This window comes from Bacillus sp. FSL K6-3458, assembly GCF_038005045.1.
GTDB classification, from domain to species: Bacteria; Bacillota; Bacilli; order Bacillales; family Bacillaceae; genus Bacillus; species Bacillus altitudinis.
In genome coordinates, this window is record NZ_JBBOSI010000001.1 from 1,093,671 (window position 1) to 1,324,356 (window position 230,686).

Consider the following 230,686-nt stretch of genomic DNA (forward strand, 5'->3'; position numbering starts at 1 on the left):
GCTGCACGGTCCACAGCAGCTTCTTGCTGGGGATGAGCTGTTTTGGAACTTTTTGACGCTGTCATTGAAAGATGATGATTTATTGCAAGTAACAGCATTTGAACCATTTCAAACACGTTTAGAAAAAACAAGGCCGCCGAGTACCGAAACGAAACAAAAATATCCTTTATATAGACGAACACCACGTTTGATTTACGATCTGCCAGATGACCGGGTGTCTTTCAGCTTTCCTTCACAGGAGAGTGAAAATAACGGCAGAGGACTTTGGCTCGTGGTTCTTCCACCGCTTGTTATGCTGATTGTCATGGGGATCGTGGCACTTGTACAGCCGCGAGGCATCTTTATTGTCGTGTCGATGGCGATGTTTATTATGACGTTAATTACTTCGTCCGTTCAATATTTTAAAGAAAAATCACAGCGCAAAAGACGAGAAGAGAAGCGGCAACGCGTTTACTCGCTTTACTTAGAAAATAAGCGGAAAGAGCTGCAAGAGCTGTATGACCGTCAACAATTTATTTTAACGTATCATTACCCGTCTTTTGAACAAATGAAATATTTGACGTCAGAAATCAGCGGGCGTATTTGGGAAAAGACGCTTGTCAGTGATGATTTTTTACAGCTGCGTCTAGGGACAGGTGCAGTTCCTTCAAGTTATGAATTATCGACGAGCGGCGGCGATATGGCCAATCGTGACATCGATGATTTAATGGAACAAACCCAGCATATGCAAAACGTCTATCGCGAGGTAAAAAATGTACCGATTACGTTCGGTCTTGCGGACGGTCCAACCGGATTAATAGGAAAACCGGCAATTGTCAAAAATGAGCTTCACCAGCTTGTCGGCCAGCTTGCTTTCTCGCACAGCTATCATGATTTGAGATTTGTTTTTATCTTTAATGAACAGGAGTATGAGAACTGGGAATGGATGAAATGGCTGCCGCACTTCCAACTTCCTCATACATACGGGAAAGGGTTTATATATAACGAACAAACACGTGATCAGCTCTTGTCTTCTATTTATGAAATTTTGCGAGAGCGTGATCTGGAAGAGGAAAAAGAGAAAAAAATCTTTACGCCTCACTTTGTGTTTATCGTGACAAACCATGAACTCATTGCGGAACATGTGATTTTAGAATACCTAGAAGGCAGCCGGACGGATTTAGGCATCTCAATTATCTTTGCGGCAGAAACAAAGGAAAGCTTGGCTGAAAATATTTCAACGCTTGTTCGTTACATTAACGAAGAAGAAGGAGATATTCTCATTCAGCATAAAAAGGCCGTACGAATTCCATTTCAGCTGGATGCACATGCGCGAGCGGACAATGAGCTGTTTGCCAGAACCTTAAGAACATTAGATCATCAAGTCGGGATGACCAACTCAATTCCAGAAACGGTCTCCTTCCTTGACCTGTTTCATGCCAAGCAGGTAGATGACATTGGCATTCGTGAAAAATGGCTGACATCTGAAACAGCAAAGTCATTATCTGTGCCTATCGGTTATAAAGGAAAAAACGATATTGTCGATCTGAATCTGCATGAAAAAGCACATGGCCCACATGGTCTGTTAGCGGGAACAACGGGATCAGGAAAAAGTGAGTTTTTACAGACGTATATTTTATCCTTGGCTGTACACTTTCACCCGCATGAAGTGGCGTTCCTGCTCATTGATTACAAAGGAGGCGGAATGGCGCAGCCGTTCCGAAATATTCCACACTTGCTTGGTACGATCACAAACATTGAAGGCAGCAAAAACTTTAGTGAAAGAGCGCTTGCCTCTATTAAAAGTGAACTGAAGAAAAGACAGCGCTTGTTTGATCAGTATCATGTGAATCATATCAATGACTATACGAAACTCTATAAAGAGAAAAAGGCGGAACAGGCGATGCCTCATTTGTTCTTAATCTCTGATGAGTTTGCTGAATTAAAAAGTGAAGAGCCAGATTTTATTAGAGAGCTTGTCAGTGCCGCGCGGATTGGACGAAGTCTCGGTGTCCATCTCATTTTAGCGACACAAAAGCCTGGCGGGGTCATTGATGATCAAATTTGGAGTAACTCCCGCTTTAAAGTCGCATTAAAGGTACAAGATGCATCAGACAGTAAGGAAATTTTGAAAAATAGTGATGCAGCGTCGATTACCGTGACAGGTCGTGGATATTTACAAGTGGGGAACAATGAAATCTATGAATTATTCCAGTCGGCTTGGAGCGGTGCACCGTATATGGAAGATGGTTACGGATCAGAAGATGACATCGCCATTGTAACGGACACTGGACTGATCCCATTATCAGGGGTAAGTACAGAGCCGGCTGTGAAAAAAGAGACAGTGACGGAAATTTCCGCTGTTGTGGATGAAATTGAACGTATGCAGCAGGAGCTTGGAATTGAAAAGCTTCCAAGTCCATGGCTTCCACCGCTTGAAGAACGGATTCCAAAAACACGTTATGCATCAAGTGAAGAGCACGTCTTCCATTTCGCTCTTGTCGATGAGCCAGATCAGCAAAGCCAGCATCCACTTTCTTATCAAATGATGGAGGATGGAAATATTGGCATCTTCGGTTCATCCGGCTACGGCAAATCACTTGCTGCAACCACACTGCTTATGAGCTTCGCAGAAAGATATTCACCTGAAGAATGGCATGCATATATTTATGACTTCGGTAACGGCACCTTGCTACCGCTTGCCAAACTTCCGCATACGGCTGATTATTTCTTAATGGATCAAATGAGAAAGATTCAAAAGTCGATGAAGCGTCTTCGTGAAGAGGTTGAATATCGCAAGCGTTTATTTAGACAGCAGGAAATGAGTCATATCAAAATGTACAATGCGCTGAATGAGAAAAAGCTTCCATTCATATTTATCGTGATTGACAACTTTGACATTGTGAAAGACGAAATGCATGAACTCGAATCTGAATTTATTCAGTTAAGCCGTGATGGACAATCGTTAGGCATTTATTTCTTAATCACAGCGACTCGTGTCAACGCAGTCCGTCAATCTCTTATGAACAACTTGAAAACAAAGATTGTCCATTACTTAATGGATCAAGGAGAGGCATACTCCATTATTGGCAGACCGAAATTCAGCTTAGAGCCGATTCCAGGACGAGTCATTATCAACAAAGAAGAGCTTTACTTTGCCCAAATGTTCCTGCCAGTTGAAGGAGAGAACGATCTCGAATTGTTTGAGCATTTAAAACAAGAGATCCAGCTTCTTCATGATCGCTTTGAATCAGCTGAAAAACCAAAACCTGTGCCGATGCTTCCTGATAAACTGACCATTTGGGAGCTAGAGAGTCGCTTAGAAGAACAAAAACAGCCGTATGACATTCCAGTCGGACTAGATGAGGAATCTGTTGCACCTGTTTACTTTGACTTGAAGAAGAATAAACACTGCCTCATTATCGGACAAACGCAGCGAGGGAAAACAAATGTGACCAAACTGATGCTTGATCATCTATTAGTAGCAAAACCTGAGAAGCTGGCCGTCTTTGATTCGATTGATCGGGGGCTCTCTCATTATGCAAAAGAAGAGAACATTGATTACCTTGAAACAAAGGATGATATCACAGAATGGGCAGAGGAAATAGATCGTTTATTCAAGGTGCGTGAAGAGATGTACGTCGAAGCTGTGCGCCGGGGAGAGACTGATCAGTTGTCGTTCTCTCAAATTGTGCTTGTGATTGATGGCATTACGCGTTTTCAGCAGACAATCGACCCGCGTCTTCAAGATCAATTGGCTGATTTCATGAAGTCATATGCCCACTTAGGCTTCAGCCTGATCGCATCAGGAAATCATACCGAATTCAGTAAAGGCTATGATGCACTCACAAACGAAATCAAACAGGTTCGTCATGCCATGTTACTGATGAAAAAATCAGAGCAAAACATCATACCGCTTCCGTATGCAAGACAAGAACCAGAGATTCAGCCAGGATTCGGATATTTGGTTGAAAACGGGAAAGAGAAGAAAATCCAGGTTCCTTTATGTGCGGTAGAAAGGAAGAGTGTTCAATGACAGAGCAGCAAAAAAGCTCCATCAAAATCGTGTCGACCATGATACTGATTCTCGTCTTGCCGGTTCTATTTTTCCATCTCATTGGGGATGATCCGGCAAAACAGAAAAAGAATGCCACACGTAACATTGCCGTGGTCAATGAGGATATGGGGGCGAGCGAAAGTGAAAATACCGCTCGTTTCGGACAGGATGTGGTGGCGGCATTATCAGAGCGTCCAGATTACACATGGACAGTCGTCAATCGAAGTGCGGCAGAAAATGGCCTGAAAAATAGAAAGTACGATGCAGTTCTCTATATTCCATCTGACTTCTCTAAAAATGTGCTGAGCTATGATAAGGATCATCCTGAGAAGGCATCTATCCAATTCTCGATCCAAGATCAGCTGAATGCAGTGAATAAAGAAAAAGTACAAAGAGAGCTAGAAAATGCTCAAAAGAAAATGAATGAACAAATGTCGACTTTATATTGGAGTTTTGTATCACAGGAAATCGGCAATGTCAGAGAAGAGTTTGAGCATATTGTTGGCAAAGAGGTCGAATTCCAAAACACGATGTACAACTTCTATAAGCCAAATTCAAACAAACTATCTGATGCCGTCCAGCAGCAGAAGAAACAAATAGAAGAACTAAGAAATGCGATGGCCGATTCACAAAAACAGTATAAAGACGGTTTAAGTACAACAGAAGAAGCGAAAAGCCAGCTGAAGGATTTCGTAAAAGTAGTCGATCAATATCAGCAGTATCAAGACAAACAAAAAGATCTCTTGATCAAAGCGCAATCGACAAGCAAAAAACAAATCCAGCAAGGACTCAAACAGCTTGCGGAGATTCAAAACCAAAATGCCCGCAGCTTTAGCGATCAAATGGGCGGACTCAAAACCGATATCAATGGGGTCCAAAGTCAGCTTAAAACAACGGACAGCGCAATTCAATCTGTTCAAAAGGCAAGAGAAGACGCAATCCCTAAGCAATCGTCGGGATTAACGGACCTTGTGAAGGCGTCTCAAGAAGAGCTGTTGAAGAATTATGAAGGTCAATACTTAGAGGCCTATAAAAGTAAGATCATCGCCTTGCAGAATAAGCTAGAAGCAAAAAGGCAAGAGCTAATCAACGCACCCGAGCAGCCAGCTGATCCTGATGATGACGGGCAATCAGATCAAGATAATGAGAACCCAGAAGAGATTGGCATTAACTTAGATGATGAAACAAATGAACTCTCGCAAATTTCATCAGAAATGAACGATCTAGCTGATCAATTAGAAGATCAGACTGCACCTCCTACTAATGAAGATGATAAAGAGGGTGAAAACGGTCAGGATGCTGTTCAGCCAGATAACAGCGGCACGAATCAATCAAAAGATGACCTAAAAGCACTGTCTAATCGTTTAGAAGAAGTGAAAAAGAAGATTCAAGAAAAAGCGACCGCTCATAACGACCAATTGAAAGACAAAGTAAGTCAAATGAGTAAGGAGCTTGAAAGCCTCACGAAAAAAGTAGAGAAGCTTGAAAAGATGATTCTGAGGTTACAAGATCGATATAACGTTATTCCGAATGAAATCAAAAATCAGGAATCCTCTATTTTAGACAAAGTGCAAGAGCTGAAACGCGTAAACTCGCCGATTGGCAATACTTTGAATACGAAAATATTTGATCAAGAGTTTAAAACAAATTCAACAAGCACCAAAAAGTTAATGGAATACTCCAATCAACTGTCTCAGCTAGAGATGATGCTTGGGAATCTATATCAACCAACAAACAACTCATCTCTACTAGACACAAAAGGAGATGAAATCCAGTCCATCCTTTCCATCAAAAAAGAAGAAACGGAAAACTGGGATACACTCAAAAATCAAATGCTGACGTCAAATGATGATGTGTCTACCTTTATTGATGAGATGCAAAAATTCTCAGATGGCTACGCAGAATACATTTCGACTCAGCAGGCAAGTATGGAACAGGAGTTAAATGCCATTTCTGAAAGTGCGGACACAGTAGCTGAACAAATGGCTGATCAAGGAGATGCGGTGTATACGGCAGACCTTGCGGGCAGTTCGATTGTTGTGAGTGCACAGGATTCAATTGGTCAGGAAGTGCTTCGTCTTTCTGAAAATATGAGTTCGTTAACTGACCGCCAAAAAGGGGTGGCCGATTATACGAATAATATTGAAGAAAGTGTCACAGCCGTTCAAGAAAAAGCAGATACGCTGAACGAAAACTGGAGCAAGAATGTCAATTCTACGAAGCTTGTTCAACAAGATTTAAAGGGTATTTTAGGTAACACTTTAGATGATCAAGGCAACAGCAACTATGTGTATAACCATTTAGCCAATCCGCTGAAAATTAGCGGCGATGTGCCAGAAGAAAAAACGCAGACTGTACCGCCAGTAGTCATTTTGGTTATTGTGATGATCAGCAGTTTGTTGATTGGCTTTTTTAGCTCGTACTATGCGTCAGCGCCAATGCTGGTCAAAGGTGCACTCTTTGGTATTTTAAATCTGCTAGTCGGGCTCATGATCAGCCTGTTTGGACTCAACATTTACAAACTAGCTGATGACCAAGCCATTCAATGGTCGATCTTTACGATTTTGCTGCTAGTGGCATGCTCTGCCTTTATTCGCACAGCTTTCCTTTTCGGTTCAATTGCCGGATGGATGGCAGCAACGGTGCTTATTTTCTTCTTTGTTGCACCGTTAATTGATTTGGTCATGCCAAACTTCCATTTTACAAATCCAGTGACAGACGTGTATCTGTCCATCCAATATGGAAATGGAGACAACTTCGGTATGGGCATCACAGGGCTACTGATTTTAACGATATTGTTCATGGTCATTCCACTAGTGAAGAAGCTATGGAAAGACAAAACAGAGGAACGTGATGTCACTCATGAGGCTTAATCTATTCGTCAAAGGGATGGCACTTGGTGTCATATCCCTTTTTCTCCTCAGTCCTGCTGCTTTTGCTGCTACAGGTGAAGATACGGATACGAATGTCAAGCCGAATGAATATCAAGAAAAGAACCTCAATATTAATTCGAGTATATTGAGGGATCAAACGAAATACGAACAAAGCAAAACAACATCTAAAGTCAAAACGGACATTCACTTTGCTGACCCGCCTAAGACCTCTGGTGGTCAACTTTCGCCGCAGCTTTTTAGTGATCTGAAAGAAAATCCGCCTAAAACGCCAGCTCGTATGATGAAAGAGATGGATATCTCTTTCAGCGATTCGGCTGTATCAACGCCTTCTGGCGATGATCATGAAAAGCAGAGATCGGCGCTTCTACCAATCATTTTTGGCATCTTGATCGCCTTTGGCATCATTGTCATGATCATTCTGATTCCAAAGGTGAATGTGAAGACGGAAAAGAAATAGCCTGCCTTTTGAAAAGGGCAGGCTTTTCTTTATGCAGATGCAGATTGCTTGATGTGAGACCGATTCACTATTTAAAATAGTGTTATCAAGGGAGGAGATTGTCATTCGAATTTCAATCGTCACAGGCGGATCAAAAGGATTTGGTTTAGCACTTGTCAAACAGCTACTTTCACGCGGGGATAACGTGTATACCGCTGCAAGAAGTGAGTCGCCACTATCCCATCCACACCTCACGCATTCACAGGTCGATCTCACTAATGAGGAATCGGCTGCAAAGTGGCTTCAGGGCATCTTGTCCTCGCAAACTCTCGCAGACGCTGATGACGTCTTGCTTGTCAATAATGCAGGAATGGTCACTCCTATCAAACGTGCAGGGCAAGGCGGAGAAGATACGCTTCATCAGCATTATACGCTGAACCTTGTCATCCCTGTTTTGCTCAGTCATGTGTTTGTGAGGGAGACACAATCTCTTGAAGGGAAGAAAACCATCGTGCATCTTTCTTCTGGAGCAGCTAAAAATCCGTACAAAGGATGGAGTGCCTATTGCAGTTCAAAAGCAGGGCTTGATATGTTTATGAGAACTTTACATGAGGAACAGCAGGACGAAGCATATCCTGTCACCACGTTTTCCTTTTCACCCGGTACGATTGATACGGATATGCAGGGAGAGATTCGGAAATCCTCCAAACAGGACTTTGAACAAATTGAGCGGTTTCAGCAATTACATGAAACAGGTACGCTAAAGAGCCCAGATGAAGTGGCCGGTATTTTACTCGACCTTCTAGCAGATGACCCAGCTGGCGGTTGTGTATACGATGCCCGTGAGTATGGAAAAAAGCAGTCATAACGGCTGCTTTTTTCGTATTGTACAAGCAAAGACAGCTTATTGAGCATAAGCTAATTTTGAGACTCATCGGAAATATGACAGAACATTTGAGTTTCTTTTCAGAATATGTTAGGATGCTAAAAATATAGATAAGGAGGGGTTTCCATGAGAAAGGTTACATTAATGGATGTTTACACCCATCCAGTCGCTCAAAAATATTTAAATCGTTCTGGAAAAGCCCACGCCATTGCTTGTGCTTATCACGCATTCAAACTGGCGATGCAGGCGGGGATTAACCCGGATCTTGCTGTGAAAGCAGCACTCTTGCATGACATCGGCCACTATGAATGGTATACAGCAGGCGGAGAATGGGATTACGAGACATATAGACGAAATGATATTCATGCCATTAAAGGGGCAGAGCGGGCACATAAACTGCTCATACGGCTCGGCGAGGAACCAAAAGCAGCCAAAGAGATTGCCCTTGCGATTTTGCTTCACACAGATTCATATTTGCCAGAGGGCGACCTGCATAAGGACACACTCCAGCAAATTGTGAAGAAAGCAGATGAAATGGACGAAGAGCCTGGTGGACACCATCATTACAGACAAATAGATGAATCACTTGCGCTCAAAAAAATTGCTGATTTGGATGAGAAGGTGCAGCAGGCGCTTCAGCCCATGAAACGCTCTGTTTAATATGGAATATCTCCATGAATCGTTCCGTGCTGATCCACATACAATGTGCGAATCACAGTACGGTTAAATGCCGATGTCCCTGACGCAGTGAGACCTGTGTAATGAACCGTGACGGAATAAGCACCTTCTTTTTTCAATTGAACGGCTGATGAAGAGCTCGTTTTCAGTGGATGATCCTTCTCGGCATCTTTAAAATAAATGGTCTCTACAGTTTTGCTTAATCGTTTAATCAGCTTGCTTGAATGTGTCGATGCATCTCCTGATTTCGCTGCAGCGATTTTGATTTCTTCATTCAATGGTGAATCAAAGGATACAAGTAGCAAATAAGGATCCTTTTTTCCTGAATTTGATCGAATCGTCCATTTTCCTGGAACGGGTTTATTGATTTGCACATGGTGTGAATAGGCGCCTTCATATGGGAATGATGCTTCGGATGTCGTCAAATTGGTTAAGACATCTCCATTTGGCGCAACGATTTCCGGATTGGCTTCCTGTCTTTCATTTAACCACTGAATCGATAGGCCATTCGTTCCTTCCTCTACATAGAACGCTTCTGTTTTATCCTTTTCACTTTCTCCACCTTTCACATAAACGTTTGTATTTAGCTCCGAAGAGACTGGTTCTTGCTCTTGTTCGTCTTCACTTTCAGCGCTTGCGGTACTTGCACGCAGCTGTGCCTGAAATACGGGGAACATGCTTGTGCCGTTTTTGATCGAAAAGTGATCCCACTTTCCTGTTAAAATATTGTTTGCATATGCTAGCTTTGTGCTGCTGACCGTCACAGCGCCATCGTTTGCACCAAAGCTTTTTAAATACATGCCGCCTAAATAAAGCACTCCGCCAAAGGTTCCCCATTCTGAACCAGAATAGGTCACATATTTATGAGGAAACGTCTCCAGTCGGTCGGTTTCACTTCGAAAAGCTGCCATCATCCCGGTTTGCAGAGAATAGAGCGCGTCGCTCTTTTGTCCAAGGATTTGCGCAAGCCAGCTTCCGCCTTTGCTATAGGCTAAATCCGCAAGCGGCGTCCCATAATGTGGAGAGCCAAGTGTGATGACTTTCTCTACATATGGATGAGCGTTGTAATACACGAGTGCCGCCTGCGTATCCACTCCGCCTTTACTATGACCGATTATGATCAGTTTTCTGCCGAAAAATTCATAGATTTCTTTTAACTTTTCTGCTAATAGTTTCCCATTCTTTTTCATGTCCTGATCTGGATATAAATCTATGAACGCGCTTTCGTATCCGTTCAGAACAGCTTGTTTTGCCATATCGTTTCGATCAGACCATGTGGAGGAAGAACTGTTTATGCCATGTACAAAAACAAGTGGGGGTTTTGACAGGTCTTTTTGTACCGGTTCTTCTCCTTTAAACCACTTCCCTGGTGTACCAGGTGCATCTCCAATTGTGCCTGCGTGCGCATAACTTGCAGAGGATAGTAAGAGCATGACAGCAACGATACAGATTAATTTTTTCAAGATCATTCACCTCTTCAAATAATTTAAGATGTTGGCAGCACCAATCTATTATACTTCTAAAAATTGTAAAAAAATACGAAATGTAAAAATACGGTAATAATGTTGTAGGTTTGCTGAGTGACACTCACATGGGTCATTGCATACGCTGTGGGTAAATACACAAGTAAAGGGGCAGGTAGCATGGCACAACAAGGAAGTCCACAGCTTGTTTCATTAGTTGATCCATATGTTTATCAAACATTGCAGAAAGTAGTCGGTATGAGATTGATTGTTCAAACAGTGAAAGATACAGTACGTGGAAAGTTGAAGGAAGTGATGCCGGATCATATTGTGATTGAGGCGGGGGCAAAATCAGTGTTTTATGTGCGGATCCAGCAAATCGTGTCGGTGATGCCTGATCACAGTGAAAGAGTGTAACAAGCAGACGCACAGGTGTCTGCTTTTTTCAATGCTTACAGAATGTATATCTGGAAAAAGTGCATGATATACCAATTGTTCTTTTTTTTTCAAAAAATATGGTTCTAAAACAAGAAGCAGTTGACAGAAGGTGGGTTGAATAGTAGTTTTTTAATAAGGTCAATACGTAACAGGAGGAGCATCTTTGTTAAAATCTAAAGTTCATTTTTGGACATTCCAAATATTACTGGTTTTACTGATTGTGTACGTATCAACAAAAGTTTCGTTTTTATTTCAGCCGATCATTTTATTTGCTTCAACGTTGTTTGTTCCTATTTTACTGGCTGGTATTCTCTTTTTCATCTTTAATCCGATTGTTCGATTTTTGTCGAAGAAGATACCTAGGACGCTCGCCATTCTGATTATTTATCTTCTATTCATCGGGCTTATCACGTTTATTGTCAATGCTGCTGGACCTGTCATTGTCACGCAGGTGGGTGGACTTGTCAAAAGCTTCCCGGGGTATGTCACGGACATGCAGAAATTTATCAACGATTTCTCGCATTCTAAAACATTTACGTGGATGATGAACCAAGATTATGTGTCTGTTTCGAAGTTTGAACAGTCGATCGTTTCGACATTAAAAGATTTACCGGAAAATATTGCTTCAAGTATGTCGGCGGTGTTTGGCGTGATTGCGAATATTGCCCTTGCTGTCATTACCGTTCCATTCATTTTATTTTACATGCTAAAAGACGGGCATAAGTTTCCGGACAAGCTCGTTCAATTTTTGCCAATGCCTTACCGTAAGGAAGGATTGAAGATTTTTAAAGAATTAAACGATACGCTTGCTGCTTACATACAAGGACAAATCGTTGTTTGTTTATTTGTCGGAGTTGCTTGTTTTATCGGATACTTATTAATTGGTGTGAAATATGCGCTCATTCTCGGCATCATTATTGCGGTGACAAACGTCATTCCATATCTTGGGCCATATCTTGGTGCGGCACCAGCTGTGCTCATTGCTTTTCTTGATTCGCCTGGAAAAGCGGTTGTGACTGTTATTGTCATTCTTGTTGTTCAGCAGATCGATGGAAACGTCATTTCTCCATTGATCATTGGAAAACGTCTCAACACACATCCGTTAACAATTATCTTGCTATTAATTGGGGCAGGAAGTTTTGGCGGAATCCTTGGCATGATTTTTGCCGTCCCTGTCTATGCGCTGCTGAAAGCCATCACACTCAATATTGTCAGATTGGTTCAGCTGCGTCAGCGCTCTCGAAAAGAACAGCATTTAAACGTTTAGGGCAGATGCACAACTTTTCCCTTTTTGCATAACATAACTCACATAAGCGAATAGGGAGGAGAAGGAAGATGCCTGCGATTGTTGGACCCATCCATATTGAGTCTTTAGGCGGAAACGGCTCGGCTACTTTTGGTGACGTTCTCGCCATTGCCCCTTTGGCTGTAGATCACTCGACCGGTGGAGCGGGAGCTTTTAATTCAGGTGATTATATGTCCCTGACAAGCGATCCGAATGCCACCATGCTTTGGGACTTTACACTGTTTGGCCAGCCTCAATCATTTAATGCATAAAAGACAGCTGATCATAGGACATATCAGCTGTCTTTTTTATGTTGGATAGACACGTATTGTTCCGCTAGGCATATGATGAGGGTAGTAAAGGTGGTGGAAAGATGCCAGCAATTGTTGGACCCATTCATATTGACCGTGTCATAGGAAACGGTTCTGCACATTTCGGCGATGTGTTTGCCATTTCGCCAAAAAGTGTGGATCATTCCGCTGGTGGTTCAGGCACCTATAATGCAGGAGATTTTGTTCAATTCTTCAACAATCCGAACGTCACATTTGTTTGGGATTCAAACCTGATCAGCCAGCAAAAGAGCTTTAACGCATAGCCAGCTTTGAAAGGGTCTCCTTTTCAGAAGCTGTCTTTTTTTATGGTACAATGGATAGAAGAAGGAAGAAGAAAAAGGGGGGTAAAACACATCAAATGAAAATAAGAAAAGCGCATCTGACAAGCGGGCAACCAACAACCTACAATGTATATTTACATGAAAATAAAAAAGAATATAAAACGCTTGTCGCTGTACCTGATATGGAATGGAGTATTTCTATCGCGTATGAAGACGAAAAAACGCAGCTTGAGCAAGCACTAGAACATTCTTTAAACAAAAGAGTAGAAATAGACGAAGCCCGTGAACTTGCACAAAAAATTGTGCACTGGGTCACAGAAATGTAAATTCAGAAACCAGGAGTGAACACAGCAATGAAAGAAGAATCCGTAGACTTTTATTTGCAGCAAGGGATATTTGGACATGCTGAAACAAAACCCGATGAACGAAGAATGTATCTCGGCTCATTAAGAGAACGTGCTCTTCTCGCTCTGACAAAAGGGCAAGTATCGAGACATAAATCGTATCAAGAGGTAGAGCAAGTATTGAAGGCAAACCGAGAGGCCACTGTTCTTTTAAATGGTGAATTGTCATATGCTTCTTATTCTCCATATGTCAAAATGGCAAATGCCGCTGGTTGTTCTTTTAAAGTGGTCAACCATCACGAGTCACATTCACCTTTTGGGCTTGTGATAGAGGTGCCGCATGCGATCAATCAAGAGCATATCTATATAGAAGATGAGCTTTTTCAAAAAGCTTTTTCTCGTGAATCTGTTGAATAGGTTTCCCTAGTGAAATGAATAAGCTATAATGATTCAAAAGAGCATATGGGAGAGATGCGGATGGGCAAAGCATTGATTTGTATTGATTATACAGTTGATTTTGTTGCAGACGATGGAAAACTGACGTGCGGAAAGCCTGGACAGGCGATTGAGTCGAAGATCACAGAGATCACTTCTTCATTTATTGATGAAGGACACTTTGTTGTTTTTGCCGTCGATCATCATGAAGAGCAAGATCCATATCACCCAGAGACAAAGTTATTTCCGCCCCATAATATTCGCGGGACAGAAGGAATTGAACTTTACGGAAAACTAAGTTCACTATTTCACACGTCAACACATTTAAATCATGTCTATTATATGGAAAAAACAAGATACTCTGCTTTTGCAGGCACTCAATTAGAAATGAAACTGCGCGAGCGTGGCATCACTGAACTTCACCTAGCCGGAGTGTGTACCGATATTTGTGTACTTCATACAGCTGTTGATGCGTACAATAAAGGCTTTGAACTTGTGATTCATGAGAATGCCGTAGCGAGTTTTAATGAAGCGGGGCACGAGTGGGCACTTTCTCACTTTGAGCATACGCTTGGTGCGAAAGTGGTTAAGTAAGGGAAGGAGAATGGAAGTTGGAGCATCGGTTTATTGACGACAGTTTATCACTACATACAGATCTTTATCAAATTAACATGGCAGAAACGTATTGGAGAGACGGCATTCATGAGAAGAAGGCAGTCTTTGAACTCTTCTTTAGAAAGCTTCCATTTGACAACGGCTTCGCTGTATTTGCTGGTTTAGAGAAAGCGATTGAATATTTATCGGACTTCTCCTTCACCGAGAGCGACCTTGCATATTTAAAAGATGAACTCGGTTATAAAAGCGATTTCATTGAATACTTAAGCGGATTGTCTTTTACAGGGACACTTCATTCAATGCGAGAAGGAGAAATTGTCTTTGCGAATGAACCTATTATGCGCATCGAGGCAACACTTGTTGAAGCGCAGCTAATTGAAACGGCACTGCTCAACATCGTGAACTTCCAGACGCTAATTGCAACAAAGGCGGCTCGTATTAAAGGAATCATTGAAGATGAGACAGCATTAGAATTCGGAACAAGACGTGCGCATGAAATGGATGCAGCCATGTGGGGAGCAAGAGCAGCACTGATCGGCGGATTTCAGGCAACAAGTAATGTCCGTGCAGGGAAACGCTTCAATATTCCCGTATCAGGCACACATGCCCATGCGCTTGTACAAGCATATCGCGACGAATATACTGCATTTAGAAAATATGCCGAAACACATACAGACTGTGTCTTTTTAGTGGATACATATGATACGGTCAGATCAGGCATTCCAAATGCGATTAAGGTAGCGAAAGAATTCGGTGATAAAATCAACTTTATTGGGGTCAGACTTGATAGCGGAGACCTTGCCTACTTGTCTAAAAAGGCGAGAACGATGCTGGATGAAGCTGGATTCCATGACGCCAAAGTCATTGCATCAAGCGATCTTGATGAACACACCATTATGAACTTAAAAGCACAAGGTGCAAAAATTGATGTATGGGGTGTTGGAACGAAACTGATTACCGCATTCGATCAGCCAGCTCTTGGTGCTGTATATAAGCTTGTATCGATTGAAGAAAACGGTCAGATGAATGACACGATCAAAATTTCTTCTAATCCAGAGAAAGTGACAACACCAGGCCGTAAACGAGTGTATCGCATTATCAATCAATTGAATCATCACTCTGAGGGAGACTACATTGCCCTTGAAGAAGAAGATGTTCAAAGTGAAGATAAGCTGAAAATGTTCCATCCAGTTCATACATTTATCAGCAAATTTGTGACAAATTTTGTGGCAAAGGACCTTCATGTCCCAATTTTTGAACAAGGGAAGCTGGTGTATGATAATCCAGATATCCAAACGATTCAAGCATATGTGCAGGACAGTCTTGGACTCTTCTGGGAGGAATACAAACGAATCAGCAAACCAGAAGAATACCCAGTCGATTTGAGTCAAAAATGCTGGGATAATAAGATGCAGTTTATCCATGATGTGAAAAATAAAATCAAAAAAGAGCTTTATGAAAGCTGATTACCCCGGGAAAGGAGATCATCAAGCCAGATGGTCTCTTTTTTTTCATGTTGGACGATTCAAAATGAACCTTATGGGCAATCATTTGGTATACTGAAAGCACATCTTGTTTGTCATTGCATAAAGGAGGAATGGAGCAGTTGAGGGTGTTTGTTGCAAGGCAGCCTATTTTTAACAGAAAAGAACAAGTCGTATCATACGAGCTGCTTTATAGAGATAGTGAAACCAATACATATAGCGCTGAAGATGGTGATCAAGCGACAACGGACCTCATTATCAATAGTTTTTTAAACATTGGCATCGAAACACTGACAGAAGGAAAACGATGCTACATCAATTTCACCGAAAGCTTGCTTTCGTCTGATCTGCTCACTTATTTTGATCCACATCAGCTTGTGATCGAAATATTAGAAAATGTACCGATTACCCCGGCACTTATTATGAGATGTAAGCAATTAAAAAAGTGGGGATACACGATTGCGCTCGATGATTTCTTTCTGAGCGGAACACATTTTCATGACAAGTTACTCGATGAACTCCTCTATTGCATTGATATTTTAAAAATTGATTTTCTGAAAACAACATGTGAAGAACGAAGAGACATTTTACATACATATAAAAAGTATCGACTTCGATTCCTTGCTGAAAAGGTAGAAACGCGAAAAGAATATGAAGAAGCGTTAGAAGCTGGCTTCCATTTGTTTCAAGGATATTTCTTTAGTGAGCCGCACGTCATTTCGGGACGAGCCTTATCGACTAGCTTCCACGCATACCATCAGCTATTGAATGAGCTGAGCAAGGAGCAGCCGAATATTCAGACCGTGACGCACTTTATAGAAAGTGATCTTTCCCTTTCATATCAATTATTAAAAATGCTGAATTCTGGCGGCATGAGACGTCTTTATCAAATCAAGAGCATTCGTCAGGCGATTATCCTGCTTGGGTTTAATGAAATACGGCGATGGATCTTTATCCTTTCATTTAAAGAACTGAATGTCCAAGCCAACTCAAGCCAAAAGGAAATCATCAAAATGTCGTTCATTCGTGCCAAAACGTGTGAACTCATTGCTAGTCGGACTGAACGAGAGCATCCCGCTTCTTATATGCTAACAGGTATGTTTTCACTTATTGATACGCTTGTCAGGGCGGACATTACTGAACTTGTGAAAGAACTGCCTCTTTCGGATGAAGTAGGTGAGGCACTGCTTGGCTATGAAAATGACTATTTCCTTGTGTTAGACGTTGCCAAACGTATTGAACGAAATGAATGGGATGATGAGATGTTAGGTGGAAGTCTCCCTAAGCAGGAAGCCTACGGCTGTTATATAGAAGCCATTGAATGGTGTCATAAAATGTTTGAATCTTAAGAAAAGCCGCTCACACTAGAGCGGCTTCTTTCTTTGTTATCCCCACTGTAAAAGTAGAAAAAGCCTGCTGGAAGAGAGGGATAAGTAGATGCGGATGCCTTCTGGACTAAAGCGGATATCGATATTGCTTTTCACCCCAATCTGCTTCAGCATTCGAATCACACTTGCGGTGTCAGCGCGTTCAGCAGCTTCCATGATTCGCTGTCCAAACGAAAGCGAACCGGAAATCTGCTGTGTAATGAGGGATGCATCAGCCACGAGACGGGTTGATTCCTTTGCAGCCTTTTGAAACGCATGAGCATCTACTGGAGGAAAAGTCATGGGTGTTCGCGGGTATGCGTTCCCTATTGCGGGAACCTGCAAAGGCGGATAAGGAACATAGTAAAACACATGGTCACCTCTTCTCTCATTGAAGTGAATTTGGACGGATATCTGTTCTAAATGTATGAAGAAAATCCGAATAAAGAATCAAAATGATCTTTCTACCTTTGCATATTCATCATAAAAATAGGTACTTTTGCGGTCAATTTCGGTGAATGTCGCCAAAAAATTGCGGTGTCTACAGTAGAGCCTGTCGTCTGACCTATAACATGAAAAATCGAGGAAACAGAGGGGATCGTACGTTCTGTATCATGAGAATTGTGACGAATGATGCCTGTTCATGTCGCAAAAATGACGTATTTCCTTTGAAATTGAGATAAAAGTATCATTTGAAAAGTCTGAAAATGATGAAAAAAGACCTATTGAATTTTGCGGTATCACGCACACATTTTGTGCATACTTTTCGGTGAAAAAATACTCAATAGCATTTACACTGTTAGTAACAGATCAAATACTTATGACCCAATCAACATACACAAATACATTGATCTTCCAAAAAAGGAGAGTGGAATCGATGGAAAAGTATGAAATCGAAGAACTTAAACAACTATTATGGAAACTTGAAAACGAAATTAGAGAAACAACGGCTTCTCTTCATAACATTAACAAAAGCATTGATCAATACGACAAATATGAATATGTGAAAATTTCTTAAAGACTTGATAACCATCAAGTCTTTTTTTTATCCAAATACATACAAAAAAAGGATATATTATTATATAATTGTTAAATAGTGATGTCAGTGGACATTTGCTTATTTCTTTTTAGTAAAATAAGAGGCGAGAGGGTGAGGATCAAGATCGAGTATGCTAAACTATCTAGAGAATACAAAAATCAAGCAGAAAATGTCTGATTTTATTCAACATGCAGTCAGGCAAAATGATTTACAAAAGCTGCTTCTCGAATTTACAGATATAAAGAATGAATTTCCTTTTGGGCAATTGGCTTACCAACATTATGAGGCATTTGGCGGACAAGACAAGCAAGCGATTACAAAACTGGCAGCAGGGATTGAACTTCTCATCTTATCTGCCGATATATTAGATGATATTGAAGATCAGGATAATGATTCGTATCCTTGGATGAACGTAAACCAAGGAGTGGCCATCAATGCTTCTACGTATTTGTATACGGTGAGTATCCAATTCATCACATCAATTTGTGAAAATAATTCTCAACTAATAGAGAAACTGTTCCACTTCATCAAAATGTCTATGGAAGGGCAGCATGAGGATTTGAGTCATTTGTATGGAACAGAAGAAGAGTGTGTAGAGGTTTTAAGGAAAAAATCTGGATCTTTAACAGCTCTTTCTAGCGTACTGGGTGTTTATTTAGCGACAAGAAAAATGAATGCCACTGTAGAATCTTATTCGATATATTATGGTGTTGCTGGACAAATCAGTAACGATTTTTTTGCGTTATTTTCAAAAACAAACGGAGATTTTCAAAAAAAACAAACGCTGGCATTTAGTTATTTACAAAGACATTTTAACGATGTCAGTCTAGAGCTTCTTTCCTTCTTTTCTAACCGGCTGGATGAGTCAGAGCAAAAGCCGTTTCAACTGAAGCAAAAGTTACTTGAAGCTGGTTTGACTCAGTACATGGTATCGATGAGAGAGATTATGCTGTTAAAAATGAAGCAAGGAATTGCACAACTTGATTTGCCTAAAACGAAAAAGGAACAATTATATGCATATATGACAAAGGAGGGCAATGATTGAACATTCAAAATGTTATTGCATATTTAGTGGAAAATCCTAGTGTTGTGAATGAATTGGACTTAGGGAATGCAAGTTTAATTCACACAGATGAGGAAACGATGAAAGCAATCATTCAAGGCATAAAAAAAGGGCAAATGTCTGCAGATTATATATGGTACTATAAATGATACTATTCATTTAAAAATGATTTAAAAGTTCTCCAGTTAAGGATGTTTTATACATGAAGATAACTTATACGAAACTATCTGCTTTTTTGGTTTTTCTGTCTTTTTTATTTGTGATCTATGTTTCATATATTTATGTATTTGATATTTTTAATGGAGCACGTGTTGCGGAGAACAAGAATGGTCAAGCAGAAGTTGTCAAAGTCGAATATCTTTCTTTAGCCTACACATCAGGATTAGAAGAAGGAGATATTATACTTAAAATCAATGGAGAACCTGCTAACAATAAAGATCATTTGATCAATGGTGAGCTTAGGAATGTGCAAAGAATTGATATTCAAAGAGGCAACCAAATGATCACCCTAAAAAATAAGACATTGATTGGTCAAGAAAGTTTATTTGTCTATATAATTCCTCTTATCCTGTATTCAATATGTTTATTTTGTATCTTCTTTATCATTCGTATTAACAAAGAGGTCCAACGAAAATCAGCATTTCTTTTAGTTTTATTTTTATTAACGATTTGTATCGGATATCTTAGTGCAGGTACTTCGGGTATTGGTGATAGATTTAGCCATTATGTCATCACATTTTGTTTATCAAGTGTATTTATCTTTTATATTCATTTCATTTATCAATATTTCAAAGAGTTTGACCTGCATATAACGACTCGAAAAACAATTTATATTTTATATAGTCTTCCTATAACTAATCTAGTAATAGAGCTGTTTGTTCCAATTGATTCGGCGATAGCCAGATACATGCCGAGTTTAAATCTTTTATTCTTTTTTGCTTCTATTATCATGTCATTCAAAGTCATTATTAATGGAATGCAGAAATATAAAGAGACAGAGCAGGGGTCTGTTTTAAAGTTTTTTGTCATGATTAATATCATAGCATTTTGTCCATTTATTTTTTTATTTGCAATTCCATATGTTTTGTTTCGTATTTATGTTGTAGATCCCTTTTTCTTAACTTCTTTTGTATTGCTCATTCCTTTTTCACTCGTGTATCAATTCATGACGAACAAACTTTACAATATGGATTTCTTGATTAGTAGACTTAAATACTATGGATTTATTGCCATTACACCGACCATTTTAGTTGTTGTCACGTTTTATATTCTGCAAAAACCAGAAGATTTAAAGTACACACTGAAGCTCGCATTCATCACATATACACTCATGTTGGCTGTTTTCTATTTTAAAGAAATTTTAGATTTCCGTTTTCGTTTGAAACGTTTTTCAGAGAAGTATAATTACCAAGACAGCGTGTTTAAATTTACGCAGCTTATTCGTGAGGCGTCATCACTTCATCAAGTACTGTATCATTTGAAATACACCATTTTAGAAGTGCTCGTTGTGAATAAAGCCTTTGTGCTAGAGGTGAAGGCTAATGGAGAAATGATTGAAATTGATGAATCAACAAATGATAGTAAATTATGGAAAGAATACGTGGATCAATTTCAAGATATTTTAGGTGAAGTTGGGAAAATCATCGAGCTTGATAAAGGGTTTATGATGAAAATTGGAGAGCGGGGCGGTCACTCGTTTATGATTTGCTGCTTATCCAATATACAGACGCCGAAATTGACCCGCGATGAAATCTCATGGCTGAAAACATTGGCATTTTACACAAGTGTCAGTTTAGAAAATGTCGTCAAGATCGAAGAACTGATGGAGCATCTTGAGGATTTGAAACAGCGGGAAGCCAATCCCGCCTGGCTGAAGAAAGTCATGTTCGCCATGGAAGAGAAGCAGCGCTCAGATTTAGCGAGGGATCTTCATGATTCTGTGCTGCAGGATTTGATTTCACTGAAGAGACAGTCCGAGATGTTCTTAACCAATTTCCAAAACAACCAATGCCCAACATCTATTGAAAATTCATTGATCTCATGGAATGAACAAATGTCTAAGGTGATTCAAACCACTAGAGAAACATGTCATGAACTTCGGCCGCAGCTCCTCTATGATTTGGGGTTAGTGAAGGCAATTTCGAAGCTGACTTCGCAAATTCAAGAGGAAGCGCCATTTCATATTAGACTGAATACAACCCGCTTTGATAAAGAACTGGACATTGATATTGACTCACAGCTGAATATTTACCGGATTGTGCAGGAGCTGTTATCCAATGCGTTGAAGCATTCTAAGGCCAGCCAAGTCTTAGTGATGCTCATTTGTATTAAAGATCAAGTTGTTCTCCATTATGAGGACGATGGAGTCGGATTTGATGCAAGCCAGCTTGATCAGCACACGATGAGCATGGGTCTTTCTGGCATAAGGGAACGAGTCAAAGCTCTAAATGGAAAGCTTCAAATTCACACAGCACCTGAAAAAGGGCTCAAGGTGAAAATTGAAATGGAATTGTAACGATTTCTTAAGGAATAAGACTTGGCATCTGCCAAGTCTTTTATATAAAATGGAAGTGAGTGATTTAAAGGGAGGAAGACATGAAGAAGATATTGGTCATTGATGATCATCCGGCTGTCATGGAAGGGACAAAAAGCATATTAGAATCAGATCAGCAGCTATCAGTCGATTGTTTAAGTCCTGATGCAGAAGGCGCCTTTTTAAAGACGCATGACTTTTCCATCTATGATGTGATCTTGATGGATTTAAATCTCGGGGATATCAATGGAATGGACATTGCCAAACAAATTCTAGAAACGAATCAACAAGTGAAAATTATCATTTATACAGGATATGAAGTAGATGATTATTTCGAAGAGGCCATTCGAGCTGGATTGCATGGTGCAATAAGTAAAACAGAGACAAAAGACAAAATCATTGAATACATACACCGCACATTGCAAGGAGAAGTTGTCATTCAGCTATCCTATTTAAAGAAATTAATTTCACAGCAGCAAGAGAAGCCAGAACAGGCGCAGCAGACGGATCATGAGCTGTTAACAGAGCGTGAATGTTTAATCTTAAGAGAAGTGGAAAAAGGGTACACAAACCAAGAGATCGCCGATGTGCTTCATTTGAGCAAACGCTCGATTGAATACAGTTTGACCTCCATCTTTAATAAGCTGAATGTTGGATCTCGAACGGAAGCGGTGTTAATTGCAAAATCGGAAAGTGTCCTGTAAACGTGTGAAGGGAGAGGGCCTTGATGGATGTGAGTGGTTCAAATACACTGCTTGAGGCACTGGGGATTGAGATTGTGGAATGCAATACGTCACGATGCGTGGCGACAATGCCAGTCGATCACCGAACAAAACAGCCATTTGGATTACTGCACGGAGGAGCATCAGCTGCTCTAGCAGAAACAGTGGCAAGCATGGGTGCTGCTGCTCATTTGGATTTAACGAAGCAGGTTTGTTCAGGTATTGAAATCAATGCCAATCATTTAAAATCTGTACGTGATGGAGTGGTGACAGCTACAGCTGTTCCTGTACATGTTGGACGGCGTACAATGGTATTCCAAATCGATATAAAAGATGATCGAGACCGTCATATCTGTACGTCAAGATGTACACTCGCTGTCATTGATCGCATATAAAAAAGCTCCCGGTGCAGCGGAAGCTTTTTTTAATACCCTTTTATGAACATGCAGGTAAAGTGAACAAGACCTGAATGTCATATTCTTCATTTATAAATAAGAGTCTTCTTTTCGTTTAATGACAAAGTTACGGAAACCGCCATAATCATCTTGGACACTTCGTTTGTCCATTTTCACACCAGTGTTGTAAGCGGCTCTTCCGATCAAATGAGCGCCGACTGGTGCGGTCAGAAAGATAAAGACAATCCCAAGCAGGATTTTCGCAGAGATGATCCCTGCAAGAAACCATTCATGAAAGAACACACCAACTAAAATGAGAACAACACCAAGTGTCGATGCTTTTGATGCAGCATGCATACGTGTGTAAACATCCGGCAGGCGAAGGACACCAATGGCTGAAATCAAGCAGAGGATGGCGCCAAGCAGAATAAAGAAAATCACGATCGCTTTAGCGATGACGATCATTTTCAATCACTTCCCCTTTCTCAAGGAATTTGGAAAAAGCGACAGTGCCGATAAAGGCAAGAATACCGAGCAGTAAAATAATTTCAAAGAACGTAGTGGTTTTCAGTAAGATAGACACGATGGCTGTCATCCCAATTAAATTGATTCCTATCGCATCAAGCGCACTAACGCGATCTGGGATAGAAGGTCCTTTGATGACCCGTATCACAAAAAGCAAAGTAGACAGCGCAAGAATTCCAAGTGACATTTGCAAGATCAGTTCCATTACTTACCGCTCACCTCCTGAATCGCTTTTTCAAATGATACCCGAATATCGTGGATGGCTTTTTCAGCATCTTCAATATCCATCGCATGAATGTATAAAATCGAACGATCATCGGAAATATCGATGACCAGTGTACCAGGTGTTAATGTAATCATATTGGCCAGTATGGTGATTTCCCAATCTGTTTTTAAATCTGTACGAAAGGCGAAAATACCAGGCTTGATCTTAAGCTTTGGAGATAACACTGTCTTGAGTACACTCAAATTAGCAAGAAGTAGCTCTCTGATAAAAATGATGACGAGCTTGAAAATCGCATAAAGGGCATAGCCGTAAAAACGTTGCGGGAAGAATCGCCGTAGCATAAAAATGGCGATCATCCCTAGTGCAAAGCCTGATACAAAGTCTGCAGCTCTGTATGTATCATTCATAAACATCCATGTAAAGGCGAGGAGAGCGTTTAATAATATTTGAAAGGCCATGTTCATCTACTCCTTCAGCACAGCTTGAATATATTTTTCTGGTGTTGAAAGCATTTCCGCAGCTTGATTGATATAAGGTGCAATGAATTCTGTGCCTAATCCAATCGCAAGCGATAAGATAACAAGCAGTACCCCAGGATACACCATTCCTCTAATGGATGGCTTTCTTCTTCGCATATCCTGATCCTCTCCCCAAAACGCGAGCATGAAAATCCTCATAACAGAATAAAGGACAAGAAGACTGGACAGTAAAACAAGGATAGAGAACGTCATGTACCCAGCAGAAAACCCACCTTCAACAATTTTCAGCTTGCCAACAAATCCACTTAGCGGAGGAATACCCGCAAGTGATAAAGCCGATATGAAGAACATCCAGCCGAGTAGAGGCTGGGATTGAATCAGCCCACCCATTTTTTTCAGATGATTGGTTCCAGCATACACAAACAGTGCCCCTGCGAGCATAAATAGAGCTCCTTTGATCACCATATCGTGAATGAGGTAATAAATGGCGCCTTGAAGTGATGCCGGTGTATTGGCCGCAATCCCAAACAAAATGACACCAACAGCTGTGACAATGTTATAAATCACAATTTTTTGCACATCAGAATAGGCGATAGAGCCAATGACACCGAATATAACCGTTAGAGCGGCTAGCCAAGCCATAATTGTATGTGTAAAACCTGTATCATGTATAAAGATGAGCGTAAAGACTCTGGCAATCGCATATAGCCCGACCTTTGTCAGCAGTGCGCCAAACAAAGCTGAAATCGCTGCCGGCGGTGCATGATAAGAACCTGGCAGCCAGAAATAAAGCGGGAAGACCCCAGCTTTTAAGCCAAATACAATCAGGAACAGAATGGCAATCACGGTGATTAACCCTGTTTGCCCAGATTCAGCTATTTTCACACTTAAATCAGCCATGTTCAGTGTGCCTGTGACTGCATATAAACACGCTACGCCAACAATAAATAATGCCGATGAGATAATATTAAACACAATGTATTTCAGTGATTCACGAAGCTGAGGCTTTGAACCACCCAGAACAATGAGCATATAAGATGCCATCAGCAACAATTCAAAGAAGACAAACAGGTTGAAAATATCTCCCGTTAAAAAGGCACCACTGACGCCAGCTAACAAGAATTGGACACCAGAATAATAGAACAGCCGCTCTCTTTCTTTCCCAATCGTTTGAAAGGAAAAAAGAACCGTGACAAGTCCAACAATGGAAGCGGTCAAAACAAGAAGTGCAGCAAACTGATCGGCCACAAGGGCAATGCCAAACGGTGCTTTCCAGCCGCCTAGGTAAAGGGTTTGTATGCCGTTTGTGAAAATCGTTTGGACCAAATAGACATTACAGATAATGGCTAAAAGAGATGCAAACACACTAAAGCCTCTCGACAGCATGGTGTTTTTATTCATAAAAATCAATAATGTAGCAGCTAGTAATGGTATTAATATAGGCAGGATCACGAGATTATTCATGCTGATCATTTCCTCTCATTTGATCCATGTCATCTGTTCTCAGCTCTTGGAAGGCACGGAAGGCCATCACGAGCAAAAAGGATGTTACACCAAAAGCAATGACAATGGCTGTTAAAATTAATGCTTGTGGCAATGGATCTACATAGGATGTGAGCCCCTCTTTCAAAATAGGAGGTGCTCCCTTTTTTAAGCCGCCCATTGTTAATAGAAGCAAATGGACGCCGTGACTTAAAACGGCAGTACCGACGATGACCCGCAGAAGGCTTTTTGAAAGCATTAAATAGGTCGCTGCCATAAAAATGATTCCGACGATAATAGACATTAGAAATTCCATTATTCCTTCTCTCCAATCGTTTGAATAATGGTCATGGTGACACCAACAACAACTAAATACACACCGATATCAAACAGGACCGCTGTCGCCAGTTCTGTTTTCCCTAGAAACGGCAGTTGGAAATAATCAAATGCATGGGATAGGAAAGGTGCTCCGAACAGAAAAGATCCCATACCTGTTAGGATGGCAACGAGCAAACCGACACCAGCCACATAAATAAAGTCAAATGGTAAAATGCGTCTGACTGTTTTAAGGTCATAGGCTAAAAGCAGAAGGACGACAGCACCAGCACTCATCAAACCGCCAATGAATCCTCCGCCAGGATTGTTATGTCCTGCAAGAAATAGGTGAAGTGAGAAAAGCAAGATGATGAATGCTGTAATTTTAGTAGTGACTTGTAAGAGCATATCATTCGTATCAATCTTTCTCATCGCCGTACGCCTCTCTTCCGTTTTCCTTGTGCTTTTACCTTCAATAATCCATAAATACCGAGTGCCGCAATGGCCAGCACTGTAATCTCAAAGAGTGTATCAAAGCCCCTGAAATCGACAAGAATGACATTGACAATATTGTCTCCGCCAGCCAGTTTGTAGCTGTTTTCAATGAAGTACGTTGAAATCGTGTCAAGAGACTGCTGGCTTGTTGAAGCAAAAGCAAGACAGGTGACAACAACTCCAACACCTAATGAGATCATCAAATTTGTTAATTTAAATCTTCGTGTTTTTTGCTTCAGACTCAGCTTTGGCAAATGATAGAAGCAAAGTAAGAACAGCGCGACAGAAATGGTTTCAATAATGAGCTGTGTCAGCGCAAGGTCAGGTGCTCTGAAAATCACGAAGAATAGTGACAGCGTGTAGCCCATAACACCTAGCGCAATAATAGCTGTTAAGCGTGAACGAGCAAATACAGTCGTGACTGTCGCTGCGACCATCACAAGTGAAAGGATGGCTTCGTACGTGCCGATTGATGCAGCGTGCTCAGTTTGAAATGAGAAGGCTTGCTTGTAGAACATCACGCTGCCCAGCACGATAATCATAAAACCAAATACATAGACAAGATAGTCACGAAGGAATCCTGTCATATAGCTGTTTGTTAGGCGGTATGACCCTTTTTCTACACCTATAAGTGAACGATCATACAAAGCGTTAAATGACCATTTTTCTTTAAATATGTTGTACATTGGGCGCCATTTTGACAGCGTTAAATAGCCAATGGTACCGAGCGCAACTACACCAATTGTCATGTAAAGCTCTGGCTGGAATCCATGCCACGCTTCAATTTTTACGGCAAAGCGGCTTCCTGTTTGAATGGCTTCTGGAATGATCGCTTGAATGGCAGGTTCAATGACAGAATAGGCAAGAATATTAGGGAAAAAGAAAAACGTGACCACAAGTGCAGCTAAAATAATTGGCGGGATCAGCATACCAATCGGTGCTTCATGCGGTTTTTTCTCCAATTGATCGACATTCAGACGGCCTCTAAATGTTTTGAAGACGATCATCATACTGTAGATGAACGTAAACACACTAGCGAGCCAAGCGATAGCAGGGAAGACAGCCCCCCCTGTTGAAACATCCGTAAAGCTGATGTCAGAAATCCGAATCATACTTGTGAAAAATAGCTCTTTACTTAAAAATCCATTAAAAGGCGGGAGTCCAGCCATCGAGAATGTACCAATTAACGTAATTGTAAAGGTAATTGGCATGATGGTCATTAATCCACCTAATTTGCGAATATCACGTGTACCTGTTTCGTGATCGATAATCCCTGCTGCCATAAAGAGACTTCCTTTAAAAGTCGCGTGGTTAATGAGATGAAAAATAGCAGCAAGAACGGCTGCGCCAAAAAAGGCAGGGTTGTTTTCATGAATGGCAGCTGCGCCTACTCCTAGCATGAGCATAATCATACCGAGTTGACTCACTGTCGAGAAGGCCAGAATGGCTTTCAAATCATTTTGCCGAACGGCGTGGAAAGATCCCCAGAATAGTGTGATAAGTCCGACAATCGAAATGGTCCAAAACCACACCTCTGATATAGCAAAAATCGGACTAAAGCGGGCAACCAGATAAATACCGGCTTTGACCATAGTAGCAGAATGCAGATAACTGCTTACAGGGGTTGGTGCTTCCATAGCATCAGGCAGCCAAATATAAAATGGGAACTGCGCTGATTTCGTGAAGGCCCCTAGTAAAATGAGAACCATCGCAGGGATGAAATAAGGTGATGCCATAATGAGCTGAAGCTGATTGACTGCTTCGCGAATACTGAATGAATCAGTGATCAGGTAAATGAGGATGAAGCCGCCAAGCATAGCTAATCCGCCAAACACAGTAATAAGCAGTGATTTGGTTGCTCCATAACGAGAACGCTCACGCTTATACCAATACCCAATTAAGAGGAAGGAAGAGATACTTGTTAGCTCCCAGAACAAATAAAGTACGACCATGTTATCAGAGAGGACAACACCGAGCATAGCGGTCATAAACATTAATAAATACGTATAGAAAGAGCCAAGCTGTTCTTTTTCCTTTGATAAGTAGAAAATACTGTACAGTACCACAAGTGCACCAATACCTGTGATGAGTAAAGCAAATAACAGGCTGAGACCATCTACATACACAGTGAAATTCATCCCTAGAGAGGGAATCCATTCAGCTTGTGAGAACAACGTTCGTCCATTCGAGGTGATCTGGATCATTTGGATGAAATAGGTAAATAAAAGAATAGGCAAGATGAGAACAAACCATCCTGTATGTATACGCCTTACGTATTTAAAAAGAAAAGGGACGACAAAGGCAAGTAAAAAAGGTGATAGGATGGCGAAGTGAATAAGCTGCAAGAAAATGAACCTCCTTTGATCAATATAAATTCACGTTCTAAAGAACTGGTAATTAAAATTATAGCGTAAATACAGACATAGTGCATTGGTTTGAAGTGATTTACGACAAATTGAATTTGTTTTGAGTTCTTTTGACCACAAAAAATATTTTATCAAAAATGAAACTCGTTGTATATTGTTTTGTATTTCGTACATGCTTTTCTTAAAGGAGCTGATCAAATGAAACGAAAGATCGCCATCAGCTTAAGCATATTCTGCACGATTTTAGGAGGAGCATTCTTGATTGAACGAAATGATCAAAAAAGGTGGCAGGCCGGGAGTGAATGGCCGCTATTTTCTGAACAACTCCTCCATATGACCTATCCGCAGGCGAAACAGTATCCTTTTCAGCCTCGGGAGTATATACGAATTGTATTAGCTGATGAATGAGGATGTATGGGAGAAAAGAAATATAAAAAAAGCATGTCCCTTACGAAAAGGACATGCTTTTTGTTTCTTTTTTTAAGTAAACATTCTGAGTAAGATTGTTGCGCAAATAACGGTTGCTGCTCCGCCAAGACGTGTAGAGACTTGAGCGAAAGGCATAAGGCCCATTCTTCCAGAAGCTGAAAGAATCGCAACATCACCAGTACCGCCTAATCCACTGTGACAGCCAGTCACAATGGCAGATTCAACTGGATACATGTTCATGAATTTACCAACAAAGTAACCAGAACCAACCATGCCTAGAACAACAGCAATACATACACATACGAAAGGAATCGAAATGACAGTAGCCACATCATCAAGTGGAATGTATAGAATTCCTAAACCAACCATTAGAGGCCATGTAAAGCTTTTCGATACAAACTTGTAGAACTGCTGTGAGCCGTTTTGCAAATGCTGAGGCATCACGTTTAAGTATTTGATTAATGCAGCAAGAACAATCATTAAGATTGGACCTGGAATATGAACAAAACTTTCTAATAAGCCGCCAAAGATAAAGGTTGTACAAGCAACAAGTACACCTGCACCCATTAAGCTGAAGTCAACTTTAGTATCCATGTCAGGCTGTTCAAAGATTTCATTTGCTTCTTTTGATTTAACAAGTCGTCCATTCCCGTTTAGTTCAGGACGTTTTTCACCAAGCTTTTTCATTGCGCCAGCACAAATGATGGCAATGACGTTCCCAATGACAGCAGCCGGAATTAATTGAGAAATTAATGACTCTGCTGATACACCAAGAATTTGTGAATAAGCAATTGATAATGGCAATATTCCTTCACCGACACCACCGGCAATAATCGGTACAATGATAAAGAAGAACGAATGATGCGGTGTATAACCAACTAGAAGACCCACTAGAATTCCAGCAGCTACAGCTGTAATTGTACCTGCAACAAGAGGAACAAACATACGAATAAGGCCTTGTACTAAAACAGTTCGTTGCATCCCAAGAATACTACCTACTACAAGAGCAGATATATAGAAGTATAGGAAGTTCGACGTTTTCATCAGAGACGTAACCGCTTCCAACGAGTTTGGATTCAGAACATGAAAAAAGACCAGGAACGATGGTACGAATAAAGAAAGAATCGCCGGTCCACCAATATCTTTTAAGATTGGAATACGTTGTCCTACATCTCCTAGGAAAATCCCCAAAATCATAATAACAGCGAAACCACCAAGCATATTTGCTGGAATTTTATTAAAATAAGCGGCAGTTAAAATAATCGCTGCAAGTACTATATACACAGGTAGATCAATAACACCAATTTTCCAAGAAAGAATTTTTCGGAAAACGCTTTTATTATTGTCAGAATCGTTTGTAATCGATTTCAATTGTTGTGTATTAGCCACATAAACACCCCCAAATGCTATTTGTCTCAATTGTAGAAGATTCTGTGACACTCATCTATTTATTAAACTAAATTAAGTGTAATAAAAGTAAAATAAACAGGGGTTTTGTCGTTTTTATCATACAAAAATCCCCTGAAGATAGTTTGTCCTTCAGGGGATTGAACATACATGGTATTTATTTATCGTTTTCCTTTTAAATAAGGGGTACCAAGTGCTTTTGGTGCGTCTGCTCGTCCAATGAAGCCAGTAAGAGCTAGGATCGTCAGCACATATGGTGCAATGAGCATGTACACATTCGGGATATCTTGAAACAGCGGAAGCAGAGAGCCGATGATGCTTAAGCTTTGTGCAAATCCAAAGAATAAAGCAGCGCCCATAGCGCCAAATGGGTGCCATTTCCCGAAAACAAGGGCGGCCAGCGCAATGAAGCCTTGTCCTGTAATGGTGGCGTGTGAGAAATCAAGAGCGATGGTCGATGCATACACAGCTCCGCCAAGACCGCCAAATAGACCACTAATGAAGACGCCGATATATCGCATCCGATATACCTTGATTCCCATTGTATCAGCTGCCATTGGATGCTCTCCGACTGCACGAAGTCGCAAGCCAAACGGCATTTTAAATAAAACAAACCAAGCGACAACCGCAAGAACTAATGCGAGAATGGACGTATAATACACATCTTTAAAGAAAATATCACCAATGATTGGAATGTCACTTAAAAGGGGAATATCTCCTTTATAGAAAGGTTCTGTAATTTTATCCGTTTGTGCTTTTCCATAAATCAGTTTGACAACAAACAGCGTAGCACCAAGGGCAAGCATGTTAATCGCAACACCACTGACCGTTTGATCTGCTCTGAACGTAATAGTGGCAACAGCGTGAATGAGTGAGAACACGCCGCCAATGGCCATACCAACAAGAAGACCGAGCCACGGGGTGAAGGCACCAAACGTATCAGCAAACATTAAGTTAAAGATAATACTAGAAAATGCTCCGACGACCATCAAACCTTCAAGACCGATATTGACGACACCTGATCTTTCTGAAAAGACGCCTCCAAGAGCGGTTAAAATAAGTGGTGCAGCATATACAAGTGTAGCCGGGACGATGATTTCAAGAATTTGCAGAAATCCCACTTATTTTCCCCCCTTTTTCTTCAATTGTTGAATGACAAGACGGATGATATAGCTTGAGGCAACGAAAAGAATAATGATCGCAATCACAATATCAACGACCTCAGTCGGTACGCCAGATTCAAGCGGCATGTTTAAAGCACCGACTTTCAATCCACCAAGCAATAATGCCGCTAAGACGACACCAATAGCTGTATTTCCGCCTAATAAGGCAACAGCGATTCCATCAAAACCAACGCCAGTGAAGGCATCTTTTATTGATGCATATTCAAAGGTTCCGAGCCCTTCCATCGCACCTGCAAGACCTGCAAAGGCACCAGAAATGAGCATGGAATATATAATGTTTTTTCTCACATTCATTCCAGCATATTGGGATGCGTGTTGATTCATACCAACAGCACGCAATTCAAACCCTTTAGAGGTTTTTTGGATAATAATCCACATAATAACGGCAGATAGGACAGCTACAATGATTCCGTTATGCATGCTTGAAAAATCAGTGATTTTTTCAAAAAAATCAGAGTGTAATGAGGCAGTCGAATTAATATTATCTGTTTTATCTTTATGATCTGTAAGAACATTTGTAATAATAAAATTAGTCACATGAAGTGCAATGTAGTTCATCATAATAGTGACAATCACTTCATGAACATAAAAACGTGCTTTTAAAAACCCAGGAATAAAGCCCCATAATGCACCAGCAGCTGCTGCAGTGATCAGTGCAAGAGGCAGGTGGATATACGCAGGTGCATGGACGGTTGTTCCTATCCATACAGATGCAATCCAGCCAATGAGAAGTTGACCTTCTACCCCGATATTAAAGAGGCCTGTCCGAAATGCAAAGGCAACAGCAAGTCCTGATAAAATATAAGGCGTGACTTGTCGGATGGTTTCTCCCATATAATACGTTTCACCGAATACGCCATTCCAAAGGGCGCTATAACCTTCGATGACACTATAACCGCTTGCCAGCATAATGATGGCCCCAACGAAAAGACCAAGTACAATGGCTATAAGCGGAATCAGCAGATTTGTTAAGCGATTAGACATTTGCTTCTTTCCCCACTTCCTGTTGCGTACTTCCAGCCATTAACAGACCAAGTTCTTGCTCTGTTGTTTCTTTTGGATCAACAATGGCAATAATGCTGCCTTCGAAAATAACGGCAATCTTATCACTGACATTGATAATTTCATCAAGCTCAAAGGAGATGAGCAGAACGGCTTTGCCTGCATCCCTTTGTTCAATCAGACGCTTATGAACAAACTCAATGGCTCCGACGTCAAGTCCGCGTGTCGGCTGTGCGGCAATTAATAAATCAGGATTTCGGTCCACTTCACGGCCAATAATGGCTTTTTGCTGGTTACCCCCTGATAGCGCACGTGCTTCTGTATATTCACTAGGTGTCCGTACGTCGTATTCAGCAATGATTTGTTTTGCTTTTTGATAAATATTTTTCATATTCATCAAGCCAAACTTCGAATATGGACGCTGATAATACGTTTGTAAGGAAATATTTTCTCCAATTGAAAAATCAAGGACAAGTCCGTGCTTATGACGGTCTTGAGGAATGTGTCCGATACCAGATTCTGTGACCTTACGAGGCGGGAGATTTTGAATGGCTTTCCCGTTTAGCATGATCGTGCCAGATTCGGATTTTTTCAGACCTGTAATGGCTTCAATTAATTCAGATTGACCATTTCCGTCTACACCCGCAATTCCGACAATCTCACCAGCTTTCACTGATAAATTGAGTTGTTTCACAGCTTCAATTCCTCGCGCATCTTTGACAGTGAGATCTTGAATTTGCAAGACTTCTTCAGCAGGGGAGGCTGCTTTTTTGTCTGTTTTAAATGAGACTTCGCGGCCGACCATTAAGCTGGCAAGCTCGTCTTTGTTTGTGTGTTCCACATCAAGTGTACGAATACCTTGCCCTTTTCGGATAATGGTCACGCGATGACAGGCATCCATAATTTCTTTTAGCTTGTGGGTAATTAAAATAATGGATTTGCCTTCATTGATTAAGTTTTTCATAATTTGTATGAGTTCTTTTATTTCTTGAGGTGTTAAGACGGCTGTTGGTTCGTCGAAGATCAAGATGTCAGCGCCGCGGTATAGTGTTTTTAAGATTTCTGCTCGCTGCTGCATACCGACTGAGATGTCAGATACTTTAGCGGCAGGGTCTATTTTCAGTCCATAACGGTCAGAAAGTTCCTGCACTTGCTGAATGGCTTGTTCTTTGTCAATCTTTCCAAATTTCTTTGGCTCTTTTCCTAAAATGATGTTTTCAGCCACAGTAAATGTATCAACTAGCATAAAATGCTGATGGACCATTCCAATGCCTAAATCACTTGCATCATTTGGACTTGAGATTGTAACCGGTTTTCCGTGTACCTTGATTTCACCTTTTTCAGGCTGATACAGTCCGAAAAGCACGTTCATAAGCGTTGATTTTCCAGCGCCGTTTTCACCAAGCAGCGCATGAATTTCGCCCTTTTTTAGCTGTAGCGTAATGTTATCATTTGCTACAATGCCAGGGAATTCTTTGCGTATATTCAACATTTCAATGACATAATCCACAGGTTTAACCGCTCCTTTTTTAGGGTGCTGATGAAGATAAAAACTAGCAAAAGAAAAGCTGCAAAACAAGGCTGCAGCTTTTCTTTTACCACCTTTTATGAATAAAGAGGAGGTAAAGGAGAGGCAAGGGGATAAGACGCGCTTATCCCGATGCACAAATTAAGCTTTAAAATCTTTTAGTTCATCACGTGTTGCAGGGATTTTCACTTCACCCTTGATGATTTTTTGTTTCCATTCTTCGATTTTCTTCAATACATCTTTATCAAGATTCTCTTGAGATGGAGAGATGTCAACGCCGCCTTCTTTCAGACCGTACGTGATGACTTCGCCACCAGGGAATTTACCTTCTTTTGCTTTTGTTGTTAAGTCTTGTACCGCTGTGTCTACTTTCTTAATCATAGAAGTAAGAGTGACACTTTGTTTTGTTCCAGGTACTTTACCTTCGTCATACTGGTCTTTATCAACACCAATGACCCAAACATTTCGATTTGGATCTGCCTTTTTTAAATTGGTTGCTTCTGTAAAGACACCCGTTCCAGTACCTCCAGCTGCATGATAAATAATGTCAACGCCAGATTTGTACATACTTTCAGCTGTTGCTTTACCGATGTCTGCTTTATCAAATGCACCAGCATATTTCACTTCAACTTTTGCTTTTGGATTAGCTGCTTCAACGCCTGCACGGAAACCAACTTCGAATTTTCTGATTAATTCAGAATCAACGCCGCCAACAAAACCAATTTTGTTTGATTTTGTAGAAAGAGCCGCTGCAACACCTACAAGGAATGACCCTTCGTTTTCGTTAAATGTAATACTAGCTACGTTCTTCTTATCAACAACTGCATCCACAATTGCAAATTTGGAATCTTTTCGCTGATCAGCTATTTTAGAAATGGCACTCTCCATTTTATAGCCGATACCATAAATCAGGTTAAATTTTTGTCTAACAAGTGTATTTAAATTTGTTGGATAATCTGCATCCGTTTTTGATTGTAAGTAATCAAAGCCGTTTTTACCTTTTGTTAAATTGTTGTCTTTCCCAAATGCTTGTAAACCTTCCCAAGCTGATTGGTTAAACGATTTGTCATCGACACCACCGACATCAGTTACCATTGCAACAGTGAATTGATCTTTATCTTTTTTGTTTTCACCGCTGTTTGAGCCAGAGTTGCCGCATGCTCCAAGGATGGTTCCTGCTGCTACGACTAAGGACAATGCAAGTCCAATTTTGCGCTTCTTCAAAACATAACCCCCTATAAAATTTAAAAGTTTCAGAAAAGTCTCGCGAAAAAAGACCGACTCTTGCCTCCTCCTATCCTTGTGAAAAGGGTATTTTATCCTGCATTCTTTTAAAATTGATGGAAACAGGAGAGAAGATGTAAGACATCAGACTTATATCTCGTTGAACTAATCAATCATAATTTATCATTTCCCATCGAATAAATAAATAGAAATTTGTTTTATTTTTAAAAAAATGTTAAAAGGCTAAATTCGATGTCTTTTTATGTGCTGAAATATGATATAATGCCGCTTTTATGATGTGCTCTACTACAGTGGAACCACTGATATCAAGGGGTTTGTGACATCGTATGCCATAAAAAAACATCTGGCCTTTGTGAAAGGTCAGATGTGTCAAATTAAAGATATTGCTGAATTAAATTCATGTTGCTTGTATTCAGTTTATATTGGAAAACAGGGCGGCCGATTGTCCCGTATGCCATTTCCACATCAACCACTTCGATATCCTCAAGAAATTTCAAGTATTTTCTAATTGAAACTTGGGAGATTTCAGTATGATTGGCTAGGTCTTCGGTCGTGAAAGCCTGCTGACCGAATGATTGAATGCTTGTCCAGATGAGTTTGAGTGTGCTCTTCGTCAGGCCTTTTGGCAGCAGGACTTTTTCCGCCTCTGCTTTTTTATGAAAAAGCTTCGCGTCTAAATCATTTTGAGAGATGCTGTTCATCGTTTGGTATAGGGCATGTTTTCTTTTATATTCTGCCAGTGCTGATTGGAAGCGTTCAAACTCAAAAGGTTTGATTAAATAGTCGACAGCTCCGTTTCGCATCGTTTGCTGTACGACATCCACTTCATTTGCAGCTGAAATGACGATGACGTCAACGGAATGATTTTTCTCACGAATTTCTGATAATAGGGCGAGCCCATTTTGTCCAGGCATATAGATATCAAGCAATACAAGGTGAATGATTTCTGATTTTAAGATGTCTAGTGCCTTCTGAAATGAGGTGGCAATCCCTTTTAATTCAAATCCTTCTATTTGGGTCAAGTAGCGTTTATTCAGCTCCCCGACCATTGGGTCATCTTCTACGATCAACACATTAATCATGTGAATCCTCCTTTTGTTTATATGGAATACGGAGACTAAAGGTTGTTCCTTCTCCTTTTTCGCTTGTGACGATCATATGTCCGTTCAGTTTTTTGATGCTTTGGTCAACAAAATAAAGGCCAAATCCTCTGTCTTCTCCTTTTGTTGAAAAGCCTTGATCAAACATAATGTCCTGTTCTTCTTTTGTCAGACCGACCCCTGTGTCTGTAATTTCAATATGAAGCTGCTCTTGGACATATCTGAATGAGATGGAGATATTTTTGTTCTCTGTATGGGAAACGGCATCGAGTGCGTTATTTAACAGATTACCGATGACCGTAATAAGGTCATGTGTGACGGCTGGGTCCTCCGAGTTTGGTACCTGTGTATTGCAATTGACTTCTAAAGATGCGCCTTGTTCTCTGATGTAGCTTTGTTTTCCTAGTAAAAACCCGGCTAAGACTGAGTTTTTCACATGGTTGATGATTTCATTTGTTTCTGTCTGCTGATAAATTGCAATATCTTTAATATAGGTGCCAAGGTCATCATAGTTCTTTAGCTGGACCAATCCTAAAATGACATGGAGCTTGTTCATAAATTCGTGTGACTGGGCACGAAGTGCATTGGCATACATCTTCACTCCGCTCAGCTGCTCAGCCAGGTGTTTGACTTCTGTTTTGTCACGGAAGGTTGCGATTGCTCCGACAATTTCTCCTTTTACCGTAATCGGCACCTCATTAAAGACCAGCTCCAGTCCGTTCATTCTGACATCGCGATCAAGCAGCGGTTTCCGTGTTTCGATTACTTGCTTTAAGCCGCTTGAAGGAAGAAGGGCCTGTACATCTTGTTCTCTAGGGTCAACAATAATGCCCATATTATGAAAAAGACGTTTAGCTTCTGCATTTGCCAGCTTGATTTTACCGTGCTGATCGACGGCAAGAATGCCTTCTTTTGTTGATTCTAGCATAGCGCTTCGTTCTTTTAATAAAGTGGCAATTTCATCTGGCTCTAGTCCAAACATAATCTTCTTTACTTTACGTGCCACAATGAGTGCGCCGATAATGCCAGATAAAAGGCTAAGCGATGTGACAAAGTAGAGCGGGAGCAGGCTTTGATGAATAATTAAATCAATTTCCTTTAATGTAATCCCAACCGCCACAGCCCCGAGCTGCTTGCCATCTTGGTTATAAACAGGAACAAAGGCACGCATGGACTTGCCAAGTGTTCCAGATGCGGTACTAATATGTTCTTTACCCTGTAATGCCGGTTTTTCATCACCGCCAGCAAACCGCTTCCCAATCTTTTGCGGATTCGGATGTGTTTTGCGGATACCGTTCATATCCATGACGACAACGAATTCGGTTTTGGTAATACGCTGAACACTTGTTGTATATTTTCGCAGTGCTGTATATGATTGATCTTTTTCCAATGATTTTGCTGTGATCGGAGCCTCTGCGACCATTTTGGCAGTGGAGAGGGCGATATCACGTTCCTGCTGATGAATATTTTTGGCTGTTTCTGACCAGATCGTAAAGAATGTGATACAGAGGGAGATCAGGACAACAATACAGACAAAGATCGTCAGCCGTGTTTGCAGTCTTAAAGTTTTTTTCACGAGTATACCCCTAACGCGCAATTTTTTCGTAATAGTAATACTTTAACGGGAAAATGTAAGTTTGTGAAGGAATGTACGTGCAAAATCACAAATTTGATTTAGATTCCAGTTTACTTGGAAAGCATCTTGTCAATCCGTTTTAAGTGAGCCATAATAAAAATGAGCTTATGAGAAAGGATCTATTTATGAAAAATACATATTTGACTGGATATTTTCCGCTGATTTCAATTTTGCTATTCAGCTCTGCCTTTTCTATTTTTACAGTAGGTATCACGACTGACTTCTTGACCCAAGCAGGGATTTTAAAAGGAATGCTGGAATTTTTCTCTGAACAGGGCATTCGTCTTGCTTTATTTGCCGCATTTGCACTTGTTTATTTTATGATTTTATCTGCTTTAAAACTCATTGCAGATACGGTGTTAGAGTTGGCGCTGCTCTTTTTTGCAAAGGACCCTGAAGGGGAGAACTTAAAGAAAATTCGGATTGCATCGGTTGTCTATTTGTTTGCCAGCTTACTTGCATTTCTATTGACGCAGCAGCTTATTTTGCTTGTTGGGCTTTTTGTTTTAGCAAGTCTCGTCTATTTTATCTGGGTTGTGGTACGCATTTATCAATCACTTTCCATGCTGAATTTAATTGGGTTTATGATGTTTAATCTGCTGTTTTGGGCCACGTTTTTGATCGGCATTTTGTACTTATTTATTAAGCTTTATAACAGTGTGATGGCGAGTCTGCCAGCTTAATCAGACGAAAGAAAGCATCCTCCGATGATGGAGGATGCTTTTTTTATGGAAGAAACCGCTTCTGAATATCAGGTGTAGGCATCATACAGGATGTTTTTTGACCAAACCATTTGTAGCGATTCTTTGCAATGAGCTGATAAAACCAGTCACGGATTGGACGAGGGATCGCGAGGAGTAAATAGCTCCATCTGTATATCCCTTTTAAATGCCGCGCGGCTTTTAAGATGCCTGTTGACTTCATATAAAGGGTCCCATTTTCAATATAAATGAATGAATTGAACTCATCTAAAGGCAAGCCGTTTTCTTTTAAAACACGCTGCCCTGTATCTGATTGTAAAGAAGCAAACATCATCCGCTCATTCGGGTCGCGCTTGATGATAAACTGAACAGCACCACTGCACACGTTGCAGACACCGTCAAATAAAATGAAGTGAGAGGGTTGTGTTGAATGCATCGCAGTCAAACCTCCTGTTTATCTAGCGTATTGCATAGTTTGTTTCCAAATACGTAAGTGCGGGCTTGAACTATAAATAGATTCAACGGTTCCTCTATCTCTTCCTACCCATACACCCATTGTGTATTGATCTGTCAGGCCAACAAACCAAATGTCTTTGTAGTCATTGGATGTCCCTGTTTTCCCCCCAATGTAAGGAGAATTGAAATTCGCCTTTTTCCCTGTTCCACTTTTCACAACAGAGGCAAGCAGCTTGCGCATTGTTTCATTTGTACGCTGAGAATAGATTTGCTTCGGCGACTCTTTCCACTTGTAAAGGGTTTTGCCGTTTAAGTCTGTGACCTTTGTAATGGAGTGGTTTCGCGTATAGGCACCTTGATTGCCAAACACGGTATATGCATCGGTTATTTCTAGCGGCGAGAAGCCTTTTGTAAATCCTCCAAGTGCAGAAGGGAGGCGGTAATCATCTGCGACAATATGTTCGAATGAAAACTTTTCTAAATAGCTGAAGCCTTTTTTGACACCGACTGTATCAAGCATACGAATCGCTGGTGTATTGTAAGAGTTCTTAAAGGCTGTTTCAAGTGTTACAGTTCCATACGTTTTATGATTATAGTTTTGCGGGCAATATCCGCTACTGCAAAACTTGCCGGCACTGATTTTGCTTGATGCCGTGGCACCGGTTTGATCAATATAAGGGCCATAATCTAACAGTGGCTTAATGGCGGAACCTGGTTGTCTTTGCGCTTGATAGGCGTAGTTGAAATCAAATTTTTTATAATTCTTCCCGCCAGCAAGTGCGACGATTTGATGGGTTTGGTGGTTAATGACTGCTGAACCGCCTTCCACACCTTGATAAGGCAATTGTGCATTGAGCTGATAAACCGCTCTTTGTTGTAAGGAAGGGTCTAGTGCTGTATAAATCTTCACACCATCTTGAAGCAATGCACTTACCTTTTCTGATAATTCTTTTTGAATTGCCTTTTTTGCGCCAGCTGTTTTGGCTTTTTTCAATCGTTTTGTAAAGCCTTCCTGATCAGACACCAGATCGGTAAATTCTTCATTGGCGTATGTCACATAGTCAGGGTAAAGATTTTTCTTTTCACTTAAGGACAAGCTGATTTTTTCTTTCACTGCTTTTTTGTATTGCTTCTTAGTAATGACACCATCTTTTTCTAAAATACCAAGCAGCCGTTCCTGGCGTTTCTTTGTATGTTTGAATTGTTTCAATGGGTCATACAGCGTAGGGTTGTTAGGAATCGCAGAAATAAATGCCATCTGTGCAAGCGTCAAAGAACTAAGCGGCTTATCAAAATAGTAATTAGCCGCAGAACCGACACCGTAAACCCCGTTACTGAAATAAATCGTATTTAAATAGCTTTCGAGAATTTCCTCTTTTGTAAATTTTCGCTCGAGCTCATAGGAATAGAGCAGTTCTGTAAACTTTCGGCTGAATGAACGTTCATGACTTAAATATAAATTACGGGATAACTGTTGTGTGATGGTGCTAGCGCCTTGGCTAATGCCATGGTTTTTCACATTTGCGGCAAGGGCACGAATCACGCCCATAAAGTCAATGCCTTTATGGTCATAAAAGTTGCGGTCCTCTGATCGGAGGAACAGCTCCTTGACGGAATCAGGAATTTTATCGTACTTCACGAAAACACGGTTCTCATCGTTTGATACGATCTCAGAGATAAGAGAACCATCTCGATCATACATATAACTGTTTTGGGAAAAGTCTACCTTTTCCAGCTTGATTTTTTGATCAAGCACTTCGTTAACAGGTTTTACACTTGCGGCTTCTTCCTTTGATAGATAAAAAGTCAGAACAAATAATGGAATGAGGGCAACAAGTAATAACCATCCAATGATTGCACGAAACATGAGGTCACTCACTTTCTTCGGATTTCTAGCCATATCGTACCATTCTTTTGCGATTACGAGAAGGTTATTTTTAGAAAAGAATAGACGTGAAGTCTAGTAAACAAGGCATTTAGACAGAAGAAAAGAGTATCTGATGATGGATCAGACACTCCTCTCTTTTGACTTTGATTGTGAGCGGACCGCCCATAAAAATAATGCCCCGAAAAGGAAAATGCCGGCGGTAACATAAAAGACAGCTGGAATTCCGTAATGACTCGCCACAATGCCGCCTATAACGGGTCCGACGACATTTCCAAGAAAGCGGAAGCTGACATTGTAACCAAGCACTTCCCCTTGCATAGAGGCAGGCGCTTTGATGCGAATATAGGCCGTCGTACAAGGAATGATGCCGCCTAGTGCCATCCCGTATAAGAAACGGAAGATGACTAACATCCCGTAGGAATCTGCCATCGCTTGCGGGATAAATAAAATGGAGGAGAGGATGAGAAGGGCAAGCAGCACCTTATCGTGACCAATACGATCTCCAAGATCTCCCCATTTCCGTGTAAACAGCAAATTGCCAAGCCCGGTTGCAGAAAACGCCAGACCTGCATAAAAGGCAAGGTTGACTGGGCCGTGTAAATCATGAATGTACAAGGCTAAAAGCGGCTGAATACTAAAGTTCCCGACTTGCGTAATGAATGTGAGAAGCATGGTGACGACAAGTAAAGGCTGTTTGAAAATATGGACAAGGACGTCCTTCCGTGAGTAAGAAACCCGTTTTGCTTCTTTTGAACGGATCGGCTGTTCTTTCACACCGAAGATAATGACAATCGCTGACACATATATGACAGCGGCTGTTAAGAAAAATGTATAAATGAATCCGACACTGTCTGCCATAAATCCACCCATTAATGGACCGAATAACCCTCCAGCGACATTACTCATCTGCATTGTACCAAGGGTTTTACCGGCTGTTGCCTTTTCGGTCTGTGCAGAAATCAGTGCCATCGAAGTCGAAATAAAGCCTGTCACAAGCCCCATGAAAAGCCGTAACGCAAATAGTTGATAAACGGTTTGAACAAGCCCCATTAATAAAATGCTTGTTGCAATCCCAATGCCGTTAATGAGCAAAATCTTTTTATAGCCATGCCGGTCACCAATCCGTCCCCAAATTGGAGAAATGAGAAAGGCTGTTAAAAACGTAACCCCAAAGACATAGCCGCTCCATCTTTGAACAAATTCATTCGAATAACTGCTATCAAGAGACTCTATGTAAAGTGATAAAAAAGGGACGATCATTGTAATGCTGGCAGATACAAAAAAGTTCACAAACCACATGATGTACAAGTTTTTCTTCCTGTTTGTGATAAAGACCACCTTCTTTATTTATTTCGTGTTCCTTAATAATTATAAAGGAAAATAAACGATCTTTCATCTGATGAATAGGTTGGGCATAGTGAATCTGCATTATTTTCACGAAAATGAAGTGATTTCAAAGTCCGTCTTAATATAATAGTAGCAGGATGGAAAACAGACGAGAAAGTGGGGTGAGACTGATGGAACAGAAGACGCTGCTTGTGGTCGATTTTGAATTTACGATGCCTGATGGGAAATATCATCCGCAAAATTTTTTCCCGGAAATCATTGAGGCCGGTGTCGTTAAAGCATCAAATGAAACGATCATAGACACATTCTCAAGCTATGTCAAACCGAAAAAGTTCCCGAAGCTGACAAAGCGCTGTAAATCGTTCCTTGGCATTACGCAGCAGGATGTAGAAAGCGGGATTTCTTTTGAGGCGTTTATCGAGAAGCTCGTGTCACTCGATGGGGGAGAAGACTGTGAGATTATCACATGGGGAAATATGGACATGAAGGTACTGAAGCAAAACTGTATGCTCAATCATATTGGTTTTCCTTTTAAGGGGAATCAAAGGGATCTGGCTTTTGAATATAAAACCTTTTTTGGGGATAGAACACTCACAGGACTTCGGAAAGCAGCTAAGGAGTACGGCAGTGAAGGAGCTGGTAAGCATCATAAAGCACTCGATGATGCCATGACCACTTATCAGCTGTTCACCCTTTTTGAAAAAGATCGATCCTATGTGGAAAATCCGCAAACAACCAAAATTGGTGAACTCATTGACTTCTCTCACTTTTTTGATTCGGCAGATTAGCGGGCGTCTTCTGGAAAATAATCTTTTTCAAGAGAAGAGAGGCACGCTCTTGATTTTTCAGCCCACTTGGAATCATCCGCACTGAGCCCTTTTTTTAATTTATCTACGGCGTCTTTCAGTGATACTTGATAATCAGGGATGTCGCCATCATAAGGCTTGACCATATGATGAGGGATGTTCGTCTGTTCCCTAAAGGCCAAAGCCCGTCTTTCCTGAAAAAAAGGTACGTCCGCTTCTTTTGGATGATGCAGGTCACCTTGAGTGGGGTGTGTTAAAACCGCTTTTACTTGAACGAGATAAGTAGATGGTTTAACGGCTGTCACTTCCCCAATGTAAACACCTGTTTTGTAAAAACCTTTCACGATTTGTCCAATCTGATTGTCTGTCATATGAAATTCCTCCATTTCCTTCGCATAAGAAGGTATTTCCTTTCTTTTAGCCAATATAGTGAAGTAAACGAGCAAAAGGGGGAAGAGCGGAACATGTCGTTCATCATATTCTTTCTACTGTATTTTCCTGAAGATAAAAGGGAGTATATCCCTGCGGCAATCACGACGGTGCTTTTCTTTGCTGCTGCATTTATTTGCTTTCGTCTGATCGTTCGTGCTTCTAAGAAGCAGGAGCAGATCGATGAAAAAAGGACAAAAAAAATGGATTGATCATTTTCTTCTTGTATCTTCAGGAAACTTCACGGTGACTGTTGTACCAGACTGCAATGAGCTTTTGAAACGAATGGTTCCATGATGATTTTCAATGATGGAAAATGTCACTGTCAATCCAAGCCCTGTTCCTTTATTTTTCAATGTGTAATAGGGTTCACCAAGCTTTTTCATTTGACTTTCTGACATGCCTACACCGTTATCAACGAAATAAAGGCAGATTCGATGATTTTCTTTTGAAGCAAATAGTTCGATTTTACCTTCGTGTTCGGGCGCTGCTTCGATTGCATTTTTGATTAAATTAATCATGACTTGTTTGATTTTCGTTTCATCACCTTGGATGTATAAGTCTGGTTCAATCGATTGATGAATCGTGACCGACTTAAAATTCGCATAGGATGTCATCAGCGATGCACATTCTTCAAGTAATTTAGATAAATTGAGAGACTCAATTTGATAATAATTTTGTTTCGCAATATCAAGATAGCTCGTAATAATATCCTGCGCACGGTCAAGTTCAGATAAAACGAGATTTTTATAATCTTTATTGGTTGACGGCTCTTTCGTATTGTCACTTGAAAAGAGCAGTTGGATAAATCCTCTCACCACCGTCAGTGGATTGCGGACTTCATGGGCGACACTTGCTGCAAGTTCACTCACAATCGTCAGTTTCTCTGATTGGACAAGCTGTGTTCTCATTTGCGCATTCTCTTTCACAAACTCAATGGAATAAATACTCAGCACAAGAAAGAATATGTAGTAAAGAGTTGAGAAAAATAATTCGAGTAGCTTTTGTTGCATAATGAATGCAGGGCTGTACTCTATTAAGCTGACCACAAGCAGTCCAATGTAAATAAACATCCCTTTTGATAACGCAATCAGGACTCCGTATAACAGCTTTCTCTGCTTAGAATATTGGCGCCATTTCCGGTAAAGCAGGAAAGGAATGAAAAAGTAAATCGGTACAACAATCAATCCAACCCATAAAAAAGAGCCATACATCACGAACTTTACGGTTGAACTAACTAAGATAGCAACGATTCCGGCGGTATATCCCCCGTATAAAATAGCCAGTACAAGGGGAATCGATTGAAGCCCAGTCTGCAAATCTAAAATCGAACCAACTGGATACATAATACATAGTGCTGATGAAATGGATGCAAATATGGTGATGAGCAGTTTATTCGTTTTAGGGAAATGAGCAGGGGTCCGGCTTAGCCATAGTGCATGATATAAAAAGATTGGAAATAGAATAAAAGATACATGGAGCAGAAAATCCTTGAACATTTCCATTTAAATGCTCTCCTCGTAAATAATTGTAATTCCTCTCATTATACCATTTCATGTACAAAGTAGATATGATAATAGGAGGGTTTTTTTCTTTAAAAAGAACACCCGTTAGGATGTTCTTTTGATAGAAATGGTTTTATTCGGATGATAGAGTGAATGCTTGATGAAGGCGCTTCAGACCTTCTTTTACTGTTCCGGCAGGACAGCCTAGATTCATTCGAATAAAGCCGTCTCCTTCGTGCCCATATACGTTTCCGAGCTCTAGTATGACCTTGCCCTTTTTCAGCAGATTACGTTTCAATTCTGCTTGAGTGAGCTCATAATCACGAATATCCAGCCACAATAGATAAGAAGCATCTGGTTTCATATAACGCATGCTCGGCAGATATTCATCAATATAATCCATTGCGATCTTCATATTATTTTCGAGATAAAGAACAAGTGAATCAAGCCACTCATCTCCGTGGCGATAGGCCGCCTCCATGGCAGGAATCGCAAAGGCATTCAGTTTGGACAATCCATTTCTTTGCAATTCATTGGTGAAAAGGGTTCTTTTTTCTTCATCAGAAATGATAATGGCAGATGCCTGAAGACCAGCTAAATTAAATGTTTTACTCGGTGCAATACACGTTACCGTGATGTTAGCTATCTCATCAGAAAGGCTGGCAAAAGGCACATGCGGCTGTCCGTAAAGCATCAGATCCGAATGAATTTCATCTGACACGACGGTGACACCGTACTGTACACATAGATCTCCTACACGCTTTAATTCCTCTTTTGACCAAGCTCTCCCTGAAGGATTATGCGGATGACAAAGAAACATCAGCTTTGCTTCTGGTCTGCTTAATTTTTTCTCTAAATCATCAAAATCCATCATGTAACGGTTGTTTTCTATTTTTAAAGGATTGGTTGAGACGATACGTCCATTTCTTTCAATCATTTGATAGAAGGGCGTATACACCGGTGACTGAATGACCACTTCATCATTCGGAGCTGTAAAGGCTTGTACCGCAAAACTAAGTGCTGTCACGATACCTGGTGTGAAGGTGACGGCATCTGTTTGTATCGTCCAACCGTGTCTTCTTTTGAGCCAGTCAGCTACTGCTTGCTGCGTTTCCTGATCCTGAAATGCATAGCCGAATACGCCGTGATCTAATCGTTCTTTTAAAGCATCAAGCACGACTTGGGGCGCTTTAAAATCCATATCTGCTACCCACATTGGCAGCGCATCTGTTGTCAGGAACAAAGACTCTGCTTGATCCCATTTGACTGATTTTGAACCTTTACGTATGATCTGTTCGTCGAAATTCATGAAACCCACCTCTAGCCGTTTTTCAACCACTCTTGGTTGTGCTAAAATAAACATCACAAAATTTATTATAAGCGGTGATCCCCATGAAAGATAGTCAAGCTGTAGAAGAGATGATTCAAATCATTAAGGCATGGGACCCTTTTCAGTATGGAGAGGACTTTTACGAAACGGAGCCTGCTGACGTCATCAGTGCCTTATACGACGCAGAAGACCCGTTATCTTTCGCGAAAGACATTCAAGCCATTTACCATCACTCATTTGATCAGCTTCTTCCGATGGAAAGCTGCCAGCATATCGCAAATCAGCTTTTTGTCATAAGAGAAGGTAGCTCCTGCTCGTTTTAAGACAGGCTGAAATGACCAATTTGATCAGACACAAAGACCGGATTTTCCTCAGGGATGAGGTGCCCGGTTTTTTTTAATGCGTGAAAGGTTGAATGCGGCAGATCTTTGTGCAGTCTTTCGCCAATTTGAATAGGAACGATCCGGTCTTCCTCCCCCCAAATCAGCAGGACAGGTGTCTCCATTTTCTTTAAGACATCCGACGCTAAATCGCCTTCCCTGTGCCGAATCAAACGAAAAATACCTCTGAAAATTTGGTCATCTGAAAAAGGCTTTAAATATCCGTCCACCATTTCTTGATCAATAATCGAATGATCATGCACAACAGCGGTTAAATTTTTCATAATACCTTGCTTGAACAACTTTCTTTTTAAATAGAGATAAAAATAAGGAATATAAGTGCTGTAAACAAGCGACTTTTTGGACTTATTCATATACCCTGAACTGCATAAAAGAACGGCTTTTTCAAATAGGTCGGGACGCTCAGAGGCAGCATATAAAGCAATTTGTCCCCCCATGGAATGCCCCACGAGGATCGCATGCTGAATCTGCAAATAACCAGCTAGTTCAATGATGATTTTTGCCATGTTGCGATAGCTGTAAATGAACGTATTCGATTTTTCGGACTGCCCGAATGGAGGCAGATCAATCGCAATTAAATTGAAGTCTTGTTTCAGAAGCGGGATGAGCTTTCGATAGCTGAAGGTAGATGAGAAAAGGCCGTGAATCAAAATCAATGTCTTCTTACCTTCATTTGGATAGTGTTCGTAATAGATATCTAAACCGAATTTACTTTTCATATAGGATGGCTGTACAATGTCCACACTCATCAACTCCGATATTTGATACTCACTCTCTGTTAGGTGACTGTATTGTACCCTAAAAAGTGGATTTTAAGCTATGATTAGAATCTTTTCCCTGCTTAGCATAATGGGAAAAACGTGCTATAATGTTCAGAAGATTTTTTAAAACTAGCTTTTTACAATCAGAGGTGTGAAATCAATGAAACTAACCGAAAAAGAAACTGAAATATTAGAGATTTTAGATGAAAACAGCCGCGCCGATTTAAATACAATTGCAAAAATGGCAGGTGTGACATCAGAAGAAGCAGAAGCCATTATTCAAAAGCTGGAAGATCAAAAAGTCATTATTGATTATTCGACCATGATTGACTGGCGAAAAGTAGACGGTCACGAAGGCGTTACAGCGATGATTGATGTGAAAGTGACCCCAAAAAGAGGCGTCGGTTTTGATGAAATTGCTGAACGTATTTACAGGTTCCAAGAAGTGGAGTCCGTGTATTTAATGTCAGGCGTGTATGATTTATCTGTTGTGATCAGAGGAAGATCCATGTCTGATATCGCCCGCTTCGTATCTGAAAAATTATCGACACTTGATTCTGTTGTTTCAACCACTACCCACTTTATTTTGAAAAGATATAAGCATGATGGGAAAGTCTTTGAAACAGGGGACGATGACAAAAGAATCGTGGTGTCTCCTTAAATGAAAAAGTCTTATTTATCTGAAACGGTACAAAGCATTCAGCCGTCAGGTATTCGGAAATTCTTTGATTTGGCAGCCACAATGGAAGGGGTTATCTCCCTCGGGGTCGGCGAACCGGATTTCGTGACAGCTTGGAATGTGAGAGAAGCCAGTATTATGTCTTTAGAGCAAGGACTGACCTCTTATACAGCAAATGCTGGGCTGCTCTCTTTGCGAAAAGAATTGAGTCATTATTTATATAAGCGGTTTCACATTGAGTACAGTCCTGAAGAAGAACTCATTATTACCGTTGGCGGCAGCCAGGCGCTTGATTTGGCCTTTCGCGCCATTTTAAACAACGGGGACGAAGTAATCATCCCAGAGCCTTGTTTCGTCGCATATGGGGCTCTGACGACACTTGCGGGCGGTGTACCGGTTTATTTAAGTACATCGGCTGAAAAAGATTTTAAAGCCGATTCTGCTGATCTTCGTACGAAGCTGACGCCGAAAACAAAAGCCATCTTGCTATGCTCTCCATCAAACCCAACAGGGTCTGTTTACTCGAAAGAAGAGCTTGAAGATATTGCTCAGTTTGCAAAGGAGCATGATCTTTTAATCATCACGGATGAGATTTATGCAGAGCTGACGTACGATGAAGCTTTTACGAGTGTGGCGGCGATTCAAGATATGAAGGAAAGAACGATTTTGATTTCCGGTTTTTCCAAAGGGTTCGCTATGACAGGCTGGCGCTTAGGCTATGTGGCAGCACCGCCAGTCCTCCGTGATGCCATGCTGAAAATACATCAATATTCTATGATGTGTGCACCAGCTATGGCACAATATGCCGCAGAAGAAGCATTAAAAAATGGACTTGAAGATGTGGAGAAAATGAAGAAAAGCTACAGAAGGCGCCGTAATTTGTTTGTCGGCTCTCTCAATGAACTTGGGCTCACTTGCCACCAGCCAAACGGAGCGTTTTACGCTTTCCCGTCCATTAAAAGCACAGGCATGACTTCAGAACAATTTGCTGAGGAGCTGCTGCTTAGCGAGAAAGTAGCGGTTGTCCCTGGAAATGTATTCGGTCCAAGTGGTGAAGGCCATATTCGTTGTTCATATGCGTCGTCACTCGATCACTTGCAAGAATCACTTTCAAGAATCCAGCGTTTTTTACAGAATAGACAAGTGAAAGAAGAAGCACCTGCTATCTTAAAATAAAAAAAGGCATCAATCCATCTGGACTCATGCCTCTCAAATTAGGGGGGAATACTAGAAAGCATTCTTGTTTTCAGGTATTCCCCCTTTTAAACTGATCTAAACCCAATTAAAAAATATTTTGCGTAAAAGAGCGTTCTGTGATATAGTTTTTAATTGCGTATAAACGAATATTAAAACATTTATTTAGGAGTTGTTATCATGGCGACAAAGTTTGAAGTAGGCAGTGTTTACACTGGTAAAGTAACAGGATTACAAGCGTATGGTGCGTTTGTTGCATTAGATGAAGAAACTCAAGGACTTGTGCATATTTCTGAAGTAACACATGGCTTTGTAAAAGACATCAACGAGCACCTTTCAATTGGTGACGAAGTACAAGTAAAAGTTCTTTCTGTTGATGAAAATGCAGGTAAAATCAGCCTTTCTATCCGTGCGACACAAGATGCACCAGAAAGAAAAGAAAGCAAACCAAAGAAACAAAGACCACAGCAAGCGAAAGAAGAAGCTGCTGCACCACAAGGTTTCAATACACTGAAAGATAAACTTGAAGAGTGGATTGAGCAATCTAACCGTAAAGACCTTATCAAGAAATAAAAAAAGCACCGCTTCAAACGGTGCCTTAGGCTGCCTCGTATAGGCGGCCTTTTTTATGTCTTTTTGTTTAGCGAACCTCTGGATTCGGCTCGTCACGGCGAACAGCTTCTTCGCTTGGCTTGAACAACAGACCAAGGTTAACAAGACCTGCAATTCCAACAAGACCATAAATAATACGTGATAATGCAGCACCTTGACCGCCAAAGATCGCTGCTACTAAGTCAAATTGAAAAAAGCCGATTAGTCCCCAGTTAATAGCACCGATAATCGTGAGCACGAGGGCAATACGCTGAATAGCACTCATCGTGATTCCTCCTTTCGCTACAGTATCAATACATTTATATTTTGCAGATTTTTAGCCAAACTATGCGTAAGAAAATGGATGAAAGCAAATTACTTTACTTTTGGAATGAAAGAAGCGCATAATGTAGCGCGAGGAGGAGATCACATGGATCGATTTACTTATTGGAACCCAACGAAATTAATTTTTGGAAAGGGAGAAGTATCAGCCCTTTCAGATGAACTAAAACACTACGGAAAAAACGTATTGCTTGTATATGGTGGAGGCAGCATTAAACGAAATGGCCTTTATGACCAAGTTGTCAGCATCTTAAAAGAATCAGGAGCTGCAATCACTGAGCTTGCTGGTGTTGAGCCAAACCCGCGCTTAACAACGGTCAGAAAAGGGGTTGAGCTTTGCAAAGAGAACCAAATTGATTTTATTTTGGCAGTCGGCGGCGGTAGCGTGATTGACGCAACCAAAGCGATCGCAGCTGGTGCGAAATACGATGGAGATGCTTGGGATATCGTCACTCGTAAGCATGTCCCAATGGAAGCCATCCCATTTGGTACAGTATTAACACTTGCCGCAACAGGTTCTGAAATGAACTCTGGCTCCGTCATCACAAACTGGGAAACAAATGAGAAATATGGATGGGGCAGTCCAGCTGTCTTCCCTAAATTCTCTATTCTTGACCCAGTCAATACATTTACTGTGCCAAAAAACCATACGATTTATGGCATGGTCGACATGATGTCTCACGTGTTTGAACAATATTTCCATCACACGGAGAATACACCTTACCAAGATCGTATGTGTGAAGGACTTCTTCGTACGGTCATTGAAACAGCACCAAAGCTGATCAATGATTTGGAAAACTATGAGCTTCGTGAAACGATTTTATTCACAGGCACCATTGCACTGAATGGAATGCTTTCAATGGGCGCACGCGGAGACTGGGCATCTCACAATATTGAGCATGCGGTATCCGCGGTGTATGACATCCCTCATGCAGGCGGACTTGCGATCTTGTTCCCGAACTGGATGAAGCATGTCATTCAAGAAAACCCAGATCGCTTCAAGCAATTAGCAGTGCGTGTATTCGATGTAGATCCTGCGGGCAAAACAGACGAAGAAGTTGGCTTAGAAGGAATCGAAAAACTTTCTGCTTTCTGGACAAGTCTAGGCGCACCAAACCGTTTAGCTGACTATGACATCAACGATGAGAAAATTGATCTGATTGCAGACCGTGCAATGGCACGTGGTGAATTTGGTCAATTTAAAAAGCTGAACAAAGAAGATGTTCTAGCTATTTTAAACGCTTCTTTATAATCGAACATGGAAAAGATAGCTGCTTTTAAGCAGTTATCTTTTTTGAGTTCTGCATGTACATATGTTACAGTAGTCTTTCATGTTTTTGGATATAAATGTTTTAAGGAGATGTAGAACAGATGGAAAACTTTATTTACTATAATCCAACGAAATTGATGTTTGGAAAAGGACAACTAGACGGACTAAAAAGCGAACTCGCTCGTTATGGAAAGCGAGTGCTTCTTGTATATGGTGGAGGCAGTATTAAGAAAAATGGTCTTTATGATAAGGTTATCAGCGCTTTAAATGAAGCAGAGGCTGACGTATTTGAACTGTCAGGAGTCGAACCGAACCCTCGTCTCACTACAGTGCAAAAAGGGATCGACATTTGCCAAAATGAGAACATTGATTTCTTATTAGCAGTTGGTGGGGGAAGTGTCATCGACTGTACAAAAGCCATTGCAGCTGGAGCTGAATATGACGGGGATGTATGGGATATTATTTCAAAGAAAACGACCGCTCAAAAAGCACTGCCATTTGGCACAGTATTGACACTTGCAGCGACAGGCTCAGAAATGAACCCGGATTCTGTGATCACGAACTGGGAAACAAATGAAAAGTACGTGTGGGGCAGTTCAGTCACGCACCCTGCTTTTTCAATTTTAGATCCTGAGCACACATATTCTGTGCCAGAGAATCAAACGGTGTATGGCATGGTTGATATGATGAGCCATGTATTTGAACAATACTTCCATAATGTCAAAAACACGCCACTACAAGATCGGATGTGTTTTGCTGTTCTTCAAACAGTCATCGAGACAGCACCAAAGCTACTTGAAGACTTACAAAACTATGAGCACCGTGAAACCATCCTTTATGCAGGAACAATTGCTTTAAATGGCACGTTGCAAATGGGCTATTTTGGCGACTGGGCATCACATACGATTGAGCATGCAGTATCAGCAGTCTATGACATTCCGCATGCAGGTGGACTTGCGATCCTCTTCCCAAACTGGATGCGTCATACACTTGATCACAATGTCGAACGTTTTAAAAACCTCATGTTGAACATGTTTGACATTGAGACAGAAGGAAAATCGGATCGTGACATCGCATTAGAAGGAATTGACAAGCTATCAGCCTTCTGGACAAGCCTCGGTGCACCGAGCCGTTTAGCGGATTATGATATTGGTGAAGATCAACTGGACAAAATTGCTGACATCGCAGCAAAAGAAATGGAATATGGTGGTTTTGGTAACTTTATGAAACTTGGCCGTGATGACATTTTAGCGATTTTGAAAGCTTCTCTATAATTTGGATGGCCGCTTCTCTTCATGAGGAGCGGCTTTTTGCTGCACCAATGACGATCACTTGATTTCAATAGCTAGTTCCGCTAAAGTGAAAGGGACAGAACTAACGTAATGGAGGGCTTACAAGCGATGACACATATTCAATTTGACTACTCGAAAGCGTTACCTTTCTTTCAAGAACATGAGCTTACATATTTAAAAGATTTTGTGAAGGTGGCCCATCATAATATTCATGAACAAACGGGTACTGGCAGTGATTATTTAGGCTGGGTTGACTTACCGAAGCAATATGATCGCGAAGAATTTGCCCGTATTAAAAAAAGTGCAGAAAAGATTAAATCTGATTCTGATGTATTACTCGTTGTTGGAATTGGTGGTTCTTATCTTGGCGCACGTGCGGCCATTGAGTTTTTAAACCATTCTTTCTATAATAGTTTGCCAAAAGGCAAACGCAAAACACCGCAAATCATTTTTATTGGAAACAACATCAGTTCTTCTTATTTAACAGATGTAATGGATCTGCTAGAAGATGCCGATTTCTCCATTAACGTGATTTCAAAATCTGGTACAACTACAGAGCCAGCCATTGCGTTCCGTATCTTTAAAAAGCTCCTTATCGAAAAATATGGTGCTGAAGAAGCGAAAAAACGCATCTATGCGACAACTGACAAGGCACGCGGGGCACTCAAAACATTAGCAACTGAAGAAGGCTATGAATCATTTATCATCCCTGATGACGTCGGTGGACGCTATTCCGTCTTAACAGCAGTTGGTCTATTGCCAATCGCTGTAAGCGGTGCAGACATTGATCAAATGATGGAAGGTGCTGCGAAAGCAAGTGAAGACTTCGCTTCATCTGAGCTTTCAGAAAATGCGGCTTACCAATATGCGGTTGTCCGCAATGTTCTTTACAATAAAGGACGGACAATTGAAATGCTGATTAACTATGAGCCAGGCTTACAGTACTTTGCGGAGTGGTGGAAGCAGTTATTCGGCGAAAGTGAAGGGAAAGATGAAAAAGGAATCTATCCTTCATCTGCCAACTTCTCAACGGATCTTCATTCACTTGGTCAATATGTACAAGAAGGAAGAAGAGACTTGTTTGAAACCATCGTGAATGTAGACAAGCCACGACATGAACTTGTCATCGAAGCAGAAGAACAAGACCTTGATGGGTTAAACTATCTTGCAGGAAAAACGGTTGATTTCGTCAATAAAAAAGCATTTGAAGGCACAATGCTTGCTCATACAGATGGAAAAGTACCGAACCTGATTGTGACAATTCCTGAAATGGATGCTTATACATTCGGATATCTCGTGTACTTCTTTGAAAAAGCATGTGCGATGTCTGGGTATTTACTAGGCGTCAATCCATTCGACCAGCCTGGAGTAGAAGCGTATAAAGTGAACATGTTTGCTTTATTAGGAAAACCGGGCTTCGAAGAGAAAAAGGCAGAACTTGAGAGCCGTCTCAAACAATCATAAGAATAAAAGGCACATCTTAGCATAAGGTGTGCCTCAGATTGTTGACAAAGGGCTAAAATGAACTGTATTTTAGCCCTTTGTCTTCTTTTTAGCGTGATAGAAAACCTTTGAAGTCTAGGAAGGACGAGCACTGGAGCGGAGCGAATTTGACATTCGTGAGCACCAGTGCGCAGGACTGACAACGAATGCGAGGGTTTGTCTACACGCTAAGGCACATCTTTGCATAAGGTGTGCCTTTTTTTATGTTCTCATGGTGTCAGTGCAAGCCTCCCTAAGCTCTGTACATAGAATAATCAATGGAGGAGGTTGATGAAGCGATGAGAACAAATCATATTTATATCCATGACATTTCCGGGCAGGCCATCGTTAACTTTGGGAATGTTGGGCGGATTTGTCCAATGAGTGCTACGAAAGAAACATCAGGAGCGGGCAGTGTGAACGAGACAAATGCATCATCCAGCCAAAGCTTATTTGATGCTGCTTTTACAAACAATGTGCAAATCACGAAAGGCAAATGTATGAATTCCTCTCTTTAACGAACCCTATACAAAAAGGAGGGTTCTGTATGATTCATGTACCATCTAGGCTAACTGGTGAAAGCTTTTCACTGTACCATTTAGAAGAAAACATGAAGCCGCTCGGATATGTCATTAATGGGAATTGGGATTATGATCATGGATATTTTGATTATAAAATTGACAACCGTGACGGCTATACCTTTCTCAGAGTTCCGTTTACAGCCGAGAAAGGACAGCTGGATCAGCCAGGCGTTGTGGTGAAAATGGGACATCCATTTCTCTTAAAGCATGTCTATCAAGATAAATTAGATGACCATGCGATGGTTGGAAATGTAGGGGCATCTTTTAACCAATTCCAAGAACCGAAAGAGAAAGACGGGGATGTGTCAAAGGCTTACGCTGAAATTGGCTTTTCACTCGTCAAAGAATTAGAAGATGCACTGCTTTAAAAGCTGATCAGCTCATCCTCTGGATGAAGCTCATATCCAAAAGGAGGATTCATCATGGGTCCTTCTTTTTTTTGTACGCCTACAATGATCACATGATGCTCTAAAAAGTGATGAAGTGCCGTTAAGAATGTCTCTCCAGCTAATGAAGCCGGTACTGGAATGATGGTGATCTGTTTATGGAGGGTCATGTTTCTTTTTATTTTTAACGCCATGAGCTGTTCTTTTAAAAGAAAATGCTCCACCATTAAATGATTCACGGCATCAGAAGTATGGATGACTTGATTGGCGCCAGCCCGCTCAGCATTTTTCACATAGCGATCGGTTAAAATTTCAATTAAACAATATAACGAAGGGTTTAATCCTTTTGCCGCAAGCAAGGTTAAGACACTCTGCATATCAGCCGTCACTTCATTTTCATGCTGGTCGGCGGTAATCATCAATGTATCAGCACTCATAATATTTGCTCTGCGAAGTGTGGCATCCTCTGTACCATGGCCTTTAATAAAATGGACATTCTCTAAAAGAGGTCCTTCCTTTAAGGAATCATCAATGAGTACAATCGGCATGGCGGGATCAATGGTTTGAAACGATTGAAGCAGTTTGTTCGTTTTCTCATTCCAGCCAACGATAATGACATGTCCTTTCCCCTTAAAAGCGACCTTTCCTTCTACATAATGGTGCTGCTTACTGAACACAGCGGCAGCGAGTGTGGCAAAATAAGCCGTGACAAAGCTTGCCCCGATCAGAATCAGCGCCATACCTGCGATTTGTCCGGGCATGGTTTGCGGCACAAAATCACCATAGCCGACCGTCGCGACTGTAATGAGAGCCCACCAGATCCCATCAAAGATCGTATGATACTGCTTTGGTTCAAGTATGACGATTAATTGTCCAAAAAAGAGAAGCAAGAAACAGATGATGATCGCAATGCGAACATAAAGAGGCCATCTTAGCCAGGCAATGAAGATACGGTTTGATTTCATCGAACTCGTCCTTTCAGGGAGACTGCTAATGTCAGTATGCCCGATTAGGAAACAATTTTTCATCATCGTCATGTATTGAAACAGAACCCATATCTTAAAATAAGAGAGAAGAAGGAGGGAATGCGAATGTCGTTTGTTCAAAAGACCGTACTTCTTTTTATCGGCGCACACTTTTTATCATCTGCGGTGATTTTACTCGTGTTTGATTTAAATGCGGTGAACCATTTTATGAATGATTTCTCGTGGCTTCGTTTTTTTCAAGACCTATATGGAACGGTGACATTTTATACAGCATGCATCGGAATGTTCTTCTTTTTCATTGGTGTAGTGATTCCCCTTAAAAAGACCTAGTGCTTTTTGCTGTACACGTTACATAAAAGTCATTAAAATTGTAAATAAATATATAAAATAAAAAGGAAGCTGATGAGCATGCTGTTTTTTTATTTTTTAACATTTGCCGCATTGGGATTGTCTTTTTGGGCACAATTTAAAGTAAAGAATAATTTTGAAAAGTATTCAAAGGTTGAAGCTGCCAGTATGAAAACAGGTGCTGAAACCGCTCGATATATTTTAGATCGCAACGGGTTATACGATGTACCCGTTGAACCGGTAAGAGGAACTTTGACTGATCATTACGACCCGACGCAGCGTGTGGTTCGTTTATCTGAACCAGTGTATTATGGCCATTCCATTTCGGCCATTTCAGTCGCATCACACGAGGTTGGACATGCCTTGCAGCATCAGGAATCCTATGGTGCGCTTGTCTTGAGACATAAGATCTTCCCTGTCGTGAACTTTGCATCTGGTGTTGCCCCGCTTCTTTTCCTAGGTGGATTATTGCTCGGCAGCCTTAACTTAATCGGGCTTGGGATCGTTCTGTTCTCAGCTGCTGTGTTCTTTCAGCTAGTGACATTGCCTGTTGAGTTTAACGCAAGTTCTCGTGCAAAGAATATCATTGTTTCAGAAGGAATCATTAGAAGCAGTGAAGAAAGAGGCGTGAACAAGGTGTTAAATGCCGCAGCTCTTACGTACGTAGCAGCGGCCCTTGTCTCCCTGTTTGAATTGCTCCGTTTTGTAATGATCTTCCTAAATGGCCGTAATGATTAATTGACGCCAGAGGAGGTGAGCCCTTACCCGTGTTAGGTAAGGGTTTTTTTGTATATTTTAAACGTATTTTTAGTCCTATTACTCATTGCTGCGACAGCATTTTTTGTTGTCACTGAATTTGCGATTGTGAAAATTAGAGGTTCAAAAATCAATCAGCTGATTGAAAGCGGTGATAAGAGAGCCATTCATGTTCAGAAACTGACAACCAACCTTGATGAATATTTATCTGCCTGTCAGCTTGGCATTACCATCACGGCATTAGGCTTAGGGTGGTTAGGGGAGCCGACAGTGGAACATTTCCTGCATCCGCTTTTTGAAAAGGCAGGGCTTCATTCCGCTTTGACAGACATCATATCGTTTATCATTGCCTTTGTGATCATTACGTTTTTGCATGTTGTCGTTGGGGAACTTGCTCCCAAAACGATTGCCATTCAAAAGGCAGAAGCCGTCAGTCTTGTGACGGCAAAACCTCTTATTTTTTTCTATAAAGTCATGTACCCATTTATTAAAGCATTAAATGGGGCTGCACGAGGCATTGTGAAATTATTTGGTTTTCATTCTGTCAAAGAACATGAAGTGGCGATCAGTGAGGAAGAATTGCGTCTCATCCTGTCTGAAAGCTACGAAAAGGGCGAGATCAACCAATCTGAATACAAATATGTCAATAAAATATTTGAATTTGATAACCGAGTGGCGAGAGAGATCATGATCCCGCGCACAGAAATCTCTGCCATTGAAATTGAACAGAGCCTGGAAGACGTGACGCATTATATGCTGAACGAAAGGTATACACGTTATCCTGTCATTAAAGAAGACAAAGATCATGTCATTGGTGTGATCAATAGCAAAGACGTATTTAAAGCAAGTTTTCTCAATCAAGAGGTGTCCATTGAAGACTTAATGCGCCCTGTCATTCGTGTCATTGAAAGTACACCGATTCAAGAACTGCTGATTTTGATGCAAAAGGAACGGATTCATATGTCGGTGCTTGTAGATGAATACGGTGGAACAGCAGGTCTCGTCACAGTTGAAGACATATTAGAAGAAATTGTGGGCGAGATTCGAGATGAATATGATCAAGATGAAACCCCGCATATTGTGAAAAAAGGTGACTTCCACTATGTCATGGATGGAAAAGCCTTGATCGATGAAGTAAATGATTTATTGGATTTAGCGATTGAAAATGATGATGTTGATACAATTGCCGGTTGGATGATGACGCATAAAATTGATTTTGACATTGGTGATATCATTGAAACAGAAGGCTGTGAATTTAAAATTGTCGATGCAGAAGATCATCATATTCGAACCATAGAAGTAAAAAAGGTTCACTTTTCCTAAAAACCTCGGAGCTATTGACGAGGTTTTTTTGCTTGGTAAACTTTAGGTAAGAAGATTTGTTTCTGCCAACCGGCAGTGATTGATTTCACATAAAAAGGGTATGGTTTTATAGACATGATCAAAAGGAGCCAGTGAAATGAAAAAAATCAACGTACAAACAGACAAACACGATGACATGATAGACATTACCCATGAAGTTCAGCAATATGTCCGGGAAACTGGGATTCAAAACGGAACGGTTATGGTCTATTGTCCACATACGACGGCTGGAATCACCATTAATGAAAATGCCGACCCAGACGTCAAACGAGATATGCTGCGCCGGCTTGACGAAGTCTTTCCGTGGGAACATTCAAAAGATCGTCATATGGAAGGCAATACAGCAGCGCATATGAAAGCTAGTTATATGGGAGCATCTCAGCACGTTCTTGTCCATCATGGTGATCTTGTGCTTGGAACGTGGCAGGGAATCTATTTTTGTGAGTTTGACGGACCGAGACATCGTCACTTTTATGTACAGGTGTCATCTAACGAGTAAGGGTGGGGGAGAAGATGGGAGAATTCACAGCGTTACTTCAAATTGAACATGGCATCATTCAAGCACCAATGGCAGGAGGAGCGGTGACGCCGCAACTTGTCGCCGCTGTTTCACAATATGGCGGTCTCGGCAGCTTAGCAAGTGGTTATGTACAGCCTGAAAAGATGAGGCAGCAAATCAGACAGGTCAAACAGCTGACATCTCGTCCATTTCAAGTGAATGTGTTTGTCCCTGAACCCATTTCAGAAACGAAAACAGAAGATGTATCATTTTGGACAGATCGGCTGCCTGTCATACCAGAAGCACAGATAATCCCTAGCGAAGAAGAATTATGGAAGGACTATGAACAAAAAATCAACATTCTTCAAGAAGAAGAAGTCCTGGCTGTGTCGTTTACATTTGCCTGTCCAAACGAACAAACAATTCATCACCTGAAACAAAAGGGGATCTTTCTCATCGGAACAGCTACAACAAAAAAAGAAGCACTGCTTTTAGAAGAAAAAGGAATGGATGCCATTGTTCTTCAAGGAAGCGAAGCAGGAGGGCACCGAGGCACCTTTTTACCTTCAAAGGGAGATGCTCTGCAGGGACTTTTCTGCCTGATCAGTGATGTCAAGTCTGTCTGTCATATCCCATTGATTGCAGCTGGAGGTATCACAGACAGGACCACTATGAAAGCAGCACTAGCACTTGGAGCAGATGCGGTTCAAATAGGGACACGATTTTTAGCGAGTCAAGAAAGTGCTGCGGCAGATGTGTACAAAAAGGCGCTGTTACAGGCAGAAGGCAGTGAAACAGCGATGACACGGCTTTTCTCTGGAAAAAAAGCCAGAGGTATTGTCAATCAGTGGATGGAGGAAGAAAGACGAAATGAAGACCGGGTTCTTCCCTATCCTATACAGCATGTATGGACAACACCGATGCGAAAAGCGGCAGCTGCTGCAGGAAACCCAGAACAAATGGCTCTTTGGGCAGGTCAGGGGGTTGGCCGTATTCATTCCATTTTAACCGTTGAAGAGATCATGCATGAACTTACGCAGATATAATTTGATGATGGGTGGTGTGACAGGATGGAAATCTTAAAACATTCATATCGGAAAAAAGGACAAATTGAATTTCTATTTGATGATTTTCCGCACTCCCCTGCCGTTCTTACCCCCATTCGTCATTACTATTTCGTTCGTTATGTGAAATGGAATCAGCACGACCCTCCAGTCACAAGAAACGATCTAGAAGAAATGGAAATCCTAGCAAACGCAATGCTTGGCACGCTCCATGATTACCGAAAACGCAAGGCATACAAAGGCCCCTTGTCATAACCTATAGACAAGAGGCCTTTTTTAGCTGCCAAACATTTGCCTGAGATAAATAACATCCATCCTAGTAGTCTGCGGCAGTAAATAAGCGGACTGAACCGCCCCTGGCCGTCTTCTGGCATTTAATTTATCGATAATCTCTGCAGCTGTTAAGATCCCAAGCCCATGCCCATAATATTGATCTTCCCCTAAGTAAATCACATTTTCTCCGCGCCATTGAGACTGTTGATAGCTAAACTCTGGATTCTCGAAATATAGGCAATCCCCATAAATAAAATCATTTCCGCGCTCTGTATAAATGGACAATGTATCATAGTGCCAGTCATACAGTGTTAAACTTCTAAGTCTTCGATTGAACTTCTCGTCTCCTACCGTTTGCAAGACCCCCATATAAAACACAATGACAATCGCTGTGGCACATTCAAAGGCATATTTTGAGCCATTTTCAAAGATGTCTTTAATCCCTGTAGATGGCTCGACTTGATAGCGCAGTTCTAACGCTCCGGCCTCTGATACACGCCAATAGGCGTCATTCGCACGGGACCTTTGAAAGATAGCAAATGAGGCACCGCTCTTATTCAAATCTCTTGCCGCATTCATGATATTCGATCTTAAAGTCACTTCAAATAACAAATCAGATGCCTGCCTATAACGGAACGTATCATTTGAGGCTTGTAACTGCATCAAAATGATCCGCTTTTGTCCTTCTAGCTGAAACGATGCCAGCTGCTCATTTGTCACTGGCTGTCCTGAAAGGATAATCATATGAAAAGCGCCCCCTTTTGTATTAGCGTATGCGGGATGCTTGGGCAAGGAATCAATTTGTGGAAATAAACAAAAAGACATCCTTTTTATTTGAAAAACATGAAAATAATATGAAGCTGTCCGATATAAAACATAACGTTTAAAAGGAGGAAAAACATGAAAAGTATCATAAAATGGTTGAAAAAACCATCGATTTCTAAAAGGCTGATTATTTCATTCACACTTGTTCTCGTCTTGCCTATCATTACACTCAGTACGATTTCATATCAGATTGCCAAAGAAGAATTAGATCATGAAATCATGTACGGAGCAAACGCAAGAGTCAATGAGCTGAATGACATGATCGAGCAAAAGCTTTTGAATAAGGAGAACGCAGTCAAACTGTTTACCGAAACATCCAGTGCTGCAGACTTTAAAAAGAAAAACCAGGACGAACTGTATGAGCATTTTGAGATATACAGTAAAATCAATGAAGACGATGTGGTTGGGTTTTATGCAGCAAGTAAAAATCGTGACTTTATTCAGTTCCCTAAAGTAGATATGCCAAAAGGCTATGATCCAACAACTCGTGATTGGTATAAAGCGGCGATGCAGGACGAAAAAGGTGAACCTGTGGTCACCAATCCATACATCTCTGCCACAACAAACGGCATGGTTGTCACAATCGCTCAGCGTCTGAAGGACGGGTCGGGAGCCATTGGGATTGATATTGATGTACAGGATATTGTGGATAAAATCAAAGACATTAAAATTGGACGAGAAGGATATCCAATTATTGCAAATAAAAATAAACAGATTGTCGCTCATCCAGAAGAAAAATCAGGATCTGCAGTGACTGAAAATATTTCATCAATCCTTTACAGCAGCAAAGAAGGAACATCAACTTATGAGAATAAAGGAGAGCAAAAACGCCTCGTTTTTGTAACAAATGATTTAACAGGTTGGAAAATTGCTGGAACGATGTTTGTATCAGAAACAGAAGAAGCAGCACAGCCAGTTTGGAATTCTGCCATTATTCTTTTAATTTCTTCTTTTATCCTTGGCGGTATTGCGATCTTCTTTATCGTTCGCTCCATCACAATTGGACTTAGAAGGCTTGTTGATTTCTCAGAAAAGGTGAGTGAAGGGGATCTAACGGAAACCCTCGAAACCAAATCGAAGGATGAAATAGGAGACCTCACAAGAAGCTTTAGTAAGATGAGTGAATCTTTGCGTGAAGTTATCCGAGCGGTCCAGCAATCTGTCGACAATGTAGCTTCAGCTTCAGAAGAGCTGACTGCTAGTGCCAGCCAAACAAGTCAGGCGACAGAGCATATCACCATGTCGATTGAACAATTCTCAAATGGGAATGAAGCACAAAATGAGAAAGTCGAATCTAGCACGAATCAGCTTGTCGCAATGAATGAAGGATTACAAGGTATGTCACAAACTTCATCAGAAGTGACTGCTGTCTCCATTCAATCGACAGAAGCGGCTGGACAAGGTGGACGTATCGTTGAAAGCACAGCGAATCAAATGAAACATATCGATACATCTGTACAAGAAGCCGAACAAGTCATGAAAGAATTAGAATACAAGTCTAAAGATATTACCAGCATTTTAAATGTCATTAATGGCATCGCAGATCAAACGAATTTACTTGCACTCAATGCAGCCATAGAAGCAGCAAGAGCAGGTGAATCAGGGCGCGGTTTCTCTGTCGTAGCAGAGGAAGTCAGAAAACTAGCAGTCCAATCCGCAGATTCAGCGAAAGAAATTGAAAAGCTGATCCAAGAAATTGTGTTGGAAATTTCCAAATCTCAAGAGATGTTCAAAGCTGTTAACCGAGAAGTAAATGCAGGACTTGGGATGACAGAAGAAGCAAAAGAAAGCTTCCAAAACATCTATGAGGCGGCAGAAGGTATGTCGAAAAAACTCACTCAATTAAATGATACAGCGGTTGACCTATCAAGCGGATCAAAACTTGTATCACAAGCCATGCAAGAGATGCGTCAAGTTTCAAGAGAAAGTGCGGCGAACATTCAAGATATTGCGGCATCTGCTGAAGAACAATTGGCATCTATGGAAGAAATTTCGTCCTCTTCTGTCACACTTGCCAATATGGCTGAGGAACTAAAAGAGCTGACAAGTCAATTTAAAATTGATTAAAAAACGATGAAAAAATATCCAGAATTGTCTGGGTATTTTTTTTATTTTTAAACGTCATTTCCAGCCCTCTAAAAATAAACCTTTCATCCGATAATAACTTTAGAGAAGTAAAGGGGGAAAGAGAAAATGGGAAAAATGATCCAAGGGTTCAAAAAACCATCCATTTCTAAAAAATTAGTTATTGCCTTTTTGGTAGTCCTCATACTGCCAACCGTCGCACTCACAATCAGTGCATTTTTCACATCAAAAACAGAGTTAGACAAGCAGATTATGGGCAGTGCAATGAGTCAGGTCAATGCATTTGATACCTTAATCGATGAGAATATTGGGAACAAGGCAGAGGCTGTGACTCTGTTTACAGATGATCTCAAAGCGGCTAATCTTCAAGAAAAAAATAGAAAAGCTACCATTAAAGAATTGCAGCAATATGGAAAAATTAATGAAAAAGATGTCTCAGCCATTTATGCAGGTTCAGAAAAGGGTTTGTTCATGCAATACCCAGTTCAAAAAATGCCTGAAGGCTATGACCCGCGAGAGCGTCCATGGTATCAAGAGGCCATGAGTGCTGATGGTAAACAAGTCATCACGAAGCCATATGTCGCAGCATCTACAGGTAAAATGGTCATCACCATTGCCCAAAAAACGAAAGATGGCTCAGGGGTGATTGGTCTTGATATGGAAATTGACAGCCTCATTCAAAAGCTAAAAGAAATCAAAATAGGTCAAAAAGGATATGCTTTCATCATGGAGAAGGATAAAACCGTGTTAGCAGATCCAACCCAAAAGCCAGGAAGCAAAGTCAATGAGAATTTGGCGAACATTATTTTTAAAAACAAACAAGGAAACGGCAGCTATACACTCAATGGAACAGATAAAAAGGTAGCTTATGTCACCAATGAACTAACCGGCTGGAAAATCGGCGGCACGATGCTCGTATCAGAAGTAGAGGATGCAGCTAAACCCGTTTTCAATACAGCCATTATTGTGTTCAGTGTGACACTGATCGTAGCAGGAACCCTCATCTTCTTTATTGTCCGCTCTATTTCAAATAGATTATCCAATCTGGCCCGTTTCTCGAAAAAGGTCAGCGATGGTGATTTACGTGATAAACTTCAGATTCAATCAGATGATGAAATAGGACAAGTTGGTAAAGGCTTTAATACGATGATTGACTCATTAAGATCCCTCATTGGTGCCGTCCAAACCTCCGTTGAAAATGTCGCTTCTTCATCAGAAGAACTGACCGCAAGCGCAGGACAAACAAGTAAAGCAACAGAGCATATTACATTAGCCATTGAACAATTCTCTACTGGTAACGAAAGCCAGAATGATAAAGTGGAATCAAGCTCAGAAGAGTTAGAAGAAATGAACAGAGGCCTTCAGCACATGAATGAATCGGCCGAATCGATTACCGCTTCATCCATCAAATCAACAGAGATTGCAGGAGAAGGCGGACAGCTAGTAGAAAAAACCGCTTCTCAAATGAACGTGATTGATCAATCAGTGAAAAAAGCAGAGAGTGTCATCAGTGCGCTAGAAAGCAAATCAAAAGATATTACCCAGATTCTTGGTGTCATTAATGGCATCGCAGATCAAACGAATTTACTTGCGCTGAATGCAGCGATTGAGGCAGCAAGAGCTGGAGAATCTGGTCGAGGTTTCTCCGTTGTAGCAGAAGAAGTAAGAAAACTTGCTGTTCAATCTGCCAACTCAGCGAAAGAAATTGAAAACTTAATCAAAGAAATCGTTCAAGATATTGATGTATCACAAGAAGTATTCACAGCAGTAAATCAAGAAGTTCAATCAGGCTTAAGCTTTACTGAACAAACGAAAGTCAGCTTCCACAATATTTTCGACATGACCAAAGAAATCTCAGATCAGCTCCAAACAATGAATCGAACAGTTGTCCAGTTGTCAAAAGGATCTGCACATGTTTCTGAGGCTGTCCGTGAGATTGCAGACGTATCACGTGAAAGCTCCGCCAATATTCAAGACATTGCCGCTTCAGCTGAAGAACAGCTGGCATCAATGGAAGAGATCAGCTCATCCTCTGCCACCCTTTCTTCAATGGCAGAAGAATTACGTGATTTGATTAGCAAATTTAAAGTCGAATAAACCAAATGAAAAGAACCTCCAGCTAGGGGGTTCTTTTTTTGAAGTGAATAAATCGAAAGAAATAGGTAAATATGCTTATTTTGGTGGTTTTTTGAACATTACACCTTGAAAAATAATCCGTATTACCTAAGAATAGAGGGGGATGATCCCAAATCATAAATCAAAAGGAGTAGAGTCATGAAAAAAATCAACTTTTTTAAGCACTTTACGATGTCAAAGAAATTAATTACTGCATTCTTAGCGATTCTCCTAGTGCCCATTCTTGTGTTGGCCGCATTTTCCTATGAAGTGGCGTCTAAGTCTCTCAATGATGAGATTATGTCTAGCGCTGCAAATGGTGTGAATCAATTAAATGAACTGATCAATAAAGATGTACAGCCTAAAATTGATATTGTTTCATATTTATCTAAATCGGTGAAAAAAAAGGAACTGGCCTCTAAAAATAAGGATTTACTTAAGGTGAAATTAGAGCAACTATCGGAAACAGACGACGATGTCGTAGAAGTATTTGTTGCAGATCAGAATGGTAAACTAACTGAATATTCCGAGATTCATAAAGGCAGTGCCAAAAGCGCAAAAAATGAACCATGGTTTCAACAATCAATGGGAGATGACAAACTCATCATTTCAGATCCTTTTACAGACAAGTCATCAGATGACCTGCTCATCACAATATCAGAACAGTTAGCAGATGGTTCTGGTGTTATCGGCATAAATGTACGATTGAACACAATTGTGAAAGATACAAACAGTATCAAAATTGGTCAAGAAGGTTATGCGTTTGTCGCTACCTCAGACCAACGTTACATTGCTCATAAAACGGAAAAGGCCGGGACGAAACTGACAGGCGATTTCATCGAAAAAATGTATCACAATAAAAAAGGCAGTTTCGAATATGAATTCAACGGACAGCCGAAGCAAATGTTTTATGACACAAATGAAGCGACAGGCTGGAAGCTCGCGGGAACAATGTATGTCAACGAAGTGAAAGAAGCCGCGCAGCCAGTGCTTGACTTAACCATGATCATCCTAGCTGCTGCGATTGTCATCGGTGGAATCGCGATTTATTTTATTATTAAATCGATCCGAAAACCACTCATAGAGCTCTCTGAATCGGCTGAGAAAATCAGTCAGGGGGATCTCACCCAGCATATTGAGGTGCGCACACATGATGAAATAGGCAAACTTGCACAGAGCTTTAACGATATGTCGGCAAAGCTGAAACAAGTCATTCAAGCCGTTCAGAATTCAATTGAAAATGTTGCTGCCTCATCTGAAGAATTAACGGCTAGCGCAGGACAGACAGCCCAAGCAACTGAGCATATTACCTCATCTATTGAACAGTTCTCAAACAGCAATGAACATCAAAATGAGATGATCGAAAAAAGCTCTGTCCAGCTAAACGACATGGATCGCAGTTTATCACATATGGTCAACACGACTTCTCACATGATGGAATCATCTATCGAGTCTAGCAAAACCGCTCAGGCTGGTGGAGAGCTCGTTCAAAAAACAGCAGGTCAAATGCAAACGATTGAACAAGCAGTGAAAGAAGCAGAGCTTGTGATTGCAGGGCTAGAACAGAAATCTAAGGACATTACAAGCATTCTTGGAGTCATCAACGGCATTGCAGATCAGACGAACCTCCTCGCTTTAAATGCAGCGATAGAAGCCGCACGTGCAGGTGAGGCAGGAAGAGGCTTCTCTGTGGTCGCAGAAGAAGTCCGCAAGCTGGCAGAGCAATCAGGCAGCTCTTCAAAAGAAATTGAAAGCCTAACGAACGAAATTGTAGATGAAATTGAAAAGTCGCAGAAGATGTTTAGACAAGTAGCAGGTGAAGTTCAATCTGGATTAAACATTACAGATGAAACGAAAGTGAGTTTTGAGAAAATCACCCATAAGACATCAGAAATGACAGAACAAATGAAACAAATGAACGGATCAGCCCAAGAACTTTCTCATGGCTCAAACGATATTTCACAAGCAGTCAATCAAATCAAAGAGCTTTCACGTGAAAGTTCCGCAGGTTTCCAAGATATTGCGGCTTCAGCAGAAGAACAGCTGGCATCAATGGAAGAGATCAGCTCATCTTCCGCCACTTTATCTCAAATGGCAGAAGAACTGAGAGAGCTCATCAAACAATTTAAAATATAAGAGTCATAGTAGAACACCTGACGTTTTGACGTCAGGTGTTTCAGCGTGTAGACAAACCCTCGCATTCGGTGTCAGTCCTGCGTGCTGGTGCTCACGAATTCAAATTCGCTCCGCACCAGTACTCGTCCTTCCTAGGGCTGCAAAGGTTTTCTATCACGCTGAAAAGAAGACAAAGGGCTAAAATCAAGTTCATTTTAGCCCTTTGTCAATAATCTGGAACCCCTGACGTTTTGATGTCAGGGGTTTTTCCGTTCTTTGCACATAATTTGGGTATTTTGGACTTATCTAGACTTTAATAAGTTAAAAAAGTAAAGAACCTAGTAGTACTTCCGATATATATACTATCTTACTAAAAGGAGTTTTCTTTTTTATGAATTTCATACAGTATTTCAAAAAACCATCGATATCAAAAAAGCTCGTTTTCTCTTTCTTATTTATTCTTTTATGCCCAATTATCGTATTGGCATTCTCTTCATATCATACGGCGAGCACCTCTTTAAATGATCAAATCATGCAAAGTGCAAAGGAAAATGTAGAACAGCTGGACAAAAACATTACGAAGGTTGTAAAAGTAAAAACAGACGCAGCCGATTTCTTTAGCAAATGGATTACTGAGAAAAAGCTGGGGCAAAAAGGAACGACTGATATTCAAGGACGCTTTGAGCAGTTCATGAGCATGAATGATGACACAGAAGGCATCTTTGTTGCTTCAAGTGATGGAAAAGTGTTCTCAAGATATCCTAATCAAAAAATGCCTGCTGATTATGTCGCAACTGAGCGGGATTGGTACAAAGATGGCTGGGCGAAAAACGGTGAGCTGTCTGTTTCCGCTCCATATCCAACCGCATCAACTGGTACGCTTGTTGTGACGATTTCAAAAAAACTAGAGGATGGTTCTGGTGTTATTGCCATGAACCTGGACATTGCGAATCTAGTAAAAGAGTCTAATAGTATCAATATTGGTAAAGAAGGTCATGCTTTTATCGGCAGCCCAGATCGAACATACGTGGCACACCCAACGAAAAAAGCAGGAACAAAATTAACAGGTGATTGGGTAGACAAGCTTTATACACAAGACAAAGGTTCAATGAGTTATATGTTTGAAGGAAAAGAAAAGCAAATGGAGTTCACAACAAACAAAGCGACTGGTTGGAAAATTGCCGGTACAATGTTTGTCAATGAAGTAGAAGAAGCGGCGCAGCCAGTCTTCAACATGGCGGCCATTATATTAGCTGGTGCGCTCATCATTGGCGGGATTCTCATCTTCTTTATCATCCGTTCCATTACAAAACCACTTTCTATGCTTGTCTCCTCTTCTAAGAAGATTAGCGAAGGAGATTTAACAGAAAAAATTGATGTTAAATCAAAGGATGAAATTGGTCAGCTCGGTACAAGTTTTAATGAAATGAGTGAGTCACTCAGAGACGTCATCCAAGCTGTACAGACATCTGTTGAAAACGTGGCGTCATCGTCGGAAGAATTGACGGCAAGTGCAGGTCAAACGACAAAAGCAACCGAACATATTACATCATCCATTGAAACATTCTCGAACGGAAACGAAAATCAAAGTGAAATGGTGGAACAAAGTGCAGCCCACTTGAAACAAATGAACGAAGGGCTAAATGAAGTTGCACAAACATCTGATGTCATTACAGAATCATCGGTTCAATCAAAAACAGTCGCAGAAACAGGCGGACAGCTTGTTGAACAGACAGTTGGCCAAATGAAAACGATTGATCATTCAGTGAAAGAAGCTGAAAGTGTGATCAACGGATTAGAGCATAAATCAAAAGATATCACCAACATTTTAGGTGTGATTAACGGTATAGCAGATCAAACGAATTTACTGGCTCTGAATGCAGCCATTGAAGCAGCACGTGCGGGCGAGTCAGGCAGAGGCTTCTCGGTTGTAGCAGAAGAAGTCCGTAAGCTGGCGGTTCAATCATCAGATTCTGCAAAAGAGATTGAAAAACTCGTCAAAGAAATTGTCTCTGAAATAGAAACGTCTCAAAATATGTTCAAATCTGTGAATGAAGAAGTAAAAAATGGCCTATCAATTACAGACCAAACAAAAGAAAGCTTCTCACAAATCAATCAGCAAACGGCAGAAATTGCGACAAGAATCAATGAAATGAATACGACAGTTCGTGAGCTTTCAAAAGGATCTGAGCAAATTTCTAAAGCTGTGAATGAAATTGCAGATGTATCGAGAGAGAGTTCAGCAAGTATTCAAGATATCGCGGCATCAGCAGAAGAACAGCTGGCATCTATGGAAGAGATTAGTTCTTCTTCGACGACGCTTTCCCAAATGGCGGAAGAATTGCGTGACTTAATTAAAAAATTCAAGATCAGTGAATAATCGAAAGTGGTTCTCCTCAAGGGGAACCGCTTTTCTTTTTAAGAGATGATCTCGTACAATAGAGGAAATCCGAAGAAAAGGAGAGATGTTATGCGTTTATCAAATAAGAAGGTCATTGCGTTAGTCAGTGATGATTTTGAAGATTTAGAGCTATGGTATCCCGTTTTGCGATTAAGAGAAGAGGGGGCAACTGTCCATCTCGTAGGCGAAAAAGCAGATCATGAATATATCGGGAAGTACGGAGTGCCAGCTGTATCAGATGCAGACTTCTATTCCATTCAAGCAGATGATTATGATGCGGTTCTCGTTCCTGGGGGATGGGCACCGGATAAACTGCGCCGATATCCAGAAGTATTAGACATCGTTCGTACGTTTGATGCAAAGGGCAAACCGATCGGACAAATCTGTCATGCCGGATGGGTGCTCATTTCAGCTGGTATCCTGAAAGGTAAAAAAGTAACGAGTACACCTGGTATTAAAGATGATATGACGAATGCTGGAGCGGAATGGTTTGATGAAGCCGTTGTGACAGATGGTCATATTGTATCAAGCAGACGCCCGCCGGACCTTCCGCCATATGTGAAAGCATTTGCCGATGTATTAGCGGCAAACTAGATTCACACGAACAAACAAAGGGCTGTAAAACGCCCTTTGTTCATTCAACGCCTCATTACATTTGTCTGTCGGCTGGATAGATAATGCCCATTTGTCTTCTCGCCTCGTCCATGACGGACATGGTTTGAACGGATAAGGCAAATGTATTGACTGGCGACTGTCCCTTTTTTTGCTTGATGCATTGAATGAAGTGATCGATTTCATAATACATAGCAGGTTGATCATCTTTGAGAGAAATATCGGTTTGCTGTCCATTTCGATCATGGATGGTGATACGAGAAGGACGGTGAAATTGATCAATCACCATTGTGGCATCCTCCCCTTGAATTTCAGCAGATACATGAGACGTTGAGATTTTTGAATGGAAAAGCAGTGCTTGATGCCCTTCATATTGTAAAAGTAATGAACCGCTCCCATCTACTCCAGAAGAAAGTGTATAGCCTCTCGCGGTGATTTGATGTGGCAGCCCGAATAAATAAATGATGGGAAAGACAAGATACACGCCGATGTCCATTAAGGAACCATTGGATAATTCCGGCTTAAAAGCATTTGGAATCTCACCGTTTCGGTAGGCATCGTATCTTGAGGAATATTTACAGTAATGAGCGATCACTTGCCGAATGGGGCCTAGTTGATCAAGATGCTGTTTGATTTGAAGAAAATTCGGCAGAAATGTTGTCTTCATCGCTTCCATTAAGCACACCTGATATTTTTTCGCAGCAGCAATCATTTCTTCAGCCTCTTTCCGGTGAGAGGCCAATGGTTTTTCACATAATACATGTTTTTGATGCGCCATCATCAGCATCGCTTGCTCTTTGTGAAGGGCGTTTGGACTTGCGATATACACAGCATCAAACGCATCACTTGCCGCCATTTGCTGTAAATTAGTAAAGACGGTATCAATGCCATACTTGTCTGCAAATGCCTGTCCTTTTTCAGCAGACCGAGAATAGACGGCCGTACATGTAAAATCCGCCACTCCTTCACCAGCCTGTAAGAATCGATCTGTAATCCAATTCGTTCCGATGACAGCAAATCGAATCATCACATTCCCTCCTTCTGCTTTTCTCTGATTATACATGCTTTGAAAGCGTTTGTATGAAAGAATCTTCTTTTTTATTGAAAAGCGGATGAAACCTTTACCTTAGCTGATGCGTCTTACATAAAGAATATAAATGTACGAAAAGTGGATAGTTTCCTCCTTCATTCGGGTAATACTTGAGAAGGAGGGAGGAGGAAACGAACATGAAGCGCATCCTACATATAGGAAGTACATACGCATTCGCGCTTTTATTTATAGCAGCCGGTGTTTTTCATGTGATAGAGCCAAGCGGCTTTGCCCGCATGATGTCTGGATGGCCATTTCCCTATGGCATCATTTATGCCACCGCATGTTTGGAATGGCTGCTCGCCGTATTACTGCTTCTTCCAAACGTAAGGATTGTGGCAGCAAAAATGATCGCTGTCTATCTGGTGCTCATTTTCCCTGCGAACCTATTTGCTGCGAGAGAAGGGATTCCATTTCCAGGGCAAGAGAGCACAGAACAAGCCTTGTTATGGATGAGATTAATCGGACAACCGATTTTGATTGGATGGGTCATGTCCATTGCGAAACTGGAAGAAAAGCTGAAACAATGATCACAAAATGATGATCAAGTAGTGTACAATTTACTAATAAAATAGCCCGTGTTTGGAGGAAAGATATGAATTCTATGCAAATGTGGAGCAGTCGATTTAGAAAATTTTTTCTTGATAACAAGTTTGTTCTCTTTTTACTCATCCTGCTATTAATAGGGTTGAATATCCTTGTTTTCATGAAGGCATCTTTTATTTTTACACCGCTCATTGTACTCATCAAAACCATTGCCTTACCGATTATTTTAACGGGGGTTGTGTATTATTTATTAAATCCAATTGTGAATTTATTAGAGAGATTTAAGGTCAAACGGATCTTTTCGATTTTGCTTTTATATATTGTCATTATTGGGATTATTACAGTGACCATTGTATCTATTATTCCTTTTTTACAAGCACAAACGATGAGTCTGTTTCATAATCTGCCGAAATACGTTGATACAGTAGAAGAACAGATTCGACAACTAACAGGAAGCAACTTCATTAATCAGGCGCAGAAAACGATGAATTTTAACGTCTCTGAATTGGTGAGTAAAGCGTCAAGTCAAGCGACGAAGATTTTGGAAAGTACTTTTACCGGAGTCGGCACTTTCTTAGGGGCGCTTACTGAAATTATCATCTCGATCGTGACGGTTCCGTTCATTCTGTTTTATCTATTAAAAGACGGCAAAAAACTGCCTGACTATTTCTTGAAATTTATTCCGAATAAGTTTAGAGAGCATACACATATCGTACTTCACGAAATGAACCATCGCTTAAGCTCTTATATTCTTGGACAGATCATTGTCAGCTTCTGTATCGGTGTTCTTCTTTTAATCGGTTATCTGATTATTGGACTTGACTATGCGCTGCTTCTGGCGATTATTGCGGCATGTACAAGTGTAGTGCCTTACCTTGGGCCAACAATTGCCATTACACCAGCGATTGTGATTGCACTTGTCACATCACCTATTATGCTACTGAAACTGATCATTGTCTGGACAGTGGTTCAACTTATCGAAGGGAAATTCATTTCTCCTCAGGTCATGGGGAAAAACCTTCATATCCATCCGATCACGATTATCTTTGTTCTATTAACAGCAGGTAAATTGTTCAGCGTAGTCGGCATCATTGTCGCGATTCCGACGTATGCCGTTCTGAAAGTGATCACGACCCACCTGTTTGATTGGTTCAAAATGCGATCCAATTTGTATAAAGAAGAAAAGGTTTGATGTCATAATCTTTTTTAGAAAAAAATATAGTATCATAAAGACGAGCTTTCGAAAAAGAAAGCTTGTCTTTATGTGGACATAGATGTTTGCCTTCAAAAGATCAGAATTGAAAGGAAAGAAAATCATGAATCTATGGGATTTATTCGTGGCACTGGTTTTAGGAATTGTCGAAGGATTAACAGAGTATGCACCTGTCTCGTCTACAGGGCATATGATCATTGTTGATGATCTTTGGCTAAAATCAAAAGACATCATTACGCCAGAGGCTGCAAACACATTTAAAGTCGTGATTCAGTTAGGTTCTATTTTAGCTGTCATGATCGTGTTCAAAGATCGTATTTTGAACTTGTTAGGCTTAAAGAAAAATATCACAGAAGAACAAAAACGCAGCGGACATAAGCTGACCATTGCTCAAATTGCTGTTGGACTCGTCCCAGCCGTCATTTTAGGATTCTTATTTGAAGATTATATTGATAAATATTTGTTTGATGTGAGAACGGTCGCTGTCGGTTTGATTTTAGGGGCTGTGCTGATGCTTGTCGCTGATTGGATCAATAAACGTAAAACAGAAACAAGCTCTGTGGATAATATGACGTACAGACAAGCGCTGTATATCGGGTTATTTCAATGTTTAGCACTATGGCCAGGCTTCTCGCGTTCGGGTTCTACAATAGCAGGTGGTGTTATTCTTGGTCTGAATCACCGCGCGGCGGCTGACTTTACGTTTATTATGGCCATGCCGATTATGGCGGGAGCAAGCCTCTTAACACTTGTTAAAAATGCCGAATATTTAACAACAGACATGCTTCCATTCTTTATTGTGGGCTTTGTGAGTGCGTTTATTGTGGCTCTCTTTGTTGTTCGATTCTTCCTAAAACTGATTAATAAAATCAAACTTGTGCCTTTTGCGATCTACCGAATCATCCTCGGTCTGATTTTATTTATCCTGTTTATGTAATGATGGAAAACTACTCTTTTAAAAGAGTAGTTTTTTTGTTGTTTTGCCCTTTTAAACAGTATAAACGGCTTCTAAATTGGTAGAAAAAGAAGTTTTTTCTTAAATTAGTGTTTAAGTGACAAAGAAAAGGGTAGTACATAGACATACCAATTAAAGGAGGAGTTAGAAATAATGAGGAAAACAAGTAAATTTTTTGTTAGCTCTATGATTGCTACGTCAATGGTTGCTGTCCCTTTATCTCTTACGACTTTTGGTCAAAAGGCTGAAGCTGCTACGACAACAGGTGTCGATGGAAGTGTCTCGATTGATCCAGTAGCCATTGCCGATAAAATTGAACAAGCAGTAAAATCATCTCAAAATCGTGATGGATTTGTAAAAAATGCGGCATACAGTGCATTCTATGAAGCAGGTCAAAACTACAACGTAGTTGTTCAAAACTTAAGCCAAGATCATGACTTTAGCGGACTGAACAATGTTGTTTATTATGATAGTGTTGAATATGACGGCATTACGTTTGGTATTTGGGTATTTGAAGATGGTACGTTTGTCAACAATGGTGACGGCGGCTATATTAACTGGACTTTTGTTGGTAGCTTTGACCGCGAAGAAGGAAGCGGTACTGTCGATTTCCATAAAAGATTCTAATCTCAACGTCAAAAGTCTGCCGATCCATCGGCAGACTTTTTTAAAGCGCACATTCTTCTATTTCAAAACCTAAATCTTCAATGATGTGATGATCGGTTTGAACTTGCTGTCCTTTTGTCGTTAAATAATCGCCTACGAAAATAGAGTTCGCTGCATACAATGCGAGAGGCTGAAGCGTTCGCAAATTAAACTCTCTTCCCCCAGATACTCGAATTTCCTTAGCCGGGTTGATAAATCGCATCAGTGCCAAAACCTTCAACGCTTTGATTGGATGTGTGCGTTCTTGATGTTCAAGAGGCGTTCCTTCAATTGCATGGAGAAAGTTGACGGGAATCGAATCCGCATCAAGGGCTCTCAGCGCAAAAGCCATTTCGACAATTTGTTGATTGGTTTCGCCCATTCCAATAATAACCCCTGAACATGGTGACATCCCTGACTGTTTGACCTTATCAATGGTCGATACGCGGTCATCATACGTATGGGTCGTTGTAATTTGAGCATGATGATCTTGATGTGTATTGAGATTATGATTATACCGATGAACACCCGCTTCCTTCAGCCGCTTCGCTTTTTCTTCATTTAATAACCCAAGGCATGCGCACACCTTCAAAGGCATCGTCTCAGTAATTTCCTTTACTGCTGCGGTGACTTCATCTAATTCACGGTGCGAAGGTGCTCTCCCGCTTGCTACAATACAATAAGTCCCTGCTTTTCTTTTTAACGCCTCACGCGCACCGGCCACAATGGTTTTTTGGTCAAGCATTGTATACCTCTCAACAGGAGCTGTTGAAATCACCGATTGTGAACAATACCCGCAGTTTTCAGGACAATATCCGCTTTTGGCGTTAAAGATCATATTTAACTTCACCTTTTTTTGAAAAAAATGAAATCTCACCTGATAAGCTGCATGCATAATAGGCAGCAACTCTGCGTCGTCTGCTCCAAGAATATTTAGACCTTCTTCCATAGTAATCGGTTCATGATTGATGGCTTTCTTCACGATCGTTTCCCAAGACAAAGACGTTATTTTTCCCATCATAAGCCCCTCTCAATATGTAAACTTATTTTTATTAAAAGTTAACATAATAGATAGAGATTGGCAAGCACTGGTAAGCAGCCTAAGTAAAAACACAAAAAGGCGATGAACATATAGTCATCGCCTTTACATATGAAAAAAATCGCTTAACGAACAGTAATATAGTTAATAACAAGCTCACCTAGTGAATTATAGTAAGACACTGTAACAGAACCGCGTTGTACAGCACGGATCCATGTGAAGTTTGGAGCAGTTTGGTCTAATTGAATGGCATACGTTGCGCCTGAGACAGAAATTTGACTTGCTGGAAGTGAAACAGCGATTGAAGAACCTACAGTAAGTGTGCGGTTCACCGTAATCACTTTATTCATAATAGGAGCTTTTGCTATAACTGGTTCTTTAGGCTGTGCAGCTGCATGAGCACCTTCTGTTTGGAAGAACGTAAGAGCACCTAAAGCAGCTAAAGACAATGTACAAGCTTTCATTAATTTTTTCATCGGTAACACTCCTTTTTTTAGTATATACATATATTAATAATAATAGAATTATATGTCAATCAAAATAAGTGGAAAAATGAGTATTTTTGGTGAAAATTGTCACATATTATGTAGGGGAAGACGATTTTATCCCGAAAAACATGATTTTTTATTCATATGTCATTCTTTTTTAGGGGGAAAAAGAGACATAAAAAAAGCTGGGTATCTACCCAGCTATGTGATGCTTTATGAAAAGAGATCTTTTATTTGTCGTCTGTCTGTTTTGGCTGACGGCCTTTTTGTTTTTCTTTCTCTCTAATGTAGTTAATAAAGTCGATGGTTTGTCTTCGTGCTTCTTCAGAAAAATCGGAGGCAGCTTTAAACGCAATTTGCAAATCAGGATCATCTGCAAGATCGTCATCAGAGGCGTTTTTGTCTTTACCTGTGAGAAGATAATCTGTTGAGACCCCGTATAACTCGGCGATTTTCACAATCATTTCACCATCTGGCTTTCTCAATCCATACTCCCAGTTAGCATAGGTCGACATCGCCTTTAACCCGAGTTTTTTGGCAACGGTAGACTTACTCCATCCATGTTTCTCTCTTAATTCAGTTAGAATCTTTCCAGTCAAATTATCCATCGGAAACACCTTTTTTCATATTATGTGTAAATTTTATCATGAATTACACGGAAAAGATAAATAAATACACAAAAAGAATAAAAATATGATTGACTTACCCGTTTTGTGTATATTATCATAATGAATATAACTTACACATAATGAGTAAGAGGTGGAAACATGAAACTTGAAAATTTACGAGAAGAACGAATATTACAAGGAAAAACACAAACGTATATGGCGAAAAAACTTGGATATAAGTACACGAGTGGCTATGCAAATATAGAAATGGGCCGAACAAAGCCCAGCTTAGAAATAGCCAAGCATATTGCAGATTTGCTAAATATCGGTGTTCAAGAGCTTTTTTTTGGTCAAAAGTTACACAAAAAGAGTAATAGTCTTGAGGAAGACCGTTCTTAAAAAGGGGAGACAAACAGAATGAGTATCGAACATCCGATGGTGTCACAAATGAATGATTTCGGCTATCCAAAACGTTACTGGCCATATGAAATGTCCCGAAATGGTTATCGATTAGAGGACGAGGACCGTGAGAAAGGATTTGATGATGATGAGACATCAGATGACATTTGATGCCCGAAAAGAAGCACAGCATTGCCTAGTACAAGCTGGCGGCTGGATCACTTTTCATCAAAAAGAGCCGATTTTTGCTTTCCCCACGGCAGAAGAAAAACGCACATACATGACCCTCATGGCAGAAAAAGCCGTTGATGACAAGAAGAAGGAAAGGATGAATGCGACATGAATCGATTGAAGCAAATCATGACATTCCTGAAATGTTTGCTCAATGCGGGTCAAAACGAACAAGACATTCGGCAGTGGGCGAAGGATGACGGGAGATCGTAGCATGGTCCTTCATTTTATCATTGAAAAAGAACATTTATGCACAAAAGAGACATTGATAAACAGAATTCAAACAGCCGCTAAAGCGCAATGCACAAGCAAAATAAAAGGCGCATTATCACTCGACATTCGCTCATTTTACAATATGCCCATTGATCTAGCGAACAGCCAAGACACGCGTACATCTGCAGAAAAAGGCTTGATACGCCCGGTACACATCAGCATTCTCGAGCCAAATTTGCAGTATATACAAGAAGCACTTCATGCCGTTACCGATGACGCCTCTTTACAGATTGTAGAATTAAGAGTTTCACAGTTTTATAGCATGCGTCCTCGAATGGAAATCATTTTAAATACGATGGGTGATGATATGAGATCCTCACCACCAAATAAGGAGACAAGCATATGAACGAGCCAAAACAACTCATGATTCAAGAAAACCAGACATTTGTCGGTGAAATGGAAAAAGGAAAGATTCAAGTCATTGTGTTAGATGGAAACGTAGGAACGGCTTATATGATGGATGTACCTGAGCATGGAAAAACGATTATTCAAACAGCAAAAGGACATTTTGCAAGAGTCGATCATGAGATTGGTTTTAAAATCAGCTAGTCTGATGAACAAGAACAACTGAATAAGTCCAAGACGGAAAGCCTGCGGACACTGATCAAGACCCTATAAAAAGGGGCTGATTGGTGTCCGTTTTTTATTTTCTTAAAAAAGGGAGAGAGCATAGATGCAAGATTTATTGATTGAATATAAAAGAAGTTTAAAAGATGCCAGAAAACGATATGAACAATTGAAAGACAAAGAAGAGAAACAGATGTCAGATCAGGACAAACATGATCAAAAAATGATCGCCAGTATGGTCAGTGATTTAGAATACGTGGTGGAATGGCTTCAAATCGGTAGAGAGCCAGGCGCACGCAGAGGATTAGATAGACGGTCTGTGTATCAGCGCACCATTCTTGCTAATCAAGAGGTATTAGAGGCTTTATCACATGAATACACCCTCATTCAAGAGAAAGAAAGAGAGGTAAGTGAGCGGGATAAAAGGCGAATCGATGAAGCTTTGTCTGTTTTAACAGATCGAGAGAAGGACGTATTTTTTATGCACACAACGCAGGGTCTGTCATTTAGCGAGATTGCGATCATGCTAGATGTAAAAAAAGGAACAGTCCAAAAACATATGGAAAGAGCTCGGACCAAAATGTCCAAAAAAGTACAAGAACGCCTATTCAGAGCTGCTGAATAGGCGTTTTTTCTTTCATCACATCAATCTTCAAAAGCTTGTCTTACAGTTGCCACCTATAGTTAGAAAGACCAAACGAATGTTTGCTAGCCCGGCACAAATGATTTCTCTTCAGGGAATCATTCGAACTAAAAGGAGGCGGCAGGTGAATGTAAATGAAAGATAAACGGATAGAGGCTAAGCAGGATTATATGAAAGGGATGACGTACCAGCAACTAGCCGATCATTACAACGTCTCCATCCATACCGTTAAATCATGGAAAAGACGATACGGCTGGCAAAGACAAAAAACACCGTCAAAGCAGGCGCACTCGATCTTTCATCAATTTCTTTCAGATGAAACGATTGAAATCATGGAAAAAATGGATGGGCGCACATCTCTTGATATCATCTGGGATCAAATTCAAATTCAATACGCAGCCATTATTCGAGCGCAGCGCATCATGCATGTAGCAGATCAAGATGACATGATCAAAGAACTGAAAAAGGCGACGTACTTACCTTCTTCATTAGAGGAAGAAACAGGCGAAGGTATTCATCCAGAGCCAGAGATTACGGCAGAGGAATTTTCTTTTCAATTTTCATGGGATCGGCATGCTACTTTTTTAAATGCCCAATCTCGTGCAATGGGAGAACTAAGACGGCTGATTAAACAGTTTGAAGAGCTCGCTCATGCGAAAGATGAACGAAGATTAAAGCTGAAGCAAATTGAGCTGACAATCGAAAAAACAAAAAAAGCAGTTCGTGAGGAAAAAGAAGAAGATCTTCATATCATGATCAAAAGAAAAGAGGACGATTCATGACGCCGTTGATTGAAAAAGAAGTCAATCCTCACTTTGAACACTTTTTGTTCGATTGGAATCAAAAGTTTCAGTTTTTAGTAGGCGGTTATGGCTCCTCCAAAAGCTATCACATTGCTTTAAAGCTGGTTTTAAAACTGCTTGAGGAAAAACGAACAGCACTTGTCATTCGAGAAGTGTATGATACGCACCGGGAGTCGACCTACTCTCTTTTACAAGAAATCGTCAGCGATCTTGGCATCGATCATCTAGTAAAGTGCCGCAGTTCACCGCTTGCTCTCACTTTTTGCAATGGGAGCAGCATTTTATTTAAAGGACTGGACAAGCCTGAGAAATTGAAGTCGATCAACAACATCTCAATTATTTGGATTGAGGAGTGTTCCGAGGTTTCTTATGAAGGGTTTAAAGAACTGCTTGGAAGGCTGAGACATCCGGTTTTACCTCTTTATATGATGTTATCGACGAATCCCGTTGGTCAGGATAATTGGACGTACAGACATTTCTTTCGAGATGAGCAGCTGAAACGATTTGTCCTTGATGACGAAACCTTATACAAACAGCGAACCATCGTGATAAAAGATACGTACTATCACCACTCAACAGCAGAAGACAATCTATTTCTTCCTAAAAGCTATGTCAAGCAGCTGGATGAGCTGAAAGAATACGATCCAGATCTTTATCGAATTGCAAGGAAAGGATACTTCGGTATCAATGGCACAAAAGTGTTTCCGCAATTTGAGGTCAGACAGCATGCTGAGGTATTAGAAGCGATCGGGCAGATTGAAAGACCGCTGAAACGAGCGGGGATGGATTTTGGATTTGTCGAATCCTACAATGCGCTCATTCGGTTAGCTGTCGATCATGAAAAAAAGTACTTATATATTTATTGGGAATATTACGACCGCGGGAAAACAGATGATGAAACAGCTGTTGATTTGAAAGAATTTGTTGAATCAAAGGAACTCATTAAGGCAGACGCAGCAGAACCTAAAACGATTCACTATTTTCGGCAGCGCGGATTTCAAATGGTCGCTGCGCATAAGTTCCAAGGGTCGCGTTTGCAATATACAAAGAAAATCAAACGATTTAAGAAAATCATTTGTTCTGATGCTTGCCCTTATACCATCTATGAACTTCAATCACTAACCTATAAGGCAGATAAGAACGGCCGCTTAGAGGAAGATGAATTTCAAATCGACCCACACACATTATCCGCCATTTGGTATGCGCTAGATGATTATGAGGTGACCGATTTGAAACAGACTGCTTCAGAGCGTGTCCGTCCAAACCGAGAGAGGAGGTCCATACAATGAAACAATTAAAAGCAACGATTATGAAGGCCAACATGTCTGATCATACAAAACAAATGTATGAGGATGAATTTTCATACGAAAAAGATGACATTGTCCCGCCGCCCTACCATATCAATGAATTAAAAAGCATGGCAGAATACTCAACGATTCTTCAGCAATGTATAGATGCGTATCGAACAAATATTTTAGGCTTTGGCTTTGGGGTGGAATACGCCTTTGATTTTAATGCGGAAGATGTGAAACCGGTCAAAAAGAAGACAGCCGAGAAGGAATGGACAAGACTCGAAGAGTTTACGAAATACATGAACTATGATGAGTCTGCTGATGTGATTCTTGGTTATGTCCTAGAAGACCGGGAGAAAACAGGAAATGGCTTTTTAGAGGTGCTGCGGGATGGACAAGGAAAGCCGGCAGGAATCGAGTATTTGGATGCACTCCATATCCGCATTTGCAAGCTGAGTGAGCCAGTCGACGTCGAATTCCGCTACACAGAAAACGGCGAATTAAAGACGATGAATCGCAAGAAACGATTCCGAAAATATGTGCAGGTCATCAATGAGAAGAAAGTCTTTTTCAAGGAGTATGGTGATCCGCGCATATTAAATTATGAAACAGGCAAGTACGATGATGCTACACCAGAACCACTTCAAGCAACAGAAGTCATTCATTTTAAAATTGGCAGTGGGACGTATGGGATTCCCCGCTGGATTGGCAACATCGTCAATATGTATGGCGCACGAAAAGCAGAAGAGCTGAATTATCTTTATTTTAAGCAAGGAAGGCATGTACCTGGTGCCATCATTGTTGAAAACGGCATGCTGTCAGAGACTTCTTATCAGCAGCTACAAGATTATATGGATGATATTGAAGGGTCTGATCATGCGCATAAGTTTTTATTGCTTGAAGTAGAAGGGCTTCCGACAGAAAAAGGATTAACAGGTGAAGAAGATGTATCAAATGTCAAAGTGAACTTTAAATCCTTGGCGGAAATCCTGCAAGAGGATGCGCTCTTTTTAGAATACGATGAAAAGACGAGAAACAAAATCCGCTCCGCTTTTCGTCTGCCGCCTATTTACACAGGAGAGTCACAAGATTATAACAAGGCCACGGCAGATACCGCGCGAAAAACAACGGAGGAGCAAGTGTTTCAGCCAGAGCGGCATCTTATTACAGGGAAACTCAATACTCTTTTTCTCCCGGATTTAGATATATGGCATGTCCGCTTTCTATTAAATGGTCCTGACTTTAGAGATCCATTAGAGATAGCGAAGGTTCTGACACCATTTATTCAGGCTGGGGCAGTATCGCCAAATGATTTGCGAGATCTTGCGGGGCGTATTCTTGGTAAGACGTTAGAGGAATGGCCGGAAGAATTCTACCACCGACCTTTAGAAAGCCGCATAAAAACAGCTGATGGGCTGTCTCCATCCGAGTCAAACCAGCTGGAGAAATAAAAGGACGTGAGCTTTTTTTGAAAGGGGGTGAACATATGCCAAGGGAATTAAAAAACGCAAAAATTACACATGTTTCCTATGTGGACAAGGCCGCCAACCAAAAGAAATTTTTCTTGATGAAAGCAAAGAAAAAGCAGCCTGACTTTCAAAAAGAAGTCAGTGTCCTGACGAAGGCAGAGGATGCGCATCGCCTCGTATATGGCGTCGTGTATGAACCGAATACACCTGATGCACATCAAGACTTTATGTCGGCCAAAGAAATTGAAAGAGCAGCACACGGTTTTATGAAAGATGCCCGTCACATTGATAAACAGCATGATTTTCAAGATGGTGTTGGCGAAGTCGTCGAATCATACATTGCCCCAGCGGATTTTGAAGTAGGCGGGGAGCTGATTCAAAAAGGATCTTGGGTACTTGTGACAAAGGCATCACAAGATATTTGGGACCAAATTCAGCAAGGCCATATTACAGGCTACTCAATGGCTGGAACAGCAGACATCATCGCAATAGAGGAACACGATCAGCTCCTATCTCAAGAAACGAACGAGAGAGGGCTTTTTTCTTTGCTGAAAAATTTCTTTTTGAAAGAGGAAGGTGCAAATATGCCACAACAATTTTGGAGCGTTTTAGATCATCTGCTGGAAATGTTGCAGTCAAGTGATGGTGATGAGTCTAGCGTAAGAGCGGCACTTGAACAATTGATACCAATTGTGCAGGATGTGTTGAAAACAAATGATGTCCTCCAAACGATTGGCGAAAGACCAGCATCCGTTCAAAAGCAAGATGCCGGATTAACGACTGATCAAGTACGCGAACTAGAAAAAGCAAAAATGGCCATCGACAACGTTTTACAAGCGGATAAACAAGGGACAGATCAAACAGGTGAAGAAGAACCTGTGCAAAAAGTGCTGGAGCAAGTGGTTGCGCCAATTCGTCATCAGCTCTCTTCCTTAGAGAAATCAGCAGGCAGAGAAAAAGCAGCGATTCAGGAAGTGCTTCAGCAACAGCTACTGCCTATTTCAGAGCGGATACACATGCTTGAAAAAGCGCGGGGCATTTCTAAACAAACAAATCACGATACACAAAATGATATGACAAAGCCCATATGGGATGGCTTACTATAAGCCTAAATAAGGAGGAAAAAGTGTGAGAAATCAAGAGTTGATTCGCAAGGCTGAAATGACACTTGCCAGCTTAAAAACAGGCGGTCTCATGAACGCAGCCCAATCCAACACATTCATTAGAATGATGCAAAATACACCAACCGTTTTAAATGATGCACGTATCATTCCAATGGAAAGTGATTCACAAAAAATCGAAAAAATCGGCTTCGGTCAGCGCATTTTACGCCCAGCAGAAGAAGGCAAAGCGCTTGATGCAAAAGACCGTGTTGTCCCAGCGACAAGCACTGTCCAGCTCAATGCAAAAGAAGTCATTGCTGAGATCCATATGACGTACGACAGCATTGAAAACAACATTGAAAAAGACGGGATTCAGCAGACCATTATGCAAATGCTGGCGGAACGAGCGGCAGTCGATATTGAAGAACTGATCGTCAACGGTGATACAACATCACAAGATCCATTTTTAGCTCAAATGGATGGCGTACGAAAACAGGCAGTTTCTCATATTGTCGATGCGAATGGAGCGGAAATTAGCCGTCAAATGTTCAAACAAGCCTATAAAGCGATGCCGTCAAAATATTTACGTGTACCTCAGGATTTCCGTTTTTATACATCCCCAAGTTTAGAGGTCGAGTGGAAAGACCAAGTAGCAAACCGTCAGACAGGTCTCGGAGATGCGGCGATTCAAGGCGGACTTTCTTCTGCATTCGGTGTTCCGGTCAAAGGTCTTGCCAATATGCAGCCATATGATGAAGAAGGAACAGACGTATCAGATATTTTACTGACACATCCGAAAAACATTATCGTAGGGTTTTCTCGCAATATTCGTATTGAAGTAGAAAAAGATATTCGCAGCCGTAAGTTTATCATTGTTCTGACAGCGAAGCTCGACAGCAAATTTGAGGAAGAGGATGCTGTAGCCAAAGTAATGAAAGTGAAAGAGTAGGTGACAGCAGGCTATGATCATTTCTGCTGAGGAACTACAAGCCTATTCTGTATTTGATCGCGTGAAAAATCGTTCTGTAGAGAGACTAGCGGCAGATATTATTGAAGCAGAAGCAGCGGTATTTCAAATTGTCGGGCACGATTTTACACATGAAAAATATCAGCCCATTCCTGAAAAAGCAAGGATCGCCTTATTAAAAATGGCCCAGTATTTTGCCATGCTGAATGATGATGAATCCATGATGAAAGGCTTGACTTCAGAAAAAATGGGTGATTATTCATATGCAAAGGCAGCGGACAAAGTGAAAGGCAGACCTTATTTGTATGCCCTTCTTGTTGATTATATTGAACCTTCACTAACTGGCGGCAGCGCCAATTTAAAGGTGAGATCATTATGAGTTATGATTCTCTATTAACGGATCGCTGTGATCTTTTTCACTTAGAGAATGAAGAGGCAATCCGCGGCAAATTTGGTATACCAGCAGGAGATCTGCAGACGGATCTCACTTATCCTGATACACCAAGTATGAGAGATGTGGCTTGCTATGTTGTAGAAAAAAGCCAGTCACTCGTGCAAGAAGAACCGAATACAGTCATCTATCAGTCCTATCTCGTCCATTTCCCTTTAGCAAGCGACATTCGCTTGCATGACAAAATGGTGTGGAACGGCATCTCACTCAAATTGCAGCAGCCAAAAAGAGTGAAAAATCATCACATGGAAGTGATGGCCGTCAGAAAGGAAAACCTATGAAAATTGATGGACTTGACCGGCTGCTATCCCAGCTCCAACAGGCAAATAGTGGCGGCTTAACGGCGCAATATCAAGAGTGGTTACAGGAAATGGGCTTACAGTTTTTAGACATCATTCAAGATGAAATCATCAAAGAAAAGGCTGTTGATACAGGCCGTCTCCTCAATTCCTTTCAAAAAGGTGACAAGGAGAATCACTTTCTCACTTCCCGAGGCGGGCTCACGCTAGAAGTAGGGACACAGCTTGATTATGCCTCTTACGTGAATGATGGACATGCCATTTCTTCAAATGGAGAACGAAGATGGGTGCCTGGGAGATGGAACGGCAGCCGCTTTGAATATGATCCGAATGCCAGTACTGGCATGATGCTTTCATCTCAATGGATTGAAGGAAATGGGTACTGGGATCATGCCGTCATGCTCTATGAACAAATGTTTGAACACTCGCTGGATCGAAAGCTTCAAAGCTGGATCGATCGACATTTTGGGAGGTGATGGAATGAATCAAGAAGTCGGGGCAATCATGCATTATATATACACACACTTTCCTGTGAAAATGTATGATCGTCTTCTGCCAGAGCGTTTCCAAGTGCCATCTGTTTATGTGCCGCCAGTGACTGTCATTAGTGGTCCAGATACAGTGTCTACTTTTATGAAATCTTATTCGCTGCAAGTGAAAGTGTTTCATATGGATACAGAAAAAGCGCATGATGCGGCGGAAACAGTCGTCGATGCATTGCTTGCTGATCGTCAAATCATTCAGATGATCAGTGAAGATGGAGAGGTGCTTGATGATTATGTCCGCATAAAAAGAGTGGAAACAAGAATCATAGATCAAGGTGTAGCAGCGATTGTCCTGACATGGGATAGCAGCTATTGGTACAACCGAGATAAACAGCCAAGCCTAGAAGATATCAATTTTTCAGATGGGGTGATCAAACGTGAGCAAGACTAAAAAAACACAGCTCGATCAAACAGCGGGCGAAGAAAAAGAATTTGGCTTTTCATTTGAAGCCTTAAAAGAGCACAGTAAGGATCTTTTTGGGGTAAAACCAGAAATCCTTGAAGGTGCTCTTTTTTATATCAAACATCAACCAATTACAAAAACAGAAGCAAAGAAGCACATCGATGCTTTTTTGTCCAAGGAGGTTTAAAGGATGAACGGAGGCACTTTTACACCAGGTACAGAGAAAAAGCGTCCTGGCATTTACTTTAATTTTAAAACAACAGCAGAGCAGCGAATTACTTTAGGCGAGCGAGGAACAGTTGCACTTCCTCTTGTCATGAGCTGGGGAGAACCAAAAACCTTTATTTCCGTTTCCGATATGGAAGACTTAAATAAAAAGGTCGGGCTCAACATTGATGATAAGTCACTTCTTCTTTTCCGTGAAGCGAAGAAAAAAGCGCAAACGGTCTTGCTTTACCGCCTAAACGAAGGAGAGCCAGCCAAAGCGGAAATCGCAGAAAACTTTGTGGTCACAGCCAATTATGGTGGTCAAAAAGGAAATGAGATTACCATTCAAGTGGCAGAAAATGTACTCGACAGCACAAAACGTGACGTTATCACCTATCTTGGAACAGATATTGTCGATAAACAGGTGGTCACAGATGTCAAAGATCTTGTGAAAAACAAATACGTTCAATTTTCTGGTGAAGGCGAAGCGGTCATTACTGCTGGAGCGGCTTTAAGCGGCGGGAAAAACGGTGTGGCAAGTGTCGCAGATTATACAGCTTTCCTAGAAGCAGCTGAAACGGAATACTTTGATGTTATTGCCCTCCCAGTCGATAATAGTGAGCAATTAAAAGCAACATTCGCGTCATTTATTGAGCGTTTACGTAATAAGCAAGGACGTAAGGTGCAAGGCGTTGTGGCTAACTATGCAGCTGATCAAGAAGGTATCATCAATGTCACAAGCGGTGTTGTTTTAGAAGACGGAACAGAACTCGCGCCTGCTCAAACAACAGCTTGGGTCGCGGGAGCAAGTGCAGGAGCGACTTTTAATCAGTCACTGACCTTTGTTGAATACGAAGGCGCAGTCGATACATTAGAGCGTCTTGATAATGATCAAGTAGAATACCGTTTATCACAAGGAGAGTTTCTTTTCACTTTCGATGCAAGAGACCGCACGGTGAGCGTTGAAAAAGATATTAACTCTTTGACAAGCTTCACGGTTGAAAAGAACCAGCAAATGGCGAAAAACAAAATCATCCGTGTGCTAGATGCAATCAACAATGATTTAACATTTGAACTGAAAAATTTGATTAAATTACGCAAAGCCAATGGCAATGACATTCCAGCATCTGATGATGGAGTGCAGCTTGTGAAAACACTGATTACACAGTATCTCACACAACTTCAAGATGGCAGCGGTATTACAGGCTTTAACTCAGAAACAGATATCGTCATTGGCCTCAATGAAGATCGTGATGGATTTATCATCGATTTAGCAGTACAGCCAGTAGACGCAGCAGAAAAATTCTATTTCAATGTGGAGGTGAAGTAAGATGGCTTTTAAAGCGCAAAATACAATCTCAGGTAAAGAAGGTCGTCTTTTCTTAGAAGGTGAGGAACTTGCCTTTATCAAAACGTTTGAAGCAAACGTGGAGAAAAATAAATCAGAAGTGAACGTAATGGGCCGCCGAATGACTGGCCATAAAACAACTGGGGCAAACGGAACAGGAACGGCAACATTCTATAAAGTTACGTCACGTTTCGTTCAACTCATGCTCAACTATGTGAAAAAAGGGGAAGATCCTTATTTCACTCTTCAAGCGGTAATTGATGATAAATCATCAGGCCGAGGCACAGAGCGTGTGACATTATTCGATGTCAACTTTGATTCAGCTAAAATTGCTGGACTAGATGTCGATTCAGAGGCACTTGAAGAAGAAGTTCCATTTACATTTGAAGACTTTGATCTGCCTGAAAAGCTGAAGAATTCTTTCTAAGAAATGTGGAGGAAATTAGCTAATTAATTAGCTAAATAAAAACCAAATATGCTATAATGCAAATGTAATGAAAAATGAATGCATTTGTAATGCACATTGCAATAAATGACACACAAAATTATGTTTACATGCAAAGAGATTTGCATACAATAAAAAGAAGCCAGGATGCGCTAACATCCCGGCAATGTACAATGAGGCCCTTCAAGGGGCTGGCCAATCGAATAGGATGTTCAGGATAGACTTTCCCTTTCACCTACCAAAGCTCAAGGGGGAGTCTATTTTTTGTCTATATATGTCAACAGGGCAATGATAAATGACCCGAAAGCAAGCATTAACATCAGTGCTTGGAATGTTGACATGAGCATCACCCCCTTCCTATCGGGGATGAGCCAGACGCCCTTGAGCAAGCCGTTCAATTGTACGTTCTCAATTATACATGAAAAGATTGGAAAGCACATTCAAAAATGGATGTGCTTTTTTGTATTCAAAAAAAACAAACAAAAGGGAGTTTTTAAACATGAGCGAAAAACAAACATTTGATCTTTCATTTTTTATGCCAGGACAAACAGTAGAAGCAGAAGAGGTCAAAGTGCCAATTTCTAAGCGTTTTGTTGATAAAAAAGGGAATGTCATTCCTTTTGTCTTCAAAGCGATTACCACGGAACGTATTGATGAACTGGAAAAAGAAAACACCACGTTCAAAAATGTCAAAGGCAGAGGCCGCGTAAAAGACTTAGACAGCCAGCGCTTCTATGCACGAATTGCCATTGAATCGACGATTTATCCAGATTTCCGCTCAAAGGAATTAAGAGAAGCCTACAGCACACAAGATCCAGTTGAAGTTGCAAAACGTGTTTTATCTGTCGGCGGTGAATATGCAAACTGGTTAAACAAAGCGATTGAAATCAATGGATTTGAAGACGAAATTGAAGATTTAGAAGAAGCAGCAAAAAACTAATAAAAGATGGGGATAAGGAAGCGGTGTTTTTATATTACGCCATGCATGAGCTTCACTATTCTCCATCAGAACTCCTCGATTTATACGAAGCACCAAGACAATTTAAGGCATTCTTATTCGGACTCATCAGCTACAAACTCGACATGCTAGAAAAAGAAGCAAAGAAAGGAGGGAAATAAACTGGCGAAGCTCACTGCACGATTTGAATTAGAAGACAAAGTATCAAAGAAGCTGTTGCGCATTCAAAAACGATTTCAAACGTTTGAGAAGCAGCTCAAACCATTTAGAAAACCGGTGAAAATAAGCCTGGAAATGGATGAAAAGAAGCTAAGGAACCTCAATTTATCGATTAGAAGGTTTTCTGTATTATCCATGAAGCTAGATCAAGGAATCTATCGTGATCTCAAATCATTAACAAACCAGCTGAACATGATACCGAAACAGATGGTCATATCGATTCAAGCAAAAGGACTAGATGTCATTAAATCCAGTATAGATCGCTTGAAACAATCACAAGCAAATCCAATCCTGCTGACGTTCAAACTGAATGATCAGTTGTCAGGAAAAATGTCATCAATCAAAAAATCAATCCTTCAGCTCATGAACAGAACGTACTATATGAGATTAAACATGGTCGACCAAGCCACCGCTGCCATTCAACGAATCAAAAAGACACTCAAAAGCTTGACAATGGCTAAACATGAGATCAGAGTGTCTGTTCAAGACAATGCAAAGAGTAAGTTGAAAAAACGAGATCAGGCAGAGTCAGTTGTGAAAGAAAAGAAAATCAAAAAGAAACCTAATGCGACAGCTGCTACTAAAACGCAGGAAAACAAACAAAGCTGGCTGGGGAATTTGGGGAACAAGGCGTTAAAAGAAATTGAAAAATATGCAGGTGACGTCTCAGATAAATTGAAGGAAAAATTAAGCCCTAGGAAATTTTGGGATGAGAAGGCGCTACCTTGGATTGAAACGAAAATAGACGAATACAAGCAAGAAGTAATCGGACGAATTCGTGAGAAAATTAAAATCAATCCTGAAGAGTATCTAGATAAATGGTTTAACAAAGGATTAGATTTGATCCTTGGTCCGAAAAACCCTTCAAATAACTCGGATGGGTCTAATAATAATACTTCACCAGGTCAGTTGGGTAACCAGAACTCAGACCAAACGCAAAACGGAAAAGGTTTATTTAAAATAAGCTGCTGTTCTTGTTGTGCAAAAGGTTTAAATCCAACTGGAACTACCCAAACAGATAATAGAAATGGTCCGAAAAACAAACCGAATAATCCAACTGGAACTACGAGGGTTGAAAAGAATAAAAAATCTCCAACTAAATTAGGCAGTTTAACCAAAAAAATTCCAGGTATTATGGCTATAGCTGGTCTCGCTGGGATATTCAAAGATACTGATAAGCTAAAAGGCTTAGGAGATACATTTAAAAATTTAGGTAAAGGTGCAGGCAAGTTATTAAAAAAAGTACCCATACTTGGGCCTTTACTTAGTGCAACAGAATTAATTGGCACAACAAAAGAAAATGTAGGTGAAAAAGTAGGAGGATTCGGCGGGGGCATTGCTGGTGGTATGGGTGGTGCCGCGATAGGAACAATGATTGCACCAGGTATTGGAACAGCAATCGGCGGAATTTTAGGAAGCATTTTAGGTGAAGGTTTAGGAAAATGGGTCGGAAAGATGTTTGATGACGGAACCTTGAAGAAAAAATGGGATGACATTGTCAAAGGTGCTGAAAATGCAGTTAATTGGATTAAAGATACTTGGAACAAAGTTTCAGGATGGATCAATAATAATGTATTAACTCCTATTACAACATTCTTCGGTGAGACATGGAATTGGATCACTGAAAAATGGGGACAACTTTCTTCTTGGTTCATGGAAAAAGTTTGGCTGCCTATTTATAATTTTTCAGTTCCGATTATCAATTTTGTAGTTGGCGTATTTGATGTTGCATGGACAATTATCAAAAATATTTGGGCAGTAGCATCAAAATGGTTCATGGATTATGTTTGGGAACCATTTGGCCAATATGCGATAGAAGCAATTGGTTGGGTGTGGAATAAACTTGTTGACACATGGAACTGGATTCAGGAAACATGGGGGATATTTTCTGAATGGTTTTTAACAAATGTTTGGGACCCATTCGGTCAATATGCGATAGAAGCAATTGGCTGGGTATGGAACAAGCTTGTTGAAACGTGGAACTGGATTCAAGAAACATGGGGTGTTTTCTCTGAATGGTTTTTAACAAATGTTTGGGACCCATTCGGTCAATATGCGATAGAAGCAATTGGCTGGGTATGGAACAAACTTGTTGAAACGTGGAACTGGATTCAAGAAACATGGAGTGTATTTTCTGAATGGTTTAATGAATATGTTTGGACACCGTTTAAAACATATGCATTGCCAGCCATTACTTTTGTGTGGAATTTGTTTCAAAATACATGGAACTGGATTAAAACTACATGGGAAAAACTCTCTACTTGGTTTGATGAAAACGTATGGCAACCGTATCAAAAATATGCAGAACCAGCAATAAAATTTGTTTGGGAAACGTTTAAATCAGTTTGGGAAACGATCAAAGGTGTTTGGGAAACAGTGAGTGATTGGTTCAATAAAAATGTCTTTGAGCCATTAAAGAAACATGCTGAGGAACTAACAGAAACGTGGGAAAAAATGTTTGGTTTTATTGGTAGAATAGTAGATAAAGCAAAAGAAATAGGCGGCGGAGTAATAGAATTTTTCATAGGTAAAGGCGAAGAGAAAACCGGTTTAAATCAGGTTGGTCATAAAGCTACTGGGGGGTATATTACTAAACCTATGCTTTCTTGGATAGGGGAAGCGGGCAAGGAGTTTGTTATTCCAACGGAAAACAATAGAGGTCGAGGGAAGATGTTACTTGCTCAAGCAGCAACTCACCTTGGGATGAATGTTGTTCCAAAAAGCGCTAGTAATCTGGCTTCATCGAATGTCTCAGCTAAGCAGAGGACAGACGTAACCTCATCTGTTTCTTTATCTGGAAGAGGTTCAATATCAATGAACAACTCCGAAAGTGGCGTTAGTTATGGAAAAGAATTTACTTCTGATTTTGAGAAGGGGATGAATAGTAATAAAATTTCTCTTAATCAGTGGAAACAAGCCAATATTGACCAACCATTTAATCAAATTCAAGCAGCTTCTTCGGTTTATGGTTCACAAACTGTTGCTGGCTTTGCTTCAGGTCAAAACATGACATCTACTGGCACAAGTCAATACGTAGACCAACACGTCAAACAACCATTCCTGCAAGCCAAACAAGAATCACCAGGATGGGGTTCAGGAATGATCGACGCCTTCAATAGCGGCATGCGTTCAAAAGCAAGTGAAGTCACACAAGCTGCCAAAGAAATGGCGAAGAAAGTGGAACAGGCGTTTAGAGAAGAACTAGACATTCATTCTCCTTCACGTGTCATGATGAATTTAGGGAAATTCGCATCGATTGGTGTCGTCAAAGGGCTCGATTCAGTTGATGTGAAAAAGTTTGCTGAAAATCAAGCGGGTTCATTAATCGGAGCGTTCAGCGGTATGGGTGCTTCAGGTCTTAGTGTTCAGCAATGGCTCATGGCAGCTCTGATGGCGACTGGCACATCGATGAGTTGGCTTCCAGGTCTTATGACAATTGCTCAGCACGAATCAAATGGTAACCCGAAAGCCATCAACTTGTGGGATTCCAACGCCAAGAAGGGAACGCCTTCTAAAGGGTTAATGCAAACCATTGGGCCGACCTTCCATTCCAATAAAGGCAAGGGCATGAATGATATTTGGAACCCAATTCATAATGCCGTAGCAGCCATTAACTACATTAAGGGCAGATATGGAACAGTCTTCAATACACCGGGATTACGGAGTATGAGAAGAGGCGGTCCTTATAAAGGCTACGCCAATGGCGGTCTGATTACTCAGGAGCAGGTAGCTAGAGTCGGTGAAGGAAACAAACGCGAATGGATTATTCCAGAAGAAAGAGGCATTCGCGGGAGATATTTATTGACGCAGGCAGCAAAGGCACTTGGGATGCAAGTCTATGATCCATCAAATGCATCTGCTCCTTTACCAGAATCACAGATGCAGCAAGTCACCTCAGCACAGTCAGCTGGGACTGCAACAACGTCAGCCAATAAACAAATCACCATCCAGTTCAATGGTGATCAGCATTTCCATAATGGACAGGATCAGCAATCGCTTGTCGAAAAAATTAGACAAATGCTTGTAGACGAACTGGAAGTAGAGCTTCAGACAGGAACGAAAGGGGTCGTGATCGATGGGTAAATCAGTGTATCAATTGTGGATTTCCCAAGGCAAGGAGAAGTTGCGATTCCCTGTGCTTCCATCCGAACTTGAGATCACAAATAACGTACAAAATGAAACAGTGAAGGTCTCCTCCTTTGGAGAACTGACTTTTATTGATGTACCATCGGCTAAACAAGTATCATTCACCTCATTATTTCCTAAGAAATATTCGCCAATTGCTGAATATAAAAGCATTCCATCACCAGAGAATGCAATAGCGAAAATTGAACGAATGATGCGTTCAAAGAAGTCTGTGCGACTGATTGTGACAGGGACTAAAATCAATATGACGTGCAGCATTGAGAGTTTCACTCACAAGGAAGGGTCTTATGACATAGGTGATCGTGAATTTACGATCGAGTTAAAGGAATATAAAACCGCATCGCCTAGGAAAATCAAACGAAAGAAAAAAGCGAAACAAACCAAAAAGAAAAGACCCTCAAAAACACCACCAAAATTGTACACTGTCAAAAAAGGAGATACTCTTTGGGCCATTTCAGGCCGTTTTTATGGCGATAGTACAAAATGGCGGCGTATTTGGAATGCCAATAAAGCAGCGATGATCAAACGAAGTAAACGCAATATTAAACAGCCGGGACATTGGATTTTTCCAGGGCAAAAATTGAAAATACCACAATAGGGGGGCTGACATTGATTGAGCTTTTTGCCATCAGAAGCGGCACGATGTATGAGCTTGTCACAGAGAGTGTGACACTTCAGGGGCAAAGGTATCAGGCCCCTCGCTCTATTCAGGCGAACATTATCACAAAGCAAGGCAGTCAAACATATTACCGTGTCTCAGAAGGAGACACGGTTCTTTTTAAATGGAAAGGAAAAGAGCTGTTCAGAGGCATCGTGTTTTCTAGGACGCCTGTTGAAGGAAAGCTGACCTTTACCGCATACGATATGCTCCAATATTTAGTGAAAAACCAAGATGTATATGTTTTTTCAAATCAACGGGCAGATCAAATTTTGAGGCGGATCGGGGCAGACTTTCAAATTCCTATGACATCCATCGCAAATACAGGACATGTCATGAAGTCTCTCGTTTTTAAAAATGACACGAGTTTATATGACATCATTTTAAAAGCATTGAAAGAAACGAAGCGGCAAACCGGTAGAAATTATCAAATTTATTCTGCTAAAGGCAAGATGGGGCTGAGAGCTTGGCCCGATCCAGAGGACGTGTGGGTCATTGAATCAGGCGTCAACCTCATCGGTTATCAGTACAGCACCTCCATTGAAGAGACAGCAACACGTGTGAAGATGCGCACGTCTGTAGACGAACAGGGGAAGAATAAGAAAAAAGGTAGCAAATCAGATATTGTGGTGATCGAACAGGACAAAGCGGGTCAGAGTCAGTACGGCATTTTACAGCATGTGGAGACGGTCACAGGTCAAATCAACCAGCCGCAGCTTCAAAAAAGAGCGAAAGTACGCCTAGCTGAAAAAAAAGGCGTCAAACAAGAAGTGAAAAGCATACAAGCACTCGGAATTCCTGAACTGCAAAGCGGTCTGCCAATCTATTTGAAAATCCCTGAAATCAACATCAAAAAAACCTACTGGATCGATCAAGATAAGCATGAATTCAATGGAGTGAAGCACACCATGACAATTGACGTCGTTGAGAAAAATTCCATGCCAAAGGGTGATCAAGCATGAGATTAAGTGAAGCAATTAAACGACTCGCTGTCAATGCAGTAGATGCAGCTTCTCCAATTGATCTGGTGATTGGAGAGGTCACAATGGCTTCGCCTCTTCACATCCGATTAAATGAAAATAGTAAGCTGATCATTCCAGAAGAACTGCTTATTTGGCCTAAACGCTTAAATAAGGGTGAGGATGATGAGTTGAAAAAGGGAGACAGCATTATGGTACTTGCAATGGCAGGAGGGCAGTCCTTTTACATCATCGACAAATTGTAAGGGAGGTGATGAATGTGGCACTTTCACCAGAGGAAGAAATCGAGGAAACAGAAGAAGACGAAGAGGTAGAAACCTCGACGACGTATCGCATAGATTTTGAAAATGGTAGGCTGACAAATGAAGCCATTACAGGCATTGAAGCGATCCGTCAATTTATTTATATGACATTGAGAACAGAGCGCTATGCACACCCCATTTACAGTCACGACATTGGTACTGAAATTCAGGAGCTATTGACCGATACAGAAGCAACAGATGAATACAAAGAAATGGAGATTCCAAGATTGCTAGAAGAAGCATTGGTCGTTGATGAGCGGATTGATCATATTGAAGAGATAGAGGTCACGAAGCAAAATGATGCCTTTCAAGTCAAACTAGCCATTGTCACAGATGAAGGCACATTAGAAATAGAGGAGGTGATGGAGGGAGATGTTTGAGGAGCAAACGTATGAGGCGTTGATGGAAAGAATGCTGGACAGGCTGCCAGATGACATAGATAAAAGAGAAAACAGCGTCATTTGGAATGCCTTGGCACCTGCTGCTGCTGAACTGGCTCAGTCGTATATTTGGCTTGATCAAGTATTTGAGCTTGTCTTTGCTGATACAGCACAGGGGGAATTTTTAGATCGACGAGCAGCAGAAGTGGGGATTGAACGAAAGCCAGCCACCAAAGCGGTCTGGTCCGTAACCATTCAACCAGAGAACGTAAATATTCCAGCAGGATCAAGATTCTTTATTGAAGATGTTTATTTTCAATTTTCAAAGGACGGTACACTAGAATGCGAGACAACAGGTACAGTCGGCAATGGGCAATTAACAGGTCAGCCGCTGCTATCGCTTGATACCATTCCGGGTCTAGAGTCGATGATCATGAAGGAATTGGTGATACCAGGGCAAGAGGAAGAAGATGATGCGTCATTATACGATCGGTATTTAATACGCGCAAGGCGAGAGGCTGTCAGTGCCAACAGAGCACATTATAAAAAGTGGGCCGAGGAAGTGGTTGGTGTCGGCAGAGCGAAAGTGTTCCCGCTATGGAATGGAGAGGGAACGGTCAAAATTGTCATCACAGATGGCAATCTAGATGTAGCATCTGAGCTTCTTGTCAAAAGGGTCCAGGAGTATATCGATCCTGTACCGGGAGAAGGAGAAGGGCAAGCTCCTATTGGCTCAAAAGCAACTGTGGAAAGCGCCAAGTGGCTGGATATTGACATAGAAGTGTCCGTCGAACTTCAGATGGACTGGACACTTGAAGGTGCGCAAAAAGAAATAGAAGAAAAGGTCAAAGCACTGCTAAAATCAATCGCATTTGAAAAAAGTACGATTCGAATGTCCGCCTTAAATGATATTTTGTACCATTCAGAGAGTGTGTCCGATTATGCAAACGTCTTATTGAATGGGGAGTCAAAAAACTTAGTATTACAGGACATTGAGATACCACGTCTGAGGCAGGTGAAGGTTATTGAGCAAACTTGATGAAATGAAAAACTACTTGCCGCCTTATTTCACAGAGATTTATGATGTGGATCATTTACTAAAAACGGAGGCGCCAGAGTTTGAACAATTGGACGAATCCATTTTTGATGTAACGGATCAGTTCTTCCCTTTAACAGCGACGTGGGGATTGAATCGTTGGGAAAGAATGCTCAAGGTGCAGCGAGAGTCAGATGATTCGATTGAGCTGCGCAGGGCACGATTACTTAATATGATGTCGAACATTCCACCAATTACGTATCTGTCATTAGAGAAATCTGTGAATCGATTTCTTAAAAATCCGAGTGCGATCATCCGACTTACAACCAATCGTTATCATTTTGCATTGCGTGTCAACCTGGATGACCTGCAAAACACAAGATATATCGTCGAAATACTCGAAACGTTAAAGCCAGCACATTTGGCGTATACGTTCACCGCCATTCATCATACCGATGTTCATGAAACAAATGATCATCACCAGCGGCTCACACTGCGAAGCAGAGTGGGCTTTTTCGATCATATTCCAATTTTACTCAATGGTGAATTCGTATTAAATGGAACGTTCTATCTCAGCGGGATACGAGGTACTACGGAGGTCCCTGCTCGCTTTCGGCATTCATTAAAGATGAGAATGCCGCTTCAACAAGAGAAAGAGACAGCATATCGTCTGAATTATGTCATGACTGGAGCATCGCATGAAACGAAGCAAGCAGCTACACTGACTTTGCGCGCAAAGAACCAGCTTTCACATCAAACGAAAAAGAGGATGACGTTCCGCTTACCGGTACATGTTCAAAATGAACAAGGCGGCAGTTTACTGATCAAGGAGCATTACTGGATTCTCGATGGATCCGTTCCACTTGATGGATCAAAAATGCTGGCAGCAACTTCTAAAAAAATAGACCTATAAGGAGGATCACAATGGCTGATCAATTAACCGTAACCACACTATATGCACGTCAACAAATGGCAAAGGCACGAGCAGAAGGAACAAAACTCACAAAAGTCGTCAAAATGGCATTCGGAAATGGAGGAACAAAGGATGGAAAACCGGTCTCTCTTGACGGAACCGAACAAGCACTCAAAAAAGAACTGATTCAAAAAAATATTGATTCGTTTACCTTCATGGAACCGGCAAAAATCCGCTACACCTGCACCATCGCTGAAGGAGAACTCGAAGGCGAAGTCATCAATGAACTAGCCCTTGTCGACGAGGCCGGCAAATTCACCGCCATCCGCACCATGACAGACAAACAAAAAGACGGCGACATCGAATTTGTTTTTGAGATTGATGATATTTATTAATGGAGGGAGTCAAAAATGGACTTGAAAACACCAAAAACATTTGAAACTAGTGATAAAGCTCATGCAAACCTATTTAATGAAATGGTTGAAGTCTTACTTGAAAACGACCATGGGCTGTTAGAACAGTTCACTAGTCATAAAAATGATACGATTCAACATGTAACTGGATTGGAGAAACAAAAATGGAATGATTCTCAAAGTTATAAAATAACTGCAGACAATGGGACACATTTAATCAGCATTCCAGCTTCTAGTAAGATCTATGATGCTATTAAAGATAAAGGAACATGTACATTTTACGCTCCTCGTGGAATAGAAGATAGTCCAACAACGAATGCTTTAAGAGGCATTCAAACGGTAGGGCAAGCGAATGCAGGAACAGGATTTGCGATCGATACAATGGGAAATGCTTATACATTTCTATATGGGTCCAGTGATCTTTCTATTAGTTGGACGCCTCTGCCAAATATGTCCGATCAAAATAAATGGAATGATAGTCAGTTAATTAAAATTACTAATGACACGGGTGGCGTACGTGTATCTGTAGGAACTACAGAGAGTTTACTCGATAAAATTACACAGGCGGGAAAAACATTTGGCACATTTTATTCTCCAGCTGGTGTACAGGACAATCCTTCCGCTTTATCTGCACGCGGTTTTTATCACTTTACATCTGCGGACAGTAATAACAAGGGGACGTTTGGATGGGTGATTGCTGTAGATTATCGTAATAACGTCTTTACGAACTATCTTGACTTAAATTTAGGCTGGCAAGGTTGGCGTAGATTACTGTCTGCTGCGGATGAAGAGGTGAAGTGGACAAAAGTACGTCTTCCTCTAGATAACGATTGGAAAATATATAATTCTGTCGATGGTACTCCCCACACTTTGCAATATAGTAAAGATGCATTAGGTGTCGTTGAAATTATTGGATCAATTACCGGTGGTAAAGTTGGTTTTGAATCTGTTGTTTTTACTTTAGAAGAAGGATTTAGACCATTACAATCGACTCACTTCATTGGAGTGGCGTCAAGCGTGGGTAAGGGCAGTACACCACAAATTCATAGGACCTCAATTGGGAAAGACGGAAAAGTTTGTGTTCAATATTGTTCTAATGATCTGAATCCTAATGAGTTCATCACGTTTGGTTTTCGATTTAGAACAAGATAGTATTGTTTCACGAGATTTTTTAATCAATTCAATTTGAGAAAGGAGATCAGGTCAAATGGATTTAAAATCACCCCGTTCCTTTACTACCAGTGACAAAGCCCATGCAGATCTATTTAATGGAGTGTTGGAAACGTTGTTTAAAAATGACTCTGACTTGTTGAAGCAACTGGATATTCACGCTGATGACACAAAGCATCATGTTTCTGAAACAGAAAAGAAAAAGTGGAATGAATCACAATCTTATAAAATCACAGCCGATAATGGAATGCAACTTATTAACATTTCAGCTGAGTCAAGAATTTTTGAAGCAATTAAGGATAAAGGAATGTGTACATTTTACGCAGCCGCAGGTGTAAAAGACTCACCTTCACCAGCGAATATTTCGTTGAGAGGTATTCAAACAGTTGGGCAAGATGATATAGGAACAGGTTTTGCGGTAGATATCGCAGGAAATGCTTACAGTTTCTATTATAATTATGGTCACACGTCTATAACATGGACAAAACTGCCCACAGTAACTGACATGCACAAATGGAATAATGGACAGCTCCATAAACTTACCTTAGACAATGGATCAATTAAAGGTTTGAACGGAGTCAATTTCGATGAAGTTACTGAAACAGGATTTTACTATATATTTTCAGGAATCAATGGCCCTGTAAAGAATAATGGTTATTTAACAGTATATAACTATAGTACCTACCCTTATCAAGAATTCACTTCATATTCAGGAGTAACCGATAATATCCCTGATACTAGAAGAAAATTTATTAGAAATAAGACACAATTTACAGACAATTGGACACCTTGGATGGAACTTACACCTAATGCACCAGTTGTTTGGCAAGATATCATGCTAGAAAAAGGTTCCTCAAACGGAGACAGACCGGTTCAATATGCTAAATGGGGAAACTTATTATTGCTGCGAGGACATCTGATAGCAACTAGAGAAATCGTCTGTGGAAAGATTCCTATTTCAGGCTTACCAGAAAAAGGTCTTGTGGTATCAGTGCCAGTATCAGGTACAACAGGACATAGTAAATTAATTATTTATGGTGATGGAGAAATGAAACTAACAGGCTTGCTATCTGCAAAAGACAATGCTGTAACTGGCTACTACTTAGACATGGTGATTCCATTAAATTAAGGAAGTTCCAACTGTTGCTGATATCAAACATTTCTGTAACTGGCGCTGTTATGGCAGGATATTATATTTTATGTAAGCGTTGGATGGTCTCGGCTGACGACTATTAAAACATTACAGGAGACAAATACGAAGCCTAATGGCTTTATTTTTTGCTAATAAGAAGACGATTTCGTTGGAAGTGATATCGTCCAAGACCGAATGACATAAGCTATTCGGCGTTCTCTTTTGCTGGATTCTGTTTTATGTGCACAATACAACAAAAGAACGATTAAGTAGCTCGATGCACTCTAAGTACTTTTGAGATAATTGGTTCAATTGTGGATGGATAACCTTGAATTTCACTCTTTTTTTTTACATTGATTCACTTTATTGATGTCATCGAGTTAGGCATTGGGAGGATAACGCTCCACTAGTTCATAGAACATCTATAGAGGTTAATGGAAAATTTTGGGTTAAATCATCCGAATGAATTTATTATTTCTTGTTTCCAATTTAGAACAAGATAACAAAGGAATCTTAAACATTGAATATAGAAAGGAGAAAACAAATTGGTTATACAAACTCCTCGTCCTTTTGAAACGAGTGATAAAGCTCATGCTGATCTATTTAATGATATGTTGGAAACATTGCTTCATAACGACACTGGTATATCAGAACAAATAACTCATCATATCAATGATCCTAGCCAACACTCCTCAGAAGTAGAAAAAAAGAAATGGAATGAATCGCAGCTGTATAAAATTACAGGTGATAATGGAACACAACTTTTAAATATTTCTGTTGGTTCAAGAATTTTTGATTCCATTAAAGACAAAGGAACATGTACATTTTATGCGCCCAGTGGAATTGAGGATAACCCTTCACAATACGCAATTAGAGGGATACAGACAGTGGGGCAAAATAATATTGGAACAGGTTTCGCAATAGATACATCCGGCAGTGCATATTACTTTTACTATTATCCTAACCACATATCTATCAATTGGACACAGCTTCCGACAGCAGCTGAACAAGATAAATGGAACAACAGTCAACTTCATAAAATAACAAGGGATAACGGTCAACCCTTTTATAAAAGTATAGGTGAGACCACCGACTATAACGAAATTATAGAAACAGGAATGTATCTCATTTATAATGCAGGCCTTAATGGTCCAAAAGAGATCAAAAGAGCATTTATGATAGTGATAAGTTATGGGAATACCTTGCTACAAACTATATATGATGCAGTCAATGGTCTAAACTCATTTTATAGAATTAGGAAAACTGACTATACATGGACTGAATGGGAAAAACATCTCACGTCTACAGATTTAAATGCTACCTGGTATAATGTAAATCTAAATAGTAATATAAATCAATATTCAGTTAATCCATTGAAATATTCTGTCAGACAAAATATTTTATATTTGAGAGGATCATTTGAAATAGCTTCTAATGAAACAGAAATTGCACGTTTAACGCATAAACCTCCCTCTTTAACCGTTTTCACTTGTGCGACGGTTGGTTCATACGGATCTGCTAGGATGTCTTTATCTAAAGATGGTTTTTTAAAATTAGATGGATTAATTGCAAATGATCCGTTAAAGGTAACACGTATTGAAATGAATGAAGCAATTCCCCTATGGTAAATACAATAAGAAAGCAACTAAAGCAGAAGACTATCAAAATATAACTGGAGAAATATACAAAGCCTAATGGCTTTATTTTTTTGCCGGAAAGAAGGTGATTCAAATGGAAGTAGATGTCGTTCAAAACTTAATGACACAAGGCCCATTCGCCGTTCTCTTTTGCTGGATTCTGTTTTATGTTCTCAACACTACAAAAGAACGAGAAAACAAACTCAATGAGCAAATCGAGGCGCAAAATGATGTGTTAGCAAAGTTTAGTGAGAAGTATGACGTCGTGATCGACAAGCTCGATAAAATTGAACGGAATTTAAAATAGGAGGAAAACATCATGAAAACATTCGACAAAGGCACTGTGATTCGCACAGTGCTTCTTTTTATTGCGCTTATCAACCAAACGCTTGTCATGTTTGGACAAACAGTGCTGCCGATTAGCGAGGAGCAAGTGCAAACCGCAGGAGAGGCACTATATGTGGCAGGTTCCACAATTTTCACTATGGTCACTGCCGTGATCGCTTGGTTTAAAAATAATTATGTGACCTATAAAGGTCAATTGCAAAAAGATGCCCTGAAACAAAGAGGGTTAACAAAATAATTTTTGAAGGAGAAACAATATGGTGAAGATCATTCAAGCACTCATCCCAAAACAAAATCGCAACAGACCAGGAAACAGGATGAAGCCGCTCTATATTACGGTGCATAATACGTCGAACACTGGACGGGGGGCTGATGCGGCAAATCATGCAGCATTTGTTGCTCGGGCAAGTACCGGGGTTAGCTGGCACTACACGGTCGATGATCAGGTCATTTATCAGCATTTACCTTTAAACGAAAATGGCTGGCATGCAGGAGATGGCAGGGGAACCGGCAATATGAAATCAATTGGAATTGAAATTTGTGAAAATGCAGACGGTAACTTTGAACAAGCCGTTAAAAACGCCCAATGGCTCATTCGAAAACTGATGGGGGATTTAGGAATTCCTTTATCAAACGTGGTGCCGCATAAGCATTGGAGCGGGAAAGAGTGTCCGCGTAAGCTGTTAAATCGTTGGGATGGCTTCAAGGCGGGTATTGCATCAGCATCAAGTCAAATGACAACAGCTAAACCGGTGAAAGAAACATCTATCAAAACCATATCAACGAGATCAACATCTAAAAACAACAAGGTCAAAAAAACATACAGTTTGCCTGCAGGTATTTTAAAAGTGACGAAGCCTCTTATGAAAGGGTCAGCTGTAAAGGCCGTACAACAAGCCTTAGCATCGATTTATTTTTATCCTGATAAGGGAGCGATCAATAATGGAATCGATGGGTACTACGGACCCAAGACTGCGAATGCAGTGTCTCGATTTCAAATGATGCATGGGTTAACCCCAGATGGCATATATGGTCCAAAGACCAAAGAAACATTAAGAAAGGTCATAGAAAGTTAACACATATGGAATGAATCAACCCTTATTTATTATAAAAAAGTAAAATAAAACCATTTTTGGTTTTATTTGTTGTATAATAGTAAAAATGAATGGAGGGGTTGTATGAAGCGGATAAGTGTAATGATGTCTCTTTGTTTCATTGTCATGTTCCATTTTAATATGGAAAAGGTTGCAGCTAAGACCATTTATCGAGAAGTAGAAGTTGATTTCATCATGACGGAACAGGAAAAATATCTGTGGGTACCAGGAGGTCAAAATAACCCTGAACAATATCCATCTACTCACGGCTACCAATTTTCTATACTAAATGCAGAGGGTTGTACTTTAGAGGTGACACTCTTCAGAACATCCTTATCAGGAACGGATTTTCCGTCATCAGTCAAAGAGTATACAGGTAACCAATATGATCTAAGTGCAACAGACCGAATTTTATCAAGTGGGCGCTACATTTATAGACCCCATGGTATTAAACTGACTAAAAAAGAAGGCTGTGGGGATGTTGAGATAAAAGGAGTCTTTGGTTATCAAATTCAAGAACCAGACAAATAAGCTTTTATGAGCAAAATCAAATGAAAAAGCCTATCCATCATTGGATAGGCTTTTGATAATGGAGCATAGCGGGATCGAACCGCTGACCTCTACGCTGCCAGCGTAGCGCTCTCCCAGCTGAGCTAATGCCCCGAGTATGACGACATAACTTATTATAATCAATCCTCCTGTGAAATTCAAGCTGTAAAATGTAAACACATCGTCTATTTTTCTTTCTGATCAATCGGAATATAGTCAAAGATTTCTCCCGAATGAACCGAGTGGGCTAATCGTCTAAGCCAATCATAATAGGCTTTTGAGCTTTCAAGCTGTTCAATGAGCTGTTTCGCTTCCTCTTTTTCATGTTCCTCCGCCTGATCATCACGAGCTACATCTTGAAGGCGTTCTTGCGCTTCTTCAATCGCTGCTAGATTGACCTCAACCTCTCGTTCCCATTTTTGCGGGAAGAAGTTCATGAAAAACTTAAAAAAGTCTTTCTCAGCAACAAAGCTGTGTTTTCTTCGGCCACGGTGAAAGGTCTTTTTGACAATATTCATGTCTTGCAGTTTTTTCACACCCGTACTCATACTAGGCTTACTCATTTGCAGCTCTTCACGCATTTCATCCAGCGTCATTTCCTCATTTAAATACATCGTCCCATATAGAATACCCGCACTTCTAGTAATGCCATAGAGATCCATTGTTTCAGCGATGGAATCAATGACGAGATCTTTAGCAGCTAAAATGCGTTCTTCTGCTTGTGGCTGTTCCTGCTTTTTCATCTTGTCCCTGCTTTCTATTAAGTGAATTCAATACGTTCAAAAAAATCTTTATGGACTATATGTTAACGAAAGAATGCAAAATGTCAAAATAAATGAAACATATCTCCCTTTGACAGAAAAATTTGAACATGTTAAGTTAATTATGTTCAAAACGTTAAATTTTTATTTAACAAACTTACCAAAGAGAATCAGAGGAGGTTCCTTCTATGAGTCAAACACTATTTATCGATGGACAATGGGTTGGCGCTAAGAGTGGCGACACAAGAGATATCATCAATCCATTTAATCAAGAAGTGATCGCGACAGTCAGTGAAGGATCAAGAAATGACGCGCAGTTAGCCATTAAGGCAGCAAGAAAAACCTTCGATCAAGGTGATTGGGCAAACATGCCTGGACTTGAAAGAGGAAATATTGTGTTCAAAATTGCGGAATTGATTAGACGAGACCTAGATGAATTAGCCAAATTAGAATCACTTGATACGGGCAAAACATTAGAAGAAAGCAAAGCGGATATGGACGATATTGCGAACGTGTTCCAATATTATGCAGGTCTTGCTGATAAGGATGGCGGGGAAATCATTGCATCGCCTATTCCAAACTCAAAAAGCGAATTAGTCCGAGAACCTGTCGGTGTATGCGGTCAAATCACTCCTTGGAACTATCCATTGCTTCAAGCGAGCTGGAAAATCGCTCCTGCCCTTGCAGCTGGAAATACCATCGTACTAAAACCAAGTGAAATTACACCATTAACCACGATCAAAGTTTTCAAACTTATGGAAGAAGTGGGTGTTCCAGCAGGCGTTGCCAACTTAGTGCTTGGACCTGGAGCAACTGTTGGAGATGAGCTGGCTGTCAATGACCAAGTCGATTTAATTTCATTCACAGGCGGTATTGAAACAGGTAAGAAAATCATGCAGGGAGCCAGCGGGAATGTGAAGAAAATCGCCCTAGAGCTCGGCGGGAAAAACCCGAATATCGTCTTTCAAGATGCTGATTTAGACGTAGCGGTTGACCAGGCAATGAATGCTGTGTTTTTCCATGCAGGGCAAGTGTGTTCAGCAGGTTCACGCTTGTTAGTGGAAGAATCCATTCACGATGAATTTTTAGAAGAACTGGTGAAGCGTACGAAAAAAATCAAACTAGGCAACGGCTTTGATGAAGGAACCCAGAGCGGACCGCTCATCTCAGCTGAGCATCGAGAAAAAGTAGAAAAATACGTCAGCATCGCTTTAGACGAAGGCGCAACATTAGAAACAGGTGGGAAACGACCTGATGCAGAGGAGCTTCAAAAAGGATTCTTCTACTTGCCGACGATTTTCTCAGGCTGTACATCAGAGATGCGAATTGTACAGGAAGAAGTGTTTGGACCAGTCCTCACTGTCGAATCCTTCCGATCAGAGGAAGAAGTCATCGAGCTGGCAAATGACACGATTTATGGTTTAGCAGGAGCGGTGTGGTCTTCTGATATTGGCAAAGCCGAACGAGTGGCTCGTCAATTAAGATTAGGCACGGTATGGATCAACGACTTCCACCCTTATTTTGCCCAAGCACCGTGGGGTGGGTATAAACAATCAGGTCTTGGGCGTGAATTAGGACGTACGGGCCTTGAAGAATATACGGAACTAAAACATTTATATCGAAATACAAAACCAGAAGCGGTTCATTGGTTTAAATAAATATCACTTATCTGGAGGAGATTCTATATGACTTTAAATATGAAAATTGAAAGCATGCAAAAATTCCATACGTTTGAAATTCCGACTGTCATCAAGCACGGCATTGGTGCAGTGAAACATGTTGGGGAAGAAGTGAAAGCATACGGCGTTTCAAAGGTATTGCTTGTCACAGATCCTGGTATTTATCAAGCAGGTGTTGTAGATCCAGTGATTGCTTCATTAAAAGAAGCGCAAATCGATGTCGTTCTATTTGATAAAGTAGAGCCAAATCCGCCAGTCCGTCTAGTGAACGAAGGATCTGCTTTATATGAAAAAGAAGGCTGTAATGGATTAGTCGCAGTAGGCGGCGGAAGCTCAATGGATACAGCGAAGGCTATCGGTGTGGAAGCGACTCATGAAGGATCAGTTCTTGATTACGAAGCGGCTGAGGGGAAAAAACCGCTTGAAAATAGAATACCTCCGTTAACCACAATTCCGACAACGGCTGGTACAGGTTCAGAGGTCACGCAGTGGGCAGTGATCACTGACGAAGAAAGGGAATTCAAATTCAACACAGGTGGACCGCTCATTGCAGCTCACCTAACAGTGATTGATCCTGAGCTTCATGTATCTATGCCGCCGCATGTGACGGCAATGACGGGTATCGATGCGCTTGCGCACGCGATCGAATGCTATACGATGAAGTTTGCTCAGCCAATTACAGATGCGGTAGCGCTCATGGCCATTGAATATGCTGCTCATTATATTCGCCGTGCCTTTGCCGATGGAGAGGATTTGGAAGCAAGATATGGCATGGCACAAGCTGCGATGCTTGCCGGACTTTCCTATGGCAGTGAATCAGCTGGCGCAGCCCATGCGATGAGCCAAACGCTTGGGGGCATTATTCCAGTCGCACATGGTCAATGTGTAGCGGCAATGATGGGACCTGTCATGGAATATAACTGGAAAGGGTACCCAGAGAAATTCGCTCGAATTGCGCAAGCATTCGGGATTGATACAAGCAGAATGACAACAGAGGAAGCTGCAAAAGCAGCAGTGAATTGGATGTATGATTTAGTGGAAGACCTAGAAGTTCCTTCATTAGAAGAACAAGGTGTACCAAAAGATATGATCGACCGTTTATCTAAAGAAGCAATGAAAGATCCGCAAACAGTTGGAAACCCAAGAGACCTCAACGAAAAAGCATACAACTGGATTTACGCTCGCTGCTTTGATTTAACACCTAAAACAGTGTAACAATGAAAAAAGGCTCCCAAAAGGGAGTCTTTTTTACATCTTATAGCTGTTCTTTAATTTCTTTAATTTGATGAATATGGCGCTTTTCATGTGCGCCGATAAAATCAAGGTATTGCTTTAATGAAAGTTCTTCAAATACAGGATGTGCAATCACGCGTTTGAAATCTTCCTCTGTAAACGTTGATAAAATTTGATTTAATTTTTCACGAGCTGTATCAAGTTCATCTTTTAAATGTGTAGGTGTCACATGCTTGCGCTCTGGCTCAACAATACTAGGCGCGATGGCTTTTTTTGAACGATCCTCTGCCATTTCCACCGGCTTTGGCTCATATTCTTTAATCGGTGCTTTTTTCCCCTCGGCAGCTAGATGTTTTGCTGCAACTAGGTCCATCTTCTTTAAATGATCTGCAACTTCTTGAATACTCCAAGTATCATCAGATAATTTTTGATTTAATTGTTCTTCGCTCAATCCTTGCAGCTCTTGCCACAATTCTTGTCTTGCTTCATGTAATAAACTCATTTCTCTCACCTCAAGATCAAATTTTATCATACTGGTACAAGACAATCATTCTTTAGCTATCCGAGAAATCCTTTAATGAATTGTGATGAAAAATGAAACCTTTACAAAAGTGGTTCGTATTACCTGTTAGAAGGAATACACTTGGATGTGAGCATGGTCTAAATGAATGAAAAGCTGCTCATTTCATAAAGAAAGGGTGAGGAAGATGGATGTGTTTGGGCTGCCTCTTCAGACGCTGTACTTATACATATTGATGGTATCAGGAATCCTGACGCTTGTTTTCGTCTTTTTTGGCGATGTATTTGATGGATTGTTTGAAGCGATTCCTGTCCCGTTCCTTCAACCAACATTGATCCTCGCATTTCTTACCTTTTTCTCGGCTGGAGGATTTATCTCTGAAAAAACAGCAATTGTAGGAAGTGGACTTGGCGCCGTATTATCTGCCATCCTCGCAGTGGTTCTCGTTACTTGTTTACATGTATTTGTCTTAGTCCCGCTTTCCTCTGCTGAAGAATCTCTTTCATATACGGAGGCCGACCTAAAAGGAAGAACAGGGGAGATCATTGTATCTGTACCAAAAGATGGGTTTGGAGAAGTGCTGTTAATTAGTAACAGCGGAAAAATCTCAAAGCCTGCCGTCAGTTTCGACGAAGAGGAGATTCCATATGGAACCCGGGTGCTGGTCGTCGAAGTGAACAAAGGCGTGTTATCTGTTATACCAAATGAAGAAATCTAGGAGGGAATGCTATGCCAGGAACAACCATATTAATTATTATTGGAATTGTGCTTGTGATTCTCATTGCACTTATTGGTGTATTTGTTTCGAAATACCGGACTGCTGGTCCAGATGAAGCATTAATCGTCACAGGAAGTTACCTCGGAAGTAAAAATGTTCACGTGGATGAAGGTGGAAACAAGATTAAGATTGTAAGAGGTGGAGGTACCTTTGTACTCCCTGTTTTTCAACAAGCAGAGCCGCTCAGCTTACTATCTAGCAAGCTAGATGTTTCAACGCCTGAAGTCTATACTGAACAGGGTGTACCGGTCATGGCGGATGGAACGGCCATCATTAAAATTGGCGGATCAATTGAAGAAATCGCCACTGCTGCAGAGCAGTTTTTAGGGAAAACAAAAGAAGATCGTGAAAATGAAGCAAGAGAAGTACTAGAAGGACACCTTCGCTCCATTTTAGGGTCAATGACAGTTGAAGAGATTTATAAAAACAGAGAGAAATTTTCTCAAGAAGTACAGCGTGTCGCTTCTCAAGATCTAGCGAAAATGGGTCTTGTCATTGTATCGTTTACAATCAAAGATGTCCGTGATAAAAATGGCTATTTAGAATCACTAGGTAAACCTAGAATTGCTCAAGTGAAACGCGATGCAGATATTGCGACAGCAGAAGCAGATAAAGAAACACGTATCAAACGTGCAGAAGCAGATAAAGATGCGAAGAAATCTGAGCTTGAGCGTGCCACTGAAATCGCTGAAGCAGAAAAAATCAATGAGCTGAAAAGAGCAGAATTCAGACGTGAACAAGATACAGCAAAAGCAAGCGCTGACCAAGCGTACGATCTTGAAACAGCTCGTAATCGTCAGCACGTAACTGAACAAGAAATGCAAGTCAAAATCATTGAACGTCAGAAGCAAATTGAATTAGAAGAAAAAGAGATCCAGCGTCGTGAGCGTCAATACGATTCTGAAGTGAAAAAGAAAGCAGATGCGGACCGTTATGCTGTTGAGCAGTCGGCTGCGGCGGAAAAAGCGAAGCGTCTTGCAGAAGCAGATGCGAAGAAATACAGCATTGAAGCAATGGCAAAAGCAGAAGCAGAGAAAGTTCGGATTGACGGGCTTGCCAAAGCGGAAGCCGATCGTGCAAAAGGGGAAACAGAAGCAGAAGTCATTAGGTTGAAAGGACTTGCGGAAGCAGAAGCGAAAGAGAAAATTGCAGAAGCATTCGAACAGTATGGCCAAGCGGCGATTCTTGATATGATTGTGAAAATGCTACCTGAATATGCGAAACAAGTATCTGCTCCACTTTCTAACATTGATAAAATTACAGTTGTTGATACAGGTGGTAACGGGGAAGGCAGCGGCGCCAACAAAGTGACCGGCTATGCGACAAACCTTATGTCCAGTCTTCAAGAAAGTCTGAAAGCTTCCTCTGGAATTGATGTTAAAGAAATTATTGAGAATTTCTCTGGCAAAGGCAATGTGAAACAAAGCATCCAAGAACTGACGAATGAAATCAAACAGCCAAGAAAAAAAGAAATTGCTGATCGTCAAATAGAAGAATAAAAATCAAAAGACACCTTCTGATAGAGGGTGTCTATTTTACTTGGGGCACATGCCGGTGTCTTTTGATAGATGAAGAGAGATTCACAAGAATGCCTGCAGATATCATCATGAACACCAATGAAGATCCGCCGTAGCTAATAAAGGGAAGAGGAATGCCTGTAATGGGGAGAAGCCCAAAGACAGCTCCTAGATTAAAGGCTGCTTGAATCATGATTTGAAAAGTAAGCCCGATCGTTAATAGCTTTCCAAATGGATCTTGTAAACCTTGAACGATTCGAACGGCGCGATACATGATGAGTAGGTAGGCACCCATCACAAACAACAGCCCCATGATTCCCAGCTCTTCACTAATGATGGCCAGAATAAAATCTGTATGGGCTTCAGGAAGAAATCCTAGTTTTTGAATGCTTCCGCCTAAACCATTCCCGGTCAGTCCTCCTGAATCCATGGCGAGATAAGAATGAATCAGCTGATAACCATCTCCATCTTCATACATGAAAGGATCACGAAAAGAAGTGATCCGTTTCAAACGATAAGGAGCGGTCACAGCAAAAAAAGTGATCCCTGCCGCAGCAGTCGAACCTAGTAGAATGAGGTGGCGTGTTTTAAGTCCAGCACATAATAAGACGATACCGCAGCTCAATAAAATAGAAACTGCTGTACCTAAATCTGGCTGTTTTAAAATCAATAAAAAAGCTAGACTTAAAAGAAGAAGTGGAGGCAGTACTCCTTTTTTAAAGGATGTGATGTACGCTTGTTTCCTTGCATATACATAGGCGAAATAGATGATCATTACTAATTTCACAGCCTCAGACGGCTGGATGATCAGAGAGCCCAATTGAATCCATCGTTGTGAATTATTTTTGACAACACCGATTCCAGGAAGCAGGACAAGGAGAAGACATAACAATGACAGCATCACAAGCCACCGAATCCATTTACGGTAAGCTTGATATGGAACCAGGGCCGCAGCGATGAAAAAGAAGAACCCAATCAAAAGCCATTGCCACTGTTTCATGAAGAAGTAGCTACCCTTTCCATATTTTATTTCGCCTAAAGGATAACTCGCACTGTACACCATTAGTAATCCAAAGAAACAAAGACAAACAATCGTCCCAGCAAGAATGTGGTCGATTTTTTTTAGGTGAGAAAGAATCAATGACATCACCTTCAATCCCAGTTACGTCCAAACATGTAGGATGAGGACCTCAAATTGACACTAAACACAAGGCCAATGGCAATCATATTGGTTAAAAGCGCACTGCCTCCATAGCTGATAAAAGGAAGGGCAAGACCAGTCACAGGCATTAGCCCTACTGTCATCCCAACGTTTTGGAAGACTTGAAAAACGATCAGCCCAACCACTCCAGCACATATATAAAGCCCATAAAGGGTATTCGCATGCATTGCCACATGAATCATTCGATAGACCATCATAAGATATAAACAGATCAATAGGGAGGCGCCGATAAAACCAAATTCCTCGCCAATGACTGCAAATATAAAATCTGTATGGGCTTCAGGGATATTTCCCCCTTGTACTTGATTTCCTTTTGTATACCCGCTTCCTGATAATTGCCCTGACCCAATGCCAAGCATTGCTTGTTTCAGTTGATACCCATATGTCGAATCAAATTCATCTGGGGAGAGCCACCCATAAATGCGATCAAGCTGATGAGGTTTAATCACTTTTGTAAAGTGCTCAAAATGTTCATTGTGCAAGTAGGTCAAAAATGCAAGAAGCACGAGAAAAGAAGCGATTAATGCAGCGATCATCTTACTTGAAATGCCTGACACAAGCATCAGTGTAAAAGCAATAGACAAGATCACAAGTGCCGTCCCCAAATCTGGCTGAATTAAAATCAGGAAAAAAGGAACAGCGGTCCAGCATATGATGTTCATTGTAGGAATCATGCTTTCTTTAAACGAAAAGCGCTGATGTTTGTATCGATTTAAAATAGCCGCTAACAGAAGAATGACAAAAATTTTCATAAATTCTGATGGTTGCACTTTCATGGGTCCCAAGCTGATCCACCTTTGAGAGCCATTTTGATTCGTGCCAAAAAAATGAACGAGAATGATGAGGAAGAGACCACCTGCAAATAATCGAAAAGATAACCGCTCAAGCAGTTCATAATCAAAGTAAGCAACTGCCGCCATAAGGCCAAAGCCGACGATATACCAGAAAACTTGTCTTTTGACGAAATAAAACATATCTTGCGTTTCATACTGTCCCGATCCGCTATACACAGCCAGCAGGCTGATCACAAAGAAGCAAATGACAGTGAATAATAATGCGAAGTCAATGCTGTTCTGTTTTTTCATGTCTCTGTCACCTGCTATGACCTATTTGTCAGCTGGTTTAATACGACCTGCACCGCTGCAGCGTCATCAATATAGCCGATCGGAAAAATATAATCTGGTATTAAATCAACGGGCATAATGAAGTAAAGTAATGCGCCTCCCATCAACATCAATTCTCGAGAAGTCCCCCGTCCGCTCATGAACGAGCAGTACATGCTTTTCAATTGATCAAGAAATGGCCCAACACCACTTATCGTATCTATCTTTTTTTCAAACTTTGCTGAGATCGTTTCTTTTCCCTCTTCTGATTGACTATAGGTCTCATATTCATTTAACTTCTGTTTCAATTCATTCTCGCTGAACGTCCCGTCATAGACATCATGATCTTTCAGCGTTCGCTCAATCTCTTCTACGGCTTGAATGAACGTATTACCGTGAACTCTTTCGTTTTTAATTGAAAATCCAGCCGTGGCCAATAGATGATCTAAAGAAATGTGTAGAGCATCTGAAAGCCGCTGTAAATGGTTCAAAGTCGGTTTTCTTTTTCCGTTCATGATTCTAGACAGTGTGGCTTTATCAATTTCTGTTTGTGTACTGAGTTCTCTTAATGAAAGAGAACGTATTTGCAGTTGTTCTTTTAAAAACTGCCGAAGCTCAGTTGTTTTAAATTCCATCTCTTTCTTCACCCTTTTCATAAAGTTCAACTCTTTAATAGAAGAAGTCGTACCCAATATATAGGGGTGTTGACAAAATGTCAACGAATATCCATTAAGGATTGAATTTTATAAAATAGCAACTTATCATATGAAACATAGAGTAAGAAATGGCTAAAAGGGGTGTGCAGATGAAGGTTAGACATGCAGTACATAATGATATTCCTAAAATTGCCGAAATTCATGTGAAGAGCTGGCAAACGACTTATCATGGCATTATTTCACAAGAGTATTTAGATGCTTTGAATGTAGAGGAGCGGGAAGAGAGCTGGAGAAGCAAGTCACTTGAAGGCACGTTTGTCGCAGAGGATGCTGACGGAGTATTTGGTTTTGCTTCCTTCGGAAAACAGCGTGATGAGAGATATTCAATATATGATGGTGAGCTTTATGCCATCTATTTGTTGCAGAGAAAACAGAAATCAGGAGCGGGTATGGCTTTGATTGCAAAAGGTGTGGATTATCTAATAGAGAAAGGCTATCAGAATATGCTGCTCTGGGTATTTGAGCAAAATTCAGCGAAGCAATTTTATCAAAAACTTCAACCTAGTTTTGCCATCACCAGCCAGTTTGAGCTGGCTGGTGAGAACCATGAAGAAATAGGGTATGGATGGGAACTATCTGTACTAAGTGCTCATGTTCAACAGATTATATCGTCAGCTTCCAGTAATAATGAGAGAAAAAAGTAAAAAGGGTGGCGAGTAAAATATAAGATATAAAAGGAGAAGCCTCTACTTTTCCTTTCACACCTGCTATTTTTAATGCCTCATAGAAACTGGCCAAAAAGTAGGCGAGACTGAGGATGTAACAGCACAGCATAATGGAGTAAGGATTCATTGTCGTACCTCCAGCATGAAATCTTCTACTATTAATAGATTCAATAGAGCAGCAAATTATGCATAAAAAAATAACCCGCTGAAACAGCTGGGTTATTTTTGTCGAGGAAAAACCAAACGAGACGCACTAGGAATGAGTAAACAAAGAACAATACTACAAATGATAAATGAAGGAATCATATATGTGCTGTTATAAACTAATGAATACACCCATCCTGGTGTTCCTTTTGGTGCATAATGAGAAAAGAAAACAACACCTGAAATAAAGAACGTCAGCAGTCTGAAGAAACTGGCGACAAATACAGCTAGGATAATATAGAAGAATTGTTTCTTTCGCTTTTTATCCTGAATGGCTTTTTTAATTGATCCTGAAAATAGCCCGCTTAAACAAATCACAACAGATGCGACAAAGTAATCGAGAAACCCTTGTACAGGTGTAGCAATAATAGGATTGTTCATCAGCTGCAGCCCTGCGATTAACACACCGATGATAAATCCAGCAGACACGCCCCATCTAATGGACATGAGAATGACAGGAATCATGATCAGTGCAATTGACCCGCCGTTTGGCATTCTTAAAAAGAGACCTGATAAATAATCTAAAACAAGTGCAAGAGAAGTCATGATGGCGATCTCCATCAGTCGTACTAATTGATTTGATTGCTGCATAAAAAAATCCCCTTTTCACGAATTGTGCAAGGAGAGACCATGTCAGGATGAGTATGTGATTCATAGAAAAACATATCGGCTTGCATACATGCATGTATGCAAGTGATTCCACATTCCTACTTCAGTATTAACTGACAGGTTCAAAGGGTCAGAACAACGAATTGTTCACTCTCAGCACGAGGCTCCCCCTGCGGTTATTAAATTTCAATCTATTATAAATATACTAAAGACCTACAGGATCAACAATAGAGAATTACGGAGTTAAGCCCTTTTTGTACGAATATATAGGTAGAGATCAGGAAAAATAAATTATTTAGAAAAAATACTTGTTTCTTCTTTTAAAAGGTGTTATATTTGTATTCGCCGCTGAAACAGCGCGGTTGAGAAATAACATTCAAGAAAAAAGTTGTTGACTTCATCTTGATAGAATGTTATATTGATAAAGTCGCTTCTGAGCGATAACGAAGATGATCTTTGAAAACTAAACAAGACAAAACGTACCTGTTAATTCGAGTTTTTATAAAAAATCCTATGATACATCATAGGTAGTCAGTCAAACGCTGACGAAAAACAAAACTTCGGTTTTGTACTTTTTCGGAGAGTTTGATCCTGGCTCAGGACGAACGCTGGCGGCGTGCCTAATACATGCAAGTCGAGCGGACAGAAGGGAGCTTGCTCCCGGATGTTAGCGGCGGACGGGTGAGTAACACGTGGGTAACCTGCCTGTAAGACTGGGATAACTCCGGGAAACCGGAGCTAATACCGGATAGTTCCTTGAACCGCATGGTTCAAGGATGAAAGACGGTTTCGGCTGTCACTTACAGATGGACCCGCGGCGCATTAGCTAGTTGGTGAGGTAACGGCTCACCAAGGCGACGATGCGTAGCCGACCTGAGAGGGTGATCGGCCACACTGGGACTGAGACACGGCCCAGACTCCTACGGGAGGCAGCAGTAGGGAATCTTCCGCAATGGACGAAAGTCTGACGGAGCAACGCCGCGTGAGTGATGAAGGTTTTCGGATCGTAAAGCTCTGTTGTTAGGGAAGAACAAGTGCAAGAGTAACTGCTTGCACCTTGACGGTACCTAACCAGAAAGCCACGGCTAACTACGTGCCAGCAGCCGCGGTAATACGTAGGTGGCAAGCGTTGTCCGGAATTATTGGGCGTAAAGGGCTCGCAGGCGGTTTCTTAAGTCTGATGTGAAAGCCCCCGGCTCAACCGGGGAGGGTCATTGGAAACTGGGAAACTTGAGTGCAGAAGAGGAGAGTGGAATTCCACGTGTAGCGGTGAAATGCGTAGAGATGTGGAGGAACACCAGTGGCGAAGGCGACTCTCTGGTCTGTAACTGACGCTGAGGAGCGAAAGCGTGGGGAGCGAACAGGATTAGATACCCTGGTAGTCCACGCCGTAAACGATGAGTGCTAAGTGTTAGGGGGTTTCCGCCCCTTAGTGCTGCAGCTAACGCATTAAGCACTCCGCCTGGGGAGTACGGTCGCAAGACTGAAACTCAAAGGAATTGACGGGGGCCCGCACAAGCGGTGGAGCATGTGGTTTAATTCGAAGCAACGCGAAGAACCTTACCAGGTCTTGACATCCTCTGACAACCCTAGAGATAGGGCTTTCCCTTCGGGGACAGAGTGACAGGTGGTGCATGGTTGTCGTCAGCTCGTGTCGTGAGATGTTGGGTTAAGTCCCGCAACGAGCGCAACCCTTGATCTTAGTTGCCAGCATTCAGTTGGGCACTCTAAGGTGACTGCCGGTGACAAACCGGAGGAAGGTGGGGATGACGTCAAATCATCATGCCCCTTATGACCTGGGCTACACACGTGCTACAATGGACAGAACAAAGGGCTGCGAGACCGCAAGGTTTAGCCAATCCCACAAATCTGTTCTCAGTTCGGATCGCAGTCTGCAACTCGACTGCGTGAAGCTGGAATCGCTAGTAATCGCGGATCAGCATGCCGCGGTGAATACGTTCCCGGGCCTTGTACACACCGCCCGTCACACCACGAGAGTTTGCAACACCCGAAGTCGGTGAGGTAACCTTTATGGAGCCAGCCGCCGAAGGTGGGGCAGATGATTGGGGTGAAGTCGTAACAAGGTAGCCGTATCGGAAGGTGCGGCTGGATCACCTCCTTTCTAAGGATATATGGAGCAGCGTACGTTTTTCGTCTTGTTTAGTTTTGAAGGATCATTCCTTCAAAACATGTCTCTAGCGAGACAGGATTGTTCTTTGAAAACTAGATAACAATAAGTAATACATTCACATTGAATGCAATGCAAAGTTCATCACACATAGTGATTCTTTCTAAAGTAAGAAATGGTTAAGTTAGAAAGGGCGCACGGTGGATGCCTTGGCACTAGGAGCCGATGAAGGACGGGACGAACACCGATATGCTTCGGGGAGCTGTAAGCAAGCTTTGATCCGGAGATTTCCGAATGGGGAAACCCACTGCTCGTAATGGAGTAGTATCCATACTTGAATACATAGAGTATGAGAAGGCATACCCGGGGAACTGAAACATCTAAGTACCCGGAGGAAGAGAAAGCAAATGCGATTCCCTGAGTAGCGGCGAGCGAAACGGGAACAGCCCAAACCAAGAGGCTTGCCTCTTGGGGTTGTAGGACACTCTATACGGAGTTACAAAGGAACGATATAAGCGAAGAGGTCTGGAAAGGCCCGCCAAAGAAGGTAACAGCCCTGTAACTGAAATGTTGTTCTCTCCAGAGTGGATCCTGAGTACGGCGGAACACGTGAAATTCCGTCGGAATCCGGGAGGACCATCTCCCAAGGCTAAATACTCCCTAGTGACCGATAGTGAACCAGTACCGTGAGGGAAAGGTGAAAAGCACCCCGGAAGGGGAGTGAAATAGATCCTGAAACCGTGTGCCTACAAGTAGTCAGAGCCCGTTAACGGGTGATGGCGTGCCTTTTGTAGAATGAACCGGCGAGTTACGATCCCGTGCAAGGTTAAGCAGAAGATGCGGAGCCGCAGCGAAAGCGAGTCTGAATAGGGCGCATGAGTACGTGGTCGTAGACCCGAAACCAGGTGATCTACCCATGTCCAGGGTGAAGTTCAGGTAACACTGAATGGAGGCCCGAACCCACGCACGTTGAAAAGTGCGGGGATGAGGTGTGGGTAGGGGTGAAATGCCAATCGAACCTGGAGATAGCTGGTTCTCTCCGAAATAGCTTTAGGGCTAGCCTCAAGGTAAGAGTCTCGGAGGTAGAGCACTGATTGGACTAGGGGCCCCTACCGGGTTACCGAATTCAGTCAAACTCCGAATGCCGATGACTTATCCTTGGGAGTCAGACTGCGAGTGATAAGATCCGTAGTCGAAAGGGAAACAGCCCAGACCGCCAGCTAAGGTCCCAAAGTATACGTTAAGTGGAAAAGGATGTGGAGTTGCTTAGACAACCAGGATGTTGGCTTAGAAGCAGCCACCATTTAAAGAGTGCGTAATAGCTCACTGGTCGAGTGACTCTGCGCCGAAAATGTACCGGGGCTAAACGTATCACCGAAGCTGCGGACTGTTCTTACGAACAGTGGTAGGAGAGCGTTCTAAGTGCAGTGAAGTCAGACCGGAAGGACTGGTGGAGCGCTTAGAAGTGAGAATGCCGGTATGAGTAGCGAAAGACGGGTGAGAATCCCGTCCACCGAATGCCTAAGGTTTCCTGAGGAAGGCTCGTCCGCTCAGGGTTAGTCGGGACCTAAGCCGAGGCCGAAAGGCGTAGGCGATGGACAACAGGTTGATATTCCTGTACCACCTCCTCACCATTTGAGCAATGGGGGGACGCAGGAGGATAGGGTAAGCGCGGTATTGGATATCCGCGTCCAAGCAGTTAGGCTGGGAAATAGGCAAATCCGTTTCCCGTGAAGGCTGAGCTGTGATGGCGAGCGAAATTTAGTAGCGAAGTTCCTGATTCCACACTGCCAAGAAAAGCCTCTAGCGAGGTGAGAGGTGCCCGTACCGCAAACCGACACAGGTAGGCGAGGAGAGAATCCTAAGGTGATCGAGAGAACTCTCGTTAAGGAACTCGGCAAAATGACCCCGTAACTTCGGGAGAAGGGGTGCTTCTTAGGGTGTTAAAGCCCCGAGAAGCCGCAGTGAATAGGCCCAGGCGACTGTTTAGCAAAAACACAGGTCTCTGCGAAGCCGTAAGGCGAAGTATAGGGGCTGACGCCTGCCCGGTGCTGGAAGGTTAAGAGGAGCGCTTAGCGTAAGCGAAGGTGCGAATTGAAGCCCCAGTAAACGGCGGCCGTAACTATAACGGTCCTAAGGTAGCGAAATTCCTTGTCGGGTAAGTTCCGACCCGCACGAAAGGCGCAACGATCTGGGCACTGTCTCAACGAGAGACTCGGTGAAATTATAGTACCTGTGAAGATGCAGGTTACCCGCGACAGGACGGAAAGACCCCGTGGAGCTTTACTGCAGCCTGATATTGAATGTTGGTACAGCTTGTACAGGATAGGTAGGAGCCTTGGAAACCGGAGCGCTAGCTTCGGTGGAGGCATCGGTGGGATACTACCCTGGCTGTATTGACCTTCTAACCCGCTGCCCTTATCGGGCAGGGAGACAGTGTCAGGTGGGCAGTTTGACTGGGGCGGTCGCCTCCTAAAATGTAACGGAGGCGCCCAAAGGTTCCCTCAGAATGGTTGGAAATCATTCGCAGAGTGTAAAGGCACAAGGGAGCTTGACTGCGAGACCTACAAGTCGAGCAGGGACGAAAGTCGGGCTTAGTGATCCGGTGGTTCCGCATGGAAGGGCCATCGCTCAACGGATAAAAGCTACCCCGGGGATAACAGGCTTATCTCCCCCAAGAGTCCACATCGACGGGGAGGTTTGGCACCTCGATGTCGGCTCATCGCATCCTGGGGCTGTAGTCGGTCCCAAGGGTTGGGCTGTTCGCCCATTAAAGCGGTACGCGAGCTGGGTTCAGAACGTCGTGAGACAGTTCGGTCCCTATCCGTCGCGGGCGCAGGAAATTTGAGAGGAGCTGTCCTTAGTACGAGAGGACCGGGATGGACGCACCGCTGGTGTACCAGTTGTTCTGCCAAGGGCATCGCTGGGTAGCTATGTGCGGACGGGATAAGTGCTGAAAGCATCTAAGCATGAAGCCCCCCTCAAGATGAGATTTCCCATTCCGCAAGGAAGTAAGATCCCTGAAAGATGATCAGGTTGATAGGTCTGAGGTGGAAGCGTGGTGACACGTGGAGCTGACAGATACTAATAGATCGAGGACTTAACCTATATTCTAATGTGAAAAATGAACATTGTTATCTAGTTTTGAGAGAACATTCTCTCCATCAGGTTTGGTGGCGATAGCGAAGAGGTCACACCCGTTCCCATACCGAACACGGAAGTTAAGCTCTTCAGCGCCGATGGTAGTTGGGGGTTTCCCCCTGTGAGAGTAGGACGCCGCCAAGCTTTTCAAAGGATCAGTTCCAATCGGAACTGGTCTTTTTTGTGCTGTTTGAAAGAAGATCACCTTGATACATATGTGGTATAAATCAGGTTGTTTTAATTCACTATAAGCGTGGAGATGCTCTAAATTAACGTGAAAGTCTGTGAAGCATGTTCACTTTTAAGTATGGAGAAAAGTAATAGAGAGAAAGAATAGCAGGTGTATAGATGCCTGATACAAATTCATTCATTTAAATGGAGTTGTATAAGTCTATTTTATTGAAATCAAAACATTCATTGCGTTTAACAGTTGAAATAAAGAAATATCTATATCATTAAAGTATAAAAATTGAAAGGCTGCTGATATTTTTAAAGGATTTACTCGTTTTTAAAGAGAATATAGAGAAGAGAAATACAGCTGTTAATCGTTGAATTAAAGCCGTTTTGACTGGTAACATCAACATCATCTGTTAAAAGAAATACGTCATGAAAAATGAAATAAAATTTTTTTAATATAGCCTTTACAAATGAGTGAAACCTGTATATAATAATCTTTGTCGGATCGAGAGATTCCTACATAGTGGAGGATTAGCTCAGCTGGGAGAGCATCTGCCTTACAAGCAGAGGGTCGGCGGTTCGAGCCCGTCATCCTCCACCATATTTATTCTTACATAATGTTAGGATAGATAAAGCCGGTGTAGCTCAACTGGTAGAGCAACTGACTTGTAATCAGTAGGTTGGGGGTTCAAGTCCTCTTGCCGGCACCACTTTCATATGGTAAGATAGACAAGTCGCTTTAAAAGCGAGCCATTAGCTCAGTTGGTAGAGCATCTGACTTTTAATCAGAGGGTCGAAGGTTCGAGTCCTTCATGGCTCACCATTTTCATGCGGGTGTGGCGGAATTGGCAGACGCGCTAGACTTAGGATCTAGTGTCTTTATGACGTGGGGGTTCAAGTCCCTTCACCCGCATTGCCAAACAACATAAAGAAATCCTGTAATGCGGAAGTAGTTCAGTGGTAGAACACCACCTTGCCAAGGTGGGGGTCGCGGGTTCGAATCCCGTCTTCCGCTTATACCATCCACGCCGGGGTGGTGGAATTGGCAGACACACAGGACTTAAAATCCTGCGGTAGGTGACTACCGTGCCGGTTCAAGTCCGGCCCTCGGCATTATAAAATAAGCGCCCGTAGCTCAATTGGATAGAGCGTTTGACTACGGATCAAAAGGTTAGGGGTTCGACTCCTCTCGGGCGCGCCATTAAGATCGGGAAGTAGCTCAGCTTGGTAGAGCACTTGGTTTGGGACCAAGGGGTCGCAGGTTCGAATCCTGTCTTCCCGACCATCTTTTATGGGGCCTTAGCTCAGCTGGGAGAGCGCCTGCCTTGCACGCAGGAGGTCAGCGGTTCGATCCCGCTAGGCTCCACTTTTCAAAAGATTATTTTATATCATGGCGGTGTAGCTCAGCTGGCTAGAGCGTACGGTTCATACCCGTGAGGTCGGGGGTTCGATCCCCTCCGCCGCTATAAAGGACCTTTAGCTCAGTTGGTTAGAGCAGACGGCTCATAACCGTCCGGTCGTAGGTTCGAGTCCTACAAGGTCCACCATCTATACGGAGGAATACCCAAGTCCGGCTGAAGGGATCGGTCTTGAAAACCGACAGGGGTGTCAAAGCCCGCGGGGGTTCGAATCCCTCTTCCTCCGCCATATTTTTAAAAAATGATATCATCGCGGGGTGGAGCAGTTCGGTAGCTCGTCGGGCTCATAACCCGAAGGTCGCAGGTTCAAATCCTGCCCCCGCAACCAAATTTTTTCTCTAATGGTCCGGTAGTTCAGTTGGTTAGAATGCCTGCCTGTCACGCAGGAGGTCGCGGGTTCGAGTCCCGTCCGGACCGCCATTTTCAAATGAATACATGGCTCGGTAGCTCAGTTGGTAGAGCAACGGACTGAAAATCCGTGTGTCGGCGGTTCGATTCCGTCCCGAGCCACTTTTACAAATAAATATCAGTATGGCGGTTGTGGCGAAGTGGTTAACGCACCAGATTGTGGCTCTGGCACTCGTGGGTTCGATTCCCATCAATCGCCCCATACATATTTTTGCGGGTGTAGTTTAGTGGTAAAACCTCAGCCTTCCAAGCTGATGTCGTGGGTTCGATTCCCATCACCCGCTCCATTTGCATATCGTTCATGGGCCTGTAGCTCAGCTGGTTAGAGCGCACGCCTGATAAGCGTGAGGTCGGTGGTTCGAGTCCACTCAGGCCCACCATGACTTTCCGCAGTAGCTCAGTGGTAGAGCTATCGGCTGTTAACCGATCGGTCGTAGGTTCGAATCCTACCTGCGGAGCCAAATGGAGAAGTACTCAAGTGGCTGAAGAGGCGCCCCTGCTAAGGGTGTAGGTCGCGCAAGCGGCGCGAGGGTTCAAATCCCTCCTTCTCCGCCATTTTTCTGGCCCGTTGGTCAAGCGGTTAAGACACCGCCCTTTCACGGCGGTAACACGGGTTCGAATCCCGTACGGGTCATTTTTTAAAGAGGTCTAATAAAGACCTCTTTTTTATTTTCCACAAAACGAAAGACCGCCATCACAGCGGTCTTTTTTACATATTCATGGAATAGATCGTATAAGACAAGTATGTCGCAAAGAATCCCCATAAAACATAAGGAATTAATAAAATTGGGACAACTTTGCTTAGTTTACGCGAGACGATGACAAGTGCGAGTGCTGTCAGTGCTACAAGCAGGCAGTCGATCGTAGCTGCAAATAGATCTTTTTGTGTAAATTGAAAAAAGCTAAAGGCTTGATTGAATACATAATTTAAAAGAAACAGAATCCAAAATGGTAATGTGATTTTTTGAAAACCATACTTTGCATAAATGATGGCGGCAGATAACGAAATGAGGGCGAATAAGACAGCCCAGACCGCACCGATGACACCACCACTAGGTGTCCATTCAGGTTTATTTAGTGCGTCATACCATTCTCTGTCGATAGGGAACAGGAACCCTGCAATAGAAAATAATGCGTATGTAATAAAGAAGACGATAACCGCCCAAATGATACTTTTTTTAGCCATCCAGAAATCTCCTCCCAATCAATTCACTCTTCAACTTATTTCCCAATTATTACATGATATAAACATCAAGCCCCCAATATGTGGGGACTAATGATTTTTTTTAGTATAAGGATCTTCTTCGTAAGGCTTCAAGTCACCAAACACTGTCATGACGCCTTCTTCATCTAATGCTTCTTCATAAGCTTCGTGTGCTTTATTTGGATAGACCTTGCTTGCTTTTCCTTCAATATCAGCAGCTGCAAACCCTTCATAGTCTTCCACATAATCTTCATCTTCTGATTGTGTATACACATCATCGTATGTCAATGGAGGAAATTCCATATCGGATGGGGTATCAGAGTTCCCATAGCGTTCTACGTCTTGGTAGGCATCTTCTCCGTCATATGCAGCACTTTCTTCATTTTCAAATTGCCCTGAGGGCGGACTTAATAAGTCCTCTTCAATGGGACGGTTTTGTGAAACGGTCTGTTCTTTTGAATGCTCTGTGCATGTGACGGCGGTGGGAAGGGCTTCTAAGCGTTCTTTAGGAATAGGGGCTTTACACACTTTACACAAACCATAAGAGCCGTCTGCCATTGCTTGGAGTGCTTCATTGATATCGGAAAGATGCTCATGTTCCAAACTGTTTAAGGCAATGTCTTTTCCGCGTTCGAATAGTTCTGTCCCTTGGTCGCCAGGGTGGTTATCATAGGCTGACAGTTCGCCCACTGAATCATAAGGAAATGATACTTTCTGTTCATCATCATGGCTTTTGGCTTCAATTTCTTGTTTTTCATCGAGAAGTCGCTGCTTCAACTGATGTAATTCGTTTTTAGACAACAAAGCGATCACCCTTTCATATCAAACATATTGTTAGTATGAGCAAATTTTTATGTAAGACTTGTGCCAATTTGAAGCAATTCTTCAATAAAAAACGCCTGCGGCTGCAGGCGTTTCGTGTTATGCGAGATAATATTGTAAGATCAATGCGATCGTTAACAGGAAACCAAAAAACGTATTTGTTTGTGCTGTCGACTTCATGGCATTCATTAATTCAATTGGTTTTTCTTTTTGCTTAAATTCTTTAATGGCTGTATAAGCTTTTGGCACACTGAGTAAGACAAGAAGACTCCAAAGACCCACGATATCCATAAAGATATAAACAAAAATGAGTACATATGAGATCACAAACATGGAAAGTAGGATGTTTACTGCCGCTTTACGTCCAGCTAGGATAGCAAGTGTCTTTCGTCCATTCTCTTTATCACCGTCTAAATCACGGATATTGTTCGACAGTAAGATGGCACCAACTAAAATAGAGATAGGTAATGAAATGAGCACAGCTTTTGATGTCAATGTTCCTGTTTGGATATAGAAACTAATTAAAATGATGCCTAGTCCCATAAAAGCACCTGATACAAGTTCTCCAAATGGTGTATAAGCAATTGGTACAGGGCCACCGGTATAAAAATAGCCTGCTGCCATACAAATTAGTCCTATGAGTGCAATCCACCAGCTAGACATCATGCAAATATAGATCCCAAGTAATAAAGAAAGCGCGAATAAGGCATAAGCGAGGCCTAAAACTGTTTTTGGTTTTACACCGTTTCTCACGATCGCTCCGCCGATACCGACAGATTTCTCATTGTCCAATCCGCGAACATAATCAAAGTACTCATTAAACATGTTCGTTGCAATTTGGATAAACATCGATGCAAATAGCATAGCTAAAAATAGCCCAACATGTATTTGACCACTCGGAAGTGCTAGGACAGTTCCTAAAGTAACGGGAATAAATGCCGCTGTTAATGTATGCGGTCGTAGTAAATTCCACCAAATCCGCCAGTTCTTATCAGGCTTAATTGGTGAAAGCTGATCTGATATCGATTGATGCTGCATAAAATATACTCCTTTAAATAAAAAAATACGTACACGTCCAAATTCCAGTTTAGCAAAGTTCAAAAAGGTGTCAATATATTGATGCGATGAAACAAGAAAAAGATGTTTGCTAATCGTTCCCATCTAGAGAGAAAGCTTGATCTTCGAACAGGTCTTACCATTTTTTAAGGGATGTTCTCATTTCAATATGCGGGAGCGAAAAAATCTTGAAAGCGTGATATAATAAGGATTCGAGGTTTTAAAAGCTGTTTTCTTTACTAAGTTCATCTGTTAAGGTTTATAATAGAAAAGCATGTCATTCGACATACTCGAATGTTCATGTATTTTTTTACATGATGGTTTTATTTTTATATGTTATTTCATGGATTTTGGAGGAATGTATCATGGTGACAACAGTGCAAAGTACTTTCCGGCAGGAAGCGCTTGCGACATTAGAAGAAGCGAATAACGTCAACCATGCTGTTTTGATAAGCTACTCCAGAAGAGTTGACGATCTGGATCCTCTTGCCTTTTTCCAAAGCGGCGAAGCGGATTTTTTAGGCGAGCGGTTTTTTTGGTCTGATCCAGAAAGCCAAATGATATTTTCTGGACTTGGCAGAGCGGCCGTGATTAAATCATCAGAGCAAGGCAAAGAACGATTCAATATCGTCCATCAAGAATGGGAGCAGCTGAAACAGCATATGTTCCATTTTCATGATGAGAAGGAGTTAAAGCAAGCGGCAGTTGGTCCGCTTTTATTTGGAGGATTTTCATTTGATCCATACGAAGAAAAGGCGCGTCACTGGGAAGCATTTGGCGAGGCTCATTTTTTTGTGCCATCGATGATGCTGACTGTTTCAAAAGAAGGCACGTTTCTAACGATCAATGAATGGAACGAGGTGGACGGGAATGTTCATCAGCTCATTCAAGAGTTAGAACAGAAAGCTTCTAATTTTGATGCATTGCCTGTCAGAAATCATGGACAAGCTGAGCTTGTTCATATGGAAGAGTTAGATGTCCAGGAATGGATGAAAGCAATCCATGAAGCGACAGAACACATTCGTGTGAACGAATATGAAAAGGTTGTTTTAGCAAGAGAAGTCTTGCTTCACTATAAAAATCAAATAGAACTCGCTCCACTATTAGCAGAATTACTAAAACATCAAACAACGAGTTATGTATTTGCTATAGAGCAGGGAAGACAAGCATTTGTCGGGGCGACGCCTGAACGTTTAGTGAAAAAAAGCGGTGGTGAAGTGTTTTCATCGTGTTTGGCAGGTTCCATTGTACGTGGTCAAGATGAAGTAGAAGATCAGGCACTAGGTGAGGAACTGCTTCATGATGAGAAAAATTTGATTGAACATCAAATTGTCGTGAATATGATTGAGCAGGCATTTGAAGCAAACTGCCATCATGTGCATAAGCCAAATCAACCAAGTCTTTATAAAACGAAAAACATTCAGCATTTATTTACACCCATTGTGGGAGAAATTAAAAGCAGCTGTTCACTCTTTTCATTAATTGAACAGCTTCATCCAACACCAGCGCTTGGAGGATATCCTAAGGAAAAAGCGGTAGAGGTGATTCGTGAAATCGAACCGTTGAAACGCGGTTGGTATGCGGCGCCAGTGGGATGGATTGATTCTAAGGACAATGGAGAATTTGCTGTCGCCATTCGATCAGGTCTTATTGAGGAAGACCAAGTTCGTTTGTTTGCTGGATGTGGAATTGTAGAGGATTCCCTTGCAAAACAAGAGTATGAAGAAACGCAAGTGAAATTAAGACCAATGTTGTCTGCTCTTGGAGGTCGTCCTATTGAATAATCAAATCATGACAAGATATATTGGCAGATTAATGGATGAATTTGTGCAAAGTGGTGTGAAGGAGGCAGTTGTTTGTCCTGGCTCCCGTTCAACACCGCTTGCGATGCTCGCTCTTGCTCATCAAGAAATCAATGTCCATGTGTTAGTGGATGAACGGTCTGCTGCTTTTTATGCACTGGGTCTTGCGAAAGCGAGCCAAACACCAGTGCTACTCATCTGTACATCAGGTACGGCAGCAGCTAACTTTTACCCAGCTGTTGTCGAGGCACATTATTCTCGGGTACCATTGATTGTTTTAACTGCTGATCGGCCGCACGAATTGAGGGAGGTTGGGGCACCTCAAGCGATTGATCAGCAATTCTTATTCGGTAAGTTTGTTAAATGGTTCACAGACTTAGCCTTGCCAGAAGAAAGCCAAACGATGCTGCGGTATGTCCAAACTGCTGCTGCTAGGGCAAGTCATGTGTCAACGCAGGAGCCAAAGGGACCAGTTCAGGTGAATGTGCCGCTGAGAGAACCATTGCTACCTGACTTGTCTATTGATCCTTTTGATAGAGAAGAAGGAGTTGCGAACAAAGTTTTAGCAGCAGGTCAAGCTCGTCCGGATGATCGGGTTATGTCAGAATTAGTGTCTATCATGAACAAAGCGGCAAAAGGAATTATTGTTGCTGGTGAACTTCACTCGCCGGAAGAGCAGGCGTCAGTGTTACGTCTTGCAAAAGCTTTGCATCTGCCAATTTTAGCTGACCCGCTTTCTCTTTTGCGAAATGGACATGAAAGTGAAGAATACATCATAGATGCATACGATTCTTTGTTAAAAGATGAGGCATTGCAGCAGCATCTCTTGCCTGAAATGGTCATTCGTTTTGGACCGATGCCTGTGTCTAAGCCTTTATTTAAGTGGCTAGAAAAGCATGCGGAAGTGAAGCAGATTGTCGTCGATGCTGCGGGTGGTTATCGAGATCCTGGTTTAAGCGCATCATACATGATTGAAAGTCATGCAGCCTCTTTTGTAGAAGAAGTCTTGATGAGAGCGGAAAAGCGTCAGGATACATCTTATTTACGACGTTGGCAGAGTGTCAATTCTTCATTTAGAATGCATGCAAATCAATACAATGATGAGGACCTGACATTTGAGGGAAATGTGTATCGTCAGCTGCAGCACCTTTTGCCAAAAGAGAGTGTGCTCTTTATCGGAAATAGTATGCCTATTCGAGATGTCGATACCTTTTTTGAAACGCAGTCAAAACCGTTTCGGATGATGGCGAATCGCGGAGCAAATGGCATTGATGGTGTTGTGTCCACAGCTCTTGGAACATATGCAGCCTTGAAACAACCCATCACTTTAGTCATCGGCGATTTATCTTTTTACCATGATATGAACGGTCTTCTTGCAGCTAAGCTAATGGGCATTCCGCTCACGGTTGTGTTGTTAAACAATGATGGTGGAGGAATCTTTTCTTTCCTTCCGCAGGCATCCGATGAACCGTATTATGAAAAGCTCTTTGGTACGCCGACTGGGTTGAATTTTGAGTATGCATCAAAGCTATATGGGGGAACCTATTCGAAGCCGACAACGAAAGAAGAGTTAAAAGATGTGTACTTGGCGCATATCCAAGAACCAGGGCTTCATTTAATTGAAATTGAAACTGACCGGCATTCTCGCGTTGGCAAACATCGCCAAATGATGGACGAGATATTGAGGGAAGTGAAAAAAGAATGCCTTCACTCATAATACGAATGCACGATGGTGTGGCATATGAGGTGATAGACCATAACCCATCTGCTGAAAATGCCACGTTATGTTTACATGGCTTTACAGGGAGTGCAGCTTCTTGGGCTTTTTTGAATACTTATACACAAAAACATACGAGATTGATTCAGGTCAGCTTGCTTGGACATGGCCGCACAGACTCACCAAAGAGTATAAGAAGATATGCAATGTCCCAGCAGCTGGCAGATCTTGCTGAGATTTTAGATCAATTAAAGCTTCACAAAGTGAACATTCTCGGATATTCTATGGGAGGGCGTATTGCTTTATCATTTGCCTCCCGTTATCCAGAACGTGTAAACAAGCTGATTCTTGAGAGTACATCTCCAGGGCTGAACTCTTTTAAAGAGCGGATGGCGAGGCTGAATCATGATCATCAGCTAGCTCAAAAGATCAGACATGAAGGGTTAGCGCAGTTTGTGGATTTTTGGGAGAACATTCCGCTGTTTGCTTCGCAGAAATCCTTGCCAGCGGACAGGCTAACGCAACTGAGAGAGGGAAGGCTAAAAGCCGATCCTAACGGGCTGGCTCGCAGCTTAGAAGGTATAGGAACCGGTTCACAGCCGTCTATGTGGCAAGCATTAAAGCAGATAAAACAGCCTGTTTTACTCATTTGCGGAACACTTGATAAAAAGTTTTGTCACATCGCCAAACGTATGCAGCAGGCGCTTGAATACAGTCAATTCACAGTAGCAGAGCATGCCGGGCATACAGTTCATGTGGAACAACCACATTTTTTTGGTAAAATAGTAAGTGAGTTTATTTTATCGCAAGATTAGAGGAGGAAATATTGATGGCTATTGAATGGCAAACTGAGCGTCAGTATGACGAAATTTTATATGAAACATATAATGGGATTGCAAAAATCACCATTAACCGTCCGCACGTACATAATGCCTTTACACCAAAGACCGTAAGTGAATTAATTGATGCATTCTCACGTGCTCGTGACAATTCAGAAGTTGGTGTCATTGTCCTTGCAGGTGCTGGAGGTAAAGCATTCTGTTCTGGTGGAGACCAAAAAGTACGCGGTCATGGCGGCTATGTAGGAGACGATCAAATTCCACGTCTAAACGTCCTAGACTTACAGCGTTTAATTCGTGTCATTCCAAAACCAGTTATTGCGATGGTTGCGGGCTATGCGATTGGCGGCGGACATGTGCTTCATGTCGTGTGTGACCTCACGATTGCAGCAGACAATGCGATTTTTGGACAAACTGGACCAAAAGTGGGCAGCTTTGATGCTGGTTATGGATCTGGCTATCTTGCACGTATTGTGGGCCATAAGAAAGCAAGAGAAATCTGGTACTTATGCCGTCAATACAATGCACAAGAAGCGCTTGATATGGGACTGGTCAACACAGTTGTACCATTAGAGCAGCTGGAAGAAGAAACAGTGAAGTGGTGTGAGGACATGCTAGAAAAGAGCCCGACTGCTTTACGATTCTTGAAAGCTGCATTTAATGCGGACACAGATGGATTAGCTGGTATTCAGCAATTTGCAGGAGATGCGACCCTTCTTTATTACACAACAGATGAAGCAAAAGAAGGACGCGATTCCTTTAAGGAAAAACGGAAGCCAGACTTCGGTCAGTTCCCTCGTTTCCCTTGATTCAATGATATGGATGAAAACAGCTTAGTGCATCAGACTGAGCTGTTTTCTTTTATGAAAAGGAGGTGTCATGATGAAGCAACCCAATTGGCTGCTGCACCGTGCGTATTTAACGCCAGACCGGGTCGCACTCATTTATCAAGACAAAGAGTGGACATTTCGTGATTTAGCGAATGATGTAGACCAACTTGCGAATCGTTTGACACGTGTCTCTTTTAAAAAAGGGGATACGGTTGCGATTTTAATGAACAACCATCCTCATATGGTCATGCTTGTTCACGCTTGTTTTTTATTAGGCTTCAAGATTGTGTTATTGAACAATAAGTTAACAAAAGCAGAGAGACGTTTTCAGCTGGAAGATGCGAAAGTCATGGCTTTATTAACAGAGTCTGCATATGCAAATGAGCATCATGGTGATTTACCTGTTTATACAATAGAGACTTTACCTGATGCAGATCATGATATGGAAAAGAAGGTCGTACATGATATTGATTTAAATGAGACGGCGACGATTATGTATACATCTGGAACGACAGGACGCCCTAAAGGGGTGGAGCAAACGTTTGGTAATCATTTTCATAGTGCTGTTTCCTCGGCATTGAATTTAGGAATCAGGGAGGACGACCGCTGGCTCATTGCCTTGCCTCTTTTTCATATAAGCGGTTTATCCGCTATATTTAAATCTGTCATATACGGTATGACTGTCGTGCTTCATCAAAAGTTTGATGTCGATGAAGTCAAGAATGCTATTGAACAGCATCGAGTGACGATGTTGTCAGTTGTTCAAACCATGCTGTCCCGTTTATTAAGTGGACTTGAAGAATGTCCGTCTTCTTTGCGCTGCCTGCTGTTAGGCGGAGGCCCTGCGCCTTATGCGATGCTTCAAGAGAGTAAGGAGAAAGGATTTCCTGTGTTTCAATCGTACGGTATGACGGAGACCTGCTCGCAAATTGTGACACTTGCGCCAGAATTTAGTGTGGAAAAGCTTGGATCAGCGGGAAAACCCCTTTTTGGGTGTGAATTAAAGATTCAAGATGAGGACCGTCCGTGTCGTCCTTTTGAGCATGGTGAAATCATGGTAAAAGGTGCAAATGTCATGAAAGGCTACCTTCATCGTCAAGAGGCAACAGCTGCTGCATTTGAGCAGGGCTGGCTGAAAACGGGTGATATTGGCTATGTAGATGAGGACGGATTCTTATTTGTGCTTGATCGGCGGTCAGACTTAATTATTTCTGGCGGAGAAAATATTTATCCAGCAGAAATTGAAGCAGTTCTTTTAACACATCCAAATGTAAAGGAAGCCGGAGTGACGGGTATATATGATAAAAAATGGGGAGAGGTACCTGCTGCCTTCCTTGTGACAGATGAGCAGATTCCGGAGAATGAGCTCTATGCTTTATGTCAGTCGCAATTAGCCAAGTATAAATGGCCCGCCGCTTTTCACTTTGTGGATGAACTGCCAAGGAATGCGTCGAATAAATTGCAGAGGCACAGACTCAAATCAAAGGGGTTTTTAGATGATTCAAATTGAACGTGTGATCTTATATCATGTCACGATGAAACTCAAACAGCCATTTACAACGAGCCTTGGGACCATTTCAGAGCGTGAGTTTATTATTGTCGAGGTCAAAGATCAAACAGGATTAACTGGATGGGGAGAGGTATCTGCCTTCTCTTCTCCGTGGTATACAGAAGAAACCATCGAGACCTGCTATCACATGCTCAGGGCTTTCTTTATCCCGAACGTGCTGACCCGATCTTTTACACATCCTTCGGACATACCAGACAGCTTGTACCATTTTAAAGGCAATAGAATGGCCAAAGCGGGAATTGAGGCAGCTGTGTGGGATATTTATGCAAAGCGAGAAAATAAGTCCTTACGTGACGTCTTAGGCGGTACTAGAGATAGAATTCCATCTGGTGTCGTTGCGGGGTTAGGACCAATAGATGATATGATTCAGCAAATCGAGCAATTTGTTGATCAAGGCTATCAGCGTGTGAAAGTGAAGATTAAGCCGGGACAAGATATTGGACTTCTACAAAAGATAAGGGAGTCTTTCCCTCACCTCCCGTTAATGGCGGATGCAAACTCTGCTTATGAATTAAAAGATATTAGCAAACTGAAGCAGCTCGACGATATTCGTTTATTAATGATTGAACAGCCTTTAGCTGCAGATGACATTGTCGATCATCGGCATTTGCAAAAGCATTTAAAAACACCAATCTGTTTGGATGAAAGTATTTGTTCTTTAGATGATGCGAGAAAAGCTGTAGAACTTGGAAGCTGTCAGATTATTAATGTGAAGCCTTCACGAGTTGGAGGGCTGACTGAAGCTCTTAAGATTCATGCGTTCTGCAAGGAGCAGCAGATTCCGTTATGGTGCGGTGGAATGATTGAAACAGGCATTTCTCGCGCGCAAAACGTGGCACTTGCATCACTTCCGCAATTTACGATTCCTGGGGATATTTCAGCATCGTCGAAATATTGGGAGCAGGATATCATTTTTCCTGAAATTAAAGTTGAAAATGGGTTTATTGAAGTACCGCGTTCTCCAGGTATGGGTGTAGAAGTTGATTATCAAGCGCTTCGTTCTTTCTCAGATAAAATTGATGTGTTTACAAAACATGATTTTGTGAAATGAAAACGAATGAATCGCCATTTGCACCATCAATAGAACCACTATATAGTTAAGGAAAGTTTTTCCTTCCTGTCTGAACAAAAAGAAAGAGCGGTCATCCGCTCTTTCTTACTCTTCTACAAGCCCGCTGTCGTAAGCAAGCTGTCCAATATACTGATGCATGTCATTGGGCATGTCGGAAACATGTCCGTATTCATAATCCCAAAGATTTAAAAAGGAGTGAGCTGCTTGATAAAATGCAGCCTCGTCCGCGTCCTGAATTTCTTCAAGAAACGTTTGAGCAAGCCGATCGTTTTTCAAAGCGAAGCGCCTCCTTTAATGAGACTTAAAGGTCTTGAGGTTTAAACGTTTTACAGTCAGTTTCTTCACTTTTCTCAGCCGTATTTCCTGTATGGCTGACGACATAAATTGCATCTGCACCACAACGATTTCCAGCATTCCAGTAGGAACAGTTGTTTACTTCACAAAGGATTTTTTGACTCATACAGATGACCTCCTTTTGAGTATGTCTTTCATCTATAATGTAACCGAAGTAAGGGGCGTTCATTCATGTTAATCTTCCTGACGAATATAACGCTTATCTTTCATAAACAATTTCCAGAAGAAGTAGAACCCAGGGAATAGGATGATAAACCCTACAATATACGTAATAAATAATGCCCTAAATGTGACGGGATCTGTAAACCCAGACATGATGGTAATATCAGGATAGGCCATATAGGGCAAATGCGCATGTCCATACACATAGCTTGCTAAGAAATATTGAATTGTAATGGCGATAACCGCTAAACGTGGTCTCCCTTTCCGATGTTTAAAGCGGCTGTTTGGTAAAAATAGAGCCAAACCTGCAAGCAAAAACATGAGCAGAGAAACAAGCAGGATCGGGATGTTCTGCATCATTTTTGTGAACAGCCAATTGGCCTCACTTCTCAGTGTGAGCATGATAAAGAAAGCCATCATGAGAGAAAGCGGACCTGTAATCAGTGCTCCTCTTCTATAAATGTTATAAGCCTCATCTTCGTTTGCAACATTAGAAAAATCAGCTAAAAGCAAAGATGAGAGGAAAAGGGTACTGAAAATCGCAAAACCTACGAAAGAATAGACATTTGCGCTTGTAAAGACCAATCCTAAATCTAATGAGTAGACATTATTCTCCTGAAAGATGAATCCACCATGTGTAATGGGGAGAACCATGATGAGGATGGACGGAATAATAAAGCCGCTAATTCCTGAAATATATGTCACGGCTTTTCTATATTTTTTAGGCAGTGAATGAGAGAAGACGAGAAATCCGCTTCGCAGTGCTAGAAGCAACAAAATAATGCTGCCGGGTATTAATAGAACAGTGCCTAGCACAAATGTTGCACCTGGAAACAGGCTAAACAAGGCAACGACGATGGCCACAATGAAGACGTTTGTTACTTCCCAAGTGGGAGAAAGATACTTATTTGCGATATTTGCGGCCTTTGTCTGCTCTTTGTTCATGTAAATCATTGACCAAAATCCTGCACCGAAATCCATTGATGCCATCACTGCATAGATAAACACGAATCCCCATAAGATGGTGATTGCAATGAGTGCATCAGTTGTTACATCCATTTGCATCAAGATCGCTCCCTTTTTAAGATTCTGTTAACCGTAAGTCTTCTTCAATTGAATGTTTTCTAAAGTAGTACGTCAGTACAATCACAGTTGCGATGCCTAAAATGAGATAGACAATGGCAAAAAGGATGAAAAGTGTACCGATAGATCCTGATGATGTGACGACTTCAGAGGTTTTGAGCATTCGATAAATCACCCATGGCTGACGGCCTGTACAGGCAAAGATCCAGCCAAATTCAATCGCCAAAAGACTAAGAGGCCCGCCAAATAAATAAAGGACAAGCAGCCATTTTGGATAATGGTCGCGTTTTAAAATTTTGCGGTAAAACAGTGCTAACACAGCAAAGAAAATGAGCAATGAGCCGATAATGACCATTCCGTTAAATAATGTGTGAATAAATAAAGGCGGCCACTCGTCCCTAGGAAAATCATTTAACCCTTTAACCACAGTATCAAAGCTATTTCCTGCAAGAAAACTAAGTGCCCAAGGGATTTCGATAGCTCCTTTGATTTCTTGCGTATTGGCATCAGTAAAACCGCCAATGGCTAGAGGCGCATGTGATTGCGTTTCAAATAAACCTTCAGCACCCGCTAATTTTTCAGGCTGATATTCATACAGAAGCTGAGCTGATTCGTGACCGTTTAAGGCTGTGAGAAAAGAGAAAAGTCCGCCTACAATCAGTCCGAGAAAAAGGGCTTTTCGATGAAAGGTATAGAGCTTTTCGTTTTTTCTTGTTTTCAACATTTTAAATGCAGCGACAGAAGCAATGACAAAAGCGCCTGTTGTAAAAGCAGACAGTACTACGTGAGTAGCAGTTACAACAAAACTAGGATTGAAAAATGCCTTCCAAGGTTCGATATTCGTTATTTCTCCATTGATCATTTGAAAGCCAGCGGGTGTTCCTTCAAAAGCATGTACGTTTGTAATGAGAATCGCTGAAGCTGCTGCACCAATGACAACGAAAATAACGGTAATGATGCGCATGGCTGGTGATAAACGATCTGCTGCGTACACATAAATAGACATAAATAATGCTTCAATAAAGAAAGCATAAATTTCTATTTGAAATGGCAGTGACATGACTTTTCCGATGACCTCCATAAAACCAGGCCATAGAAGGGCAAGCTGCGTACCAGCAATGGTACCGGTTGGAATGGCAACCCCTAACAGAACAGCCTGCGCTTTTGTCCATCGTTTGGCCATGATGGCATAATGCGGGTCCTTCGTTTTTTGAAAGATGAGTTCAGCTAACAAAATCATTAGCGGGATGCCTACGCCAAGCGAGGCATAAATAATATGGAAGCCCATTGTTGTGCCGAACAGACTTCTAGCTAAAACGAGATCAGTCAATTTTTTCTCCGCCTTTCTTATCGCATCTCTTTTGATGGTGTTTATTATTCTCCACCATTTTTAGATTATTCTTCCTGACTAAGAAAGCTTGTTTTTTGACAAGTTGTAAAAGGGGGAGTAGAATATAACTATAAAACGTAATCATTACGTTTTGATAACGAAGGGAGTTTTGACATTGAAAAGAGATATTCATCCAACCTCACATGAAGTTGTATTTATGGACGTAAACAGCGGTTACCGCTTCTTAAGTAGATCAACAAAGACATCACATGAGACCGTAGAGTGGGAAGATGGGAAGACTTATCCTGTCATTAAAGTAGAGACAAGCTCTGATACGCATCCATTTTATACAGGACGCCAGAAATTCGGAGAAAAAGGCGGCAGAGCGGAGCAGTTTAAGAAAAAATATCAAATGTAAACAAAGAAACACACCTGATCATGGTGTGTTTTTTTGTGCAGTAAAAAACCCCGGCTGATCGCACGGGGTTCATGAATTCATTCAACATTTAAAGCTGTTTTTAATGTGTTTAAATTTTGTTTCATTAAGCTGACATAGCTTTCGCCATTTTTAGCATCATCTTCTGTAATGGATTCTAGATTTTTCAGTGTAAGGCTTTTTGCCCCAATTTCACTGCGAATCGTATCTGATACTTTACTGCTGACGTTATTTTCAAAAATGACATACTTGATGTGATGCTTTTCTGCCTGTTGTACGATATTTTCAAGCTGTTTTTGGGAAGGCTCTTCAGAAGCAGAGAGTCCTAGTACACTGATTTGCTCAATGCCATAGCGTTTTTCCCAGTAGCCGTATGCAGCGTGAGAAACAAGAATTTCTTTATGTTCTGCTTTAGATAACGTTGTTTTGAATTCCTGATCTAACGATTGTAATTCTTTTTTTAGTGATTCATAGTTTTTTGTGTATTCGTCTTTATGATCTGGATCTAGTGAAACGAGTGTGTCTTTAATATTTTTTGCCATTTGCTGTGCATAAACAGGGTCTAGCCATGCATGGGGATCTTTATCTCCGTGGTCGTGTCCATCATGGTCATGATCTTCACCTTCATGATCGTGATCATGGTCCTCCCCTTCTTCATGAGCATGTTCTTCTTGTGTTGATAATAGCTTGATGCCTTCGGCTGCTTTCACTGTTTTCACGCCTTGGTCTTTTAACGTAGAAGCCGTTTTATCAGCAAATGCTTCAGCACCTGTTCCGCTGTAAATAAAGGCATCTCCTTCAGCCATTTCAACCATCGTTTTTGAACTTGGTTCAAAGCTGTGTGCATCTGCATTGGCAGGGTACACACTTTGAGCGTTCACGTGAGAGCCGCCAATTTTTTCAGTGAAATCTTGAATAGGGAAGATCGTCGTGTAAATGGTTAATTTCCCATCTGCTTTTCCTTTTGAAGCATTTGTCCCCGCACTGCTTGAGCAAGCGGCAAGACCGACCGCTAATAAAGCAGCTGTTAAAATAAAAAAGATTTTTTTCATCTAAGAATGTCTCCTCTCAACCTATTAGATAGAAATGATTACGATTTAATGTCCTGAGTTATTGTATCGTAATAATTACGATTTGAAAAGAGGAAAATAAAAAATTTTCATCAGAAGATGTTTCCTCTAAAAAAATAGACGTCAAAACGTGACGAAATTTAAAACATTGTGCTATATTTATTTTTAAAAAAAGAAAAAGGAATGGACAAACTTATGAAACTTTTAGACGAAATCATCGAATATAACCAACAATTTATTGAAGAGAAGCGATATGAAGAGTTTACAACAACGAAGTTTCCACAGAAAAAAGCTGTCATTCTATCATGTATGGATACAAGACTTGTTGAACTGCTTCCACGCGCCATGAACATGAAAAATGGCGATATTAAAATTGTCAAAAGTGCTGGCGCTCTTGTTTCTCACCCATTTGGAAGTATTATGCGAAGCATTTTAGTGGCTGTTTATGAATTGAATGCTGACGAGGTGTACGTCATTGGGCATCACGATTGCGGGATGAGTAAAATAGACAGCGAAACACTCTTAAATAAAGCCATTGAGCGTGGTATTCCAGAAAAACGGATTGAAGTACTGGAATACTCAGGAATCGATTTTCAACAGTGGCTCAAAAGCTTTAGCTCAGTTGAAGAAAGTGTGAAAGACAGTGTATCTGTCGTTAAAAATCATCCGCTTCTTCCATCTGATGTGCCTGTACATGGTCTTGTCATTGATCCTGGAACAGGTAAGCTTGACTTAGTTGTCAATGGTTATGAAGAAAAGTAAGTTATTTTTCCTTTTTAGGCGGGACCGGATCCATGCCTCCAGGATGCAGCGGGTGACATTTTAAAATTCGCTTAATCGTGAGCCAGCCGCCTTTTAAAGCGCCATGCGTTTTGATCGCCTCTAGCCCGTAGTTTGAGCAAGTGGGGTAAAACCTGCAGCTCGGCGGTGTTAGAGGGGAAATGCATTTTTGATAAAAGCGAATGATGCCGATAAAAATTTGTTTCATAGAGGTTCCTCCTTGTCTGTCTTTTCACAGTATAAGAAAAAAGGACAAGGAAGGGAAGTTTTATAAACTAAACTGGTCGGAACAATATGTTATAATATAGGAAATTGCAATTATAGGAGTGGTGATTAATGCCTTCAGTCGAAAGCTTTGAACTTGACCATAATGCTGTAAAAGCACCTTACGTTCGTCATTGCGGCGTTCATAAAGTGGGATCAGATGGGGAAGTGAACAAATTTGATATCCGTTTTTGTCAGCCAAACAAGCAGGCAATGAAACCTGATACGATTCATACATTAGAGCATTTACTTGCGTTTAATATTAGAACACACTCAGAGAAATACGATCATTTTGATATCATCGATATTTCTCCAATGGGCTGCCAGACTGGCTACTATTTAGTTGTCAGCGGTGCACCGACACCAAGAGAGATCGTTGAACTGCTTGATGCAACATTCAAAGATGCAGTGGAAGTAACAGAAATTCCTGCTGCAAATGAAGAGCAGTGCGGTCAAGCGAAGCTTCATGATCTTGAAGGAGCAAAACGTTTAATGCGTTTCTGGCTGTCTCAGGATCAAGAAGAGCTATTAAAAGTATTTGGATAATCAGTAAGATGATGAACCGGACATATTGAATGTCCGGTTTTTTATATGAAATGAAACGAGAGCTGTTAAAATAGGGGATATTTGTTAAAATGGACATGTCAGTAAAAAAGGGGGATACACGAATGCGGAAAATGGTAGGAATCATTTTGATGCTCGCATTACTTAGTGCATGTGGAAACTCGGCAGCGAGCAATGACAAGGGAGAAGTGCCTGAGCTATTAGAAGTCAAACTAACAGGGCCGGAGCAAGTGGAGAAAAATGAAAACGTTATCGTAAAAGCAGCTGTCACATATGGTGATACGCCTGTTGATGATGCAGATGATGTTGAATTTGAAGTGTGGAAAGATGGCGACAAGGATAACAGCAAGATGATTCAGCCAAAGAAAAAGGAGAAAGGTGTATATGAATTGCATACAGCTTTCAAACAAGATGGCCTTTATATCATACAAGTCCATGTGACAGCTAAACAGCAGCATAATATGCCGAAGACAAACATCCATGTAGGTGATGTGAAAAAAGAGAGTTCATCTACTGAAGAAGAAGATACCTCACATCATTGAAAGCGGTTTTATTTTGGGTTAGGACGTTGGTTTGGTTCAGCATCCTGTGGTGAATCGACTTTATGCTTGTAATCATAAGCCTTTGATGTCGTCCACAGTGATAAAAAGACAACGATTGAGATAATGATAAAGCTGATAATCCCAAGTAACAGCATCTAACTCCCTCCTTATTTCCATATTAACATATATTTCATGCGGTCAAAATAGAAGAAAATGATGGCAGGTTTCAGTATAATAAAAAAAGGGTAATCCCATACTAAACGCAACTACATAAGGAGGAATCAACATGTCTGAAAAATTATTAAACGTCGTCAATAAACAAGTAGCAGATTGGACTGTGCTTTACGTAAAATTACATAACTATCACTGGTATGTAAAGGGAAAAGACTTCTTTACACTCCATGAAAAATTCGAGGAACTTTATACAGAAACAGCGACATACATTGATGATTTGGCTGAGCGTATGCTTGCTTTAAATGGACAACCTGTTGCGACAATGAAAGAGTGCTTAGAAATTTCTAGCATTCAAGAAGCGGAAGGCAATGAATCAGCCGAGCAAATGGTGAAAAATCTGTATGATGATTTCTCTAATATTGCAGAAGAACTTAAGCGAGGCATGGAGCTGGCTGCAGAAGTTGGCGATGAAACAACAGGCGATATGTTGCTTGCGATTCATCAATCCATTGAAAAACACAACTGGATGCTAAAAGCATACTTAGGATAAGCGAATGTGAAAGGAATGTCGATCATCAAACAGATCGGCATTCTTTTTTTGTGGATTTGTGACAGACAGCCCATTGAATTGATGGGGCTTTCAGCCGAAGAGAAAAGGGAAGGGAGGGGAGAAGATGTCCTCAATTGCAGGAATGATGAGCCAGCAAGTGGCGAGTATTCAAAAAACACTTAATATCAGTTTATTGAATTCACAGCTTGCCACGAACACAGCCCAAGCCATGGTGATGCTCGATCAAGTGCAGCAGCAGCCTCAAGCTGTTCAGCCCAAAGATTCAGATGCTACGTTTATTGATGTCAGAGTTTAACCAAGAAAGCCGCCGTCACAGGCGGCTCTTTTTATGCGCTTCACGAATTTTTTGAACAGCTAACCATGCCTTTATTTTTTGTCGTCCAAGCTATTCATCAAATGCGGCATATACTATTGAGGTAAGAAGTTCCACGATGAAAGGATGTTGATGCCAAGTGAGCAAGGATTTAGGCATCTTTTCGTTGTTTACAGTCAGTTTGTCGGCAATGGGCTTTCTGTTTGGTGGAGCAGGATATTTACTCATGATATTAGTGACACTCATGGCTATAGAATTAATTTGTTCAAGCCTAAGAGAATCTGTGACTGGACAACTTACGATGAAGCGTTTTTTGACCAGGCTTGTTCGAAAGGTTGTGACGATCTCTTTAATATCCATGGCACATTTCTTCGATGTCATGCTGAAGACTGGGGGGACAATTAAGGATTTAGCGCTCATCTTTTATATTATTTATGAATCGTACCAGATTGTCTCAACAGCCAGAGCTCTCGGAATTCCCATTCCACAGTTGTTTATTGATGTGTTAGACATGATTAAAAATAAATTGCGCAAAAAGCCGTAATTTCTTCATATCTGGTCATACTAAAGGAAAAAGGATGAATCAGATGGCGAGACACACATACTATGTATCCGTTCAAGACGGATCAATCTCACAGCACAGAGACGCGGCTGCTTGGCAATTTCAGATAGAAGCAGATGATGACCAAATCTTGCAGTTAAGAGAGTATTTTGATGAACAGTATATGACAGATTGGAAAGGTTTCTTTCGGGCGCATGTTCCATTTCTTGAATATCATTATGATAGCCCAAACGACGAAATGGATAGGAAAAGAAAAGAAATTTACTCCATGATTCATGATCTCGGTAACGAAGAGACAAAGAACTTTATTGAGACCAATGGACTGATGAATTGAAAAAGCATGTAGACAAACCCTCGCATTCTTTGTCAGATGCTCATGAATGTCAAATTCGCTCCGCGCCAGTACTCGTTTTTCCTAGACTGCAAAGGTTTTCTATCACGCTGAAAAGAAGACAAAAGGCTAAAAGAAAGTTCATTTTAGCCTTTTGTCAACGATCTGAAAGTATGTAGAGACATTCTACATGCTTTTATTTTCGAGGCTGTAAGATACCGCCGATTAGATCACTGATTCCGCCTCTATTTTCCTGCTGTGAGTTGGTGATTTCGTGTGAGGTACTCTGACTCTGGGGTTTGTACCGGTTATCATCTATCCCGACCCGCATTCCAGATGTTCGTTCAGATGGCTGGATAATCACAATTTGGTCCTGTTCATGAAATTCAAACAAGTAGGATTCGCCTGATGTTTGTCCAATGAACGTTTTCCAGTTCACATCTAATTTGACTTTCGGTGCTTTGCCCGTCCAAGCGACAATGGCGTCAGGATCTACACGGCAAGGTGCTTTTAAAATCAGCGGGTTTCCATTTGTTTTGATGGCAACCTGCGCCCCGTGACTTTGATACGAGAGCTTTGAAGTAAATAGCCCTTTCTGTGATAAAATCCCAACGCCTACTGGTGTCACGCCATAGTGACATTCTTCAGTAAAGGCAAGTAAATCTTCACTTTCCACGCTAACATGTTGCCAAGGACCGTTCGGCTCAAGATTGATGACGGTCACATGCTCGCTAGAATCAGCCAAGTAGCAAGTGCCTTGTCCACTCACTTCCATCATCTCAAGGTTTTCACCTGTTAATTTTCTGCTAATATGATTAAATACTTGGCTGACCATATTCCCTTTATTCGTCCCAAGTAATCGTTTACGGTATTGAAATGTACCTTGATCGGCAATCATAGCGCCTTTTTTGGCAAAAAAGATCCCGTTGCCTTCTGCTTGTAAGGTCAATTCTTCGATCGTGTTGAAATGAAATCCCATTCGTGCCAGCTCCTTTTCTTCGTCAAGATGTGAATCCGTAGATGCGGCATAAGTCATTTAAATCAAGGGTCGTACCTTGTCCGGTTGCGGTGATTTTCCATTCGTTCTCAACTCTCGTTAGTTCAGCACAAATGATGGATGTACAAAATGAATAATCCTCTGTTAACTGAAAGGTACAAATCTCCTGTTGTGTGATTTGATCTGAAAGGCGCAAGTATGCATTGGTCACCTGTCCAAAATGATGTGCCCGCTCGTGTGCATCATGTATCGTGGCTGTTACGACGATTTTCTGAATATCGGGTGAGACTCTGCTCAGCTGCATAATAATGATCTCATTGTCCCGATGGCCTCCGCCGACCTGATGATCACCTAGATGGCGAACAGCTCCATCTAAGCTTTGCTGCTGATGATAATAGATCAGGTGTTTTGGAGACAGAAGCTTGTCCTCTTCATTTAAGAGAAACACTTGCGTATCTAAATCAATTGGCTGACCAGATAAGTCCCAGCCAAGTCCGATATGAATTTGATCTACATTTGGATTGTCTTTTGTTAAATCTAACTTTTGTCCTTTCATGAGGTGTTTCTTCACTGCCTCAAGAGAAGCGTCTTCTTTCTCATGTTGCCTCATTGGCCATGCTTTGTTATTTTCTTGTTTTGATCCATTTGTGATGCTCATGCTGGTTTCCTCCTCGTCTGTGTAGGACAAACACTTATTGATTTACGTCATCATGGGCAAAAGGTTTCATGATTAAAATGGGATGAGGATGGAGATGATAAAAAGGTTTTAGCAAGAATACTTATTTTACATACAGACGAGATAGAAGCACTCGTTTGTTTCACTTTTCATAAAAATTCTTCAGAGAAATGTGATCTGTGGTATGATGTTTTACAAGAAGCAAGGACAGGATATGAGGGATTTCACATGCATGTATTTAAAGACTATTATCATAATACGGTCAAGCTCTCTTTTGAAGAGCAGCCTTTTTCAAGTCATCCTAAGCATGTTTGGGCTATTTGCCGCTATCAAGGAAAATGGCTACTTACAGAACATGAGGATCGAGGCTACGAGTTTCCAGGAGGGAAAGTAGAGCCAAATGAAGAAGCAGATCAAGCCGCTATACGAGAGATTCACGAAGAGACGGGTGCTGTTGTTCGTGAATTAACGTATATTGGTCAATATCAGGTGCTTGGCAGAGAGAAAGTCATTGTCAAAAATATTTATTTCGCTGATATTGAAAGGCTCGTCAAGCAGGACACGTATTTTGAAACGAAAGGACCCGTTCTTTTCGCAGACTTACCAAGATCCATCGCAAAAAATAAAAATTTCAGTTTTATTATGAAAGATGATGTCTTGAGGCAAAGTATGGCTTATTTAGAAAAGAACGGTTTGATTCGTTAAAAAAAGCGTAGGGAAATGACCCTGCGCTTTTTATTTTTGCAGAAAACGGCGTTCCAGCCATTCAACAAGCTGATACATGATGGTGGCGAAGACGGCGATAATGAAAAGACTTAAGAACACGAGTGTAAAGTTGAAGACTTGAAAGCCATAGATGATCATATAGCCGAGTCCTTTTGAGGAAACAAGGAATTCTCCCACAATGACCCCAACCCAAGAAAGACCAACATTGACCTTAATGGCAGAGATCATCGTTGGAATACTTGCTGGTAAAATGACCTCACGGAAGACCGTTCTTTTTTTCGCGCCAAAGGTTTTCATGACTTTTAAATAATTCTCATCGACTTCTTGAAAGGCTGTATAAATGACGATGGTGGTAATGATCACACTGATAATGGCACCCATCGCGACAATGCTGATCATGCCTGGTCCAAGGGCAACAATTAAAATGGGGGCGAGAGCGACTTTCGGCATCGCATTTAAAATAACCAAATAAGGATCAAGTACATTTGCAAGACGGGTGGACCACCATAAGGCGGCGGCTAATAAAATGCCGCAAAAAGTACCAAGTAGAAAGCCGAGCACTGTTTCAAATAGCGTAATGCTCATATGATTAATTAATGAACCATCTGATAATTTTTGTACAAACAATTGGCAGACGGCAGATGGTGAACTGAAAATGAGCGGGTCAATCAGTCTGAAATGGCTCGCAAGCTCCCAAAGTGAAAAGAAACTGGCGAAAATGATCAACTGGTAGACTCGTGTCATGCGTTTTTCCATTCGAACTTTTTTTCGATAGGCTTCATGTAAAAGATCACTGTGTTTCAACTGTCTTCAGCTCCTTCCAAATCGTTTGAAAGAGCTCTTGGAAACTTGCTGTCTGTCTCGCTTCAAAAGGAGAGAGCGTCCTCAGATCATCGGGAACGGTAAACATTCGCTGGATAGAGCCGGGATGCTTTGAGAATAAGAAAATGCGATCACTCATCGCAATGGCTTCGCCGATGTCATGCGTGACAAGAACAGCCGTTTTTTGGTAGTTTTTTAATGTGTGAAAGACGAGGTCTTCTAATGTCAGTTTCGTCTGGTAATCTAGTGCTGAAAATGGCTCATCTAGCAGAAGCAGGCCGGGATCAACTGCAAGCGTTCGGGCGAGAGCCGCACGCTGCCTCATCCCGCCTGACAGCTCCTTCGGGTATTTTTCTTCGACATCATTGAGTCCAAGCTTTGGCAGTAAGCTAAGGGCAGCTGAGGTGGCTTCATGTGAATCTTGTTTTGCAATTTTTAACCCGAGAATGACATTTTCCTTGATCGTTTTCCATGGGAACAAATAATCTTGCTGGAGCATATAACCGATTTGATGCTCCTGTTGATTCGGTTCTTTTCCTTCGATTAAAATTCGACCTTCGGAGGGTGGTGTAATGCCTGCGATGATGGAAAGCAAGGTTGTTTTCCCGCAGCCGCTAGGACCAATAAATGAGATGAATTCACCTTGAGTGATCTCCATATTGATGTGCTGTATGGCCGTTGTTTTTTCTTTTAAAGAGAAGTACGTGTGGGTCACATGGTCAATTTGAAGGAAAGACATGTGCTACCTCCTGTTCTATTTGTGATCTGTGACCTTCTTGGCAATGGATGAATCGACAAGTTGTTTGTACGGGATAAATTCCGGCAGTTCACCACTTGCCTTCATGATTTCCTGTAATTTGTTCCATTCCTCTTCATTTAGAAGGGGATCTGTTGCATAGGAGTTCTGCTGTTTGTAGCGTTTGATAGCTGTTGATAAGACATCAAGGTCTGTATCAGGAAATTGAGATTGGATTGTCTTGGCAATCTCCTCTGGACTCTTTGCTTTGACCCATTTTTGCGCTTTGTAAATGGCACGAGTAAAGGCTTCAGCTGTCTCTTTGTTTTCTTCTAAGTAACTCTTCTTTGCCATAAAGGTGGTATAAGGCACCTTGCCGGAAGCCTCACCAAAGGAGGCGGTAATGTACCCTTTGCCTTCTTTTTCAATTAAGGAAGCTGTCGGTTCGAATAACTGCACAAAATCGCCAGTTCCAGAGGAAAAAGCACCTGAAATGTTGGCAAAATCAATATTTTGAATCATGCGAAGATCTTGTTTCAAATCAATGCCTTCTTTTTTCAGGACATATTCACCGACCATTTGCGGCATGCCGCCTTTCCGTTGTCCGAGAAAGTCTTTTCCTTTCAATTGATCCCAAGAAAATTGATTGATTTTTTCCCTTGAAACAAGAAATGTACCGTCTGTTTGTGTCAGCTGTGCAAAGTTCATGACAGAGTCTTTCGTGTCTTGTGCTTCCACATAAATAGAAGATTCAGATCCGGTCAGAGCGATATCAGCGCCGCCGGATAAGAGAGCTGTCATTGTTTTATCGCCGCCCCAAGTGGTTTTTAATTCAACCTCTAAGCCTTCATCTTTGAAAAATCCTTCGGATAGGGCGACATAAAGCGGTGCATAAAAGACCGAATGGGTCACCTCGGCTACTTGTACGGTCTGCTCTTGGTCTTTTTTACAGGCGACAAATGGAATAAAGAGCAGGACAACGAATATGAATGCCAGTCTGACTTTAATGGAACGATTCAAGAGTAATTCGCCTCCTTTGTTCTAGATCACTAATTAAAGTATGTCAAAAGGGATTTTTGGTGAGTGCCTAGATGAAATAAGAAGCGCATTGTTTATTTATAGAACGTGTCTTTTTTTCTATACTAGAAGCATGAATGCTTTCTTGAATTTGGAAGAAATAAAGGAGCGGTTTCGTGTATAGATTGAGTTGGGTATTTGTTGGTTGGTATGTAGTAGGTCTTATTTTAATGGTCTTTTTTGAAGTGCCGGCATGGCTTCAGTTTGCGAATGGTATCTTTCTTGTGCTTTACGCCTGCTGCGTCATTGAGATTGGCCGAAATATTTACGGGGCATGGAGCTTTGTGATCGTAAGAGCAGCCATTGTGGGTGTGTTGACGTTTACAGTTGAATGGGTGGGGATCACAACTGATTTTCCATTTGGGGCCTATGATTATTATCCGACGCTTGGATTTCTTGTGGCTGGAGTGCCTTTGACGATCGCTTTTGCATGGGTTGGGGTGTTTTTAAATAGTCTTTTTTTATCAAGACAACAATCGAAGTGGAAACGAGCCGTCGAAACGGGTATATGGATTGTACTGCTTGATCTCATATTAGATCCGGTAGCGGCTGAACGAAAGTTTTGGGTGTGGTATGACGGCGGAGGTTTCTTTGGTATCCCTTTTGAGAATTTTGTCAGCTGGGGTATCATTGGAGCAGGACTTTCATTTCTGTTCCCGCTCGTATCAATTGATCAGCAGGCATTGCGCTGGAATGGGCGTATTTATCAGGCCATGGTGTTCTTCTTTGGTCTTTTAGCATTAAAGGGCGGGCTGGATGTCATTTTTTATTTAGCACTGATCATTGTCATCTTGTGTGAAGGAAGGGTTCGATTTGAAAGAAAGCGACAAAAACCGATCGTTTAGACGACTCTTTTATTTTTATCTTGAACGATATTTACTGAACAAACATTTTCGCTGTGTCATGATGAAAGGTACGGTTGACCCAAAGGAGAAGCATCCTGTTCTTTATCTTGCTAATCACAGTTCATGGTGGGATGGACTGATCATTTTTCTTTTAATAGAACAAATGTCTGAGCTGGATCATGCCATGATGATGGAAGAGAAGCAGTTGAAGCAATATGCTTTTTTTCAAAAACTTGGTGCATTTCCAGTTCATAAAGAGAAGCTGAAAAGTGTCAAGCAGGCATTAATGACCGCAAAGGAGAAGATGGAGGCTGGCGGGACTGTGTGGCTCTTCCCGCAGGGGAAAATTATGCACCAAGACATAAGGCCGCTTGAACTGGAAGGCGGAGCTTCTTTTTTAGTCAGGCAATTTGAGCAGGTCGTCATCAAACCTGTGACGCTGCATTATACATTTAATCAATTTCAAAAACCGACGGTATCGGTTGAATTTGGAGAAGATGTCCTAGTAGCTGGCAGATCACTTCGGAGTAAGGAAGTAACAAGTTTACTCGGAGACCTGCTTGAAACACAGTTAAACGCACATCAAGCACAGGTTATTGCTGATCCAGATTTTTCAACAAACGAACATTTTAGGCAGGTGACAAGGACAAGCCGGTCAACTAGTGATGCGTTTGATTCCTTTAAAAAGTGGGTGAAAACATGGCGATCTTCTTAATTGTCATCAGTGTTTTGCTGCTCTGCCAATTGATGTTTACGATTTGGAATATGAAGCAATTTCCTGTACTCAAGCCGGCATCTCTTTCACCTGATGAACCCATTTCATTATCGATCCTCATTCCAGCGAGAAATGAAGAAAAACGGCTGGAAGCCTGCCTTCAGTCGATTGTTGATCAGCGTCTCCATCCGAAAGAGTTGATCGTGCTGGATGATCACTCGACAGATCAGACGAGAATGATTGCAGAGGGCTTCGCAGAGACATATCCATGGATTCGCGTGCAGTCAGGTCAAGTATTGAAGCGCGGCTGGCTTGGAAAATCATATGCTTGTTCCCAGCTTGCTGAGGCAGCATCTTCTGATTGGCTGTTATTTTTAGATGCAGATGTCCGCTTAAAACAAGGAGCTATTGAAGCGGTGTACAAGCAGTTATGCATACAAAAAACGGGCATGCTTTCAGGTTTCCCAGAGCAAAAAACGGGAACGCCTTTTGAGCATCTTGTCGTTCCTATGATGATGTTTACGATTGGCTGTCATCTGCCAGTGAAGTGGGTCAGAACATCTCAACATCCTGCTTTTGCCGCAGCACATGGCGGCTTTATTGCCATTGAAAAGAATTGTTATCACGAAATAGGTGGTCATGAAGCGATCAAGGATTCTCTTGTGGATGATATGGCTTTGGCTAAACGAGTGAAAGCGAAGGGCTTTCCGTTCACACTGGCAAGTATTCATTCTTTTGTCTACATGAGAATGTATGAGAGTGGACAGGAAGTATGGGAAGGATATCGGAAAAATTTGTTCCCGGGAGTGAATCGAAACATTGCTTTGTTAAGCAGTGTCTTTTGTTTATACTCCGTCCTTTATGTAGTTCCTGTTATTTGCTTTATGATCGCACTAATTCATTTTGATGTGGTCAATCTCTGTTTAGCCCTTCTTTGCTACGGGCTGGGTGTATCCATTAAAGCGGTCATTGATATCGAAAATGGAAGAACGTCTACGATGGCCTTTTTATTGCCTGTCAGTATCATGAGCCTGATTGCCATTGGTTTTGCTTCTATGAAAATTGGGCTGAAAAAAGAAGGCTATGAATGGAAAGGAAGAAGGTACGAATGAAAAAAGTGATCATTATTGGCGGCGGACTTGGCGGGTTATCGGCTGCGATTCGCTTACAGTCACGCGGTTTCCAGGTCACCATTTTAGAAAAAGAAGCTTCTTTAGGCGGGAAATTACAACGCCATCAAGTGTCTGGCTACTCTTTTGATTTAGGACCGAGTACCATTACAATGAAGGCGTATTTTGAGGAAGTATTTACCTCCTGTCATAGGCGAATGGAGGATTATGTGACGTTTTATCCGATTTTTCCCCTTACTAAAAATGTTTTTTCAGATGGACATACGGTCGAGTTTACGCCAGATATTGAGCAAATGGAATCACAAATTGCAGTTTTTAGTCCAGAGGATGCACAGCAATACCGGGCATTTTTACAGGAATCGAAGAAGCTTTTTCAAATGGCAGAGGATCAGTTTTTAAATCGTTTATTATTGACCTGGAAGGATAAAGCGGATGTCAAGCTAATGAAAGCCCTTCTTGCTGTCAAACCTTTTACATCTGTTCAGCGCTTGCTGCGTCAATATTTTCGTCATCCTCATACATTGGCGATGTTTGGCCGGTATGCGACTTACATTGGCTCTTCTCCATACGAGGCACCTGCTATTTTTAATATGATGGCTTATTTAGAAGGAGAAAAAGGCATTTATGGTATTAAGGGCGGTACGTATCGTTTAGTTGAGGCATTTGAGACACTGGCAAAGGAATTGGGTGTCCAAATTTATCTCAATGAACCAGTCAAAAAGATTCATGTAAAGAATAAGCGAATCCAAGGAGTTGAAACGGATCAGCAGTTATATGAGGCAGATCAAGTCATTGCGGGGGCAGATGCACTGACTGTTTATCGCCAATTAATTGATGAAGAAGACCGCCCGAGCTTTGGAAATCAAAAACTGGCAAACATTGAGCCATCGTTATCAGGTTTTGTTCTTTTGTTGGGCGTCCCTAAAGTCTATGAACAACTGTCTCATCACAACGTGTTTTTTCCAGAGAATTATGAACAAGAATTCAAGGATATTTTTCAGAAAAAACAGCTTCCTCATGATCCGACGCTTTACATCTGTTATTCAGGTCATTCAGAGCCAGCTTTAAGCGGAGGGCCAGGAAGAAGTAACTTGTTTGTATTAGCCAATGCGCCATATGTGACAAAAGAGCAAAATTGGGACATGCTAAAGGAGACATATGGCCAGCATATGAAAACAAAACTAAAGGAAAAGGGTCTCTTTGATCTTGACCAGCTTGTAGAATTTGAAGCGGTACAAACCCCGCTTGATTTGCAGCAAAAAACGGGAGCGTATCATGGGGCCATTTATGGCATGTCGTCAAACTCGTTCAAGCAGGCATTTTTTCGCATCAATAATCAATCAAAGGATATTGAAGGACTTTGGTTTGTTGGCGGCACAAGTCATCCAGGCGGCGGCACTCCGATGGTGACAAAATCAGGACAGCTCGTCGCAGAGGCCATTATCAAGCATTTGACGTAACACCGAATGAAAAGGAGAGAATTCAAGTGATTGTGGAAAAGAGAAGGTTCCCGTCGCCACATCCGCATATTCACTTATATACAGTGACATATGAGGCCGATGGACTTCGGATGAAGGGGCTGCTCGCTGAACCGGCCGGAGAAGGTCTCTATGACGGTTTTTTATATTTACGGGGCGGCATTAAAAATGTGGGAATGGTTAGACCTGGCCGAATTGTGCAATTTGCTGCGCAAGGGTTTGTCGTCTTTGCGCCCTTCTACCGAGGGAATCAAGGAGGCGAAGGGAACGAGGATTTTGCCGGAGAAGACCGGAAAGATGCATTTGCTGCATTTCAGCTGTTGAAACATCATCAAAAGGTGAAGCAGGAGCGCATTCATATCTTTGGTTTTTCCCGCGGCGGAATTATGGGCATATGGACCGCTGTTGAAATGAAGCATGAGGCCGCTTCCTTTGTGACATGGGGAGGCGTAAGTGATATGAAGCTCACCTATGAAGAACGTGTGGATATGAGAAGAATGATGAAGCGTGTGATAGGAGGTCCTCCGCATAAGGTACCAGAAGCATATGAGGCTAGAACGCCTTTGAATCATGTGCACCAAATTGAAGCACCTGTCCTAATCATTCATGGGGAGCTGGATGAGAATGTATCCATTGAGCATGCGTATTTATTAGAAGATGCCCTGCGTCAGCATGGCAAGTCTGTGGAAACATGGTATTTTCACGGATATCATCATTATTTCCCGCCACAGCATAACAGGGAGATTGTCAGACGGTTGACGACATGGATGCACAGCCGAAAAGGCGGAAATGTGGTAAAATAAACGGTAGAAAGAAATATAGAAAGTAGGGGGATTTTCATTATGGGAATGCCTGTTGAATTTAATACAATGATTGTCACAAAAGGAAAAGAGACAAGAATTGAAGAAAATGTGTTTGAGCTCATGAAGGAAGGGTACCGCATTTATCCATTAAATATTCCGCTTGAGGTGCGTAAAACGAAAGACGGAGAAAAAACGGGAACAGCACATGTTGAAAAGCTGGAGCTCACAGACAATATCACGAAGGTGACATACCGTCTTGTGTCATTGCATTCAACGAACTAAAAAAGCTGAGGGATTCATTCCCTCAGCTTTTTCCTTTTGATTAGACGAGTGGTCCGCCTTTTGCTTCAATATCACTTGCTGCATGGCTGAATTTTTTGAAGTTCTTTTTAAATTCATTTGCAAGGAAGTTTGCTTTTTCTTTGTAAGCCTCTTGATCGTCCCATGTTTTAGCAGGCTGAAGCACTTCATCTGGCACTCCTGGAATATGAAGCGGGATGTGTAATCCGAAGATGTCGTCAGTGATCATTTCAGCGTTGTCAAGATCGCCTTCGATCGCTGCCTGCACCATTGCTCTTGTATGAGCAAGATTCATTCGTTTGCCCGTACCGTAGCCGCCGCCAGTCCAGCCTGTATTCACAAGGAATACTTTTGCGCCGTGCTCATCAATTTTTTTACCAAGCATTTCAGCATAGACATGAGCAGGAAGTGGCAAGAATGGTGAACCAAAGCAAGTAGAGAACGTTGTTTCTGGTGAAGTCACACCACGCTCAGTTCCCGCTAATTTACTTGTGTAACCGCTCAAGAAGTGGTACATCGCCTGTTCTTTCGTTAAACGGCTGATTGGAGGTAAAACGCCGAATGCATCAGCTGTTAAAAAGACGATGGCAGATGGGTGACCTGCAATACTTGGTTTCACGATGTTATCAATCATTTCGATTGGGTAAGCCGCACGTGTATTTTCAGTAAAGAATGTGTCATCATAATCTGCTTCACGTGTTTCTTCATCAAGTACTACATTTTCAAGCACTGATCCGAAGCTGATGGCTTTGTAAATTTGTGGTTCTTTTTCTTCACTTAAGTTCACACATTTTGCATAGCATCCGCCTTCAATATTGAAGACACCTGTGTTAGACCAACCGTGCTCATCGTCTCCAATCAGCTTGCGGCTTGCACTTGCAGAAAGCGTCGTTTTTCCAGTACCTGAAAGGCCGAAAAATAAAGCAACATCGCCTTCTTGACCGACGTTAGCAGAGCAGTGCATTGATAAAATATCTTGTTCAGGAAGCAGGTAGTTCATAACAGAGAAAATGGATTTTTTCATCTCTCCTGCATATTCTGTTCCACCGATCAGAATCGTCCGTTTTTCAAAAGAAACGATAATAAACGTTTCAGAGTTTGTGCCATCTGTTTCAGGATCTGCTTTAAAGTGAGGTGCAGATAAGATGGTGAAAGGTTTTTCGTTTGATGATGGTGTTGATCCATCAGGTCTGATGAATAGCTGCTTTGCAAAGAGATTGTGCCAAGCGAATTCATTTACAACTGTAATTGGCATACGGTATTTTTCGTCAGCACCTGCAAAACCATCAAAGACAAATAGTTCATCACGTTCTTTTAAGTATGACACAACCTTTGTATATAAACGATCAAATGCCTCTTTCGAGATCGGTTGATTCACTTGACCCCAATCAATTTTATGTTCAGAGCTTTCTTCTTTTACGATGAATTTATCTTTAGGCGAACGTCCAGTGTAGGCACCCGTTGTGGCGCGGACAGCACCAGTTGAAGTTAAAACGCCTTCATTACGTGCCAAAATCTTTTCAACAAGTTTCGGAACAGATAAATTTTGGTGCGTATTTTCTAATGAGAGCAATGACTGCAAATCTTCTTTTAAATCCACTGAGTTCATAAAAAAACCCTTCCTTTACCGTTGAATTTGTTTGTTTTGATTAGTATAACACATTGATAATAATAGTCTATACTATTTAAACATTTTTGTGTGTGTTTTTTCATTTCTGCTATGAAAATATGCTTTTTGGTGATGCTAATGATGAGGTGAAAAAAAGGGGAGATAATTCCTATGAACCATTGACATGACGCAAGGGTTTAAGATAAGATATCTTATTGAACGGATACTCTTATCCCGAGTTGGTGGAGGGACAGGCCCGATGAAGCCCAGCAACCGGTTTCTTATGAAAAAGGCATGAACATGCTGAGAAACCAAGGTGCTAACCTGATGCAAGGTACAAGAACACCTTGAGCGATAAGAGTGAAAGGCATGCGATCTCAGACCCTTTCCTCGCAATGAAGGAAATGGTTTTTTTATTTTTGGGATATCATATGAACAAATTGCCAATAACATCTCTAATATAAACATGTTGAAATATAAGAGGGAACGAGTTCCGTATCATATTGGAGGCCTCATCTTGGGATGATGTGGTCTTGTACAGGAGGAAATAGCCATTATGAGTCAAAATCGTCGTTTATTTACTTCAGAATCAGTGACCGAAGGACATCCAGATAAAATCTGTGATCAAATTTCAGACAGCATTTTGGATGAAATTTTAAAGAAAGATCCAAATGCACGTGTTGCCTGTGAAACTTCTGTAACAACCGGTCTCGTATTAGTAAGCGGTGAGATTACAACGTCTACTTATGTCGACATTCCAAAGACGGTGCGTGACACGATTAAGGAAATTGGCTACACACGTGCGAAATATGGTTTTGATGCGGAAACATGTGCGGTTCTTACATCAATTGATGAACAGTCTGCTGATATTGCGCAAGGTGTAGACAAAGCGCTTGAAGCACGTGAAGGAACAATGACTGAAGAAGAAATTGATGCGATCGGTGCAGGTGACCAAGGTTTGATGTTTGGTTTTGCAAACAACGAAACTGAAGAGCTTATGCCACTGCCGATTTCTCTTGCACATAAATTATCTCGCCGTTTAACAGAAGTACGCAAGAATGAAACACTTGCATACCTTCGTCCAGACGGAAAAACTCAAGTAACAGTTGAATATGATGAACAAAACAAACCAGTTCGTATTGATACGGTGGTTATTTCTACACAGCATGCACCAGAAGTGACGCTCGAACAAATTCAAAGCGACTTAAAAGAGCATGTCATCCGCCCTGTCGTTCCAAGTGAACTGATCGATGAAGAAACAAAATACTTCATCAACCCAACAGGCCGCTTTGTTATCGGTGGACCTCAAGGGGATGCTGGTTTAACTGGACGTAAAATCATCGTTGATACTTATGGCGGGTATGCTCGTCACGGTGGCGGTGCTTTCTCTGGTAAGGATGCAACGAAGGTTGACCGTTCGGCAGCATATGCGGCTCGCTATGTAGCGAAAAACATCGTAGCAGCTGGTCTTGCAGATTCATGTGAAGTGCAGCTTGCTTATGCAATTGGTGTTGCACAGCCTGTCTCCATTTCGATTGATACATTTGGAACAGGAAAAGCCTCTGAAGAGAAATTAATTGAAGTGGTACGTGCAAACTTTGATCTTCGTCCAGCTGGCATTATTAAAATGCTTGACTTACGTCGTCCGATCTATAAACAAACCGCTGCATACGGACACTTTGGCCGTCATGACTTGGATCTTCCATGGGAAAAAACGGATAAAGCCGACACGCTTCGCAAGGAAGCATTAGGAGAATAACAACATACAAAACCGCTTATTTTAAGCGGTTTTCCTTTTGATTAAAAAAAATTCTACAAAAAGCGTAAAAATGTGAAACAAAATTGGACAAAATACTGTCTAATTATAGGTCTACTTTTAAGAAATAACATAACGTGGAGGCAATAATATGTGTGGGTTTGTTGGTGTATTTAATCACCGTCCATTGTCCGAAACTACTGAGCAGGAAGAGTTAATTAAGCAAATGAATCGTCTCATCGTTCATCGAGGTCCGGATGATGAGGGGTACTTTCATGATGAGCATGTAGGATTTGGATTTAGACGTTTAAGTATTATAGATGTTGAACACGGAAAGCAGCCGCTTTCTTATGAAGATGAAAAATATTGGATTATTTTCAACGGAGAAATTTATAACTATGTGGAGCTGAAAGAAGAGCTTGTGAAAAAAGGCTATACGTTCAGCACAGATTCTGATACGGAAGTCCTTCTTGCCACATATCGCCACTATAAAGAAGAAGCGGCATCGAAGCTTCGCGGGATGTTTGCATTTTTAATTTGGGATAAAGAAGCGCAGTTATTATATGGCGCAAGAGATCCTTTCGGCATTAAACCGCTCTATTTTACACAATTGGATGACCAAGTGTACTTTGCTTCTGAACGCAAAAGCTTAATGGCTGTGAATGAGAACATTTTATTTGATGAGACTGCTTTGCAGCAGTATATGTCTTTTCAGTTCGTTCCTGAGCCAAATACACTTGATCAAAAAGTGCACAAAGTTGAGCCAGGTCATCAGTTTACACTGCGTCCAGGCCAAGACATTGCATTTAAGACTTACTGGAAAGTTCAATTCAAACCTGAACAAACACAAGAGCAGAAATTAGTAGAAGAAGTACGTGATGCTATCTATGATTCTGTAAAAGTCCACATGAGAAGTGATGTGCCTGTTGGTTCATTCCTATCAGGCGGGATCGATTCTTCTTTCATCGTGTCGGTCGCAAAGGAATTTCACCCTGAACTGAAGACATTCTCTGTTGGTTTCCAGCAGGATGGATTCAGTGAGGTAGATGTAGCAAAAGAAACAGCTGATAAGCTGGGATTGCAAAACTTTAGTGCTGTGATTTCTCCTGAGGAATATATGAATGAGCTTCCAAAGATCGTCTGGCATTTAGATGATCCTTTGGCTGATCCAGCGGCGATTCCATTGTATTTCGTAGCAAAAGAAGCGAAAAAACAAGTCACAGTTGTTCTTTCAGGTGAGGGAGCAGACGAGCTATTCGGTGGATATAATATTTACCGTGAGCCGCTGTCTCTAAAGCCTTTTGAATCTGTACCATCCATGCTGAAAAAGCTTCTTCTTCGTCTGGCTCGTTTAATGCCAGAAGGAATGAAAGGGAAAAGCTTTATCGTTCGCGGCTGTACGCCATTAGAGGAACGTTATATCGGCAATGCGAAAATCTTTGAAGAGCCAGTGAAGAAAAACCTCTTAAAGCAGTATGATCCGAACATCACGTATCGTGACGTGACGAAAACATACTTCGAAGAAAGTGCAGGCTACAGCGATATTAACAAAATGCAATATGTTGATATCCATACGTGGATGCGCGGGGATATCCTGCTGAAAGCAGATAAGATGACAATGGCGAATTCTCTTGAGCTTCGTGTTCCATTCCTTGATAAGGTCGTATTTGAAGCAGCTTCTAAAATTCCAGAAGAGTTGAAAACGAAAGACGGTACAACGAAATATTTATTGCGTAAAGCAGCAGAAGGCATTGTACCGGATCATGTGTTAAACCGTAAAAAACTAGGTTTCCCTGTTCCAATTCGTCATTGGCTGAAAAATGAGATGAACGCTTGGGCGAAAGATATCATTAAAAACAGTCAGACAGATGAATACATTAACAAGGCATATGTTCTTGATTTATTAAATGATCATTGTGCTGGAAAAGCAGATCATAGCCGTAAGATTTGGACTGTCCTGATCTTTATGATCTGGCATAGCATCTATGTAGAGCGCAGCATTGATCCAGAGCAGTTGAATCACCAGCCGAAAGAAGTTATTTTTAGCTAATGAAAAAGGTTTTCAGCTTTGTGCTGAAAACCTTTTTTGTCATGATAGAAAGTAGTGGAAAAGGGTAAAATAACAAGCGGTACACAGTTATTGCTTAATATCCTGAAAAAAACATGATAAAGTGAAGATACATGTATGATGTTAACGCGATAAAAGGGAACGATAGTATTGTCCTTTTTCTACATATTCTCTGCGGATACGATCCATGTCTTGGATATCTTCATCTGTTAACTGGCGAACGACTTTGGCTGGACGGCCAAAAGCGAGTGAACCTTTTGGGATGACTTTTCCTTGCGGGACAAGGCTACCTGCACCAATAAAGGCTCCTTCGCCAATTTCCGCACCATCGAGAATGATGGATCCCATGCCAATGAGGGCATTTTTTCGAATGATAGAGCTATGTAATGTGACTTGGTGTCCAATGGTAGCACCATCTTCAATAAGAAGTGTTTTTCCAGGACTTTGATGCAGACAGGATAAGTCTTGAATGTTGACGTTTTTTCCAATTCTCACAGGAGCTACATCGCCTCTAATGACCGTTTGGAACCAAACGCTTGAATATTCTCCAATTGTGACATCACCTGTAATGGTGGCGTTTTCTGCAACAAAGACCGATTCATGAATCTCAGGTGTAAACTGATGATATGGATAAATCACTTTTTCGACTTCCTTTCTTAATACAACATTTGTGAGGTGTTTACTTTGTGGACTTGGCATGCTGAAAGACCGGTTGGTACAATTGTCATTGTACATGGTGCTAGTGAATATCATGGCCGATATAAATGGCTGATCGAAATGTGGCGAAATGCAGGCTATCACGTCGTCATGGGTGACCTGCCTGGGCAAGGGACATCGACACGTGCGAGAGGCCACATTCGTTCTTTTCAAGAATACATTGATACAGTGGATGAATGGATTGAACATGCGAAGTCGTTCAGACTTCCGACATTTTTACTTGGACATAGTATGGGGGGACTGATTTCGATTGAATGGTTCAAGCAGTATACCCATACGAAGATTGATGGCCTTATTTTATCATCACCTTGTTTAGGTCTGCAATTTAAACCAAAGAAGCTGATGGATTTTGCGTCAAAAGGGCTAAATGTGCTGGCGCCGTCTTTTAAAGTCGAATCTGGGCTGTCGATCGAACTTGCCACACGGAATCAAGATGTGATAGAGGCAGATTCGAATGATTCGCTTTATGTGACGAAGGTGTCGGTTCGCTGGTATCGAGAACTGGTGAAAAATATCGATGCGGCGATGCAGCCAACGAATGTCTTTCGGTCGATTCCGCTCCTGCTCATGCAGGCAGGCGATGACAAGATAGTAGATAAAACAAGAGTGATGAAATGGTTCAATGGCATTGAATCAACCAATAAATCATACCGTGAATGGGAAGGGCTTTATCATGAAATTTTTAATGAGCCCGAGCGAGAAGATGTGTTTAAGGCGGCAAGAGCCTTTACTGATCAATATATTTAATTGTGAGCTTAAGTTGGGGGTGGATTGATTTGTCAGTACCAGAACGTCCTTTTGCACTGATGACGAAGGTGTATAAAGATATTTTTCCGCTAGTTCATCAGGAGCTAAAAAAGTGGCGGGCTCATGCAGAAATGATTGAAAATGAAGAACTGAGAACGCAGGCACTAGCGAGCATATCCAGTAAAACCTTTCACTGTGAAGGCGGGGGAATTTTATCTCTGCTTGCAGGTGAAGCGAAGGAAACGTGTATTGAATTCATTGTGGCGTACCAAACGATTAGCGATTATTTAGATAACTTGTGTGACCGCAGTACATCACTTGATCCAAAGGATTTTCATATGCTGCATCAGGCAATGAGAGATGCACTCGATATTCATGCGGAGCTTAAGCCGTATTATCAATTCCGTGATGATCAAGAGGATCATGGGTACCTGCATGCGCTAGTCAGGACGTGCCAAGATGTGCTGTCACGTCTAGCACATTATCCGATCATTCAGCCCTATTTACATACGCTGTGTGATTATTATAGTGATTTACAAGTACATAAGCATGTGGTTCCTCATGAGCGTGAACCTCGATTAGAGTCATGGTTCCGCCAGTATGAAAAGGATTTACCGAAGATGGAGTGGTATGAGTTTTCCGCATGTGCAGGATCAACGCTGGGCATTTTCTGTCTTGTGGCTTATGCACTGCAGCCTGATTTTACAGAGAAGCAGGCGAAGCAAATTTACGAAAGCTATTTCCCTTATATTCAAGGTCTGCACATCTTACTGGACTATTTAATCGACCAAGAAGAGGACAGGCTGGAAGGCGATTTGAATTTTTGCTCGTACTACAACTCTCATCATGAGATGATGGATAGACTACAGCATTTTATTGAAAAAGCGGATGAACAGTTGAAAGGCATTCCACACGAGAATTTTCACAAACTAATCAATAGAGGGTTACTTGCGGTCTATTTGTCTGATGAAAAAGTGACAGCCCAAAAAGAGATGAACAAGCTGGCAAAGCGGTTGATCAAATCAAGCGGGAAAACATCGTTCTTTTTCTATATCAATGGCAGAGCCTATCGAACCTATCAGAAAATGCCTTGGATGAAATCTTCTTAACGTATAAAATAAGCTCATCAGCTTGTAGAAAATGTTTTTCTACAAGCTTTTTTGTTTTGAACTGTTTCGCTTTGGACCATGTACAGTTCTTTTATGATTGCAATCCTCTTATTTGCTGCCGATATTATTCTTAGTGTACGAAAAGTAGGAGAAAAGTATGAATCAAGCGAATCGTATCTCCTTCTTATGGCGTATGTTTGTTGGAAATTTTAAAAAAGGGGAAGGTCGAATATGTCATTTTTTAAAAAGTTTGCAGCAAGTGTAGGAATCGGTGCAGCAAAAGTGGATACAATTTTGGAGAAAGATGCGTATGAACCGGGAGAAGAAGTAAAGGGAACAGTCCATGTGAAGGGCGGAAAAGTGCCTCAAGATATTCGCTATATTGATTTAAAGTTGAAAACATGGTACACCATTGTAAAAGATGATGAAGAGCAACGAAAACACACAACCATCCATTCTGTCCGAGTGACTGAATCATTCACGATTCAGCCTGCGGAAGCTCAGCAGTTTACATTCTCGTTTCACCTTCCTCTTGATACTCCAATGACTGTAGGTAAAGTAGAGGTGGCTGTTGTGACAGACCTTGATATTCAAGGTGGTATTGATAAATTTGATCATGACCGCATTTTTGTAAACGCACACCCTTGGGTGAATCGTGTGCTTGAAGCTGTTGGAAACTTAGGCTTTCACCTTCATGAAGCAGACTGCGAAGAAGCACCTTATTTCAGGCGCCGCCTTCCCTTTGTTCAAGAGTTTGAGTTCATACCGACTTCCGATTATTATCGTCAAATGCTTGATGAGTTAGAGGTGATTTTCTTCATTGATGAAGAGGGGCTAGATCTCATTTTTGAAGTTGACCGCAGAGCAAGAGGGCTGCGTGGCTGGCTGGAAGAAATGTATAATGACGGAGAACAGCTTGTACGTGTCCGCTTTACTCGATCAGAGCTTGCAGATGCAGAAGAGCTGGAAGTAGTGCTTGAAGAAATCATTGACCAATACGCTTATTAAATAATAAAACTCAAATCCATTAAGAGGATTTGAGTTTTTTTTCAATGGCTACCACAAAGGGCGGATCGTTTTGAATATTCATGTATTGATAAGATATTACCTGTACTTCTTCGTGATGGAGTGTTTTGCAATAATCAAGAAGGATGTCCTTCTCTTTTTTTCCTTCAGGGTGCCCGTGGTAAATCACAAGAACGATCAGACCTCCAGGCTTAAGCCAATCCATGAGCTGTTTGATCGCTTCAATGGTCGTATGGGCCTGAGTCGTGACGGTTTTATCGCCTCCTGGTAAATATCCAAGATTGAACACTGCACCAGATATGTGGCCATAAGCATCCGCTGGCAGATGCTCAGCAAGTTGTTCATGTCCGTCATGGATCAGGTGAACGTTTGGATAGTGCTCACCAAGTCTTTTGCTTGTTTGCTCAATGGCTTCCTTCTGTACATCGAATGCGAAAACTTGTCCATCTCTCCCGACAAGGTCAGCTAAATAGCGTGTATCATGGCCATTCCCCATCGTTGCATCAATGACAATATCGCCTTTTTGACAAGCACGTTCTAACAGCTCTTTACTAAAAGGGAGCATCCGTTTTAAAATCATTTTGCCGCTTCTTCCAATCTGACGAAGCGTTTACCTTGGTAGCTGTTACGTCTTTCAAGCTCAGCATTAATGGCATTGAGCACTTCCCATTTATTCACACTCCACATTGGACCTACCATTAATTCAATGGGACCATCGCCTGTAATACGATGAATAATCATTTCTGGGGGCAGGATCTCCAGCTGATCACAGACAAGCTGGACATATTCCTCTTGGCTGAGAAACTCTAGTTTGCCTTTCTCATATTGCTTTACCATCGGTGTTCCTTTTAACAGGTGAAGTAGATGAATTTTAATTCCTTGCACATCTAAATCAGCGACAGCTTTTGCTGTCTCCATCATCATATCTCGGTTTTCAAGAGGAAGACCGTTGATGATATGTGAACAGACTCGAATGCCATGTTTTCGCAGTTTTTCTACACCTTCTACGTAGCATTCATAATCATGGGCACGGTTGATGAGCATCGCTGTCCGCTCATGTACAGTTTGTAGACCAAGTTCAACCCATAGATATGTCCGTTCGTTTAACTCAGCTAAATATTCCACGACGTCATCTGGCAGACAATCAGGTCTTGTGGCAATCGATAAACCAACCACTCCATCCAGATTCATGACGGTTTCGTATTTTTCTTTTAAAACAGGAAGCGGCGCATGTGTGTTTGTGTAAGCTTGGAAATACGCCATGTATTTTCCATCTTTCCATTTTGTATGCATCCGGTCCTTGATTTCATTAAATTGAGTGATGAGATCATCCGCCCGGTTCCCTGCAAAATCACCAGATCCTGCTGCGCTGCAAAATGTGCAGCCTCCATGTGCGACAGTACCATCACGGTTTGGACAATCAAAGCCGCCGTCTAATGCGACTTTAAATACTTTATGACCAAAGTGCTCACGCAAATGATAATTCCATGTGTGATAACGTTTCTCGCTGTTTGAATATAAAAAAGGGTTATGCTGATCCAAGTCAGTAACCTCCTTGCATAATAATAGGCATCCTTAAAGTTTAACAAAAATCACGAAAGAGGACAATTGAATCTGTCCAACATTTTCTTTAGTGAAAAAGCTTTACGTGGGCAAAATAGGCGAGAGCAATGATGAAATGGAGGGATGGCTAGATGGCAACTAGAAAATCAATCGATGAATTTGTCCAAAAAAGCACTGAGACTCTTGAGTTTGCAAGCGAACAGTTTGATTTGAGCTCTCGCCAAGAACATTATAACGTAGAAGAATTTTCAAAAGCGCAGCTCATGCTTGAGGATGCGGTGAATGAATTAGAAAAGTTAAAAGATTTCGCCAATGATCAGCAAAGAGAACGTTTAGACAGAACGCGTGTACAAATTCAAAGTCTGCAAAACCAAATGATTTTAGGTATTTCATACGAGAACGAATGATGAACAGATCCTTCTTTTAAGGGTCTGTTTTTATTTTTTGGCTGTTTTCGCAAAGTTGTTTTTGGATAAATAGGTTTTTATTCTGTTAAAGTATGTTATATATAGAAATTGCAAATATCTTCAAGGGGGTAGAAGAAATGTTGGAGACTCTTCCTGATTGGTTTTGGGCATTATATTACTTGTTTTTCTTAGCAACATTAGGAACCGCAATATTCAGTGTTGTGAAAAATAAACATAGGGGATTGTCCATTCTAACCATTGTATTTACTGTTACAATTCCGATTATTAGCCTGATAAATAGCATTGGTAGAGTAGAAGGAATGAATGAATTTGAACACTTATTTAGTCAATTGCGACAGGGTGCAGTTTGGACTATCTTTACAGTTATAGGCTATATATTTTTATTAGTATGGTGGGTGCTAATCCTGTTCAAAAGCAAGTCCAAAAACAAAGTAATAGTATCTAATTAAAACATTGTAGAGACCTCAATATTCGGGGTCTTTTATTATGCACTTTTTCAGGCGATTATGAAAGTTATTAACGTGTTGAACACCCTAAACCAGAAGCAAACCTGGCTTCCGAAAGCTTTTAAGTAGCTTCGTCATTTTATCTGGTTCGTCTGCCTATTTTTTTCTAGAGTCTCTTGACTTTTCAATTAAGTGTCTATATTGTATTAAGTGTACTACATCAACTAATACACTACAGACACTTAAACGTGAAGAAAGGTGTTTAACCATGAAAAAAGAAAAAAAACCAATCAATTTAAAGTGGATGGTGCTGGCTGTTGCGTTAGCATGTACATTTTTTTTCGTTCTCGTTTTCATTGGTTTTGAAGTTCAAAAAGATTTTATTCCAAATTCGGTCCCTTTAATGCAAGGACATGATCAAGCGATAGGACTGCAAAAGCATGAATGAGAAAAGAGGGAGCCATCATGATTCAAATAGATCCAAGAAGCGCTGCACCAATATATGAACAAATCATTGAGCAGTTAAAAATTTTGTGCTTAAAAGGCGTGATGAAACCAGGTGACAAACTGCCCTCTGTGAGAGAGCTTGCCACCATTATTATTGCGAATCCAAACACCGTCAGCAAAGCGTATAAAGAGCTTGAACGGGAAGGAATTATTGAAACATTAAGAGGCCGTGGAACGTATGTGACAGAAGGTGCACAGTTAAAGCTGAATGAAGGGAAGGTGTTAGAGATGAAGGAGCAATTAAGGCAACTCATTATTGAAGCTCATTATGCCGGTATTGATATTCATCAACTCAAAGAGTGGCTGGAGGAGATCAGCTCAAGTCTAAAAGGAGGAAAACAAGTTGATTGAGGTCAGAAATGTATCAAAGAAATTAAATGGACGTGAAGTACTCAGCAACGTTTCCTTCAAGATAGGCGAAGGAGAGATCTTTGGTCTGCTTGGCCGGAATGGCTCTGGTAAAACAACACTTCTTCGCTTGATTCAGCAAATCCTTCTTCCAGATGAAGGAGAGATTTATTTTAAAGATGTACTCGTAAAAGACCACCCGTTAGTGAAGCAAAATATTGTGTATATGCCAGTCGTAAATCCCTACTTTGACCGGTACAATTATGGACAGCTTGTGAAGCTGTTAAAACAACTGTATCCCAAGTTTGACGTGACATATGCCAATGAGCTGGTGAACCGGTATGAGATTCCGGAAAAAGTGAAATACCGGGAATTGTCGACAGGTTTAAAGAAGCAGCTGTCCCTCATTTTAAGTTTTGCCATCAAACCAGCAGTCATTTTGTTAGATGAGCCGACAGACGGGATTGATGCAGTCACAAGAAATGACGTTCTTCAGCTGATGATTGACGAGGTGGCAGAACGACAAACAACGATTTTAATTACATCTCACCGTTTAGAGGATATTGAGCGTATGTGTAACCGAATCGGGTTTTTGGAAGGAAATCAGCTCACAAGTGTTATGGATTTAGACGAATTAAAGAATGACTACGTTAAAATCCAGATGGCATTTGAAGAGGATATGAACTTAAGTATTAGAAAAAAAGGCGTTGCTATCTTAGATCAAGCGGGTGTGTTCTATACAGCACTTGTACTCAAAACAGATGAAGAAGCAAAAGAGTATTTGAAATCGCTTGAACCAAAAGTCTGGCATGAACTGCCTGTAAATTTAGAAGAAGTATTCATTGCGAAGTTTGGAGGGAAACGCAGATGGTAAAGCGGCAATTGTTATATAAGGAATGGAAGCAGTCTGAGCTGACATTCATTTTAGTGATGCTTGTTGCGATCTTTGCGACGCCATTATCCCTCTTAATGGAGTACTCAACCTTTCAAGATTGTTTGAATAACCGAGACTGTCTAATGGATACAACAACATTCACTTATATTTTTAAGACGGACGCATTTCTCTCACTTTCATGGGTCATGGGAATATTTTTTGCTGTGATTCAGCTAGGATTTGAAAGAAATAAAGGGCAGATGGACTTTACCGTATCCTTGCCGTTTAGTAGAAGTTCCATCTTTCACACAAAGTTTTTCTTAGGTGCTGGAATTATTGCAAGTGTTCATGCTGTTTCATACCTTCTCATTTATTTATTAAAATTAGGTCTTGGGCCAATAGAGACACCTGGATTCAACAGTCATTATTTCTCTGCGTTGTTGTCAGCCTTGATGATCTATAGTTTGTTTTTTGCAGCAGGTGCTTTAACAGGGAGTGCTATTTCTCAAGCAATCGTTGGATTTAGTACAGCTATTTTACCTTACTTAGTGATTGGTTTACCAATCCTTCATTTAGATTTTATCTTTAAAACAAGCGGGATGTGGCTGGATAAAATCTTTAATTTTTTGATCACGCCCATTTCCCCCATTACTTATATTACAGCTAACAGTTTTTATCAGGAATATCCGCTTTGGTTCAATGGTGAAGAATACATCGTTCCAATTGTCATGATGTTGCTATTTTACCTTATTGGCTTGTTTAGCTTTATTAAACATCCAATTGAACGAAATGGCCGATTCTTCCTTTATTCAATAATGGATCGCCCAATTCAAATTATGGTGATCGTGTTTGGCGTCTTAGGGTTTGGCTGGGTTGGTTTCTCCTCAGATTCATTAATTGGATATTTTGTTGGTATGTGCATCGGTGGAGCTGTAGGCGCACTGACGAGTTATTTCTTAATCTATCGAAAAAGATAAACAGAGAGCAGGGGAGTAGAGATGATTCAAATTCAATCGTTAGATCATGTGTTTAAAATTGGGAAAAAGGGCAGGGAGAACGAGATTCCTGTGCTCAAAGACATTGACTTGTCTATTAAAAGAGGCGAAATTGCATGTATCGTCGGACGAAGCGGTTCGGGGAAATCAACTTTACTGAATTTAATATCGGGGTATATTACGCCAACAAGCGGACAAATTATCGTTGATGGCACCAATGTGACCGGCTTTAATGAGAAAGAATGGGCAGACTTTCGGTTAGATCATTTTGGCTTTATCTTTCAAAGCTTTCAATTGATCGGGAGTTTAACAACATATGAGAACGTTGAACTTCCGCTCACTTTAAAAGGTGTGAAGCCGTCTGAGCGAAAAGTGAAAGTAAAGGAAATGCTGAAACGAGTTGGTCTTGAACATCACGCAGGACATTATCCTAATGAACTATCAGGTGGACAGCAGCAGCGTGTGAGTATTGCAAGAGCCTTGATCCTTAATCCGTCTATTATTTTAGCAGATGAACCAACAGGCAGTCTGGATTCAGAAACTGAAGGCGAAATTCTAGCCTTTATCCAGCAGCTCAATCGTGAAAAAGGAATTACATTTGTCATCATTACACATGACGATGAAGTCGCTTCAATCGCAGACACAACGTTCCAGCTTCATGATGGTGTATTAAAGAAAGGGGATCAGTCCATTGAAATTTAGAGATCAGGTCAAATTCATCAGAAGAAATATGAAGAAAAATAGATTGCGTGTGTTTATGACCATACTTGCAACGACAATGGCATGCTCTTTCTTAATCGTTCTAGCGTCAGTTGGTTTTGGTCTGCAAAAATCGGCTCAAGATGAAATCATGAAACAACAAATTATCACAGAAATTAAAGTGTTAGGCAAAGAAAAAGGTGACGTCAAGGTTGACGATTTAAAGAAATATGATCATGCGAAATCTGTCGTTGCAAGAACGTCAATCATTCCATCGGTTCACGTCGAGCTCGATAATCGCTCAAGTGATACGCAGGCTGTACTGACAGATATGAAAGAAGAAAAAGAGGCAGGCCTTGAACTAGACCGTGGAAAAGTCCCAACATCGGCGAATGAAATTGTAGTTGGGTATCAAATGGCAGAACAACTTTGGACGGAAAAAGAACGAAAAGACTATGAAAAAGAAATGAATCAGACATCAAATGGTGAAGAGACACCGGAAGAGCCAAAAGGCTATACGAAGGAAATTTTAAACAAAGTCATTCAAATCAAGGTGCCAAAACTGAATGAAGAAAATGAAGTGGTGAAAGAAAAGACGTTTGATTTCCGTGTCGTCGGTGTATTGAAGAAACCGAATTTGGAGTGGCAGCAGGATCATAAAATTCTTATTCCGAATGCTTATCAAAAAGAATTTAGTCAAGTGCTCGATCTGTCTCCTGATGCAGGAAATGTCGAAAAAATGACGTCTGTCTATGCTGATAAGTTCGACAATGTCGGTACGCTCACAGATAAGCTGACAGATGACGGCTATCAAGTCATCTCTGTGACGAATCAGCTTGAAGGAATGGATATGTTCTTTACAGTCTTTAAAATTGGACTCATCTTTGTTGGATGTATTGCGGTCATTATTTCGGCGATCGGCATTTTCAATACGATGACAATGGCCGTAACAGAGCGGACACAAGAGATTGGGATCATGAAAGCCATCGGTGCGAATCCTTCCATTATTAAGCGAATGTTCCTCATGGAAAGTGCTTATATTGGGGTGATTGGATCGATCATCGGGATTATCATCTCGTACATCGTTAGTTTTGCAGTGAATTTAATCATTCCAGCAATTTTGTCTTCCATGTCTGAAGGGGGATCAAGTGATCAATTCTCGATCACCTTCTCCTATATTCCGCTAAGCCTTGTGGTCACAGCAACAGTGATTAGTGCAGGAGTCGCCATTATTTCTGGACTCAATCCAGCACGTAAGGCGACAAAAACGAATGTATTAACAGCATTAAGAAGAGAAATTTAAAGAAGAACCTCCTGTACCTATATTGGGCTGACAGGAGGTTTTTTTATCGTCAAAAGATGTCTATTGCTTTGGTGCCCGGTACCCTGCACGCTCAGCTTCTTCTACGGAGCAGAACATTTTGGTCACGTTTTTTGTCCGTGAGTAGTATCTGCTGCTCGGTGTGTGATATATGCCGTTGACACTTCCTTTAATATTACAGGCGGCAGATTCTTTTTTTGTTTCTTTTTGTGACTCATGACCGCCAGTATTCGACCCATCATCTTTAGGAGCAGATCGCTGGGCCGATGACGTGGTGTCTTTGTTTACTTTCTGGTGTTCTTTTTTGAGTGTTTCGTTTGTAGAGGTGAGCTTGTCTATTTTCTCTTCAAGCTCATGGATGGTTTTTTCTTGCTGTTTGACTGTCTTCTTTTCGGAGGTGATGGTTTCTAATTTCTTGGATAGCTTTTCTTTTTCTTTGGTCACGTCTTCTAAAGAGGCCGTCAGCGTTTCTTTGTCTTCCTTTAGACGAGAAATGTCAGATGCTAATTGTTTTTGCTCTTTCAGCAGCTGTTCAGAAGATGGATCTGCTTGTGCTTTCGGAGCATCTGTGCCGGCAAACGGTAATGACATAATAGAAAAAACAAGACCAATGGTCAAAAAAGAATAGAAGAGTTTTTTTGAAAAGATTTGTTGATTTTGGTGTTTAAGTAATAAGAAATTGACGGCATATCCTATGGCGAAACAAATACATAAAAGACCTATGATGAGTAACATCATCATCTGGCAGCCCCCCTATATCGCTATTTATACCTATCATACCTCATTTTTCCATTTTGGGGAGCGGTTCAATTAAAAAAACCCTGTTTAAACAGGGTTTTCAGCTAATGGCAATCCTTTGATTGCTTCTTTTACTGTTAAATAAGTGATCGTATTCTGGAAGTCTGTATCTAAGTCTTTCATTTTCATCGCAAGCTGTGGTTTGATCCCAGTGATGATGAGTTCAGTTCCAGTTAAGTTCAGCAGGTGATGCAGTTTGAAAATTCGCGCTGCAACGGAATCATCGACATCGATTAAACCAGAAAGATCGACAATTAAATAATCATCCTTTGAATCTTCTAATATACAAGTTAACTTCGCGACGATGGCATCAAAGCGTTCTTCTGATAATTTTCCGATGAGTGGAAGAGCGGAAACACCATTTTTGATTGGGACAATTGGCGTCGACAGAGAGGTGACTTCCTGTAAGGAATCTTCTAGGAGTTGTTCATATTCTTTCTGCTTTGTAATGTCCTTTTGAAAGCCAATAAAAAATGTTTTGTCATCTTGTTCAATGTATAGAGGATCTATATTGAGTTCATTCCAAAAAAAAGTACCGTCTTTTTTATAATTTTTGAGCTGTGTGGTAATAGGTGTTTTGTTTTGAATTCCGTGACGTATTAAGGCAAGTTGATCTTGATTTGTGTCTTTTCCTTGGAGGAATCGACAATTACGTCCAAGAATCTCATCTGGTTTATATCCAGTCATTTGTGTAAAGCCATGATTTACATAAACGATAGGGTTATCCTCTAAAGAAGGGTCTGTAATGACAACACCAATCCGCGCATGATCCAGCGCTTTTTTTATGAGTTCAAGCTGTTTTTGCAAGCCGAAGATGTTCGAGCTGACCATATTACCCTCCTTTGTTGCTACTATCAGACATTTAAGATGGTTTTTTTTAAAACCAAATGAATTCTTTTTAAACGTAACATAACATATGTTCTGTTTCAATGATTGCAATCGCTTTGTTAAATTTGTCATCATAGTTTGTCCTCCATTAGAATAGAGTAAGTAAGGAGACTTTTCATTAGAAAAAGAAGGGATCATTTGAGGATAATTCATAAAATGACAAAAATAGTTAATATGGATTAGGTGAAAATGATTCCAATGCATCAAGATTGTTTTTGGGTCATTCACATATAATGGAAGAAACAAGCTTTTTTTCTTCGTTAGAGAGAATAGACCTTTTACATGGATTATGACGGAACAGCAGAATGGCATTACAGGGGGCTGGACAGCCTGAAGTCGCTTTACTATTCTAAGGGCTTTAGGAAGGTGATGAAAATGCTGCAACAAGTCATTATTGCTTGCGCCATTGGAGGGGTCATGGGCATTCTCGGTCACGTAAAGAAAAAAGGCAGGCTAGAGAAGCCCAGAATGACAAAGAAGTTTATTTATCTAGGGTTTATTGAAGATTGGCTCGTTGGGATGATTGCTGCTACACTGCTTGTCTTATCCTCAAATCCCGAATCTAGTCTGCACTTGATCATCTTATCCATTATTTCAGGTTACGGAGGAGAAGCAGTTCTGCGAAGCTTCGATTTTGTGAGAGAAGAACGTTCACAGGATGCAGGCTCCAACCGTCATAACCGATCTCCACACGAATAATATCCTCACTTTACCCTAGTCTAGGGTACATTCCCATTGTATACAAACCTGCTTGCACTTATGATCATAATTCTATAAAATACTACTTAGATGACGGTTACGATAAGAACAGTGAAGAGGAGTAGTAGGAAAGCAGTATTTGTCTTTAGAGAATTGACGGCTGGTGAAAGTCAATCAAATCTGCTTCTGAACTCGCCTCAGAGTTGCAGTTGCGTTAAAGCTTCTGTCGCATGTCTGCGTTAAAGATATTAAGTGAGCGTATGAACAGTTCATGACGCTAACAAGGGTGGTACCGCGGGAACCAAAAAATCTCTCGTCCCTTTCCAGGGATGAGGGTTTTTTGTTGATTTTAGAAAAATCTGAATTCTTGCAGTGGTCATCTGAGCAGATAAAGCCGTACATATTAAAGGAGGTTTTCACATTGAGTTTTCAGCATCGGGAAATTGAAAAAAAGTGGCAGGATTATTGGCTGACACATAAAACATTCGCCACATCTGACTCGGAAGATAAACCAAAGTTTTATGCGCTAGATATGTTTCCTTATCCATCAGGAGCAGGGCTTCATGTAGGGCATCCTGAAGGATACACAGCAACGGATATTTTATCACGTATGAAACGTATGCAGGGCTACGATGTTCTTCATCCAATGGGATGGGACGCATTTGGTCTTCCAGCGGAACAATATGCGCTGGATACAGGAAATGATCCAGCTGAATTTACAGAAGAGAACATTAATAATTTCCGCCGCCAAATTCAATCATTGGGCTTCTCGTATGATTGGGATCGAGAAATTAACACGACAGATCCGAATTATTATAAATGGACCCAGTGGATTTTCTTGAAATTGTACGAAAAAGGATTGGCGTATATTGATGAAGTACCTGTAAACTGGTGCCCAGCACTCGGTACAGTCCTTGCAAATGAAGAAGTCATTGATGGGAAAAGTGAGCGCGGAGGGCATCCTGTTGAAAGACGTCCAATGAAGCAATGGATGCTAAAAATTACAGCATATGCGGACAGGCTGTTAGAAGATTTAGAAGACATTGATTGGCCTGAAAGCATCAAAGACATGCAGCGCAACTGGATTGGACGTTCTGAAGGTGCACATGTTCACTTCGAAGTAGAAGGACATGACGAACAGTTTACTGTGTTTACAACACGTCCTGATACACTATTTGGTGCAACATATGCCGTTCTTGCACCAGAGCATGCACTAGTTGAAAAAATTACAACAGCTGCTCAAAAAGAAGCAGTTGAAGCATATATCAAAGAAATTCAGTCTAAGAGTGACTTAGAGCGAACAGATCTTGCTAAAACGAAAACGGGCATTTTCACAGGTGCTTATGCCATCAATCCATTGAATGGGGAAAAGATGCCGATCTGGATTGCAGATTATGTGTTAGCCACATATGGCACTGGAGCGATCATGGCAGTTCCTGCTCATGATGAGCGTGATTATGAATTCGCCAAAACATTCGATCTTCCAATCAAAGAGGTTGTCGAAGGTGGAGACATTGACAAAGAAGCCTACACAGGTGATGGAAAGCACATCAACTCTGATTTCTTAAACGGCTTAGGGAAAGAAGAAGCAATTGAAAAAGCGATTGCATGGCTGGAAGAACATCAAAAAGGTGAAAAGAAAGTCACTTATCGTTTAAGAGACTGGCTGTTCAGCCGTCAGCGTTACTGGGGAGAGCCAATTCCAATTATTCATTGGGAGGACGGAACATCTTCAGCTGTTTCAGAGGAAGAGCTTCCACTGATTTTGCCTAAGACGACTGAGATTAAGCCAAGCGGAACAGGTGAATCACCTTTAGCGAATATTAAAGATTGGGTAGAGGTTGTCGATCCAGTGACAGGTAAAAAAGGACGCCGTGAAACCAATACGATGCCACAATGGGCAGGTAGCTGCTGGTACTTCTTACGTTATATTGATCCACATAACACAGAAGAACTTGCATCTCCTGAAAAGCTAAAGAAATGGCTTCCGGTTGATGTGTATATTGGTGGAGCAGAACATGCTGTGCTTCATCTGCTATATGCACGATTCTGGCATAAATTCTTGTATGATATTGGTGTTGTTCCAACAAAAGAACCGTTCATGAAATTGTTCAACCAAGGAATGATTCTTGGTGAAAATAATGAAAAAATGAGTAAATCAAAAGGGAATGTTGTCAACCCAGATGATATCGTAGAATCTCATGGTGCAGATACATTAAGACTGTACGAAATGTTCATGGGACCTTTAGATGCGTCGATTGCTTGGTCTGAAACAGGTCTTGATGGTGCTCGTCGTTTCCTAGATCGTGTATGGCGTCTGTTTACAAATGAAGATGGCTCCATCAGTGATAAAGTGACAGAGCAATCTGGCGGCGCATTAGAGCGCAGCTACCATGAAACCGTCATGAAGGTAACGGATCATTATGAAGGCTTACGTTTCAATACTGGGATTTCACAATTAATGGTGTTCATCAACGATGCATACAAGGCTGACACACTGCCGAAAGAATATGCAGAAGGATTTGTGAAACTTCTTTCTCCGATTGCACCGCATGTAGCGGAAGAGCTTTGGAATAAACTTGGTCATGAAGGGTCTATTTCTTATGAAGCATGGCCTCAATATGATGAGTCAAAACTTGTCGATGATGAAGTGGAAATTGTCGTACAGCTAAATGGAAAAGTGAAAGCAAAATTAACGGTTCCTGCTGATGCCACAAAAGAGCAGCTAGAAGAGCTTGCGAAAAATGATGCACGGATAAAAGAACAGCTTGAAGGGAAAACAATCCGTAAAGTGATTGCGGTTCCTGGAAAACTTGTCAATATTGTCGCGAACTAATGAACGCACCCATCGTTATCAGCCGATGGGTGTTGTTTATTTCCCGGGACATAATTTTGTCGAAAACAAGGTAATTCCTCCATCAATCTCGTATTTAACAAGTTGATCAAGAAAATGAGGAGTGACGTCAATGGAAAAGGAAAGCAAACGTGAACAACTGCTCAGTTTATTAGGGGAAATGCCGGAGCGCCATCGTGTGGAGGCGTATACGTTAAAGATTGAGGAACGTGAATCGTACTTAGTAGAAACACTCATTCTCTCTATTCATGGGGTGGAGGAAGTTCCGGCTTATTTTGTGAAGCCGAAAGATACAGTGAAAAAAAGGCCTGTTGTCTTGTTTCAGCATTCTCATGGTGGGAATTATGTGGATGGGAAAGAAGAGTTATTGAAGGGGGCTCATTATTTGCAAGCGCCTTCATACGCAAAAGAATTCACTTCAAAGGGCTATAGTGTGTTGGCGATTGATCACGCGGGATTTGGTGAAAGAAGGGGAAGAACAGAAAGTGAAATTTTCAAAGAAATGCTGTTAACAGGAAAAGTGATGTGGGGCATGATGCTGTATGAGAGCATGTGTGCAATTGATTATTTGCTGTCCCGCTCTGATGTGCTTCCAGAGCGTTTAGCTGTTTTTGGGATGTCAATGGGCGGCCTTCTTTCATGGTGGACGGCAGCACTTGATGAGAGGGTCAGTGTGTGTGTGGATCTTTGCGCACAGGTTGATCATCACACATTGATTGAAACAAATCATTTAGATAGACACGGTTTTTACTATTATGTACCGAGCTTAGCTAAGCACTTTACAGCAGCTGACATCCAAGAAATGATTTTCCCAAGACCGCATTTAAGCTTAGTTGGAAAGCATGATCAGCTTACACCTGCTGAAGGTGTTGGACGAATTCAACAGACATTAAGTCAAGCTTATCAAGCTGCTTCCTTAAAGGAACGTTATCAGCTTGTAGGTTTACATGCAGGTCATTTTGAAACGGCTGCTATGCGCCACGAGGCTACACGTTTTTTGAAAAAGTGGCTGTAATCAATAGACGGCATGGACATACTACTCCGATAGAAGATGAAGGAGGAAACAGATGAAAAAAATCACCATGATTGGCGGATGTGGTGTCATCGGACGTTTATTAAATAAAGAGCTCTCTTCGGAGTATGACCTGACCATCATTGATCAAACAAGATGTGTAGAAGAAGTCATTTTTGCAAATGCGGCAATTGAAGAGGAGTTGCTTCAAGCCATTCCAAGAGATACAGATGTGATCATTCATCTTTTAAACATAGACATGACGCATGATGTGATGAATGAAAAGGAGTTTGTAAAAATGAATGAGGTGTTTTGGATAAGCACGTATAATATGTTTCGTTCAGCGGCCAGGTTAAGCATTCCAAAAGTTATTTTTGCAAGCAGTAACCATGTGACAGATCGCTATGAAAAAGATGGTCACTCCTTACTAGGGCGAGAAATTACGACTGATGATGTACCAGCAACGAAAAATGTGTATGGCATTTTAAAATTTGCTTCCGAACAGCTTGGGCGTTTGTTTCACGATCAAACAGGTATGTCTGTCATCAATTTGAGAATTGGAACCGTCGTGACAGATGAGATGGAAGGACTGCACACTAAAAAAAGAACGAAACGAACGCTTCTTTCACATGAAGACCTTTTCGGCATGATCAAGGCTGCCATCGAAATGGACGTTCCATTCGGGACTTATTATTCCGTATCAGAAAATGAAGGGAAACCTTGGTCTACTCAGTCAACGAAGCAGGAGTTAGGCTACAGGCCAGATGTCAATACGGCAGAAATTCTGAAAGAAAACGATCAGGCATAGGGCATAATCATGACATTAGCTCATGATCTTTTTCTTTTCATTGATGAGGCTAAAAGCACGAATGGCATGATCATCTCTGTGGTCTGTCATGATGATTATAGACGCTTTCTTCCCCCGTTTGTTACATTTTAATCACGATATCGTCAAAGGCTGCAGCTTATGTTCAGACGAAATGATAACGCTTACAAAGAAAGGGCGTGATGAACATAGATCGTTCTATTAAAGGCCGATTGTTCAATGTATTTAATTACTCTTTTCTACTCATGTTCGCATTAATATGTGTGCTCCCGTTCATCCATGTCATTGCCGCCTCTTTTGCGACAGTAGAAGAGGTCATCTCAAAGAAGTTTATTTTGTTTCCAACGACGTTTTCTCTAGAGGCCTATCGCTATATCTTTTCTACAGATATTGTGTATCGCAGCTTGATTGTATCCATTCTTGTGACACTCGTTGGAACAGCGGTCAGCATGTTTTTATCCTCACTCATGGCGTATGGGCTGTCTCGTCAGGAGCTAAAGGGCCGAAGAACCCTCATGTTTCTCGTTGTCTTCACGATGCTGTTTAGCGGAGGGATGATTCCGACGTTTATCGTCGTGAAAACACTTGGGCTGCTTGATACTTACTGGTCACTCATTCTGCCAGTGGCCATCAATGCATTCAATTTGATCATTTTGAAAAACTTCTTTCAAAACATACCGGCTAGCCTTGAAGAATCAGCGAAGATGGACGGCTGTAACGATTTAGGGATCTTCTTTAAAATCGTACTGCCACTTTCTTTGCCAGCTATTGCGACGATTTCACTTTTTTATGCCGTGACGTATTGGAATACGTACATGACAGCCATTTTATATTTAAACGATTCGGTGAAATGGCCAATTCAGGTCTTGTTAAGACAAATCGTCATTGTATCAAGCGGTATGCAGGGAGATATGTCAGATATGGGCTCATCAACACCGCCGCCAGACCAAACCATTAAAATGGCGGTCATCGTCGTGGCGACCATTCCCGTTCTGCTTGTCTATCCATTTATTCAAAAGCATTTCAACAAAGGGGCATTACTAGGTTCTGTAAAGGGTTAAAAAGATGGAATAACGGAGGGATCTTATGGGGAGAAAGAAATTATGGCTGATTGCCTTTGTTTTGTTATTTGCCGCAAGTGGTATTCTGTCAGCTTGTTCAAGTAAAGGGGCAAGTTCATCAGATGAAAAGGTTGATTTAGACAAAAAGGTGAAGCTGACATGGATGGCTATTTTATATCATCAGCAGCCGCCGAAAGATTCAGTGCTAGAAGAGATTGAGAAGCTCACAAATACAGAGCTTGATATTACGTGGGTGCCTGATGCGGTGAAAGAAGACCGTTTAAATTCAGCACTTGCCGCAGGGAACCTCCCGCAAATTGTGACGATTCAAGACATTAAGAATTCATCTGCTATCAATGCGTTTAGATCAGGCATGTTCTGGGAAATCGGTCCATACTTAAAGGATTATCCAAATTTAAGTAAGATGAACGAACTGATTAATAAAAATGCCTCTATCGATGGGAAGCTTTATGGCATTTATAGAGAGAGACCACTTTCAAGACAAGGGATTGTCATTCGAAAGGATTGGCTTGAAAATTTAAATTTGGATACACCAAAAACGCTGGATGACCTTTATGAAGTAGCCAAGGCATTTACTGAAAAAGATCCGAACAAAAATGGTAAGGACGATACAATTGGTTTTACAGACCGTAACGATTTGATTTACGGTGCATTTAAAACGCTCGGTTCTTATGAAGGAATGCCAACAGATTGGAAAGAAGAAAACGGCAAATTTACGCCAGACTTTATGACAGATGAATATATGAATACAATGAAATATATGAAAAAGCTGCGTGACAATGGTTATATAAACAAAGACTTCCCAGTCACAAGCAAAACGCAGCAGCAAGAATTGTTCTCACAAGGAAAAGCGGGTATCTATGTTGGAAATATGGTAGATGCAGTGAACTTAAGAGATGATGCAACAGATAAGAACATGGAATTGGATATTATCAACCGAATCAAAGGCCCAGATGGCAAAGAACGTGTATGGGCATCAGGCGGCCATAATGGCATCTTCGCCTTCCCTAAAACAAGCGTCAAATCAGAAGCAGAGTTAAAGAGAATTTTGGCTTTCTTTGACCGCATTGCAGAAGAAGACGTATATGGTCTCATGACGTATGGGATTGATGGAAAGCATTATAACAAACAAGATGGAAATACATTTGTGAGGGAAGAAAGCCAAGTAAAAAGCTGGCAGACAGATGTACAGCCGCTTGTCAGCCTCGTAGGGATTGATAAACGTTACTTGAAAAATAAAGGCGATGCAGTTCGTACAAAATATGAAGAACTAGAAGAAGACAATAAAAACATCATTGTCGCTAACCCTGCTGAAAGCCTGTATTCAGAAACAGCATCAGAGCGAGGAAATGAATTGAAGAAAATCATCGATGATGCGACCTATAAGTTCATTCTTGGTGATATCAACGAAGAACAATTTAAGAAAGATGTAGAGAAGTGGAAATCAAATGGTGGAAATAAAATCATAGAAGAATATGAAGCTTCCTTTAAAAAATCAAAATGATGAACATGAAGACCCCCGCTTAGTAAAAAGCGGGGGTGTTTTCATTAAAAGTCGAAGTTGTCTGGATCAGGACCAATTCGTTTATTTTCATTTAAGGCAGACAGGCGCTTCATATCCTCATCAGATAGGACAAAATCGAAAATATCGGCATTTTCTTTTAAACGATGGGCTTTCGTTGATTTAGGAATCGTAATGACGCCTTTTTGCACATCCCAGCGCAAAATAATTTGAGCAGGTGTTTTGCTGTATGTGCCCGCAAGCTCCGTGATCAGCGGGTGGTGCAGCAGCTCTCCCTGCATAAGTGGTGACCAGGCTTCCATTTGGATACCATGTGTTTTCAAATACGTAAACAACGTTTCCTGCGTGAGTTTTGGATGAAACTCGACTTGATTAATCGCTGGAATGATGTCCGCATCTTTCAATAATTCATCTAGATGATGCGGCTGGAAGTTACTCACACCGATGGCTCTAACTTTTCCTTCACGGTACAGCGTTTCAAGCGCGCGCCAGGCTTCCTTGTATTTCCCTTCAACTGGCCAGTGAATTAAATACAGATCAAGGTAATCAAGCTGAAGTTTTTTCAGGCTGTCTTCGTATGCTTTTAGTGTCGCTTCATATCCTAAATCGGCATTCCACACTTTGGATGTCACAAAGATGTCTTCGCGGCGAAGGCCTGTTTCTGCTAGACCAAGTTGTATGCCTCGTCCAACACCTTCTTCATTGCCGTAAATAGAAGCTGTATCAATACTGCGATATCCTAATTGAATGGCTGTTTTAACAGCTTCAATTAATTCCGTTCCCTCTTCAACCTGAAAGACCCCAAGACCAAATCCTGGCATGCGGACGCCGTTGTTTAATGTTTTTGTACTTTGTAAATCGTTCATATGAAAGTCTCCTTTAAATGGTTTGTTTGTATTCTTTTTGTTCGATTTGATGACTCACCATCGTGAGTATAGCCGCCATGAGCACCATGATGCCGCCAACCCAGCCGGTATGCACAAGCCCAAGGGTATCTGTCACGATACCGCCTAAAAATGAACCAATGGCGATACCTGCATTAAAGGCAGCGATATTCAGAGCGGAAGCAACATCGACAGCTCCAGGTGTATACCTTTCTGCAAAATCAACGACGGCAACTTGAAGGCCGGGTACATTCATGAAAGCAAACAGTCCCATCAGCATCACAGTTCCAATCCCGAGTGTCATAAATCCAGCAGTAAAGCTAAGGATAAACAAGATGAGACTTTGAATGATAAACATATAAATCAGTGCTTTCATTGGCTGTTTATTCGCTGCTTTTCCGCCAATGACATTCCCAGCGGCGATGGTCATCCCGTATAACAGCAGGATCAAGGCAACTGTTCCAGGCGCAAGACCTGTCACATGCTGCAAGAGAGGGGATAAATAGGTGAAGACGACAAAAGTTCCTCCATACCCTGTAGCAGTAATGACAAATAAAAGCAAAATTCTTTTCGTCTTTAATAAGGCTGCTTGATCCTTAAACGTTGTTTTCACGCCCTGTTTCAATTGAGACGGAACAAGGAAATAGTTAGAAATCAGTGCGATTAGGCCAATCATGACAATCACACCAAATGACGTCCGCCAGCCGAGCTCATGACCAAGAAACGTACCGAATGGCACACCGGTCACAGTAGCGACTGTTAAACCCGTGAACATAAAGGCAATAGCGCTTGCCCGCTTTTCTTTCACCACAAGGCTTGCGGCAATGGTCGAACCAATCGACATAAATACGCCATGTGATAGGGCTGAAATCACTCGTCCGATTAAGAGCACAGAAAAAGTCGGGGCAATCGTGGCGAGTGTATTTCCGATCAAAAAGACGAGCATAATGAGCAAAAGCAATGTCTTTTTGTTCATAGCGGAAGTCAGGGAGGTTAGAATTGGTGCGCCAAAGGTAACACCGAGCGCATATAAAGAAACGGTCCAGCCGGCCTGACTGACACTCACGCCAAAGTCCTCTGAGATCATCGGTAGGAGACCTACAGAGATAAATTCAGTTGTACCTATAGCAAATGCACTAATCGCTAGTGCGAGAAGGGCAAAGTGATTTTGTTTGTTTTGCATAGTGATTCACATCCTTCTTTCATGACATTTTAATAGACGAAGCCGATCGGCAAGAGTTATTATCTAACATAGATGACAGAAAAAAAAGTACGTACTTTTTTGTAATATAGGTACTAAAAAGTGCCTGTACAGCATCAAAAGGAGTGAAGAGACGTTGGAAAAGAAGAAATATAATATCTCTGTGGAGGCAACGCTTGAAGTGATCGGCGGGAAATGGAAGTGTGTCATTTTATGTCATTTAACACATGGGAAAAAGCGGACGAGTGAACTGAAGCGCCTCATGCCAAATATCACGCAAAAAATGCTCACACAGCAGCTGAGAGAGCTTGAAAATGACGGTGTGATTAACCGCATTGTATATGAACAAGTGCCGCCTAAAGTGGAGTATGAATTAAGTGAATACGGACAGTCACTTGAGCGAATTTTGAATGCGTTATGTGATTGGGGGGCAGCCCATATTGAACGAGTGTATGGCGAGCCGCTTTCAGTGCTGGAAGACAGCATTCTAAATGAACAGTTTAAATAAAAAAGTCCCGCTTCTTGTGAGAGCGGGACTTTGCTTTATGTGCCTTTTTTCTGATCACGGTATTTCCCAGGTGTCGTGCCTTCCAGCTTTTTAAAGGAGCGGATGAAATTTTGCGGATTTTTATATTTTAGCTTTTCCGAAATTTCTTTCACCGACATATCCGTTTCCACCAACCAGTTTTTGGCGACATGATGTCTGTAAGACGAGAGATATTCACTAAAGGAGATATCCATTTCTTTTCTAAAAATACTGCTTAAATAATTTGGATTGTAGTGCAGGCGTGTAGCGATTTCGTCCAATGTCAGATCTGAGTCAAATTCTTGATGAATGATATGAATGATTTTCTCTGAGATATTTTTATATTGAGAGTCTTCACGCGCGCCGAGCTGATCAATGATGGGTCGAATGATCTCATGTTTCAGCCACGCTTCTGTATCTTCAAACGTTTTAAACTCAAAGATCGTATCATAGAGCATTTTATTATCTTCGACTTCAAACAATTCAATGCCTAGCAAATGCATCAGTTCGATGAGATTGTTTAAAAAACGAGCGAGAGCAATCTGGTACTCATGTGGTCCAGCATTTTTAGAAAAAATGGATTGCAGAAGCACATGTAAATAGTGATCTGCCTTGCCTTGATCGCCTGCTTTAATGGCATCAAATAAATCATGCTGCAGCTGTTTTGGGAAATGAGTCTTAAACGTCTTTCCTTGCTGAATATGCTCGTATAAAAGAATGGATTTTTTCTCTGCTTTGAGCCTGTATTTTAGGGCTTCTTTCCCTTCAATATAAGCATGTTTGGCCATAGAGAGCTCTTTAAATGAGCGACTGATCCCAATGCTGATCGACAAGCCCAGCTCTTCCTCAATCCGCTGCTGAATTGTTTCGGCTAATTGATTTAAATATTCAGTAAATTCCTCTTCTGACTTCGATTGATTGAGAACAATCGTCGTTTGATGCTGATTGACAACGGTCGGCTGAAGGTGCTCCTCTAGCGGAATAATCTGCTCAATCAGTCCGTTTATCGCAAATAAAAGCAAGTCTGCATCCTTTTTTTCATACGGCGTTCCTTTTAGTGTATCGATTTGGGTCACAAGCATGGACAAATGGGACCAGTCACGAGGAAAGCCTAGACTTTGAAATCGGTTGTGAATCTCTTCTTCCGTCAGTTTGCCAAGCAGCAGCCGCACCATAAAGTATTGCTGTAAGTGGGTCACTTGCTGCTCAATCCGTTCCTCTAGATCATTGTTTTGATCTTTCATTTGTTTAATGCTCGATTCGATGAGCTCAAATTCATTTTGGAAAGGCTGTTTATGCAAAAACGACTCATTACGTGCAAAGGATTCGTATAATAAGCGAATCGGTTTATAAAAGTGTCTAGAGCCAAACCATGAAAATAATAATGAAAGCGCTAACAAAATAAAGCAAATAATAAAGGTGATCCACCCGATTGATTTCGTTTGCTGCTTTAGTTCTGGAATGGAGACAAAGGATAAGTATGTCCATTCGTTATAATCTGATTTTTGAAACGTAATTTGATAGTTTAGTTCATCGATTTTCATATCAAATTGTCCGGATCGTTCTTCAAGTGACAGGACATGTTTGACGAAATCTTGATTTTTTAACGAGTCACCAATTTGTTCTTTTCGATTATGTAGCAGCACTTTTCCGTTTGTATCAATGACAAACATACTATCAGATTGAGAGAAGTCAGGCATGTTGTCAGCAATCACGCAGCTTGGAATGCTGGCGACGGCGATCCCCTTCTTTTGGACACTGTTCATCGGAAGCTGCTTGATTAAATTCACATTGTATTTGCAAAAGGATGTCTTTCCTTCTTTTGTTGAGACAAGTGGATTATTTTCTTCAAGTGCCCAGCTGGAATGACTCGGAATATTGAGGTAAGAGGTTAACGCTTTCTCTTGATCTCCGTTTGAGACATGATAAAGACCAGAATTGTTCATATACCAATCTTCCATTTTACTAACAAGTGTAATATTGGAGAGATCGGTGTCGAAGGTTTGCAGGTAATTCAGTTCTTGCTGGACTTGATTATAAAGTTGGAATTGGTCTGGATTTAAAGGTTCTGCCAGTGTTTGAAGGAGAGGCGGCGAACTGACATAGTGAGTGAGAGAATGATCTACTGTCTTTAGAATATGCTCAATATTGGATTGCGTTTGTTTGACGCTGTCCAGCTTTTCATTTGAAATATTTTCGAGTGCAGTTTTTTGCGAATGCTGATAAGAAAAAATACCGACAATAATAACAGGAATTGTACTAAGCACGAAAAAAAACGTCACCAGCTTGTAATAAAATTTATACTGCTTTCTTTTCATAAAACCCCCCATTTCAAACGAAACAATCTTTTCCCCTTAGTTTATTAATCCAAAAATCTGGTAGGTTTGTCAATAATCATTTTCTGAGATTAGGATCATTTTCTTATGTTTTATGTAACGTTTTGAGTAGCTTCCCCTGAGTAAATATGATCTGATGATATGATTGTAGACGGATTTTTCATCCTTAAGATACAGTTAACACATGCATCAGCATGAGGGGAGGCTTTATCTGTGAAAACACAGGATGTCACTGCCAAGGGTGTGCCTGCGGCAGCTTTGAAAAAAGAAAAGAGAAAGCGCTTACTTAACCAATTACTTAGTCAAAAATTTCTGTATTTAATGATTTTGCCAGGGCTCCTTTATTTTCTTGTCTTTAAATATGTCCCTATGTGGGGGCTGATCATTGCCTTTCAAGATTACCAGCCGTTTCTCGGAATTCTTGGCAGTGAGTGGGTTGGCTTCAAACACTTTATTCGCTTATTTACAGAACCAACATTTTTCATCTTATTAAAAAATACGCTCATTTTATTTGCCATGAATGTCGTGATTTTCTTTCCGATTCCAATCTTATTAGCCCTTCTTTTAAACGAGGTCAGGTTGGCACTGTTTAAGAAATTTGTTCAGACAATGATTTATATTCCTCACTTCATGTCATGGGTGATTGTCGTGTCCTTATCTTTTGTTTTGTTAACGGTAGATGGCGGGTTAATCAATGAATTGATTGCTTTCTTTGGAGGAGAAAAGATTAACTTCCTTCTTAGTCAAGAATGGTTTAGACCCATGTACATTTTGCAGGTAATCTGGAGAGAAGCGGGTTGGTCAACCATTATTTATCTTGCAGCGATTACAGCAGTAGATCCGCAGCTATATGAAGCAGCAAAAATGGATGGAGCCGGCAGACTCAGACAAATGTGGCACATCACCCTTCCTGCGATTAAAAGTGTCATTGTTGTACTGCTCATTTTAAAAATTGGTGATACATTAGAACTTGGATTTGAGCATGTCTATTTATTACTCAATGCGACCAACAGGGAAGTCGCAGAGATTTTTGATACGTATGTGTATACAGCTGGTCTGAAGCAAGGACAATTCAGCTATAGTACCGCTGTTGGTTTATTTAAAGCAGCCGTTGGACTTATTTTGGTCATGATGGCGAACCGTTTAGCGAAGAAGTTTGGAGAAGAAGGGATTTATTAAAAGGGGAGATGAAGACCAATGACATTATCGATTGAAAAGGGATCACCGCTTGAGCATGCAGAGAAATTAGCACAAACAATAATGAAAGCGTATACACCGATTGAACTTCCGCCAGCTGGAAGGTGGCACTATCATCAAGGGGTTTTCCTTTGCGGAGTGATGAAGCTTTACGAAGCAACAGAAAACGAGGCGTACTTTGATTATGTGAAAAATTATGCTGACTCACTCATTGATGACCATGGGAATCTGTTATTCCGCAGAGACGAGCTTGATGCCATTCAAGCAGGGCTCATTTTATTCCCGCTGATTGAAAGAACGGGAGAGACGCGGTATGTGAAGGCAGCAGAAAAGCTTCGGGGGCTTTACCGGACGCTGAATCGCACGTCTGAGGGCGGTTTCTGGCATAAAGACAATTATGCCTATCAAATGTGGCTAGATGGTCTTTATATGGGTGGGCCTTTTGCTTTAAAGTATGCCCAGTTGACAGGAGAATCGGAGCTGGTGGACATGGTCATCCATCAAGAGCATCTCATGAGAAAGCATACCAAAGATGAAAAAACGGGCCTTTACTATCACGCATGGGATGAACGGAAAGTGATGCCATGGGCTGATCAACAGACGGGTTGTTCCCCAGAATTTTGGGCAAGATCCTTTGGCTGGTATGTCCTTGCGTTAGCCGATATGATCGAAGATTTACCAGAAGGACATGAAGGACGAAAAGTGTGGAAGTACACACTGACAGATATGCTGGAAAGTGTGGCAAAATATCAGGACGACGAAACGGGTCTATGGCATCAAATCATTGATAAAGGAAGTCATAGCGACAATTGGCTTGAAAGCTCAGGGTCATGTCTATTCATATATGCGATGGCAAAAGCCATGAATGAAGGATATGTCAGTCTTCGATATGTTGATCATGTGGTCAAAGCGTATCAAGGATTGATTCAGTATAAAACGGAGGAAAAAGACAACGGCGATTTTACGGTGAACGATATTTGTATTGGAACATCTGCGGGATTTTATGACTATTACGTTGGCAGAGAGCGGAGCACGAATGATTTGCATGGAGCAGGCGCTTTTATTATGGCGTTAACTGAACTAGAAAAGCTGTCTGTGTTTCAAAAGGTATGAGGCGGTATCAAAGGGCTGCGGCATGGCTCCTCAGCTTCATCGCTGCCTTTTATTTGTCCGCCTGTCAGGGGAAAACAGAGGGGATTGATGTCCTTATTTTTTCTGACATGTCAAAAGCAATGAAAGACCAATTAGTGGAGAAAGCTTTTCAACCAAATCAGGAGACATACGACGTTCACATCTTCCCTGCAATTCCTGAAAAAATTCTTGTTGAAATAACTGCAAAAGAGGGGGACGTGATGTTTGTCCCGGAAGAAATGTTTAGAATATATGATGATCCTGAAAGCTTTCAGCTGCTTGAAGAGATGCGGGTAGATGGCGAAGGGGCAGGACCATATACGGTGGAAGATGCAATGACGGGAAATACAGTCGATTATGCGGTCCAAATCAAGAAAGGAACGAAGCAGCTAAATGGCTATACCTTTCGATTACACCGAGATATGGTCGCCTTTATTCCTGTGTATGCGGAGAAATCTAAAGAAGCACTGTCTCTCATGAAGCAGCTTCGTGAAAACCAATAGAAAAAGGGGTGGGGGAATGTGAAAAGGGTCGCTGTTTGCGGGCTCAGTCACCGTGCCTTCAATATGTTTATCAAACCGCTCACCGAGGATTTCAACGAGCATTACAGGATTACAGGGCTCTTAGATGTAGATGAGAAGCGGTATACACTTTGTAAGGAGCGTTTTCCATCACTAAGCGGCGTCTCATTTTTTCATGAGGATGCATTTGGTCAGATGGTGAAGGAAGCAAGACCAGATATCGTCATTGTGGCGGGGCGAGATGATACACATGTCACATATATCCTGCAGGCACTGGATCATGATCTGGATGTCATAACGGAAAAGCCGATGGTCACAACAGCAAAAGACGCCAAACAGGTGATGGAAAAAGAGGCAGAAAGCAAAGGGAAGGTCACCGTCACCTTTAATTATCGCTACAATCCATTCCATCGAAAGATAAAAGAGCTCATTTTAGATGGAAAGATTGGAAGGGTCACGTCTGTTGAGTTAAGCTGGCTCATTGATACGTATCACGGAGCCAGTTATTTTAAAAGGTGGAACCGCTCACGTCAATATTCAGGCGGTCTGTCTATTCATAAATCGACCCATCACTTTGACTTGGTCAACTGGTGGATTGATCAAAAGCCGAAGCAAGTATTTGCCTATGGCGCACTGAATTATTATGGGGATGAAAGTCCTTGGAATCCTTTGCAGGGTGAAGAGAATCGATATTGTGGAACCTGTCATGTAAGAGATACCTGTCATTATGAAGCAAGGTGGAATCCGAGGTTAGAGCGCACAAAGGTGGAGGATGACCATATTGAATCAGGTGAGCAGCAGTCAAAGCAATACTCAAATTATCGCCCGGATGCCTGTATTTTTGATCAAGAAATTGATATTGAGGATACATATGTGGCGTCAGTGGCTTATGATCAGGGGGCTTTGTTAAGTTACTCGATTCAATTTTCAGCGCCATATGAAGGCTACCGGCTTGCGATTAACGGGACGAAGGGACGGATTGAAACAAATGAGTTTCATGTACCATCGAGAATCCCTTTTCAATTCCCTGAACAGACAATTGCATACTACCCGATGTTTGGTGGAAAAGAAACGATTGAAGTTGTGAAACAATCAGGTGGTCATGGAGGCGGAGATCCGCTATTATTAGCAGATTTATTTTTAGGAAAAGATCCGCTCATTCCTTATGACATTTCGGCAGGAGCAGAGGCGGGGGCTTATTCCATTGCACTTGGCGAAGGCATGTGGCGCTCAGTTGCAGAAAAACGCCCGATTGAAATAGAAGAATTGTTTCAAAAAGAGACGGTGTAACGAGTAAGAGAGGAGGGAACAGAGATGGATCATGATGGATCAATGAGCAGAATGTTGCGCATGTGTGAGTGGGTGATGAGACTTGCCTATACGAATTTGTTATGGCTTTTGTTCACTTTACTTGGGCTTGGAATTTTTGGCTTCATGCCTGCAACAACAGCGTTATTTTCTGTGATGAGAAAGTGGATACAAGGGCATGAGCAAGTCAGCGTCTTTCAAACCTTTTGGAAAGTATACCGCGAAGAATTTGTACGCTCTAATGTCATTGGAGTGGTGTTGGTCATCATCGGGACAATTATTTATGTAGACCTTGCTTATATTTATCCAACGAGTTGGTTTTTACACGTGCTTCGCTTTGCGATCTATATCTTTGGTTTTCTGTTTATTGTCAGCTTGTTTTATATCTTTCCGCTGCTGGCTCATTATGATTGGAAAAAGCGTCTTTATTTGAAATTTTCCCTTCTGCTTGGTATCTCGTATTTGCAATATACGCTCTCTATGCTTGTTTTCTCGGCTGTTCTCTTTATCCTATTTGCTTATTTGCCAGGGATCGTGCCGTTTTTTAGCATCAGCATTCTCGCATATGGCCACATGTGGCTAGCCTATCAAGTATTTAAAAAGATAGAGTTTGAAAGCGAGCAGCCGGCAGTTGATGTGAAGAAACGATTCCCGTCTTTCCTTCAATCCAAGCGGGTGAATACGCAGTGATGTGTATGATTTGCTATAATGGTGTCACCGTGAATAAAAGGAGAGATGAGAGTCGTGTCAGTAAAAGAAATTTCAATAGAAGAATTAAAGCAAAAGCTAGAGCAAGAAGAAGCCATTCAACTCGTCGATGTGCGTGAGGATGAAGAGGTAGCAGAAGGCATGATTCCAGAGGCAGTCCATATTCGAATGGGCGATATTCCTGAGAAGCTGGATGCGTTTGATAAGACGCAAGAGTATTATATTATTTGCCGTTCTGGTAAACGCAGTGAGAATGTCTGCTATTTCTTAGAAGACCAAGGCTATCAAGCAACCAATGTCGTTGGCGGCATGCTTGCATGGACAGGAGAAACAAAACCGAAGCTGTAAAAAGAAGTCCTTTCATCGACAAGATGGAAGGCTTTTTTTTGTTCATATGTCCGTCTCTATTTGCATAAAAATAGAGTAGCAAGAGAAGGGAGAGTGGCATATGTGCTGAAGGTAGCTGTATTTGATGAAGAACACGAGAAAGATCTGCAAAGCGAAATCAATCTTTTTTTAAAAGGAATGGACGACGACCAAATTATTGACATTAAATACAATGTGGCGGTGATCTGTGAGCAAGGAGGAGAGCAGCTCTACTGTTTTTCAGCGCTCATTTTATATAAAAAATAAAAGGACCTGCTGAAAGGTCCTTTCAGCGTGTAGACAAACCCTCGCATTCGTTGTCAGTCCTGCGTGCTGGTGCTCACGAATGTGAAATTCGCTCCGCGCCAGTACTCGTCCTTCCTAGTCTGCAAAGGTTTTCTATCACGCTGAAAAGAAGAAAAAGGGCTGAAATAAAGGTCCTTTTGATATGATCAACTAGCGTCAATATGTAAACGATGCTTTTTGCAGTGAACGCATTGAAAGAGATAGCCTTGCAAGTCTCCTCCGTTCACGAGCCATTGTTTCAGGTTCTCTTTTGTGAAATGTCCACCACTGCAAATCTCTTCAATATCCTCTGAGAGTTCTTCCTCTAAATGCTCAATTTCTTTCCATCCAACATACTGCACAATCGCGCAAAAATCCCCGCAATGGCTTAACCAATATTCCTGCTGCCATCCGCGGTAACCCGGCGTTCTGTAGATCAGTTCATCTATATATTCTTCATGATCGACGTCATCACAACTCACATCGTCTTGAAACATTCCATTATATGTTTGAGCAGCTGATCCATCTTTAATGCACCAAGGACAAATGCCAGAAACGTCTTCAATAGAATAAAAAGGACCATGATATACATAATCTCGTTCTTTCTCACAAACGGGGCATATCGTCTGCTCTTTTTTAATTACATGTAATGAAACTGGGTCTGGGTTGTACTTGAACGTAGGTAACGTCATATAAACCTCCATTATGTAGAAAAGTGATGATTCAACACTATTTTATCGGAATACGCGATGTCATGACAATCTTCAATTATTTCAACGAGAAAAAAAGCCGTTCGGATGAGGAACGACTTTTCTCTTGTGATGATTATGCTTTTTTTACTCTTGGACTTCTTGGTTTATTGTACTTATTTGCTTGTTTAATCGCTCTTCGTTCTTCATTTAGTGACTTGTACAGGGATACAATCATTAAAATGATGACAACAGAGAACGGCAAAGCAGCAAGTTTGGCTGTGTTTTGCAAGGCTTCAAGACCGCCTGAAAATAAGAGCACTGCCGCAACTGCTGACTGGATAATACCCCAGCTGATCTTTACACTATTCGCTGGATTTAATGATCCATAGGTTGTCTGCATGCCGAGAACGAATGTAGCTGAGTCTGCTGATGTGATAAAGAATACCGCAATTAAAATAAGAGCTAGAATCGATGTGATCATTGCCAGCGGATATTCATTTAGTACACCAAAAAGCATGGTTTCCGTAGAAAGGCCTGCAACATCGACAATATTCTTTTGCTGTAAGTCCATCGCAGAAACACCGAAAATAGAGAACCAAAGAAATACAAGGATAGATGGAGCAACTAACACACCAACTAAAAACTCTCGAATGGTTCGTCCACGTGATACACGTGCAATAAAGATCCCGACAAATGGTGCCCAAGAGATCCACCATGCCCAATAAAAGATCGTCCATCCGTTAATCCATTCTCTCTTTTCAGGGTCATTTGGAGATAAGCGAAAGCTCATTTGAACGATGTTGGATAAGTATTGTCCAATAGAGTCAGTAAATGAATTTAAAATATAAACTGTTGGACCTACCAAAAGTAAGAAAAACATCAGAACAGCTGCTAATACCATGTTGATATTACTTAAATATTTAATCCCTTTACCAATACCGCTAAGAGCAGATGCAAGGAAGAGCACCGTCACAATGATGATAATAATCAATTGTGTGCTAAAGGCATTTGGAATGTTAAATAGATAATCCAATCCGCCATTGATTTGTGCTGCGCCTAATCCTAAGCTCGTTGCAACACCAACAACTGTCGCAAACACAGCAATACAATCGATGGTTTTTCCGATCCATCCGTGCGTTTTATCTCCTAAAACTGGCTGCAGTGTTGCACTGATTAAGCCAGGCGCATCTTTTCTAAATTTAAAGTATGCAATGCAAAGCGCAACAATGGCATAGATCGCCCATGCATGAAGTCCCCAGTGGAAAAAAGTATAACGAAGGGAATCACGGAAGGCTTGTGCAGTTTCAGTGTCACCCGTTGGTGATTGAATCGCATAATGACTGATCGGTTCAGCTGCTCCGTAAAAAACAAGTCCAATGCCCATTCCAGCACTAAATAGCATCGCAAACCAAGAAAAAAGACCAAATTCAGGCTCTTCACCTGGCTTACCTAATGTAATTTTTCCGATAGGGCTAAAGATAAAGAATAGACAAAAGCCGACAAGCAGTGATACGACTAATAAATAATACCAGCCAAAGTCATTTGTAATGTATGTTTGAATTTGATCTGTCACATTTTGCAGTGATTCTGGAGAAAAGGCTCCCCATAGAACGGCAATAAATGTGATAGCAATCACAATCCAAAATACACTTGATACGTTTTTCACACCATCTCACTCTCCTGTTGTTCTACACGTTTAAGCAGAGGATTTTGTTTAATATCCCCTGTCTCAACTATTTTCAAACAAAAAGAGGCGAGTTTCTCACTCGACCTCTATTTTACCGTAACATGTTTTGCTTCCATTTATCAACCATCGATATGTGAAGATGACTTTTCTTCAATTCGTTTGCGCAGACGGTAGACATATTCTTTTAAACAAACTGCGAAAATCGTAAACGCTAAAATAATGGCGACTTTTAACGGGGTAATGGACAGCTTCATAAAGAAAGCGGCTGTCAAACTAATGACAACTGCAAGGACAATCGGAAGTGCGCGTCTAATCATTGAAATCTCTCCTTTACTTCTAGTGCGGCATTCATGCCAGCTAACCTGCCTGTCACAAGTGCTGACGTAATATTGTAACCACCTGTGTAACCGTGAATATCTAAAATTTCTCCGCAGAAATAAAGACCGGCCATTTTTTTGGATGCCATTTTCTTCGGTTCAATTTCTTTGACAGAAACGCCGCCACCTGTAACAAAGGCTTTATCTAAAGAAAGCGTCCCATTTGCATGGACGATGAAATGTTTACAATCATGAGCAAAAGCGCGCAGTTTATCTTTAGCGAGACCAGAAAATGTCTCCTGTGGATCAATGCCATTTCGTTCTAAAAGGAACAATAAATAGCGCTCTTGCATCCAAGATTTCAGGACATTTTTAATGGCTTTTTTTGGTTCATCTTTTAGATCACGATGAAGCTTTTGGAAAAGTTCCTCGTCATTGAGCTTTGGGTATAAGTCAATTTGAAGGCGGACGGCCGGCTGCTTTTTCAGTTCCTTCACAACAAATCCGCTGCATCTCAGAACGGCAGGACCTGATAAGCCAAAGTGTGTAAAGATCATATCCATGACATGAGTGACGACGGGTTTTCCTTTTTTATTTAAAACACTCACGGCCACACTTCTTAATGAAAGACCTTGAAGCACTTTGTCCTTAATAAAACGCTCGTCTGACGTGACGGGTACTTCGGTTGGGAAGAGCTCTGTAATGGTATGGCCAGCGGCTTCTGCCCATGCATAGCCATCGCCAGTAGAGCCTGTATGCGGCACACTTTTCCCGCCAACAGCAATGACAACGGCATGACTTGAAATTTTTTCATCATTATTTGTAACAATTCCAGCTGCTTGTCCGTCTTGATACAGAACGGTTTTAATCTTTTCATTCGTTCGAATGGTCACATTGAGCACGCGGAGCCTATCCAATAGGGCATCCACAACAGATTGTGCTTTGTTTGAGACAGGGAACATACGTCCATGGTCTTCTTCTTTTAGTTCAATACCTAGATTTTCAAAGAACGAAATAATATCCTCGTTATTGAACTCAGAAAATGCACTATATAGAAAACGGCCGTTTCCGGGAATATGCTTGATGATTTCTTCTACTGGAAGGCGATTGGTCACATTGCAGCGTCCACCGCCAGAAATGGCGAGCTTTCTGCCAAGTTTGTTTCCTTTGTCAATTAACAGAACCGATGCACCGTGTTCTGCCGATGCAATCGCGGCCATCAGTCCAGAAGGTCCACCGCCAATGACAATGACATCATAATGTTTCATGTTACATTCCTCTTTCTACTTTCAGTCATTTCTCTATTATAACGAAGATTGGGGAAGGCTGAAATATGAATTGATTGGTTTTGTGACTTCTGTATTGGATTTGTTACCTGTGCGATGAAATGATGTGTTAAAATAGTTAAGTTGAATATTCATTAGAAAAATGGTGGTTAAGCGCATGTCTAATAAACTGCTTCGTGGTACGTTGGTTTTAACGATAGGGACTTATCTCTCTCGTATTCTTGGTATGATTTACTTAATTCCATTTAGCGCAATGGTCGGAGCGACTGGTGGTGCGCTATTCCAATATGGATACAATCAGTATACGATCTTTTTAAGTATTGCTACGCTCGGTTTTCCAACAGCGGTATCGAAATTCGTTTCTAAATATAATGCGATCGGCGATTATGAGACAACAAGAAAAATGTTCAGGGCGGGTATGTCGGTCATGCTTGTCACCGGTATTATCGCCTTTTCTATTTTATATTTGACCGCACCGATCTTTGCCAAGATCCAGCTTGGAGGATCGAATGAAACGGGCGGTTTGACGGTCGATCAAGTGGTCTATGTAATTCGGATGGTCAGTTTGGGTCTATTGGTTGTACCCATTATGAGTCTTGTGCGAGGCTTTTTCCAAGGGCACTCGATGATGGGCCCGACAGCTGTTTCCCAAGTCATCGAACAACTTGTCAGAATCATCTTCCTATTAACAGCGACGTTTATCATTTTAAAAGTGCTTGACGGCGGTCTTGTTATTGCGGTTGGTTATGCCACATTTGCCGCACTCATTGGTGCGTTTGGCGGTCTATTTACGCTTTATTTATATTGGCTGAAGCGGAAAGATCGGCTTTTGGCAATGCAGCCGAATACAGGGGACTATTCTGGATTATCTTATAAGCAAATGTTTACAGAGCTGTTCAGTTATGCAGCACCCTATGTGTTTGTTGGGCTTGCCATTCCGATTTATTCTTATATTGATACAAATACAATTAACAGAGCGATGATTGCATCAGGACATCAGGATATTAGTACAGCGGTTCTGTCTATTGTGACGTTATATTTACCGAAGCTTGTCATGATTCCTGTGTCACTTGCAACTGCATTTGGTTTAACATTGATTCCTACCATAACGGAATCCTTTACAGCGCGAAATTACAAGCTGCTGAATCGACAAATTGATCAAACGATGCAGGTCATTTTATTCTTCGTTCTGCCTGCTTCATTTGGTATTTCGGCATTGGCTGGACCAGTTTATTGGTTTTTCTATCCGTCTGTGCATCCTGAGATTGGGACTTCTATTTTGTTTTGGTATGCACCTGTTGCGTTACTGTTTTCTTTATTCACCATTAACGCAGCGATTTTACAAGGGATTAACAAACAAAAATTTGCGATCGTCAGTCTTTTGTTAGGGATTATCATTAAAACGGTTCTCAATATCCCGCTGATTAGCTGGTTGCAAGGAAACGGTTCTGTGCTTGCAACGGCATTAGGTTACAGTGCCTCGATTTTGTATATGTTCATCATGATCAAGCGCCATGCAGGCTATTCGTTCCGCAGGATTTTCAAACGGTTTATTTTAATTGGTATTTTAACGGCAATCATGGCTGTAGTGGCTTATGTGACATGTCAGCTTGTAAGTCAAGTCATTTCATATGAAGGCGGAATCATACAAGCTGGTATTGTTATTTTGATTTCAATGATTACTGGCGGCGGTGTGTATATGTTCTTATCTTATAAAGTTGGATTGTTAGAGCGTGTACTTGGCAGCCGGATGCCGTCATTTTTAAGAAAAAAGAGTTAGAAGGGGTGGAGAAGCATGAGGCTTGATAAATTGCTGGCCAATACGGGCTTTGGTTCAAGGAAAGATGTAAAGAAGCTGGTCAAGGCCCGGGCTGTCACAGTGAATGGAGAAGTGGCGAAGCAGGTGAAAGATCATGTCGATCCAACAAATGATGAAGTGCTCGTGCATGGAGAGCGTGTAGAGTATAAAGAATTCATTTATCTCATGATGAACAAGCCAGACGGTGTCATTTCAGCAACGGAGGATCTGCGAGATGAGACGGTTGTTGATTTACTAGAGCCAGAGGATATTGCAAGGGAGCCATTCCCTGTGGGGAGACTGGATAAGGATACAGTCGGTCTCCTCCTCCTTACAAATGACGGCCAGCTTGCTCATCAATTGTTATCTCCGAAAAAGCATGTCCCGAAAACATACGAAGTTCATCTAAAATATCCGCTTGGAGATCAAGATATCACTCGTCTTGAAGAGGGAGTTGTGATTTTAGACGACTACCGAACGAAGCCGGCGAAGGTTGAAGTAGATGCCAACCAAGAGGCAGATACACGAATCCGTTTAACGATTACTGAAGGGAAGTACCATCAAGTGAAGCTGATGGCACAAGCAGTGGGCAATGAAGTGATCTTTTTAAAACGGCTCTCGATGGGAGCTGTTTCATTAGACGAAGATTTGGCGCCAGGAGAATACCGTGAATTGACGGAGGAAGAGTTAGACAGCTTAATCAATCGTGATTAATATAGTGAAAAAGAAAAGAACCGGCATATCGCCGGTTCTTTTTGTTATATGGAAGTTCATTATTCGCTTATGATGATATTTTTACTTTTTTTCTCGTTGTTTCCCATTTGCCTCTGCTTGGACTATGAACAAGATCGTTATAGGCAAGCACGTTTAAGTCTCTTTGGATGGTTCTAGGTGTGATCCCGAATTCATCAACCAGCTCTTGTGTCGTCACAAGACCTTTCTCTTGAATGAACATATAAACTGATTTTATTCGAGTCATCATACGGTTTGTTGAAGGTTTCAAAAAACCACTCCCTATCAATAAGATCGGATGGACTTGACTAACCACAACTTACTACACTAAAACTGCGACATAAGGACATGCAACAATGGTAAATGTTCGTGTTTCTTAATGTTTTATTCTATTATACACGTTATTATGCATCTAGTTCCACCAAAAAGTCAACTTTACGTGTTTTTAAACTTGTCTTCATGAATGAAATTATGGTATATATCATGATTTGAATCCGGTTACAACCCAATAAACACAAGGTGTATAAAGAAATTGCCACTTAAGAAAGAGTAAAAAATAAACACAGAAAATTTACAAAATAAAAAATCATTCATACAAAAAAGACACATTCAAATGAGAAATGTGTCTTTTTATTTTGGTTATCCTTCTAAGAAAAAGAGCTGCACGAAAAATAAGACGGCGAAAATGAGTACAAGAATATGCACTTCTTTCCATTTTCCTTTTGCCAGCTTCACAAGTGGATATGAAATAAATCCTAGTGAAATTCCTGTAGAGATGCTAGATGTCAGCGGCATGGAAAGAATCACAAGAAAAGCAGGAAATGCTTCGTCAAGCTCATTCCAGCGAATACGTGACACTGAATTCATCATCAAACAGCCGACAATGATTAAGACAGGTGAAGTGATGGACGGCAAAGACGAAATGGCTTGAACGAGCGGACCAAAAAACAAGGCCACAATAAACAATGCAGCAACGGTTAAAGAGGTCAGTCCAGTTCTTCCGCCAGCAGCCACTCCTGATGAAGATTCAATGTAAGCTGTGGTTGGGCTTGTTCCAAACATTGAGCCAATTGTCGTTGCAGCAGAGTCAGCAAGTAAGGCTCTGCGTACTTTTGGGAGCTGACCATTTTTCATTAAACCTGCTTGTTCCGCAACCCCGATCATTGTTCCTGTTGTATCAAAAATCGTCACAAGTAAAAAGGAGAAGACAACAGCATACAAGTGATGGGAAAATACATCGCCAAACGCAGCGAATGGATTTGTAATCAGCATTCCTTCAGGCAGTGCTGGGGTATCCACTAGCACTTTAGGAAAATGAAGCTGACCTGTTGCAAGTGCAATTAACGTGGTTGCTAACATGCCGATAAACAGCGCTCCATTCACTTGAAGAACCATTAATATGACAGAAATCATTAAACCAACGAGTGTCAAAATGACAACAGGTGAGCTTAAATTGCCAAGCTTCACAAGATTTTGTGGATCAGCAGTGATGATTCCAGACTGTCTTAGCCCAATGAATGCAATAAATAATCCGATACCTGCTGTAATCCCGTACTTTAAATTATCTGGAATCGCCTCAATGAGTTGTTTTCTAAGGGATGTTAACGATAAAATAATAAAGAGTATTCCAGCAACAAATACCGCACTAAATGCTGTTTGATAGCTGAGACCCCCACCACCGACAACAGTGACGGTGAAATAGACATTCAGCCCCATACCTGGTGCAATGGCAATCGGATAGTTTGCAAAGAGTGCCATCCAGAGTGTACCGACAACAGCAGCGATAATGGTTGCAGTAAAGACTTGGTCAAAAGGAATGCCTGCATCTGAAAGGATTCCTGGATTGACGGCTACAATATATACCATCGTAAAGAATGTCGTCATACCAGCGAGTAATTCTTTCTTTATATTGGTTTGGTTCTCTTTTAACTGAAACATAAAATCCTCCATTTACGAACATTATTACAAAACACTTAATATAATATTCGTTTTAAGGGTGGATTGCAACCTTTTTTCAAGGAGGAATGGAAAAATGAATTGGGAAGCAGAAGTCATACGAAAAAAAGACAATTTGATTCAGGATACACAATCTTTTTTACAAATTGAAAGTGTCTTGGATGAAGAAGGCGGCATAGCAGGAAAACCGTTTGGTGAAAAAGTGGATGAGGCTCTTCAGTATATGCTCAAAAAAGGGCAGGACGAGGGCTTCAAAGTGAAAAATGTTGATGGTTATGCTGGTCATATTGAATATGGAGAAGGCGAAGATATCGTCGGTGTGCTATGCCATGTGGATGTCGTGCCTGCGGGAGACGACTGGACAACCCCGCCATTTTCAGCGGACATAAGAGAAAATAAAATCTTTGCAAGAGGAGCCATTGATGATAAAGGGCCGACCATGGCGGCGTTTTACGCATTGAAAATGTTAAAAGATGCCGGTCTACCGCTGTCGAAAAAGATTCGAATCATCATTGGCACAGATGAAGAAAGCGATTGGAGATGCGTCGATCACTATTTCAAGCATGAGGCGATGCCGCAAATTGGGTTTGCGCCAGATGCTGATTTTCCAATTATTCATGCTGAAAAAGGGATCATAGATGCCATCGTATCCTTTACATACGAACAATCAGAAGAAAACAAGCGTTACATCCTTAAGCAATTCACATCAGGCATGCGTCTCAATATGGTCCCAGATGAGGCTCGCGCGATTGTGGCAGCAGCAAATGATCACGATGCTGAAGCATTAAAAACGGCTTTTGCAGCCTATCTTGCGGAAAATCAGTTAACCGGTGAGACAAACCATACAGCAGATGGACTGACATTCACATTAAAAGGTGTATCAGTTCATGCAATGGAGCCGGCGAATGGCACAAATGCGGGCATTCATATGGCGAATTTCTTATGTGCGCATGAATTAGATGAAAGAGGGCTCGCTTTTACATCACAAATAAATGCTTTATTTGATCAAGACACAAGAGGACAAAAACTCGGCATCGCTTGTAAAGATGATATTAGTGGTGACTTGACCTTGAATGTTGGCACAATCCGCTATTCGCAAAACGAAGAAGCGAAGCTTGGGCTGAATGTCCGCTATCCCGTAACAGCGGACGGTGAGGAAGTCAAAAAAGGGATTGAACGAATAAAAGGGGCAGCGATTGAGAAATTTGATGACAGTCCTCCTCATCACGTCTCAAAAGACCATCCACTTGTGAAAACATTACAGCGTGTCTACGAAGAACAAACAGGAGATCCTGCCCATCTTATTGCGATTGGGGGAGGAACGTATGCAAGGTCATTAGAAGCAGGCGTTGCCTTTGGCCCTCTATTCCCTGGAAGACCTGATTGTGCACATCAAAAGGATGAATATATCGAAATCGATGATTTACTACGAGCAACTGCGCTATATGCACAAGCCATGTATGAATTGGCGAAATAAAAAAGGATAGAGAAGAGGGGATTCACCGTGAAAAAAATGTTCTTATGCTCTTCATTCAAAGACAGCTATTCTCTCTTGTCTGACTTTGCAGGCGACACCTTAAAAGGAAAAAGTGTGACATTCATTCCGGCAGCCAGTGAAGTGGAAGAAGTCACGCACTATGTCGATGCAGCAAAAGAAGCCTTTCATCAATTAGAAATGCGTGTAGAGACTGTTCAGCTGACCGGGCAAACGGTTCAGGAAATCACACAGATCATTGGAAAGAATGATGTCATGTATGTATCTGGCGGCAATACCTTTTATTTGCTGCAAGAATTAAGAAAGCACGGGCTCGATCGTGTATTGAAAGAAGAGATCGGCAAAGGCAAGCTGTATATCGGAGAATCCGCGGGGAGTATTATCATGGCGCCAAGCATTGAATACATCTCACTGATGGATGATCAGGAGAAAGCGCTAGAATTATCTTCCTTTGAAGGATTCAATGAGATCAACAGCTATCCGGTACCGCATATAAACAATCCTTATTTAGGTGAAGCCGCGCAGCATATCATAGAGAAAGATCAAAATACGCTCTCTTTATGCCCGCTCACTGATGAACAAGTTTTACTTGTGACAGGCGAACAGACTGAGGTCAAGACGGTCTGAGTTGTTCCTTCCTAGGGCTGCAAAGGTTTTTGAAAAGAAGACAAAGGGCTAAAATCAAGTTCATTTTAGCCCTTTGTCAACAATCTGAAAGGAACAGGAGCATACGCCCTGTTCCTTTTTTAATCTTGAAACACATCACTTGATAAATAGCGTTCACCCGTGTCTGCTGTCATACAAATGACAATGTGATCCTTTGGCATTTGCTTGGCTGCTTCAATGGCTGCATAGCATGCCGCGCCAGATGATGGACCGACTAAAATACCTTCAAGACGGGCGAGCTTTCGTGTGATGTCGTAAGCATCTTCATCACTCACTTGTACAATCTCATCATACACCTGTTCGTTTAAAATTTGTGGGATAAATCCTGGACTTGTGCCAACAAGTTTATGTTTACCAGGTTTCCCGCCTGATAAAACAGGAGACCCCTTTGGCTCTGCCACATGTATCGTCAATTCCGGGAATGCTTTTTTGAGTTCCTCTCCAGTGCCTGTAATGGTTCCGCCAGTTCCAGCAGTTGCGACAAAAGCGGCAAGCGGCTGCCCAATCTGTTGCACTGCATCAATAATTTCTACAGCCGTTGTCCCTCTATGAGCATCGGGGTTCGCACCATTGTCAAATTGCATGGGAATAAAGCTGTTAGGAATTTGAGCAGCTAATTCTTCTGCCTTGCGAATACAGCCTGGCATTTTTTCCTCCCCCGGGGTTAAGACGACCTGTGCGCCGTATGCCTTTAAAATATTGATTCTTTCTTGGGTCATCGTATCAGGCATGATCAGAATGGCTTTGTAGCCTCTTGCAGCAGCGTTCATCGCTAAGCCAATTCCTGTATTCCCGCTTGTTGGTTCAATAATCGTTGCCCCTTTTGTGAGCTTTCCTTGTTTTTCTGCCTCAAGGATCATATTGTAAGCAGCCCGATCTTTTACACTTCCGCTAGGATTAAATGATTCCAGTTTTAAATAAATAGCAGCGCCATGTTCTGGCTGAAGGCGCTGTAATTTTACAAGTGGTGTATGACCTATTAATTCAGCTATATTTTGTGCAACCTTCATCATGTGACACCCTTTCTTCTCATTCCGCATTACTTTAGTTATACTATCATCAATGGGGATTCGTAAAGTTTGTTAAAAAGGACAGGTGAAAATATGGCCGAAAGCCGTCATTATTTTATCGGGATTCCAATCCCTGAACAACTCGCGTATCAAATGAAAGCGGATATAGACAAGAGGAGCGGACTTTCCTTTCAAAAATGGACAGCACCCATTGATTATCATGTCACCCTTGTGTTTTTAGGTGCGATTCCAGAGGACCGTTTAAATAAGATTTCTGAGCTACTTGCACAGCTGTCTCCTGAGGTGTCTGCTTTCCCGCTGAAGCTGAATGAAGTAGGGATATTTGGCCAAAAGGAGCGGCCGAGAGTCTTTTTTGCAAAGCCTAGTGAAAGTAAGCCTTTGATGGATCTTAGAGAAAAAGTGAAAGCAGCCGTTTTGACAGCAGGTCATCCTGTCGAAAAGAGACCCTTTCATCCACATATGACGATTGCGCGCAAATGGAATAGGGAACAGTCCTATATAGAACAAGCACCCTTACGGAAAGAACCATATTCGATGGAGGTTTCTAGTATCGCTTTATTTGAAATCCGTCTAAAAGAAACCCCGCGTTATCACGCGATCAAACAATTTACACTACATAAATGATTCTAGAGGTTGGAGTGAGCAGCAGATGGCGCAAATTATTAAAATCCAAGATTATATATCACGATATGAACAAGACCCTTATCATTACATCAATCAGTTTATTCGGTTGAAAAAACAAAGATGGGACGAGTTAAAAAAGGCTTCCAAAGAGCAGGTGCAAAAGCAGGCTGACCAAGCCATCGAGCAAGCACCTGAACAAGAGGAAGAAAAGAGAAAGAAATTCTCCTTAAAAAGAAAGCAAAAAGAAGCCGATATGAAAAAGGAACGGGACCTGAGTCTTTTTAACGAGCCAACAGATATAGAACAAGGTGTCTTTACAAACGTTCCTACCGATGAAACGAAGCTGATTCACTTTTTTAAAGATCATCTTTACGATGTTCAGTTAAAATGGGCCAGCTCGACGATCTCTCATATTTCAACTGTCTCCCATCACATTCGCTATGATGAAAAGCTGCGGATGCTTGCAAGGCAGCTGCCAGATTCTTATTTTGTGATGTACAAGCCGGTGCTGCTCATTCAAAAAGCTGAGATGGAATTGTGTCCAGTGCTCATTACACCGCTTGAAGTCATCTGTTTATCTTTCTTAGAAGCAGAGCCAGACAGCGTATATATTGGATCGAAGGAACGTTTTTGGGAAAAGCGGGCGACGGGAAAAGCTGTTCAATCCGTTTTAAACCCTTGTGCAAGCCTTCTGCGCTCTGGAACTGTTGTGTCAAAAATTTTACAGCAAAGTGGTGTAGAGCTTCCTGTGAAAAAAATCCTCATCAGCCGCACCTCGTATATTGATTTGCCCGAAGTTCCATTCGGGATGAAGGTTGTCGATAAGAAGAAAGCGGAGGATTGGTTTGAAAAGCAGCGGAAAAACACGGCGCCGACAAAGCACCAGCAATTCAAAGCGACAAAGGCATTGCTCGCTTATGGTGAATCAGACAGCAAAAGAAGGCAGGAATGGCTCGATTAAAGGCATATCAAGGTCACCAAAAAATGAGACCTGAGTGGAGCTAATATATGAATGAATGGTACTTTATCGTCAATCCAGCAGCAGGACAAGGAAAAGGACTCCGCACTTGGAGAAGCATAGAGAAAGAATTACAAAAGGTAGAGATCTCATACAGATCGTTTCTTACCCAGCATGAAGGACATGCCGAAGTTTTGGCGAGACAGATTAGCGCTATGCAAGACGACAGATTGAAACGGTTGATCGTCATTGGTGGTGACGGTACATTTCATGAAGTACTGAATGGTTTAAAAGAAATTGATCATGTGCAGCTAAGCTTTGTCCCAGCAGGTCATTGGAATGATGCTGCGAAGGGGCTGGGCATCCAGCGTCATGATGTGATCAAAGAAGTGAGAAAACAAAAGAGGATGCTGACGAAAACATTTTCTCTCGGTTCCTTTCAAGATCATGCAGAAAGTCCGCAATCTGTTCTTTTTCTCAATCATATTGGTGTTGGTTTTGATGCGCATGTCTTGAAGAGAACGGTCCATTTTAGAGGGAAAAAGTGGCTCAACCGACTCAAACTCGGATTTATCATCTATCCGCTGTCCTTTCTACATTCGTTATGGTCTTTCAAACCGTTTGACCTTGCTCTTTTTATTGAAAATGAGAGAAAAGTTTTTCGCCAAGTGTGGTTTGTGATCGTATGTAATCACCCATATTATGGAGGCGGGCTGGAAGCAGCGCCGGAAGCAAGTGCGAGGCAATCAGGATTTCAAACAATCGTTGTCACGGATTTGAATCCATTGAAAGTCCTCTTATTTTTAAGTGCAATGGTTTTTAAAAAGCACCTTGTAATGGAGGGAGTCACCCTTTTTCAGCATGAAGAAGCCTACTTGGAGGCAGATGAAAAAATCCTATTTCACGCTGATGGAGAAGTGATTGGCGCCACTCCAGTGTTTGTTAAGGCTAGTGATCGATCGTTAAAATTACGTGGCTAAGAAGCAGCCAGTGTGCGCACGAGCAAAAGAAACATGAAAAAAGACTTCCCTTTTCATAAGGTTCTTGTCCTGTTTTTCTAGTTTTGCTTGACGAGTATAAGAAGGTAGCGATAAAATCTATAGGACGGCTATTGTTTAGCATCTCATTCTCAATAGCTGTCCTTTTTGTTTTTATGATCATATAAATAAAAAATAAACAGCCAATTGATCTCAATCGGCTGAATTTTGTCGACTAAAAAAGCATGATATAAAATATTTTAAGAAATGATGGGTTGAAAATTGATATGAACTGGTTGGGACAAATATTAGGTAGCGAATGGCACATCTCTCCTGCTGGAGGCGCTACGGGAGATGCGTACTTCGCAACACACAATGACCAAAAGCTATTTTTAAAACGCAATACGTCACCGTTTCTTGCGGTTTTGTCAGCTGAAGGCATTGTGCCGAAGCTTGTCTGGACAAAACGGATGGAAAATGGGGATGTCATTACTGCGCAGCACTGGCTGAGCGGCAGAGAGCTGAAGCCAAAGGACATGAATGACCGTCCTGTAGCGGAGCAGCTAAGAAAAATTCATACATCAAAAGAGCTGCTCGATATGCTGAAACGATTAGAAAAGCACTCGCTTGACCCGGCATCGATCTTGATGCATCTCAAGGCATCGATCTTAAAAGAGCAGATTGACTCACATGATATCACGCGCGCCATCCAGTATTTAGAGAAACATGTGGAGGCAGTTCATTTCGAGGATAAGGTCGTTTGCCATTGTGACCTCAACCATAATAATTGGCTGCTGACAGATGAAAACCAGCTCTATTTAATTGATTGGGACGGAGCAATGATTGCGGATCCAGCGATTGATCTTGGACCGCTCTTATACCATTATGTTGAAGAAGAGAACTGGGAAAGCTGGCTCTCAATGTATGGTGCTCCGCTGACCGACAACTTGCGAAAACGCATGGCATGGTATGTGCTGGCTGAAACCGTCTCGTTTGTCGTTTGGCATAAAAGAAAAGGAAATGAAAAGGCGCAAAAAGAAGTGCAAGCCGAGCTACATGCACTCTTAAAACGGTTAAACATCCATTAAGACAGTGGAATGTTCTCGACCCAGTCAGATAGATGCGATTGATGCGCTTCGATATGTGCATCAATTGAACTGACAGAGGTACCTTTTTGGCTGTAATCATAAATATCTGTTAGTAGCTGACGAACGTCAGCATCCAAATCTTCTTTTGCCAGCATTAATTGAATTACGCGTCCCACCTGTTCATATTCTGCAACAGTCCCGCAGCAATCCAGCTGGTGATCAGTTAAAATATCTTTGATTAATTGAAGCTGATGTTGGCGGTTTAATCCCATACGTATGCTCCTTTCAGGGCGTGTCATTTATGTGGTTAAACTGTGCATTCAGCTTTGATTTTATACATGAAGCAGACCAGCCCAATTAGCAGCTGGTCTTTTTCATATGTGCGTATAAGATGCTGTCTTGCGGCTCTTTATGTTTCATGGTATCTTGATAAAATGTAAAGAAAATAGAGGTGTATCAAATTGAGAATGCGACATAAACCATGGGCGGATGATTACTTAGCTGAAAATGCTCATATTGCTTTAGCCAACCCTGAACAATACAAAGGGAAATGGCATGAGCTGTTTGGAAATGATCATCCAATCCATATCGAAGTCGGTACAGGAAAAGGGAGTTTTATTGCCGGAATGGGCAAGCTTCATCCTGAGATAAACTATATCGGCATTGAATTATTTAAAAGTGTCATTGTGACGGCAGTCGATAAAATCAAAGAAACAGATGTAGAAAACGTAAAGCTTCTAAACATCAACGCAGAGACACTGACAGATGTCTTTGCGGAAAATGAGATTGATCGGGTGTATTTGAACTTCTCTGATCCGTGGCCAAAATCAAGGCATGAAAAACGTAGGTTGACGTTTAAAGCCTTTTTAAAGCGATATGAACAGATCCTCCGTCCAGGCGGTGAATTACATTTCAAAACCGATAACCGCGGACTATTTGAATATTCCTTGAAAAGCTTTTCGTCTTACGGACTACTTTTAACATATGTGAGCCTTGATTTACATGAGGATGGTCTCGAAGGAAATGTCATGACAGAATATGAAGAGAAATTCTCTTCCATGGGACAACCGATCTATCGATCAGAAGTAAAATTCCCTGAATAACAAGCGAAAAAAGCTGGCTGCAACGAACGATTGCGGTCAGCTTTTTTTGATAAAAGATTAGCACATGCGATTTTCCTTTGTATTTGCTACGATAGAAAAAGGAGGGATGACAGCAATGGAGACAATGAAAATAGGTGAAATGGAACTGTTCTGGTTAAATGGGGGAGATACACACATGGATGGCGGTGCCATGTTTGGCGTGGTGCCAAAGCCATTATGGTCAAAAAAATACCCTGTGAATGATCGAAATCAAATTGAATTACGGTGTGATCCAATGCTCATACGGTGGAACGGTCTTCATCTGTTAGTAGATTCCGGCATCGGGTCAGGGAAGCTGACAGAGAAACAAAAACGCAATTATGGCGTCACAGAGGAAACGAAAATAGAAGAATCACTTGCGGCTCTCGGTTTGCGCCCATCTGATATAGATTACGTCTTAATGACTCATTTGCATTTTGATCATGCAAGCGGGCTGACAAAACGTGAAGGCGATAAGCTTGTGTCTGTTTTTCAGCAGGCCAAAATCATCACGTCCAAAATTGAATGGGACGAAATGAGAGCGCCGAACATCCGCTCAAGAAATACATATTGGAAAGAAAACTGGGAGCCTGTTGCCGATCAAGTCATGACATTTGAAGATAGCATTGAAGTAACAGAAGGCATTCGCCTGCATCATACAGGTGGACATAGCGATGGACATAGCATCTTAACGCTCACAAGTCAGGGAGAAACAGCTATTCATTTAGCGGATATCATGCCGACACACGCTCATAAAAACCCGCTTTGGGTCTTGGCATACGATGATTATCCAATGACCTCGATCCCAGCGAAACAAAAATGGCAGGCATTTGCCGAAGAAAACAATGCATGGTACTTGTTTTATCATGATGCCATCTACCGTGCTGTAAAGTGGGATGAAGACGGGGCAATGACCCATGAGGTCAAAAGAGAAACCGGAAGATAAAAGATCATCTGTATGTTTTTTCACCTTTCACACAAAATAACGACAAAATGAACTTGTGAAAGGAAGAGTGCAGGTGAATCAATTTTATCGTGTACATGGTGATGTCATCGAGACACCGTTAAGAGGGATCGAAGTCATGTCTGTCCCTTATTTAAACAAAGGGGTCGCATTTACAAAGGAAGAGCGGGAAGAGCTTGGGCTAAAGGGATTTCTGCCGCCGAAGGTGTTAACACTAGAAGATCAAGCAAAGCGTGCATATGAACAGTTCAAAGCACAGCCAGACGCACTTGGGAAAAATGTCTATTTAACTGCGCTTCATGACAGAAATGAAGTGCTCTTTTATAAATTATTAAATGAGCATTTGGCAGAAATGCTGCCGATTGTTTACACACCGACCGTAGGAACAGCGATTCAGCGTTACAGCCACGAGTATAGAAAGCCAAGAGGAATTTATTTATCCATTGATGACCTAGAAGGAATGGAAGAAATTTTTGCAACTTACGGAGTGGATGAATCAATTGATCTCATTGTCGCAACAGATGCAGAAGGAATTTTAGGCATCGGTGACTGGGGTGTAGGCGGAATCGCCATTTCAGTCGGGAAGCTGGCTGTTTATACAGCCGCAGCAGGTATTGATCCTAGTCGTGTGCTGGCAGTGGTACTTGATGCTGGGACCAACCAGGAAAGCCTTTTAAATGATCCGCTTTATGTGGGAAATCAGCACTCCCGCGTTCGAGGAGAGCGCTATGATCAGTTTATTGATCAATATGTTGAGCTTGCCCGTGCGACTTTTCCAAATGCACTTCTTCACTGGGAAGACTTCGGTACAAAAAATGCGCGCGCCATTTTGGAAAAATATAAGGACCGTATTTGTACATTTAATGATGATATTCAAGGAACTGGAGCCGTTTCACTTGCTGCCGTTCTGGCTTGTGCAAAAGCATCGAAGGTTCCGCTGAAAGATCACCGAATCGTGATCTTTGGAGCAGGTACAGCAGGGATTGGTATAGCCGAGCAAATTCGTGATGCCATCGTGAGAGATGGTGTCAAAGAAGAGGAATCATATGATCATTTCTGGTGTATTGATAAAACGGGATTGCTCACAGATGATTCACCCGACATTCAGCCATTCCAAAAGCCGTATGCAAGACGTTCTGATGAAGTGAAGGATTATGCACGTAATGGTCCAAAGCATTCAATTGATTTGTTAGAGGTCGTGAAGCAGGCGAAACCTACGATCTTAATTGGTACCTCAACTGTAGGTGGGGCATTTACAGAGGAAATAGTGAAAGAAATGGCGTCACATGTAGAGCGGCCAGCGATTTTACCGATGTCAAACCCAACACCTCTTTCAGAGGCAAAGCCGGAAGATCTCATTGAATGGACAGAAGGACGTGCGCTTGTCACAACGGGAAGCCCGTTTGATCCAGTTGAATATGGCGGTGTGACATATGAAATTGGGCAGGCAAATAATGCCCTTGTGTTTCCAGGGCTTGGTCTTGGAACGATTGTGTGTAAAGCCCGCCTCATGACAGACAGCATGTTTGTTGCGAGTGCTGAAGCGATTGCGAGCATGGTCAATGTCGGAAAACCGGGTGCTGCGATGCTTCCAAGTGTTGATCAGCTCAGAACGGTTTCAGCGACAGTGGCTGTCCGGGTGGCACAAGCAGCGATTGACGAAGGAATTGCGGAAGAAACCCCTGATGACCTCATTCAGGCTGTGCAAGACGCCATGTGGCACCCTGTATACAAAAAAATCAAAGCCATCTAAAAAAGCTTCGCAAGGACTTGTCTTTGCGAAGCTTTCTTATTAAGCAACAGAATCAATGACATCAACGATCATGCCTGTTTTTGCATCAATCATGACTTCATACTGTTCCAGCTCGCCAAAGGCGGAGCGTGTAATGCCAGATTTGTACACATCAATCGTTTCACCATTTACGGTATACGGTTCTGGTACAGTATAAATCCAAGAGCCATCAATCGGACCGCGCTGTTTAAAAGCGGATTTCACAATTTTTAACGCTTTTTCAGACGAGATATACGTCGGGAAAAAGACTTTCTTTGCAACAATTGCAGCGGCTACGCCAATACTCGCACCAATCAGAACATGTTTTAACTTCAACGTGCTGCACCTCCGTATTGCTGTTTTTTCCATTATACAAAACTTGTCCAGCGATGTTAAGAAATCCGAATACTTGAAAGCATATTCAAAATTTCTGGAGAGATACTTGGAAAACCGAAAGAATTCTTATAGTATAAAGTGAGTGTTATTTTTATAGGAATTTATATGGTCATTACATAGAAATGAGGGTAACTGTCAAATGAACGAAGAAACAATGTCGCTTTTCCGAAATTTAACAGAACTACAAGGGACTCCAGGTAATGAGCACCATGTGCGTGCTTTTATGAAAAAGGAACTTGAGAAATATTCCGATGAACTCATACAGGATCGTCTTGGCGGAGTGTTTGGTGTCCGCAAAGGCCCAGAGAACGCGCCGAAGATTATGGTGGCTGGTCATATGGATGAAGTCGGCTTTATGGTGTCATCCATTACGAAAAACGGAATGATTCGTTTTCAAACACTTGGCGGCTGGTGGAGTCAAGTGATGCTTGCGCAGCGTGTGGATGTTCATACGGATCACGGGCCAATTCCAGGCGTTGTATCGAGCACACCTCCTCACCTTCTGACACCAGAACAAAAAAGCAAACCAGTAAAACCGTCAGATATGCTGATTGATATTGGTGCAGACAGTGAAGAAGAAGCGAAAGAGCTTGGCGTTCGCCCAGGGCAGCAAATCGTTCCTGCAACGGTCTTTACCCCAATGGCCAATCCAAAAAAGATTTTAGCCAAAGCTTGGGATAACCGTTATGGGTGCGGACTTGCCATTGAATTATTGAAAGAATTAAAAGACGAAGCTCTTTCATGTCAGCTATATTCAGGCGCCACCGTACAAGAGGAAGTAGGGCTCAGAGGGGCTGAGGTAGCTGCGAATATGATTCAGCCTGATCTGTTCTTTGCTCTAGATGCGAGTCCCGCAAATGATGTGACGGGAGACAAATCACAATTTGGCCAGCTTGGAAAAGGTGCACTTCTTCGTATTTATGATCGCACGATGATTACGCATCGAGGCATGAGAGAATTTGTTCTCGATACAGCCGAAACAAACAATATCCCATACCAATACTTCGTATCGCCAGGCGGTACGGATGCTGGACGTGTCCATATCTCAAATCAAGGTGTACCGTCTGCTGTTATTGGTGTGTGTGCGCGTTACATTCATACAAGTCACTCTGTCTTGCATGTGGATGATTATGCAGCGGCAAAAGAATTAATTGTTCGTCTTGTGAAAAATTGTGATCAAAGCACGGTGGATTCGATTTATCAACAAGTGTAAACGATAAGAAAAAGGCTGCCTCTTTTAAGAGCACAGCCTTCAGCGTGTAGACAAACCCTCGCATTCTTTGTCAGTCCTGCGTGCCGGTGCTCACGAATGTCAAATTCGCTCCGCGCCAGTACTCGACCTTCCTAGGGCTGCAAAGGTTTTCTATCACGCTGAAACGAAGAAAAAGGGCTAAAATCAAGTTCATTTTAGCCCTTTTTCTTATTCTTGTTCAAACACGTATGACAACGCCTTAATTGCTTGATTCACTGTTTCGACAGTGATATTTGCTTTGTTTGATAGTTCCTTTAGTGGATGATGTAATTCTTTAGGACGAATCAAAATAAGGGGTTTTCCTTTGGCGATGGCAGAAGAAGCATCCATTGCCGTGTTCCACTGTTTATATTTCTCACCAAAGCGGGCGATGACAACGTCTGCCTTATTTAATAATAGTTCGGTGCGGAAATTGTTCAAATCAGAAGCCGCATCGTCTTTCAAGATGGCATTTGGCTGCCCGCCTAAAATATCTTCTCCGATGTTATCTGATCGGTCATGATTCTCCATTGGACCAACAAACGTCACTGGTAGTTTCAAAGACTGGCTTTTTTCCTTAATTTCATCGCGCCACTGGCTATGAATTTCTCCAGCTAAATAAACCGTTAATTGCATAACAATCTCCTCCTTGTGCACAAACTTAGTAAAGGTTTGCCCTGTTTCTTTTCATGTTACACAAGAAGTGCTTGATAAAGCAAAAAAAATATGATTATGATATTCATGGTAGAGACTATTTTTCATCGTAAGAAGACTACATATAATGGGAAGGACAGGCCTCTTCGTCTTTCCTATGAGAAAGCAGGAAGACGACGTTGATGACTTATTTAAAAAGAAAGGGTATTTCCCTTTCGCCAAAGGTGTATTTTATTGATGCACTCTCTTATATGGCTTTAGGTCTATTTGCTACATTAGTGGTAGGGCTGATTTTAAAAACAGCAGGCGGCCTGTTATCATTTCCTCTCATCGTGGAAATGGGAACGCTCGCTATGGGGCTGATGGGACCAGCAATTGGCGTAGCGGTTGCTTATCGCTTAAACGCTTCTCCTTTAATTATTTTCGCAAGTGTTGTTTCAGGTGCCGCTGGAGCAGAGCTTGGGGGACCCGCTGGAAGCTTCGTGGCTGCTCTCATTGGTGTGGAATTAGGCAAACTGATCAGTGGTGAGACAAGAATTGATATTATTTTAACGCCACTTGTTACTATTATCACAGGTTTTCTCACCGCTGCTTTCATCGGCCCTGGGATTCAGGCGGTGATGACAGGGCTCGGCAGGCTGATCGTATGGGGGACTGACCAAAGTCCACTCATCATGGGCATGCTGGTTGCAACCATTGTTGGACTTGCTCTTAGCTCACCGATTTCAAGCGCTGCGCTTGCGCTGATGCTTGATTTAAGCGGTCTTGCTGCTGGTGCGGCGACGATTGGCTGCTGCGCGCAGATGGTCGGCTTTGCTGCTGCAGGATTTAGGGAAAATCGTTTTGGCGGTCTTGCTGCGGTAGGCATTGGAACCTCAAAACTACAGCTGCCGAACATTGTGAAAAATCCGCTCATTCTCATTCCGCCGACGATTGCAGGATTGATTCTTGCGCCAATTGGTATTATTGGCTTTGGGATGGTCAATAATGCGGCAGGAGCGGGTATGGGAACGAGCGGTCTTGTCGGCCAGCTCATGACACTCACAGTCATGGGATTTCATCCTTCCGTTTTCCTCGCAATTGCTCTCTTGCATATCGTTGGCCCGGCAGTGATTAGTTTGGTAGTATCAGAATGGATGAGAAAGAAAGGCTATATACAATTCGGAGATTTAAGTATACAAACTGGAGGAATCAAACATGAAAAAAATTGAATCAAACGAAGAATTACAAAAAGTGATTCAAGAAGACTTAACTGTATTACTATTTTCAGCTGACTGGTGCCCGGACTGCACATTTATTGAGCCGTTTTTGCCAGAGCTTGAAGCAAACTATCCAGAATTTGAATACTTCTATGTGGATAGAGATCAGTTTATCGACACTTGTGCAGAGTGGGAAATTTACGGAATTCCAAGCTTTTTAGTCTTTAAAAACGGACAAGAGATCAACCGTTTTGTCAGCAAAGATCGTAAGACAAAGGAAGAGATTGAAGCATTTTTAACAGATTCTCTTTCTAAATAACGAAAGGAGAGTCTTATCATGGCGAAAATGACATCAAGACAGCTTGCCAATCAATTGAAAAGCCGTCTGACGAACGACAGCTGGATCCACCAGTTTGACAGGGAAAAAGATACGCTTCGTGTGGAAGATAAACATACAGGAAAGGGCATCACGCTTGAGCTCCCGCCGATTATTGCAAAGTGGGAAGTAAAGCCTGATGAAACACTGGATGAGATCGTTTATTATGTGAAAGAGGCGCTCAGCGCAATGAAAGGTGAAGCGCAGCACATCTCAGGCAAAGAGAAGCACATTTATCCGGTCATTCGTTCAACGTCCTTTCCAGAAACATCAAGTGATGAGATTCCGCTCGTTTTTGATGAGCATACAGCAGAGACAAGAATCTACTATGCACTTGACCTTGGAAGCACCTACAGATTAATTGACGAGAAGATGCTGCAAAAGGAAAACTGGACAAAAGAACGAATCAGAGAAACCGCAAGTTTTAACGTCCGTTCACTAAAGACTGTCGTGAAAATGGATGAAGTGGCGGGCAACCGTTTTTATTTTTTCCGTGCAAACGACGGGTACGATGCAAGCAGAATTTTAAATGAATCGATTTTACAAGAATACGCGCAAAAAGTAGAGGGGCAAATGGCCATTTCCGTTCCCCATCAAGATGTGTTCATCATTGCAGATGTACGCAATGAATCAGGCTATGATATTTTAGGGCAAATGTCGATGAGCTTCTTCGCCAGCGGCACGGTTCCGATTACGGCCTTGTCATTTTTATATGACGAAGGCAAGCTTGAACCGATCTTTATTCTTGCAAAAAGCAGACCAAAACAGCAGTAGAAGGGAATTTTGAAGAATGAACGTTTTTTATAATGCAGAAGGTGTCGGCGACACACTCCTTATTTCATTGAAAGATGTAACAAGAGAAGAAGTAGGTCATGAAACGTTTGGAGATGTCGTAAGAATCTTCAATCAAGACACAAAAGAAACAACAGGTTTTAATATTTTCAATGCATCTACTTACATGAAAATTGAAGAAAACGGATCTGTACCGCTTTCTGAAACGCTTGTTCAAGATATCAATGAAATTTTAAACCGCAACGGTGTCAGTGAAACATTAACAGTTGATCTATCACCTAAGTTTGTGGTCGGTTATGTGAAGGAAAAAGAAAAACATCCAAATGCAGATAAACTGAACATTTGCCAAGTAGATGTTGGCGATGAAACCTTACAAATCGTGTGCGGTGCACCAAACGTTGATCAAGGTCAATATGTTGTGGTTGCAAAGGTCGGTGCTGTGATGCCGAGCGGTTTGGTGATCAAAGATGCTGAACTAAGAGGTGTTCCTTCAAGCGGAATGATTTGTTCTGCAAAAGAATTAGATCTTCCGAATGCGCCTGCTGAAAAAGGAATCCTTGTTCTAGAAGGAAGCCGCCAAGCTGGCGAACCATTTGAAGCGTAACCTCCCATAAACGGGTACAAATGAGCGAAGAATGTGTTATACCAAAAGTCACTAAGTACGTACTTAGTGACTTTTTTTCATCTATAGACAGCATGAACAGCAAAGCGTAGCACTTTTCTCGCTTTTCTGCATGAAAAAGCAATGGTATACTAAAAATCGCCCAAGAAAACGTAAGGGGAGTTAAAGTGAGTGATAAATGATGAGTTGGTTAGATAAATTTTTTAGTGTATTTTTAGGAGAAGAAAAAAAAGAAGAAAAAGCTGAGAGGCCTGAAACAGGTCCGATTGCATCAAAGCAGCCAGCTGTTGAACAGCATAAAGAATATAAAAAAGTTGAAGATACGAAAGTGTATTATGAATATCCAAAAGGCAATTTCCGCTTTCCTCTCGTTCCAGATGAACCTGCACGTGAGGCAGCAAAGCAACAAGAAAGAAGGCGCACGCGGCCAAGTCAGCCAAAGGCAAAGCAGACGACCTATCAGCCAAAACAAACGGTGCAGCCTGATCTCAATAAAAAGCCTTTTAAAACAGAGCAAATCCCTTCACCTATCTATGGCTACCACCAGGATATGCGTCCAAAACATGCAGCAGCCAAAGAAGACACATCTTCTGTCAAAATGAAATCGTCAGAAGAAACGTCACAGCGTGTCACACTGTTATCAGAAGAAGCAGAGCGTGAACGGAATGTAAGACAGCAAATGAACATCCCGTCTATACGAAAAGAACAACGTATGGAAGACATGATGTCAGCCCAAACAGAAGAACAAGCAGAGAAGCAACCTGTCACGACGCCGCTTACTTTGCAAGAGGAACTCGCTTATCAAGATCACGTTCAATCAACGATGGAACGTTTATATGACGAGCCTTTCAGTGAGACAGAGGATCAAGATCAAGCTTTGTCACAGACCAAAGACGATCGAGAAGCATCCTTACATATGGAGCAAGCTGAAGCATCTAAAGAGCCTCTAGAGATGGAGCAAGAACAGGCAGTCACCGTTGAACAAGAAGAGCCGATGATTCCGCTTGAAGATGATACTGAGAAAAAAGAGAGCTTTACATTTGAAACAGCTTTAAGCGCATCACCAGCACTCGACATGGAGATAGAAAGCCCAGTAGAAGAAACTGCGATGCTGGAAGAGAATGAAGTAGAGGCTATGGAAGAAACAACAGAGGCTGCATGGATAGAAGAAAGTCAAGCAGATGTGTCAGCGGCAGCGTTTGAACAAGAAGAACCGGTGATCATACAGGAATCGCAAGATGATGATTCTCTGCCGGAAGAAAAATTAACAGATGATGAAGTCATGCCAGTTGAAGAAGCATCAGATGAATTTGCTGACTCTGGACAAGCAGAGATCGCCGGGGATATGGCAGAAGAGCTTGAGGAAACACCTGAAGAAACGCCTGAAATAAAACGTGAAGAACCAAAACCGTCTTCTCCACAGCCAAAGCGCTCAAGCGGTCAAACCTCCACCGTTCCTTTTAACGTCATGATGTTAAAAAGTGATCAGCGCGTGCAAGGACAGAAGAAAACGGCAGATGCACAAGGATATGTATTTCCGAGTTTAGCCCTTCTAGACGTTCCGCCAGCACAAAAAGAAGAGGACGGAACATGGGTGAAAGAACGGGCAGAACTGCTCAATGCCACACTGAAAAATTTCAATGTCAGAGCAAGTGTTGTTCATGTGACGCAAGGTCCTTCTGTTACAAGATTTGAAGTGCATCCTGAACCAGGCGTGAAAGTGAACAAAATTACAAACCTGTCAGATGATATCAAACTCAGTTTGTCTGCAAAAGATATTCGAATCGAAGCGCCGATTCCTGGGAAGAACACGATTGGAATCGAAGTGCCGAACCTTCACAGTAAAATGGTTTTCTTAAGAGAAATGATCAGAAGTAGTGCCTTCAGAGACAATCCATCTCCATTAACGGCGGCGCTCGGATTGGATATTTCCGGTCAGCCCGTTGTGGTTGATTTGCAAAAAATGCCGCACGGCTTAATTGCCGGAGCAACAGGTTCAGGAAAAAGTGTCTGTATTAATACCATTCTCGTAAGCCTGATGTTTAAAGCTTCACCTGATGAAGTGAAAATGCTGTTAATCGACCCTAAAATGGTCGAACTGGCGCCGTATAATCACATTCCGCATCTTGTGAGCCCAGTTATTACTGATGCCAAGACAGCAACAGCTGCTTTGAAATGGGTAGTAGATGAAATGGAAAGACGCTATGAACTGTTTGCACACTCTGGTGTGAGAGAAATCAAACGATTTAACGAACTGGTGAAAGAAAAACAAATGGGTGAAAAACTACCATATCTCGTCGTTGTCATTGATGAGTTGGCTGATTTAATGATGGTCGCACCAAATGAAGTCGAAGAAAGCATTTGCCGAATTGCCCAAAAAGCTAGAGCATGCGGGATTCACTTACTCATTGCGACGCAAAGACCTTCTGTTGATGTCATTACAGGCCTCATTAAAGCAAACATCCCAACAAGAATTGCTTTCTCTGTTTCAAGCCAAGTGGATTCAAGAACCATTATTGATATGGCAGGTGCTGAAAAGCTTCTCGGAAAAGGAGACATGCTGTTCTTAGAAAATGGCTCTGGCAAACCGACAAGGCTGCAAGGGAACTTTGTATCAGATCGAGAGATTGATGAAGTGGTAGCGCATGTGAGAAAACAGCGCAAGCCTGTGTTCCTTTTTGAACAGGAAGAATTGATGCTCCAAGGCTCTGCCATTACAGACGAAGATGAATTGTTTATGGACGCATGCCGATTCGCCATCGAGCAAAATAGTGCAAGTACATCCAGTTTGCAAAGAAGATTTAGAATTGGCTACAATCGAGCAGCGAGATTGATTGATATGATGGAACGTGAAGGAATGATCTCTGGTGCAAAAGGCAGTAAGCCAAGAGAGGTCCTCATGACACTGAGTGATTTAGAACAATTGATCTAAACAAACCACTTCATTTTTTTGATAAACATGGTATGATAGCACATAGGTGCAATTTTTGAATTGGACGCTTTTCGCATGCCTGTCTGAACGCTTTTTAACGAAAATGAGCGAAAGCAGGTGTTAGAAATGGGAAAGTTGTCGGATACTAATCATAGTTAATATTGATTAGAATAGGAAGATCGGAAAAAAATCTTTATTTGGAGCTGCGATTTGTGATCAGCTAGAGACAAAAATCACAAGTTGCAAATTGAAATGAGCGTCATATACTGTAAGTCAGATAGACGTTTGTTGGAGGTACAATTATGACTGTTTATCATTTTGTTGGAATAAAAGGGACAGGTATGAGTCCACTGGCCCAAATTCTTCATGATACTGGGTATACTGTCCAAGGATCGGATATCGAAAAACATATCTTTACACAAAAAGCATTAGAAGAACGAAATATTAAAATTCTTCCATTTGACCCAGATAATATTCAGCCAGGGATGACGGTGATTGCAGGAAATGCATTCCCAGATACACACCCTGAGATTGAGCGTGCTCTTTCTGAAGGAATTCCTGTCATTCGTTATCATAAATTTCTTGGAGAATACATGGATTCATTCACAAACGTTGCAATTACGGGTGCTCATGGTAAAACATCGACAACAGGTCTGCTTGCACATGTGATGCAAGCGGCAAAACCAACTTCCTACTTAATCGGTGATGGATCTGGAATGGGGAAAGAAAACAGCGAGTATTTTGTATTTGAAGCGTGCGAATACCGCAGACATTTCCTCAGCTACCATCCAGACTATGCGATCATGACCAATATTGATTTTGATCACCCTGATTATTTCACGGATATTGATGACGTGTTCGATGCGTTTCAAAACATGGCACTTCAAGTGAAAAAAGCCATTATCGCCTGCGGTGATGACGAGCATCTGCTCAAGATCCAAGCAAAAGTACCTGTTGTGTACTACGGATTCAATGAAGAAAATGATTTCCAAGCACGAAATGTTGTGAAAAACACAGAAGGCACCACATTTGATGTATTTGTACGTAATACGTTTTATGATACCTTCTACATTCCTGCTTACGGAAACCACAATGTCCTTAACTCATTAGCGGTTATTGCATTATGCCACTATGAGGCCATTGATGTAGAGCTCATCAAAGGTGCTTTAACGACATTTGGCGGTGTGAAACGACGCTTTAATGAAAAAGTAGTCGGTGAACAAGTCTTAATTGACGACTATGCGCACCATCCGACTGAAATTGAAGTCACGATCGAAGCAGCTCGCCAAAAGTATCCAGACCGTGATATTGTGGCAGTCTTCCAGCCGCACACTTTCACTCGTACACAGCAATTTTTAAGTGAATTTGCGGACAGTCTGAAAAAAGCAGACTATGTATACCTCTGTGATATTTTCGGCTCAGCTCGTGAAAACATTGGGAAACTAAGCATTGAAGATTTGCGGGAAAAAATTCCGCAAGCCCAATTGATTGAAGAAGAAGAGACATCTGTGCTGAAAGCACATGAAAATGCGATCTTGGTCTTTATGGGAGCAGGAGATATTCAAAAGTATCTTCGTGCTTATGAGAAAGTCGCAGTATAATTGCCTGTCAAAAAGTGCCGATTCAATCGGCGCTTTTTTATTTTGAATAAAATGTGACAAAGGGGCTAAATGTGACAAGATGTGCCGCTTTTTTTCGTTCGCTGTGGACAGGAATTGGCGAATAAGTGTAGAATTATTATTCAATCGGTCATTCTAGGCGATGTTTGAATGATACAACGAGAGGGTATTGAATTGAATATGCCCGCAGCAAAGGAGGTATCAGATGATTATTATTCTCTATTTAAGCGTTGCACTCATCGCAATCGCTTTCCTCATTCTTGTCATCTACTTGTCCAAAACATTGAAATCCTTACAGCTGACATTAAAGAATGTCGCATCAACTTTAGAAGGTCTTGAAGGACAGATGCAAGGCATCACCACAGAGACAGCACAGTTGCTACATAAGACCAATCAGCTTGCTGAAGATATTCAAGACAAATCGGCAAAACTTAACACAGTTGTGGATGCGGTGCAGGGAATTGGTGGCTCGATCAACCAATTTAATACAAGCATAAAGCAGGCAGCTGGTGCGGTTTCTTCATCCGTTGAACGAAATCAAGAGAAAGTCACGGATGTGGTAAGCTGGAGTAACGCAGCACTTGAAATCTATAAAAAATGGAAACAGCGTAAACAACAATAAACAACCATTTTCGCATAGGAGGAATAATCATGAGCAAAGACGGAATCAATAGCAAAGACTTTTTGATCGGAACACTTATCGGTGGCATTATCGGTGCAACAACGGCATTATTTTTAGCACCAAAGTCAGGGAAAGAGCTTCGCGATGATTTGAACACCCAAGCGAATGCCCTAAAAGAAAAAACAGATCGTCTTACAACAGATGCAAAGGAAAAAGGCACTGAATATGTGACGATTGCGAAAGACAAAACATCTGAATTGTCTCAGCTCGTAGCAGAGCAGTCAAACCAGATTTTAGACAAAGTAAAAGACATAAAAGATCGTACAGCTGGAAAAGCTAAACAAGTAAAAAGCGAAGCAGAAGATGCTGCAGCAAATATTGCAAATGAAGCTTCAGATGTAGCAGATGAAGCAAAAGTAAGAGCACAAGAAGCAAAAGCAGACATTGAAGACGGCATCAAAGATGTCAAAGAAAAAGTAGAACAATCTACGAAAGGCTAACTCGCTGCTTAAGTTAGGAAGGAGCACATCATGTCTAAACAACTCATAGAAACAGAAGAACAGTTTGATCAACTAACGAATCAAGACGGAACCTTTGTCTTTTTTAAGCACAGTTTGACATGTCCAATCAGCCAAGCTGCTTTTCAAGAGTTTGAAGCGTTTGCGTCAGAACATGAGGATGTTCCTGCTTATTTCTTGCAAATTCAAAACACAAGAGAACTTTCATCCTATGTGACTGAAAAGTCAGGGATCAAGCACGAAAGCCCGCAGGCACTCATCTTTAGCGGTGGCAAAGTAAAGTGGCATGCTTCTCACTCAAGCATTACAAAAGAAGCGCTTGAACATAACATGTAGAAAAACGTCAGCGATTGCTGACGTTCAAGATTGTGGACAAAGGGCTAAAATGAATTTTATTTTAGCCCTTTGTCTTCTTTTCGGCGTGATAGAAAACCTTTGCAGTCTAGGAAGGACGAGCACTGGCACGGAGCGAATTTGTCATTCGTGAGTACCAGCGCGCAGGACTGACAAAGAATGCGAGGGTTTGTCTACCCGCTGAAACGTCAGCGATTGCTGACGTTTTTTTTATAAAAAAGGTTTACTTGCATCAAAAGTATGCTATAATCTTACACATAATACTTTATCGCTTAAAAGCGTTTGGGTAATAAAGAATTTTTTCGTGACAATTCCGAAATCTTTGTTTATAATAAACCCTATTATAAGAGATCAAAAATAAAAAGCGAGAGCGGGCAGAGGAAAGGATGACAAAAATGAGCAACAATGAATTGGAACAATTGAGACAGCAAGCAGATGAACTAAATCTTCAAATCTTAAAACTGATCAATGAAAGAGGAAACATTGTAAAAGAAATTGGAAAGGCTAAAGAAGCGCAAGGTGTCAACCGTTATGACCCTGTCAGAGAGCGCACAATGCTTAATCAAATTCTTGAAGAAAATGATGGCCCATTTGAAAATTCAACGATTCAACATATTTTCAAAGAAATTTTCAAAGCTGGTTTAGAGCTTCAAGAAGATGACCACAGCAAAGCACTTCTTGTTTCTCGTAAGAAAAAACCTGAAAATACAATTGTAAATATCAATGGAGAAGCGATCGGTGACGGAAAACAACGTTTCATCGTTGGGCCATGTGCCGTTGAAAGCTACGAGCAAGTTGCAGAAGTAGCGGCAGCAGCGAAACAGCAGGGACTAAAACTTCTTCGTGGTGGCGCATTTAAGCCTCGCACAAGTCCATACGACTTCCAAGGACTTGGCGTAGACGGTCTAAAAATTCTAAAACGTGTAGCAGATGAATACGGTCTTGCAGTTATTAGTGAAATCGTGAATCCTGCTCATATTGAAGAAGCGATTGAGCATATCGATGTCATCCAAATTGGAGCACGTAACATGCAGAACTTCGAGCTTTTAAAAGAAGCTGGATCAGTGAACAAACCAGTTCTTTTAAAACGCGGTTTAGCAGCAACAATTTCAGAATTCATCAATGCAGCTGAATACATCATCGCACAAGGAAATGACCAAATCATCCTTTGCGAGCGAGGCATCCGCACATACGAAACAGCCACAAGAAATACACTAGATATCTCGGCTGTGCCAATCTTGAAACAAGAGACACATTTACCAGTCTTTGTTGACGTGACACACTCAACTGGACGCAGAGATCTACTTCTTCCAACAGCTAAAGCAGCTCTTGCGATTGGAGCAGACGGTGTGATGGCAGAAGTGCATCCAGATCCATCTGTTGCCCTATCTGATTCAGCGCAGCAAATGGACATTCCACAATTCGAAAAATGGTTAGATGCGTTAAGACCACTTGTCAACATTCACGCATAATCATAAATAGAAAAGCCGCCGGATGACAGCCCGGCGGTTTTTTCATGAAAAAATATGATCGAGATTGGCAATGAAAGGAAAAGAGCACATTGCAAGCTAAAAATACGCTTGTTCACAATGTTTTCATTTTTAAAATTCGATAGAATCTGCTAAGATCATTGTCATAGCTGACGTTCGCAACGATTTTTGGTGAAATATGATTCAATTTACAGGTAACAAGCTCATTAAAGTTTGTTTAATTTAGTTATAAAAAGAAAGGGAACGTTTTCATATGAAGAAAAAACGTGTATAATTTCATAAAAGAATGTCATTTTGATGTAGATTGAAAAATTATGTGTCTCTTTTCATCGTTTTAATGACAAATAGGATATTATTTTCCTCGTATCTGACATGTCTCTATCCAATTGGTGAATGCTATAGATATGAAGTGTATTTGAAGGAGTGATTTATGTGAATAATGTTACAATATATGATGTAGCAAGAGAAGCAAACGTAAGTATGGCAACGGTATCACGCGTTGTTAATGGTAATCCAAACGTAAAACCAACAACAAGAAAAAAGGTGCTTGAAGCAATTGATCGTCTCGGCTACCGTCCGAACGCAGTCGCACGAGGCCTTGCAAGTAAAAAGACCACAACAGTTGGGGTTATCATCCCTGATATTTCGAGTATCTTCTATTCAGAGCTTGCACGAGGAATTGAAGATATTGCGACGATGTACAAGTACAACATTATTTTGAGCAACTCAGACCAAAATACTGATAAAGAACTTCATTTGTTAAACACAATGCTTGGCAAACAAGTAGATGGAATCGTTTTTATGGGCGGAAACATTACAGATGTGCATGTGGAAGAATTTAAGCGCTCTCCTGTACCCATTGTACTTGCAGCATCTGTTGAAGAGCAGGCACAAACACCATCAGTCAACATTAACTATGAACAAGCCATTTATGATTCAGTTCAGCTATTAGTTGAAAAAGGACATAAACGAATTGCGTTTGTATCTGGACCAATGTCAGAACCAATTAACTCTATGAGAAAGCTTGCTGGTTATAAGCGTGCGCTTGAAGAAGCTGGTATCGCGTTTGACGAAGCGCTTGTTGCTGAAGGAGACTACTCATATGACTCTGGTATTGAAGCGCTCGCTAATCTGCTTGCTCAATCTGACAAGCCGACGGCTGTGATTGCAGCTACTGACGAAATGGCGCTAGGTGTCATTCATGGAGCTCAGGACAGAGGCGTATCAATTCCTGAAGATTTAGAAGTGATTGGTTTTGATAACACAAGACTATCCCTCATGGTACGCCCTCAATTGACAACAGTTGTTCAGCCGACTTACGATATTGGCGCTGTTGCGATGAGACTTTTGACAAAGCTCATGAACAAAGAACAAGTAGAAGATCAAATTGTTGAATTGCCACATAGAATCGAAGAAAGACAATCGACGAAATAAAAAAGAAAGCAGGCTCACTTGATCAGTGGACGCCTGCTTTTTTTATGCCTTTTTCTTTTCTCGTCGAACAGGCATGAGTGCTTTTTCTACCGTTTGTACATTTTTTTCTGTAATTTCTGCTCTTCTTGGAATCGGTGGATATAAATCGTCAGGATCTAGCCATGTGGATGGAAGCGGAACAGGCGATTGTTTTTCCCATGCCCGAATCCATTCCTGAGGAAGCACATCTGGTGGTGTGATGCCTTTCATCTCAAGCCAAATGCGGCTCCATGCTCTTGGGACGACACGCCAAATATCATAGCCGCCTCCGCCCACAGCGATCCATTTTCCATTACAATATTGATGCGCCAGCTCATGGGCAATTCTAGGAATTTCCTCATATATTTTCATGGTAGCAGATAAATGCGTCAAAGGGTCATAATAGTGGGCATCTGCTCCATTTTGCGTCAAAATGACATCTGGTTTAAAAAAAGCAGCAATTTCTGTCACTGCTGTTCGATAGGCTTCTAAAAATGATTCGTCTTCTGTAAATGCGTCAAGCGGGATATTATATGCATAGCCATAGCCTTTATCATGACCCCTTTCCTGTACTTGTCCAGTTCCAGGGAACAAATAGCGCCCTGTTTCATGAATGGAAACAGTACATACCTCTGGATCATCATAGAAGCTAAACTGTACACCATCGCCATGATGAGCATCTGTATCAATATATAAAATTCTAGCGCCATATGTCTTTTGAATATACTGAATGGCCACAGAGCTGTCATTATAAATACAAAAGCCAGAAGCACGCCCTTTAAATCCATGGTGAAGCCCGCCGCCAAGATTGAGCGCATGCTGCGAATGCCCAAGCATCACTTGATCAACCGCTGTTAATGTCCCACCAACTAGGAGAGAAGCTGCCTCATGCATCCCTGCAAACATCGGGGTATCCTCAGTGCCAAGACCATAACGTTCCCCCTCTGCGGTGGACAGTTTTCCTTCACTTGCCCGCTGTACTGCTTGAATGTAGTCTGCTGTATGGACAAGCTTTAACTCCTCCAGCGTCGCCATACGAGGTGCGACAATCTCATCATCCGTTAATGCCTTCATTTTTTGAAGAAGATCATAAGTTAAGTAGACGCGAAGCTGATTGAAGGGATGATCTTGGTGAAACTGGTACGTTTGAAAAGATGGTGAAAAAACAAAGGTCGCTTCCTTCATTTGATCGTCTGCTCCATAGGCCAGAGCACTTTATAGCCTTTTGTACGAATCAGCTTCATCACATGATCTGCATGCATCGTTTGAAGGCGGAAGACGAGCACTTTAGAGGCTTCATTGGCATGTGGGTACACGAGTACACTCAGCATTTGAATATGCTGCTCTTTTAAAATGGACGTAATGTCTGCAAGACCCTCTGTCACTTGCGCTACTTCAACCTCTAAATGTGATCCAGGCTGATCTGCACCTGTTAGTCTTACAAACGTACGAAGTAAATCTGTTTTTGTGATGATCCCTACAAGCTTGCCACGTCTCACAACGGGAAGACAGCCAATTCCGTGTTCAAAAAAGACACTTGAAATCTCCTCAACGAAATCAAGCGGATGAGCGGTAATCGTCTCTAGCACCATGATGTCTTCAACCGGTCGCTGAATAAAAAGCTGCCTTTTCTCTGTTTCAAAAATACTTGGACTGGCATTTTTAATATCCCGATCTGTCACCATCCCAATGACAGATCCCTGCTCAGATACGATAGGAATATGCCGAATGTGATGTGCACTCATTTTTTGAATGGCTTCTTCAATCGTATCGGTTTTGCGCAGCGTGATCACATCACGCTCCATAATTTGTTCAATCATCATGTTTACCAATCCCCTTTGCCAAAAAAACGAATTGAACGTTAATACATAAAGCGCTGATGGAAGCGAAGACGATCGAAACGCTCGATCGAATCAGGACTCACATGTTTCCCAATTCTGGCCATTAAACAATTGGCTGGATGTGAGCTAATCTCTGGCTCGTCTGTTGCAAACCAGACAAGACCGCCGGCGTTCATCATTTTCTCCATCATTTTGCGGTACTCCCACACGTTTTTCTTTGTCCCCTTTAAATCCCAATGCCAGTAATATTCAGTTGTAATGATAATGTAATTCTCCATTTGCTCATCCATCATGCTCACATCCAGTAAATGCTTGCCAAGTGAGCAGCCTCTGAATGGAGGAGCGACTTCAATGGCACCGAGCTCAATTAAATTGTCCATGTTGCCTTCTGACCAGCGTTCAAGCGGATCAGGGTACAAATACGTGACATAGCCTACGACAAGCTCATCCACCCTAGCAATGATAATACGCCCTTCAGGAAGATCTGCTATTTCAACAAGTGCTTGTTTCTGTTCCTCAGGCGTGCGAAATGCTGTTAGTCCTTCATGAAAACTATATTTCGCCAGCTCTGATGCAGGTACCGGGCCTTCAATCAGGATGGTGCCTGCTTCTCTCGTAATTGTTTTTGAATAATAAGTTTTAGGATGCTCCACGTATCCACCGCCTCAAATTCTAGTGAGTCGTCTCTATTTTATCTTAAATCTGACAATAATTAAAACGGTTTCATTAGAAGTTTTTTAAAAATTGAGAAAAAAAGTCATCTATACTATAATGGTCATTGTAAACGTATGCAAAGGGGGACTGTTTGATGAAAGTGGAAACGCTACCATCAGTAAAAGGGGACTATCATTTAAATGATTATGAGCAAGCATACAAAGAATTTTCATGGGAGGAAGCGAGAAAAAATTTCTCTTGGTATGAAACAGGAAAAGTAAATGCAGCTTATGAAGCGATTGACAGACATGCGGACTCGTTTCGTAAAAACAAGGTGGCGCTTCACTACAAAGATTCACAGCGGGATGAAAAGTATACGTTCAGGGATATGAAAATCAAGACAAACAAAGCAGGAAATCTATTAAGAGAACAGGCACATGTGCAAAAAGGGGATCGCGTGTTTATCTTTATGCCAAGATCACCTGAGCTCTATTTTCTACTGCTTGGTGCTGTCAAAATTGGTGCGATCGTCGGTCCGTTATTTGAGGCATTTATGGAAGGTGCCGTCAAAGATCGTTTAGAAAATAGTGAGGCAAAAGTGATTGTGACAACGCCTGATCTGCTTGAGCGGGTTCCATTTGCAGAACTTCCAAAGCTTGAATCCGTCATCATTGTCGGTGGTGAAAAAGAGGATGCAGGTGGTGTGCGGACGATTCACTTTGAAGAAGCATTTGAACAGGCAGCGAAGGAACTTGAAATCGAGTGGATGGATGAAAAAGATGGATACCTGCTTCATTACACGTCAGGGTCCACTGGTACGCCAAAAGGTGTGCTCCATGTTCATGGCGCAATGGTGCAGCAAGGCCAGACGGGTAAATGGGTACTTGATTTGAAAGAAGAAGATGTCTACTGGTGCACAGCTGATCCAGGCTGGGTAACAGGGACGGTGTACGGTATTTTTTCTCCGTGGTTGAATGGAGCGACGAATGTCATTTTAGGCGGCAGGTTCAATCCTGATACGTGGTACGAAACCATCGAATCGCTTGGTGTGACCGTTTGGTACAGTGCACCGACAGCCTTCAGAATGCTGATGGGAGCCGGAGACGATCTCATTCAAAAATATGATCTCAGCTCACTCCGTCATGTGTTAAGTGTAGGAGAGCCACTTAATCCAGAAGTGATCCGCTGGGGAGACGCTGTATTTGGTAAACGAATTCATGACACTTGGTGGATGACAGAAACAGGTGCACAACTGATTTGTAACTATCCATGCATGGATATCAAACCAGGTTCGATGGGGAAACCAATTCCAGGCGTTGAAGCTGCGATTGTAGATAATGCCGGAAATGAACTTCCGCCATACCGGATGGGGAACCTTGCCATCAAAAAGGGCTGGCCGTCTATGATGCATACGATCTGGAACAATCCTGAAAAATATGAATCTTACTTTATGCCGGGAGATTGGTATGTTTCAGGAGATTCAGCTTATATGGATGAAGATGGATACTTCTGGTTCCAGGGACGTGTCGACGATGTCATTATGACGTCAGGAGAGCGGGTCGGTCCATTTGAGGTAGAAAGTAAACTGGTGGAACATCCGGCCATTGCAGAGGCTGGTGTCATCGGAAAACCAGATCCTGTGCGCGGTGAAATTATCAAAGCATTTATAGCGCTTAGAAGCGGATACGAACCGACAGATGAGCTGAAAGAAGAGATTCGCACGTTTGTGAAAAAAGGACTCGCTGCACATGCAGCACCGAGAGAAATTGAGTTTAAAGACAAACTGCCAAAAACACGAAGCGGTAAAATTATGAGACGTGTGCTAAAAGCGTGGGAACTGAATTTACCTGCTGGCGATCTCTCGACAATGGAAGATTAATCGCTTCCGTCAGTTGACTTGATATCAAAAGTATGTTAAAAATGACTTTAGTTGAATATGAAAAGGTTTTGACTGAGATTCAGTAGAATCATCTTTCCCTGTCCAAGAGAGCTGACGGCTGGTGCGAGTCAGTACAAAGAGATATTCGAATTACCCTCACGAACCGCTTTTACGAAAAGGAGCATGCATGTTGCCTGATTAGTGAAAGAACGGATCTGTCCGTTATCAGTGTAAGTGAAAAGACGTGTGTTTTGTCTTTTAAGCAGGGTGGTACCGCGATATATATCGTCCCTTCGTTCATTCGAAGGGGCGTTTTTTTATGTTGAATTGTAAAAAAAGGAGATTTGGATATGAGTCAATTGATGGAAGAATTATCGTTCAGAGGATTAATTCAGCAACAAACAGATGAAGAAGGTTTAACAAAATTATTAGCAGAAGAAAAAATCAAGCTATACTCCGGCTTTGATCCAACAGCTGACAGCTTGCACATTGGTCACTTACTGCCAATTTTAACATTGCGCAGATTCCAAGAAGCAGGCCATCATCCGATTGCACTTGTTGGTGGCGCAACTGGACTGATTGGTGACCCAAGTTTCAAAAAAGCAGAACGTTCACTAAACCCAGCAGAAATCGTCGAACAGTGGTCAGAGAAAATCAAAGGCCAGCTCTCTCAATTCCTTGATTTTGAAGCAGGCGAGAATCCAGCCGTTATCGTGAATAACTACGACTGGATCAGCCAAATGAATGTGATCACTTTCCTTCGTGATATTGGGAAGAACTTCGGTGTGAACTTCATGCTCGCAAAAGATATCGTCAGCTCCCGTATTGAAACAGGGATTTCGTACACAGAATTCAGCTACGTGATTCTGCAATCGTTAGACTTCTTGAACCTTTACAGAAATGAAAACTGTAAGCTGCAAATCGGCGGAAGTGACCAGTGGGGAAATATCACATCTGGACTTGAGTTGATCCGTAAGTCTGAAGCAGAAGGCGCAAAAGCATTCGGTCTCACAATGCCGCTTGTGACAAAAGCAGATGGCACGAAGTTTGGTAAAACAGAAGGCGGTGCCATCTGGTTAGATAAAGAAAAAACATCACCATATGAATTCTACCAATTCTGGATCAACACAGATGACCGTGATGTCGTGAAATACTTAAAATACTTTACGTTCCTATCAAAAGAAGAGATCGCATCGTATGAAGAAAAAGTGCAAACAGCTCCTGAAAAGCGTGAAGCACAGCGCCGTTTGGCAGAAGAAGTCACAACACTTGTGCATGGCCGTGAATCACTAGAACAGGCTGTCAACATCTCAAATGCGCTATTTAAAGGTGAGATTAAATCTCTTACAGCAGAAGAAGTGAAAGTAGGCTTTAAAGATGTGCCATCAATGGAGAAAGACAGTGCAGAAGAATTAACACTGGTTGATGTTCTTGTCGAATCAAAACTGTCTCCATCAAAACGCCAAGCACGTGAAGATATCACGAATGGCGCAGTTTCCATCAACGGAGAGAGACAAACCGACAAAGACTACGTCCTTTCAGCTGAAGATAGAATTGAAAACCAATTTACCGTCTTAAGAAGAGGGAAAAAGAAATATTTCCTTGTGACGTATAAATAAATCCTTATGAAACAGTAAGTATCATGAAAAGCACCTCAAATGTTCATATACATTGAGGTGCTTTTTTTATTCAGAAGTAGGAATTAAGCTTTTACAGAGCGGTTTTCTCTCATTTGTCTGTTTCTTATTCAAGGAGTGAATTTTCGTTTGTATAAGCATGTTCTACCTTACAAATTCGGGTTGTATAGGATTCATACCAATCTTTTTTTCCTTTTTTTTTGAACACGCTGATGTGCTGTATGTGCTTTCCATTCTTTGATGGCTGCTAATGAATCCCAGTAAGAGACAGTGATTCCAACACCATGTTCATCTCGTACACTTTCTATTCCAAGAAACCCGTCTAGTTCTTTCGCTAATTCTTCCATTTTTTGAGCAGCCACGGCGTATTCTTTCTGCTCGACATTTGTTCGTTTTGATGTGAAAATCACCGCATAATAGGGTAGTGCAGGTGTTTGAGTAAACAGCATCTAGCAGAACCTCCTTTTGTCTATTCACATTATATATGAAAGATAGAGGGGCTCGTAGTCTTTTTGTTTTAATTTAAAAAAGTCCAAGGTGCTTTATGATTATTTATATTTCTGTAAAATCATCTCATAAACATTACCTTGTTCACTTTTCTGACATATTTTTCTTGTATAAAATAGAGTCGAATAAGATGAATAAGGGGGAATGAAAGTGATTCGATTTAAGAAAAAGAGTTTGCAAATTCTTGTTGCCTTTGCCTTAGTGCTAGGTTCAATAGCCTTCATCCAGCCGAAAGAGGCCAAAGCGGCTGAGCATAATCCGGTTGTAATGGTACACGGCATGGGTGGTGCGTCTTATAACTTTGCTTCGATCAAACGATACTTGGTATCACAGGGATGGGATCAAAACCAACTTTTTGCAATCGATTTCATAGACAAAACAGGTAATAACCTGAACAATGGCCCGAGGCTCTCTAGATTCGTCAAAGATGTACTAGCCAAAACGGGCGCCAAAAAAGTAGATATTGTGGCTCATAGTATGGGCGGTGCGAACACGTTATACTATATTAAGAACCTAGACGGGGGAGATAAAATTGAAAACGTCGTCACACTTGGTGGAGCAAACGGACTCGTTTCACTCAGAGCATTACCAGGCACCGATCCAAATCAAAAAATTCTTTACACTTCTGTCTATAGCTCAGCCGATCTCATCGTCGTCAACAGCCTCTCTCGCTTAATTGGCGCAAGAAACGTCCTCATCCACGGCGTTGGACATATCGGTCTATTAACCTCAAGCCAAGTCAAAGGCTATGTGAAAGAAGGATTGAATGGCGGAGGACAGAATACGAATTAAAAAATCAAAAAGACAGCGATTTGTGCTGTCTTTTTTGATGTCATGGTTATATGGGAGCTGCTAGGTGTTGAAGAAGATTTTTAGGAGGATAAAAGATGACGCAAAAACTCAAATATGCTTTCTTGGGCTACTTTCTCTATTTCCCATGTTCATTTCTGATCATCTATATGATCTGGATGGCAATCGTCAAATCAGTGCAATGGGCAGAAGTCATATCTAATTGTACATCCATCATTGGTATCTATTACTTAATAGCCAGTGTGTGGTTTGTCTTTTTACTGCAAAAACAGACAAAACATCGTACATAGCCAAATAAAAACATGTACAAATCAACCGCCATTCCTTACACTACATATAATGAACGAGAATCTTCGGAGGTGGGTATTTGTGCAACAACATCAAAAGGCTTTGATTATGGTCGATGTACAGAAAGCATTCGAGCACGAAAAATGGGGAGAACGGAATAACCTAGATGCAGAGAAGAATATCAGTCGTCTATTGACGTTTTGGAGAGAAAAAGGATGGACAGTCATTCATATTCAGCATACATCGGATCAGCCGCACTCCTTATTTCATCCA

238 protein-coding genes, 22 tRNA genes, 3 rRNA genes, 4 pseudogenes, 2 riboswitches and 2 other annotated features (2 of these 271 only partly in view) are annotated in these 230,686 nt (G+C 41.5%); of the genes and pseudogenes, 191 read left to right on the plus strand and 76 right to left on the minus strand.

What is annotated here, in order from left to right:
* The 5 genes from essC to MHH23_RS05650 all read left to right on the plus strand — a co-directional run.
* Positions 1-4,015: the 3' portion of a type VII secretion protein EssC gene (gene essC, locus MHH23_RS05630; protein WP_335364575.1), read on the plus strand. It extends 461 nt beyond the left edge of the window; the window shows 4,015 of its 4,476 coding nt (coding positions 462-4,476); its start codon lies off the left edge, out of view; the stop codon is at positions 4,013-4,015.
* Positions 4,012-6,909 (plus strand): type VII secretion protein EsaA, encoded by a 2,898-nt coding sequence (gene esaA, locus MHH23_RS05635; RefSeq protein ID WP_340959059.1) that lies wholly within the window; start codon positions 4,012-4,014, stop codon positions 6,907-6,909. The genes essC and esaA overlap by 4 nt, the downstream gene beginning before the upstream one ends.
* Positions 6,890-7,387 (plus strand): type VII secretion protein EssA, encoded by a 498-nt coding sequence (gene essA / locus MHH23_RS05640; protein ID WP_327878204.1) that lies wholly within the window; start codon positions 6,890-6,892, stop codon positions 7,385-7,387. The genes esaA and essA overlap by 20 nt, the downstream gene beginning before the upstream one ends.
* 103 nt (positions 7,388-7,490) lie before the next feature.
* Entirely contained in the window at positions 7,491-8,234 is a 744-nt protein-coding gene (locus MHH23_RS05645; RefSeq protein ID WP_327878246.1) for a (S)-benzoin forming benzil reductase, read from the plus strand.
* 144 nt (positions 8,235-8,378) lie between these two features.
* Entirely contained in the window at positions 8,379-8,912 is a 534-nt protein-coding gene (locus MHH23_RS05650; RefSeq protein WP_007500462.1) for an HD domain-containing protein, read from the plus strand.
* Here the strand turns inward: MHH23_RS05650 and MHH23_RS05655 are convergent.
* Positions 8,909-10,393 (minus strand): esterase/lipase family protein, encoded by a 1,485-nt coding sequence (locus MHH23_RS05655; protein WP_045034544.1) that lies wholly within the window; start codon positions 10,391-10,393, stop codon positions 8,909-8,911. The two genes, MHH23_RS05650 and MHH23_RS05655, sit on opposite strands and share 4 nt — an antisense overlap.
* Positions 10,394-10,573: 180 nt before the next feature.
* On the opposite strand from MHH23_RS05655, the gene MHH23_RS05660 reads away from it, so the two are divergent.
* The 9 genes from MHH23_RS05660 to MHH23_RS05700 all read left to right on the plus strand — a co-directional run bounded on the left by MHH23_RS05660 (position 10,574) and on the right by MHH23_RS05700 (position 16,956).
* Positions 10,574-10,810 carry a YuzF family protein gene (locus tag MHH23_RS05660; RefSeq protein WP_003213721.1) on the plus strand — a complete coding sequence of 79 codons (237 nt, stop codon included), beginning with the start codon at positions 10,574-10,576 and terminating at the stop codon, positions 10,808-10,810.
* A gap of 184 nt (positions 10,811-10,994) precedes the next feature.
* Entirely contained in the window at positions 10,995-12,098 is a 1,104-nt protein-coding gene (locus MHH23_RS05665) for an AI-2E family transporter (protein ID WP_039168924.1), read from the plus strand.
* A gap of 68 nt (positions 12,099-12,166) precedes the next feature.
* Positions 12,167-12,388 carry a spore germination protein gene (locus tag MHH23_RS05670; protein ID WP_008345880.1) on the plus strand — a complete coding sequence of 74 codons (222 nt, stop codon included), beginning with the start codon at positions 12,167-12,169 and terminating at the stop codon, positions 12,386-12,388.
* A gap of 101 nt (positions 12,389-12,489) precedes the next feature.
* On the plus strand, positions 12,490-12,711 hold the full coding sequence (locus MHH23_RS05675) for a spore germination protein (protein ID WP_008345878.1): 222 nt from the start codon (positions 12,490-12,492) through the stop codon (positions 12,709-12,711).
* Positions 12,712-12,806: 95 nt separating this feature from the next.
* Entirely contained in the window at positions 12,807-13,055 is a 249-nt protein-coding gene (locus tag MHH23_RS05680; RefSeq protein WP_116306141.1) for a YueH family protein, read from the plus strand.
* 27 nt (positions 13,056-13,082) lie between these two features.
* Positions 13,083-13,490: a YueI family protein gene (locus tag MHH23_RS05685; RefSeq protein ID WP_024719733.1), complete on the plus strand. Its 408-nt coding sequence runs from the start codon at positions 13,083-13,085 to the stop codon at positions 13,488-13,490.
* A 60-nt stretch (positions 13,491-13,550) separates the two neighbouring features.
* Positions 13,551-14,102 (plus strand): cysteine hydrolase family protein, encoded by a 552-nt coding sequence (locus MHH23_RS05690; protein ID WP_008345872.1) that lies wholly within the window; start codon positions 13,551-13,553, stop codon positions 14,100-14,102.
* A 17-nt stretch (positions 14,103-14,119) separates the two neighbouring features.
* On the plus strand, positions 14,120-15,589 hold the full coding sequence (locus tag MHH23_RS05695) for a nicotinate phosphoribosyltransferase (protein ID WP_007500472.1): 1,470 nt from the start codon (positions 14,120-14,122) through the stop codon (positions 15,587-15,589).
* 140 nt (positions 15,590-15,729) lie between these two features.
* A complete protein-coding gene (locus MHH23_RS05700; protein ID WP_035701209.1) occupies positions 15,730-16,956 on the plus strand; it encodes an EAL and HDOD domain-containing protein in 1,227 nt (408 codons plus the stop codon).
* Between the two features lie 36 nt (positions 16,957-16,992).
* Here the strand turns inward: MHH23_RS05700 and MHH23_RS05705 are convergent, their stop codons facing one another.
* Complete coding sequence (locus MHH23_RS05705) at positions 16,993-17,346, minus strand: hypothetical protein (RefSeq protein ID WP_017367963.1); 354 nt, start codon at positions 17,344-17,346, stop codon at positions 16,993-16,995.
* Between the two features lie 505 nt (positions 17,347-17,851).
* Between MHH23_RS05705 and degQ the strand changes: the two genes are divergently transcribed.
* The 6 genes from degQ (at position 17,852) to MHH23_RS05735 (ending at position 22,726) form a co-directional block, all read left to right on the plus strand.
* A complete protein-coding gene (degQ, locus tag MHH23_RS05710; RefSeq protein ID WP_003213123.1) occupies positions 17,852-17,992 on the plus strand; it encodes a degradation enzyme regulation protein DegQ in 141 nt (46 codons plus the stop codon).
* A gap of 151 nt (positions 17,993-18,143) precedes the next feature.
* A complete protein-coding gene (locus MHH23_RS05715; RefSeq protein WP_035701208.1) occupies positions 18,144-19,058 on the plus strand; it encodes a polyprenyl synthetase family protein in 915 nt (304 codons plus the stop codon).
* Positions 19,055-19,225, plus strand: coding sequence for a competence pheromone ComX (comX, locus tag MHH23_RS05720; RefSeq protein ID WP_080673854.1), 171 nt, complete (start codon positions 19,055-19,057; stop codon positions 19,223-19,225). Before MHH23_RS05715 ends, comX begins: the two co-directional genes overlap by 4 nt.
* 53 nt (positions 19,226-19,278) lie before the next feature.
* Positions 19,279-21,591, plus strand: a complete 2,313-nt coding sequence (locus MHH23_RS05725) for an ATP-binding protein (RefSeq protein ID WP_045034542.1) — start codon at positions 19,279-19,281, stop codon at positions 21,589-21,591.
* An 80-nt stretch (positions 21,592-21,671) separates the two neighbouring features.
* The gene (locus MHH23_RS05730; protein WP_007500477.1) at positions 21,672-22,313 is read left to right on the plus strand and encodes a response regulator transcription factor; all 642 of its coding nucleotides are present in this window, start codon (positions 21,672-21,674) and stop codon (positions 22,311-22,313) included.
* A gap of 23 nt (positions 22,314-22,336) precedes the next feature.
* Positions 22,337-22,726 (plus strand): hotdog fold thioesterase, encoded by a 390-nt coding sequence (locus MHH23_RS05735; protein WP_017358943.1) that lies wholly within the window; start codon positions 22,337-22,339, stop codon positions 22,724-22,726.
* A 90-nt stretch (positions 22,727-22,816) separates the two neighbouring features.
* On the opposite strand, the gene mnhG is transcribed toward MHH23_RS05735, so the two are convergent.
* From mnhG to MHH23_RS05770, 7 genes are read right to left on the minus strand one after another with little or no spacing between them, the layout of a single operon-like run.
* On the minus strand, positions 22,817-23,191 hold the full coding sequence (gene mnhG, locus MHH23_RS05740) for a monovalent cation/H(+) antiporter subunit G (RefSeq protein WP_003213369.1): 375 nt from the start codon (positions 23,189-23,191) through the stop codon (positions 22,817-22,819).
* Entirely contained in the window at positions 23,175-23,456 is a 282-nt protein-coding gene (locus tag MHH23_RS05745) for a Na(+)/H(+) antiporter subunit F1 (protein WP_008345849.1), read from the minus strand. The genes mnhG and MHH23_RS05745 overlap by 17 nt, the downstream gene beginning before the upstream one ends.
* Positions 23,456-23,935, minus strand: coding sequence for a Na+/H+ antiporter subunit E (locus tag MHH23_RS05750; RefSeq protein WP_008345848.1), 480 nt, complete (start codon positions 23,933-23,935; stop codon positions 23,456-23,458). The genes MHH23_RS05745 and MHH23_RS05750 overlap by 1 nt, the downstream gene beginning before the upstream one ends.
* A gap of 6 nt (positions 23,936-23,941) precedes the next feature.
* Complete coding sequence (locus MHH23_RS05755) at positions 23,942-25,420, minus strand: Na+/H+ antiporter subunit D (RefSeq protein WP_058336867.1); 1,479 nt, start codon at positions 25,418-25,420, stop codon at positions 23,942-23,944.
* The gene (locus MHH23_RS05760) at positions 25,413-25,754 is read right to left on the minus strand and encodes a Na(+)/H(+) antiporter subunit C (protein ID WP_003213576.1); all 342 of its coding nucleotides are present in this window, start codon (positions 25,752-25,754) and stop codon (positions 25,413-25,415) included. Before MHH23_RS05760 ends, MHH23_RS05755 begins: the two co-directional genes overlap by 8 nt.
* On the minus strand, positions 25,754-26,185 hold the full coding sequence (locus MHH23_RS05765; protein ID WP_008345843.1) for a Na(+)/H(+) antiporter subunit B: 432 nt from the start codon (positions 26,183-26,185) through the stop codon (positions 25,754-25,756). The genes MHH23_RS05760 and MHH23_RS05765 overlap by 1 nt, the downstream gene beginning before the upstream one ends.
* Positions 26,182-28,593, minus strand: coding sequence for a Na+/H+ antiporter subunit A (locus MHH23_RS05770; RefSeq protein ID WP_340959067.1), 2,412 nt, complete (start codon positions 28,591-28,593; stop codon positions 26,182-26,184). Before MHH23_RS05770 ends, MHH23_RS05765 begins: the two co-directional genes overlap by 4 nt.
* 219 nt (positions 28,594-28,812) lie before the next feature.
* Here MHH23_RS05770 and MHH23_RS05775 point away from each other — a divergent pair, with 219 nt between their 5' ends.
* Positions 28,813-29,022 carry a hypothetical protein gene (locus MHH23_RS05775; protein WP_019744044.1) on the plus strand — a complete coding sequence of 70 codons (210 nt, stop codon included), beginning with the start codon at positions 28,813-28,815 and terminating at the stop codon, positions 29,020-29,022.
* Between the two features lie 72 nt (positions 29,023-29,094).
* Here the strand turns inward: MHH23_RS05775 and MHH23_RS05780 are convergent, their stop codons facing one another.
* From MHH23_RS05780 to malK, 7 genes are all read right to left on the minus strand, one after another.
* Positions 29,095-30,432: a 2-hydroxycarboxylate transporter family protein gene (locus MHH23_RS05780; RefSeq protein WP_017367956.1), complete on the minus strand. Its 1,338-nt coding sequence runs from the start codon at positions 30,430-30,432 to the stop codon at positions 29,095-29,097.
* A gap of 179 nt (positions 30,433-30,611) precedes the next feature.
* A complete protein-coding gene (locus MHH23_RS05785; RefSeq protein WP_340959069.1) occupies positions 30,612-31,571 on the minus strand; it encodes an ABC transporter permease in 960 nt (319 codons plus the stop codon).
* Positions 31,572-32,618 (minus strand): ABC transporter permease, encoded by a 1,047-nt coding sequence (locus MHH23_RS05790; RefSeq protein WP_025207902.1) that lies wholly within the window; start codon positions 32,616-32,618, stop codon positions 31,572-31,574. It lies immediately after the preceding gene.
* Positions 32,611-34,146: an ABC transporter ATP-binding protein gene (locus MHH23_RS05795; RefSeq protein WP_058213661.1), complete on the minus strand. Its 1,536-nt coding sequence runs from the start codon at positions 34,144-34,146 to the stop codon at positions 32,611-32,613. Before MHH23_RS05795 ends, MHH23_RS05790 begins: the two co-directional genes overlap by 8 nt.
* A gap of 159 nt (positions 34,147-34,305) precedes the next feature.
* Positions 34,306-35,388, minus strand: a complete 1,083-nt coding sequence (locus MHH23_RS05800) for a BMP family lipoprotein (protein ID WP_017358951.1) — start codon at positions 35,386-35,388, stop codon at positions 34,306-34,308.
* A gap of 395 nt (positions 35,389-35,783) precedes the next feature.
* Positions 35,784-36,491 carry a response regulator gene (locus MHH23_RS05805; RefSeq protein WP_024719723.1) on the minus strand — a complete coding sequence of 236 codons (708 nt, stop codon included), beginning with the start codon at positions 36,489-36,491 and terminating at the stop codon, positions 35,784-35,786.
* Complete coding sequence (gene malK, locus MHH23_RS05810; protein ID WP_340959071.1) at positions 36,484-38,085, minus strand: malate sensor histidine kinase MalK; 1,602 nt, start codon at positions 38,083-38,085, stop codon at positions 36,484-36,486. Before malK ends, MHH23_RS05805 begins: the two co-directional genes overlap by 8 nt.
* A gap of 185 nt (positions 38,086-38,270) precedes the next feature.
* Here malK and MHH23_RS05815 point away from each other — a divergent pair, with 185 nt between their 5' ends.
* Positions 38,271-38,828, plus strand: coding sequence for a YufK family protein (locus MHH23_RS05815; RefSeq protein WP_017367952.1), 558 nt, complete (start codon positions 38,271-38,273; stop codon positions 38,826-38,828).
* 43 nt (positions 38,829-38,871) lie between these two features.
* On the opposite strand, the gene MHH23_RS05820 is transcribed toward MHH23_RS05815, so the two are convergent.
* From MHH23_RS05820 to MHH23_RS05830, 3 genes are all read right to left on the minus strand, one after another.
* Complete coding sequence (locus MHH23_RS05820) at positions 38,872-39,282, minus strand: thiol-disulfide oxidoreductase DCC family protein (RefSeq protein ID WP_058336862.1); 411 nt, start codon at positions 39,280-39,282, stop codon at positions 38,872-38,874.
* A gap of 18 nt (positions 39,283-39,300) precedes the next feature.
* Positions 39,301-41,202 (minus strand): transglycosylase domain-containing protein, encoded by a 1,902-nt coding sequence (locus MHH23_RS05825; protein WP_024719722.1) that lies wholly within the window; start codon positions 41,200-41,202, stop codon positions 39,301-39,303.
* Positions 41,203-41,310: 108 nt separating this feature from the next.
* Positions 41,311-42,489: an MFS transporter gene (locus tag MHH23_RS05830; RefSeq protein WP_241698631.1), complete on the minus strand. Its 1,179-nt coding sequence runs from the start codon at positions 42,487-42,489 to the stop codon at positions 41,311-41,313.
* Positions 42,490-42,707: 218 nt separating this feature from the next.
* Between MHH23_RS05830 and kapD the strand changes: the two genes are divergently transcribed.
* Positions 42,708-43,325 carry a 3'-5' exonuclease KapD gene (gene kapD, locus MHH23_RS05835; RefSeq protein WP_008345814.1) on the plus strand — a complete coding sequence of 206 codons (618 nt, stop codon included), beginning with the start codon at positions 42,708-42,710 and terminating at the stop codon, positions 43,323-43,325.
* Here the strand turns inward: kapD and MHH23_RS05840 are convergent.
* On the minus strand, positions 43,322-43,714 hold the full coding sequence (locus MHH23_RS05840) for a kinase-associated lipoprotein B (protein ID WP_340959073.1): 393 nt from the start codon (positions 43,712-43,714) through the stop codon (positions 43,322-43,324). The two genes, kapD and MHH23_RS05840, sit on opposite strands and share 4 nt — an antisense overlap.
* A gap of 93 nt (positions 43,715-43,807) precedes the next feature.
* Here MHH23_RS05840 and MHH23_RS05845 point away from each other — a divergent pair, with 93 nt between their 5' ends.
* Entirely contained in the window at positions 43,808-43,984 is a 177-nt protein-coding gene (locus tag MHH23_RS05845; RefSeq protein ID WP_008345810.1) for a hypothetical protein, read from the plus strand.
* On the opposite strand, the gene MHH23_RS05850 is transcribed toward MHH23_RS05845, so the two are convergent.
* Positions 43,985-45,277, minus strand: coding sequence for a sensor histidine kinase (locus MHH23_RS05850; protein ID WP_008345807.1), 1,293 nt, complete (start codon positions 45,275-45,277; stop codon positions 43,985-43,987).
* 133 nt (positions 45,278-45,410) lie between these two features.
* Positions 45,411-46,586, minus strand: coding sequence for a MalY/PatB family protein (locus MHH23_RS05855; protein WP_039169733.1), 1,176 nt, complete (start codon positions 46,584-46,586; stop codon positions 45,411-45,413).
* Positions 46,587-46,669: 83 nt separating this feature from the next.
* Here MHH23_RS05855 and MHH23_RS05860 point away from each other — a divergent pair, with 83 nt between their 5' ends.
* Positions 46,670-46,930 (plus strand): YugE family protein, encoded by a 261-nt coding sequence (locus tag MHH23_RS05860; RefSeq protein WP_045034535.1) that lies wholly within the window; start codon positions 46,670-46,672, stop codon positions 46,928-46,930.
* Here the strand turns inward: MHH23_RS05860 and MHH23_RS05865 are convergent.
* The gene (locus MHH23_RS05865) at positions 46,927-47,751 is read right to left on the minus strand and encodes an alpha/beta fold hydrolase (protein WP_017358960.1); all 825 of its coding nucleotides are present in this window, start codon (positions 47,749-47,751) and stop codon (positions 46,927-46,929) included. The two genes, MHH23_RS05860 and MHH23_RS05865, sit on opposite strands and share 4 nt — an antisense overlap.
* Positions 47,752-47,929: 178 nt before the next feature.
* On the opposite strand from MHH23_RS05865, the gene MHH23_RS05870 reads away from it, so the two are divergent.
* From MHH23_RS05870 to yugI, 3 genes are all read left to right on the plus strand, one after another.
* A complete protein-coding gene (locus MHH23_RS05870) occupies positions 47,930-48,430 on the plus strand; it encodes an Lrp/AsnC family transcriptional regulator (protein WP_007500517.1) in 501 nt (166 codons plus the stop codon).
* Positions 48,431-49,624 carry an aminotransferase gene (locus MHH23_RS05875; RefSeq protein ID WP_039169726.1) on the plus strand — a complete coding sequence of 398 codons (1,194 nt, stop codon included), beginning with the start codon at positions 48,431-48,433 and terminating at the stop codon, positions 49,622-49,624. It begins immediately after the preceding gene.
* 198 nt (positions 49,625-49,822) lie between these two features.
* Entirely contained in the window at positions 49,823-50,215 is a 393-nt protein-coding gene (gene yugI / locus MHH23_RS05880; protein ID WP_024719717.1) for a S1 domain-containing post-transcriptional regulator GSP13, read from the plus strand.
* 67 nt (positions 50,216-50,282) lie between these two features.
* Here yugI and MHH23_RS05885 read toward each other — a convergent pair whose 3' ends face one another.
* A complete protein-coding gene (locus MHH23_RS05885; protein WP_008345792.1) occupies positions 50,283-50,519 on the minus strand; it encodes a DUF378 domain-containing protein in 237 nt (78 codons plus the stop codon).
* 144 nt (positions 50,520-50,663) lie between these two features.
* Here MHH23_RS05885 and MHH23_RS05890 point away from each other — a divergent pair, with 144 nt between their 5' ends.
* The 5 genes from MHH23_RS05890 to MHH23_RS05910 all read left to right on the plus strand — a co-directional run bounded on the left by MHH23_RS05890 (position 50,664) and on the right by MHH23_RS05910 (position 55,568).
* On the plus strand, positions 50,664-51,827 hold the full coding sequence (locus MHH23_RS05890; RefSeq protein WP_268431602.1) for an iron-containing alcohol dehydrogenase: 1,164 nt from the start codon (positions 50,664-50,666) through the stop codon (positions 51,825-51,827).
* 119 nt (positions 51,828-51,946) lie between these two features.
* The gene (locus MHH23_RS05895) at positions 51,947-53,119 is read left to right on the plus strand and encodes an iron-containing alcohol dehydrogenase (protein WP_039169723.1); all 1,173 of its coding nucleotides are present in this window, start codon (positions 51,947-51,949) and stop codon (positions 53,117-53,119) included.
* A gap of 126 nt (positions 53,120-53,245) precedes the next feature.
* Entirely contained in the window at positions 53,246-54,601 is a 1,356-nt protein-coding gene (locus tag MHH23_RS05900) for a glucose-6-phosphate isomerase (protein WP_024719715.1), read from the plus strand.
* Positions 54,602-54,918: 317 nt separating this feature from the next.
* Positions 54,919-55,137 (plus strand): spore germination protein, encoded by a 219-nt coding sequence (locus MHH23_RS05905; protein ID WP_024719714.1) that lies wholly within the window; start codon positions 54,919-54,921, stop codon positions 55,135-55,137.
* Positions 55,138-55,166: 29 nt separating this feature from the next.
* On the plus strand, positions 55,167-55,568 hold the full coding sequence (locus tag MHH23_RS05910) for a YugN-like family protein (protein ID WP_008345780.1): 402 nt from the start codon (positions 55,167-55,169) through the stop codon (positions 55,566-55,568).
* On the opposite strand, the gene MHH23_RS05915 is transcribed toward MHH23_RS05910, so the two are convergent.
* Positions 55,565-56,551, minus strand: a complete 987-nt coding sequence (locus MHH23_RS05915) for a potassium channel family protein (RefSeq protein WP_041507696.1) — start codon at positions 56,549-56,551, stop codon at positions 55,565-55,567. The two genes, MHH23_RS05910 and MHH23_RS05915, sit on opposite strands and share 4 nt — an antisense overlap.
* Positions 56,552-56,677: 126 nt before the next feature.
* Here MHH23_RS05915 and MHH23_RS05920 point away from each other — a divergent pair, with 126 nt between their 5' ends.
* The 6 genes from MHH23_RS05920 to MHH23_RS05945 all read left to right on the plus strand — a co-directional run bounded on the left by MHH23_RS05920 (position 56,678) and on the right by MHH23_RS05945 (position 60,856).
* Complete coding sequence (locus tag MHH23_RS05920; protein WP_008345775.1) at positions 56,678-56,902, plus strand: hypothetical protein; 225 nt, start codon at positions 56,678-56,680, stop codon at positions 56,900-56,902.
* A gap of 81 nt (positions 56,903-56,983) precedes the next feature.
* Positions 56,984-57,658 (plus strand): zinc metallopeptidase, encoded by a 675-nt coding sequence (locus MHH23_RS05925; RefSeq protein ID WP_024719711.1) that lies wholly within the window; start codon positions 56,984-56,986, stop codon positions 57,656-57,658.
* A 48-nt stretch (positions 57,659-57,706) separates the two neighbouring features.
* Positions 57,707-58,999, plus strand: a complete 1,293-nt coding sequence (locus tag MHH23_RS05930; protein WP_340959077.1) for a hemolysin family protein — start codon at positions 57,707-57,709, stop codon at positions 58,997-58,999.
* 136 nt (positions 59,000-59,135) lie between these two features.
* Entirely contained in the window at positions 59,136-59,537 is a 402-nt protein-coding gene (locus tag MHH23_RS05935; RefSeq protein WP_025207889.1) for a secondary thiamine-phosphate synthase enzyme YjbQ, read from the plus strand.
* A 14-nt stretch (positions 59,538-59,551) separates the two neighbouring features.
* Positions 59,552-60,583, plus strand: coding sequence for an NAD(P)H-dependent flavin oxidoreductase (locus tag MHH23_RS05940; protein ID WP_178897267.1), 1,032 nt, complete (start codon positions 59,552-59,554; stop codon positions 60,581-60,583).
* 24 nt (positions 60,584-60,607) lie between these two features.
* Positions 60,608-60,856: a hypothetical protein gene (locus MHH23_RS05945; RefSeq protein WP_041091815.1), complete on the plus strand. Its 249-nt coding sequence runs from the start codon at positions 60,608-60,610 to the stop codon at positions 60,854-60,856.
* Between the two features lie 21 nt (positions 60,857-60,877).
* Here MHH23_RS05945 and MHH23_RS05950 read toward each other — a convergent pair whose 3' ends face one another.
* Positions 60,878-61,618, minus strand: coding sequence for a protein-glutamine gamma-glutamyltransferase (locus MHH23_RS05950; protein ID WP_008345763.1), 741 nt, complete (start codon positions 61,616-61,618; stop codon positions 60,878-60,880).
* A gap of 339 nt (positions 61,619-61,957) precedes the next feature.
* On the opposite strand from MHH23_RS05950, the pseudogene MHH23_RS20115 reads away from it, so the two are divergent.
* The 8 genes and pseudogenes from MHH23_RS20115 to MHH23_RS05975 all read left to right on the plus strand — a co-directional run.
* Positions 61,958-62,824: pseudogene (locus MHH23_RS20115) on the plus strand (cache domain-containing protein); the annotation flags it as partial.
* A gap of 114 nt (positions 62,825-62,938) precedes the next feature.
* Complete coding sequence (locus MHH23_RS20120; RefSeq protein WP_370539193.1) at positions 62,939-63,766, plus strand: methyl-accepting chemotaxis protein; 828 nt, start codon at positions 62,939-62,941, stop codon at positions 63,764-63,766.
* Positions 63,767-64,048: 282 nt separating this feature from the next.
* Positions 64,049-64,936 (plus strand): annotated as a pseudogene (locus tag MHH23_RS20125) (HAMP domain-containing protein); the annotation flags it as partial.
* Complete coding sequence (locus MHH23_RS20130) at positions 64,931-65,881, plus strand: methyl-accepting chemotaxis protein (protein ID WP_445285662.1); 951 nt, start codon at positions 64,931-64,933, stop codon at positions 65,879-65,881. The pseudogene MHH23_RS20125 and the gene MHH23_RS20130, both read left to right, overlap by 6 nt.
* 318 nt (positions 65,882-66,199) lie before the next feature.
* Positions 66,200-67,096, plus strand: a pseudogene (locus MHH23_RS20135) (HAMP domain-containing protein); the annotation flags it as partial.
* Positions 67,088-68,035, plus strand: a complete 948-nt coding sequence (locus MHH23_RS20140; protein ID WP_370539194.1) for a methyl-accepting chemotaxis protein — start codon at positions 67,088-67,090, stop codon at positions 68,033-68,035. The pseudogene MHH23_RS20135 and the gene MHH23_RS20140, both read left to right, overlap by 9 nt.
* Positions 68,036-68,405: 370 nt before the next feature.
* On the plus strand, positions 68,406-70,394 hold the full coding sequence (gene tlpB / locus MHH23_RS05970) for a methyl-accepting chemotaxis protein TlpB (protein ID WP_039169704.1): 1,989 nt from the start codon (positions 68,406-68,408) through the stop codon (positions 70,392-70,394).
* Positions 70,395-70,484: 90 nt separating this feature from the next.
* Positions 70,485-71,009 carry a type 1 glutamine amidotransferase domain-containing protein gene (locus MHH23_RS05975; RefSeq protein WP_008344162.1) on the plus strand — a complete coding sequence of 175 codons (525 nt, stop codon included), beginning with the start codon at positions 70,485-70,487 and terminating at the stop codon, positions 71,007-71,009.
* Between the two features lie 55 nt (positions 71,010-71,064).
* Here the strand turns inward: MHH23_RS05975 and MHH23_RS05980 are convergent, their stop codons facing one another.
* On the minus strand, positions 71,065-72,054 hold the full coding sequence (locus MHH23_RS05980) for a Gfo/Idh/MocA family protein (RefSeq protein ID WP_125589757.1): 990 nt from the start codon (positions 72,052-72,054) through the stop codon (positions 71,065-71,067).
* A 200-nt stretch (positions 72,055-72,254) separates the two neighbouring features.
* Between MHH23_RS05980 and MHH23_RS05985 the strand changes: the two genes are divergently transcribed.
* The 4 genes from MHH23_RS05985 (at position 72,255) to MHH23_RS06000 (ending at position 75,458) form a co-directional block, all read left to right on the plus strand.
* Positions 72,255-72,647, plus strand: coding sequence for a DoxX family protein (locus MHH23_RS05985; protein WP_268431534.1), 393 nt, complete (start codon positions 72,255-72,257; stop codon positions 72,645-72,647).
* Positions 72,648-72,712: 65 nt separating this feature from the next.
* Positions 72,713-73,855 carry an AI-2E family transporter gene (locus tag MHH23_RS05990; protein ID WP_024719700.1) on the plus strand — a complete coding sequence of 381 codons (1,143 nt, stop codon included), beginning with the start codon at positions 72,713-72,715 and terminating at the stop codon, positions 73,853-73,855.
* 124 nt (positions 73,856-73,979) lie between these two features.
* Positions 73,980-74,813, plus strand: coding sequence for an undecaprenyl-diphosphate phosphatase (locus MHH23_RS05995; protein WP_024719699.1), 834 nt, complete (start codon positions 73,980-73,982; stop codon positions 74,811-74,813).
* 171 nt (positions 74,814-74,984) lie between these two features.
* Positions 74,985-75,458 carry a hypothetical protein gene (locus MHH23_RS06000; protein WP_007500557.1) on the plus strand — a complete coding sequence of 158 codons (474 nt, stop codon included), beginning with the start codon at positions 74,985-74,987 and terminating at the stop codon, positions 75,456-75,458.
* Positions 75,459-75,498: 40 nt separating this feature from the next.
* On the opposite strand, the gene bioB is transcribed toward MHH23_RS06000, so the two are convergent.
* The 3 genes from bioB to MHH23_RS06015 all read right to left on the minus strand — a co-directional run bounded on the left by bioB (position 75,499) and on the right by MHH23_RS06015 (position 77,611).
* Positions 75,499-76,494, minus strand: coding sequence for a biotin synthase BioB (gene bioB, locus MHH23_RS06005; protein WP_047946727.1), 996 nt, complete (start codon positions 76,492-76,494; stop codon positions 75,499-75,501).
* 146 nt (positions 76,495-76,640) lie between these two features.
* Positions 76,641-76,991: a hypothetical protein gene (locus MHH23_RS06010; RefSeq protein WP_003213146.1), complete on the minus strand. Its 351-nt coding sequence runs from the start codon at positions 76,989-76,991 to the stop codon at positions 76,641-76,643.
* A 242-nt stretch (positions 76,992-77,233) separates the two neighbouring features.
* A complete protein-coding gene (locus tag MHH23_RS06015) occupies positions 77,234-77,611 on the minus strand; it encodes a helix-turn-helix domain-containing protein (RefSeq protein ID WP_007500560.1) in 378 nt (125 codons plus the stop codon).
* Between the two features lie 159 nt (positions 77,612-77,770).
* Between MHH23_RS06015 and MHH23_RS06020 the strand changes: the two genes are divergently transcribed.
* The 18 genes from MHH23_RS06020 to MHH23_RS06105 all read left to right on the plus strand — a co-directional run bounded on the left by MHH23_RS06020 (position 77,771) and on the right by MHH23_RS06105 (position 89,038).
* Positions 77,771-78,010 carry a helix-turn-helix transcriptional regulator gene (locus MHH23_RS06020; protein ID WP_017358976.1) on the plus strand — a complete coding sequence of 80 codons (240 nt, stop codon included), beginning with the start codon at positions 77,771-77,773 and terminating at the stop codon, positions 78,008-78,010.
* Positions 78,011-78,028: 18 nt separating this feature from the next.
* Complete coding sequence (locus MHH23_RS06025) at positions 78,029-78,181, plus strand: hypothetical protein (RefSeq protein WP_340959084.1); 153 nt, start codon at positions 78,029-78,031, stop codon at positions 78,179-78,181.
* Positions 78,171-78,353 carry a hypothetical protein gene (locus tag MHH23_RS06030; RefSeq protein ID WP_017358978.1) on the plus strand — a complete coding sequence of 61 codons (183 nt, stop codon included), beginning with the start codon at positions 78,171-78,173 and terminating at the stop codon, positions 78,351-78,353. The genes MHH23_RS06025 and MHH23_RS06030 overlap by 11 nt, the downstream gene beginning before the upstream one ends.
* Before the next feature lie 102 nt (positions 78,354-78,455).
* Positions 78,456-78,860: a holliday junction resolvase gene (locus MHH23_RS06035; protein ID WP_268363353.1), complete on the plus strand. Its 405-nt coding sequence runs from the start codon at positions 78,456-78,458 to the stop codon at positions 78,858-78,860.
* Between the two features lie 17 nt (positions 78,861-78,877).
* Positions 78,878-79,063: an XtrA/YqaO family protein gene (locus MHH23_RS06040; RefSeq protein ID WP_370648332.1), complete on the plus strand. Its 186-nt coding sequence runs from the start codon at positions 78,878-78,880 to the stop codon at positions 79,061-79,063.
* A gap of 124 nt (positions 79,064-79,187) precedes the next feature.
* Positions 79,188-79,706 carry a sigma-70 family RNA polymerase sigma factor gene (locus MHH23_RS06045; RefSeq protein ID WP_024719695.1) on the plus strand — a complete coding sequence of 173 codons (519 nt, stop codon included), beginning with the start codon at positions 79,188-79,190 and terminating at the stop codon, positions 79,704-79,706.
* A 152-nt stretch (positions 79,707-79,858) separates the two neighbouring features.
* On the plus strand, positions 79,859-80,506 hold the full coding sequence (gene terS / locus MHH23_RS06050) for a phage terminase small subunit (RefSeq protein ID WP_007500563.1): 648 nt from the start codon (positions 79,859-79,861) through the stop codon (positions 80,504-80,506).
* An 8-nt stretch (positions 80,507-80,514) separates the two neighbouring features.
* A complete protein-coding gene (locus tag MHH23_RS06055) occupies positions 80,515-81,816 on the plus strand; it encodes a PBSX family phage terminase large subunit (protein WP_268372814.1) in 1,302 nt (433 codons plus the stop codon).
* Entirely contained in the window at positions 81,813-83,270 is a 1,458-nt protein-coding gene (locus MHH23_RS06060) for a phage portal protein (RefSeq protein WP_039169994.1), read from the plus strand. Before MHH23_RS06055 ends, MHH23_RS06060 begins: the two co-directional genes overlap by 4 nt.
* 35 nt (positions 83,271-83,305) lie before the next feature.
* On the plus strand, positions 83,306-84,394 hold the full coding sequence (locus tag MHH23_RS06065; RefSeq protein ID WP_340959087.1) for an XkdF-like putative serine protease domain-containing protein: 1,089 nt from the start codon (positions 83,306-83,308) through the stop codon (positions 84,392-84,394).
* A gap of 22 nt (positions 84,395-84,416) precedes the next feature.
* A complete protein-coding gene (locus MHH23_RS06070) occupies positions 84,417-85,340 on the plus strand; it encodes a phage major capsid protein (protein ID WP_008344119.1) in 924 nt (307 codons plus the stop codon).
* Between the two features lie 13 nt (positions 85,341-85,353).
* Positions 85,354-85,737 (plus strand): protein YqbG, encoded by a 384-nt coding sequence (yqbG, locus tag MHH23_RS06075; protein ID WP_340959088.1) that lies wholly within the window; start codon positions 85,354-85,356, stop codon positions 85,735-85,737.
* Positions 85,734-86,090 carry a YqbH/XkdH family protein gene (locus tag MHH23_RS06080; protein WP_057079151.1) on the plus strand — a complete coding sequence of 119 codons (357 nt, stop codon included), beginning with the start codon at positions 85,734-85,736 and terminating at the stop codon, positions 86,088-86,090. The genes yqbG and MHH23_RS06080 overlap by 4 nt, the downstream gene beginning before the upstream one ends.
* Positions 86,087-86,584, plus strand: a complete 498-nt coding sequence (locus MHH23_RS06085; RefSeq protein ID WP_025207873.1) for an HK97 gp10 family phage protein — start codon at positions 86,087-86,089, stop codon at positions 86,582-86,584. The genes MHH23_RS06080 and MHH23_RS06085 overlap by 4 nt, the downstream gene beginning before the upstream one ends.
* 4 nt (positions 86,585-86,588) lie before the next feature.
* A complete protein-coding gene (locus MHH23_RS06090) occupies positions 86,589-87,044 on the plus strand; it encodes a phage tail terminator family protein (RefSeq protein ID WP_041091933.1) in 456 nt (151 codons plus the stop codon).
* Positions 87,031-87,243 carry a hypothetical protein gene (locus MHH23_RS06095; protein ID WP_008344108.1) on the plus strand — a complete coding sequence of 71 codons (213 nt, stop codon included), beginning with the start codon at positions 87,031-87,033 and terminating at the stop codon, positions 87,241-87,243. The genes MHH23_RS06090 and MHH23_RS06095 overlap by 14 nt, the downstream gene beginning before the upstream one ends.
* 3 nt (positions 87,244-87,246) lie before the next feature.
* Positions 87,247-88,593: a phage tail sheath family protein gene (locus MHH23_RS06100; RefSeq protein ID WP_024719687.1), complete on the plus strand. Its 1,347-nt coding sequence runs from the start codon at positions 87,247-87,249 to the stop codon at positions 88,591-88,593.
* A 1-nt stretch (position 88,594) separates the two neighbouring features.
* Positions 88,595-89,038: a phage tail tube protein gene (locus tag MHH23_RS06105; protein ID WP_003213309.1), complete on the plus strand. Its 444-nt coding sequence runs from the start codon at positions 88,595-88,597 to the stop codon at positions 89,036-89,038.
* A gap of 275 nt (positions 89,039-89,313) precedes the next feature.
* On the opposite strand, the gene MHH23_RS06110 is transcribed toward MHH23_RS06105, so the two are convergent.
* Positions 89,314-89,403: a putative holin-like toxin gene (locus MHH23_RS06110; RefSeq protein ID WP_072368332.1), complete on the minus strand. Its 90-nt coding sequence runs from the start codon at positions 89,401-89,403 to the stop codon at positions 89,314-89,316.
* Between the two features lie 152 nt (positions 89,404-89,555).
* Between MHH23_RS06110 and MHH23_RS06115 the strand changes: the two genes are divergently transcribed.
* The 17 genes from MHH23_RS06115 to MHH23_RS06195 all read left to right on the plus strand — a co-directional run bounded on the left by MHH23_RS06115 (position 89,556) and on the right by MHH23_RS06195 (position 104,970).
* Positions 89,556-89,996 (plus strand): phage tail assembly chaperone, encoded by a 441-nt coding sequence (locus tag MHH23_RS06115; RefSeq protein WP_012011040.1) that lies wholly within the window; start codon positions 89,556-89,558, stop codon positions 89,994-89,996.
* A gap of 41 nt (positions 89,997-90,037) precedes the next feature.
* Entirely contained in the window at positions 90,038-90,175 is a 138-nt protein-coding gene (locus MHH23_RS06120) for a hypothetical protein (protein WP_008344097.1), read from the plus strand.
* A gap of 1 nt (position 90,176) precedes the next feature.
* Positions 90,177-94,316 carry a transglycosylase SLT domain-containing protein gene (locus tag MHH23_RS06125; RefSeq protein ID WP_445285663.1) on the plus strand — a complete coding sequence of 1,380 codons (4,140 nt, stop codon included), beginning with the start codon at positions 90,177-90,179 and terminating at the stop codon, positions 94,314-94,316.
* Positions 94,309-94,977, plus strand: a complete 669-nt coding sequence (locus MHH23_RS06130) for a LysM peptidoglycan-binding domain-containing protein (protein ID WP_007500584.1) — start codon at positions 94,309-94,311, stop codon at positions 94,975-94,977. The genes MHH23_RS06125 and MHH23_RS06130 overlap by 8 nt, the downstream gene beginning before the upstream one ends.
* An 11-nt stretch (positions 94,978-94,988) precedes the next feature.
* Positions 94,989-95,999 (plus strand): XkdQ/YqbQ family protein, encoded by a 1,011-nt coding sequence (locus MHH23_RS06135; protein WP_017367933.1) that lies wholly within the window; start codon positions 94,989-94,991, stop codon positions 95,997-95,999.
* Positions 95,996-96,262 carry a DUF2577 family protein gene (locus MHH23_RS06140; protein ID WP_039169977.1) on the plus strand — a complete coding sequence of 89 codons (267 nt, stop codon included), beginning with the start codon at positions 95,996-95,998 and terminating at the stop codon, positions 96,260-96,262. The genes MHH23_RS06135 and MHH23_RS06140 overlap by 4 nt, the downstream gene beginning before the upstream one ends.
* Positions 96,263-96,276: 14 nt before the next feature.
* Positions 96,277-96,699, plus strand: coding sequence for a DUF2634 domain-containing protein (locus MHH23_RS06145; RefSeq protein WP_024719684.1), 423 nt, complete (start codon positions 96,277-96,279; stop codon positions 96,697-96,699).
* Positions 96,692-97,738, plus strand: coding sequence for a baseplate J/gp47 family protein (locus tag MHH23_RS06150; RefSeq protein ID WP_144665809.1), 1,047 nt, complete (start codon positions 96,692-96,694; stop codon positions 97,736-97,738). The genes MHH23_RS06145 and MHH23_RS06150 overlap by 8 nt, the downstream gene beginning before the upstream one ends.
* The gene (locus MHH23_RS06155) at positions 97,725-98,648 is read left to right on the plus strand and encodes a YmfQ family protein (protein ID WP_039169970.1); all 924 of its coding nucleotides are present in this window, start codon (positions 97,725-97,727) and stop codon (positions 98,646-98,648) included. The genes MHH23_RS06150 and MHH23_RS06155 overlap by 14 nt, the downstream gene beginning before the upstream one ends.
* A gap of 11 nt (positions 98,649-98,659) precedes the next feature.
* Complete coding sequence (locus tag MHH23_RS06160; protein WP_268431518.1) at positions 98,660-99,043, plus strand: phage tail-collar fiber domain-containing protein; 384 nt, start codon at positions 98,660-98,662, stop codon at positions 99,041-99,043.
* A gap of 15 nt (positions 99,044-99,058) precedes the next feature.
* Positions 99,059-100,213, plus strand: coding sequence for a hypothetical protein (locus MHH23_RS06165; RefSeq protein WP_268431516.1), 1,155 nt, complete (start codon positions 99,059-99,061; stop codon positions 100,211-100,213).
* Positions 100,214-100,268: 55 nt separating this feature from the next.
* Positions 100,269-101,360 (plus strand): pyocin knob domain-containing protein, encoded by a 1,092-nt coding sequence (locus MHH23_RS06170; protein ID WP_268431514.1) that lies wholly within the window; start codon positions 100,269-100,271, stop codon positions 101,358-101,360.
* Between the two features lie 548 nt (positions 101,361-101,908).
* Entirely contained in the window at positions 101,909-102,991 is a 1,083-nt protein-coding gene (locus MHH23_RS06175) for a pyocin knob domain-containing protein (RefSeq protein ID WP_268431513.1), read from the plus strand.
* 103 nt (positions 102,992-103,094) lie between these two features.
* Positions 103,095-103,307 (plus strand): BhlA/UviB family holin-like peptide, encoded by a 213-nt coding sequence (locus MHH23_RS06180; RefSeq protein ID WP_017367922.1) that lies wholly within the window; start codon positions 103,095-103,097, stop codon positions 103,305-103,307.
* A 12-nt stretch (positions 103,308-103,319) separates the two neighbouring features.
* Positions 103,320-103,583 carry a phage holin gene (locus MHH23_RS06185; RefSeq protein ID WP_019743388.1) on the plus strand — a complete coding sequence of 88 codons (264 nt, stop codon included), beginning with the start codon at positions 103,320-103,322 and terminating at the stop codon, positions 103,581-103,583.
* A gap of 19 nt (positions 103,584-103,602) precedes the next feature.
* Positions 103,603-104,421, plus strand: a complete 819-nt coding sequence (locus tag MHH23_RS06190) for a peptidoglycan recognition protein family protein (RefSeq protein ID WP_144665803.1) — start codon at positions 103,603-103,605, stop codon at positions 104,419-104,421.
* 102 nt (positions 104,422-104,523) lie between these two features.
* Positions 104,524-104,970 (plus strand): biofilm-forming protein, encoded by a 447-nt coding sequence (locus MHH23_RS06195; RefSeq protein WP_144665800.1) that lies wholly within the window; start codon positions 104,524-104,526, stop codon positions 104,968-104,970.
* Positions 104,971-105,029: 59 nt separating this feature from the next.
* Here MHH23_RS06195 and MHH23_RS06200 read toward each other — a convergent pair.
* Positions 105,030-105,102 (minus strand) — tRNA-Ala (locus MHH23_RS06200).
* Between the two features lie 71 nt (positions 105,103-105,173).
* Positions 105,174-105,731, minus strand: coding sequence for a choline uptake/conversion transcriptional regulator CudC (gene cudC / locus MHH23_RS06205; protein ID WP_045035275.1), 558 nt, complete (start codon positions 105,729-105,731; stop codon positions 105,174-105,176).
* Positions 105,732-105,937: 206 nt separating this feature from the next.
* Between cudC and betB the strand changes: the two genes are divergently transcribed.
* A complete protein-coding gene (gene betB, locus MHH23_RS06210; RefSeq protein ID WP_340959100.1) occupies positions 105,938-107,407 on the plus strand; it encodes a betaine-aldehyde dehydrogenase in 1,470 nt (489 codons plus the stop codon).
* Between the two features lie 27 nt (positions 107,408-107,434).
* On the plus strand, positions 107,435-108,643 hold the full coding sequence (locus MHH23_RS06215; RefSeq protein ID WP_035701121.1) for an iron-containing alcohol dehydrogenase: 1,209 nt from the start codon (positions 107,435-107,437) through the stop codon (positions 108,641-108,643).
* Between the two features lie 40 nt (positions 108,644-108,683).
* Here the strand turns inward: MHH23_RS06215 and MHH23_RS06220 are convergent, their stop codons facing one another.
* The gene (locus MHH23_RS06220; RefSeq protein ID WP_041091922.1) at positions 108,684-109,163 is read right to left on the minus strand and encodes a DinB family protein; all 480 of its coding nucleotides are present in this window, start codon (positions 109,161-109,163) and stop codon (positions 108,684-108,686) included.
* Between the two features lie 205 nt (positions 109,164-109,368).
* Between MHH23_RS06220 and MHH23_RS06225 the strand changes: the two genes are divergently transcribed.
* Entirely contained in the window at positions 109,369-109,899 is a 531-nt protein-coding gene (locus MHH23_RS06225; protein ID WP_017367919.1) for a hypothetical protein, read from the plus strand.
* An 11-nt stretch (positions 109,900-109,910) separates the two neighbouring features.
* Entirely contained in the window at positions 109,911-111,458 is a 1,548-nt protein-coding gene (locus tag MHH23_RS06230; RefSeq protein WP_008344044.1) for a flotillin family protein, read from the plus strand.
* 31 nt (positions 111,459-111,489) lie between these two features.
* On the opposite strand, the gene ftsW is transcribed toward MHH23_RS06230, so the two are convergent.
* The 3 genes from ftsW to MHH23_RS06245 are packed head-to-tail and all read right to left on the minus strand — an operon-like array spanning position 111,490 to position 114,457.
* Positions 111,490-112,623, minus strand: coding sequence for a putative lipid II flippase FtsW (gene ftsW, locus MHH23_RS06235; RefSeq protein ID WP_411801876.1), 1,134 nt, complete (start codon positions 112,621-112,623; stop codon positions 111,490-111,492).
* A 5-nt stretch (positions 112,624-112,628) separates the two neighbouring features.
* The gene (gene rodA / locus MHH23_RS06240) at positions 112,629-113,783 is read right to left on the minus strand and encodes a rod shape-determining protein RodA (protein ID WP_268431506.1); all 1,155 of its coding nucleotides are present in this window, start codon (positions 113,781-113,783) and stop codon (positions 112,629-112,631) included.
* Positions 113,784-113,797: 14 nt separating this feature from the next.
* Entirely contained in the window at positions 113,798-114,457 is a 660-nt protein-coding gene (locus tag MHH23_RS06245) for a DUF1232 domain-containing protein (protein WP_135009776.1), read from the minus strand.
* 149 nt (positions 114,458-114,606) lie between these two features.
* On the opposite strand from MHH23_RS06245, the gene MHH23_RS06250 reads away from it, so the two are divergent.
* Positions 114,607-115,161 carry a GNAT family N-acetyltransferase gene (locus tag MHH23_RS06250; protein ID WP_268431503.1) on the plus strand — a complete coding sequence of 185 codons (555 nt, stop codon included), beginning with the start codon at positions 114,607-114,609 and terminating at the stop codon, positions 115,159-115,161.
* Between the two features lie 240 nt (positions 115,162-115,401).
* On the opposite strand, the gene thiT is transcribed toward MHH23_RS06250, so the two are convergent.
* The gene (thiT, locus tag MHH23_RS06255; protein WP_007500615.1) at positions 115,402-115,977 is read right to left on the minus strand and encodes an energy-coupled thiamine transporter ThiT; all 576 of its coding nucleotides are present in this window, start codon (positions 115,975-115,977) and stop codon (positions 115,402-115,404) included.
* A 96-nt stretch (positions 115,978-116,073) separates the two neighbouring features.
* Positions 116,074-116,176: riboswitch (TPP riboswitch) on the minus strand.
* 392 nt (positions 116,177-116,568) lie between these two features.
* Between thiT and MHH23_RS06260 the strand changes: the two genes are divergently transcribed.
* From MHH23_RS06260 to MHH23_RS06375, 24 genes are all read left to right on the plus strand, one after another.
* Positions 116,569-118,117 (plus strand): 16S ribosomal RNA (locus MHH23_RS06260).
* 183 nt (positions 118,118-118,300) lie between these two features.
* Positions 118,301-121,231 (plus strand): 23S ribosomal RNA (locus tag MHH23_RS06265).
* 61 nt (positions 121,232-121,292) lie between these two features.
* Positions 121,293-121,408 (plus strand): 5S ribosomal RNA (rrf, locus tag MHH23_RS06270).
* Together the 16S, 23S and 5S rRNA genes form the textbook arrangement of a ribosomal RNA operon.
* 558 nt (positions 121,409-121,966) lie before the next feature.
* Positions 121,967-122,042 (plus strand) — tRNA-Val (locus MHH23_RS06275).
* Between the two features lie 33 nt (positions 122,043-122,075).
* Positions 122,076-122,151 (plus strand) — tRNA-Thr (locus MHH23_RS06280).
* A 37-nt stretch (positions 122,152-122,188) separates the two neighbouring features.
* A tRNA-Lys gene (locus tag MHH23_RS06285) sits at positions 122,189-122,264 on the plus strand.
* A gap of 7 nt (positions 122,265-122,271) precedes the next feature.
* Positions 122,272-122,354 (plus strand) — tRNA-Leu (locus MHH23_RS06290).
* A 30-nt stretch (positions 122,355-122,384) separates the two neighbouring features.
* A tRNA-Gly gene (locus MHH23_RS06295) sits at positions 122,385-122,456 on the plus strand.
* 12 nt (positions 122,457-122,468) lie between these two features.
* Positions 122,469-122,554 (plus strand) — tRNA-Leu (locus tag MHH23_RS06300).
* Between the two features lie 11 nt (positions 122,555-122,565).
* Positions 122,566-122,642, plus strand: a tRNA-Arg gene (locus MHH23_RS06305).
* A 7-nt stretch (positions 122,643-122,649) separates the two neighbouring features.
* Positions 122,650-122,726 (plus strand) — tRNA-Pro (locus MHH23_RS06310).
* A gap of 8 nt (positions 122,727-122,734) precedes the next feature.
* Positions 122,735-122,807 (plus strand) — tRNA-Ala (locus tag MHH23_RS06315).
* Positions 122,808-122,833: 26 nt separating this feature from the next.
* Positions 122,834-122,907: transfer RNA gene (locus MHH23_RS06320), tRNA-Met, on the plus strand.
* Between the two features lie 4 nt (positions 122,908-122,911).
* Positions 122,912-122,988, plus strand: a tRNA-Ile gene (locus MHH23_RS06325).
* A 7-nt stretch (positions 122,989-122,995) separates the two neighbouring features.
* Positions 122,996-123,088 (plus strand) — tRNA-Ser (locus tag MHH23_RS06330).
* Positions 123,089-123,110: 22 nt separating this feature from the next.
* Positions 123,111-123,187, plus strand: a tRNA-Met gene (locus tag MHH23_RS06335).
* A 15-nt stretch (positions 123,188-123,202) separates the two neighbouring features.
* Positions 123,203-123,279 (plus strand) — tRNA-Asp (locus MHH23_RS06340).
* 17 nt (positions 123,280-123,296) lie between these two features.
* Positions 123,297-123,369, plus strand: a tRNA-Phe gene (locus tag MHH23_RS06345).
* 24 nt (positions 123,370-123,393) lie between these two features.
* Positions 123,394-123,469, plus strand: a tRNA-His gene (locus tag MHH23_RS06350).
* Positions 123,470-123,480: 11 nt separating this feature from the next.
* Positions 123,481-123,554: transfer RNA gene (locus MHH23_RS06355), tRNA-Gly, on the plus strand.
* Positions 123,555-123,570: 16 nt separating this feature from the next.
* Positions 123,571-123,647, plus strand: a tRNA-Ile gene (locus tag MHH23_RS06360).
* Positions 123,648-123,653: 6 nt separating this feature from the next.
* A tRNA-Asn gene (locus tag MHH23_RS06365) sits at positions 123,654-123,728 on the plus strand.
* Positions 123,729-123,731: 3 nt separating this feature from the next.
* Positions 123,732-123,822 (plus strand) — tRNA-Ser (locus MHH23_RS06370).
* Positions 123,823-123,829: 7 nt separating this feature from the next.
* Positions 123,830-123,901, plus strand: a tRNA-Glu gene (locus MHH23_RS06375).
* 75 nt (positions 123,902-123,976) lie between these two features.
* Here MHH23_RS06375 and MHH23_RS06380 read toward each other — a convergent pair.
* The 3 genes from MHH23_RS06380 to MHH23_RS06390 form a co-directional block, all read right to left on the minus strand.
* Positions 123,977-124,453, minus strand: coding sequence for a TspO/MBR family protein (locus MHH23_RS06380; protein WP_041506519.1), 477 nt, complete (start codon positions 124,451-124,453; stop codon positions 123,977-123,979).
* Positions 124,454-124,540: 87 nt separating this feature from the next.
* Entirely contained in the window at positions 124,541-125,275 is a 735-nt protein-coding gene (locus MHH23_RS06385) for a TraR/DksA C4-type zinc finger protein (RefSeq protein ID WP_060832581.1), read from the minus strand.
* 117 nt (positions 125,276-125,392) lie between these two features.
* On the minus strand, positions 125,393-126,331 hold the full coding sequence (locus MHH23_RS06390) for a 1,4-dihydroxy-2-naphthoate polyprenyltransferase (RefSeq protein WP_017358382.1): 939 nt from the start codon (positions 126,329-126,331) through the stop codon (positions 125,393-125,395).
* A 383-nt stretch (positions 126,332-126,714) separates the two neighbouring features.
* Here MHH23_RS06390 and MHH23_RS06395 point away from each other — a divergent pair, with 383 nt between their 5' ends.
* The 6 genes from MHH23_RS06395 to menC all read left to right on the plus strand — a co-directional run bounded on the left by MHH23_RS06395 (position 126,715) and on the right by menC (position 134,158).
* On the plus strand, positions 126,715-128,133 hold the full coding sequence (locus MHH23_RS06395; RefSeq protein ID WP_017358381.1) for an isochorismate synthase: 1,419 nt from the start codon (positions 126,715-126,717) through the stop codon (positions 128,131-128,133).
* Complete coding sequence (gene menD, locus MHH23_RS06400) at positions 128,126-129,868, plus strand: 2-succinyl-5-enolpyruvyl-6-hydroxy-3-cyclohexene-1-carboxylic-acid synthase (RefSeq protein WP_268430976.1); 1,743 nt, start codon at positions 128,126-128,128, stop codon at positions 129,866-129,868. The genes MHH23_RS06395 and menD overlap by 8 nt, the downstream gene beginning before the upstream one ends.
* The gene (menH, locus tag MHH23_RS06405) at positions 129,853-130,683 is read left to right on the plus strand and encodes a 2-succinyl-6-hydroxy-2,4-cyclohexadiene-1-carboxylate synthase (RefSeq protein ID WP_039168311.1); all 831 of its coding nucleotides are present in this window, start codon (positions 129,853-129,855) and stop codon (positions 130,681-130,683) included. The genes menD and menH overlap by 16 nt, the downstream gene beginning before the upstream one ends.
* 14 nt (positions 130,684-130,697) lie before the next feature.
* Entirely contained in the window at positions 130,698-131,516 is an 819-nt protein-coding gene (gene menB, locus MHH23_RS06410) for a 1,4-dihydroxy-2-naphthoyl-CoA synthase (RefSeq protein ID WP_039168312.1), read from the plus strand.
* 70 nt (positions 131,517-131,586) lie between these two features.
* Positions 131,587-133,047, plus strand: a complete 1,461-nt coding sequence (locus MHH23_RS06415; protein ID WP_076822482.1) for an o-succinylbenzoate--CoA ligase — start codon at positions 131,587-131,589, stop codon at positions 133,045-133,047.
* Positions 133,034-134,158, plus strand: coding sequence for an o-succinylbenzoate synthase (menC, locus tag MHH23_RS06420; protein ID WP_008342917.1), 1,125 nt, complete (start codon positions 133,034-133,036; stop codon positions 134,156-134,158). The genes MHH23_RS06415 and menC overlap by 14 nt, the downstream gene beginning before the upstream one ends.
* A gap of 105 nt (positions 134,159-134,263) precedes the next feature.
* Here the strand turns inward: menC and MHH23_RS06425 are convergent, their stop codons facing one another.
* The 4 genes from MHH23_RS06425 to MHH23_RS06440 form a co-directional block, all read right to left on the minus strand.
* Positions 134,264-134,455 (minus strand): hypothetical protein, encoded by a 192-nt coding sequence (locus tag MHH23_RS06425; RefSeq protein WP_017358376.1) that lies wholly within the window; start codon positions 134,453-134,455, stop codon positions 134,264-134,266.
* Between the two features lie 25 nt (positions 134,456-134,480).
* Positions 134,481-134,639 (minus strand): DUF1540 domain-containing protein, encoded by a 159-nt coding sequence (locus tag MHH23_RS06430; RefSeq protein ID WP_008360682.1) that lies wholly within the window; start codon positions 134,637-134,639, stop codon positions 134,481-134,483.
* A gap of 68 nt (positions 134,640-134,707) precedes the next feature.
* A complete protein-coding gene (locus MHH23_RS06435) occupies positions 134,708-135,754 on the minus strand; it encodes a cytochrome d ubiquinol oxidase subunit II (RefSeq protein WP_169476099.1) in 1,047 nt (348 codons plus the stop codon).
* Between the two features lie 22 nt (positions 135,755-135,776).
* Positions 135,777-137,108: a cytochrome ubiquinol oxidase subunit I gene (locus tag MHH23_RS06440; protein ID WP_340959105.1), complete on the minus strand. Its 1,332-nt coding sequence runs from the start codon at positions 137,106-137,108 to the stop codon at positions 135,777-135,779.
* A 175-nt stretch (positions 137,109-137,283) separates the two neighbouring features.
* Here MHH23_RS06440 and MHH23_RS06445 point away from each other — a divergent pair, with 175 nt between their 5' ends.
* The gene (locus MHH23_RS06445; RefSeq protein ID WP_017358374.1) at positions 137,284-137,526 is read left to right on the plus strand and encodes a type B 50S ribosomal protein L31; all 243 of its coding nucleotides are present in this window, start codon (positions 137,284-137,286) and stop codon (positions 137,524-137,526) included.
* Between the two features lie 77 nt (positions 137,527-137,603).
* On the opposite strand, the gene MHH23_RS06450 is transcribed toward MHH23_RS06445, so the two are convergent.
* The gene (locus MHH23_RS06450; RefSeq protein ID WP_024719324.1) at positions 137,604-138,596 is read right to left on the minus strand and encodes a metal ABC transporter solute-binding protein, Zn/Mn family; all 993 of its coding nucleotides are present in this window, start codon (positions 138,594-138,596) and stop codon (positions 137,604-137,606) included.
* Between the two features lie 213 nt (positions 138,597-138,809).
* On the opposite strand from MHH23_RS06450, the gene MHH23_RS06455 reads away from it, so the two are divergent.
* Positions 138,810-139,376: a beta-class carbonic anhydrase gene (locus MHH23_RS06455; protein ID WP_017358372.1), complete on the plus strand. Its 567-nt coding sequence runs from the start codon at positions 138,810-138,812 to the stop codon at positions 139,374-139,376.
* Position 139,377: 1 nt separating this feature from the next.
* On the opposite strand, the gene yidD is transcribed toward MHH23_RS06455, so the two are convergent.
* Entirely contained in the window at positions 139,378-139,602 is a 225-nt protein-coding gene (yidD, locus tag MHH23_RS06460; protein WP_008342933.1) for a membrane protein insertion efficiency factor YidD, read from the minus strand.
* A gap of 128 nt (positions 139,603-139,730) precedes the next feature.
* On the opposite strand from yidD, the gene MHH23_RS06465 reads away from it, so the two are divergent.
* A complete protein-coding gene (locus MHH23_RS06465; protein ID WP_008342935.1) occupies positions 139,731-140,204 on the plus strand; it encodes an S-ribosylhomocysteine lyase in 474 nt (157 codons plus the stop codon).
* A gap of 122 nt (positions 140,205-140,326) precedes the next feature.
* On the plus strand, positions 140,327-140,764 hold the full coding sequence (locus MHH23_RS06470) for a FixH family protein (RefSeq protein ID WP_008342936.1): 438 nt from the start codon (positions 140,327-140,329) through the stop codon (positions 140,762-140,764).
* 8 nt (positions 140,765-140,772) lie between these two features.
* Here MHH23_RS06470 and ytzI read toward each other — a convergent pair whose 3' ends face one another.
* Positions 140,773-140,919, minus strand: coding sequence for a YtzI protein (ytzI, locus tag MHH23_RS06475; RefSeq protein WP_017358370.1), 147 nt, complete (start codon positions 140,917-140,919; stop codon positions 140,773-140,775).
* A gap of 131 nt (positions 140,920-141,050) precedes the next feature.
* Between ytzI and MHH23_RS06480 the strand changes: the two genes are divergently transcribed.
* From MHH23_RS06480 to MHH23_RS06495, 4 genes are all read left to right on the plus strand, one after another.
* Entirely contained in the window at positions 141,051-141,488 is a 438-nt protein-coding gene (locus MHH23_RS06480; protein WP_007501934.1) for a Dps family protein, read from the plus strand.
* 124 nt (positions 141,489-141,612) lie between these two features.
* The gene (locus MHH23_RS06485; protein WP_008342942.1) at positions 141,613-141,804 is read left to right on the plus strand and encodes a hypothetical protein; all 192 of its coding nucleotides are present in this window, start codon (positions 141,613-141,615) and stop codon (positions 141,802-141,804) included.
* Between the two features lie 157 nt (positions 141,805-141,961).
* Positions 141,962-142,366 (plus strand): phage holin family protein, encoded by a 405-nt coding sequence (locus MHH23_RS06490; protein WP_008342944.1) that lies wholly within the window; start codon positions 141,962-141,964, stop codon positions 142,364-142,366.
* A 43-nt stretch (positions 142,367-142,409) separates the two neighbouring features.
* The gene (locus tag MHH23_RS06495; protein ID WP_008342945.1) at positions 142,410-142,718 is read left to right on the plus strand and encodes a hypothetical protein; all 309 of its coding nucleotides are present in this window, start codon (positions 142,410-142,412) and stop codon (positions 142,716-142,718) included.
* Between the two features lie 193 nt (positions 142,719-142,911).
* Here MHH23_RS06495 and MHH23_RS06500 read toward each other — a convergent pair whose 3' ends face one another.
* Together MHH23_RS06500 and MHH23_RS06505 are read right to left on the minus strand one after the other, a co-directional pair.
* Positions 142,912-143,694 carry an AIM24 family protein gene (locus MHH23_RS06500; protein WP_340959106.1) on the minus strand — a complete coding sequence of 261 codons (783 nt, stop codon included), beginning with the start codon at positions 143,692-143,694 and terminating at the stop codon, positions 142,912-142,914.
* 22 nt (positions 143,695-143,716) lie between these two features.
* Entirely contained in the window at positions 143,717-144,370 is a 654-nt protein-coding gene (locus MHH23_RS06505) for a TerD family protein (protein ID WP_039168327.1), read from the minus strand.
* A 246-nt stretch (positions 144,371-144,616) separates the two neighbouring features.
* On the opposite strand from MHH23_RS06505, the gene ytkD reads away from it, so the two are divergent.
* Positions 144,617-145,093 carry an RNA deprotection pyrophosphohydrolase gene (gene ytkD, locus MHH23_RS06510; protein WP_039168329.1) on the plus strand — a complete coding sequence of 159 codons (477 nt, stop codon included), beginning with the start codon at positions 144,617-144,619 and terminating at the stop codon, positions 145,091-145,093.
* Positions 145,094-145,123: 30 nt separating this feature from the next.
* Here ytkD and MHH23_RS06515 read toward each other — a convergent pair whose 3' ends face one another.
* Genes MHH23_RS06515 through MHH23_RS06525 form a run of 3 tightly spaced genes read right to left on the minus strand, consistent with a single transcriptional unit; the run spans position 145,124 to position 147,692 of the window.
* The gene (locus MHH23_RS06515) at positions 145,124-145,870 is read right to left on the minus strand and encodes an ABC transporter permease (RefSeq protein WP_370529235.1); all 747 of its coding nucleotides are present in this window, start codon (positions 145,868-145,870) and stop codon (positions 145,124-145,126) included.
* 34 nt (positions 145,871-145,904) lie between these two features.
* Positions 145,905-146,675 carry an ABC transporter ATP-binding protein gene (locus MHH23_RS06520; protein ID WP_008342956.1) on the minus strand — a complete coding sequence of 257 codons (771 nt, stop codon included), beginning with the start codon at positions 146,673-146,675 and terminating at the stop codon, positions 145,905-145,907.
* Between the two features lie 15 nt (positions 146,676-146,690).
* Positions 146,691-147,692 carry an ABC transporter substrate-binding protein gene (locus MHH23_RS06525; RefSeq protein ID WP_024719321.1) on the minus strand — a complete coding sequence of 334 codons (1,002 nt, stop codon included), beginning with the start codon at positions 147,690-147,692 and terminating at the stop codon, positions 146,691-146,693.
* Positions 147,693-147,865: 173 nt separating this feature from the next.
* On the opposite strand from MHH23_RS06525, the gene MHH23_RS06530 reads away from it, so the two are divergent.
* From MHH23_RS06530 to MHH23_RS06555, 6 genes are read left to right on the plus strand one after another with little or no spacing between them, the layout of a single operon-like run.
* Positions 147,866-148,594, plus strand: a complete 729-nt coding sequence (locus tag MHH23_RS06530; RefSeq protein WP_017358367.1) for a carotenoid biosynthesis protein — start codon at positions 147,866-147,868, stop codon at positions 148,592-148,594.
* On the plus strand, positions 148,563-149,309 hold the full coding sequence (locus tag MHH23_RS06535) for a lysophospholipid acyltransferase family protein (protein WP_144680047.1): 747 nt from the start codon (positions 148,563-148,565) through the stop codon (positions 149,307-149,309). The genes MHH23_RS06530 and MHH23_RS06535 overlap by 32 nt, the downstream gene beginning before the upstream one ends.
* Entirely contained in the window at positions 149,294-150,421 is a 1,128-nt protein-coding gene (locus MHH23_RS06540; RefSeq protein WP_327878794.1) for a glycosyltransferase, read from the plus strand. The genes MHH23_RS06535 and MHH23_RS06540 overlap by 16 nt, the downstream gene beginning before the upstream one ends.
* Positions 150,418-151,899 (plus strand): phytoene desaturase family protein, encoded by a 1,482-nt coding sequence (locus tag MHH23_RS06545; protein ID WP_340959108.1) that lies wholly within the window; start codon positions 150,418-150,420, stop codon positions 151,897-151,899. The genes MHH23_RS06540 and MHH23_RS06545 overlap by 4 nt, the downstream gene beginning before the upstream one ends.
* Before the next feature lie 26 nt (positions 151,900-151,925).
* Entirely contained in the window at positions 151,926-152,720 is a 795-nt protein-coding gene (locus tag MHH23_RS06550) for an alpha/beta hydrolase family protein (protein ID WP_017367901.1), read from the plus strand.
* A 39-nt stretch (positions 152,721-152,759) separates the two neighbouring features.
* On the plus strand, positions 152,760-153,002 hold the full coding sequence (locus MHH23_RS06555; RefSeq protein WP_017358362.1) for a DUF2584 domain-containing protein: 243 nt from the start codon (positions 152,760-152,762) through the stop codon (positions 153,000-153,002).
* A 40-nt stretch (positions 153,003-153,042) separates the two neighbouring features.
* On the opposite strand, the gene pckA is transcribed toward MHH23_RS06555, so the two are convergent.
* The gene (gene pckA / locus MHH23_RS06560; protein WP_073415740.1) at positions 153,043-154,629 is read right to left on the minus strand and encodes a phosphoenolpyruvate carboxykinase (ATP); all 1,587 of its coding nucleotides are present in this window, start codon (positions 154,627-154,629) and stop codon (positions 153,043-153,045) included.
* Positions 154,630-154,855: 226 nt separating this feature from the next.
* A riboswitch (SAM riboswitch) is annotated at positions 154,856-154,990 on the plus strand.
* A 195-nt stretch (positions 154,991-155,185) separates the two neighbouring features.
* On the opposite strand from pckA, the gene metK reads away from it, so the two are divergent.
* Entirely contained in the window at positions 155,186-156,388 is a 1,203-nt protein-coding gene (metK, locus tag MHH23_RS06565; protein WP_008342973.1) for a methionine adenosyltransferase, read from the plus strand.
* A gap of 148 nt (positions 156,389-156,536) precedes the next feature.
* Positions 156,537-158,435, plus strand: a complete 1,899-nt coding sequence (gene asnB, locus MHH23_RS06570; RefSeq protein WP_047945244.1) for an asparagine synthase (glutamine-hydrolyzing) — start codon at positions 156,537-156,539, stop codon at positions 158,433-158,435.
* Positions 158,436-158,576: 141 nt separating this feature from the next.
* On the opposite strand, the gene MHH23_RS06575 is transcribed toward asnB, so the two are convergent.
* On the minus strand, positions 158,577-159,092 hold the full coding sequence (locus MHH23_RS06575; protein WP_008342977.1) for a gamma carbonic anhydrase: 516 nt from the start codon (positions 159,090-159,092) through the stop codon (positions 158,577-158,579).
* 45 nt (positions 159,093-159,137) lie between these two features.
* Between MHH23_RS06575 and MHH23_RS06580 the strand changes: the two genes are divergently transcribed.
* The 3 genes from MHH23_RS06580 to MHH23_RS06590 all read left to right on the plus strand — a co-directional run bounded on the left by MHH23_RS06580 (position 159,138) and on the right by MHH23_RS06590 (position 162,034).
* Complete coding sequence (locus tag MHH23_RS06580; RefSeq protein ID WP_019743683.1) at positions 159,138-159,917, plus strand: alpha/beta hydrolase; 780 nt, start codon at positions 159,138-159,140, stop codon at positions 159,915-159,917.
* A gap of 29 nt (positions 159,918-159,946) precedes the next feature.
* Positions 159,947-161,026, plus strand: a complete 1,080-nt coding sequence (locus MHH23_RS06585) for a tetraprenyl-beta-curcumene synthase family protein (RefSeq protein ID WP_017358359.1) — start codon at positions 159,947-159,949, stop codon at positions 161,024-161,026.
* Positions 161,027-161,257: 231 nt separating this feature from the next.
* Positions 161,258-162,034, plus strand: coding sequence for a sporulation protein (locus MHH23_RS06590; protein WP_008342983.1), 777 nt, complete (start codon positions 161,258-161,260; stop codon positions 162,032-162,034).
* Between the two features lie 19 nt (positions 162,035-162,053).
* Here MHH23_RS06590 and MHH23_RS06595 read toward each other — a convergent pair whose 3' ends face one another.
* Together MHH23_RS06595 and MHH23_RS06600 are read right to left on the minus strand one after the other, a co-directional pair.
* Complete coding sequence (locus tag MHH23_RS06595; RefSeq protein WP_017367896.1) at positions 162,054-162,632, minus strand: tRNA (mnm(5)s(2)U34)-methyltransferase; 579 nt, start codon at positions 162,630-162,632, stop codon at positions 162,054-162,056.
* A complete protein-coding gene (locus tag MHH23_RS06600; protein ID WP_017358356.1) occupies positions 162,629-163,594 on the minus strand; it encodes a TIGR01212 family radical SAM protein in 966 nt (321 codons plus the stop codon). Before MHH23_RS06600 ends, MHH23_RS06595 begins: the two co-directional genes overlap by 4 nt.
* A 152-nt stretch (positions 163,595-163,746) precedes the next feature.
* Here MHH23_RS06600 and MHH23_RS06605 point away from each other — a divergent pair, with 152 nt between their 5' ends.
* The 8 genes from MHH23_RS06605 to MHH23_RS06640 all read left to right on the plus strand — a co-directional run bounded on the left by MHH23_RS06605 (position 163,747) and on the right by MHH23_RS06640 (position 169,215).
* Complete coding sequence (locus MHH23_RS06605) at positions 163,747-164,022, plus strand: YtzC family protein (RefSeq protein WP_340959112.1); 276 nt, start codon at positions 163,747-163,749, stop codon at positions 164,020-164,022.
* Between the two features lie 137 nt (positions 164,023-164,159).
* Positions 164,160-164,492, plus strand: a complete 333-nt coding sequence (locus MHH23_RS06610) for a hypothetical protein (protein WP_024719313.1) — start codon at positions 164,160-164,162, stop codon at positions 164,490-164,492.
* A 265-nt stretch (positions 164,493-164,757) separates the two neighbouring features.
* Entirely contained in the window at positions 164,758-164,937 is a 180-nt protein-coding gene (locus tag MHH23_RS06615; protein WP_008342991.1) for a hypothetical protein, read from the plus strand.
* Between the two features lie 17 nt (positions 164,938-164,954).
* Positions 164,955-165,347 (plus strand): GntR family transcriptional regulator, encoded by a 393-nt coding sequence (locus MHH23_RS06620; protein WP_024719312.1) that lies wholly within the window; start codon positions 164,955-164,957, stop codon positions 165,345-165,347.
* Positions 165,340-166,218, plus strand: coding sequence for an ATP-binding cassette domain-containing protein (locus MHH23_RS06625; RefSeq protein ID WP_007501894.1), 879 nt, complete (start codon positions 165,340-165,342; stop codon positions 166,216-166,218). Before MHH23_RS06620 ends, MHH23_RS06625 begins: the two co-directional genes overlap by 8 nt.
* Entirely contained in the window at positions 166,212-167,195 is a 984-nt protein-coding gene (locus MHH23_RS06630) for an ABC transporter ATP-binding protein (protein ID WP_326377516.1), read from the plus strand. The genes MHH23_RS06625 and MHH23_RS06630 overlap by 7 nt, the downstream gene beginning before the upstream one ends.
* Before the next feature lie 21 nt (positions 167,196-167,216).
* On the plus strand, positions 167,217-167,915 hold the full coding sequence (locus tag MHH23_RS06635) for an ABC transporter ATP-binding protein (RefSeq protein ID WP_017367892.1): 699 nt from the start codon (positions 167,217-167,219) through the stop codon (positions 167,913-167,915).
* Positions 167,905-169,215 (plus strand): ABC transporter permease, encoded by a 1,311-nt coding sequence (locus MHH23_RS06640; RefSeq protein WP_144667078.1) that lies wholly within the window; start codon positions 167,905-167,907, stop codon positions 169,213-169,215. Before MHH23_RS06635 ends, MHH23_RS06640 begins: the two co-directional genes overlap by 11 nt.
* Positions 169,216-169,275: 60 nt before the next feature.
* Here the strand turns inward: MHH23_RS06640 and MHH23_RS06645 are convergent, their stop codons facing one another.
* Both MHH23_RS06645 and MHH23_RS06650 read right to left on the minus strand, forming a co-directional pair.
* Entirely contained in the window at positions 169,276-169,974 is a 699-nt protein-coding gene (locus MHH23_RS06645) for a sunset domain-containing protein (protein ID WP_340959115.1), read from the minus strand.
* An 84-nt stretch (positions 169,975-170,058) separates the two neighbouring features.
* Complete coding sequence (locus tag MHH23_RS06650) at positions 170,059-170,862, minus strand: PAS domain-containing protein (protein WP_268430988.1); 804 nt, start codon at positions 170,860-170,862, stop codon at positions 170,059-170,061.
* 426 nt (positions 170,863-171,288) lie between these two features.
* Between MHH23_RS06650 and MHH23_RS06655 the strand changes: the two genes are divergently transcribed.
* The 6 genes from MHH23_RS06655 to MHH23_RS06680 all read left to right on the plus strand — a co-directional run bounded on the left by MHH23_RS06655 (position 171,289) and on the right by MHH23_RS06680 (position 178,896).
* Entirely contained in the window at positions 171,289-171,618 is a 330-nt protein-coding gene (locus MHH23_RS06655) for a DUF4257 domain-containing protein (protein ID WP_008343006.1), read from the plus strand.
* A 102-nt stretch (positions 171,619-171,720) separates the two neighbouring features.
* Positions 171,721-171,942, plus strand: a binding site (T-box leader).
* A 97-nt stretch (positions 171,943-172,039) separates the two neighbouring features.
* Positions 172,040-174,454 carry a leucine--tRNA ligase gene (gene leuS, locus MHH23_RS06660; RefSeq protein WP_058337255.1) on the plus strand — a complete coding sequence of 805 codons (2,415 nt, stop codon included), beginning with the start codon at positions 172,040-172,042 and terminating at the stop codon, positions 174,452-174,454.
* A gap of 130 nt (positions 174,455-174,584) precedes the next feature.
* A complete protein-coding gene (locus MHH23_RS06665; protein ID WP_017367887.1) occupies positions 174,585-175,487 on the plus strand; it encodes a dienelactone hydrolase family protein in 903 nt (300 codons plus the stop codon).
* Positions 175,488-175,539: 52 nt separating this feature from the next.
* Positions 175,540-176,292, plus strand: a complete 753-nt coding sequence (locus MHH23_RS06670) for an NAD-dependent epimerase/dehydratase family protein (RefSeq protein ID WP_340959119.1) — start codon at positions 175,540-175,542, stop codon at positions 176,290-176,292.
* A 218-nt stretch (positions 176,293-176,510) separates the two neighbouring features.
* Complete coding sequence (locus MHH23_RS06675; protein WP_098680761.1) at positions 176,511-177,371, plus strand: carbohydrate ABC transporter permease; 861 nt, start codon at positions 176,511-176,513, stop codon at positions 177,369-177,371.
* 25 nt (positions 177,372-177,396) lie between these two features.
* On the plus strand, positions 177,397-178,896 hold the full coding sequence (locus MHH23_RS06680; protein WP_058337258.1) for an extracellular solute-binding protein: 1,500 nt from the start codon (positions 177,397-177,399) through the stop codon (positions 178,894-178,896).
* 44 nt (positions 178,897-178,940) lie between these two features.
* Here the strand turns inward: MHH23_RS06680 and MHH23_RS06685 are convergent, their stop codons facing one another.
* Entirely contained in the window at positions 178,941-179,780 is an 840-nt protein-coding gene (locus MHH23_RS06685) for an aldo/keto reductase (RefSeq protein ID WP_039168372.1), read from the minus strand.
* 13 nt (positions 179,781-179,793) lie between these two features.
* Positions 179,794-180,981, minus strand: coding sequence for an MFS transporter (locus MHH23_RS06690; protein ID WP_024719303.1), 1,188 nt, complete (start codon positions 180,979-180,981; stop codon positions 179,794-179,796).
* Positions 180,982-181,135: 154 nt separating this feature from the next.
* Here MHH23_RS06690 and MHH23_RS06695 point away from each other — a divergent pair, with 154 nt between their 5' ends.
* A complete protein-coding gene (locus MHH23_RS06695) occupies positions 181,136-181,507 on the plus strand; it encodes a winged helix-turn-helix transcriptional regulator (RefSeq protein WP_008343017.1) in 372 nt (123 codons plus the stop codon).
* A 35-nt stretch (positions 181,508-181,542) separates the two neighbouring features.
* Here the strand turns inward: MHH23_RS06695 and MHH23_RS06700 are convergent, their stop codons facing one another.
* A complete protein-coding gene (locus tag MHH23_RS06700) occupies positions 181,543-183,843 on the minus strand; it encodes a helix-turn-helix domain-containing protein (protein ID WP_019743703.1) in 2,301 nt (766 codons plus the stop codon).
* 231 nt (positions 183,844-184,074) lie between these two features.
* Between MHH23_RS06700 and MHH23_RS06705 the strand changes: the two genes are divergently transcribed.
* The 7 genes from MHH23_RS06705 (at position 184,075) to MHH23_RS06735 (ending at position 189,359) form a co-directional block, all read left to right on the plus strand.
* Complete coding sequence (locus tag MHH23_RS06705) at positions 184,075-185,040, plus strand: ABC transporter permease (RefSeq protein ID WP_008343019.1); 966 nt, start codon at positions 184,075-184,077, stop codon at positions 185,038-185,040.
* A gap of 18 nt (positions 185,041-185,058) precedes the next feature.
* Positions 185,059-186,171 (plus strand): glycoside hydrolase family 88/105 protein, encoded by a 1,113-nt coding sequence (locus tag MHH23_RS06710; RefSeq protein ID WP_178930472.1) that lies wholly within the window; start codon positions 185,059-185,061, stop codon positions 186,169-186,171.
* A complete protein-coding gene (locus MHH23_RS06715) occupies positions 186,168-186,692 on the plus strand; it encodes a lipoprotein YteS (protein ID WP_340959124.1) in 525 nt (174 codons plus the stop codon). The genes MHH23_RS06710 and MHH23_RS06715 overlap by 4 nt, the downstream gene beginning before the upstream one ends.
* An 18-nt stretch (positions 186,693-186,710) precedes the next feature.
* Positions 186,711-188,000, plus strand: coding sequence for a Gfo/Idh/MocA family oxidoreductase (locus MHH23_RS06720; protein ID WP_178930470.1), 1,290 nt, complete (start codon positions 186,711-186,713; stop codon positions 187,998-188,000).
* A gap of 24 nt (positions 188,001-188,024) precedes the next feature.
* The gene (locus MHH23_RS06725) at positions 188,025-188,708 is read left to right on the plus strand and encodes a YesL family protein (protein WP_007501858.1); all 684 of its coding nucleotides are present in this window, start codon (positions 188,025-188,027) and stop codon (positions 188,706-188,708) included.
* 54 nt (positions 188,709-188,762) lie between these two features.
* Positions 188,763-189,074, plus strand: a complete 312-nt coding sequence (locus MHH23_RS06730; RefSeq protein WP_017358336.1) for a rhodanese-like domain-containing protein — start codon at positions 188,763-188,765, stop codon at positions 189,072-189,074.
* 102 nt (positions 189,075-189,176) lie between these two features.
* Positions 189,177-189,359, plus strand: coding sequence for a sporulation protein Cse60 (locus tag MHH23_RS06735; protein WP_003217582.1), 183 nt, complete (start codon positions 189,177-189,179; stop codon positions 189,357-189,359).
* A gap of 185 nt (positions 189,360-189,544) precedes the next feature.
* On the opposite strand, the gene MHH23_RS06740 is transcribed toward MHH23_RS06735, so the two are convergent.
* The 4 genes from MHH23_RS06740 to MHH23_RS06755 all read right to left on the minus strand — a co-directional run bounded on the left by MHH23_RS06740 (position 189,545) and on the right by MHH23_RS06755 (position 193,341).
* Positions 189,545-190,069 (minus strand): CbrC family protein, encoded by a 525-nt coding sequence (locus tag MHH23_RS06740; protein WP_138278895.1) that lies wholly within the window; start codon positions 190,067-190,069, stop codon positions 189,545-189,547.
* 133 nt (positions 190,070-190,202) lie between these two features.
* Positions 190,203-191,735: a glycine betaine transporter OpuD gene (opuD, locus tag MHH23_RS06745; protein WP_017358333.1), complete on the minus strand. Its 1,533-nt coding sequence runs from the start codon at positions 191,733-191,735 to the stop codon at positions 190,203-190,205.
* Positions 191,736-191,875: 140 nt separating this feature from the next.
* Positions 191,876-192,073 carry a hypothetical protein gene (locus MHH23_RS06750; protein ID WP_056705471.1) on the minus strand — a complete coding sequence of 66 codons (198 nt, stop codon included), beginning with the start codon at positions 192,071-192,073 and terminating at the stop codon, positions 191,876-191,878.
* Positions 192,070-193,341, minus strand: a complete 1,272-nt coding sequence (locus MHH23_RS06755; protein ID WP_050827578.1) for an NAD(P)/FAD-dependent oxidoreductase — start codon at positions 193,339-193,341, stop codon at positions 192,070-192,072. Before MHH23_RS06755 ends, MHH23_RS06750 begins: the two co-directional genes overlap by 4 nt.
* Before the next feature lie 175 nt (positions 193,342-193,516).
* On the opposite strand from MHH23_RS06755, the gene MHH23_RS06760 reads away from it, so the two are divergent.
* Both MHH23_RS06760 and MHH23_RS06765 read left to right on the plus strand, forming a co-directional pair.
* The gene (locus MHH23_RS06760; protein ID WP_017358331.1) at positions 193,517-195,139 is read left to right on the plus strand and encodes a putative polysaccharide biosynthesis protein; all 1,623 of its coding nucleotides are present in this window, start codon (positions 193,517-193,519) and stop codon (positions 195,137-195,139) included.
* Positions 195,140-195,154: 15 nt separating this feature from the next.
* Positions 195,155-195,871, plus strand: a complete 717-nt coding sequence (locus MHH23_RS06765; RefSeq protein ID WP_017367874.1) for a pseudouridine synthase — start codon at positions 195,155-195,157, stop codon at positions 195,869-195,871.
* Between the two features lie 67 nt (positions 195,872-195,938).
* On the opposite strand, the gene MHH23_RS06770 is transcribed toward MHH23_RS06765, so the two are convergent.
* Together MHH23_RS06770 and MHH23_RS06775 are read right to left on the minus strand one after the other, a co-directional pair.
* The gene (locus MHH23_RS06770) at positions 195,939-196,160 is read right to left on the minus strand and encodes a DeoR family transcriptional regulator (protein WP_008356419.1); all 222 of its coding nucleotides are present in this window, start codon (positions 196,158-196,160) and stop codon (positions 195,939-195,941) included.
* A 368-nt stretch (positions 196,161-196,528) separates the two neighbouring features.
* A complete protein-coding gene (locus tag MHH23_RS06775) occupies positions 196,529-197,827 on the minus strand; it encodes an NCS2 family permease (RefSeq protein ID WP_017358329.1) in 1,299 nt (432 codons plus the stop codon).
* Positions 197,828-197,921: 94 nt separating this feature from the next.
* Here MHH23_RS06775 and pepV point away from each other — a divergent pair, with 94 nt between their 5' ends.
* Together pepV and MHH23_RS06785 are read left to right on the plus strand one after the other, a co-directional pair.
* Complete coding sequence (gene pepV, locus MHH23_RS06780) at positions 197,922-199,322, plus strand: dipeptidase PepV (protein WP_217967901.1); 1,401 nt, start codon at positions 197,922-197,924, stop codon at positions 199,320-199,322.
* 27 nt (positions 199,323-199,349) lie between these two features.
* On the plus strand, positions 199,350-199,967 hold the full coding sequence (locus MHH23_RS06785; RefSeq protein WP_041093424.1) for a Type 1 glutamine amidotransferase-like domain-containing protein: 618 nt from the start codon (positions 199,350-199,352) through the stop codon (positions 199,965-199,967).
* A 119-nt stretch (positions 199,968-200,086) separates the two neighbouring features.
* Here MHH23_RS06785 and cysK read toward each other — a convergent pair whose 3' ends face one another.
* Entirely contained in the window at positions 200,087-201,016 is a 930-nt protein-coding gene (gene cysK / locus MHH23_RS06790) for a cysteine synthase A (protein ID WP_039964135.1), read from the minus strand.
* A 93-nt stretch (positions 201,017-201,109) separates the two neighbouring features.
* Here cysK and thpR point away from each other — a divergent pair, with 93 nt between their 5' ends.
* The 4 genes from thpR to MHH23_RS06810 all read left to right on the plus strand — a co-directional run bounded on the left by thpR (position 201,110) and on the right by MHH23_RS06810 (position 204,684).
* A complete protein-coding gene (gene thpR / locus MHH23_RS06795; protein WP_024719290.1) occupies positions 201,110-201,661 on the plus strand; it encodes an RNA 2',3'-cyclic phosphodiesterase in 552 nt (183 codons plus the stop codon).
* Positions 201,662-201,686: 25 nt separating this feature from the next.
* Positions 201,687-202,622: a hypothetical protein gene (locus MHH23_RS06800; RefSeq protein WP_340959130.1), complete on the plus strand. Its 936-nt coding sequence runs from the start codon at positions 201,687-201,689 to the stop codon at positions 202,620-202,622.
* Positions 202,623-202,669: 47 nt separating this feature from the next.
* Positions 202,670-203,599: a YegS/Rv2252/BmrU family lipid kinase gene (locus tag MHH23_RS06805; RefSeq protein WP_039168406.1), complete on the plus strand. Its 930-nt coding sequence runs from the start codon at positions 202,670-202,672 to the stop codon at positions 203,597-203,599.
* Positions 203,600-203,883: 284 nt separating this feature from the next.
* On the plus strand, positions 203,884-204,684 hold the full coding sequence (locus MHH23_RS06810) for a phosphotransferase family protein (RefSeq protein ID WP_025207816.1): 801 nt from the start codon (positions 203,884-203,886) through the stop codon (positions 204,682-204,684).
* Here MHH23_RS06810 and MHH23_RS06815 read toward each other — a convergent pair.
* A complete protein-coding gene (locus tag MHH23_RS06815; RefSeq protein ID WP_024719286.1) occupies positions 204,681-204,956 on the minus strand; it encodes a YtzH-like family protein in 276 nt (91 codons plus the stop codon). The genes MHH23_RS06810 and MHH23_RS06815 overlap by 4 nt on opposite strands.
* Positions 204,957-205,145: 189 nt before the next feature.
* On the opposite strand from MHH23_RS06815, the gene trmB reads away from it, so the two are divergent.
* From trmB to MHH23_RS06830, 3 genes are all read left to right on the plus strand, one after another.
* A complete protein-coding gene (gene trmB, locus MHH23_RS06820) occupies positions 205,146-205,787 on the plus strand; it encodes a tRNA (guanosine(46)-N7)-methyltransferase TrmB (RefSeq protein WP_025207815.1) in 642 nt (213 codons plus the stop codon).
* A 115-nt stretch (positions 205,788-205,902) separates the two neighbouring features.
* A complete protein-coding gene (locus MHH23_RS06825; protein WP_045034171.1) occupies positions 205,903-206,751 on the plus strand; it encodes a YtnP family quorum-quenching lactonase in 849 nt (282 codons plus the stop codon).
* Between the two features lie 73 nt (positions 206,752-206,824).
* Positions 206,825-208,522: an NAD-dependent malic enzyme gene (locus tag MHH23_RS06830; RefSeq protein ID WP_144667113.1), complete on the plus strand. Its 1,698-nt coding sequence runs from the start codon at positions 206,825-206,827 to the stop codon at positions 208,520-208,522.
* Between the two features lie 39 nt (positions 208,523-208,561).
* Here MHH23_RS06830 and MHH23_RS06835 read toward each other — a convergent pair whose 3' ends face one another.
* Positions 208,562-208,876, minus strand: coding sequence for a PepSY domain-containing protein (locus tag MHH23_RS06835; protein ID WP_003217759.1), 315 nt, complete (start codon positions 208,874-208,876; stop codon positions 208,562-208,564).
* 199 nt (positions 208,877-209,075) lie between these two features.
* On the opposite strand from MHH23_RS06835, the gene MHH23_RS06840 reads away from it, so the two are divergent.
* Complete coding sequence (locus tag MHH23_RS06840; protein WP_017358321.1) at positions 209,076-210,149, plus strand: M42 family metallopeptidase; 1,074 nt, start codon at positions 209,076-209,078, stop codon at positions 210,147-210,149.
* A gap of 207 nt (positions 210,150-210,356) precedes the next feature.
* Here the strand turns inward: MHH23_RS06840 and MHH23_RS06845 are convergent, their stop codons facing one another.
* Positions 210,357-210,803: a YtoQ family protein gene (locus MHH23_RS06845; protein WP_007501817.1), complete on the minus strand. Its 447-nt coding sequence runs from the start codon at positions 210,801-210,803 to the stop codon at positions 210,357-210,359.
* A 200-nt stretch (positions 210,804-211,003) separates the two neighbouring features.
* Here MHH23_RS06845 and MHH23_RS06850 point away from each other — a divergent pair, with 200 nt between their 5' ends.
* The 11 genes from MHH23_RS06850 (at position 211,004) to ccpA (ending at position 222,779) form a co-directional block, all read left to right on the plus strand.
* Complete coding sequence (locus MHH23_RS06850; RefSeq protein WP_019743715.1) at positions 211,004-212,032, plus strand: PTS transporter subunit IIC; 1,029 nt, start codon at positions 211,004-211,006, stop codon at positions 212,030-212,032.
* The gene (locus tag MHH23_RS06855; protein WP_003217665.1) at positions 212,019-212,339 is read left to right on the plus strand and encodes a thioredoxin family protein; all 321 of its coding nucleotides are present in this window, start codon (positions 212,019-212,021) and stop codon (positions 212,337-212,339) included. The genes MHH23_RS06850 and MHH23_RS06855 overlap by 14 nt, the downstream gene beginning before the upstream one ends.
* Before the next feature lie 18 nt (positions 212,340-212,357).
* Positions 212,358-213,170 (plus strand): DUF1444 domain-containing protein, encoded by an 813-nt coding sequence (locus tag MHH23_RS06860; protein ID WP_326377492.1) that lies wholly within the window; start codon positions 212,358-212,360, stop codon positions 213,168-213,170.
* A gap of 16 nt (positions 213,171-213,186) precedes the next feature.
* Entirely contained in the window at positions 213,187-213,792 is a 606-nt protein-coding gene (ytpR, locus tag MHH23_RS06865; protein WP_007501813.1) for a YtpR family tRNA-binding protein, read from the plus strand.
* A 196-nt stretch (positions 213,793-213,988) separates the two neighbouring features.
* Entirely contained in the window at positions 213,989-216,742 is a 2,754-nt protein-coding gene (locus MHH23_RS06870; RefSeq protein ID WP_445285656.1) for a DNA translocase FtsK, read from the plus strand.
* Between the two features lie 302 nt (positions 216,743-217,044).
* Positions 217,045-218,343 carry a UDP-N-acetylmuramate--L-alanine ligase gene (gene murC / locus MHH23_RS06875; RefSeq protein WP_008343047.1) on the plus strand — a complete coding sequence of 433 codons (1,299 nt, stop codon included), beginning with the start codon at positions 217,045-217,047 and terminating at the stop codon, positions 218,341-218,343.
* 223 nt (positions 218,344-218,566) lie between these two features.
* The gene (locus MHH23_RS06880) at positions 218,567-218,983 is read left to right on the plus strand and encodes a DUF948 domain-containing protein (RefSeq protein WP_017367864.1); all 417 of its coding nucleotides are present in this window, start codon (positions 218,567-218,569) and stop codon (positions 218,981-218,983) included.
* Between the two features lie 29 nt (positions 218,984-219,012).
* Positions 219,013-219,483 carry a YtxH domain-containing protein gene (locus tag MHH23_RS06885; protein WP_007501807.1) on the plus strand — a complete coding sequence of 157 codons (471 nt, stop codon included), beginning with the start codon at positions 219,013-219,015 and terminating at the stop codon, positions 219,481-219,483.
* A 30-nt stretch (positions 219,484-219,513) separates the two neighbouring features.
* The gene (gene ytxJ, locus MHH23_RS06890) at positions 219,514-219,837 is read left to right on the plus strand and encodes a bacillithiol system redox-active protein YtxJ (protein WP_007501805.1); all 324 of its coding nucleotides are present in this window, start codon (positions 219,514-219,516) and stop codon (positions 219,835-219,837) included.
* Positions 219,838-220,250: 413 nt separating this feature from the next.
* Complete coding sequence (locus MHH23_RS06895; protein ID WP_017358315.1) at positions 220,251-221,327, plus strand: bifunctional 3-deoxy-7-phosphoheptulonate synthase/chorismate mutase; 1,077 nt, start codon at positions 220,251-220,253, stop codon at positions 221,325-221,327.
* Between the two features lie 450 nt (positions 221,328-221,777).
* A complete protein-coding gene (ccpA, locus tag MHH23_RS06900; RefSeq protein ID WP_160757444.1) occupies positions 221,778-222,779 on the plus strand; it encodes a catabolite control protein A in 1,002 nt (333 codons plus the stop codon).
* A 42-nt stretch (positions 222,780-222,821) separates the two neighbouring features.
* Here the strand turns inward: ccpA and MHH23_RS06905 are convergent, their stop codons facing one another.
* The 3 genes from MHH23_RS06905 to MHH23_RS06915 are packed head-to-tail and all read right to left on the minus strand — an operon-like array spanning position 222,822 to position 225,291.
* On the minus strand, positions 222,822-223,982 hold the full coding sequence (locus tag MHH23_RS06905; RefSeq protein ID WP_340959137.1) for an acetoin utilization protein AcuC: 1,161 nt from the start codon (positions 223,980-223,982) through the stop codon (positions 222,822-222,824).
* Positions 223,979-224,620 carry a CBS and ACT domain-containing protein gene (locus MHH23_RS06910; RefSeq protein WP_326242402.1) on the minus strand — a complete coding sequence of 214 codons (642 nt, stop codon included), beginning with the start codon at positions 224,618-224,620 and terminating at the stop codon, positions 223,979-223,981. The genes MHH23_RS06905 and MHH23_RS06910 overlap by 4 nt, the downstream gene beginning before the upstream one ends.
* A gap of 38 nt (positions 224,621-224,658) precedes the next feature.
* On the minus strand, positions 224,659-225,291 hold the full coding sequence (locus MHH23_RS06915) for a GNAT family N-acetyltransferase (protein WP_340959138.1): 633 nt from the start codon (positions 225,289-225,291) through the stop codon (positions 224,659-224,661).
* A 155-nt stretch (positions 225,292-225,446) separates the two neighbouring features.
* Here MHH23_RS06915 and acsA point away from each other — a divergent pair, with 155 nt between their 5' ends.
* On the plus strand, positions 225,447-227,171 hold the full coding sequence (gene acsA, locus MHH23_RS06920; RefSeq protein ID WP_340959139.1) for an acetate--CoA ligase: 1,725 nt from the start codon (positions 225,447-225,449) through the stop codon (positions 227,169-227,171).
* Between the two features lie 59 nt (positions 227,172-227,230).
* Positions 227,231-227,467, plus strand: a binding site (T-box leader).
* A 54-nt stretch (positions 227,468-227,521) separates the two neighbouring features.
* A complete protein-coding gene (gene tyrS / locus MHH23_RS06925) occupies positions 227,522-228,790 on the plus strand; it encodes a tyrosine--tRNA ligase (RefSeq protein WP_072368447.1) in 1,269 nt (422 codons plus the stop codon).
* Positions 228,791-228,914: 124 nt separating this feature from the next.
* On the opposite strand, the pseudogene MHH23_RS06930 reads toward tyrS, so the two are convergent.
* Positions 228,915-229,257, minus strand: a pseudogene (locus tag MHH23_RS06930) (antibiotic biosynthesis monooxygenase family protein).
* A gap of 208 nt (positions 229,258-229,465) precedes the next feature.
* Here MHH23_RS06930 and MHH23_RS06935 point away from each other — a divergent pair.
* The 3 genes from MHH23_RS06935 to MHH23_RS06945 all read left to right on the plus strand — a co-directional run.
* Complete coding sequence (locus tag MHH23_RS06935; protein ID WP_412055217.1) at positions 229,466-230,107, plus strand: esterase/lipase family protein; 642 nt, start codon at positions 229,466-229,468, stop codon at positions 230,105-230,107.
* Positions 230,108-230,202: 95 nt separating this feature from the next.
* Positions 230,203-230,415, plus strand: a complete 213-nt coding sequence (locus tag MHH23_RS06940) for a hypothetical protein (protein WP_039170275.1) — start codon at positions 230,203-230,205, stop codon at positions 230,413-230,415.
* Between the two features lie 49 nt (positions 230,416-230,464).
* Positions 230,465-230,686: the 5' portion of a cysteine hydrolase family protein gene (locus tag MHH23_RS06945; RefSeq protein WP_268431015.1), read on the plus strand. 378 nt of this gene lie beyond the right edge of the window; the window shows 222 of its 600 coding nt (coding positions 1-222); it begins with the start codon at positions 230,465-230,467; the stop codon falls past the right edge of the window.

Bases quoted from the DNA above. Each gene is read 5' to 3' on its own strand.
- betB (WP_340959100.1), top strand. From the start codon at position 105,938: ATGAGTCAAACACTATTTATCGATGGACAATGGGTTGGCGCTAAGAGT.
- MHH23_RS20130 (WP_445285662.1), top strand. From the start codon at position 64,931: ATGATTGACTCATTAAGATCCCTCATTGGTGCCGTCCAAACCTCCGTT.
- MHH23_RS06010 (WP_003213146.1), bottom strand. From the start codon at position 76,991: ATGAAAAAATTAATGAAAGCTTGTACATTGTCTTTAGCTGCTTTAGGT.
- MHH23_RS05915 (WP_041507696.1), bottom strand. From the start codon at position 56,551: ATGAAATCAAACCGTATCTTCATTGCCTGGCTAAGATGGCCTCTTTAT.
- ytxJ (WP_007501805.1), top strand. From the start codon at position 219,514: ATGTCTAAACAACTCATAGAAACAGAAGAACAGTTTGATCAACTAACG.
- MHH23_RS05905 (WP_024719714.1), top strand. From the start codon at position 54,919: ATGAGAACAAATCATATTTATATCCATGACATTTCCGGGCAGGCCATC.
- MHH23_RS06850 (WP_019743715.1), top strand. From the start codon at position 211,004: ATGACTTATTTAAAAAGAAAGGGTATTTCCCTTTCGCCAAAGGTGTAT.
- tlpB (WP_039169704.1), top strand. From the start codon at position 68,406: ATGAATTTCATACAGTATTTCAAAAAACCATCGATATCAAAAAAGCTC.
- MHH23_RS05725 (WP_045034542.1), top strand. From the start codon at position 19,279: ATGAAGATAACTTATACGAAACTATCTGCTTTTTTGGTTTTTCTGTCT.
- MHH23_RS06230 (WP_008344044.1), top strand. From the start codon at position 109,911: ATGCCAGGAACAACCATATTAATTATTATTGGAATTGTGCTTGTGATT.
- thiT (WP_007500615.1), bottom strand. From the start codon at position 115,977: ATGCAGCAATCAAATCAATTAGTACGACTGATGGAGATCGCCATCATG.
- MHH23_RS06840 (WP_017358321.1), top strand. From the start codon at position 209,076: ATGAACGAAGAAACAATGTCGCTTTTCCGAAATTTAACAGAACTACAA.
- MHH23_RS06450 (WP_024719324.1), bottom strand. From the start codon at position 138,596: ATGAAAAAAATCTTTTTTATTTTAACAGCTGCTTTATTAGCGGTCGGT.
- MHH23_RS05660 (WP_003213721.1), top strand. From the start codon at position 10,574: ATGGCACAACAAGGAAGTCCACAGCTTGTTTCATTAGTTGATCCATAT.
- MHH23_RS06870 (WP_445285656.1), top strand. From the start codon at position 213,989: ATGATGAGTTGGTTAGATAAATTTTTTAGTGTATTTTTAGGAGAAGAA.
- menH (WP_039168311.1), top strand. From the start codon at position 129,853: ATGCCTTCACTCATAATACGAATGCACGATGGTGTGGCATATGAGGTG.
- MHH23_RS05940 (WP_178897267.1), top strand. From the start codon at position 59,552: ATGGGAGAATTCACAGCGTTACTTCAAATTGAACATGGCATCATTCAA.
- MHH23_RS06910 (WP_326242402.1), bottom strand. From the start codon at position 224,620: ATGATGATTGAACAAATTATGGAGCGTGATGTGATCACGCTGCGCAAA.
- MHH23_RS06725 (WP_007501858.1), top strand. From the start codon at position 188,025: ATGGATCATGATGGATCAATGAGCAGAATGTTGCGCATGTGTGAGTGG.
- rodA (WP_268431506.1), bottom strand. From the start codon at position 113,783: ATGAAAAAACAGAACAGCATTGACTTCGCATTATTATTCACTGTCATT.
- MHH23_RS20140 (WP_370539194.1), top strand. From the start codon at position 67,088: ATGTCGGCAAAGCTGAAACAAGTCATTCAAGCCGTTCAGAATTCAATT.
- MHH23_RS05685 (WP_024719733.1), top strand. From the start codon at position 13,083: ATGAAAGAAGAATCCGTAGACTTTTATTTGCAGCAAGGGATATTTGGA.
- MHH23_RS05910 (WP_008345780.1), top strand. From the start codon at position 55,167: ATGATTCATGTACCATCTAGGCTAACTGGTGAAAGCTTTTCACTGTAC.
- MHH23_RS06710 (WP_178930472.1), top strand. From the start codon at position 185,059: ATGACATTATCGATTGAAAAGGGATCACCGCTTGAGCATGCAGAGAAA.
- MHH23_RS06245 (WP_135009776.1), bottom strand. From the start codon at position 114,457: ATGAAAAGGGTGAAGAAAGAGATGGAATTTAAAACAACTGAGCTTCGG.
- MHH23_RS05715 (WP_035701208.1), top strand. From the start codon at position 18,144: ATGCTAAACTATCTAGAGAATACAAAAATCAAGCAGAAAATGTCTGAT.
- mnhG (WP_003213369.1), bottom strand. From the start codon at position 23,191: ATGATCGTCATCGCTAAAGCGATCGTGATTTTCTTTATTCTGCTTGGC.
- MHH23_RS06225 (WP_017367919.1), top strand. From the start codon at position 109,369: ATGGATGTGTTTGGGCTGCCTCTTCAGACGCTGTACTTATACATATTG.
- MHH23_RS06905 (WP_340959137.1), bottom strand. From the start codon at position 223,982: ATGAAGGAAGCGACCTTTGTTTTTTCACCATCTTTTCAAACGTACCAG.
- MHH23_RS05935 (WP_025207889.1), top strand. From the start codon at position 59,136: ATGAAAAAAATCAACGTACAAACAGACAAACACGATGACATGATAGAC.
- MHH23_RS05755 (WP_058336867.1), bottom strand. From the start codon at position 25,420: ATGAATAATCTCGTGATCCTGCCTATATTAATACCATTACTAGCTGCT.
- MHH23_RS06250 (WP_268431503.1), top strand. From the start codon at position 114,607: ATGAAGGTTAGACATGCAGTACATAATGATATTCCTAAAATTGCCGAA.
- MHH23_RS06645 (WP_340959115.1), bottom strand. From the start codon at position 169,974: ATGATGATGTTACTCATCATAGGTCTTTTATGTATTTGTTTCGCCATA.
- pepV (WP_217967901.1), top strand. From the start codon at position 197,922: ATGAATTGGGAAGCAGAAGTCATACGAAAAAAAGACAATTTGATTCAG.
- MHH23_RS06000 (WP_007500557.1), top strand. From the start codon at position 74,985: ATGAGGAAAACAAGTAAATTTTTTGTTAGCTCTATGATTGCTACGTCA.
- yugI (WP_024719717.1), top strand. From the start codon at position 49,823: ATGGCGACAAAGTTTGAAGTAGGCAGTGTTTACACTGGTAAAGTAACA.
- MHH23_RS06860 (WP_326377492.1), top strand. From the start codon at position 212,358: ATGGCGAAAATGACATCAAGACAGCTTGCCAATCAATTGAAAAGCCGT.
- MHH23_RS05875 (WP_039169726.1), top strand. From the start codon at position 48,431: ATGAAAAAGTCTTATTTATCTGAAACGGTACAAAGCATTCAGCCGTCA.
- MHH23_RS05900 (WP_024719715.1), top strand. From the start codon at position 53,246: ATGACACATATTCAATTTGACTACTCGAAAGCGTTACCTTTCTTTCAA.
- MHH23_RS05760 (WP_003213576.1), bottom strand. From the start codon at position 25,754: ATGGAATTTCTAATGTCTATTATCGTCGGAATCATTTTTATGGCAGCG.
- MHH23_RS05985 (WP_268431534.1), top strand. From the start codon at position 72,255: ATGAAGCGCATCCTACATATAGGAAGTACATACGCATTCGCGCTTTTA.
- MHH23_RS05690 (WP_008345872.1), top strand. From the start codon at position 13,551: ATGGGCAAAGCATTGATTTGTATTGATTATACAGTTGATTTTGTTGCA.
- MHH23_RS06610 (WP_024719313.1), top strand. From the start codon at position 164,160: ATGTTGGAGACTCTTCCTGATTGGTTTTGGGCATTATATTACTTGTTT.
- bioB (WP_047946727.1), bottom strand. From the start codon at position 76,494: ATGGGAAAAATAACGTCTTTGTCTTGGGAAACGATCGTGAAGAAAGCC.
- MHH23_RS06065 (WP_340959087.1), top strand. From the start codon at position 83,306: ATGCCAAGGGAATTAAAAAACGCAAAAATTACACATGTTTCCTATGTG.
- asnB (WP_047945244.1), top strand. From the start codon at position 156,537: ATGTGTGGGTTTGTTGGTGTATTTAATCACCGTCCATTGTCCGAAACT.
- MHH23_RS06685 (WP_039168372.1), bottom strand. From the start codon at position 179,780: ATGAACGATTTACAAAGTACAAAAACATTAAACAACGGCGTCCGCATG.
- MHH23_RS06515 (WP_370529235.1), bottom strand. From the start codon at position 145,870: ATGGAAAAACGCATGACACGAGTCTACCAGTTGATCATTTTCGCCAGT.
- kapD (WP_008345814.1), top strand. From the start codon at position 42,708: ATGGAACAGAAGACGCTGCTTGTGGTCGATTTTGAATTTACGATGCCT.
- MHH23_RS06520 (WP_008342956.1), bottom strand. From the start codon at position 146,675: ATGTCTTTCCTTCAAATTGACCATGTGACCCACACGTACTTCTCTTTA.
- MHH23_RS06855 (WP_003217665.1), top strand. From the start codon at position 212,019: ATGAAAAAAATTGAATCAAACGAAGAATTACAAAAAGTGATTCAAGAA.
- MHH23_RS06085 (WP_025207873.1), top strand. From the start codon at position 86,087: ATGAAAATTGATGGACTTGACCGGCTGCTATCCCAGCTCCAACAGGCA.
- MHH23_RS05850 (WP_008345807.1), bottom strand. From the start codon at position 45,277: ATGGAAATGTTCAAGGATTTTCTGCTCCATGTATCTTTTATTCTATTT.
- MHH23_RS06435 (WP_169476099.1), bottom strand. From the start codon at position 135,754: ATGGATGTAACAACTGATGCACTCATTGCAATCACCATCTTATGGGGA.
- MHH23_RS06390 (WP_017358382.1), bottom strand. From the start codon at position 126,331: ATGCAGCATCAATCGATATCAGATCAGCTTTCACCAATTAAGCCTGAT.
- pckA (WP_073415740.1), bottom strand. From the start codon at position 154,629: ATGAACTCAGTGGATTTAAAAGAAGATTTGCAGTCATTGCTCTCATTA.
- cysK (WP_039964135.1), bottom strand. From the start codon at position 201,016: ATGAAGGTTGCACAAAATATAGCTGAATTAATAGGTCATACACCACTT.
- MHH23_RS06080 (WP_057079151.1), top strand. From the start codon at position 85,734: ATGAGTTATGATTCTCTATTAACGGATCGCTGTGATCTTTTTCACTTA.
- MHH23_RS06540 (WP_327878794.1), top strand. From the start codon at position 149,294: ATGGCGATCTTCTTAATTGTCATCAGTGTTTTGCTGCTCTGCCAATTG.
- MHH23_RS05830 (WP_241698631.1), bottom strand. From the start codon at position 42,489: ATGTGGTTTGTGAACTTTTTTGTATCTGCCAGCATTACAATGATCGTC.
- MHH23_RS20120 (WP_370539193.1), top strand. From the start codon at position 62,939: ATGTCGATTGAACAATTCTCAAATGGGAATGAAGCACAAAATGAGAAA.
- MHH23_RS06815 (WP_024719286.1), bottom strand. From the start codon at position 204,956: ATGGGATTAAACCGCCAACATCAGCTTCAATTAATCAAAGATATTTTA.
- MHH23_RS06115 (WP_012011040.1), top strand. From the start codon at position 89,556: ATGAGCGAAAAACAAACATTTGATCTTTCATTTTTTATGCCAGGACAA.
- MHH23_RS06215 (WP_035701121.1), top strand. From the start codon at position 107,435: ATGACTTTAAATATGAAAATTGAAAGCATGCAAAAATTCCATACGTTT.
- MHH23_RS05775 (WP_019744044.1), top strand. From the start codon at position 28,813: ATGAAACGAAAGATCGCCATCAGCTTAAGCATATTCTGCACGATTTTA.
- MHH23_RS06185 (WP_019743388.1), top strand. From the start codon at position 103,320: ATGAAAACATTCGACAAAGGCACTGTGATTCGCACAGTGCTTCTTTTT.
- MHH23_RS05805 (WP_024719723.1), bottom strand. From the start codon at position 36,491: ATGATTAATGTGTTGATCGTAGAAGATGACCCAATGGTCGGGGAGCTG.
- MHH23_RS06120 (WP_008344097.1), top strand. From the start codon at position 90,038: ATGCATGAGCTTCACTATTCTCCATCAGAACTCCTCGATTTATACGAA.
- MHH23_RS05855 (WP_039169733.1), bottom strand. From the start codon at position 46,586: ATGAATTTCGACGAACAGATCATACGTAAAGGTTCAAAATCAGTCAAA.
- MHH23_RS06500 (WP_340959106.1), bottom strand. From the start codon at position 143,694: ATGGGATTTCATTTCAACACGATCGAAGAATTGACCTTACAAGCAGAA.
- MHH23_RS06045 (WP_024719695.1), top strand. From the start codon at position 79,188: ATGCAAGATTTATTGATTGAATATAAAAGAAGTTTAAAAGATGCCAGA.
- MHH23_RS06825 (WP_045034171.1), top strand. From the start codon at position 205,903: ATGGAGACAATGAAAATAGGTGAAATGGAACTGTTCTGGTTAAATGGG.
- MHH23_RS05680 (WP_116306141.1), top strand. From the start codon at position 12,807: ATGAAAATAAGAAAAGCGCATCTGACAAGCGGGCAACCAACAACCTAC.
- MHH23_RS06100 (WP_024719687.1), top strand. From the start codon at position 87,247: ATGAACGGAGGCACTTTTACACCAGGTACAGAGAAAAAGCGTCCTGGC.
- MHH23_RS06015 (WP_007500560.1), bottom strand. From the start codon at position 77,611: ATGGATAATTTGACTGGAAAGATTCTAACTGAATTAAGAGAGAAACAT.
- metK (WP_008342973.1), top strand. From the start codon at position 155,186: ATGAGTCAAAATCGTCGTTTATTTACTTCAGAATCAGTGACCGAAGGA.
- MHH23_RS06880 (WP_017367864.1), top strand. From the start codon at position 218,567: ATGATTATTATTCTCTATTTAAGCGTTGCACTCATCGCAATCGCTTTC.
- MHH23_RS06700 (WP_019743703.1), bottom strand. From the start codon at position 183,843: ATGAAAAGAAAGCAGTATAAATTTTATTACAAGCTGGTGACGTTTTTT.
- MHH23_RS06380 (WP_041506519.1), bottom strand. From the start codon at position 124,453: ATGGCTAAAAAAAGTATCATTTGGGCGGTTATCGTCTTCTTTATTACA.
- MHH23_RS05730 (WP_007500477.1), top strand. From the start codon at position 21,672: ATGAAGAAGATATTGGTCATTGATGATCATCCGGCTGTCATGGAAGGG.
- MHH23_RS06485 (WP_008342942.1), top strand. From the start codon at position 141,613: ATGTCCTCAATTGCAGGAATGATGAGCCAGCAAGTGGCGAGTATTCAA.
- cudC (WP_045035275.1), bottom strand. From the start codon at position 105,731: ATGAAAAAGCAGGAACAGCCACAAGCAGAAGAACGCATTTTAGCTGCT.
- MHH23_RS05765 (WP_008345843.1), bottom strand. From the start codon at position 26,185: ATGAGAAAGATTGATACGAATGATATGCTCTTACAAGTCACTACTAAA.
- MHH23_RS06620 (WP_024719312.1), top strand. From the start codon at position 164,955: ATGATTCAAATAGATCCAAGAAGCGCTGCACCAATATATGAACAAATC.
- MHH23_RS05820 (WP_058336862.1), bottom strand. From the start codon at position 39,282: ATGCATTCAACACAACCCTCTCACTTCATTTTATTTGACGGTGTCTGC.
- MHH23_RS05815 (WP_017367952.1), top strand. From the start codon at position 38,271: ATGAAAAATACATATTTGACTGGATATTTTCCGCTGATTTCAATTTTG.
- menB (WP_039168312.1), top strand. From the start codon at position 130,698: ATGGCTATTGAATGGCAAACTGAGCGTCAGTATGACGAAATTTTATAT.
- MHH23_RS06810 (WP_025207816.1), top strand. From the start codon at position 203,884: ATGAACTGGTTGGGACAAATATTAGGTAGCGAATGGCACATCTCTCCT.
- esaA (WP_340959059.1), top strand. From the start codon at position 4,012: ATGACAGAGCAGCAAAAAAGCTCCATCAAAATCGTGTCGACCATGATA.
- MHH23_RS06455 (WP_017358372.1), top strand. From the start codon at position 138,810: ATGAAACTTTTAGACGAAATCATCGAATATAACCAACAATTTATTGAA.
- MHH23_RS06180 (WP_017367922.1), top strand. From the start codon at position 103,095: ATGGAAGTAGATGTCGTTCAAAACTTAATGACACAAGGCCCATTCGCC.
- MHH23_RS06505 (WP_039168327.1), bottom strand. From the start codon at position 144,370: ATGAGCATCACAAATGGATCAAAACAAGAAAATAACAAAGCATGGCCA.
- MHH23_RS06495 (WP_008342945.1), top strand. From the start codon at position 142,410: ATGGCGAGACACACATACTATGTATCCGTTCAAGACGGATCAATCTCA.
- MHH23_RS06680 (WP_058337258.1), top strand. From the start codon at position 177,397: ATGGGGAGAAAGAAATTATGGCTGATTGCCTTTGTTTTGTTATTTGCC.
- MHH23_RS06750 (WP_056705471.1), bottom strand. From the start codon at position 192,073: ATGATTAGACGCGCACTTCCGATTGTCCTTGCAGTTGTCATTAGTTTG.
- MHH23_RS06480 (WP_007501934.1), top strand. From the start codon at position 141,051: ATGTCTGAAAAATTATTAAACGTCGTCAATAAACAAGTAGCAGATTGG.
- MHH23_RS05990 (WP_024719700.1), top strand. From the start codon at position 72,713: ATGAATTCTATGCAAATGTGGAGCAGTCGATTTAGAAAATTTTTTCTT.
- MHH23_RS05895 (WP_039169723.1), top strand. From the start codon at position 51,947: ATGGAAAACTTTATTTACTATAATCCAACGAAATTGATGTTTGGAAAA.
- ytzI (WP_017358370.1), bottom strand. From the start codon at position 140,919: ATGCTGTTACTTGGGATTATCAGCTTTATCATTATCTCAATCGTTGTC.
- MHH23_RS06465 (WP_008342935.1), top strand. From the start codon at position 139,731: ATGCCTTCAGTCGAAAGCTTTGAACTTGACCATAATGCTGTAAAAGCA.
- degQ (WP_003213123.1), top strand. From the start codon at position 17,852: ATGGAAAAGTATGAAATCGAAGAACTTAAACAACTATTATGGAAACTT.
- MHH23_RS06130 (WP_007500584.1), top strand. From the start codon at position 94,309: ATGGGTAAATCAGTGTATCAATTGTGGATTTCCCAAGGCAAGGAGAAG.
- MHH23_RS06170 (WP_268431514.1), top strand. From the start codon at position 100,269: ATGGATTTAAAATCACCCCGTTCCTTTACTACCAGTGACAAAGCCCAT.
- MHH23_RS06635 (WP_017367892.1), top strand. From the start codon at position 167,217: ATGATTCAAATTCAATCGTTAGATCATGTGTTTAAAATTGGGAAAAAG.
- MHH23_RS06845 (WP_007501817.1), bottom strand. From the start codon at position 210,803: ATGCAATTAACGGTTTATTTAGCTGGAGAAATTCATAGCCAGTGGCGC.
- MHH23_RS05890 (WP_268431602.1), top strand. From the start codon at position 50,664: ATGGATCGATTTACTTATTGGAACCCAACGAAATTAATTTTTGGAAAG.
- essA (WP_327878204.1), top strand. From the start codon at position 6,890: ATGTCACTCATGAGGCTTAATCTATTCGTCAAAGGGATGGCACTTGGT.
- MHH23_RS06030 (WP_017358978.1), top strand. From the start codon at position 78,171: ATGACATTTGATGCCCGAAAAGAAGCACAGCATTGCCTAGTACAAGCT.
- MHH23_RS06755 (WP_050827578.1), bottom strand. From the start codon at position 193,341: ATGAAACATTATGATGTCATTGTCATTGGCGGTGGACCTTCTGGACTG.
- MHH23_RS06035 (WP_268363353.1), top strand. From the start codon at position 78,456: ATGGTCCTTCATTTTATCATTGAAAAAGAACATTTATGCACAAAAGAG.
- MHH23_RS05825 (WP_024719722.1), bottom strand. From the start codon at position 41,202: ATGGCTAGAAATCCGAAGAAAGTGAGTGACCTCATGTTTCGTGCAATC.
- MHH23_RS06025 (WP_340959084.1), top strand. From the start codon at position 78,029: ATGAGTATCGAACATCCGATGGTGTCACAAATGAATGATTTCGGCTAT.
- MHH23_RS06165 (WP_268431516.1), top strand. From the start codon at position 99,059: ATGGACTTGAAAACACCAAAAACATTTGAAACTAGTGATAAAGCTCAT.
- MHH23_RS05860 (WP_045034535.1), top strand. From the start codon at position 46,670: ATGAAAGATAGTCAAGCTGTAGAAGAGATGATTCAAATCATTAAGGCA.
- MHH23_RS05790 (WP_025207902.1), bottom strand. From the start codon at position 32,618: ATGTCTAATCGCTTAACAAATCTGCTGATTCCGCTTATAGCCATTGTA.
- thpR (WP_024719290.1), top strand. From the start codon at position 201,110: ATGGCCGAAAGCCGTCATTATTTTATCGGGATTCCAATCCCTGAACAA.
- menC (WP_008342917.1), top strand. From the start codon at position 133,034: ATGATTCAAATTGAACGTGTGATCTTATATCATGTCACGATGAAACTC.
- acsA (WP_340959139.1), top strand. From the start codon at position 225,447: ATGAAAGTGGAAACGCTACCATCAGTAAAAGGGGACTATCATTTAAAT.
- MHH23_RS06805 (WP_039168406.1), top strand. From the start codon at position 202,670: ATGAATGAATGGTACTTTATCGTCAATCCAGCAGCAGGACAAGGAAAA.
- ftsW (WP_411801876.1), bottom strand. From the start codon at position 112,623: ATGTCATTGATTCTTTCTCACCTAAAAAAAATCGACCACATTCTTGCT.
- MHH23_RS06470 (WP_008342936.1), top strand. From the start codon at position 140,327: ATGCGGAAAATGGTAGGAATCATTTTGATGCTCGCATTACTTAGTGCA.
- terS (WP_007500563.1), top strand. From the start codon at position 79,859: ATGAAAGATAAACGGATAGAGGCTAAGCAGGATTATATGAAAGGGATG.
- MHH23_RS05845 (WP_008345810.1), top strand. From the start codon at position 43,808: ATGTCGTTCATCATATTCTTTCTACTGTATTTTCCTGAAGATAAAAGG.
- MHH23_RS06690 (WP_024719303.1), bottom strand. From the start codon at position 180,981: ATGCAAAACAAACAAAATCACTTTGCCCTTCTCGCACTAGCGATTAGT.
- MHH23_RS06655 (WP_008343006.1), top strand. From the start codon at position 171,289: ATGAAAATGCTGCAACAAGTCATTATTGCTTGCGCCATTGGAGGGGTC.
- MHH23_RS06395 (WP_017358381.1), top strand. From the start codon at position 126,715: ATGGTGACAACAGTGCAAAGTACTTTCCGGCAGGAAGCGCTTGCGACA.
- MHH23_RS05750 (WP_008345848.1), bottom strand. From the start codon at position 23,935: ATGGCCTTTCAAATATTATTAAACGCTCTCCTCGCCTTTACATGGATG.
- MHH23_RS06760 (WP_017358331.1), top strand. From the start codon at position 193,517: ATGTCTAATAAACTGCTTCGTGGTACGTTGGTTTTAACGATAGGGACT.
- ytpR (WP_007501813.1), top strand. From the start codon at position 213,187: ATGAACGTTTTTTATAATGCAGAAGGTGTCGGCGACACACTCCTTATT.
- MHH23_RS05920 (WP_008345775.1), top strand. From the start codon at position 56,678: ATGTCGTTTGTTCAAAAGACCGTACTTCTTTTTATCGGCGCACACTTT.
- yidD (WP_008342933.1), bottom strand. From the start codon at position 139,602: ATGAAACAAATTTTTATCGGCATCATTCGCTTTTATCAAAAATGCATT.
- MHH23_RS06140 (WP_039169977.1), top strand. From the start codon at position 95,996: ATGAGATTAAGTGAAGCAATTAAACGACTCGCTGTCAATGCAGTAGAT.
- MHH23_RS06105 (WP_003213309.1), top strand. From the start codon at position 88,595: ATGGCTTTTAAAGCGCAAAATACAATCTCAGGTAAAGAAGGTCGTCTT.
- MHH23_RS05735 (WP_017358943.1), top strand. From the start codon at position 22,337: ATGGATGTGAGTGGTTCAAATACACTGCTTGAGGCACTGGGGATTGAG.
- MHH23_RS05675 (WP_008345878.1), top strand. From the start codon at position 12,490: ATGCCAGCAATTGTTGGACCCATTCATATTGACCGTGTCATAGGAAAC.
- MHH23_RS06605 (WP_340959112.1), top strand. From the start codon at position 163,747: ATGGCAACTAGAAAATCAATCGATGAATTTGTCCAAAAAAGCACTGAG.
- MHH23_RS05650 (WP_007500462.1), top strand. From the start codon at position 8,379: ATGAGAAAGGTTACATTAATGGATGTTTACACCCATCCAGTCGCTCAA.
- MHH23_RS06895 (WP_017358315.1), top strand. From the start codon at position 220,251: ATGAGCAACAATGAATTGGAACAATTGAGACAGCAAGCAGATGAACTA.
- MHH23_RS05885 (WP_008345792.1), bottom strand. From the start codon at position 50,519: ATGAGTGCTATTCAGCGTATTGCCCTCGTGCTCACGATTATCGGTGCT.
- MHH23_RS06765 (WP_017367874.1), top strand. From the start codon at position 195,155: ATGAGGCTTGATAAATTGCTGGCCAATACGGGCTTTGGTTCAAGGAAA.
- MHH23_RS06040 (WP_370648332.1), top strand. From the start codon at position 78,878: ATGATTCAAGAAAACCAGACATTTGTCGGTGAAATGGAAAAAGGAAAG.
- MHH23_RS06430 (WP_008360682.1), bottom strand. From the start codon at position 134,639: ATGAGTCAAAAAATCCTTTGTGAAGTAAACAACTGTTCCTACTGGAAT.
- MHH23_RS05980 (WP_125589757.1), bottom strand. From the start codon at position 72,054: ATGATTCGATTTGCTGTCATCGGAACGAATTGGATTACAGATCGATTC.
- MHH23_RS06800 (WP_340959130.1), top strand. From the start codon at position 201,687: ATGGCGCAAATTATTAAAATCCAAGATTATATATCACGATATGAACAA.
- MHH23_RS06665 (WP_017367887.1), top strand. From the start codon at position 174,585: ATGGAAAAGGAAAGCAAACGTGAACAACTGCTCAGTTTATTAGGGGAA.
- MHH23_RS06415 (WP_076822482.1), top strand. From the start codon at position 131,587: ATGATGAAGCAACCCAATTGGCTGCTGCACCGTGCGTATTTAACGCCA.
- MHH23_RS05975 (WP_008344162.1), top strand. From the start codon at position 70,485: ATGCGTTTATCAAATAAGAAGGTCATTGCGTTAGTCAGTGATGATTTT.
- MHH23_RS06885 (WP_007501807.1), top strand. From the start codon at position 219,013: ATGAGCAAAGACGGAATCAATAGCAAAGACTTTTTGATCGGAACACTT.
- MHH23_RS06715 (WP_340959124.1), top strand. From the start codon at position 186,168: ATGAGGCGGTATCAAAGGGCTGCGGCATGGCTCCTCAGCTTCATCGCT.
- MHH23_RS06940 (WP_039170275.1), top strand. From the start codon at position 230,203: ATGACGCAAAAACTCAAATATGCTTTCTTGGGCTACTTTCTCTATTTC.
- MHH23_RS06670 (WP_340959119.1), top strand. From the start codon at position 175,540: ATGAAAAAAATCACCATGATTGGCGGATGTGGTGTCATCGGACGTTTA.
- MHH23_RS05745 (WP_008345849.1), bottom strand. From the start codon at position 23,456: ATGGAACTGATCTTGCAAATGTCACTTGGAATTCTTGCGCTGTCTACT.
- MHH23_RS06110 (WP_072368332.1), bottom strand. From the start codon at position 89,403: ATGCTCATGTCAACATTCCAAGCACTGATGTTAATGCTTGCTTTCGGG.
- murC (WP_008343047.1), top strand. From the start codon at position 217,045: ATGACTGTTTATCATTTTGTTGGAATAAAAGGGACAGGTATGAGTCCA.
- MHH23_RS05945 (WP_041091815.1), top strand. From the start codon at position 60,608: ATGGAAATCTTAAAACATTCATATCGGAAAAAAGGACAAATTGAATTT.
- tyrS (WP_072368447.1), top strand. From the start codon at position 227,522: ATGAGTCAATTGATGGAAGAATTATCGTTCAGAGGATTAATTCAGCAA.
- MHH23_RS06020 (WP_017358976.1), top strand. From the start codon at position 77,771: ATGAAACTTGAAAATTTACGAGAAGAACGAATATTACAAGGAAAAACA.
- MHH23_RS05840 (WP_340959073.1), bottom strand. From the start codon at position 43,714: ATGACAGACAATCAGATTGGACAAATCGTGAAAGGTTTTTACAAAACA.
- MHH23_RS05870 (WP_007500517.1), top strand. From the start codon at position 47,930: ATGAAACTAACCGAAAAAGAAACTGAAATATTAGAGATTTTAGATGAA.
- MHH23_RS06060 (WP_039169994.1), top strand. From the start codon at position 81,813: ATGAAACAATTAAAAGCAACGATTATGAAGGCCAACATGTCTGATCAT.
- MHH23_RS06615 (WP_008342991.1), top strand. From the start codon at position 164,758: ATGAAAAAAGAAAAAAAACCAATCAATTTAAAGTGGATGGTGCTGGCT.
- MHH23_RS06740 (WP_138278895.1), bottom strand. From the start codon at position 190,069: ATGACGTTACCTACGTTCAAGTACAACCCAGACCCAGTTTCATTACAT.
- MHH23_RS06150 (WP_144665809.1), top strand. From the start codon at position 96,692: ATGTTTGAGGAGCAAACGTATGAGGCGTTGATGGAAAGAATGCTGGAC.
- MHH23_RS05670 (WP_008345880.1), top strand. From the start codon at position 12,167: ATGCCTGCGATTGTTGGACCCATCCATATTGAGTCTTTAGGCGGAAAC.
- MHH23_RS06220 (WP_041091922.1), bottom strand. From the start codon at position 109,163: ATGAGTTTATTACATGAAGCAAGACAAGAATTGTGGCAAGAGCTGCAA.
- MHH23_RS06090 (WP_041091933.1), top strand. From the start codon at position 86,589: ATGAATCAAGAAGTCGGGGCAATCATGCATTATATATACACACACTTT.
- MHH23_RS06545 (WP_340959108.1), top strand. From the start codon at position 150,418: ATGAAAAAAGTGATCATTATTGGCGGCGGACTTGGCGGGTTATCGGCT.
- MHH23_RS06195 (WP_144665800.1), top strand. From the start codon at position 104,524: ATGAAGCGGATAAGTGTAATGATGTCTCTTTGTTTCATTGTCATGTTC.
- MHH23_RS05995 (WP_024719699.1), top strand. From the start codon at position 73,980: ATGAATCTATGGGATTTATTCGTGGCACTGGTTTTAGGAATTGTCGAA.
- MHH23_RS06590 (WP_008342983.1), top strand. From the start codon at position 161,258: ATGTCATTTTTTAAAAAGTTTGCAGCAAGTGTAGGAATCGGTGCAGCA.
- MHH23_RS06190 (WP_144665803.1), top strand. From the start codon at position 103,603: ATGGTGAAGATCATTCAAGCACTCATCCCAAAACAAAATCGCAACAGA.
- yqbG (WP_340959088.1), top strand. From the start codon at position 85,354: ATGATCATTTCTGCTGAGGAACTACAAGCCTATTCTGTATTTGATCGC.
- MHH23_RS05950 (WP_008345763.1), bottom strand. From the start codon at position 61,618: ATGATTATCCTTTCAGGACAGCCAGTGACAAATGAGCAGCTGGCATCG.
- MHH23_RS06775 (WP_017358329.1), bottom strand. From the start codon at position 197,827: ATGTTTCAGTTAAAAGAGAACCAAACCAATATAAAGAAAGAATTACTC.
- MHH23_RS06160 (WP_268431518.1), top strand. From the start codon at position 98,660: ATGGCTGATCAATTAACCGTAACCACACTATATGCACGTCAACAAATG.
- MHH23_RS06650 (WP_268430988.1), bottom strand. From the start codon at position 170,862: ATGGTCAGCTCGAACATCTTCGGCTTGCAAAAACAGCTTGAACTCATA.
- MHH23_RS06595 (WP_017367896.1), bottom strand. From the start codon at position 162,632: ATGATTTTAAAACGGATGCTCCCTTTTAGTAAAGAGCTGTTAGAACGT.
- MHH23_RS06555 (WP_017358362.1), top strand. From the start codon at position 152,760: ATGGGAATGCCTGTTGAATTTAATACAATGATTGTCACAAAAGGAAAA.
- ytkD (WP_039168329.1), top strand. From the start codon at position 144,617: ATGCATGTATTTAAAGACTATTATCATAATACGGTCAAGCTCTCTTTT.
- MHH23_RS06630 (WP_326377516.1), top strand. From the start codon at position 166,212: ATGGTAAAGCGGCAATTGTTATATAAGGAATGGAAGCAGTCTGAGCTG.